The organism is Nonlabens arenilitoris, assembly GCF_002954765.1.
Lineage (GTDB): Bacteria > Bacteroidota > Bacteroidia > Flavobacteriales > Flavobacteriaceae > Nonlabens > Nonlabens arenilitoris.
The window spans coordinates 757,501-988,186 of sequence record NZ_MTPW01000001.1; the positions used below are offsets into that span (position 1 = coordinate 757,501).

Annotated in this window: 195 protein-coding genes, 7 tRNA genes, 5 rRNA genes and 4 pseudogenes (2 of these 211 running past the window's edge); 96 read left to right on the plus strand and 115 right to left on the minus strand. The window is 35.7% G+C overall.

Annotated elements, in window-relative coordinates:
* From BST92_RS03310 to BST92_RS03350, 9 genes are all read right to left on the minus strand, one after another.
* A 23S ribosomal RNA gene (locus tag BST92_RS03310) occupies positions 1-114 on the minus strand (it extends 2,701 nt beyond the left edge of the window).
* A gap of 153 nt (positions 115-267) precedes the next feature.
* A tRNA-Ala gene (locus BST92_RS03315) sits at positions 268-341 on the minus strand.
* 108 nt (positions 342-449) lie between these two features.
* Positions 450-523: transfer RNA gene (locus tag BST92_RS03320), tRNA-Ile, on the minus strand.
* Between the two features lie 147 nt (positions 524-670).
* Positions 671-2,195 (minus strand): 16S ribosomal RNA (locus BST92_RS03325).
* Positions 2,196-2,925: 730 nt separating this feature from the next.
* Positions 2,926-3,035: ribosomal RNA gene (gene rrf, locus BST92_RS03330) — 5S ribosomal RNA — on the minus strand.
* 91 nt (positions 3,036-3,126) lie between these two features.
* Positions 3,127-5,941, minus strand: a 23S ribosomal RNA gene (locus BST92_RS03335).
* Between the two features lie 153 nt (positions 5,942-6,094).
* Positions 6,095-6,168 (minus strand) — tRNA-Ala (locus tag BST92_RS03340).
* A 108-nt stretch (positions 6,169-6,276) separates the two neighbouring features.
* A tRNA-Ile gene (locus BST92_RS03345) sits at positions 6,277-6,350 on the minus strand.
* 147 nt (positions 6,351-6,497) lie between these two features.
* A 16S ribosomal RNA gene (locus tag BST92_RS03350) occupies positions 6,498-8,022 on the minus strand.
* Together the 16S, 23S and 5S rRNA genes with 4 tRNA genes alongside form the textbook arrangement of a ribosomal RNA operon.
* A 515-nt stretch (positions 8,023-8,537) precedes the next feature.
* Here BST92_RS03350 and BST92_RS03355 point away from each other — a divergent pair.
* On the plus strand, positions 8,538-9,041 hold the full coding sequence (locus BST92_RS03355) for a GTP-binding protein (protein ID WP_105070176.1): 504 nt from the start codon (positions 8,538-8,540) through the stop codon (positions 9,039-9,041).
* On the opposite strand, the gene BST92_RS03360 is transcribed toward BST92_RS03355, so the two are convergent.
* The 3 genes from BST92_RS03360 to BST92_RS03370 all read right to left on the minus strand — a co-directional run bounded on the left by BST92_RS03360 (position 9,025) and on the right by BST92_RS03370 (position 12,031).
* Entirely contained in the window at positions 9,025-9,741 is a 717-nt protein-coding gene (locus tag BST92_RS03360) for a pirin family protein (RefSeq protein ID WP_105070177.1), read from the minus strand. The genes BST92_RS03355 and BST92_RS03360 overlap by 17 nt on opposite strands.
* Positions 9,742-9,839: 98 nt before the next feature.
* Complete coding sequence (locus BST92_RS03365) at positions 9,840-11,327, minus strand: sensor histidine kinase (RefSeq protein ID WP_105070178.1); 1,488 nt, start codon at positions 11,325-11,327, stop codon at positions 9,840-9,842.
* 2 nt (positions 11,328-11,329) lie between these two features.
* On the minus strand, positions 11,330-12,031 hold the full coding sequence (locus BST92_RS03370) for a response regulator transcription factor (RefSeq protein ID WP_211292428.1): 702 nt from the start codon (positions 12,029-12,031) through the stop codon (positions 11,330-11,332).
* 126 nt (positions 12,032-12,157) lie between these two features.
* Here BST92_RS03370 and BST92_RS03375 point away from each other — a divergent pair, with 126 nt between their 5' ends.
* Positions 12,158-13,057, plus strand: a complete 900-nt coding sequence (locus BST92_RS03375) for an anti-sigma factor domain-containing protein (RefSeq protein ID WP_105070180.1) — start codon at positions 12,158-12,160, stop codon at positions 13,055-13,057.
* A gap of 138 nt (positions 13,058-13,195) precedes the next feature.
* On the opposite strand, the gene BST92_RS03380 is transcribed toward BST92_RS03375, so the two are convergent.
* The 4 genes from BST92_RS03380 to BST92_RS03395 form a co-directional block, all read right to left on the minus strand.
* Entirely contained in the window at positions 13,196-15,880 is a 2,685-nt protein-coding gene (locus tag BST92_RS03380) for a carboxypeptidase-like regulatory domain-containing protein (protein WP_105070181.1), read from the minus strand.
* On the minus strand, positions 15,880-16,581 hold the full coding sequence (locus BST92_RS03385; protein ID WP_105070182.1) for a GLPGLI family protein: 702 nt from the start codon (positions 16,579-16,581) through the stop codon (positions 15,880-15,882). Before BST92_RS03385 ends, BST92_RS03380 begins: the two co-directional genes overlap by 1 nt.
* Positions 16,582-16,587: 6 nt before the next feature.
* Positions 16,588-16,797: a hypothetical protein gene (locus tag BST92_RS03390; protein WP_105070183.1), complete on the minus strand. Its 210-nt coding sequence runs from the start codon at positions 16,795-16,797 to the stop codon at positions 16,588-16,590.
* 96 nt (positions 16,798-16,893) lie between these two features.
* Positions 16,894-18,174: a multidrug effflux MFS transporter gene (locus BST92_RS03395; protein ID WP_105070184.1), complete on the minus strand. Its 1,281-nt coding sequence runs from the start codon at positions 18,172-18,174 to the stop codon at positions 16,894-16,896.
* Between the two features lie 105 nt (positions 18,175-18,279).
* Here BST92_RS03395 and BST92_RS03400 point away from each other — a divergent pair, with 105 nt between their 5' ends.
* From BST92_RS03400 to BST92_RS03450, 11 genes are all read left to right on the plus strand, one after another.
* Positions 18,280-18,948, plus strand: coding sequence for a selenophosphate synthetase (locus tag BST92_RS03400; protein ID WP_211292429.1), 669 nt, complete (start codon positions 18,280-18,282; stop codon positions 18,946-18,948).
* On the plus strand, positions 18,948-20,210 hold the full coding sequence (gene kynU, locus BST92_RS03405) for a kynureninase (RefSeq protein WP_105070186.1): 1,263 nt from the start codon (positions 18,948-18,950) through the stop codon (positions 20,208-20,210). Before BST92_RS03400 ends, kynU begins: the two co-directional genes overlap by 1 nt.
* A gap of 115 nt (positions 20,211-20,325) precedes the next feature.
* Positions 20,326-21,720, plus strand: coding sequence for an FAD-dependent oxidoreductase (locus BST92_RS03410; RefSeq protein WP_105070187.1), 1,395 nt, complete (start codon positions 20,326-20,328; stop codon positions 21,718-21,720).
* 12 nt (positions 21,721-21,732) lie between these two features.
* Complete coding sequence (locus BST92_RS03415; RefSeq protein WP_105070188.1) at positions 21,733-22,143, plus strand: RidA family protein; 411 nt, start codon at positions 21,733-21,735, stop codon at positions 22,141-22,143.
* An 11-nt stretch (positions 22,144-22,154) separates the two neighbouring features.
* Complete coding sequence (locus tag BST92_RS03420) at positions 22,155-23,600, plus strand: aldehyde dehydrogenase (RefSeq protein WP_105070189.1); 1,446 nt, start codon at positions 22,155-22,157, stop codon at positions 23,598-23,600.
* A complete protein-coding gene (locus BST92_RS03425; RefSeq protein ID WP_105070190.1) occupies positions 23,590-24,795 on the plus strand; it encodes a BaiN/RdsA family NAD(P)/FAD-dependent oxidoreductase in 1,206 nt (401 codons plus the stop codon). The genes BST92_RS03420 and BST92_RS03425 overlap by 11 nt, the downstream gene beginning before the upstream one ends.
* 163 nt (positions 24,796-24,958) lie before the next feature.
* Positions 24,959-26,473, plus strand: a complete 1,515-nt coding sequence (gene gpmI, locus BST92_RS03430; protein WP_105070191.1) for a 2,3-bisphosphoglycerate-independent phosphoglycerate mutase — start codon at positions 24,959-24,961, stop codon at positions 26,471-26,473.
* A gap of 4 nt (positions 26,474-26,477) precedes the next feature.
* A complete protein-coding gene (locus BST92_RS03435) occupies positions 26,478-27,059 on the plus strand; it encodes a thioredoxin family protein (RefSeq protein WP_105070192.1) in 582 nt (193 codons plus the stop codon).
* 48 nt (positions 27,060-27,107) lie between these two features.
* Positions 27,108-27,467 carry a cupin domain-containing protein gene (locus tag BST92_RS03440; RefSeq protein ID WP_036584272.1) on the plus strand — a complete coding sequence of 120 codons (360 nt, stop codon included), beginning with the start codon at positions 27,108-27,110 and terminating at the stop codon, positions 27,465-27,467.
* Between the two features lie 131 nt (positions 27,468-27,598).
* Positions 27,599-28,408, plus strand: a complete 810-nt coding sequence (map, locus tag BST92_RS03445; protein ID WP_105070193.1) for a type I methionyl aminopeptidase — start codon at positions 27,599-27,601, stop codon at positions 28,406-28,408.
* Between the two features lie 27 nt (positions 28,409-28,435).
* Entirely contained in the window at positions 28,436-29,209 is a 774-nt protein-coding gene (locus BST92_RS03450) for a class I SAM-dependent methyltransferase (protein ID WP_105070194.1), read from the plus strand.
* Here the strand turns inward: BST92_RS03450 and BST92_RS03455 are convergent.
* Positions 29,193-30,227, minus strand: a complete 1,035-nt coding sequence (locus BST92_RS03455; RefSeq protein ID WP_105070195.1) for an FAD:protein FMN transferase — start codon at positions 30,225-30,227, stop codon at positions 29,193-29,195. The two genes, BST92_RS03450 and BST92_RS03455, sit on opposite strands and share 17 nt — an antisense overlap.
* The gene (locus tag BST92_RS03460) at positions 30,224-30,583 is read right to left on the minus strand and encodes a Na(+)-translocating NADH-quinone reductase subunit F (RefSeq protein ID WP_105070196.1); all 360 of its coding nucleotides are present in this window, start codon (positions 30,581-30,583) and stop codon (positions 30,224-30,226) included. The genes BST92_RS03455 and BST92_RS03460 overlap by 4 nt, the downstream gene beginning before the upstream one ends.
* A 115-nt stretch (positions 30,584-30,698) precedes the next feature.
* Between BST92_RS03460 and BST92_RS03465 the strand changes: the two genes are divergently transcribed.
* Genes BST92_RS03465 through BST92_RS03475 form a run of 3 tightly spaced genes read left to right on the plus strand, consistent with a single transcriptional unit; the run spans position 30,699 to position 35,970 of the window.
* Positions 30,699-33,635 carry a GH92 family glycosyl hydrolase gene (locus BST92_RS03465; RefSeq protein WP_105070197.1) on the plus strand — a complete coding sequence of 979 codons (2,937 nt, stop codon included), beginning with the start codon at positions 30,699-30,701 and terminating at the stop codon, positions 33,633-33,635.
* Between the two features lie 6 nt (positions 33,636-33,641).
* Positions 33,642-34,625, plus strand: coding sequence for an isoaspartyl peptidase/L-asparaginase family protein (locus tag BST92_RS03470; protein WP_105070198.1), 984 nt, complete (start codon positions 33,642-33,644; stop codon positions 34,623-34,625).
* Between the two features lie 10 nt (positions 34,626-34,635).
* Entirely contained in the window at positions 34,636-35,970 is a 1,335-nt protein-coding gene (locus tag BST92_RS03475; RefSeq protein WP_105070199.1) for a sugar MFS transporter, read from the plus strand.
* Between the two features lie 121 nt (positions 35,971-36,091).
* Here the strand turns inward: BST92_RS03475 and nqrF are convergent, their stop codons facing one another.
* Genes nqrF through BST92_RS03505 form a run of 6 tightly spaced genes read right to left on the minus strand, consistent with a single transcriptional unit; the run spans position 36,092 to position 42,207 of the window.
* The gene (gene nqrF, locus BST92_RS03480; protein WP_105070200.1) at positions 36,092-37,399 is read right to left on the minus strand and encodes an NADH:ubiquinone reductase (Na(+)-transporting) subunit F; all 1,308 of its coding nucleotides are present in this window, start codon (positions 37,397-37,399) and stop codon (positions 36,092-36,094) included.
* Between the two features lie 4 nt (positions 37,400-37,403).
* Positions 37,404-38,138 carry an NADH:ubiquinone reductase (Na(+)-transporting) subunit E gene (nqrE, locus tag BST92_RS03485; protein ID WP_006796019.1) on the minus strand — a complete coding sequence of 245 codons (735 nt, stop codon included), beginning with the start codon at positions 38,136-38,138 and terminating at the stop codon, positions 37,404-37,406.
* Between the two features lie 47 nt (positions 38,139-38,185).
* Entirely contained in the window at positions 38,186-38,830 is a 645-nt protein-coding gene (locus BST92_RS03490; RefSeq protein ID WP_006796020.1) for an NADH:ubiquinone reductase (Na(+)-transporting) subunit D, read from the minus strand.
* Between the two features lie 4 nt (positions 38,831-38,834).
* A complete protein-coding gene (locus tag BST92_RS03495; protein ID WP_105070201.1) occupies positions 38,835-39,623 on the minus strand; it encodes a Na(+)-translocating NADH-quinone reductase subunit C in 789 nt (262 codons plus the stop codon).
* Between the two features lie 2 nt (positions 39,624-39,625).
* Positions 39,626-40,852 carry an NADH:ubiquinone reductase (Na(+)-transporting) subunit B gene (locus BST92_RS03500; RefSeq protein ID WP_105070202.1) on the minus strand — a complete coding sequence of 409 codons (1,227 nt, stop codon included), beginning with the start codon at positions 40,850-40,852 and terminating at the stop codon, positions 39,626-39,628.
* On the minus strand, positions 40,852-42,207 hold the full coding sequence (locus BST92_RS03505; RefSeq protein WP_105070203.1) for a Na(+)-translocating NADH-quinone reductase subunit A: 1,356 nt from the start codon (positions 42,205-42,207) through the stop codon (positions 40,852-40,854). Before BST92_RS03505 ends, BST92_RS03500 begins: the two co-directional genes overlap by 1 nt.
* Before the next feature lie 183 nt (positions 42,208-42,390).
* Between BST92_RS03505 and BST92_RS03510 the strand changes: the two genes are divergently transcribed.
* On the plus strand, positions 42,391-43,647 hold the full coding sequence (locus BST92_RS03510) for a type IX secretion system plug protein (RefSeq protein ID WP_105070204.1): 1,257 nt from the start codon (positions 42,391-42,393) through the stop codon (positions 43,645-43,647).
* Between the two features lie 3 nt (positions 43,648-43,650).
* On the opposite strand, the gene BST92_RS03515 is transcribed toward BST92_RS03510, so the two are convergent.
* Both BST92_RS03515 and BST92_RS03520 read right to left on the minus strand, forming a co-directional pair.
* Positions 43,651-44,556 (minus strand): hypothetical protein, encoded by a 906-nt coding sequence (locus BST92_RS03515; protein ID WP_105070205.1) that lies wholly within the window; start codon positions 44,554-44,556, stop codon positions 43,651-43,653.
* A 53-nt stretch (positions 44,557-44,609) separates the two neighbouring features.
* The gene (locus BST92_RS03520; protein WP_105070206.1) at positions 44,610-45,263 is read right to left on the minus strand and encodes a hypothetical protein; all 654 of its coding nucleotides are present in this window, start codon (positions 45,261-45,263) and stop codon (positions 44,610-44,612) included.
* Between the two features lie 232 nt (positions 45,264-45,495).
* On the opposite strand from BST92_RS03520, the gene BST92_RS03525 reads away from it, so the two are divergent.
* From BST92_RS03525 to pruA, 3 genes are all read left to right on the plus strand, one after another.
* Positions 45,496-46,641: a DUF3667 domain-containing protein gene (locus BST92_RS03525; RefSeq protein WP_105070207.1), complete on the plus strand. Its 1,146-nt coding sequence runs from the start codon at positions 45,496-45,498 to the stop codon at positions 46,639-46,641.
* Between the two features lie 3 nt (positions 46,642-46,644).
* Positions 46,645-47,031 carry a Co2+/Mg2+ efflux protein ApaG gene (gene apaG, locus BST92_RS03530; RefSeq protein ID WP_105070208.1) on the plus strand — a complete coding sequence of 129 codons (387 nt, stop codon included), beginning with the start codon at positions 46,645-46,647 and terminating at the stop codon, positions 47,029-47,031.
* Between the two features lie 133 nt (positions 47,032-47,164).
* A complete protein-coding gene (pruA, locus tag BST92_RS03535; RefSeq protein ID WP_105070209.1) occupies positions 47,165-48,793 on the plus strand; it encodes an L-glutamate gamma-semialdehyde dehydrogenase in 1,629 nt (542 codons plus the stop codon).
* Between the two features lie 74 nt (positions 48,794-48,867).
* Here the strand turns inward: pruA and BST92_RS03540 are convergent, their stop codons facing one another.
* On the minus strand, positions 48,868-49,926 hold the full coding sequence (locus BST92_RS03540) for an Omp28-related outer membrane protein (protein ID WP_170061699.1): 1,059 nt from the start codon (positions 49,924-49,926) through the stop codon (positions 48,868-48,870).
* Positions 49,927-50,095: 169 nt separating this feature from the next.
* Here BST92_RS03540 and BST92_RS03545 point away from each other — a divergent pair, with 169 nt between their 5' ends.
* Together BST92_RS03545 and BST92_RS03550 are read left to right on the plus strand one after the other, a co-directional pair.
* Complete coding sequence (locus BST92_RS03545) at positions 50,096-50,575, plus strand: TlpA family protein disulfide reductase (RefSeq protein ID WP_105070210.1); 480 nt, start codon at positions 50,096-50,098, stop codon at positions 50,573-50,575.
* Between the two features lie 31 nt (positions 50,576-50,606).
* Positions 50,607-52,244: a DUF6029 family protein gene (locus BST92_RS03550; RefSeq protein ID WP_105070211.1), complete on the plus strand. Its 1,638-nt coding sequence runs from the start codon at positions 50,607-50,609 to the stop codon at positions 52,242-52,244.
* 56 nt (positions 52,245-52,300) lie between these two features.
* On the opposite strand, the gene rsmG is transcribed toward BST92_RS03550, so the two are convergent.
* On the minus strand, positions 52,301-52,942 hold the full coding sequence (rsmG, locus tag BST92_RS03555) for a 16S rRNA (guanine(527)-N(7))-methyltransferase RsmG (protein ID WP_105070212.1): 642 nt from the start codon (positions 52,940-52,942) through the stop codon (positions 52,301-52,303).
* A gap of 98 nt (positions 52,943-53,040) precedes the next feature.
* On the opposite strand from rsmG, the gene BST92_RS03560 reads away from it, so the two are divergent.
* On the plus strand, positions 53,041-54,228 hold the full coding sequence (locus tag BST92_RS03560; protein ID WP_105070213.1) for a pyridoxal phosphate-dependent aminotransferase: 1,188 nt from the start codon (positions 53,041-53,043) through the stop codon (positions 54,226-54,228).
* A gap of 69 nt (positions 54,229-54,297) precedes the next feature.
* On the opposite strand, the gene BST92_RS03565 is transcribed toward BST92_RS03560, so the two are convergent.
* Positions 54,298-55,794 (minus strand): TrkH family potassium uptake protein, encoded by a 1,497-nt coding sequence (locus BST92_RS03565; RefSeq protein WP_105072190.1) that lies wholly within the window; start codon positions 55,792-55,794, stop codon positions 54,298-54,300.
* 6 nt (positions 55,795-55,800) lie between these two features.
* Positions 55,801-57,150: a Trk system potassium transporter TrkA gene (gene trkA / locus BST92_RS03570; RefSeq protein WP_105070214.1), complete on the minus strand. Its 1,350-nt coding sequence runs from the start codon at positions 57,148-57,150 to the stop codon at positions 55,801-55,803.
* Positions 57,151-57,306: 156 nt separating this feature from the next.
* On the opposite strand from trkA, the gene ubiE reads away from it, so the two are divergent.
* Positions 57,307-58,038 (plus strand): bifunctional demethylmenaquinone methyltransferase/2-methoxy-6-polyprenyl-1,4-benzoquinol methylase UbiE, encoded by a 732-nt coding sequence (ubiE, locus tag BST92_RS03575; RefSeq protein WP_105070215.1) that lies wholly within the window; start codon positions 57,307-57,309, stop codon positions 58,036-58,038.
* 4 nt (positions 58,039-58,042) lie between these two features.
* The gene (gene porT, locus BST92_RS03580) at positions 58,043-58,756 is read left to right on the plus strand and encodes a type IX secretion/gliding motility protein PorT/SprT (protein WP_105070216.1); all 714 of its coding nucleotides are present in this window, start codon (positions 58,043-58,045) and stop codon (positions 58,754-58,756) included.
* Here the strand turns inward: porT and BST92_RS03585 are convergent.
* A complete protein-coding gene (locus BST92_RS03585; protein WP_105070217.1) occupies positions 58,743-59,471 on the minus strand; it encodes a TrmH family RNA methyltransferase in 729 nt (242 codons plus the stop codon). The genes porT and BST92_RS03585 overlap by 14 nt on opposite strands.
* Positions 59,472-59,497: 26 nt before the next feature.
* Here BST92_RS03585 and tamL point away from each other — a divergent pair, with 26 nt between their 5' ends.
* The 5 genes and pseudogenes from tamL to BST92_RS03610 all read left to right on the plus strand — a co-directional run bounded on the left by tamL (position 59,498) and on the right by BST92_RS03610 (position 66,958).
* Positions 59,498-62,050 (plus strand): translocation and assembly module lipoprotein TamL, encoded by a 2,553-nt coding sequence (gene tamL / locus BST92_RS03590; RefSeq protein ID WP_170061700.1) that lies wholly within the window; start codon positions 59,498-59,500, stop codon positions 62,048-62,050.
* A gap of 59 nt (positions 62,051-62,109) precedes the next feature.
* A complete protein-coding gene (gene fbaA / locus BST92_RS03595; protein ID WP_105070219.1) occupies positions 62,110-63,177 on the plus strand; it encodes a class II fructose-bisphosphate aldolase in 1,068 nt (355 codons plus the stop codon).
* A gap of 56 nt (positions 63,178-63,233) precedes the next feature.
* A pseudogene (accD, locus tag BST92_RS03600) lies at positions 63,234-64,093 on the plus strand (acetyl-CoA carboxylase, carboxyltransferase subunit beta).
* Between the two features lie 183 nt (positions 64,094-64,276).
* Positions 64,277-64,545, plus strand: a pseudogene (rpsO, locus tag BST92_RS03605) (30S ribosomal protein S15).
* Between the two features lie 175 nt (positions 64,546-64,720).
* The gene (locus BST92_RS03610) at positions 64,721-66,958 is read left to right on the plus strand and encodes a polyribonucleotide nucleotidyltransferase (protein ID WP_105070220.1); all 2,238 of its coding nucleotides are present in this window, start codon (positions 64,721-64,723) and stop codon (positions 66,956-66,958) included.
* Between the two features lie 447 nt (positions 66,959-67,405).
* Here BST92_RS03610 and BST92_RS03615 read toward each other — a convergent pair whose 3' ends face one another.
* Positions 67,406-67,951: a hypothetical protein gene (locus BST92_RS03615; RefSeq protein WP_105070221.1), complete on the minus strand. Its 546-nt coding sequence runs from the start codon at positions 67,949-67,951 to the stop codon at positions 67,406-67,408.
* Positions 67,952-68,111: 160 nt separating this feature from the next.
* Between BST92_RS03615 and BST92_RS03620 the strand changes: the two genes are divergently transcribed.
* On the plus strand, positions 68,112-68,492 hold the full coding sequence (locus tag BST92_RS03620) for a helix-turn-helix domain-containing protein (protein ID WP_105070222.1): 381 nt from the start codon (positions 68,112-68,114) through the stop codon (positions 68,490-68,492).
* Positions 68,493-68,685: 193 nt separating this feature from the next.
* Here the strand turns inward: BST92_RS03620 and BST92_RS14970 are convergent, their stop codons facing one another.
* A complete protein-coding gene (locus tag BST92_RS14970) occupies positions 68,686-68,940 on the minus strand; it encodes a hypothetical protein (protein ID WP_170061701.1) in 255 nt (84 codons plus the stop codon).
* Positions 68,941-68,950: 10 nt separating this feature from the next.
* The gene (locus tag BST92_RS03625; protein ID WP_105070223.1) at positions 68,951-69,538 is read right to left on the minus strand and encodes a hypothetical protein; all 588 of its coding nucleotides are present in this window, start codon (positions 69,536-69,538) and stop codon (positions 68,951-68,953) included.
* Between the two features lie 375 nt (positions 69,539-69,913).
* On the opposite strand from BST92_RS03625, the gene rpe reads away from it, so the two are divergent.
* Both rpe and BST92_RS03635 read left to right on the plus strand, forming a co-directional pair.
* The gene (gene rpe, locus BST92_RS03630; RefSeq protein ID WP_105070224.1) at positions 69,914-70,579 is read left to right on the plus strand and encodes a ribulose-phosphate 3-epimerase; all 666 of its coding nucleotides are present in this window, start codon (positions 69,914-69,916) and stop codon (positions 70,577-70,579) included.
* A 35-nt stretch (positions 70,580-70,614) separates the two neighbouring features.
* A complete protein-coding gene (locus BST92_RS03635; RefSeq protein ID WP_105070225.1) occupies positions 70,615-71,583 on the plus strand; it encodes a YpdA family putative bacillithiol disulfide reductase in 969 nt (322 codons plus the stop codon).
* A 41-nt stretch (positions 71,584-71,624) separates the two neighbouring features.
* Here BST92_RS03635 and BST92_RS03640 read toward each other — a convergent pair whose 3' ends face one another.
* Positions 71,625-73,262 carry a 4Fe-4S binding protein gene (locus BST92_RS03640; RefSeq protein WP_105070226.1) on the minus strand — a complete coding sequence of 546 codons (1,638 nt, stop codon included), beginning with the start codon at positions 73,260-73,262 and terminating at the stop codon, positions 71,625-71,627.
* 62 nt (positions 73,263-73,324) lie between these two features.
* Positions 73,325-74,623 carry an NAD(P)/FAD-dependent oxidoreductase gene (locus BST92_RS03645; RefSeq protein WP_105070227.1) on the minus strand — a complete coding sequence of 433 codons (1,299 nt, stop codon included), beginning with the start codon at positions 74,621-74,623 and terminating at the stop codon, positions 73,325-73,327.
* Between the two features lie 219 nt (positions 74,624-74,842).
* Here BST92_RS03645 and BST92_RS03650 point away from each other — a divergent pair, with 219 nt between their 5' ends.
* The 3 genes from BST92_RS03650 to BST92_RS03660 are packed head-to-tail and all read left to right on the plus strand — an operon-like array spanning position 74,843 to position 78,266.
* On the plus strand, positions 74,843-75,562 hold the full coding sequence (locus tag BST92_RS03650; protein ID WP_105070228.1) for a DUF547 domain-containing protein: 720 nt from the start codon (positions 74,843-74,845) through the stop codon (positions 75,560-75,562).
* 34 nt (positions 75,563-75,596) lie between these two features.
* Positions 75,597-76,610, plus strand: coding sequence for a glycoside hydrolase family 113 (locus BST92_RS03655; RefSeq protein WP_105070229.1), 1,014 nt, complete (start codon positions 75,597-75,599; stop codon positions 76,608-76,610).
* Positions 76,611-76,616: 6 nt separating this feature from the next.
* A complete protein-coding gene (locus tag BST92_RS03660; protein WP_105070230.1) occupies positions 76,617-78,266 on the plus strand; it encodes a M1 family metallopeptidase in 1,650 nt (549 codons plus the stop codon).
* Here BST92_RS03660 and BST92_RS03665 read toward each other — a convergent pair.
* Genes BST92_RS03665 through BST92_RS03680 form a run of 4 tightly spaced genes read right to left on the minus strand, consistent with a single transcriptional unit; the run spans position 78,259 to position 80,968 of the window.
* Complete coding sequence (locus BST92_RS03665) at positions 78,259-79,191, minus strand: TIGR01777 family oxidoreductase (protein ID WP_105070231.1); 933 nt, start codon at positions 79,189-79,191, stop codon at positions 78,259-78,261. The two genes, BST92_RS03660 and BST92_RS03665, sit on opposite strands and share 8 nt — an antisense overlap.
* On the minus strand, positions 79,188-80,018 hold the full coding sequence (locus BST92_RS03670; RefSeq protein WP_105070232.1) for a hypothetical protein: 831 nt from the start codon (positions 80,016-80,018) through the stop codon (positions 79,188-79,190). Before BST92_RS03670 ends, BST92_RS03665 begins: the two co-directional genes overlap by 4 nt.
* A 7-nt stretch (positions 80,019-80,025) precedes the next feature.
* Positions 80,026-80,403 (minus strand): hypothetical protein, encoded by a 378-nt coding sequence (locus BST92_RS03675; protein ID WP_146105091.1) that lies wholly within the window; start codon positions 80,401-80,403, stop codon positions 80,026-80,028.
* Positions 80,404-80,461: 58 nt separating this feature from the next.
* The gene (locus tag BST92_RS03680) at positions 80,462-80,968 is read right to left on the minus strand and encodes a GbsR/MarR family transcriptional regulator (RefSeq protein ID WP_036584175.1); all 507 of its coding nucleotides are present in this window, start codon (positions 80,966-80,968) and stop codon (positions 80,462-80,464) included.
* Between the two features lie 69 nt (positions 80,969-81,037).
* Here BST92_RS03680 and BST92_RS03685 point away from each other — a divergent pair, with 69 nt between their 5' ends.
* From BST92_RS03685 to BST92_RS03695, 3 genes are read left to right on the plus strand one after another with little or no spacing between them, the layout of a single operon-like run.
* Positions 81,038-81,694 (plus strand): hypothetical protein, encoded by a 657-nt coding sequence (locus BST92_RS03685; protein ID WP_170061702.1) that lies wholly within the window; start codon positions 81,038-81,040, stop codon positions 81,692-81,694.
* On the plus strand, positions 81,695-82,408 hold the full coding sequence (locus BST92_RS03690) for a hypothetical protein (protein WP_105070235.1): 714 nt from the start codon (positions 81,695-81,697) through the stop codon (positions 82,406-82,408).
* Positions 82,409-82,420: 12 nt separating this feature from the next.
* Positions 82,421-83,077 (plus strand): HD domain-containing protein, encoded by a 657-nt coding sequence (locus BST92_RS03695; protein WP_105070236.1) that lies wholly within the window; start codon positions 82,421-82,423, stop codon positions 83,075-83,077.
* Between the two features lie 2 nt (positions 83,078-83,079).
* Here the strand turns inward: BST92_RS03695 and BST92_RS03700 are convergent, their stop codons facing one another.
* From BST92_RS03700 to ruvC, 5 genes are all read right to left on the minus strand, one after another.
* Complete coding sequence (locus BST92_RS03700) at positions 83,080-83,817, minus strand: TIGR04283 family arsenosugar biosynthesis glycosyltransferase (protein WP_105070237.1); 738 nt, start codon at positions 83,815-83,817, stop codon at positions 83,080-83,082.
* Positions 83,818-83,855: 38 nt separating this feature from the next.
* Entirely contained in the window at positions 83,856-84,632 is a 777-nt protein-coding gene (locus tag BST92_RS03705; protein ID WP_042293332.1) for a DUF547 domain-containing protein, read from the minus strand.
* A 177-nt stretch (positions 84,633-84,809) separates the two neighbouring features.
* A complete protein-coding gene (locus tag BST92_RS03710) occupies positions 84,810-85,628 on the minus strand; it encodes a purine-nucleoside phosphorylase (protein ID WP_105070238.1) in 819 nt (272 codons plus the stop codon).
* A complete protein-coding gene (locus BST92_RS03715) occupies positions 85,621-86,238 on the minus strand; it encodes a TIGR04282 family arsenosugar biosynthesis glycosyltransferase (RefSeq protein WP_105070239.1) in 618 nt (205 codons plus the stop codon). The genes BST92_RS03710 and BST92_RS03715 overlap by 8 nt, the downstream gene beginning before the upstream one ends.
* A 68-nt stretch (positions 86,239-86,306) precedes the next feature.
* Positions 86,307-86,861, minus strand: coding sequence for a crossover junction endodeoxyribonuclease RuvC (gene ruvC, locus BST92_RS03720; RefSeq protein WP_036584158.1), 555 nt, complete (start codon positions 86,859-86,861; stop codon positions 86,307-86,309).
* A 19-nt stretch (positions 86,862-86,880) separates the two neighbouring features.
* Between ruvC and BST92_RS03725 the strand changes: the two genes are divergently transcribed.
* On the plus strand, positions 86,881-87,780 hold the full coding sequence (locus BST92_RS03725) for a lysylphosphatidylglycerol synthase domain-containing protein (RefSeq protein ID WP_342747828.1): 900 nt from the start codon (positions 86,881-86,883) through the stop codon (positions 87,778-87,780).
* Positions 87,777-88,916, plus strand: coding sequence for a glycosyltransferase (locus tag BST92_RS03730; RefSeq protein ID WP_211292430.1), 1,140 nt, complete (start codon positions 87,777-87,779; stop codon positions 88,914-88,916). Before BST92_RS03725 ends, BST92_RS03730 begins: the two co-directional genes overlap by 4 nt.
* On the opposite strand, the gene BST92_RS03735 is transcribed toward BST92_RS03730, so the two are convergent.
* Together BST92_RS03735 and BST92_RS03740 are read right to left on the minus strand one after the other, a co-directional pair.
* Entirely contained in the window at positions 88,885-89,385 is a 501-nt protein-coding gene (locus tag BST92_RS03735) for a hypothetical protein (RefSeq protein ID WP_105070242.1), read from the minus strand. The two genes, BST92_RS03730 and BST92_RS03735, sit on opposite strands and share 32 nt — an antisense overlap.
* A 21-nt stretch (positions 89,386-89,406) precedes the next feature.
* Positions 89,407-90,546: a tetratricopeptide repeat protein gene (locus BST92_RS03740; protein WP_105070243.1), complete on the minus strand. Its 1,140-nt coding sequence runs from the start codon at positions 90,544-90,546 to the stop codon at positions 89,407-89,409.
* Between the two features lie 51 nt (positions 90,547-90,597).
* Here BST92_RS03740 and BST92_RS03745 point away from each other — a divergent pair, with 51 nt between their 5' ends.
* Positions 90,598-91,128 (plus strand): dihydrolipoamide dehydrogenase, encoded by a 531-nt coding sequence (locus tag BST92_RS03745; protein ID WP_105070244.1) that lies wholly within the window; start codon positions 90,598-90,600, stop codon positions 91,126-91,128.
* A gap of 82 nt (positions 91,129-91,210) precedes the next feature.
* Here the strand turns inward: BST92_RS03745 and BST92_RS03750 are convergent, their stop codons facing one another.
* Entirely contained in the window at positions 91,211-92,014 is an 804-nt protein-coding gene (locus tag BST92_RS03750; RefSeq protein WP_170061704.1) for a Cof-type HAD-IIB family hydrolase, read from the minus strand.
* 157 nt (positions 92,015-92,171) lie between these two features.
* Here BST92_RS03750 and BST92_RS03755 point away from each other — a divergent pair.
* The 3 genes from BST92_RS03755 (at position 92,172) to BST92_RS03765 (ending at position 93,909) form a co-directional block, all read left to right on the plus strand.
* Positions 92,172-92,245 (plus strand) — tRNA-Asp (locus BST92_RS03755).
* Positions 92,246-92,511: 266 nt separating this feature from the next.
* On the plus strand, positions 92,512-92,742 hold the full coding sequence (locus BST92_RS03760) for a hypothetical protein (RefSeq protein WP_042247335.1): 231 nt from the start codon (positions 92,512-92,514) through the stop codon (positions 92,740-92,742).
* 90 nt (positions 92,743-92,832) lie between these two features.
* Positions 92,833-93,909, plus strand: coding sequence for a heparan-alpha-glucosaminide N-acetyltransferase domain-containing protein (locus BST92_RS03765; RefSeq protein WP_105070246.1), 1,077 nt, complete (start codon positions 92,833-92,835; stop codon positions 93,907-93,909).
* Positions 93,910-94,147: 238 nt separating this feature from the next.
* On the opposite strand, the gene BST92_RS03770 is transcribed toward BST92_RS03765, so the two are convergent.
* Positions 94,148-94,561 (minus strand): helix-turn-helix domain-containing protein, encoded by a 414-nt coding sequence (locus tag BST92_RS03770; protein ID WP_105070247.1) that lies wholly within the window; start codon positions 94,559-94,561, stop codon positions 94,148-94,150.
* A gap of 91 nt (positions 94,562-94,652) precedes the next feature.
* Between BST92_RS03770 and BST92_RS03775 the strand changes: the two genes are divergently transcribed.
* The 5 genes from BST92_RS03775 (at position 94,653) to BST92_RS03795 (ending at position 98,373) form a co-directional block, all read left to right on the plus strand.
* Positions 94,653-94,850: a hypothetical protein gene (locus BST92_RS03775; RefSeq protein WP_146105093.1), complete on the plus strand. Its 198-nt coding sequence runs from the start codon at positions 94,653-94,655 to the stop codon at positions 94,848-94,850.
* Positions 94,851-95,029: 179 nt separating this feature from the next.
* Positions 95,030-95,278 (plus strand): hypothetical protein, encoded by a 249-nt coding sequence (locus BST92_RS03780; protein ID WP_105070249.1) that lies wholly within the window; start codon positions 95,030-95,032, stop codon positions 95,276-95,278.
* Between the two features lie 182 nt (positions 95,279-95,460).
* Positions 95,461-96,300 (plus strand): hypothetical protein, encoded by an 840-nt coding sequence (locus tag BST92_RS03785; RefSeq protein WP_105070250.1) that lies wholly within the window; start codon positions 95,461-95,463, stop codon positions 96,298-96,300.
* Positions 96,290-98,173: a toprim domain-containing protein gene (locus tag BST92_RS03790; RefSeq protein ID WP_105070251.1), complete on the plus strand. Its 1,884-nt coding sequence runs from the start codon at positions 96,290-96,292 to the stop codon at positions 98,171-98,173. Before BST92_RS03785 ends, BST92_RS03790 begins: the two co-directional genes overlap by 11 nt.
* A 2-nt stretch (positions 98,174-98,175) precedes the next feature.
* The gene (locus tag BST92_RS03795) at positions 98,176-98,373 is read left to right on the plus strand and encodes a hypothetical protein (protein ID WP_105070252.1); all 198 of its coding nucleotides are present in this window, start codon (positions 98,176-98,178) and stop codon (positions 98,371-98,373) included.
* Between the two features lie 71 nt (positions 98,374-98,444).
* Here the strand turns inward: BST92_RS03795 and BST92_RS03800 are convergent, their stop codons facing one another.
* The 13 genes from BST92_RS03800 to BST92_RS03855 form a co-directional block, all read right to left on the minus strand.
* Positions 98,445-99,125 (minus strand): M48 family metallopeptidase, encoded by a 681-nt coding sequence (locus tag BST92_RS03800; RefSeq protein WP_105070253.1) that lies wholly within the window; start codon positions 99,123-99,125, stop codon positions 98,445-98,447.
* A gap of 2 nt (positions 99,126-99,127) precedes the next feature.
* The gene (locus BST92_RS03805; RefSeq protein WP_105070254.1) at positions 99,128-102,472 is read right to left on the minus strand and encodes a type I restriction endonuclease subunit R; all 3,345 of its coding nucleotides are present in this window, start codon (positions 102,470-102,472) and stop codon (positions 99,128-99,130) included.
* Between the two features lie 2 nt (positions 102,473-102,474).
* On the minus strand, positions 102,475-107,073 hold the full coding sequence (locus BST92_RS03810) for a sacsin N-terminal ATP-binding-like domain-containing protein (protein WP_105070255.1): 4,599 nt from the start codon (positions 107,071-107,073) through the stop codon (positions 102,475-102,477).
* Between the two features lie 16 nt (positions 107,074-107,089).
* Entirely contained in the window at positions 107,090-108,229 is a 1,140-nt protein-coding gene (locus BST92_RS03815) for a restriction endonuclease subunit S (RefSeq protein WP_342747886.1), read from the minus strand.
* Complete coding sequence (locus BST92_RS14975; protein WP_170061705.1) at positions 108,193-108,351, minus strand: hypothetical protein; 159 nt, start codon at positions 108,349-108,351, stop codon at positions 108,193-108,195. Before BST92_RS14975 ends, BST92_RS03815 begins: the two co-directional genes overlap by 37 nt.
* Entirely contained in the window at positions 108,341-110,932 is a 2,592-nt protein-coding gene (locus BST92_RS03820) for a type I restriction-modification system subunit M (RefSeq protein WP_245910856.1), read from the minus strand. Before BST92_RS03820 ends, BST92_RS14975 begins: the two co-directional genes overlap by 11 nt.
* 46 nt (positions 110,933-110,978) lie before the next feature.
* Positions 110,979-111,488, minus strand: a complete 510-nt coding sequence (locus BST92_RS03825) for a hypothetical protein (RefSeq protein ID WP_105070258.1) — start codon at positions 111,486-111,488, stop codon at positions 110,979-110,981.
* A 104-nt stretch (positions 111,489-111,592) separates the two neighbouring features.
* The gene (locus BST92_RS03830) at positions 111,593-111,880 is read right to left on the minus strand and encodes a helix-turn-helix domain-containing protein (protein WP_105070259.1); all 288 of its coding nucleotides are present in this window, start codon (positions 111,878-111,880) and stop codon (positions 111,593-111,595) included.
* A gap of 119 nt (positions 111,881-111,999) precedes the next feature.
* Entirely contained in the window at positions 112,000-112,278 is a 279-nt protein-coding gene (locus tag BST92_RS03835; RefSeq protein WP_105070260.1) for a hypothetical protein, read from the minus strand.
* A gap of 217 nt (positions 112,279-112,495) precedes the next feature.
* Positions 112,496-114,001 carry a hypothetical protein gene (locus BST92_RS03840; RefSeq protein ID WP_105070261.1) on the minus strand — a complete coding sequence of 502 codons (1,506 nt, stop codon included), beginning with the start codon at positions 113,999-114,001 and terminating at the stop codon, positions 112,496-112,498.
* Between the two features lie 232 nt (positions 114,002-114,233).
* Positions 114,234-115,385 (minus strand): DEAD/DEAH box helicase, encoded by a 1,152-nt coding sequence (locus tag BST92_RS03845; protein ID WP_105070262.1) that lies wholly within the window; start codon positions 115,383-115,385, stop codon positions 114,234-114,236.
* Between the two features lie 419 nt (positions 115,386-115,804).
* A complete protein-coding gene (locus tag BST92_RS14980) occupies positions 115,805-116,989 on the minus strand; it encodes a tyrosine-type recombinase/integrase (protein ID WP_170061706.1) in 1,185 nt (394 codons plus the stop codon).
* 110 nt (positions 116,990-117,099) lie between these two features.
* Positions 117,100-117,181: transfer RNA gene (locus BST92_RS03855), tRNA-Leu, on the minus strand.
* 111 nt (positions 117,182-117,292) lie between these two features.
* Here BST92_RS03855 and BST92_RS03860 point away from each other — a divergent pair.
* A complete protein-coding gene (locus tag BST92_RS03860) occupies positions 117,293-118,678 on the plus strand; it encodes a dipeptidase (protein ID WP_105070264.1) in 1,386 nt (461 codons plus the stop codon).
* Between the two features lie 84 nt (positions 118,679-118,762).
* On the opposite strand, the gene BST92_RS03865 is transcribed toward BST92_RS03860, so the two are convergent.
* Entirely contained in the window at positions 118,763-120,244 is a 1,482-nt protein-coding gene (locus tag BST92_RS03865; RefSeq protein ID WP_105070265.1) for a cell wall anchor protein, read from the minus strand.
* 392 nt (positions 120,245-120,636) lie between these two features.
* On the opposite strand from BST92_RS03865, the gene BST92_RS03870 reads away from it, so the two are divergent.
* The 3 genes from BST92_RS03870 to BST92_RS03880 all read left to right on the plus strand — a co-directional run bounded on the left by BST92_RS03870 (position 120,637) and on the right by BST92_RS03880 (position 124,338).
* Positions 120,637-121,002, plus strand: coding sequence for a BlaI/MecI/CopY family transcriptional regulator (locus tag BST92_RS03870; protein ID WP_042286348.1), 366 nt, complete (start codon positions 120,637-120,639; stop codon positions 121,000-121,002).
* A gap of 2 nt (positions 121,003-121,004) precedes the next feature.
* Entirely contained in the window at positions 121,005-123,014 is a 2,010-nt protein-coding gene (locus BST92_RS03875; protein ID WP_105070266.1) for a M56 family metallopeptidase, read from the plus strand.
* Positions 123,015-123,237: 223 nt separating this feature from the next.
* Positions 123,238-124,338, plus strand: coding sequence for a DUF4407 domain-containing protein (locus tag BST92_RS03880; RefSeq protein ID WP_105070267.1), 1,101 nt, complete (start codon positions 123,238-123,240; stop codon positions 124,336-124,338).
* 31 nt (positions 124,339-124,369) lie between these two features.
* Here the strand turns inward: BST92_RS03880 and BST92_RS03885 are convergent, their stop codons facing one another.
* From BST92_RS03885 to BST92_RS03925, 9 genes are all read right to left on the minus strand, one after another.
* Entirely contained in the window at positions 124,370-126,148 is a 1,779-nt protein-coding gene (locus BST92_RS03885) for a MutS-related protein (protein WP_105070268.1), read from the minus strand.
* Positions 126,149-126,517, minus strand: coding sequence for an MmcQ/YjbR family DNA-binding protein (locus tag BST92_RS03890; protein WP_105070269.1), 369 nt, complete (start codon positions 126,515-126,517; stop codon positions 126,149-126,151).
* Complete coding sequence (locus BST92_RS03895; protein WP_105070270.1) at positions 126,517-127,137, minus strand: DUF4230 domain-containing protein; 621 nt, start codon at positions 127,135-127,137, stop codon at positions 126,517-126,519. The genes BST92_RS03890 and BST92_RS03895 overlap by 1 nt, the downstream gene beginning before the upstream one ends.
* A gap of 8 nt (positions 127,138-127,145) precedes the next feature.
* Complete coding sequence (locus tag BST92_RS03900; protein WP_245910857.1) at positions 127,146-127,946, minus strand: cyclase family protein; 801 nt, start codon at positions 127,944-127,946, stop codon at positions 127,146-127,148.
* A 1-nt stretch (position 127,947) separates the two neighbouring features.
* Positions 127,948-128,769 carry a DUF6624 domain-containing protein gene (locus BST92_RS03905; protein ID WP_105070272.1) on the minus strand — a complete coding sequence of 274 codons (822 nt, stop codon included), beginning with the start codon at positions 128,767-128,769 and terminating at the stop codon, positions 127,948-127,950.
* A gap of 10 nt (positions 128,770-128,779) precedes the next feature.
* Positions 128,780-129,913, minus strand: a complete 1,134-nt coding sequence (gene hemW, locus BST92_RS03910; RefSeq protein ID WP_105070273.1) for a radical SAM family heme chaperone HemW — start codon at positions 129,911-129,913, stop codon at positions 128,780-128,782.
* Between the two features lie 87 nt (positions 129,914-130,000).
* Positions 130,001-132,706 carry a TonB-dependent receptor gene (locus BST92_RS03915; protein WP_105072191.1) on the minus strand — a complete coding sequence of 902 codons (2,706 nt, stop codon included), beginning with the start codon at positions 132,704-132,706 and terminating at the stop codon, positions 130,001-130,003.
* Between the two features lie 96 nt (positions 132,707-132,802).
* Positions 132,803-133,681: a GLPGLI family protein gene (locus BST92_RS03920; RefSeq protein WP_105070274.1), complete on the minus strand. Its 879-nt coding sequence runs from the start codon at positions 133,679-133,681 to the stop codon at positions 132,803-132,805.
* Between the two features lie 82 nt (positions 133,682-133,763).
* Positions 133,764-134,639, minus strand: a complete 876-nt coding sequence (locus BST92_RS03925; protein WP_105070275.1) for a GLPGLI family protein — start codon at positions 134,637-134,639, stop codon at positions 133,764-133,766.
* Between the two features lie 117 nt (positions 134,640-134,756).
* Between BST92_RS03925 and BST92_RS03930 the strand changes: the two genes are divergently transcribed.
* The 4 genes from BST92_RS03930 (at position 134,757) to BST92_RS03945 (ending at position 138,417) form a co-directional block, all read left to right on the plus strand.
* On the plus strand, positions 134,757-136,259 hold the full coding sequence (locus BST92_RS03930; protein ID WP_105070276.1) for a sensor histidine kinase: 1,503 nt from the start codon (positions 134,757-134,759) through the stop codon (positions 136,257-136,259).
* Positions 136,252-136,941, plus strand: coding sequence for a response regulator transcription factor (locus BST92_RS03935; protein WP_105070277.1), 690 nt, complete (start codon positions 136,252-136,254; stop codon positions 136,939-136,941). Before BST92_RS03930 ends, BST92_RS03935 begins: the two co-directional genes overlap by 8 nt.
* Positions 136,942-137,006: 65 nt before the next feature.
* The gene (locus BST92_RS03940) at positions 137,007-137,798 is read left to right on the plus strand and encodes a hypothetical protein (RefSeq protein ID WP_211292431.1); all 792 of its coding nucleotides are present in this window, start codon (positions 137,007-137,009) and stop codon (positions 137,796-137,798) included.
* 1 nt (position 137,799) lies between these two features.
* Positions 137,800-138,417, plus strand: a complete 618-nt coding sequence (locus tag BST92_RS03945; protein WP_042286377.1) for a deoxynucleoside kinase — start codon at positions 137,800-137,802, stop codon at positions 138,415-138,417.
* 26 nt (positions 138,418-138,443) lie between these two features.
* Here BST92_RS03945 and BST92_RS03950 read toward each other — a convergent pair whose 3' ends face one another.
* The 4 genes from BST92_RS03950 to BST92_RS03965 all read right to left on the minus strand — a co-directional run bounded on the left by BST92_RS03950 (position 138,444) and on the right by BST92_RS03965 (position 147,298).
* Positions 138,444-139,472, minus strand: coding sequence for an App1 family protein phosphatidate phosphatase (locus BST92_RS03950; protein ID WP_105072193.1), 1,029 nt, complete (start codon positions 139,470-139,472; stop codon positions 138,444-138,446).
* Between the two features lie 88 nt (positions 139,473-139,560).
* Complete coding sequence (locus BST92_RS03955; RefSeq protein ID WP_105070278.1) at positions 139,561-142,023, minus strand: sodium-translocating pyrophosphatase; 2,463 nt, start codon at positions 142,021-142,023, stop codon at positions 139,561-139,563.
* A 312-nt stretch (positions 142,024-142,335) separates the two neighbouring features.
* Positions 142,336-144,639: a DUF7619 domain-containing protein gene (locus BST92_RS03960; RefSeq protein ID WP_105070279.1), complete on the minus strand. Its 2,304-nt coding sequence runs from the start codon at positions 144,637-144,639 to the stop codon at positions 142,336-142,338.
* A 133-nt stretch (positions 144,640-144,772) separates the two neighbouring features.
* The gene (locus BST92_RS03965) at positions 144,773-147,298 is read right to left on the minus strand and encodes a DUF5686 and carboxypeptidase-like regulatory domain-containing protein (protein WP_211292432.1); all 2,526 of its coding nucleotides are present in this window, start codon (positions 147,296-147,298) and stop codon (positions 144,773-144,775) included.
* A gap of 114 nt (positions 147,299-147,412) precedes the next feature.
* Between BST92_RS03965 and BST92_RS03970 the strand changes: the two genes are divergently transcribed.
* A complete protein-coding gene (locus tag BST92_RS03970) occupies positions 147,413-148,276 on the plus strand; it encodes a hypothetical protein (protein ID WP_105070280.1) in 864 nt (287 codons plus the stop codon).
* A gap of 47 nt (positions 148,277-148,323) precedes the next feature.
* Here BST92_RS03970 and BST92_RS03975 read toward each other — a convergent pair.
* Positions 148,324-149,303 (minus strand): annotated as a pseudogene (locus BST92_RS03975) (pyruvate dehydrogenase complex E1 component subunit beta).
* A gap of 297 nt (positions 149,304-149,600) precedes the next feature.
* On the opposite strand from BST92_RS03975, the gene BST92_RS03980 reads away from it, so the two are divergent.
* The 10 genes from BST92_RS03980 (at position 149,601) to BST92_RS04025 (ending at position 158,143) form a co-directional block, all read left to right on the plus strand.
* Positions 149,601-150,347 (plus strand): electron transfer flavoprotein subunit beta/FixA family protein, encoded by a 747-nt coding sequence (locus tag BST92_RS03980; RefSeq protein WP_105070281.1) that lies wholly within the window; start codon positions 149,601-149,603, stop codon positions 150,345-150,347.
* A 91-nt stretch (positions 150,348-150,438) separates the two neighbouring features.
* Complete coding sequence (locus BST92_RS03985) at positions 150,439-151,407, plus strand: electron transfer flavoprotein subunit alpha/FixB family protein (RefSeq protein WP_105070282.1); 969 nt, start codon at positions 150,439-150,441, stop codon at positions 151,405-151,407.
* A gap of 91 nt (positions 151,408-151,498) precedes the next feature.
* A complete protein-coding gene (locus BST92_RS03990) occupies positions 151,499-152,116 on the plus strand; it encodes a bifunctional nuclease family protein (protein ID WP_105070283.1) in 618 nt (205 codons plus the stop codon).
* A complete protein-coding gene (locus BST92_RS03995) occupies positions 152,116-153,582 on the plus strand; it encodes a NupC/NupG family nucleoside CNT transporter (RefSeq protein WP_105070284.1) in 1,467 nt (488 codons plus the stop codon). Before BST92_RS03990 ends, BST92_RS03995 begins: the two co-directional genes overlap by 1 nt.
* A 122-nt stretch (positions 153,583-153,704) precedes the next feature.
* Positions 153,705-154,103, plus strand: a complete 399-nt coding sequence (locus BST92_RS04000) for a thymidylate synthase (protein WP_105070285.1) — start codon at positions 153,705-153,707, stop codon at positions 154,101-154,103.
* A gap of 112 nt (positions 154,104-154,215) precedes the next feature.
* Positions 154,216-155,040 (plus strand): thymidylate synthase, encoded by an 825-nt coding sequence (locus BST92_RS04005; RefSeq protein WP_105070286.1) that lies wholly within the window; start codon positions 154,216-154,218, stop codon positions 155,038-155,040.
* Between the two features lie 2 nt (positions 155,041-155,042).
* Positions 155,043-155,624 (plus strand): hypothetical protein, encoded by a 582-nt coding sequence (locus BST92_RS04010; protein WP_105070287.1) that lies wholly within the window; start codon positions 155,043-155,045, stop codon positions 155,622-155,624.
* A 103-nt stretch (positions 155,625-155,727) separates the two neighbouring features.
* Positions 155,728-156,894, plus strand: coding sequence for an ergothioneine biosynthesis protein EgtB (gene egtB / locus BST92_RS04015; protein ID WP_105070288.1), 1,167 nt, complete (start codon positions 155,728-155,730; stop codon positions 156,892-156,894).
* On the plus strand, positions 156,891-157,865 hold the full coding sequence (locus BST92_RS04020) for an L-histidine N(alpha)-methyltransferase (protein ID WP_105070289.1): 975 nt from the start codon (positions 156,891-156,893) through the stop codon (positions 157,863-157,865). Before egtB ends, BST92_RS04020 begins: the two co-directional genes overlap by 4 nt.
* Positions 157,862-158,143 (plus strand): DUF427 domain-containing protein, encoded by a 282-nt coding sequence (locus tag BST92_RS04025; RefSeq protein WP_105070290.1) that lies wholly within the window; start codon positions 157,862-157,864, stop codon positions 158,141-158,143. The genes BST92_RS04020 and BST92_RS04025 overlap by 4 nt, the downstream gene beginning before the upstream one ends.
* A 95-nt stretch (positions 158,144-158,238) precedes the next feature.
* Here BST92_RS04025 and BST92_RS04030 read toward each other — a convergent pair whose 3' ends face one another.
* A complete protein-coding gene (locus BST92_RS04030; protein WP_170061707.1) occupies positions 158,239-158,751 on the minus strand; it encodes a lipocalin-like domain-containing protein in 513 nt (170 codons plus the stop codon).
* Between the two features lie 271 nt (positions 158,752-159,022).
* Between BST92_RS04030 and rplM the strand changes: the two genes are divergently transcribed.
* The 12 genes from rplM (at position 159,023) to BST92_RS04090 (ending at position 172,857) form a co-directional block, all read left to right on the plus strand.
* Positions 159,023-159,478 carry a 50S ribosomal protein L13 gene (rplM, locus tag BST92_RS04035; RefSeq protein ID WP_105070292.1) on the plus strand — a complete coding sequence of 152 codons (456 nt, stop codon included), beginning with the start codon at positions 159,023-159,025 and terminating at the stop codon, positions 159,476-159,478.
* Between the two features lies 1 nt (position 159,479).
* Positions 159,480-159,866 carry a 30S ribosomal protein S9 gene (rpsI, locus tag BST92_RS04040; protein ID WP_006796104.1) on the plus strand — a complete coding sequence of 129 codons (387 nt, stop codon included), beginning with the start codon at positions 159,480-159,482 and terminating at the stop codon, positions 159,864-159,866.
* A 197-nt stretch (positions 159,867-160,063) separates the two neighbouring features.
* Positions 160,064-160,855, plus strand: coding sequence for a 30S ribosomal protein S2 (rpsB, locus tag BST92_RS04045; protein ID WP_105070293.1), 792 nt, complete (start codon positions 160,064-160,066; stop codon positions 160,853-160,855).
* A gap of 41 nt (positions 160,856-160,896) precedes the next feature.
* Positions 160,897-161,859 (plus strand): translation elongation factor Ts, encoded by a 963-nt coding sequence (gene tsf / locus BST92_RS04050; RefSeq protein WP_105070294.1) that lies wholly within the window; start codon positions 160,897-160,899, stop codon positions 161,857-161,859.
* Between the two features lie 120 nt (positions 161,860-161,979).
* Positions 161,980-162,867 carry a hypothetical protein gene (locus tag BST92_RS04055; protein WP_105070295.1) on the plus strand — a complete coding sequence of 296 codons (888 nt, stop codon included), beginning with the start codon at positions 161,980-161,982 and terminating at the stop codon, positions 162,865-162,867.
* 98 nt (positions 162,868-162,965) lie between these two features.
* Complete coding sequence (gene pyrH / locus BST92_RS04060; RefSeq protein ID WP_105070296.1) at positions 162,966-163,673, plus strand: UMP kinase; 708 nt, start codon at positions 162,966-162,968, stop codon at positions 163,671-163,673.
* Positions 163,674-163,716: 43 nt separating this feature from the next.
* On the plus strand, positions 163,717-164,271 hold the full coding sequence (gene frr, locus BST92_RS04065) for a ribosome recycling factor (protein WP_105070297.1): 555 nt from the start codon (positions 163,717-163,719) through the stop codon (positions 164,269-164,271).
* A 155-nt stretch (positions 164,272-164,426) separates the two neighbouring features.
* Positions 164,427-166,607: a DUF5686 family protein gene (locus tag BST92_RS04070; RefSeq protein ID WP_105070298.1), complete on the plus strand. Its 2,181-nt coding sequence runs from the start codon at positions 164,427-164,429 to the stop codon at positions 166,605-166,607.
* A 68-nt stretch (positions 166,608-166,675) separates the two neighbouring features.
* Positions 166,676-169,072: an efflux RND transporter permease subunit gene (locus tag BST92_RS04075; protein ID WP_105070299.1), complete on the plus strand. Its 2,397-nt coding sequence runs from the start codon at positions 166,676-166,678 to the stop codon at positions 169,070-169,072.
* A 103-nt stretch (positions 169,073-169,175) separates the two neighbouring features.
* Entirely contained in the window at positions 169,176-170,630 is a 1,455-nt protein-coding gene (gene asnS / locus BST92_RS04080) for an asparagine--tRNA ligase (RefSeq protein WP_105070300.1), read from the plus strand.
* Between the two features lie 158 nt (positions 170,631-170,788).
* Entirely contained in the window at positions 170,789-172,246 is a 1,458-nt protein-coding gene (rpoN, locus tag BST92_RS04085; protein WP_105070301.1) for an RNA polymerase factor sigma-54, read from the plus strand.
* Between the two features lie 8 nt (positions 172,247-172,254).
* Positions 172,255-172,857 carry a hypothetical protein gene (locus tag BST92_RS04090; RefSeq protein WP_105070302.1) on the plus strand — a complete coding sequence of 201 codons (603 nt, stop codon included), beginning with the start codon at positions 172,255-172,257 and terminating at the stop codon, positions 172,855-172,857.
* Here the strand turns inward: BST92_RS04090 and BST92_RS04095 are convergent.
* The 9 genes from BST92_RS04095 to BST92_RS04135 form a co-directional block, all read right to left on the minus strand.
* Entirely contained in the window at positions 172,852-173,565 is a 714-nt protein-coding gene (locus BST92_RS04095; RefSeq protein ID WP_211292433.1) for a porin family protein, read from the minus strand. The genes BST92_RS04090 and BST92_RS04095 overlap by 6 nt on opposite strands.
* Before the next feature lie 86 nt (positions 173,566-173,651).
* On the minus strand, positions 173,652-174,140 hold the full coding sequence (locus tag BST92_RS04100; protein WP_042286413.1) for an ExbD/TolR family protein: 489 nt from the start codon (positions 174,138-174,140) through the stop codon (positions 173,652-173,654).
* Between the two features lie 2 nt (positions 174,141-174,142).
* Positions 174,143-174,769: an ExbD/TolR family protein gene (locus BST92_RS04105; protein ID WP_105070304.1), complete on the minus strand. Its 627-nt coding sequence runs from the start codon at positions 174,767-174,769 to the stop codon at positions 174,143-174,145.
* A 3-nt stretch (positions 174,770-174,772) separates the two neighbouring features.
* Positions 174,773-175,267: a hypothetical protein gene (locus tag BST92_RS04110; protein WP_105070305.1), complete on the minus strand. Its 495-nt coding sequence runs from the start codon at positions 175,265-175,267 to the stop codon at positions 174,773-174,775.
* A 26-nt stretch (positions 175,268-175,293) separates the two neighbouring features.
* A complete protein-coding gene (locus BST92_RS04115; protein ID WP_006796119.1) occupies positions 175,294-176,085 on the minus strand; it encodes a MotA/TolQ/ExbB proton channel family protein in 792 nt (263 codons plus the stop codon).
* A gap of 273 nt (positions 176,086-176,358) precedes the next feature.
* Positions 176,359-176,443, minus strand: a tRNA-Ser gene (locus BST92_RS04120).
* A gap of 46 nt (positions 176,444-176,489) precedes the next feature.
* A complete protein-coding gene (locus BST92_RS04125; RefSeq protein ID WP_105070306.1) occupies positions 176,490-177,557 on the minus strand; it encodes an asparaginase in 1,068 nt (355 codons plus the stop codon).
* Positions 177,547-178,677: a 1-acyl-sn-glycerol-3-phosphate acyltransferase gene (locus BST92_RS04130; RefSeq protein ID WP_105070307.1), complete on the minus strand. Its 1,131-nt coding sequence runs from the start codon at positions 178,675-178,677 to the stop codon at positions 177,547-177,549. Before BST92_RS04130 ends, BST92_RS04125 begins: the two co-directional genes overlap by 11 nt.
* A gap of 46 nt (positions 178,678-178,723) precedes the next feature.
* Positions 178,724-179,491, minus strand: a complete 768-nt coding sequence (locus BST92_RS04135; RefSeq protein ID WP_211292434.1) for a TatD family hydrolase — start codon at positions 179,489-179,491, stop codon at positions 178,724-178,726.
* A 72-nt stretch (positions 179,492-179,563) separates the two neighbouring features.
* Here BST92_RS04135 and BST92_RS04140 point away from each other — a divergent pair, with 72 nt between their 5' ends.
* Positions 179,564-180,004, plus strand: coding sequence for a retropepsin-like aspartic protease (locus BST92_RS04140; protein ID WP_105070308.1), 441 nt, complete (start codon positions 179,564-179,566; stop codon positions 180,002-180,004).
* A 56-nt stretch (positions 180,005-180,060) separates the two neighbouring features.
* Here BST92_RS04140 and BST92_RS04145 read toward each other — a convergent pair whose 3' ends face one another.
* Positions 180,061-180,888 (minus strand): DUF6252 domain-containing protein, encoded by an 828-nt coding sequence (locus tag BST92_RS04145; RefSeq protein WP_211292435.1) that lies wholly within the window; start codon positions 180,886-180,888, stop codon positions 180,061-180,063.
* Between the two features lie 124 nt (positions 180,889-181,012).
* Here BST92_RS04145 and BST92_RS04150 point away from each other — a divergent pair, with 124 nt between their 5' ends.
* The 4 genes from BST92_RS04150 to BST92_RS04165 are packed head-to-tail and all read left to right on the plus strand — an operon-like array spanning position 181,013 to position 184,002.
* Positions 181,013-181,498, plus strand: coding sequence for a 30S ribosomal protein S16 (locus BST92_RS04150; RefSeq protein WP_105070310.1), 486 nt, complete (start codon positions 181,013-181,015; stop codon positions 181,496-181,498).
* Between the two features lie 9 nt (positions 181,499-181,507).
* Entirely contained in the window at positions 181,508-182,038 is a 531-nt protein-coding gene (gene rimM, locus BST92_RS04155) for a ribosome maturation factor RimM (RefSeq protein ID WP_105070311.1), read from the plus strand.
* A 6-nt stretch (positions 182,039-182,044) separates the two neighbouring features.
* Positions 182,045-182,767, plus strand: coding sequence for a tRNA1(Val) (adenine(37)-N6)-methyltransferase (locus tag BST92_RS04160; RefSeq protein WP_105070312.1), 723 nt, complete (start codon positions 182,045-182,047; stop codon positions 182,765-182,767).
* A 56-nt stretch (positions 182,768-182,823) separates the two neighbouring features.
* Entirely contained in the window at positions 182,824-184,002 is a 1,179-nt protein-coding gene (locus BST92_RS04165; RefSeq protein ID WP_105070313.1) for an acyl-CoA dehydrogenase family protein, read from the plus strand.
* A gap of 60 nt (positions 184,003-184,062) precedes the next feature.
* Here BST92_RS04165 and BST92_RS04170 read toward each other — a convergent pair whose 3' ends face one another.
* The 5 genes from BST92_RS04170 to trmB all read right to left on the minus strand — a co-directional run bounded on the left by BST92_RS04170 (position 184,063) and on the right by trmB (position 187,242).
* The gene (locus BST92_RS04170; protein ID WP_105070314.1) at positions 184,063-184,344 is read right to left on the minus strand and encodes a NifU family protein; all 282 of its coding nucleotides are present in this window, start codon (positions 184,342-184,344) and stop codon (positions 184,063-184,065) included.
* A 4-nt stretch (positions 184,345-184,348) separates the two neighbouring features.
* Entirely contained in the window at positions 184,349-185,488 is a 1,140-nt protein-coding gene (locus tag BST92_RS04175; RefSeq protein ID WP_105070315.1) for an Mrp/NBP35 family ATP-binding protein, read from the minus strand.
* 124 nt (positions 185,489-185,612) lie between these two features.
* Positions 185,613-185,957, minus strand: a complete 345-nt coding sequence (locus tag BST92_RS04180) for an MGMT family protein (protein WP_105070316.1) — start codon at positions 185,955-185,957, stop codon at positions 185,613-185,615.
* Entirely contained in the window at positions 185,944-186,573 is a 630-nt protein-coding gene (locus BST92_RS04185; protein WP_105070317.1) for a LysE family transporter, read from the minus strand. The genes BST92_RS04180 and BST92_RS04185 overlap by 14 nt, the downstream gene beginning before the upstream one ends.
* Positions 186,574-187,242 (minus strand): tRNA (guanosine(46)-N7)-methyltransferase TrmB, encoded by a 669-nt coding sequence (trmB, locus tag BST92_RS04190; protein WP_105070318.1) that lies wholly within the window; start codon positions 187,240-187,242, stop codon positions 186,574-186,576.
* Between the two features lie 68 nt (positions 187,243-187,310).
* On the opposite strand from trmB, the gene BST92_RS04195 reads away from it, so the two are divergent.
* Entirely contained in the window at positions 187,311-188,423 is a 1,113-nt protein-coding gene (locus BST92_RS04195; protein WP_105070319.1) for a glycosyltransferase, read from the plus strand.
* Here BST92_RS04195 and BST92_RS04200 read toward each other — a convergent pair.
* Entirely contained in the window at positions 188,324-189,418 is a 1,095-nt protein-coding gene (locus BST92_RS04200) for a sensor histidine kinase (protein ID WP_105070320.1), read from the minus strand. The genes BST92_RS04195 and BST92_RS04200 overlap by 100 nt on opposite strands.
* Positions 189,408-190,094: a response regulator transcription factor gene (locus BST92_RS04205; protein ID WP_105070321.1), complete on the minus strand. Its 687-nt coding sequence runs from the start codon at positions 190,092-190,094 to the stop codon at positions 189,408-189,410. Before BST92_RS04205 ends, BST92_RS04200 begins: the two co-directional genes overlap by 11 nt.
* 222 nt (positions 190,095-190,316) lie before the next feature.
* Here BST92_RS04205 and BST92_RS04210 point away from each other — a divergent pair, with 222 nt between their 5' ends.
* From BST92_RS04210 to BST92_RS04220, 3 genes are all read left to right on the plus strand, one after another.
* Complete coding sequence (locus BST92_RS04210) at positions 190,317-192,920, plus strand: T9SS-dependent M36 family metallopeptidase (protein ID WP_146105094.1); 2,604 nt, start codon at positions 190,317-190,319, stop codon at positions 192,918-192,920.
* 123 nt (positions 192,921-193,043) lie between these two features.
* On the plus strand, positions 193,044-195,035 hold the full coding sequence (locus tag BST92_RS04215) for a lamin tail domain-containing protein (RefSeq protein ID WP_170061708.1): 1,992 nt from the start codon (positions 193,044-193,046) through the stop codon (positions 195,033-195,035).
* A 133-nt stretch (positions 195,036-195,168) separates the two neighbouring features.
* Positions 195,169-196,092: a LuxE/PaaK family acyltransferase gene (locus BST92_RS04220; protein ID WP_170061709.1), complete on the plus strand. Its 924-nt coding sequence runs from the start codon at positions 195,169-195,171 to the stop codon at positions 196,090-196,092.
* 4 nt (positions 196,093-196,096) lie between these two features.
* Here the strand turns inward: BST92_RS04220 and tyrS are convergent, their stop codons facing one another.
* Positions 196,097-197,395, minus strand: coding sequence for a tyrosine--tRNA ligase (gene tyrS, locus BST92_RS04225; protein ID WP_105070325.1), 1,299 nt, complete (start codon positions 197,393-197,395; stop codon positions 196,097-196,099).
* An 82-nt stretch (positions 197,396-197,477) separates the two neighbouring features.
* Here tyrS and BST92_RS04230 point away from each other — a divergent pair, with 82 nt between their 5' ends.
* Positions 197,478-198,479 carry an NAD-dependent epimerase/dehydratase family protein gene (locus tag BST92_RS04230; protein ID WP_105070326.1) on the plus strand — a complete coding sequence of 334 codons (1,002 nt, stop codon included), beginning with the start codon at positions 197,478-197,480 and terminating at the stop codon, positions 198,477-198,479.
* A gap of 8 nt (positions 198,480-198,487) precedes the next feature.
* On the opposite strand, the gene BST92_RS04235 is transcribed toward BST92_RS04230, so the two are convergent.
* The 3 genes from BST92_RS04235 to BST92_RS04245 are packed head-to-tail and all read right to left on the minus strand — an operon-like array spanning position 198,488 to position 200,969.
* Positions 198,488-198,907 carry a DUF4296 domain-containing protein gene (locus BST92_RS04235; RefSeq protein ID WP_105070327.1) on the minus strand — a complete coding sequence of 140 codons (420 nt, stop codon included), beginning with the start codon at positions 198,905-198,907 and terminating at the stop codon, positions 198,488-198,490.
* Positions 198,904-200,244 (minus strand): dihydroorotase, encoded by a 1,341-nt coding sequence (locus tag BST92_RS04240; protein WP_105070328.1) that lies wholly within the window; start codon positions 200,242-200,244, stop codon positions 198,904-198,906. The genes BST92_RS04235 and BST92_RS04240 overlap by 4 nt, the downstream gene beginning before the upstream one ends.
* Positions 200,241-200,969, minus strand: a complete 729-nt coding sequence (locus tag BST92_RS04245) for a polyprenol monophosphomannose synthase (protein WP_105070329.1) — start codon at positions 200,967-200,969, stop codon at positions 200,241-200,243. Before BST92_RS04245 ends, BST92_RS04240 begins: the two co-directional genes overlap by 4 nt.
* Positions 200,970-201,043: 74 nt before the next feature.
* Here BST92_RS04245 and BST92_RS04250 point away from each other — a divergent pair.
* Together BST92_RS04250 and BST92_RS04260 are read left to right on the plus strand one after the other, a co-directional pair.
* Positions 201,044-201,696 (plus strand): annotated as a pseudogene (locus BST92_RS04250) (DUF4271 domain-containing protein).
* A gap of 17 nt (positions 201,697-201,713) precedes the next feature.
* The gene (locus BST92_RS04260; RefSeq protein WP_105072196.1) at positions 201,714-202,454 is read left to right on the plus strand and encodes a uroporphyrinogen-III synthase; all 741 of its coding nucleotides are present in this window, start codon (positions 201,714-201,716) and stop codon (positions 202,452-202,454) included.
* Between the two features lie 90 nt (positions 202,455-202,544).
* On the opposite strand, the gene pckA is transcribed toward BST92_RS04260, so the two are convergent.
* Both pckA and BST92_RS04270 read right to left on the minus strand, forming a co-directional pair.
* Positions 202,545-204,155, minus strand: coding sequence for a phosphoenolpyruvate carboxykinase (ATP) (gene pckA / locus BST92_RS04265; protein ID WP_105070332.1), 1,611 nt, complete (start codon positions 204,153-204,155; stop codon positions 202,545-202,547).
* A gap of 61 nt (positions 204,156-204,216) precedes the next feature.
* The gene (locus BST92_RS04270; protein ID WP_105070333.1) at positions 204,217-204,612 is read right to left on the minus strand and encodes a DUF423 domain-containing protein; all 396 of its coding nucleotides are present in this window, start codon (positions 204,610-204,612) and stop codon (positions 204,217-204,219) included.
* A gap of 53 nt (positions 204,613-204,665) precedes the next feature.
* On the opposite strand from BST92_RS04270, the gene BST92_RS04275 reads away from it, so the two are divergent.
* Complete coding sequence (locus BST92_RS04275) at positions 204,666-206,030, plus strand: saccharopine dehydrogenase family protein (RefSeq protein ID WP_105070334.1); 1,365 nt, start codon at positions 204,666-204,668, stop codon at positions 206,028-206,030.
* Between the two features lie 67 nt (positions 206,031-206,097).
* Here BST92_RS04275 and BST92_RS04280 read toward each other — a convergent pair whose 3' ends face one another.
* Positions 206,098-206,784, minus strand: a complete 687-nt coding sequence (locus BST92_RS04280) for a zinc metallopeptidase (RefSeq protein WP_105072197.1) — start codon at positions 206,782-206,784, stop codon at positions 206,098-206,100.
* 137 nt (positions 206,785-206,921) lie between these two features.
* Between BST92_RS04280 and BST92_RS04285 the strand changes: the two genes are divergently transcribed.
* A complete protein-coding gene (locus tag BST92_RS04285) occupies positions 206,922-207,338 on the plus strand; it encodes a group III truncated hemoglobin (RefSeq protein WP_105070335.1) in 417 nt (138 codons plus the stop codon).
* Here BST92_RS04285 and BST92_RS04290 read toward each other — a convergent pair.
* From BST92_RS04290 to BST92_RS04345, 12 genes are all read right to left on the minus strand, one after another.
* Positions 207,313-209,427 carry a hypothetical protein gene (locus BST92_RS04290; protein WP_211292436.1) on the minus strand — a complete coding sequence of 705 codons (2,115 nt, stop codon included), beginning with the start codon at positions 209,425-209,427 and terminating at the stop codon, positions 207,313-207,315. The genes BST92_RS04285 and BST92_RS04290 overlap by 26 nt on opposite strands.
* 103 nt (positions 209,428-209,530) lie before the next feature.
* On the minus strand, positions 209,531-210,349 hold the full coding sequence (locus BST92_RS04295; RefSeq protein WP_170061711.1) for an energy transducer TonB: 819 nt from the start codon (positions 210,347-210,349) through the stop codon (positions 209,531-209,533).
* A 100-nt stretch (positions 210,350-210,449) separates the two neighbouring features.
* Positions 210,450-211,178: an energy transducer TonB gene (locus BST92_RS04300; protein WP_036583938.1), complete on the minus strand. Its 729-nt coding sequence runs from the start codon at positions 211,176-211,178 to the stop codon at positions 210,450-210,452.
* Between the two features lie 61 nt (positions 211,179-211,239).
* Positions 211,240-211,656, minus strand: coding sequence for a VanZ family protein (locus BST92_RS04305; RefSeq protein WP_105070337.1), 417 nt, complete (start codon positions 211,654-211,656; stop codon positions 211,240-211,242).
* On the minus strand, positions 211,649-212,029 hold the full coding sequence (gene gcvH / locus BST92_RS04310) for a glycine cleavage system protein GcvH (RefSeq protein WP_105070338.1): 381 nt from the start codon (positions 212,027-212,029) through the stop codon (positions 211,649-211,651). Before gcvH ends, BST92_RS04305 begins: the two co-directional genes overlap by 8 nt.
* 62 nt (positions 212,030-212,091) lie before the next feature.
* Positions 212,092-219,345, minus strand: coding sequence for a T9SS outer membrane translocon Sov/SprA (gene sov, locus BST92_RS04315; RefSeq protein WP_105070339.1), 7,254 nt, complete (start codon positions 219,343-219,345; stop codon positions 212,092-212,094).
* A 3-nt stretch (positions 219,346-219,348) separates the two neighbouring features.
* Positions 219,349-219,930, minus strand: coding sequence for a Holliday junction branch migration protein RuvA (gene ruvA, locus BST92_RS04320; RefSeq protein ID WP_105070340.1), 582 nt, complete (start codon positions 219,928-219,930; stop codon positions 219,349-219,351).
* A 46-nt stretch (positions 219,931-219,976) separates the two neighbouring features.
* Positions 219,977-222,301, minus strand: coding sequence for an NADP-dependent malic enzyme (locus BST92_RS04325; protein WP_105070341.1), 2,325 nt, complete (start codon positions 222,299-222,301; stop codon positions 219,977-219,979).
* A gap of 176 nt (positions 222,302-222,477) precedes the next feature.
* Entirely contained in the window at positions 222,478-223,413 is a 936-nt protein-coding gene (locus BST92_RS04330; RefSeq protein ID WP_105070342.1) for a carbohydrate kinase family protein, read from the minus strand.
* Complete coding sequence (locus BST92_RS04335; RefSeq protein ID WP_105070343.1) at positions 223,413-224,591, minus strand: glucosidase family protein; 1,179 nt, start codon at positions 224,589-224,591, stop codon at positions 223,413-223,415. The genes BST92_RS04330 and BST92_RS04335 overlap by 1 nt, the downstream gene beginning before the upstream one ends.
* Positions 224,581-225,891, minus strand: coding sequence for an MFS transporter (locus BST92_RS04340; RefSeq protein ID WP_105070344.1), 1,311 nt, complete (start codon positions 225,889-225,891; stop codon positions 224,581-224,583). Before BST92_RS04340 ends, BST92_RS04335 begins: the two co-directional genes overlap by 11 nt.
* Before the next feature lie 216 nt (positions 225,892-226,107).
* Entirely contained in the window at positions 226,108-228,720 is a 2,613-nt protein-coding gene (locus tag BST92_RS04345) for a TonB-dependent receptor (RefSeq protein WP_211292437.1), read from the minus strand.
* 166 nt (positions 228,721-228,886) lie between these two features.
* On the opposite strand from BST92_RS04345, the gene BST92_RS04350 reads away from it, so the two are divergent.
* On the plus strand, positions 228,887-229,912 hold the full coding sequence (locus BST92_RS04350) for a LacI family DNA-binding transcriptional regulator (protein WP_105070346.1): 1,026 nt from the start codon (positions 228,887-228,889) through the stop codon (positions 229,910-229,912).
* A gap of 9 nt (positions 229,913-229,921) precedes the next feature.
* Here the strand turns inward: BST92_RS04350 and BST92_RS04355 are convergent, their stop codons facing one another.
* On the minus strand, positions 229,922-230,686 hold the 3' portion of the coding sequence (locus BST92_RS04355) for a cytochrome P450 (RefSeq protein WP_105070347.1). It continues 585 nt past the right edge of the window; 765 of the gene's 1,350 nt are visible here — the last part of the coding sequence; the start codon falls outside the window, past its right edge — the gene reads right to left on this strand; its stop codon occupies positions 229,922-229,924.

Here is a 230,686-nt window from a genome sequence, read left to right on the forward strand (position 1 = left end):
AAATCTGCGGATCAAATTGTATGTGCCAATCCCCACAGCTTATCGCAGCTTATCACGTCCTTCATCGCCTCTGAGAGCCTAGGCATTCCCCATACGCCCTTAATTTGCTTATGGTATTCTTATTTATCTTGCAACGATACAAAATAAAAGCCTTGCTTTTAATATTCAATATTTACTATAATAAATACAACTTAATGTACCTATTCGTTTCTCGTTTAATCTTTTCAATATGTCAATGAACGTTATAAGTCTTACAACTTATTATTGTGGAGAATATCGGAGTCGAACCGATGACCTCCTGCGTGCAAGGCAGGCGCTCTAGCCAGCTGAGCTAATCCCCCATTATAAAATTCAGAATGTTGCATTCAGAATTAGCAATGTTGAATAACCAACCTCTAGAATTTCCTTTAAATATTTTAATGAACTATCACATAGTAAACTATGCATTGTAGTCTCAGGCAGACTCGAACTGCCGACCTCTACATTATCAGTGTAGCGCTCTAACCAGCTGAGCTATGAGACTGTTTAATTAAACAGACATAACCATCTAATCAAAAGTCTTTTCGACTTAATATATCAAGATTGACAACTTTTAAACATAAATAAACACGCTAACTAAATAGCTTAACCACATAAATCTATTGTTGTTCCATTATTTCAGGAACTCCAGAAAGGAGGTGTTCCAGCCGCACCTTCCGGTACGGCTACCTTGTTACGACTTAGCCCCAGTTACCGGTTTTACCCTAGGCAGCTCCTTGCGGTCACCGACTTCAGGTACCCCCAGCTTCCATGGCTTGACGGGCGGTGTGTACAAGGCCCGGGAACGTATTCACCGCATCATGGCTGATATGCGATTACTAGCGATTCCAGCTTCACGTAGTCGAGTTGCAGACTACGATCCGAACTGTGATAGGGTTTATAGATTCGCTCCCACTCGCGTGGTGGCTGCTCTCTGTCCCTACCATTGTAGCACGTGTGTGGCCCAGGACGTAAGGGCCGTGATGATTTGACGTCATCCCCACCTTCCTCACGGTTTGCACCGGCAGTCTCGCTAGAGTCCCCGACTTGACTCGCTGGCAACTAGCAATAGGGGTTGCGCTCGTTATAGGACTTAACCTGACACCTCACGGCACGAGCTGACGACAACCATGCAGCACCTTGTAATATGTCCGAAGAAAAATCTGTTTCCAAATCTATCATACTACATTTAAGCCCTGGTAAGGTTCCTCGCGTATCATCGAATTAAACCACATGCTCCACCGCTTGTGCGGGCCCCGTCAATTCCTTTGAGTTTCATTCTTGCGAACGTACTCCCCAGGTGGGTTACTTATCACTTTCGCTTGGCCACTCAGACGTCAATTCGTCCAAACAGCTAGTAACCATCGTTTACGGCGTGGACTACCAGGGTATCTAATCCTGTTCGCTACCCACGCTTTCGTCCATCAGCGTCAATATATTGTTAGTGATCTGCCTTCGCAATCGGTATTCTATGTAATATCTAAGCATTTCACCGCTACACTACATATTCTAACCACTTCACAATAATTCAAGACTAACAGTATCAATGGCAGTGCCGGAGTTGAGCCCCTGCATTTCACCACTGACTTATTAGCCCGCCTACGGACCCTTTAAACCCAATGATTCCGGATAACGCTTGCACCCTCCGTATTACCGCGGCTGCTGGCACGGAGTTAGCCGGTGCTTATTCTTACGGTACCGTCAGCTATCCTCACGAGGATAGGTTTCTTCCCGTATAAAAGTAGTTTACAACCCATAGGGCCGTCTTCCTACACGCGGCATGGCTGGATCAGGCTTGCGCCCATTGTCCAATATTCCTCACTGCTGCCTCCCGTAGGAGTCTGGTCCGTGTCTCAGTACCAGTGTGGGGGATCTCCCTCTCAGGACCCCTACCTATCGTAGCCATGGGGAGCCTTTACCTCTCCATCTAGCTAATAGGACGCATACTCATCTATCACCGTAACCTTTAATTATAAAATCATGCGATCTCATAATACTATGAGGTATTAATCCAAATTTCTTCGGGCTATCCCTCAGTGATAGGTAGATTGTATACGCGTTACGCACCCGTGCGCCGGTCGTCAGCAAAGAGCAAGCTCTCTCTGTTACCCCTCGACTTGCATGTGTTAGGCCTGCCGCTAGCGTTCATCCTGAGCCAGGATCAAACTCTTCATCGTAGAATCTTTTTAAAGATCATTTATTGATCTATATAATTAATACTACTTAATTAGCGTAATTGTGTTTATCTATATTAAATCTTACCAGAAAATATTATCAAAATATCTTCTTATTATTTATTTTGTGCTGTCAATCAAAATCTCAATGAACTACTTCAAATTATAAAATCAAAACTTTGCCAATCCTCTCCCGATTCTCGTACTAGTATTTTAACCTTCTCTGAAGAACTAACGCTCTACTTCTGACATCATGTCTGCTGCAAAGCGGGTGCAAATATACTCACGTTTTTCTCTATCAACCAAACTTTTTAACTAAATAAATTAAAATAATTTATAACACACATACAAACAACTAATTACAAATCATCCTATCCGAATTATTCTAACTCATATAACTTTATCAGGTAACGATATCGCAAATACATCAGAATACTTGAAACACTTAAATTAATTCAAAAAAAATAATCACCGAATATCCATTATTTAATGGCTAGAAATTAAGTATATATTTTTAAAAATGTCTAATTACATTTACTTGTAATTAGACATTTTTTTTTAACAGGATCCTCTTTTTAACTAAAAGGATTTATTATAAATCTTAAGCCTTTTAGATTACATCATCGAGTAAAAATGGAAATCTGAAAATAACTCATCTAAATTAGCGAGATAGATAAAATCAAAAAATTAAACATAAAAAAAGTCCCTACTAATTACTTAGTAAGGACTTAAAAGAAGGCGGCGACATACTCTCCCACAATAAAGCAGTACCATCTGCGCTAATGGGCTTAACTTCTCTGTTCGGAATGGTAAGAGGTGAGCCCCATCGCTATAACCACCTTAATGGTTCAGCTGAAACAATCAACTGTAAAAGTTGACATATTGAAATTTAAAACGATAATAATAAACATGATATAAAAAGCTAAAGGGTAGAATACCTAAGCTTACGGGTAATTAGTATCACTCGGCTATGACATTACTGCCTTTACACCTATGACCTATCAACGTGGTAGTCTCCCACGACCCTTTAAAGAAATCTCATCTTGTGATGGGTTTCGCGCTTATATGCTTTCAGCGCTTATCCCTTCCCGACGTAGCTACCCAGCAGTGCTCCTGGCGGAACAACTGGTACACCAGCGGTCAGTCCAACTCGGTCCTCTCGTACTAAAGTCAGATTCACTCAAATTTCTTGCGCCCACTACAGATAGAGACCGAACTGTCTCACGACGTTCTGAACCCAGCTCGCGTGCCACTTTAATGGGCGAACAGCCCAACCCTTGGGACCTTCTCCAGCCCCAGGATGTGACGAGCCGACATCGAGGTGCCAAACCCCCCGTCGATGTGAGCTCTTGGGGGAGATCAGCCTGTTATCCCCGGCGTACCTTTTATCCTTTGAGCGATGGCCCTTCCATACGGAACCACCGGATCACTATGCTCTTGTTTCCAACCTGGTCGACTTGTAAGTCTCTCAGTCAAGCACCCTTATGCCATTACACTCTACGCACGGTTACCAAGCGTGCTGAGGGTACCTTTAGAAGCCTCCGTTACTCTTTTGGAGGCGACCACCCCAGTCAAACTACCCACCAAGCAATGTCCCCCGTTAGGGGTTAGGTCTCAAATAAGCAAAGGGTGGTATTTCAACAATGACTCCACAACGCCTGGCGACGCCACTTCATAGTCTCCCACCTATCCTACACATTACTTATCCAAGATCAATACTAAGCTATAGTAAAGGTGCACGGGGTCTTTTCGTCCCGTAGCGGGTAATCGGCATCTTCACCGATACTACAATTTCACCGAGCTCATGGCTGAGACAGTATCCAAATCGTTACACCATTCGTGCAGGTCGGAACTTACCCGACAAGGAATTTCGCTACCTTAGGACCGTTATAGTTACGGCCGCCGTTTACCGGGGCTTCAATTCAGATCTTCGCCGAAGCTAAACCCTCCTCTTAACCTTCCGGCACCGGGCAGGTGTCAGGCCCTATACATCATCTTTCGATTTAGCAGAGCCCTGTGTTTTTGATAAACAGTCGCTTGGATCTTTTCACTGCGCCCCACATTGCTGCAGGGGACCTTTCTCCCGAAGTTACAGGTCAATTTTGCCTAGTTCCTTAGCCATGAATCTCTCGAGCACCTTAGAATTCTCATCCCAACCACCTGTGTCGGTTTGCGGTACGGGCTGCTTCACTTGCTTTTCTTGGAAGTTGCTCCTCTGGATTATCCATGCAGCCGTAGCTTTATGGTACTATCCTAACCTTAAAAGTTAGTTCAACGTACTATTCCGTCAGTACGCACCAGATTTACACCTCCGTCACTTTTTGCGTGAGCAGGTACAGGAATATTAACCTGTTGTCCATCCACTTCCCCCTTCGGGTACGCGTTAGGACCCGACTAACCCTCAGCTGATTAGCATAGCTGAGGAAACCTTGGTCTTTCGGTGAGGGAGTTTCTCGCTCCCTTTATCGTTACTTATGCCTACATTTTCGTTTCTATACGCTCCAGAAAACTTCACAATTCTCCTTCAACGCCCATAGAATGCTCCCCTACCACTCCGTAGAGTCCATAGCTTCGGTAATATGTTTATGCCCGATTATTATCCATGCCGTACCGCTCGACTAGTGAGCTGTTACGCACTCTTTAAATGAATGGCTGCTTCCAAGCCAACATCCTAGCTGTCAATGCAGTACAACCTCGTTTATTCAACTTAACATATATTTGGGGACCTTAGCTGATGGTCCGGGTTCTTTCCCTTTCGGACATGGACCTTAGCACCCATGCCCTCACTGCTGATCATCATTTTATAGCATTCGGAGTTTGTCAGGAATTGGTAGGCGGTGAAGCCCCCGCATCCAATCAGTAGCTCTACCTCTATAAAACTAAATCAACGCTGCACCTAAATGCATTTCGGGGAGTACGAGCTATTTCCGAGTTTGATTGGCCTTTCACCCCTACCCACAGGTCATCCGAAGACTTTTCAACGTCAACCGGTTCGGGCCTCCACTGTGTGTTACCACAGCTTCACCCTGCCCATGGGTAGATCACACGGTTTCGCGTCTACCACTGCTAACTATACGCCCTATTCAGACTCGCTTTCGCTACGGCTACGTACCTGAAGTACTTAACCTTGCTAACAACGGTAACTCGTAGGCTCATTATGCAAAAGGCACGCCGTCACCCCAAAGGGCTCCGACCGCTTGTAAGCGTATGGTTTCAGGATCTATTTCACTCCCTTATTCAGGGTTCTTTTCACCTTTCCCTCACGGTACTGGTTCACTATCGGTCTCTCAGGAGTATTTAGCCTTAGCGGATGGTCCCGCTTGATTCATACAGGGTTTCACGTGCCCCGCACTACTCAGGATACCACTATCAATAACACTCTTTACCTATACAGGGCTATCACCTTCTATGGCTCCTTTTTCCAAAGGATTCTAATTCATTATGCATCAAATAGCGTGGTCCTACAACCCCAATTAGGCCGTAACCTAATTGGTTTGGGCTATTCCGCGTTCGCTCGCCACTACTAGCGGAATCACTTTTGTTTTCTCTTCCTCCGGCTACTTAGATGTTTCAGTTCACCGGGTTTGCTTCTTTACAGATGACATATCTTCAATATGCCGGGTTGCCCCATTCGGAAATCTGCGGATCAAATTGTATGTGCCAATCCCCACAGCTTATCGCAGCTTATCACGTCCTTCATCGCCTCTGAGAGCCTAGGCATTCCCCATACGCCCTTAATTTGCTTATGGTATTCTTATTTATCTTGCAACGATACAAAATAAAAGCCTTGCTTTTAATATTCAATATTTACTATAATAAATACAACTTAATGTACCTATTCGTTTCTCGTTTAATCTTTTCAATATGTCAATGAACGTTATAAGTCTTACAACTTATTATTGTGGAGAATATCGGAGTCGAACCGATGACCTCCTGCGTGCAAGGCAGGCGCTCTAGCCAGCTGAGCTAATCCCCCATTATAAAATTCAGAATGTTGCATTCAGAATTAGCAATGTTGAATAACCAACCTCTAGAATTTCCTTTAAATATTTTAATGAACTATCACATAGTAAACTATGCATTGTAGTCTCAGGCAGACTCGAACTGCCGACCTCTACATTATCAGTGTAGCGCTCTAACCAGCTGAGCTATGAGACTGTTTAATTAAACAGACATAACCATCTAATCAAAAGTCTTTTCGACTTAATATATCAAGATTGACAACTTTTAAACATAAATAAACACGCTAACTAAATAGCTTAACCACATAAATCTATTGTTGTTCCATTATTTCAGGAACTCCAGAAAGGAGGTGTTCCAGCCGCACCTTCCGGTACGGCTACCTTGTTACGACTTAGCCCCAGTTACCGGTTTTACCCTAGGCAGCTCCTTGCGGTCACCGACTTCAGGTACCCCCAGCTTCCATGGCTTGACGGGCGGTGTGTACAAGGCCCGGGAACGTATTCACCGCATCATGGCTGATATGCGATTACTAGCGATTCCAGCTTCACGTAGTCGAGTTGCAGACTACGATCCGAACTGTGATAGGGTTTATAGATTCGCTCCCACTCGCGTGGTGGCTGCTCTCTGTCCCTACCATTGTAGCACGTGTGTGGCCCAGGACGTAAGGGCCGTGATGATTTGACGTCATCCCCACCTTCCTCACGGTTTGCACCGGCAGTCTCGCTAGAGTCCCCGACTTGACTCGCTGGCAACTAGCAATAGGGGTTGCGCTCGTTATAGGACTTAACCTGACACCTCACGGCACGAGCTGACGACAACCATGCAGCACCTTGTAATATGTCCGAAGAAAAATCTGTTTCCAAATCTATCATACTACATTTAAGCCCTGGTAAGGTTCCTCGCGTATCATCGAATTAAACCACATGCTCCACCGCTTGTGCGGGCCCCGTCAATTCCTTTGAGTTTCATTCTTGCGAACGTACTCCCCAGGTGGGTTACTTATCACTTTCGCTTGGCCACTCAGACGTCAATTCGTCCAAACAGCTAGTAACCATCGTTTACGGCGTGGACTACCAGGGTATCTAATCCTGTTCGCTACCCACGCTTTCGTCCATCAGCGTCAATATATTGTTAGTGATCTGCCTTCGCAATCGGTATTCTATGTAATATCTAAGCATTTCACCGCTACACTACATATTCTAACCACTTCACAATAATTCAAGACTAACAGTATCAATGGCAGTGCCGGAGTTGAGCCCCTGCATTTCACCACTGACTTATTAGCCCGCCTACGGACCCTTTAAACCCAATGATTCCGGATAACGCTTGCACCCTCCGTATTACCGCGGCTGCTGGCACGGAGTTAGCCGGTGCTTATTCTTACGGTACCGTCAGCTATCCTCACGAGGATAGGTTTCTTCCCGTATAAAAGTAGTTTACAACCCATAGGGCCGTCTTCCTACACGCGGCATGGCTGGATCAGGCTTGCGCCCATTGTCCAATATTCCTCACTGCTGCCTCCCGTAGGAGTCTGGTCCGTGTCTCAGTACCAGTGTGGGGGATCTCCCTCTCAGGACCCCTACCTATCGTAGCCATGGGGAGCCTTTACCTCTCCATCTAGCTAATAGGACGCATACTCATCTATCACCGTAACCTTTAATTATAAAATCATGCGATCTCATAATACTATGAGGTATTAATCCAAATTTCTTCGGGCTATCCCTCAGTGATAGGTAGATTGTATACGCGTTACGCACCCGTGCGCCGGTCGTCAGCAAAGAGCAAGCTCTCTCTGTTACCCCTCGACTTGCATGTGTTAGGCCTGCCGCTAGCGTTCATCCTGAGCCAGGATCAAACTCTTCATCGTAGAATCTTTTTAAAGATCATTTATTGATCTATATAATTAATACTACTTAATTAGCGTAATTGTGTTTATCTATATTAAATCTTACCAGAAAATATTATCAAAATATCTTCTTATTATTTATTTTGTGCTGTCAATCAAAATCTCAATGAACTACTTCAAATTATAAAATCAAAACTTTGCCAATCCTCTCCCGATTCTCGTACTAGTATTTTAACCTTCTCTGAAGAACTAACGCTCTACTTCTGACATCATGTCTGCTGCAAAGCGGGTGCAAATATACTCACGTTTTTCTCTATCAACCAAACTTTTTAACTAAATAAATTAAAATAATTTATAACACACATACAAACAACTAATTACAAATCATCCTATCCGAATTATTCTAACTCATATAACTTTAGAATCAATTAGCAGCAGTATTTATTTAATTTAAAACCTCTTTATCTAAAATTGGTTAGTAGTTCATCTATAAAAATAAGTAAAAGCCTTAATAACCTTAAATAGAAAATAAAATTATGCAACTAAACAATACTATGATATTAAGACCTCGGTTTACAGTATCTTTAAATTGTGATATATCTATAGTAAATAACCAATTTAAAAAAGCAAAACTCAATAGAAGAGACTACAAGGTTTATTTTAGTGATCGGCATATCTTTATTAGATTTTCAAAATTACATCAACATTTTTGGTCGCCACAATTACATTTAGAATTACAAGAAAACGATATGACAACAGAAATACGCAGCCTATATGGACCTAACCCTATTGTATGGACTATGTTTATGTTTTTAAATTTTGTAATAGCAATACTATTCTTAGGCACTATAATTTGGGGATATGCTATGATAACAACGCACAGAGACGTAAATCCAGCTATCGTATCAGCCTTAGTGTTAATCCTTATATGGTTATCCTTTTATTTTGCTGGTCGATTTGGAAAGAAAAAGGCTAACAAACAAATGTATCAACTCAAAGCATTTTTCAATTCTATTATTGAATCTATTGAAAAGACATAGGCACCTCTATAAATAAAATTTCTGCATCTAGAATTGAAAGAACAGAAAAGGACTCAAAATCCTCCATAGCAACGGCATCTCTAGCCGTTAGGATTTCATTATTAATGACAACTTCACCACTAACCACCATTACAAAAACTCCATTCCCTTTCATATTAACGCTGTATTTGACTTCTTTATCTTTATAGAGATTACTCATAAACATCCACGCATTTTGATGAATCCAAACTCCATCATCATCAGGAATTGGCGATAATATTTGTTGCAACCTGTTGACTCTATCTTCTAGGTTTAATTTAAGCTCATCGTACCTAGGAACTACATTTTGCTTATTTGGAAAAATCCAAATTTGAAATAACTTCAATTCCTCATCTTGTGAAGCATTATATTCAGAGTGCGTGACACCTATTCCAGCGCTCATTACTTGAACTTCTCCTGCTGCAATTTGCGCCTTATTCCCCATACTATCTTCATGCTCTAATTTACCACTTAATGGAATAGTTATGATTTCCATATTATTATGAGGATGTTTTGGAAATCCGGCTCCGCCAGCAATACGATCATCATTCAATACACGTAGCGCACCAAAATTAATTTTATCAGGATTATACCAACTAGCAAAACTAAAACTATGTTTTGCTTCTAACCATCCGTGGTTAGCATATCCTCTATCTTCAGCTCTATGCACCGTTGCTTTCATATCTATTTTTTCACCTTAAAATAAACAATACTTGTACCAACAAATATATTGAAGACAATTTGTCATTTTTATCTCGCTTTCGCGAAAGCGAGATAATTTTAAGCTACCGGAAGATTAAATTTAAAGCTGCTACCTGAATTTTGCTTACTCATAACAGTAATAGTGGACTGATGTAAATCAAGAATTTTTTTCACGATAGCTAGCCCTAATCCTGCACCATTTTTAGCAAAACTTTCACTAGACTGTTTAAAACGTTCAAAGATGCTAGATTGCATCTCGGGTGCTATACCTATTCCTGAATCGTTAACTTTAACAAAGCATTGCTCACCAGACTTTTCTAACTCCACTTTTATGGAACCATTATCCGGTGTGAATTTTAAGGCATTATCAATTAAGTTTTGTAAAGCACGCTCAATGAGACTAATATCTGCATAGACTAATATATTTTCATTGTTTTTCACCGCGATACTAAGGTCTATATTCTTCTTTTTAGCCAGGATATCATATTTAGAAACTAAATCCAGACACAAATCCGTTATTGAAAATTGCTCCATTAAAGGTTCTATTTGCTTTGCTTCTAGTTTAGAATACTCAAATAATTGTTCGACCAAATTAGTAAGCTTGTCACTGTTAGAGCTTATCACATTTAAGTATTTATTTTTCTCCTGTTCTGTTAAGCTGCTCGATTTTTCTTGTAAAGTGTCAGCATATCCTTTTAATACGGCAAGTGGAGTTCTTAAATCATGGGAAACATTTGCAATTAACTGCCTGCGCAATTCATCAACTGATTTTATTTCTTCTAGGTTAGCGTTTATCGTATCTGCCATATCATTAAAAGTATGGGCAAAAACAGCAACATCGGTTTTTTCTGGATCTTCTATTCTCGCATTAAGATCTCCTTCCTTAAACCTACGAGCTACTTGAGTAATCGTTCGTAAGTTTTTTGTGATAAACCAGATCAAGACAAAACCTATCAATAGAGTAAAAAATGTAGTCAATGCAATTGCTCCTAGACCAAAACTCTTTATGTACTTATTAAATATATTACTACTAGCAAGCTGATATGCTTCTCCTGAGAGTATTATATATATGTATCCATTTCTGCCGTTATTTTCAAAAGGAGCCACAGAAAAAATCTTACGCTCTGATCGATCCCTTGGATCATCACCTAAACAAAAACCCTTATAATCAGATTCAATAAAATCAGTTATCGGTTTAGTGTCCACGTATAGAGCTGGCTCCTTTGGACTATGTTCTAAAACAACCGAATGTAAAACTTCACCATCGATGCCCAATAAATAAACTTCAATACTGCGATTTACCGCCATCATATCATGCATTAAATCTCCAAACACCGCTTTATTTACAGTACCATCTTCCATAAATGGTGAGGCGTCTGCAAATTTCTCGTCAATTAAGTGCTGCGCTAGTGGTGCATTTATCTCTTGTTGAGTTGCGAGATGATGTTGATTAGAAAAATAGGTAGTCACTAATATATAACAGGCCGCCATCCCTAAAATCAATAGAGATAAGGCAAGCCACAGTTTAAAAACTAGTTTAGGTGTTAATGTAGATTGCTTATTCATAGTTATATATCTTCATTAAAACGGTAACCTATTCCCCAAGTCGTCAATATATAAATAGGATTTCCCATGTCAGGTTCGATTTTAGCACGCAACCTATTGATGTGTGAGTTTACAGTATGCTCATATCCAGAAAAATTATAACCCCAAATAACATCCAGCAGTTCTGACCTACTGTAACTACGGCCTGGATAATTTGCCAGTAATACTAGTAGGTCAAACTCTTTAGGTGAAAGATCTATCTTCTTCCCTTCTATAGTTACTCTACGCATTTCAATATTAACTTTCAAATCTCCAAAATCTAACTCTGTAGATTTTGAGTCACCCGTCTGCTGGTTTGCAGCATCACTTCTTCTCATTACTGCTTTAGCTCTTGCTTTCAATTCACGTATAGAAAATGGCTTAGTGATATAATCATCTGCACCTATCTCTAGCCCTAGTACCTTATCAATTTCTTCTGTTTTAGCGGTAACCATTATAATAGGTGTATTCTTAGTTTTACGTAGCTCACGACACACTTCTACACCATTAAGTTTAGGTATCGATAAATCTAGCAAGATTAAATCATAATCTTTATGCTGTGCTTTTTCTAATGCACTTAATCCGTCATTTACACTTTCGACCTCAGCATTGAGGTCTTTCATATGTATCTCTAGTAGGTCCACAATCTCTAGATCGTCTTCTACAATTAATATTTGATTTGCCATAAGATAAAAGTCCATAAAGTATATCACAAAACAATCACACCATTGCGATAAAAGTTGACAATTATGTGACGCTATTGGGATATGATAGTCATTAGTTTGTAGTGTAAAATAATCAAACATAAAATAATGAAAAAGTATTTAGCACTATTAGCAGCAGCTACGCTAACATTTACTAGCTGTAGCAACGATGACGATAACACCGGTAATATAGCCACAAAAAATTTAACTCTCGATTTACAAGGTCTAGAAGATCTAGGATCAGGATTTGCTTATGAAGGATGGGTAATGGTAAATGGCTCTCCTGTTACCACAGGTGTTTTCACCGTTGACGCAACAGGTAATTTAAGTCAGACCTCATTTGCGGTAGACGCAGCAACATTAGATGCGGCAACCGCTTTTATCTTAACTATTGAGCCTAGTCCAGATCCAGACCCAGCACCGGCAGACTCAAAATACATCGCGGGAGAATTCAATAATAATACTGCTAGTCTATCAACAAATTTTGGACCAGCACCAGGTGATTTCAGTATGGCCAGCGGTAGTTTCTTTTTAAGAACTCCTACAGATGAGCCAGCAGGAACAGCAAATAATGGAAACGATACTAGCGGTGTGTGGTTTGGATTACCAGGCATGCCACCAACGGCAGATTTTAATCTACCTACACTACCAGCGGGATGGGTATATGAAGGTTGGGTCGTGGGCGATGCTGGAGCACTTTCTACAGGTACGTTTACAGACTTCTCATCAACAGACTCTGGTAATGGATTTTCAGGGACTCAAAACAATGCAGGACCACCAGTACCAGGAGAAGACTTTTTCAACAACCTTCCTATGGGTGAATCATTACCATTTAGTGTAGTCGGCCGTAATGTAGTAATTACTGTAGAGCCTGTACCAGATAATTCTCCAGCACCTTTTACATTAAAGCCACTTGCAGCAATTGCTGGACCAGATACTGCTCCTAACTCACAATCTTTCAATAATAATGTTACCGTTTCATTCCCTACAGGAAACGTAACTAAATAAAGAAATATGAAGATAACTTTGGTTGGTTAGTTTGAAGTACCTCACAAATCTTAAGATTCTGTGGGGTATTTCTTTTTAAGACGCATTTTCCCTTTTTAAACTTACGTATGGATGTTTTAAATACGCTTTTGCGAAAAACTAAAAATTATATATAGTTTTAAAAACAAACCTAAATGGAACAATGAAAGTATCATTTTGACTTACAATAATATCCGAAAAACTGGAATCGCTTTTAGAAGCTGTATCAATTAAATTCATAGCATTTAAATCAAATGACCAAGAAGACTTTGCAGGTCTATAATTAATATTGAAATCTAGGAGACCAAAGCTTCTTGAATCCTTCCTATCGAGATTCTTAAAGTAAGTTTGATTATAATTAAAACTGGCAATTAACAATTCATTGAAATCATGTTTTAGCCCAATATCAAAAGATGTATTTCTGAACCTATTATCGTTAAAGCCTTGATACCAATTAAAATTTTGGTTGAACGATAATTCAAAATTTACAAATTTCTTATAGTTAGATATTGCTTTAATATCATACCTAAATCTTTTTAAATTAACATCAATAAGATCACCATTCAAAATATTATTAGAGCTTGAAATTTGATAACTAGGCTTTAAAACAAATCTCCACTTATTTACTAAATGAGTTGAATTCATACTGAAAGACGTGTTTTGATTAGGCGCATCTAAAAGAGTGTATCTTAATATCTGATCTACAGAATTCAAATCTCTAAACGTTGTAACAGCTCTGCTTCTATAACTATAATTCAATGAACTATTAAATAAATGTTTTGAAGCTCTTGTACCACTTGAATACCTTAAACTCAAACTATGCAAGTACTGATCAGAAATCATATTATCTCCAGCAACTACAGTATTATAGTTAGTCAATCTAAATCGATTAGCTAGTAAAGTACTGGATGGCACATAAACTTTAGTTGAATAATCAAATGAAATCTTGCGATTTTTGGACAGAGATAATTTATAGTTTACCTGAGGTAATATTCTAAAAGGGTTTTGCTCTAAACTTGCTTCACTGAAATTTGCAGAACTATAGATATATTGATTAACCATGAAGCCAAATCGTATAGAATGATAATCATTCTTAAAGAAAAAATCTGAACCTACTCCATAAGTAGTAGAGTTAAAATCTAAATCATTATTAAATCCATTATTTTGAAAAGAAGTAAAAACTGAATTTATCAACTCGCCATCTATAGTTTGATAATTTTCTCTTTCAAATGAAATAATGGCTTTTGGATTCAATTGAAAACCTCTTTTAAAATTCCAGAAATAATCAAAATTTGAGCTTAATGATGTTCTTTGCCTTTTTGTACTTTGATTCAAAAATAAATTGGTGGCATCACCTTGATAGTCTATCAAATCTGAGAACACTGGTTCATTAAAATTCCATTCCACTATGTTTTCATTTTTACTATTTGAAAACTTATTTTCCCACTGAACAAAAGATTTTTTATTCCATTGTGCATTATGATTTGCTTCTATCTCTATATCATAATTATTAATATCAGACACACTGTTAGTAAATCGGCTATTACCAGTATTACTATTTGAGTTTAAATTTGAAGTTGCATCAGAAAAAGATGTTTTAAACAAACCACTAAAATCCCAGTAATTACTTGTCGTTTTACGGTACTGCCATTTTACTTTGGTAAGACCGAGCAAAGCAGAAACATCACTCGTATTCTCTAAGGATTCTTCAAGTTGTTGAAATGGGTAAATTCTTTCAGATAGAGAAGAAAAATAGGAGTCATCGTTTAACCAAATGCTGTAAGCAGAAACAGTAGATCTAGGACTTACTTCACTAACTGCATTAATAGCTCCTACAATATTGCTATTTTCTTTAAAATCATCTCTATTCAAATAATTTGCAATGCTGGAATTTAATAAACTAAAATATTTCTCTGCATCATTAAGTAACAATGAGTTTCCTCCTTCAAAATCTACATAATCTTGAGCTGTAAATACTCTTTGTCCATCATTACTAGCTCCACTGATTACATTTAGACCCAATTTTTTAGAATAATAGAATAAATTTCCATGAGCATTATAAGCTTCATAGCCTGCACCTATACCTAAATCCCCAAATATAAAATTTTGCTTATCTGCTTTTAACTTGATATTCAATGCGACTTGCTCAGATTCATTAAGATCTTTCATAAAAGGGATAGGATTATAATTTTGAACAATCTCTATCTCATCGATAACATCTGACGGAATATTATTAACACCCAACTTTTCATCTCCGGAAAAGAAAACCTTACCATCTACCATTAAAACAGTTACATCTTTACCATCAACCATTACATTACCTCTAGCATCAACCTCAACTCCTGGTAGCTTTTCTAATATATCTCTTGCTTTACGTTCTTCTCCAGTTAAAAAATACTCCACACGATATGAGGTTGTATCTCCTTTTTGTAAGATAGGTGCTCTTGCATTTATCAAGATACTATCTAAAGATTCGGTGCTGTTTTTAAGTATGTACTTTCTAAATTCACCTTTTTCTAAATTCAAAGTATCAGTAATAGTTGTATAACCAATAGATCTAATTGACAATTGATAGTCAATAGATTGCTTCAACATTATATCATATAACCCATCTAAATCACCTGTTGTGTATTTAAAATCTTTTACATCTATTCCTTTTGCAACTATTGTGGCGCTAGCAACTGGATTACCTAGACTATCTAATACTACACCATTAAGTTTTACATTACTTTGACCATTAGACAAAAATACCAGCAAAAATGCTGGTAAAATAATAATATATTTATGATGGAAACCTATATTCATTACCTTCCACGATTTCGCTTTTCATTTAATCGATTCCTCGCTTCCAATTCAGATTCAGAAAATGAAATTTCGTTAAGCTCAGGTATCTTAATATCACATTCATTTAAAACCTTAACACCTGTTGCTGTAAATTCCCATTGCCCGTCATTATAATATAAAATTAAACCCGGTAAGTCGGTTGCATCTCTCAGCCCAGATTTTATTGGAACATCAGGAGTGAACCATACCTCTAAAGTTTTGTCTGATACATTAGAATCTTTAAAAACTAAATTTTTAGTTGCCTTAAAGCATTTATATCCTGCTATTATCTTTTCATTAGGTTCAATATTCCAAGCTTCATTATTATAATCAGCGATTACAAGTTTCATTTGCTTACGATCAACATTTCCCGCAACAGAATCATTTGTTATCCAGCTAGATCTTTCAATTTGAACTCTAGCTAGTATATTTGAAATCTCTGAATCTTTCGAATTAGGATGAATCGAGAAGTAAGACTGATTTTCACATGCATACAAAATGCCATCACTGTTATTAATTATCTCAATGAAAGGTTCTACAGTTCTTTGATATATTGCCTTTTGCCTCGGGCTTTCAAATTCTGGATTTTTATCAAAAATAAAATTTACAGAATATTGCACCTGTATCTGGCAAAACATTAAAAAAGGAACTAGAGTTAGTATGAAAGTTAAAATCAGTCTCATTTAATCTTAATTTGAATTTACAATAACCGGATCTAATACACCAATCCCTTCTTCTTCCGCACATCCATAATATGCATCATCCCAAATAGCATCATTCGTTGCGTCACTAAAATTAAAACTTTCAAAAGCTGCGACAGTAGCATTTGCTAGAGCAAAACAGTCAGTAAAACTCATTAACCCCAAAGACAAGGCACCAACTAAAAATAATTTTCTCATAATAATAAAGTTAAATGATTAATATGAGTACGAAGTAAAGTAAAGTAAAGTAAAGTAAAACTCCTAATTTTATTGAAGAAATATCCTATATACTTTTTAACTATTCTCTCTCTTTAAACTCACGTAGGGATGTTTTAAATACGCTTTCGCGAAAGCGTAACCACGAGCATATTTTATCCTAAAGGTTTCTATCGCAGTATATCCCAGCAATGCACATCCTGCAAGCATTAAGGCTAGCGGCAATAATGAAACGGTTACATAACTAGACACAAACCAGCTCGCAAAGGAACCAAAAATCATACTCACCGCACCAACAAAAGCACTAGCACTACCAGCTCTTACCGTAAATGGTTGTAAGGCAAGCGCTGTAACGTTAGGATTTTGAAACCCGATAAATGTCATCATTAAAAATAATAAAGGATACACTACCCAGAATTGGGGTTCAAAGAAGCTAACATGCCCTACTAAAAGTAACGTAGTCACGACTAGCAAAATACTGACTGTATAAGTGATTTGAAAAGTCGTAAAACGTCTCAATAAGAATCGATTAATTTGGCTACCTGCAATAAGCCCAGCAGCATTACTACCGAAGATGATCGCAAAATCACTTTGTGCCATGTCAAAAAAGTCCAAGAAAATAAATGGTGCCGCCGCCACATAACCCAGTAAAGCACCTATCACAAAACCTCGAGCAGTTGAAAATAAGAAAAAGGCTTTGTCTTTATAAATAGTCCAGTATTCTCTCAATACCGGAACTGGATGCAAACTAGTCGCAAGGTTAGGCTTAGAACTTTCAGGAAGAATAAAAACCACGTTAAACAACATTAAGGCTGCAAAACCTGCTAGTCCATAAAATATCATATCCCAGTGATAATGTTCTATAATAAAACCACCAATGGTAGGTGCTATAATAGGTGCAATTCCCATGATAAGCATTAAGGTACTCAACACCTCAGCAACTTTATCATCATCAAATAAATCTCTTACAATTGCTTTACTGGCTACCATACCTGCACAAGCTCCTAAAGCTGTAAAAAAGCGCAAGGTTGCTAGTGAAGAAACATCCCATGCATAAGCACTTAAAACACTAGTTGTGATATATAAAATTAAACCAGCAATAAGTGGTCTACGTCTACCATACCGATCCATCAATGGACCATAGGCAAGTTGCCCTAACCCTATCCCAATAAAATAAGTCGTTAAAGTGAAACCTATAGCACTAGTATCCACCTTAAAGTCTCCAGCAATTTGTTTAAAAGCAGGTAAATAGGCATCTATAGAAAATGGTCCTATGGCTATCAGCGTTCCTAACACTAATATGACACTGGTTTTCCTTCCTTTACTTACGTTTTCTTTATCTACTTGTTTAACTTTCACCTTGCAAAATTACTTTTTTGAGAACGCCTAAAGCATACAATTAGGAAAGGTTTACGATTTTATAACCACTAGATAAATTGTACTTTTAAGCCAAAGTTGAAAATGATGAAAAAGACGATTACCCTTCTATTAATAACTATCGCAATCTACAGTTGTAAAAACGCTGAAAATAAGGAAGAAAAAAAGGCCCTTTCTAATACAGAACAAGTCGCTCAAGCAGCAGGATTTGATAATTGGGACGCTATTAAAGAAGTGAAGTTCACCTTTTCAGTTGGTAAAATGGGACGTAATTTATATGACCGTAACTGGACGTGGAATCGCCAAACAGGTGACGTAACTCTTATCGCATCACCAGACACCGTACATTATAATCGCCGTCAACCTATGGATTCTATACAAACCAGTGCAGACCGAGCTTTTGTTAATGACATTTACTGGCTATTACCAGAATTTAAATTCATCACAGATAGTGGTACAAAAATCGTTGAAAAGAGCAACGCTGTCGCGCCTATTTCAAAAGACACACTAGATATGTTTACCATTGTGTATAGCAATGATGGTGGTTACACACCTGGTGACGCATATGATGTTTATTATGATAAAAAGCATAACTTGAGAGAATGGGTTTATAGACAGCAAAATGATACAGCAATAGGAATGATGACCACATTTGAAAAATTTGATACCATTAACGGTATAAAAGTAGCAACAGACCACCGCACGCCAGACCGCATGACACGCATATATTTAACTAACATAGAATTCAATAAGTAATGGAGTTCAAGACTACTAGAAACTACGCTTTACAATTAGATCAAGAAGATTCTTTATCTCGCTTTCGCGAAAGCTTCCATATACCAAAACATACCGACGGAACAGACTCCATATATTTATGTGGGAATTCGTTAGGCTTACAACCACGACAGACCAAAGATTTCTTAAATCAAGAACTTGACGATTGGGCAAAACTAGGTGTAGAAGGTCACTTTCATGCAGAGAATCCGTGGATGCCTTATCACGAGTTTCTTACAGAGACGACCGCAGAAATTGTGGGTGCAAAACCGCACGAAGTGGTGATTATGAATACGCTTACCACTAATCTTCATCTAATGATGGTTAGTTTTTACCAGCCTAAAGGCAAGCGTACTAAAATCATCATTGAGGCAGATGCCTTTCCTAGTGATCGTTATGCCGTTGCATCTCAAGTGCAATTTCACGGGCATGATGATAAAGAGAACATAATCGAGTGGTCACCTAGAACTGGCGAACACACACCTAGAATAGAAGATCTAGAAACCATTTTAAAAGAACAAGGCGACACTGTAGCATTGATCATGGTAGGTGCAGTCAACTATTATACTGGACAGTTTTTTGACTTAAAAAAAATCACAAAACTAGGTCATGCGGCTGGAGCTATGGTAGGTTTTGACTGTGCTCACGGTGCTGGAAATGTAGATTTACAATTACATGACTCTGGAGCAGACTTTGCCGTGTGGTGCACCTATAAGTATATGAATTCAGGACCTGGTAGTTTAGGCGGTTGTTTTGTACATGAACGTCATGCTAGTAATAATGATTTACCACGATTTACAGGTTGGTGGGGACACAATAAAGAGACACGTTTTAAAATGCGTGACGACTTTGAACCTATGCACGGTGCCGAAGGCTGGCAACTATCCAATCCACCTATACTAAGCATGGTAGCCATAAGAGCAAGTCTTGATTTATTTGCTCAGGCAGGTTTTGAGAACTTGCGAAAGAAGTCCATTCAGCTAACTAACTATTTAGAGTATCTCCTAAGTGAATTAGATGGTGATCGTATTTCTATCATCACACCTAGCAACCCAAAAGATCGCGGTTGTCAATTATCCCTAGCCGTAAAAAATGCTGATAAGTCCTTATTTGACACCATCACCGCAAAAGGAGTCATTGCCGACTGGCGTGAACCAGACGTAATACGTATAGCACCGGTTCCTTTATATAACAATTATGAAGACTGCTGGAGATTTGTGGATGTATTGAAGTCAGAGTTATAATAATAAGTTAGATGAAATCGCACTTCGACAAGCTCAGTGTGACACAAGTATTTGAAAATTAATATGTCAGTCTGAGCTTGTCGAAGACGATGTTCCAATAAATGAAACTTTCTTGATGAAAACAACTAACAAAAAAACAAATATCCTCATCACTGGCGCTGGGCTGTGCGGTTCACTTCTTGGACTGCGACTGGCACAACGAGGCTACCATGTAGATATACTTGAAAAACGACCAGACATGCGCAAGAACATTGTGGATGGTGGACGTTCCATTAACCTTGCACTATCTGATCGTGGACTGGCTGGTTTAAAACTGGTAGGCCTGGAAGAAAAAGTACGCGAGCTCTGTATTCCTATGAATGGAAGATTGATTCACGATGTAGAAGGAAATACTTTTGCATCTAACTATAGTGGTCGTGATGGAGAATATATCAATTCGATTTCCCGAGAAGAATTGAACAAATTATTACTCGACGAAGCGGATAAATACGAAGATGTTCAAATAGACTTTAATGACGCCGTGACTGCGGTAGACTTAAAAAACGCATCAGTTACATATCACGATTCTGAAACAGATACGGAGAAAGAATGGAAAGCAGATATCGTCCTAGGAACAGACGGCGCAGGATCGGTAGTACGCAAAGCGATGATGAAGCAGCGTGACTATCTATTCTCGCACAGCATGAACTGGTTGCCGCACGGTTATAAAGAACTAAGCATTCCGCCTACGGATGATGGAAAATGGCGCATTGAGAAAAACTTCTTACATATTTGGCCACGTGGTGGTTTTATGTTGATTGCCTTGCCTAATCTCGATGGGAGTTTTACGCTTACGTTATTCATGCAATACGACGGCGATGGACCAGCTTTCAACAAGATCAAAACCGATCAAGAAATAACCGACTTCTTCACGACTTATTTTAAAGATGTGATGGAACACATTCCAGATTTGATAGAGCAATACCATACAAATCCAGCTCCGCCATTAGGAACAGTGCGTTGTTCACCATGGACGGCTTATGGAACTAGTTTGATTATGGGTGATTCCGCTCACGCCATTGTACCTTTTTATGGTCAAGGAATGAATGCGAGTTTTGAAGACGTAGTCGTTTTTGACGAGATGTTAGACCAACACGAGAATTGGTCAGATGCCTTCACCGCATTCTCCACAAACAGAAAACCAGATGCCGATGCTATTGCAGATCTTGCTTTAGACAATTTTGTAGAAATGCGAGATAGCGTGGCAAATCCTAACTTCCAGTTGAAAAGGCAAATCGAGATGCGTTTAGAAGCAGCTTTCGCGAAAGCGGAATACCAATCTAAATATTCTCTAGTAACATTCCCGAAAGAAGGAATAAGCTATCGAGAAGCCATGCTACGCGGACGAGCGCAGGACAAAGCGATTTTATGGTTACTCGAGAATGACCAGATTAAAGTAGACGACGATTTAAACGATTTATTAAAAACCATCCAGCAAAAAACCGAAGAGGTATTGTGGTTGAGAAACTAAAAAGTAACAACAATGGCAGTATTAAAAGATAAAGCAAAACCAAGAGGAAAATATCCACACATCAAGCGCGTGGGCGATTTCTTATTAGTTTCAGGAACCAGCAGCCGTAGAGCAGACAATACTTTTGCAGGTGTAGAAGTGGACGAGATGGGAACAACCAATCTAGATATAAAAGCACAAACCGCAGCGGTTCTAGAAAACATAGATTCCATACTTCAAACGGAGGGAGCTTCTATAAAAGATGTCGTAGATGTCACTACTTTCTTAGTAAATATGAACGACTTTGGCGGTTATAATGAAACCTACGGTAAGTACTTTGACTTTGATGGACCTACTAGAACAACGGTTGCCGTGCATCAATTACCTCATCCTCATTTATTAATTGAGATTAAGGCGATGGCTTATTCTCCAATTAAGAAGTAAAACATCTCAAAATGGACCTAAAAAACTTCATCAATAACAATGAGCACATTCCGCTAAGTGGATTGTGGCTCGATAATTATGAACCATCAAGCGGTCTCGTTTATGGGCAAATTCCTAATTCTAATGAAGATGATATTGAAAAAGCCTATCAAGCGGCAAACGCTGCTTTTAAAGGTTGGTCCACTACTAGTATTGATGAACGTTCTAGAATCATGTTGCGCATTGCAGACCTGATTGAAGAAAATCTAGAAGAACTTGCCGCGGCAGAATCTCGTGATAACGGGAAACCATTATGGCTGGCACGAGCAGTTGACATTCCGCGCGCGTCCTCTAACTTCCGTTTTTATGGAAACGCAATTACTCAATATTCAAGCGATGCTCATGAAAGCGTAGGCAAAAACACGATGAATTTTACGATGCGTAAACCTATAGGCGTTGTAGGATGCATCTCTCCATGGAATTTGCCCTTGTATTTATTCAGCTGGAAAATTGCTCCGGCGATTGCAGCAGGAAATTGCGTCGTGGCAAAACCTAGCGAAGTCACTCCAGCGACCGCTTTCTTACTTGGAGATATCGTTAAAAAAGCAGGATTACCGGCTGGTGTGTTGAATATAGTACATGGTCTTGGCGGCAGTTGTGGTCAGGCTATTGTATCACATCCAGGCATTAAGGCTATAAGTTTTACTGGTGGAACCACGACTGGTGAGCACATCGCTAGAACGGCTGCTCCTATGTTTAAAAAACTATCCCTAGAACTAGGCGGCAAGAATCCTAACATCATTTTTGCCGACTGTGATTATGATAAAATGCTCACCACTACCCTACGATCTTCCTTTGCAAATCAAGGACAGATTTGCCTTTGTGGAAGTCGTATTTTTGTCGAGCAATCCATTTACGATAAATTTAAAACTGACTTTGTCGCTCGTGTACAACAGCTCAAAGTTGGCCATCCAGATGCTGCCGACTCTAAACTAGGTGCTGTGGTTAGTGCTGCTCATAGAGATAAGATTTTGGATTATATCGCTTTCGCGAAAGCGAATCCCGAAGAATACTCCATTCTAACTGGAGGAAACTCATTACTCATAGAAGGTCACGAAGGTGGCTATTATCTAGAACCTACGGTCATAGAAGTCCAGTCCAATGATTGCAAATTGAACCAAGAAGAGATTTTTGGGCCAGTGGTTACCATCATGCCGTTCAAAGATGAAGCGCATGCACTAGAACTCGCAAACGGCACTCGTTATGGATTGAGTGCTACTTTATGGACCAGCGACCTCAGCCGTACCATGAGGTTGAGCAATGAAATAGAAGCAGGAATAGTTTGGGTAAATACCTGGTTGAATCGTGATTTACGCACACCTTTTGGTGGTGTAAAAGACAGCGGTGTAGGCCGTGAAGGCGGATTTGAAGCTTTAAATTTCTTTACAGAACCTAAGAATATTTGTATTGAATACTAACTACCACACCATCATCATAGGCGGCGGCGCGGCTGGATTTTTTACGGCTATTAACTTAGCCGATCGATTACCAAATATAAAAATAGCCATTCTTGAACGCGGGAAAGACGTGCTTCAAAAAGTACGTATTTCTGGTGGTGGCCGCTGTAATGTCACTCATGCCGAGTTTATCCCTAAAGAATTATCGTTAAACTATCCGCGTGGTGAGAAAGAATTATTAGGTCCGTTTCATAGTTTTATGACTGGCGATACAATTGCTTGGTTTGAAGAACGTGGCGTGTCGTTAAAAATTGAAGAAGATGGACGTATGTTTCCTACCACAGATTCTTCGCAGACCATTATCAATTGTTTTCTTGAGCTCTCACAAAAATTCAACATAGAAATTTTAACCAGCCATAATGTTACCTCTATTCATAAAGAAGACAACTGGTTAGTACATACTAAAGAAAAACAATTCACTTGTAAAAATCTAGTAGTCACTGCCGGTAGTAGTCCTAAGGTTTGGGAGATGATGCGAGGCTTAGGTCACTCCATAGTGAGAGCGGTTCCTTCTTTATTTACCTTTAATATAGTAGACAAAAAAATTACAGAGCTTGCAGGAATTGCTCTTGAGGCAACTGTAGAAATCCCACAATTAAAATTAGAATCTCAAGGTCCTTTATTGATAACGCATTGGGGCTTTTCTGGTCCAGCGATTTTAAAAATGAGCGCTTGGGGCGCACGAGAATTAAATGGATCAGATTATAAGTTTGATGTAGTTATAAATTGGCTCAATTATATTTCTACTCAAGAATGTTTTGAAACCTTAGTAGCTCAGCGTTCTAGTAAAAGGCAAGTCGGAAACGAGTGGTTATTTGATCTACCTAAAAGGCTTTGGAAGTTTTTAGTGGCAAGTATCAACCTCACAGAAAAAAACTGGGCAGATTGTTCAAACAATGATTTACAAAACTTGGCTACTGTTCTAACTGCTAGCACATTTTCTATTAATGGTAAAAGCACTTTTAAAGAAGAGTTTGTCACCGCTGGTGGTGTGGATTTAAAAGAAATCAACTTTAAAACTTTTGCTTCTAAAAAACAAGAAAACCTTTATCTCGCTGGTGAGGTTCTCAACATAGATGCCATCACTGGTGGTTTTAATTTCCAAAATGCTTGGACTGGCGGCTGGATGATTGCGCAGTCGATTTCAATTGATTGATAGACTATAAACTTTGTTATTTTTTTGAACTAGACCTAGAAAATTTTAGCATTATAGTTCTAATACTAGCTATCACGTTACCGAAACCGATTGCGCAATCTTATTCACAAATCATCATTTTAAAAAATCGCTTTTCTTAACTTTAGCTTTCAAAAGAAAGACATTGAACAAGAAAACGATATTAATGATTCTCGATGGATGGGGAATCACTCAAGACCCAAAAGTTAGCGCCATCGCTCAAGCACAGACTCCTTTTATAGATAGTCTATATGATAAATATCCACATGCAACACTGCGCACAGACGGCGAGCACGTTGGATTACCAGAAGGGCAAATGGGAAATAGTGAAGTAGGCCACATGAATCTAGGTGCTGGCCGTATTGTCTATCAAGATCTAGCCAAAATCAATAAAGCCATTAAAGAAGATACGCTTAAAGATGAGCAGGTTCTTGTTGATGCACTCGCTTTCGCGAAAGCGAATTCCAAAAAAGTTCACTTCTTAGGGTTATTATCTGATGGTGGAGTTCATGCGCATATAGACCATTTAAAAGCACTATTAGATGTAGCTGAAAGTCATGAAATAGAAGATGTTTTCATACATGCTTTTACAGACGGACGTGATGTAGATCCAAAGTCTGGCGCAGGTCACATTGAAAATCTTGAAAAGCATATCTCAGGAACAAATGCTCAACTAGCAACTGTTACAGGACGCTATTTTGCCATGGATAGAGACCAGCGATGGGATCGTGTTAAAAAAGCATATGATGTTATTGTTCACGGAATGGGACAGCCATCACATGATGCTACTAACTCTATAAAAGAGTTTTATAATCAAGGTGTTACTGATGAGTTTATAGAACCTATCGTGGTTCTTAATGGAACAGAACCAGTCGCTACTGTTGAGGATGGTGATGTAGTTATTTTCTTTAACTACCGCACTGATCGTGGTCGTGAGTTAACTCAGATGTTATCTCAGCAAGACTATCACGAGCAAAACACTCATGCATTAGATTTATACTATGTGACCATGACAAAGTATGATGACAGTTATAAAAATGTAAAGGTCATATTTGAAAAAGACAATCTAGTAAACACATTAGGTCAAGTACTTTCTGAGGCTGGTAAAACACAAATACGTATTGCCGAAACTGAAAAATATCCACATGTGACTTTCTTTTTTAATGGTGGTCAAGAAAAACCATTTAAAGGAGAAGAAAGAATTATGTGTAACTCTCCTAAAGTAGCAACCTATGACTTGCAACCCGAAATGTCCATCGATTGTGTTTCAAGTAGTATCATTCCCGAAATTAACAGACAGGCTGCAGATTTCATATGTCTTAATTTTGCTAATCCTGATATGGTAGGCCACACAGGCTCTATGGAGGCTGCAGTAAAGGCGTGTGAAGCTGTTGATCAAGCAGCACATGATGTCATAACAGCTGCGATGGAACAAGATTACACCATTATTGTTATTGCTGATCATGGAAATTGCGAGGTAATGCTCAATTCTGATGGATCTGTAAATACTGCACACACGACCAATCCTGTGCCTATTATTTTAGTCGATAAAGATTTAAAAGAAGTAAAAGATGGTATTATAGGAGACATTGCTCCTACAATATTAAAGTTAATAGGTGTTAAACAACCTGAAGAAATGACTCAAAATTCGTTACTTTAACCCTATGAAAAAGATTATACTATTATTAACCGTAATACTGTTAGCTAGTTGTGGAACACAAAAAGCAACAACAGAAAAAGAAGCAAGTGTTGCTCAACCTGAAGTACCGGCAACACCAGATCCACCTAAAACACCAGTTTTAGTTAATGGGCATTTATCTGGTGTTCAAACTAAGGATGCTTTTATGCAAGAGCCATTTTCAACATGGTTCACACCACGTTATAACGCATACAGTCTCGACGAAGAAACAAAAAGCACGCTAGCCGATGCTATGAAAGATGTTGAAATCAGAGCTTATATGGGAACCTGGTGCGGAGATTCAAAACGTGAAACACCTATGTTTTATAAACTATTAGATGAAGTAGGTTTTAAAGAAAAAAATCTAACACTAATTACTGTAGATAGATCAAAATCAAAACCAGAAGAATTAGTGTCTGGTTATAATGTAGTAAGAGTACCTACTTTTATCTTTTATCGCGGTGGACAGGAAATAGGTCGATATGTAGAACGACCAAGAGAAAGTCTAGAAAAGGATATTTTAAAAATAGTAACTGGAGTGCCTTATAAACATTCTTACGATAATTAAATGACAACTATAAACCCAGCAAATGCTGGGTTTCTTTTTAAAAGAATTATGAGCGCGATAAATCTGAATGAAAAACTCACCTTATTTCAAGAAACTTGGACTCCTAAGATTATAGGCGAGCTTAATGGGCAACAAGTAAAGCTTGCAAAGCTTAAAGGTGAATTTGTATGGCATCAACATGAGAATGAAGATGAACTTTTCTATGTGGTGAAAGGTCAATTAATCATTGAACTGAGAGATCAAACGATTACTCTTAAAGAAGGAGAAATGTACATCGTACCGCGCGGTGTAGAACATAAACCTATTGCGCATGAAGAAGTTCATGTCATGCTATTTGAACCTGCAAGCACAGCACATACTGGCGATATAGAACATGAGTTAACTAAAGATGAGTTAGACTGGATATGATTTCAGAAATCAGTCTTAATATTCTTTAGTGTTCTTTATGCTTGCTAAAACAAGCTTTCCTATCTGTTTTTAATTTTTATTTTTAAAAGCATCGCGTTTGGAATTGCTATTTTTGCACTTTATTACAATCTATGATAGTTACTAAAACTCGAGAAGAATTAGAAATAATGCGTCGTGCTGCACTTATGGTAAGTAAAACACTTGCTATGGTTGCTGCCGAGATCAAACCTGGTGTTACTACTTTAAAATTAGACACCATGGCCGAAGAATTTATACGTGATCATGGAGCTATTCCAGGATTTAAAGGTTTATATGACTGTCCTAGCACACTACTTATTTCACCTAATGAAGAAGTAGTACACGGTATCCCAAAGGATGTAGAAATAAAGGATGGTGATGTACTATCTGTGGACTGCGGTGCCATTGTAGACGGTTTTTATGGAGACCATGCTTATACATTTGCAGTAGGCGAAATACCTCAAGAGACGCAAGATTTATTAGATCGTACTAAAAATTCTTTGTACTTGGGTATTGAGCAATTCCGTGTAGGGAATCGTGTAGGTGATGTAGGCTATGCTATCCAGAATTATTGTGAAGGGTTTGGTTATGGTGTAGTACGTGAACTAGTAGGTCATGGCCTAGGTCGCACCATGCATGAAGATCCACAAATGCCTAATTATGGAAAGCGTGGACGTGGGAAAAAATTTATAGAAGGAATGACTGTTGCTATAGAGCCTATGATTAATCTAGGTACTAAAGACATCAAGCACTATCCAGATGGATGGACTATTAAAACTCGTGACATGAAACCTAGTGCACACTTTGAGCACGATATTGCAATAGTTGACGGCGAACCTCGTTTATTAAGTACGTTTGATTATATCTATGAAGTATTAGGTATTACTTCTAACGAGGAAGATCCTTATCGCTGGAAGGATTAAGTAAGGAATGATTTAGGATCAACTTTAATGAAAAAACTCTTTAAATTCTTTCTCAATCTTATCCCTAGACCATGGCTTATTAGTTTGAGTTACTGGGTGCGTCCAATAATGGCGTGGTGGTATCGTGGTGATCGATATACAGATCCTATAGATGGAAAATCATTCAAGAGCTTTTTACCTTATGGCTACGGAAACGTGAGAGAAAATGTCCTTTCTCCTTCTACTCTATCCTTAGAACGTCATCGTTTACTTTGGTTGTACCTTAATAGAGAAACAGACTTACTTACTCGTCCACAATCGCTATTGCATTTTGCACCGGAACAATGTTTTTATAAACGCTTCCGCGAAAGCGAAACTATAACATACACCACAACAGATTTACTTTCTCCACTAGCAGATGTCAAGGCAGATATTTGTAACCTACCGTTTGAAGATAACAGTTATGATTTTATACTATGTAATCATGTTTTAGAACATATTTCTGATGATGGGACCGCAATGAAAGAATTGTATCGCGTCTTAAAGCCTGGTGGGAAAGCCATCTTGCAAATTCCGTTAGAAAATGACCGAGACGTAACCTTTGAAGATGATTCTATAACAGATAAAGAAGAACGCGCTAGAATTTTTGGCCAGTATGACCATGTGCGAGTTTATGGAATGGATTATTTTGATCGTTTAAAATCTATAGGATTTGAGGTAACTGCGGTTGATTACACAGCACATCTTACTGCAGATGAAGTGGATAAATACAGACTAGCAAAAGGAGAATTAATCCCTGTAGTCACTAAATCTGTGGTTTAATATATTGATTAAAACCTGGCGTGAGTTCAAATCGCAGCATTCCATTATCATCAATATACATTATTATAACCTCGATTTCTGGTATGTTTTTGAGCAGTACTCTAGATTTTTCTAATGGCATTGCCATAAGGGCTGTCGCATAGCCATCTGCTAGTGTACAATTATTTGCAATGACATTAACACCTATGGCTTGTGATGGCTGGGCAAGTCCAGTTATAGGATTTACGGTATGAACATACTCGATTCCTGTCGCCTCATCAACTTTATACTTACGATAATTTCCACTACCGGCCATGGCTTTATCTTGTAAATTAATAGCCATAAGAGTCTTAGTTCCTTGAGCGCCGCTTTTGGGATCATTAATACCGACTAGAAATGGCGCATCCTTTTCTAGATTTTTACCTTTAGTTATTACTTCACCACCTACTTCTACTATATAATTCTCTACTCCTTTTTCATCCAGCATTCTAGCGATATAATCTACTAATGTACCTTTGGCAATGGCATTATATTCTAGATACATTCCTGGTTGTGTAGTTGTCACATGGTAACCTTCATCAAGTGCAGTTTTTTGTATATCCATTTTATAAAAACCTACAAACTGTAATAGACTATCAATTTGTTTTTGTGATGGAATACTAGTTTGTTCACCGTTTGCTCCAAATCCGTAAGCGTTTACTAAGTTTCCGACTGTAGGATCAAAGTATCCATCAGTCTTGCGATAGATCTCTTGAGCGGCATCAAAAACCTCTTTAAACGCTTTACCTACAACAACAGTAGAATCTCCATCATTAATTCTATTTATATCAGATCCAGGTACCCAAGTAGACATGCTTTGATTAAACATATCAATTATTGCGTCTATATCTTCTGTAAGCTCCAACTGCTCATCGTGAAAAGCTTTAATTCCATATGTGGTGCCTATCGCATTGCCTACAAAAGTTTGCGGTGCGGTTAGTTCTTGTTTCTTTTCACAAGAGATTACTGTAAGGATAAGTAATAGAATTAATTTTCTCATTTAATTTCAATTAGTCCAGCAAAATTCACGGTATAATCTTCTTCGTGATGCACTGGTATTTCATAATTCTTTGAATTAGCCAGTCCTACACCAGCATAATAAGTACGTGCTTTAAATTTAATGCCGTGATCTTTTAGTTTATTCATAAACGCTTGATCATACTCAACTGGATTTGCAGGATAAGAAACCGCCCTAACGACAACAAAATGTAATATTTTATCCTTGAGTGCCACAAACTGTGGATTCTTTTTAGGCTTAGAATTTATAGATATAAATTCAAACCCTAATTCTTCCATTTCCTTACCTACGATATTCATCGCTAGTTGATGTAGTTCTTGTTCTGTAAGTGGTGTCATGTTACAAAAATAGTCACTAACTCATCAATAGACTATAAAGGTTTACTTAAAACCACGAGCGGCTTATTAAAAATTTAGATATGACTATATTTAAGCACAAACTGACTCTACACCTATGAAAAGGATAACTCTTTTAATATTTTTTACAATTCTTATGTTTTCCTGTCAACAGAAAACAGAATCAACTATTATAGATATATCACAGGCAAAATCAGACCAACCACTTACAGAATACGTCAACACCTTCATAGGAACTGGTGGACATGGGCACACTTATCCTGGCGCAACTATGCCTTATGGGATGATGCAATTAAGTCCAGACACTAGACTCGATGGTTGGGATGGCTGTAGTGGTTATCATTATACAGACGACGTGATTTATGGATTCTCACATACTCATTTAAGCGGAACAGGTGTAAGCGATTACGGCGATATTCTTTTAATGCCTACTACAAAGCCTATTCTACACAACGGTGCCGATGGAAAAGAAGGCTACTCATCAAAATTCTCTCACGATAATGAAAAAGCAAGTCCCGGATATTATGAAGTGCATCTGGACGATACTGATATAGACGTGCGATTAACAGTTACAGAACGTGCTGGTATGCATGAATATCGCTTTCGCGAAAGCGAGAACCAATACGTCATCCTAGACTTATTACATAGAGATAAATTACTGGAGCATGATTTACAATTTTTATCCAATACTGAGATTTCTGGAAAAAGATATTCCAGCGCATGGGCTACAAAGCAAATGCTCTATTTCTATATAAAAACATCGCATCCTTTTTCAAGTTCATACGAGCTAGATGATTTGGAAACTACACCTACAATAGACGCCTTAAAATTTGACAACCCAAACAACGAACCAGTAACCATCAAAATAGGAATAAGTCCAGTAGATGAAGAAGGAGCAAAAAGCAATCTTGAAGCTGAAATAGGCATTAAAGATTTTGACACCATTAAAAAAGAGGCAAACAATGCTTGGGAAAAACAGTTAAATAAAATCATTATTGAAGATGATAATCACGATAATAAAGTAAATTTCTACAGCGCTCTATATCACACCATGATTGCTCCAAATTTATATCAAGATGTAGATGGTCGTTACAGAGGAATGGATTTAGAAATTCACGAAACACAAGATTTTGATTACTACACCGTATTTTCATTGTGGGATACTTATCGAGCTGCTCATCCATTATACACCATTATTGAACAAGAACGAACTAACGACTTTATCAACACATTTACTGCTAAATATGAAGAAGGTGCCATTATGCCCATCTGGGATTTAAGCGGTAATTACACTGGTTGTATGATAGGCTATCATGCCGTTCCTGTCATAGCAGATGCCTATTTGAAAGGAATACGCGATTATGATATTGATCTAACTTTTGAAGCTATGAAACACAGTGCTACTAGAGATAAACTAGGATTAGATTCATATAAATCATTAGGGTTTATTCCAGTAGAACTAGAAAGTGAATCTGTTTCTAAAACGCTAGAATATGCTTATGACGACTGGACCATTGCACAAATGGCTCAAGTACTAAACAAACCTGACGATTATAAAACTTACATACAAAGAGCTCAATATTATAAAAATCTCTATAATCCTGCCACAGGTTTTCTTCAAGGTCGTATACGCAACACTTGGTTTGCTCCCTTTAAACCTGAAGAAGTGAATTTTAATTATACTGAGGCAAATGCATGGCAATACAGTTTATATACTCCACAGGATATCTCTGGGCATATAAAATTGATGGGTGGAAATGCTGCATATGAAAAACACCTCGATGAAATGTTTATTGCACCCATGAAAACTTCAGGACGACATCAAGCAGATATTACTGGTCTTATAGGTCAATATGCACATGGCAATGAACCTAGCCACCACATGGCATACCTCTATAATTATGTAGGCAAACCTTATAAAACTCAAGAAAAAATTCATGAAATATTAACCACATTATATCACAATTTACCAGATGGCATATCAGGAAATGAAGACTGTGGTCAAATGAGTGCTTGGTACGTGCTCAGTTCACTAGGGTTTTATCCTGTGACTCCAGGTTCTAATCAATATATTATTGGCACACCTTTATTTGACAAAGCGACAATCAACTTAGAAAATGGTAAGCAATTCACTGTGGTAAAGCACGGTGACGGTAAGTATATCGCTTCCGCGAAAGCGAATTCACAACCACATAACAATTCATACATATCTCACGATCTTATTATGAACGGTAGTACGCTAGCGTTTGAGATGAGTAACGAAGCTACCGATTGGGGAACAGTTCAAGAAAACTGGCCAGAATCCTCTATTAAAGATGAACTTATTATCACACCACCATTTATAGAAAAAGGTAAAATCGCTTTTGCAGACTCTACCGTAGTTCATTTAAATCAGGTTAATGAAAATGCGACTATGTTCTACTCCAGAGATGAGTCTACCTGGCAAGAATATAAAGATCCTATTACTTTATTTAATGCAGGAACATTATCTGTGATCGCTCGTGATGGAGACAAAAAAAGTCCAGTGGTTACTACGGCTTTTTATAAATATGATAAGAATATGACAGTTACTCTTGGGCATTCTTATGCAAACGAGTACAGTGCTGGTGGAAACGATGCTCTTATAGATGGCATGAGAGGAACTGAAGATTTTCGTTCTGGAGCCTGGCAAGGCACTCAGAATGAAGACTTAGATGTAACTATAGATTTAGGCAACCCTAGAACCGTTAATAATGTAATAGTAGGATTTTTAAAAGATCAACGCAGCTGGATTTTTTGGCCTAGGACTATAACATTTGAATTCTATAATGAAAATGGTAAATTGGTAAAAGTCATCAATCGTGATTTACCAGAGACAGGAAAAGATGAAGTATCCAAAGTATTTAGACCACGCCTAGAAACTCCTGATATTAACGATAAGATTAAAATTATTAAAATGAAAGCAACCACCTATGGGAAATTACCTGAATGGCATTTAGGTCATCCATTTGACGGTACCTCATGGATTTTCATAGATGAAATTAACGTAAACTAATCCAGATTGAAAAGAAGACATTTTATAAAAAAAACAGCTCAAGGTAGTGCTGCGCTTACGTTGGGCGCTACATTACTGTCGTGTGTAGAATCAACAAATAAATCGATTATGACAAATAAAACAGCACCTATAGCTATTTGCACTTGGGGTTTTACCGAAGCTAATCGTACAGCCGGAAAAGCATTAGAAAATGGCCTAACCGCATTAGACGCAGCGATTAAAGGTGTTGCTGTAGAGGAAGAGAATGTAAAGAATACGACTGTAGGTAAAGGAGGCGCTCCAGATCGAGAAGGAAGCGTAACACTAGATGCATGCGTTATGGATTCAAATGGCGATTGCGGTGCTGTAGTTTGCGTTGAAAACATTACTAATGTGGCTGCATTGGCTAAAGTTGTCATGGAAGAAACTCCACACGTCATGTTAGCTGGAAAAGGCGCAGAAGAACTGGCGTATAAAAATGGTTTTCAAGCAGAGCAACTACTTACTGATTCTTCAGAGGCTGCTTATAGAGAATGGCTCAAAACTAGCGAATACAAACCTATTATTAACATAGAAAATCATGATACTATAGGAATGCTATGCATGGATCAACATGGTGATATCGCTGGAGCTTGTACCACATCTGGACTTTCATATAAAATGAAAGGTCGTGTAGGTGATTCTCCTATAATTGGATCTGGTTTGTTTGTAGACAATGAGATAGGTGGCGCCGCTGCTACTGGAATGGGTGAGGAAATCATGAAAACTGTAGGTAGTTTTTTAATTGTTGAATTGATGAGACAAGGTAAAACACCACAAGAAGCTTGTGAAGAAGCTGTAAAACGCATCATTACCAAAAATAAAAACATAGAAAATTTTCAAGTAGCTTATATCGCTCTCAATAAGAAAGGGGAAACGGGTAGTTACTGCATTCATCCAGGATTTGCAATGATGAAATATAAAGATGGCGTTAATGAACGTATCGCATCAACTGCAGCATTAGACTCATAGAAACTTACTCATGAATACAAAAAATAATTACCAAACTGCATTTGCATTTTTAACCATTTTATTTTTCATGTGGGGTTTTATAACCGTGCTTGTAGATGCTTTAGTCCCAAGATTAAAAGACGTATTTGAATTAAGCTATGGTCAGTCCATAATGGTTCAGTTAGCATTCTTTGGAGCATTCTTTTGTTTTGCTATACCATCCAGTTTTTTACTTGAAAAAATAGGTTATCAACGAGGAATTGTTCTTGGCCTATCTATAATGGGATTAGCCTGTTTGCTATTCTATCCAGCTGCAAGCATGAGAGAATTCTGGATATTTATTACCGCCTTTTTCACATTGGCAGCAGGGATTACCTTATTACAGGTAGCTGCAAATCCTTATGTCACACTACTAGGTGATGAGAAAACAGCATCAAGCAGACTTAATCTATCACAAGCTTTTAACAGTTTTGGGACATTATTAGCTCCCGTAGTAGGTGCCATATTTTTACTAAGTGATACCGTAATGGACAGTAAAGCAATTGAGAAACTCAATGAGTCAGATCGCTTAGATTATTATGCCAATGAAGCATTAACTGTTCAAGAACCATTTATCATAATCGCAATTATACTGTTTGCACTTGCCGCTATTTTTGGTTGGAAAAAACTACCTTCTTTAATTAAAGCAGCTCCAGTTGGTGGATATTCTCAACTATTAAGTAATAAAAAATTCCTTTTTGGAATGCTGGGTATTTTCATGTATGTAGGTGCCGAAGTTTCCATCGGTAGTTTTTTGGTCAATTATTTTCAAGAACTCGAGGTAATAGAAAATATTAAGAATAACGGGTTTTTTAGAGGTTTATCTTCTTTTCTGTTAGTAGGCAAAGACATAGATCAATTAGATGCTAAAGCTGTATTAGGATCTTTTGTAACCCTATATTGGGGTGGTGCGATGATTGGTAGATTTATTGGTGCTTTTTTAATGCGTTTTATCAGTAGTGGCAAATTACTTATGATATTTGGTATGCTAGCTATAGCAATGATAATCATATCTGTGAGCAGTAATGGAACCACAGCTATGTTCACCATTTTAGCGGTAGGACTATTTAACTCCATCATGTTCCCTACAATTTTTAGTCTCGCCTTAAATGGACTAGATAATTTAAAAGCACAAGCTTCAGGATTACTAGTTATGTCTATCGTGGGTGGAGCAGTTATTCCTAAAATAATAGGAACCATAGCAGACGTGGTGAGTACAGATAACGAAGGTAATCTAACAGGAACAGGTCTAGGAGTTGCGTTTCTTTGCCTAACACTTTGTTATGGCTACATCGCATTCTATGGATCTACAAAAAGAAATTTATAAGGCCAATATGATATTAAAATCAAACTAAATGTAAACAGATGGTATTTATTATTTTCAAATTATCTACCATAAAAAAACCCGACTTAATAAGTCGGGTTTTTTACTATAATAAAAATGATTATTATCCTCCAAAATCATCAAATCTGATGTTCTCATCTGGAATTCCAAAATCCTCACCCATTTTTTGAACCGCTTGATTCATCAATGGTGGACCACAGAAATATAACTCAATATCCTCTGGTGTATCATGATGATTTAAATAGTTATCAATTACACAGTTGTGAATGAAACCTACAAACCCATCACCTTCACCATCTATACCATCTTTTACTTTCCAATTATCTTCTTCTAATGGTTCAGATAATGCAAGGTAAAATTTGAAATTAGGAAAATCTTTTTCTAATGCTCTAAAGTGATCTAAGTAAAATAATTCGCGTTTAGATCGACCTCCATACCAGTAAGTTACTTTTCTACCGGTCTTAATCGTACGGAACAAGTGATATAGGTGAGAACGCATAGGCGCCATTCCTGCTCCACCACCTACATAAAGCATCTCTGCTTCAGATTCATTGATAAAGAATTCACCATAAGGACCTGATACCACAACTTTATCGCCAGGTTTCTGATTAAAAATATATGAACTAGCAACACCAGGATTTACATCCATCCATCCGTTCTTTGCTCTATCCCATGGCGGCGTAGCAATACGTACATTTAACATAATATCACGACCTTCAGCTGGATAAGAAGCCATAGAATATGCTCTTTCTACGGTTTCAGGATTTTTCATCACTAGTGGCCATAAGTTAAACTTATCCCATTCTGCTTGAAATTTATCTGGTGTATCATGCTCTTCTGGGTGAGCAGTAATATCCATATCTTTAAAGTTAACTGTACACTCTGGAATTTCAATTTGGATATATCCACCTGCTTCATAATGCATATCTTCTGGAAGACGCACTACAAATTCTTTAATGAAAGAAGCAACGTTATAATTACGTACCACTTCTGCTTCCCACTTCTTGATTCCGAAAACCTCTTCAGGAATCTCGATTACCATGTCTTGTTTTACCTTAACCTGACAACCTAATCTCCAACCTTCAGCGATTTCTTTACGCGAGAAATGTGGTTCTTCAGTAGGAAGTATTCCACCACCACCTTCTTTTACTATACACTTACACTGGATACATGTTCCACCACCACCACAAGCAGATGGTAAGAATAGTTTATTATCACCTAGTGTACTTAATAAAGTACTACCAGATCCAGTAGTTAAATCTCTTTCTCCATTCACGTTAATGGTCACTGGACCAGATGGAGATAATTTTTGCTTTACTACTAAAAGAAGCGTTACTAATAACAAGGTTAAAAGTAAAAACGCTGCTACTGTAGCAATAATCGTTCCCGTAGTTCCTGCTGCTAATATCATTCTATTACTGGTTTACTTGTGTTAGTTTATCTTCTAATGCAGTCGCTTGTATAGTCAACTCATTACTCTCATCTACAGGCATTACAGATAATTCATTTGTATCTGACTTTTCTTCTTCATCACCACCGGTTAACATTCCACCAAAACTCATGAAACCAATAGCCATCAATCCAGTAATGATAAATGTAATTCCTAATCCTCTTAATGGAGCTGGTACAGATGAGTAACGGATCTTTTCACGTATCGCTGCAATAGCTAGTATCGCTAGAAACCACCCTATACCAGAACCTACACCATAAGTGGTAGCTAATCCTAGAGTAGCAATCTCTCTAGATTGCATGAATAATGATCCACCTAAAATCGCACAGTTTACAGCGATAAGCGGTAAAAATATACCTAGTGAATTATATAGTGATGGCGAGAATTTCTCTACGATGATCTCTACTAATTGTACCATGGTTGCAATAGTTGCTATAAACATGATAAATGATAAGAAACTAAGGTCATAAGAAGCATACTCTGCACCTAACCATTTTAAAGCACCAGGTTGTAAAATGTACTGATCCAGCATCCAGTTCAATGGTACGGTAATCGCTAGTACAAAAATTACTGCAGCACCTAATCCTACTGCGGTAGAAACTTTCTTAGACACGGCCAGGTAAGAACACATTCCTAAGAATGTAGCAAATACCATGTTATCTATAAAAATTGATTTGAAAAATAATTCTATATGTTCCATATTGTATGTTTTGAATTACGCTTTCGCGAAAGCGTAATAACCATTATCTAGTCCTCTATTAAAGCTTTATTTCTACTACGTTGTACCCATATAATAAGACCAACAACAATTAACGCCATAGGAGATAAAAGCATGAATCCATTATTCTCATATCCTATCGCATACAATCCAGTCTTTTCTATAGGGTCTCCTAACACTGGGAAACCTAATAAGGTACCCGAACCTAAAAGTTCTCTAAAGAAACCTACTAAGATTAAGATAAAACCATAACCAGCTGCGTTTCCTATTCCATCAAGGAAAGATCTCCATGGTCCATTACCTAATGCAAAAGCCTCAAATCGACCCATGATAATACAGTTTGTGATTATTAATCCAACAAATACAGATAAGGTTTTACTTAATTCATATGCATAAGCTTTTAATACTTGATCAACAATAATTACTAATGCAGCTACTACTACTAGCTGTACTATAATTCTAATTTTAGAAGGAATAATATTTCTCATTAAAGAGATAACCACGTTACCTACACCTAGTACAAAAAGTACAGAAATAGACATTACAATCGATGCTTTCAACTCTGCAGTAATTGCAAGAGCAGAACAGATCCCTAATACCTGAATGGTAATTGGGTTATTGTCTAATAATGGATCTGATATTAGCTTACTATCTTTTTTTGATAAAAGTCCCATATATCTATTTCTTTAAAGTTTTAAAATAAGGCACATAAAGACCTAGGTCTTTTTTAATCATTGCTGTCACACCATCACCTGTAATGGTGGCTCCTGCAATGGCATCTACCTCATAATCGTTTTTATCATTGTTCTTAGGGTCTGCGTTACCTTTTGCCACGGTAATTCCTTTAAAAACACCAGACTCATTAAGTAAGTGCTCTCCTGTAAAATCATCCATGAAATAGGTTTGCTTAATGTTAGCACCTAGGCCTGGAGTTTCTCCTTTATGATCAAAATAAGCACCTTGTACCACCATATCTTCATCTACAGCTACATAACCCCAAATCGCATCCCATAAACCTTTACCTCTAATAGGTGCTACATATAATGTTTTACCTTCTGGATTTTTACCTACAAATAGTGGCAACAAACGTGTACCTTCAGTCTTTTGAAGATTCTGTTGTTTCTTAACATCAATTAAATATGGTTCTTGGTTAGTCTCATCCATATATTCTTGACGAGTTTGAGTTTTAACAATACTTCCATCTTTGAAAGTAAGTACTAATTGCTCAGTAACATTCTTTTTAAATTCCTCAGGCGCTTCACTAGCATCAACAAAGACAGCAGAACTACCTTCGTTATTATTAATTCCTAAAGCATAAAGTATGTTTTGTTGCTTTTCTATTTTCTCGTTTTGAGCAATAGCAGGACTTAAGCTAGATGCTAAAAAGGCTAATATTCCACCTACCACGATTACCATTCCTACGGCAAAGAGTAAGGTATATGAATTTTTATCAGTTCTATTTTCCATGATTAAGCTGCTTTAACTTTTAAACGCTTCATTCTTTTCTTTACGTTACCTTGAACGACATAGTGATCAATAGTAGGCGCAAACACATTCATTAATAATATTGCAAGAAAAACACCTTCTGGATATGCCGGATTAAATACACGTATCATAATCGATATAAAACCAATTAAGAAACCGTAAATCCATTTTCCTTTATTTGTTTGAGAAGCAGTTACAGGATCAGTAGCCATAAATACGGCACCAAAAAGAATCGAACCTATAATTAAGTGTTGCCAGAATGGTACACTCATTAACCCATAAAACTTACTAGAATCTGTTATAATCCCTGCATCAACAACACCGTTAAAGATTAATCCCATTACTAGAGCACCTACAACAGTGCTTAACATAATTCTCCAGCTTCCTATCTTAGTAAATATTAAGAATAGCGCACCGATAATAATTAAGAATTTAGAAGTCTCACCAACTGAACCTGGTATTAATCCCCAGAACATATCCCAGTAATCGTAAGCAACTGAACTATTTTGAGCATAAGATCCTAGAATCGTTTCTCCAGATATTGCATCCAAGTTACTTTGTCCAGCAGCAATCATTTGATCGCGTTCTACTGCGCCATGCACCCATACCTTATCTCCAGACATCCATGTAGGATATGCAAAGAATAAGAATGCTCTAATAGTTAATGCAGGATTTAAGATATTCATTCCCGTACCACCAAAAACCTCTTTACCTATTACTACACCAAATATCACCGCTACTGCAAGCATCCATAATGGTATATCAACAGGAACTATAAGTGGCACAAGCATACCAGTTACAAGGTATCCTTCTTCAACCTCATGGCCTTTAATAACAGCAAACAAGAATTCAACCGCAAGTCCTACTCCATAAGAGACAGCTACTAGAGGTAAAATAGTCCAAGCACCTATTAACAAATTATCTACAGTCCAAAACGACGCTCCTAAGAACCCATTTGCACTTTCAATCATTCCTTGAGCAAGGTAGTGCTGGTAACCAGCATTATACATACCGAATATCAAACATGGCACTAAGGCCATGATTACCGTATTCATAGTACGCTTTAAATCATCTGCCGCTTTGATGTGTGTTCCATTGTGAGTCACTTCATTTGGCAAGTATAGAAAAGTATGGAGTGCATTAAATGCAGGCGCCATTTTCTTTCCTTTATACTTCTCTTTTAAGTCGTGTAATTTGCTTTTTAAACTCATTATCCTATTTCTTTAAGCATTAAGTCTAATCCTTCTCTAATTATCTTTTGGTGCGGTTGTTTAGATACACAAATAAATTCTGTTACCGCAAAGTCCTCAGGCGCGACCTCATACATACCTAAAGCTTCCATTTCATCAAGGTCTTTATACATACAAGCCTTTAAGATTTGCATAGGGTAAATATCTAAAGGGAAAACCTCTTCATAATTACCAGTCACTACAAACGCTCTGTGTTCCCCATTTGTATTGGTATCTAGGTCGTATTTCTTCTTAGGATTTAACCACGAGAAAGTTAATGCTCTAGAAGGCGATATTTTATCAAAAACTGGCTTGTTCCACCCAAAGAACTCATAATCATCTCCTTCAGGAATAGCGGTCACTACATTACTGTAGTAATCTAGCACTCCTTCTTCACCTACTTGTTTTCCAGATAATACATTACCAGAAATCACACGGTGATTTGCTCCTTTCTCAACACCATTTTTGTATATAAAACTATCTAGTGTAGCACCTATTTTAGTGTTGAAGTATCGAGGCTTTTCAACAGACGACCCTGCAAACGCCACTACACGCTCTGCATTGAACTTACCTGTTAACAGCAACTCTCCGATAATTACTAAATCTTGTGCTGCTACAGTATAAACTGTCTCACCTTTATTAATAGGATCAATTTTATTGATAAGTGTTCCTACATTACCACTAGGATGAGGTCCAGAAACCTTGTGAAGCTCTACACCACTCAATCCAGCAAATACAGAATTAGAGCCTTTCCCTACACCTACATGAACCTTACCTGCAGTAAGCATTCCTAAGGCATTGATAGCAGCCTGTAATTCTTTTTCTTTTCCAGCAAGAGTAAAATCTAAATCTGCAGCAAGCGGTGCGCTAGCATGTCCAGAGATAAAAATAGCCTTAGGAGTAATTGCCGGATTTGCAACCACATCATAAGGACGCTGTTTTACAAATGCCCAACAACCAGATGCAAGCAAATGATTCTTAACATCTTCGGCTTTTTTACCCGACAGGTTAAATGCACCATGATTTACATAATCCTGATTGACATCTGCTTTGATCTTAAAGGCATCGATACGTCTTTTAGGACCACGTTGCACTTCTACAATCTCACCTGATACTGGAGATACAAATTTCATTGACTCGATCGACTTGTTATAAAACAATGTCTCACCGGCTTTTACGTGAGTACCTTCTCTAGCTACTAGCTTTGGAATGATACTGTGAAAATCTTCAGGTCTTACATAATAAAAAGTTGAAGCAGCAGCATTATCAAGCTCTTTTTGAGCAACTCCTACTAACTTAATATCGAGACCTTTTTTAATTCTAATGTCTTTTGACATAGGATGATGGATTTAGTCCTTTTAAAAATCGTGCAAATTTACGCGATAATGCGCACATTATTGGATGCTGAAATTATTTAGAACAATTCTTAATAGAATTACACCGTAAGTTTGGCATCGCTTTCGCGAAAGTATTAACAACATACACAATAAACATTATATTTATCACGTATTTAACCATCTATGAAGTCGTTTTTTATTTTAGTCTTTACAACATTATCTGTTGTTTTTATCGCTCAATCACAAACTATGGAGGATCTTGTTAATGATCCCGACTATATTAAGTCTGTAACTTTCAACAAGGAACCAGAATACATGCTTCCTGTTTTTGTAATAGGAGAACCAGTGGCTATAGAATTTGATGACGTGATCGGTGATGAGGCAGATTATTACTATCAGTTTGAGCACTATGATTATAACTGGCAACCTAGTCGTTTATTTAAAAATGAGTTTTTAGACGGTATTGATGATATGCGCATCTTTAATTACCGCAACTCTTTTACCACATTACAATCATACTCTCATTACACATTATCCATACCTAATCGATTTACACGTGGCTTTAAAGTGAGTGGTAATTACATGATTCACATCTATAATGATAACAGAGAACTTGTTTTTTCTAGAAAATTCATGATCATGGAAGAAAAAGCTCAAGTAGGTGTAGAAATTAAAAGAGCAAGAGATATTAAATATATTAACACTCAACAAAGAGTACAATATACTGTAGACTCTCAAGAAATTAACTTCATTAATCCAGCTGATAATTTGAAAACAGTTATCATACAAAATTCGGATATTCAGACCGCTCTTTATGACATTAAACCACAATTTAATCTAGGAAACAGACAAGAATACAGGTACGATACAGAAACCTCTTTCTGGGCAGGAAACGAATATTTAAATTTTGAAAATAGAGACTTTAGGTCTCCTAACCAGAATATAGATTATGTGCGCAAGAAAGATTTATATGAAGCATATTTATTTGTGCACAAACCTCGTTACGGCAATGAATATACTTTTTTCCCAGATATTAATGGAAACTATCTAGTGACCACATTAGATAACGAAGACAACGCTGTTCAAGCAGAATATGTAAACATTCACTTCTCGCTTTTACCGACTTTTAATCTACCGCCAGATGCCAGTATTTACGTAATGGGAAATTATAATGCTTTTCAATTGCAGCCAGAAAACATGATGATTTACAATGAGAAACGTGGCATGTATGAAGCAAAGATTTTACTCAAACAAGGATTTTACAACTATCGATACACCGTAGTGTATGATAACGGAGAACAAGATCCAGGATTTATATCTGGAAACTTATGGCAAACAGAAAATATTTACACTGTTCTTGCTTATTATCGTGAACCAGGTGGTCGTTATGATCGATTAATAGGTCAAGGCGCAGGAAGCAGTGAGAATATTAGGAATTAAGTATCACTCATAATAGGAGAACTGAAAGTTTAAAAAGAAATTTTTGTCGAGATCACTGTCACCGAATACATCTTTGTAGTTCAGTTGATTCTCTATATCATATTGACCATTAGATGTTAGTTTGTATGATTCAATGAAATACTCTGTAGATTTTTTATCAGAAATTTTTGCTCTTGCTATAAATAGCCCATTATTACCTTCAATGAACTCACCCTTTTCATCAACTGCTCCAAGGTTTTCTAGTTGAATATAAAATCCATCTTTCGATAACTTTAATTGGACCTCTTTTAATGACACAACTAATTCATCCGTGCTTCCAGTAATTAGATTAAAAGTTTCAGATGAATGAATAAGCTCTCCCAAACTATCACCATCAACATTGAAAAAATTTAAACGAATCAAGAGCTTTGATTTTTTGAAAATTTCTTTTTGATTTTTTGACATACCAGAATGTCTTTCAAACAATAATTTGATAGAAGTTATACGCTTGCTGACAAGCTTTTCGCGAGGAATTATTTTAGTAATAATATTAGTATGACGTGGAAGAATTTGGCTGCCTAATTTTTTAGAATCTCTCAGCCGTTTAGTATCTTCAATGACTCTTTCGTTAGCTAATATCACGATTGAAGGCAAAATATAATCTATTGGCTCTAAGTACAAGATTTCCTTAATCTCTTTCTTTTCAATTTCTAAAGTTTGATATCCAATTGATGAAATAATGACAACCGACTCATCTTCTATCCTATTTAGATCAACTACCCCATTTTCATTACTATAAACTGAAATAGAATCAGTCATAACATTAGCAAATGGAATGACCAAATTTGAATTAGACTCTAAAATTAAGACATTTTGACTATTACTAAAATTTATAGATAGTATTAAAACTATTAGAATAATATATTTCATATGTAAATTTAAAAGACGCATTTCACTGCGCCTTGATAAAATAAATAATATTATTAACGATTTACGCTAATAATTCTTGGGTTACGTCCTGGAAGGGCACCAGTACCATATTGGTCACATGGTTTAGTTCTTCTCCAAAATAATCTATGACAACAAGTCCTGTAATTTCCTCCTGGACTTTCTACAACTGGTCCACACGTCCAACCAAATCCACGCACTCTAGAATTAGTTGTATAATTTTGTTGTTCAGCAGCGCTATTTATTTCTGCTATACTTATTAAATCATCACCTTGATTAATTTCGAATCCATCTGCATTTAATAATCCTGATTCTATTTCATTCCAGTATACATCCTTCATGTTCCATGTATTAGCTGACCAATCAATTTCAATAGCATGAATTATATTGCCTGAAGTTAAATTGATTGTTGCAAATAACTCTAATTGTGTATTTTCTTGAATTTGGAATTTAGATAACCCAATTGTTCCTCTCTCAACTTCTATTATCTCAGTAGTTTCGAGCAGAGTCGGAACAACACCATGTGAATTTTCAAAATACTGCATTGCAGTTATTTCAGAATCCTCACTGATACTTTTTGTTAAAATCTGAGAATCAGCGCGTGAATTGGAATCCATATTATCTTGAGTGCAAGAATATAATGATATCACAGTTAGTAATATTAATAAACCTTTTTGTAAGTTTTTCATAATTTTAAAGTTTTAATGATTAATGATATCCTTGCAAAGACAACTCAAAAATGAAAAAAAAAAAAAAGAAACTCAAGAGTTTTTTCTTTCATTTATTAAATAATTAACAAGAATATATCTATATATTAATTTATATTATCAAAACGTTGAATTCTAAATGTATATGAATTTGCATTTAATTAAACAAACCTTTTAGAGTTTTACAATACCTTTACATCGACCAACCATCGATATGAAACCTACCGTACGATCACTAGCAAAATACAGAGGAAATCAATGTCTTAATTGCCAGACACCACTAGACATTGCCGATAAGTACTGCCACCAATGTGGTCAACTCAATACAACCAAGAGATTAGCGTTAAAAGATTTTTTTACCGAGTTTTTTGCAAACTTTATTGCTTATGACTCTAGAGTGTGGCGCACTATAACACACATTCTTATAAAACCAGGATATGTTACAGAGCAATATTGTAATGGTAAACGAACTGAGTATGCAAATCCGTTTCGGTTTTTTCTAACCGTAAGTATTGTTTTCTTCTTACTTCTTCAATTAGCCATTCAATTTTCTGACACCTCACATCTTAAGAGTCAAAAAAGTAATAATTCAGGGATTTTTAATGTTAGTATAGATTCTACGACACAAAACAAAGCAGAGCTGATCGAACTCATTAAAAATCAGCAAGACAGTTTAGGCGACAATCAAAATTTTTATCAAAAATTAGCTATTGACAGAGCTATAGAAGAAATTGAAAAGGACACAACCACTTTAAATATAGGTCGCACCTACTACACTCAAGAAAAACTTGATAATCAGAGCTACTTTTCAAAATACTTCAGTCAAGTGACTGATTATACAAACTTCTATGGCAATCATCCATCAAAGAGCACCAGTGAAGCATTAAATGAATTAGGACATCGACTAGATAATCAAAATATCACCAGATATAACAAAGCAAAAAAATTCAGTAACTTAACGGATCAACCTGTTGAGATGATCAACATTATACTTCCTAAGGTGCCGTTGTTTCTATTTTTCTTTGCTCCTTTTATGAGTCTATTCTTTTGGTTGATTTATGCACGAGGTAGGTGGAACTATATGGAACACATGGTTTTTAATTTTCATCTTTTAACCTTTGTCTTCCTGATACTTTATCTGATCATCGCAGAAAAATCTTTTACAGGTACTAGCATAATCGCAGCACTATTTTTTGGCATTATAGGTCCTTTATATCTTTACAAATCCATGCGCAAGTTTTACAAACAAGGTAGATTTAAGACTATTTTAAAGTTTCTATTTATAAATTTTGTATTTTTCGTATTATTATTGGTAAGCAGTACATTGTTTATGTTAGGAAGTATTTTTCTAAGTATTTAATCTATGATTCAACAAGTTACAAGAGGAATTAAAATCTCTGTACAAACCAGTTTTGAAGGCACATTTTATAAAAATTATAAGATGAACTTTGCTTTTGGTTATATTATTACCATAGAAAATCAAAGCAAAAACTCTGTTCAACTAACTTCTCGCCATTGGAAAATTAAAGATAGTCTCAGTAAAACTGAGCACGTTGATGGCGAAGGTGTCATAGGTCAAAAACCAGTCATCAAACCTGGTGAGTCGCACACTTATCAAAGCGGCTGCCTACTTTCCTCACCTTTTGGCAATATGAGTGGTTATTATTCCATGGTTGACTTTGCTACAACTAAAAAGTTTGGCGTTATTATTCCTGCTTTTAAACTCAGTGCACCATTTGCACTTAATTAAATTCAATTCCGCTTTCGCGAAAGCGTGTTTACACATCTCTCATATTAGATTAAGAATTCTTTAGGCTATAATAGGTTCATAAAACAAGCTATTATTTGTAATTTCACGCCCGAATAAAAAAATAAATTACATCATGGGAAAAGGATTTTTCAAAGTCCCAGTTGCTGTAAATGAGCCTATTAAAACATATGCTCCAGGAACTGTAGAAAGAGATCAAGTGCTAGCAGCTTACAAAGAATTGTGGAATGCAAACACAGAAGTACCGCTATATATTAATGGAAAAGAAGTTAGAACAGGCGATACTGCAGCAATTAGACCACCACATGATCACCAACATGTTGTAGGTAATTATCATAGAGGTGGAAAAAAAGAAGTACAAGAAGCAATTGCAACAGCTATAGAAGCTCGTAAAACATGGTCACAATTACCATGGGAACAACGTGCAGGTATTTTCTTAAAAGCTGCAGAGCTTATTGCGGGACCATATAGAGCCCGTATTAATGCAGCAACAATGATCAACCAGTCTAAAACAATTTTCCAAGCAGAAATAGATTCGGCTTGTGAACTTATAGACTTCTTAAGGTTTAACGTTCAATATATGACTGAAATCTATGCTGAGCAACCAGAATCTACATCTGGGGCATGGAATAGATTAGAATACAGACCTCTTGAAGGATTTGTTTATTGCATATCACCATTCAACTTTACCGCTATTGCTGGTAATCTACCTGCTAGTGCCGCATTAATGGGTAATGTATGTGTGTGGAAACCTAGTGATCATCAAATGTTAAGCGCACAAGTAATAGTTGAAGTATTCAGAGAAGCAGGAGTACCAGATGGTGTGATCAATATGGTAAACGCTGATCCAGTAATGATGACTGACGAGGTGATGACTCACCCGGATTTCTCAGGTGTGCACTTCACAGGCTCAACTTCTGTATTTAGAAGCTTATGGACTAAGGTTGGAGAAAATATTAATACATACAAGACGTATCCAAAAATCGTTGGAGAAACTGGAGGAAAAGACTTTATTGTTGCTCATAAAAGTGCCGTTCCTGCTCAAGTAGCCACAGCTATTGTAAGAGGTGCGTTTGAATTCCAAGGTCAAAAATGTAGCGCAGCTTCTCGTGCCTACATACCGCAAAGTATGTGGCCTGAAGTTGAGAAACTAATTAGAACTGACGTAGAAAGTTTTAAAATGGGATCTCCAGAAGACATGAGTAATTTTATTACTGCTGTGATTCACGAAGGTTCATTTGATAAACTTGCTAAGTATATTGACGGAGCTAAAAGTGACCCAAATGCAGAAGTGGTAATAGGTGGTAATTATGACAAATCTAAAGGATGGTTTGTAGACCCAACCGTTATCGTGACTACTGATCCTAAATATGTTACCATGGAAACTGAACTATTTGGTCCTGTAATTACTATTTATGTATACGAGGATGATAAATATGCCGAAATGCTAAAACTAGTTGATGAAACTAGTGAATATGCATTAACCGGTGCTATTTTAGGTCAAGATCGCTATGCAGTATCTCAAGCAACTACAGCATTAGAAAATTGTGCAGGTAACTTCTACATCAATGATAAATGTACAGGAGCAGTAGTAGGACAACAACCATTTGGTGGTGCTCGTGCATCTGGAACTAATGATAAGGCTGGTTCTAAATTGAATCTATTACGCTGGATTTCTCCACGTATGATTAAAGAAACCTTTGTAACTCCTACAGATTACAGATATCCTTTCCTAGGGGAATAATTATTAAAAATAAATACTAGCATAAAAAAAGCGCTCTGAATAGAGCGCTTTTTTTATAATTGATTTAGGTTTATCTAATCAAAATCTTTATTTGTTCCTACAGCTGCTTTTTGAACGTTCACAACGTTTCCACTAGCATCTACTACAAACGCAATGATATCCCAATCAGTTGTGTTTACACCGGAAGATGTTGCTGATAATGTTGCAGTATACTCAGTTCCTCCTACTTGCTGATCTGCTGGTATAGCATCTCCAAAAAGATCTGTGAAACTAGTTCTTAAAACATCATTGTGCTCAAAGTTTGTAATTGGGCTTACACCACCCCAGTTATTTGTATAATTTGTCTGCGGATAAACAATACCATTTTCTAAAAGGAAAGCTACTAATTTTAAACCAGATTGATCTAAGTCAAAACCTACCTTAATAGTTGCATTGACAGTTGAACCACTTACATTTGAGTCTATTGCTAAACCAACTTGAGCAGTTGAATTCAACATAGATAACGCTTGTTGAACATTCATATTATGATTACTAGCCGCATTCCACTCTTGATCTCTATTTAACACAGCAGAAGGATAACCATTAATACCAAAATGATTTTCTAAAACTGAACGTTGTGCAAACGTCATAGGATCTGGTCCAAAAACAGGATTGTGAATCGCGACAGCGTACACATTTTCACCATTTGAAGCTGCATGAACATCTAAAATTCCCTGTGACACTCTAGGACACCATCCACATCCAGCACCTGTATAATCTTCAATTAACCCTTTAGTAGTATATGATGGAGTTATAACATCAATATTTACAGTATTTGAAGTTTCAGTCCCTAATGTCGCTTGAACTGCCTTTGTTCCAACTCCTGTCAATAAAGTAGTCGTTCCAGTTATAGGAGTACCATCAACTGTAATAACAGCAGATGAAGTTGCAATTGCCCCATTAGAATCTCTAACTGTAAAACTTACGATTGTATTATCATAAACTCTTGACTTACTAGCCTCTAATGTTACACCACTACTACCACCACTGCCGTTACCACCACTGGTTCCGTCGTCTGTTGAATTTGTAGAACAAGATGTAATTCCTATAGCAAGGAATAACATCATCATCTTTAAAAAGTTTGCTGTTTTCATTGGTTTGTTTTTTAAAATTAAATTATGGATATTCAAATATAATCTTTTCATAATATTATCCTAATTTATGTTAAGTTTCATACAATGAAATCATAATAGAAAAGCAGTTTTGGCATGATAATTACTTATATTCTTTATATCATTGTAAACCTTAACTATACTTATCATTATGAAAAACTTATTTATTGCAGCCCTAATTTTCAGTTTCGCTTTCGCGAAAGCACAAACGTCACTACCTGAAATCTCACTAAAAAATCTAGATGGTAAAGAGATCTCTTTAGCTAATTTAAGTGATGACAAGACTGTCGTTGTATCGCTTTGGGCAACATGGTGCGTACCTTGCATTAGAGAATTAGACACTATTGCCGAAGTTTATGAAGAAATGCAGGAAGAAATTAATTTTGAATTGGTCGCTATATCTGTTGATGATTCTCGTTCAACTCGTCGAGTAAAACCAGCAGTTATGGGCAAAGGATGGGAATACACCGTTTTATTAGATCCTAATAATGATGTAAGAAGACACTTAGGCAACCCTAATGTTCCACTTACCCTTATAATCAAAAATGGAGAAATCGTCTATCGTCATTCAAGTTTCACACCTGGTGCAGAAGATGAACTTTTTGAGAAGTTTAAAGAAATTGCTGGATAAAAATCCATAAAAACAATCAATTCACTTTACAATGAAAAAAATTTTAATAGCGCTGGTAGCTCTAACTACTATGCAAATCACTATTGCACAAGATAATAGAGGTACATTCTCAGGAGGCTTTGAATCTAATAGTCAATGGTACCAAGATGATGAAGGTCTAGGTACGATGGCACCACAAGACCAATTGCGTTCTAATAATTATTTTACACTTAGGTACTCCTATGATAAATTTACTGCAGGTATTCAATATGAACTATTTGCTCCTAATCCTTTACTAGGTTATTTTGAAGGTTTTGAAGGTAATGCTATAGGAACTTATTATTTGAACTTTAAACACAAAGGTCTAGACATCACTGGAGGTCATTTTTATGACCAGTTCGGTAGCGGCTTGATTTATCGTTCTTGGGAAGATAGACAGTTAGGAATTGACAACTCTATTAGAGGAGTAAGAGTTAAATATGACTTTACAGATTATTTAAACGCTACTGCTTTTACTGGAAATCAAAGAGTAGGTTTTGAAATATCAGACGGCACAGTTACTGGAGTTAACACTGAATTAGATTTATCAACTGCATTAGACTTAGAAACTGGAGTTCAAATAGGAGCTAGTTATGTAAATAGATTCCAATCCTCTGGAAGTCCAGACTTGAACTTTCCAGCAGATATAGGTGCATATAGTGTTCGTGCAGACTTAACATTTGAAAAATTCTTTATTGGTACAGAATATGTATATAAAGAACCTGATGCTTTTGTTTTAAATAATGTAGTAAGCAATTTTAATTATCAAGATGGAAGAGCATTACTAGTAAATACTGGATATGCTACTAAAGGGCTAGGCATCAATGCGACCATTAGAGCAATCGAGAATATGGGCTTTTATTCCGATAGAGAACAAACTGGAAATCCGTTTTTACTGAATACAATTAACTACGTTCCAGGATATACTAAACAGCAAGATTATGCCGTTTCAAATATCTATGTTTACGCACCACAAGCTTTAGTTTCACCTATTGAAGGTAAAGCTGGAGAGATTGGTGGACAAGTTGATGTTTACTACACGTCTAAAAAAGGTAGTTTATTAGGTGGTAAATACGGAACTAAATTTGAATTTAATTATGCAAACTGGAGCGGCCTAGACGCAACATTTGATCTTACAAACAACACTTATGACGCCTCTCTTTTATCTCGAGGAGAAAAATATTTTGAGGAGTATAGTATAGCCGTTAAGAAGCGATTTTCAAGCAATTTCTCTACAATCTTTACAGCTGTTCACACAGAATATAACGCTGCAATTATAGAAGGACCTACTAGCGATTTCTTTTTGAATGGTGATGCCTTTATAATAGATGCCCTTTATAAATTAGATGGTGGTCGTAGTGTTAGAATGGATTTACAACATTTAAGCGCAGATGCTGATCGAGGAAACTGGGCTGCTGCAACTGCAGAGTATGCTTTTAGTCCCTACCTATCTATGTACGTAACTGATTTATATAATTATGACGAAACAGATATTCATTACTATTCTGTAGGTGGTAGTTATACAAAAGGAAGAACTCGCGTAGCCATGAATTATGGCCGCCAGCGTGGTGGGTTAGTTTGTGTAGGTGGTGTATGTAGGTTTGTGCCAGAAAATACTGGGCTTACTTTAAACATCTCTACAAACTTCTAAATTTCAACAAGCATTGAATAAAAAAAGACCTCAACTATGAGGTCTTTTTTTATTAATTAAAGTGGAAGGTGAACTACTTTTTTAGTTTCAAAAAACTCTTCTTCAAAATAATCTGGTAATTCATAAATATAAGCATCAGGAAAAGGCTTTAATTCCTCTGTTAAATCTCCACCTTTAAGATATAATATTCCATTTTCAATCTCGTGATAGCTATCTTTTCTTATTTTATTACGAGTCCAATTTACAAAGTCAGGCATATTAGTAACAGCACGACTTACTATAAAATCGAATTTACCCTTTACTTTCTCGGCTCTTCCGTGTTGCGTCGTTACATTTTTTAATTGCAATGCTTCTACTACAGCATCTACAACCTTAATTTTTTTACCTATCGCATCTATAAGGTGAAAACTGGTTTTAGGAAACATGATAGCAAGAGGTATCCCTGGAAAACCACCGCCTGTTCCTACATCCATAACTCTGGTTCCACCTGGCGTATTGGGTAAGCTTTCGCGAAAGCGTACTACACAAGCAATACCTAAAGAATGCAATACATGTCTTGTATATAATTGATCTATATCTTTTCTAGAGATCACATTAATCTGTGAATTCCAATCTGCATATAAGTCACCTAACTGAGCAAATTGCTCCATTTGATGATCTGTTAGATGCGGAAAATAATTTTTTATAATTTGATGCACTGTCAATATTTTGTGCAAAAATAACGCATTAATAATCTAGTGAAATGAAAGCTAGGAATTAATGAAATGATATTTTTGTAATTCTAATATCATATCCTATGAAAAACAACCTATCTGATCGTATCAATAATTTACCAGTAAGTGCCACACTCGCAATGGCTGCCAAAGCACGTGAGCTGAGAGAACAAGGTAAAGATATCATAGGACTTAGTCTAGGCGAACCTGATTTTAATACACCTGACTTTGTAAAGGACGCAGCCATCCAAGCCATTAATGATAACTACAACTCTTACACACCAGTTGATGGTTATGTAGAATTGAAAGATGCTATCATTTTAAAATTTAAAAGAGATAATAATCTTGATTACACAAGGGATCAGATTGTAGTATCAACAGGTGCAAAGCAATCGATTGCAAATGTAGCAATGGTATTACTTAATGAAGGTGACGAATGTATTTTACCAGCGCCATACTGGGTTAGTTATGCTGCAATTGTGCAACTAGCAGAAGGTGTTCCCGTAGAAGTAAGAGCTGGCGTAGAACAAAATTTTAAAATTACACCAGATCAATTGCGTGCGGCCATAACGCCTCGCACAAAAATGATTTTATTTTCATCTCCTAATAATCCAAGCGGTAGCGTTTATAGCCAAGCAGAACTAGAAGGACTGGCTGCTGTACTTAAAGATTATCCTGAAATTATTGTAGTAAGCGATGAAATCTATGAGCATATCAATTATGGTAGTGGGCATGCGAGTATAGCTAGCGTAGAAGGAATGTATGACCGTACCGTTACGATAAATGGTGTTAGTAAAGCGTTTGCGATGACAGGTTGGAGAGTTGGTTACATAGGTGCTCCAGCATGGATAGCTCGTGCTTGTAACAAAATGCAAGGACAAATCACTAGCGGAACTAATTGTATAGCACAACGTGCCGTTATTACAGCATTGGAAGCTCCAGTTTCTAAGATTCAATATATGGTAGACGCATTTCATAAGCGTCGTGACTTAATACTCGAATTATTATCAAAAATTGATGGGTTTGTAACAGATACTCCTGAAGGTGCTTTTTACGTATTCCCAGATATTTCTTCATTTTTTGGAAAAACGATTAAAGGTCATAAAATTGAAAATGCGACAGATTTCTCTTTATTATTATTAGAAGAAGCTCTTGTAGCCACAGTTACGGGCGATGCTTTTGGCGCACCTAACTGTATAAGACTTTCTTATGCAGCGAGCGAAGATCAAATTACTGAGGCGATTAAAAGGATTGAGAAGGTGTTGTCTTAAGCCTTATCAAAATCATATCATAAAAGCTGGTTGCAATCCTTTACAACCAGCTTTTATGTTTTATAATTTCTACCTATTCCTCCAAAAGAATGGTGTCAATAATATCAAAACGGTAAATAATTCAAGCCTTCCTATTAACATTAAGAAAGAACACCACCATTTCCCTAGCGCTGGTAAATTTGCAAAATTGTCGACCGGTGATAAAGATCCAAATGCTGGACCTACATTTCCTAGTGAACTCAACGCTCCACCTATGGCCGTTTCAAAATCTAGCCCTAATGCCGCAAGTACTGTCGCTCCTATGATAAACGACAACATATACAGAATAAAGAATCCCAGGATATTGAAAACGATACCACTCTGTAATGCTTTACCGTTATAACGCACAGGTAAAATCGCATTAGGATGCAGTGTGCGTTTAAATTCCATAATACCATTACGTATTAAAATGATGTGACGCATCACTTTCACTCCACCAGATGTAGATCCTGCACTACCACCTAAGAAAAACAACCCAAAACACATAATTGTTAAAAACGGCGTCCATAAAGTATAGTCTGCACTCACAAATCCTGTCGTTGTAATAATCGCTAATACTTGAAAACTTGCGTGTCGCATTGCGCTTTCAAATTCACCCCATACCATAGGGTGATCTATCGTTGACAAACTCACATCTGCTTGAAAATAAATAAGTAATCCGGCAATAACACTAAATCCGATTACAAAACCGCTATACCATTTAAACTCAGTATCTCTTATTACTTTACTGAATTTCCCTTTAAAAGCAAAATAGCTCAAGACAAAGTTCATCCCAGCAATGAACATGAATATGATGATAATCCATTGTATCACAGGCACATCGTTCCAATAAGCGACACTTGCATTTTTAGTAGAAAAACCTCCTGTAGATAAGGTACTTAACGCGTGGTTTACTGCGTCAAACCAGCCCATTCCAGCGATACGTAGCAATACTGCTTCAATAGCCGTATAGCTCACATATATAAGCCACAACCTTTTTGCAGTATCAGTTATACGTGGATGTAGTTTATCTGCACTAGGACCTGGTGCCTCGGCCGCAAATAGTTGCATTCCTCCTATTCCTAAGAGCGGTAGTATGGCGACTGCTAACACTATAATTCCCATTCCTCCTATCCAATGCGTTAAACTGCGCCAGAAAAGAATCCCTTTTGGCATCGCCTCAATATCGTTAACAACACTAGCGCCAGTAGTAGTAAAACCACTCATAGTTTCAAAAAACGCGTCTGTGTAGTTACCTATGGAACCAGTAAATATATAAGGCATCGTACCCGCAAATGCCATGATTAACCAACCTAGAGTAACTATTAAATAACCTTCTTTTTTATGTAAAACCTTCACATGGTTTCTCGTTAGATACATCACGATAGCACCTAATAAAATAGCAACAGCACTAGCTGCTAATATCTCATAACCTTCTGTTTCACGATATATAGCACTCACCAAAGCACATATCAACATAAAACCGCCATTAAAAAGCAGCAATAACCCCATTATATAGGCGATGATCTGATAATTGAGTTTAGTCATTGTCATTTATAAAAATAACTTTTCTACCTTACTAATAGAGCGCGGTAATGAACAAACTACAACTCGATCTCCTTCTCTAACTTTAAAACTACCTAAGACAATATTACCTATTCCATCTCTTATTACACCACCTATAATAGCACTACGTGGTATATTAACATCTTTAATAAACTTATCACACATAGGACTTCCGGCTTTAACAATAAACTCCAGCAGTTCTGCATTCATGTTATTGAGTTTGGTCATCGCAACAACATCACCTTTTCTTATAAATCTAAAAATATTATTTGCTGCGAGCAGTTTTTTATTAATTAAAGTATCGATTCCTATACTATGTGAAAGCTGGAAGTAATCCATATTCTCCACTAAAGATATCGTTTTATTGACACTTTTAGATCGAGCCATAAGACACGATAAAATATTAGTTTCACTATTCCCTGTTACAGCAATAAAAGCATCCATCTCGTGGATACTTTCTTCTTGTAACAATTCAACATTACGTCCATCTCCATTAATAACTAGAGTTTCTGATAATTCATCTGCAAGATCAAAGGCCTTTTCGGCATTTTGTTCAATAAGTTTAACATTGACTCCATTTGCAGATAAATGTTTTGCCGTTTGCTTTCCTATATTACTACCACCTAAGATCATAACGTTTTTCATCACGTGCTTAGTCTTTCCGGTAAGTTTGTATAATTCGGCAACACCATCTGTAGTGGTTATAAAATAAACTTGATCACCTTCTTTAAACTGAGTATCACCGCGTGGTATTAATGTATATTGTGTACCAAATCGTTGTATCGCAATGGGCATAAAATGAACTTCTGGAAAAATCTCACCAGCCTCTTGCACAGTCTTACCCACAAATTGGGCTGTACGCTGTAGACTAACACCTACCATGGTAAGTGCTCCATTCTCAAACTCATAACTATCATTAAAAGCACTTTGATTAAGTAATAACTCAATCTCTTTACTTGCTAATGATTCTGGTGAAATCAACTCATCAATACCAAATTGTTGAAACCCTATTTCATTCTGGAAATCTAAAAATTCTGTATTTGTGATACGTGCAATGGTACGTTTTGCTCCTAACTGTTTAGCTAGTACACATACTGTAATGTTAGTCGTTTCACTACTAGTCACAGATATTACTAAATCTGCATCGTGAATATTTGCTTCTTGCAATATTTTAATTGAAGTAGCATCACCTCTTAAAGCCCTGATATCTAAATGAGTATCCGCATAATGCAAATTCTCTTTTACGGGATCTATTAAGGTAATATTTTGCGACTCATAAGAAAGGAGCTTAGCGAGGTGGAAACCTACCTCTCCAGCTCCAGCGATAATGATCTTCATAAAATCTAATCTATAATTCAAAGATACTGGAAAGCTATAAAATTCAATGAGATAACACAATATTTAGCAAGGTGTTGTTAATATTTTGCTTTCGCGAAAGCGTAATTACTCAAACCTCACTGCTCTACCTTATCTTTGCGTCAAATTACTAGAATCGTGGCTCAACAGGTTAAACCATATAAGGAAGAAGATAGCAGTAAAAAGGAACAGGTGACCAAAATGTTTGACACTATAAGTGGAGAATATGATGGTTTAAACCGAATGATATCACTAGGTCTGGACCAGAAATGGCGAGCTAATGTGGTGGATATGATTGCTGCTACACAGCCTGACACCATTATGGACATTGCTACTGGGACTGGAGATCTGGTAATTCAAATGGCACAAAAAACCAACGCCTCACGTCTTATAGGTCTTGACATTTCTAGCGGAATGCTAGAGGTAGGTAAGATTAAAGTTAAAGAGGAAAATCTAGACAGTCGTATTGAGATGATCCTTGGCGATTCTGAAGATTTACCTTTTGAAGATAACTCTATTGATGCAGTGACCGTATCATATGGTGTACGTAATTTTGAAGATTTAGAAAAAGGGCTCTCAGAAATAAGACGTGTTCTTAAACCTGAAGGCATACTGGTAATACTGGAAACTAGTGTTCCTACTAAATTTCCATTTAAGCAAGGTTATTATGTTTTCTCAAAATTAGTCGTTCCCACGATAGGGAAATTATTTTCAAAGGATAAGATAGCTTATGGATATTTACAAAAAAGCGCCTCTACTTTTCCATATGGAGAGCGTTTCAACAATATTTTAAAGAAAGTAGGGTTTAATAATGTAGAACACTTTTTACAGTTTCACGGTGCATCAACTATTTACAAAGCAATTAAATAAATATATGAGGTCATTTCTTATCCTTATAAGCCTTTTTATAGGTTTTCAAGTCTCAAGCGCACAATCTGTAAGGGAAAAAATTTCTAATGATGCCACAGGCGGACAAGGTCAAATTGATGAGAAAAGGTATACATGGGGATATTTCTTAGGACTTAATTCTTATGACTATAAGTTTGATTATAATGAGGTTACTGATGATATATTTGTAGAAACATCCATGGGCTTTAATGTAGGACTAGTTGGTGATTTAAAAATCAATAACTATATCAATTTAAGACTAGAGCCAGGAATAAGCTTTGTCACTAGGACATTAAATTTTGAAGACCCTTCTTTTACAATGCCTGGTGATTTTGAAAGGGAAGTAACATCTACTTACATCAATGTACCGTTATTAGTCAAGTTCTCAACTAAAAGATTAAATAATTGGAAACCGTTCATTGTAGGTGGCGCGTCGTGGTCACGTAATTTATCCAGTAATGAAGAGAATCCTAATGATAATAGTGCAAACCAGTTCCGTCAGGTGACTAATGTGTTTAATTATGAATTAGGTTTTGGGATTGACTTTTACTTGTATTATTTTAAATTCACACCTTCCATAAGAGGTGTTTTTGCTATAAATGACGAGTTAGTAAGAGATGTTGATCCTAACAGCCCATACACTGGTAATATTTCTAGTATGCAGTCTCGAGGGATTTTCCTAAACTTTACTTTTCAGTAGAACGTCTCCATTCTCCTAAAAGTACGGCTGTAGCCATAGCCACATTAAGACTTTCTGTATGAGGTTGAGAACCGTATTGCGGTATACTAAGTTTATTACCCAAGCTCATTATCTCTTCTGATATACCAGCAGATTCATTTCCCATTACTAGGACACCGTGATTTGGTAATTCAGTATCATAAACCGATTTACCATCCATAGCCGTAGTAAATATTGTAGACGGCACTGTAGATAATACCTCTTCCAGATTTATATAATCAACTTGCACTCTACCTAAAGATGCCATAGACGCTTGTACACACTTAGGATTAAACACGTCAACTGTTTCTAAAGAACATATAATTTGTCTAACATCAAACCAGTCACATAATCTAATTATAGTTCCTAGATTCCCGGGATCTTTAACATTATCTAGCGCAACAACTAGCCCAGATAGATTGATTTCTTTTTTTTCTGGCATTTCAAATACTGCAAGGTAGCCAGGTGGCGTTTTTAAAGTAGAGATGCCAGCCATTTCCTTTTTTGAAATAATATCAGTAGGTAAAGAATCTAATGCATGATGACCTTCAGTTACTAAAACTTGTTGACGTATTAACGCGGTTTGAGATAATTCTAGAATAGACTTATATCCTTCTACTAGAAAAAGCTGATGATCATCACGGTTCTTTTTACGTGAGAGACTTTTGAGAAGCTTTAACCTGCTTTTTGTAACCATTTATAATTGTATTTTTGACCATCTATATGAAGAAAACGAGTCTACTTGCAAAAATAGGTTTAATTATCGCGCTTATCATAGTTATATCCTCATGTAATGCTATAAAACGTGTTCCTGAAGGTAAAAAGCTATTGATAAACAATACTATTCTAGTGGATAGCATAGCACCTAAAGACCCTAGAGTTAAAACTCTACTAGTGCAACAACCTAACAATCGTATCCTTACTGTTCCTGTAGGGCTTCACTTCTATAATCTAGCAAGACCTCATAGAGATTCTATATATTTAAAATGGATGCAGGAGAACCCTAAAGGATTACAGCGTCGCAATAAAGTTTTATCTGAAAAACAAACCGTGCAATTAGGTCAAGGTTTAGTAGATTTCAATAACTGGATCAAACGTACAGGTGAAGAACCAGCAATACTAGAATTAGACGACATCACTAAATCTAAAGAACGATTAAGAGCCTGGTACTGGAATCAAGGATGGTTCAATACTGATGTATCGCACAAAATTATAGATAGCGATAAAAAACAACGTGCAGAGGTTGTTTACACAGTAAATAAACATCAAGCCTATAAAATAGACAGTATAAATGCTCGTATATCTTCACCTCTTGTAGATTCTTTATATCACGTTCATTTAAAAGATCAACTTATTACAACTGGTGAGCAATATTATACTCCAGATTTTAATGCTGAACGTGACCGGTTAATGACCATATTCCGAAATAACGGAGTCTTTTATATGGAAAAAGAGTTCATCAAATTTGAAGGCGATACAGTAAAGACCAATCACAATGCAAATATTGCAGTGATCATTGATGACAGAGAAATCAAAGTTGGAGACTCTATAATCACTAAGCCTTTTTTAATTCATAAAATAAGTAAAATTAACGTCTACCCAGATTATGAAGAAAGCATAGAAGGTAGTGTCCCAGATACCACCAGATATAAAGACATTAACATTATTAGGTATGGTGAAAGAAAATACCGCAATTTTGTTCTAGCAGATGCTATCTTTTTTCATGAAGGCGACATCTATAGAGATATTGATAGAGACCGTACTTTTAACAGAATAACCGAATTAAAAAGTTTCTATACACCATCAATAAGGCTAGAGCCAGATCCTGCAGACTCTACAGGCGTTAACTTAATTGCAAATATCCTTTTGACTTCTAAAAAGAAATTTTTCTTAAAAAACAGTGCAGAAACTACACATAGCAATATTCAGGCCTTAGGAATAGGATTGAACAGCTCATTAGTTATTAGAAACCTTTTTCAAGGCAGTGAATTATTAGACATTAACTTTAGAGGAAGTATAGGCGCTAGCGCAGATGGTGCTTCAGGTGATTCTCGATTTTTTGATTTACAAGAATATGGAGCAGATGCTCGTTTGAGCTTCCCTCGACTCTTCTTCCCTATTAAAACAGAAAAGTTAATTCCTAAATATATGTCACCTAGCACTAACCTTTCTATAGGTTTTGTTAGCCAGACTAATATAGGGCTAGATAAAACAAGCTTCAATAGTATATTGAGTTACAGATGGAAACCTAAACCTACTAACACTAGTAGATTTGATTTAATTAACGCACAGTACGTGCGCAATCTAGATCCAGGCGATTTCTTTAATGTATATAACAGTACGTACAACAGTCTTAATGCCGTTGCTGAAGATCTGAACATTACTAATCCTATATATTTAAATGACAACAATAATTTAAGCATCCCGCAAGGAACCTCTCTATTTACTAGAGATGTTTTAAACGGTAGTATTGCAACAACTAGCGACCAACGAGAAACAGTACGTAACATTGAAGAACGTAGGGATCGATTAACTCAAAATAATCTTATCGTTTCTACCAGCTATAACTGGATTAGAAATACGCAAAAAGGAATTTACGACGATGATTACTCCCTATTCAGTATAAGAGTTGAGTCTGCAGGAAATGTACTAGCTGGTATCACATCACTAGTAGGAGAGCCCACTAATGAGGATGGTAATCGTACTGCATTTGGCGTGGAGTATTCTCAATACGCAAAAACAGAAATCGACTACATAAAGCATTGGCAGCTATTCAGTAATAACGTTTTTGCCATAAGAGCCTTCGGTGGTATCGCTATTCCTTACGGTAATTCAGACAACATTCCTTTTACACGATCATTTTTTGGAGGTGGACCTAACGATAATAGAGCATGGCAAGCCTATGAATTAGGACCTGGTAGCACCGGTGGAATTAATGATTTTAATGAAGCAAATATGAAACTTGCTTTTAATGGCGAGTATCGATTTACCATTACTGGTAGTTTTAAAGGTGCATTATTTGTAGACGCAGGTAACATATGGAATGTGTTAGATAATGAAGACAATCCAGACGCACAATTTAAAGGTATTTCAGACCTATCCACGATATCAGTAGGTTCAGGATTTGGAATCAGATATGACTTTGGATTCTTTGTGTTGAGATTAGATACTGGATTTAAAACCTTTAACCCAGCACTAGAAGAAGGTCGTAGATGGTTTAAAGAAATTAAAATACCTAAAGCAGTATTTAACGTCGGTATCAATTATCCTTTCTAGTAACAGGTTTATCGAGCCTATATTTTCCTTACTTTTGTAACCCAACTTCAAGAAATATCATGAGTCATAATATCAAACCAGGTGTTGCCACAGGTAACCAAGTTCAAGAAATATTTAACCATGCAAAGGCAAATGGTTATGCCCTACCAGCCGTTAATGTTGTAGGATCTAACACGGTTAACGCTGTTATGGAAACCGCTGCAGAGTTAAATTCACCAGTAATCATACAATACTCTAACGGAGGAAGTGTTTTTAACGCTGGTAAAGGACTTAATAACGACGGTCACCATGCTGCTATTCTAGGCGGTATCGCAGGAGCAGAGCATGTACACAGACTTGCAGAAGCATATGGAGCCACTGTAATACTGCACACAGACCACTGTGCAAAAAAATTACTCCCATGGATCGATGGATTACTAGATGCTAGTGAAACTCGCTTTCGCGAAAGCGGTAAATCATTATACTCTTCACACATGATCGACCTAAGTGAAGAACCACTGGAAGAAAATATTGAAATATGTAAAAAATATCTAGAGCGCATGTCTAAAATGGACATGACACTAGAGATAGAGCTAGGTATTACTGGTGGAGAAGAAGATGGAGTAGATAATAGCGATGTTGATGAATCTAAATTATACACGCAACCAGAAGAAGTAGCATATGCTTATGAAGAGCTTAAAAAAGTAAGTGATCGCTTTACCATCGCAGCAGCATTTGGTAATGTACACGGTGTATATAAACCTGGGAATGTAAAATTAACTCCTAAGATTTTAAAAAATTCACAAGAGTATATCACCCAAAAGTATGGCGTTGAGCACAATCATATCGACTTTGTATTTCACGGTGGATCTGGTTCTACACTAGAAGAAATTAGAGAAGCAATAGGTTATGGTGTTGTAAAAATGAACATCGATACCGATTTACAATGGGCTTTTGCTACAGGTGTAAAAGGTTATATGGATACAAACAATGATTTTTTACTATCACAAATAGGAAATCCAACTGGAGCAGATGCTCCAAATAAAAAATACTATGATCCACGCAAATGGTTACGCGTAGGTGAAGAAAGTTTTAAAGCACGCTTAAAAGCAGCCTTTGAAGACTTAAACAACATCAATACATTATAGAACAACCCGAGCATTTAAATCATTAATAATTTAAATGCTTTTTTATGGAAAAAGATATGGCTTGGTTTAAAAGAGATAAAAAAGGAATCACTACGCCTACTGAGGCAAAGAAAGATACACCTAAAGGTCTGTGGTATAAATCACCGACTGGTAAAATTGTAGACGCAGAGCAATTAAAGAATAATTACTACGTAAGTCCAGAAGACGGATACCACGTGCGCATAGGTAGTAATGAATATTTTGAAATCCTTTTTGACGATAATAAGTTCAAAGAACTTAATACAAACATGACTTCAAAAGATCCATTGAAATTTGAGGACTCAAAAAAATATGTGGATCGTCTAGAAGACGCAAAGAAAAAATCAGGATTGAAAGATGCTGTAAGAACCGCTGTAGGTAAATCTGGTGGACATGATTTAGTTGTTGCCTGTATGGATTTTGGATTCATAGGTGGATCAATGGGTAGTGTGGTAGGAGAAAAAATCGCTCGTGCAGCAGACTATTCTTTAAAAACAACATTCCTTTTATGATCATATCAAAGTCTGGTGGTGCACGTATGATGGAAGCAGCGTTATCATTAATGCAACTAGCAAAAACTAGTTCCAAACTCGCACAACTGGCAGATGCAGGAATACCTTATGTTTCACTTTGTACAGACCCTACTACTGGTGGTACCACAGCATCATTTGCGATGTTAGGTGACATCAATATAGGAGAACCTGGAGCATTAATCGCATTTGCAGGTCCACGTGTAGTAAGAGACACCACTGGTAAAGAATTACCAGAAGGTTTCCAGACTGCAGAGTTCTTATTAGAAAAAGGATTCTTAGACTTTATAGTACCTAGGCATGAGTTGAAGGAAAAAGTAAATCTTTACTTGAACTTGATTCTTAATCGTGAGGTACCAATCGTTTAGCCCTGAAAATTTAAATTTACAAAACGCCTGTAATTATAATTCACAGGCGTTTTTAATTTAAAGATATCTATAGAGTAATTGGATTTAATTAAAAGTGTATCTTTGCAGCCGCATTGAGAACGAGTCTTAATGTGAAGTCAGAAAACCTGACGTACATAATATTCATTATAAAATAATTTTGGCATGTATTTAGCTCCAGAAAAAAAGCAGAGATTTTCGCAAAGTACGGAAAAGACGCAAACGACACAGGTAATACTGATGCGCAAATCGCATTATTCACTTACCGTATTAACTATTTAACAGGACACCTTAAAAACAACCGTCACGACTACAATACTGAGCGTAGTCTAGTGAAACTGGTAGGTAAAAGACGTTCTCTTCTTGATTACAAAATGAAGAAAGATATCGTTGCTTATCGTGAATTGATTAAGGACTTAGGTATTAGAAAGTAAAGAAATGGGGACCTTGTGTCCCCTTTTTTATTTTATATAAGTAGGAGAGCTTATCTCTATTCCGCTTTCGCGAAAGCAGAATTAAAACAAATCATCGCGACATTACAAAAGCTGGTTTCTCACAAAGTAAACACCTTCTCTACTCACAACTTGAGATTAACGTTTAACTATATTTATGAAACCACAAGTTTTTAAACAAGTGATTAAAATGGCCAATGGGCCAGATATCACTATCGAAACTGGAGCGCTTGCAAAACAAGCACATGGATCTGTTGTGATCACATGTGGTAAAGCAATGCTTCTAGGAACTGTAGTGTCCAGCTACAAATCTACTGGACTAGATTTTCTTCCACTTACTGTAGATTACCGTGAGAAATTTGCCGCTGCCGGTAAATATCCTGGTGGATTCTTCAAGCGTGAAGCACGTCCTAATGATGGAGAAGTACTTACTATGCGTCTAGTAGACCGTGTATTACGTCCATTATTCCCTAAAGATTACCATGCAGAGGTTCAAGTGATGATTCAGTTAATGTCGCATGATGATGAAGTAATGCCAGACGCTATGGCTGGTCTTGCTGCAAGTGCTGCTATTCAATTATCTGACATTCCGTTTGAATGTCCTATCTCTGAAGTACGTGTTGCACGTGTAGATGGAAAATTTGTTATCAACCCTAGTTATGCTCAATTAGAAGCTGCAGATCTAGAGATGATGATAGGTGCTAGTGCAGATTCTGTAATGATGGTAGAAGGTGAAATGGAAGAGATTTCTGAAGAAGAAATGATCGCTGCCATTAAAGCTGCTCACGAAGCTATTAAGGATCAATGTGCCGCTCAAGTTGCCCTAGCAGAGCATGTAGGTAAAAAAGAAGTACGTGAGTACGAAGGAGAAAAAGAAGATGCTGACATCGAGGCTAAGGTAGCAGAACTGGCTTACCAAAAAGTGTATGATGTCGCTAAAAAAGGAAGTGCTAAGCACGAGCGCAGCGCTGCATTCTCTGAAATCAAAGAGGAAATTAAGGCTACTTTTTCTGAAGAAGATCAAGCAGAAAATGGAGATCTAATCTCTAAATATTTCAACAAAACACACAAAAAAGCAGTACGTGATGTACTACTTAATGAAGGAATACGTCTAGATGGTCGTAAGACTACAGACATACGTGATATATGGTGTGAGGTAGATTACCTTCCATCTACTCACGGTAGTGCGATTTTCTCTCGTGGAGAAACTCAAGCGCTTGCCACTGTAACTCTTGGAACCTCTAGAGATGCAAATGTGATAGACATGGCTTCTCAAGAAGGAGAAGAGCGTTTCTATTTACACTACAACTTCCCACCATTCTCAACTGGAGAGGCTCGTCCACTACGTGGAACGTCTCGTCGTGAGATAGGACATGGTAACCTGGCACAACGTGCCCTTAAGAAAATGTTACCAGAAGATCTTCCTTACACAGTTCGTGTGGTATCTGAAGTATTAGAATCTAACGGTTCTTCTTCTATGGCAACAGTTTGTGCTGGTACAATGGCATTAATGGATGCTGGTCTTCCTATGAAAAAACCAGTTTCTGGTATTGCCATGGGATTGATTACTGACGGTAATAACTATGCAGTACTTTCAGATATTTTAGGTGATGAAGATCACTTAGGAGATATGGACTTTAAAGTTACCGGTACTGAAGATGGTATCACAGCTTGTCAAATGGATATTAAAGTAAAAGGTCTTTCTTATGAAATTCTTACTAATGCTTTAATGCAGGCTAGAGAAGGTCGTATGCACATTCTAGGTAAACTGACAGACACTATTCCTGCTCCAGCAAGCGATGTAAAACCTCATGCTCCTAAGATGGAATCTATGGAAATAGAAGGTAAATACATAGGCGCTGTAATAGGACCTGGTGGAAAAGTAATCCAAGAGATGCAAAAAGAAACTGATACGGTAATCAACATCGAGGAGAAAGATGATATGGGTATTATAGAAATAGCTGGTACAGATCGCGATAAGATCAATGCTGCTATAGAACGTATCCAAAACATCATTTTTGAACCAGAAGTAGGTAGCGTTTACGAAGTAAAAGTTGTAAAAATGCTAGACTTCGGTGCCGTGGTAGAATTCAAGCCTGGTAAAGAAACTTTACTTCACGTAAGTGAGTTTGATTACAAGCGTATAGAAGACCCATCTACCGTTCTTAAAGTAGGAGATGTACTAGATGTGAAGTATATGGGTGTAGATCCACGTACTAAGAAGCAAAAAGTATCTCGTAAAGAATGTATGCCTAAACCAGAAGGTTGGGTAGAGCGTCCACCACGCCAGCGTGATGACCGTCGTTCTAATGACCGTCGCGCGCCACGTCGTGATGATCGCCGTAGAGATGATCGTCCACGTCGTGATAATGATAATGATTCTAAGTCTGAGTAATAATTGATAAACTGTCACTCTGAATTCATTTCAGAGTTTGATGGTTTTAAGCCTACAGATTTTTATAAATCTAAAATGCCTCTTGAAAATTCAAGAGGCATTTTTGTTAATTATTGATTCGCATTCCCGAAAGCGAGAAATAAAATCAGCTTGAGTTAGGCACTAGATATAATCGAGTGCTAGCGTTTATTTTACATTTAACTATGTTTAGATGTGTACAAAACAAATATTAACTAAAAGCTTACGCAAATTACATCTACTATGCAGTAATCTACAGTAAAAATCGTGATAAAGACACTAATATCAATAAAATACTGATAGCCAAATTACGAACACCTTTTTTAGTCTTCAAAAAGCCTTTTTTTCTTAATGTATTGAACAAAAACACAAGCCCTAAAATACCAAAAAAAGAGAAAATATAAAATTAAATAAAGCTTCCACAACAAATTAATTATCGTTCATACATAAAACAAAATCAGCAACTATTAGAGCTGCACCTATCCAACCGGCTGCACGCGTTGCTAACCTACCAACTGCCCTTAATAGTAACCTTCGATTTGTGAAATTCCCCCAAAATGCCTCATGTATTGCTTGAATGCCCGTTGCTCTCAAAATACAATCTACAGTGTCTGCTTTAACTTCAACTTTGTCAGACGCTACCATAGCTAAACTCATATGTATTAAGTTAGGGCTTTTCAAACTACCAAACTCCTCAATAATTTCTTGTTCAGAAATACCTTCGGAAATAAGCTGGCTAACCGTTTGATCAATTATTGGTTCAATTAGTAACTGGGCGGATTCTTCATCCAGATCTTTAAGATTATAATCGCTTAAACTCAACAACATCGATTCAATCTCAAAACTAGATTCAATTGATGCAGATTTAGCATTAATATTATCATCGATATCTAAAATCTCTTCTTGACTACAAGAATTCAGAACCAAACAGAAACTCAATAAAAGAAACGGTAAAAATTTAAAATACTTTTTCATGATAAAAATTTAATTGTGTTAACGCCTACTCTTAACGATTTTCGGCTTAGCTCGTTTTAAGACATCTTGAAAACAAAGTTCAGCATAAACAAATGTTTCGTTGCAGAATAAACTTACTATCTTAGTAAAATCTTACTTACTTAGTAAAAATTAACCCAATATGATTGCAGCACATCATTTAAAGGATTTAAGGCTTAAAAATAATTATACTCAAGAACATCTTGCTATTAATTTAGGGATTTCTCAGAAGTCATATTCTAATATTGAAAATGGCACTAAAAAGATCACGCTGGATTTAGTTTATGAGATTGCAAAATTCTATGAAATGGATAGCATAGAATTATTAAGTGTACTCTTTGACGCTACACCTAAAATAATTAATGAAATAAAAAGTGAAAAACCAGGTAAAGATGAGATGGAAATCCATCATGGTATTAACGACAAACTGCAATTAGAATTAATCAAATCCTTAAATTCTCGCATAGATGATTTGCAAAAAATTATCAAAATGAAAGATGAGGAATTGAATAGGTTGAGATAAAATGAAAATATCTTTTGAAGAGAAGATTGTATATTTAATGAAAACAGTGCTTAATCTGAAGATTAAATCATTATTTAAAATCGCATTTCGAGAGCCTCAATGCTCGCTTAGAAATGTTTTAATTCAAAATGCCTCTTGAAATTTCAAGAGGCATTTTTTTCAATATTCGCTTATAAGAATCTATTAAAAAGGCTTAACATAGTATGTGCCATTTTCTATAATAGTCTACAGCTTTTATATAATCCTCAGTCTTAGGATATAAGTTTTGCAATTTCTTTTTAAATCGACTTGCCATCCAGAAGTAGTAACAAATACCTACCCCTATAGTCCCAACAAATATGGAAGTTGAATCACCATAGGTAAATCTCAATACTACCCAAATTAATAAAGTAAGATAGAGCGGTAATGTTATTGTTAGCAAAGCGATATTTCTTGTTTTTTTATTCATAATTAGTTGATTAACATCTTTTACATTCAACTGAACATAATCCCACACTAGCGCACTTATCCTCACCTCGACATGCATTCACACCTGTTTCGATAACGTTATCACAGTGTTCAGCAAGTGAATCAATAACTAAGTATGCGACAACTACCACGCAAGGAGGACATGCTTGTGTCTCGTATTGAGATGAATTGTCAAAAGAACCTAAACTTACTAAATCTTGAAATAAGTTTTCTGCATTTATATATCCTAAATTAACCATTGTATGTTCTTTTGTAACACCATTTGCTGTAGAGTTAATTGTAATTTGATTTGATGAATCAGAATTTTCAGATAAACTAATAGTAAAAGGAAAGTCATCACTAGAAATTAATACATTCCCATTACTTTGGGAACTAATCTCAATAAGCCCAATGCTTTCAGAAAGAAAAAGTTTTGAACTGTCTGACCTTTCAAAATAAGGGTTGTTATAATCGCCGCTAAAAATGAATGATTCATTGTTATTAATAAAGGTAACATTAGTTTCAATACTCTTATCTGCTTCTAAAGCTATGCTATTGCTATCGATAATGCGATCCTCACTACAAGAATTTAAAACCAAACAGAATCCTAAAAATAAAAACGGTAAAATTTAAAATGTTTTTTCATTATAAAAATATTAAAGTTAATGCCTACTCTTAACGCTTTTCGGCTTACCTCGTTTTAGGGGATTTTCATTGAGATTTGCAAATTTTGTACAAATCAAAAAAAAAGAACATTTGTAAGCAAGTATTTAAAAAATCATTAATAGGCTTTTTACAGTTTTTTAACTCGTTGTAAATGTTTTGTTTAAAAAAGATTCAAACACTTTATTCTTACAATTAAACGTTTATGATCTTAATTCATAATCTGGTTACTACCGTTTACTATTTACAAATCAATTAATCTTCAAAACTCATCTCAAAACCCTAAATTTGCAAAACTTTAACCTTAAGAGATGTCTAAACTTATCGCCCCATCTGTACTCGCAGCAGATTTTGCTAACCTACAACGTGATGTAGAAATGATCAATCGCTCTGATGCTGACTGGTTTCATATAGACATTATGGATGGTGTTTTTGTGCCTAATATTTCTTTTGGGATGCCTGTATTGCGCGATATTGTGAAACACGCTACTAAAACTATAGATTGCCATTTGATGATCGTAGATCCTGATCGTTATGTAAAGACCTTTGCAGATTTAGGCTGTGATATCCTTACGGTTCATTATGAAGCGTGTACGCACCTACATAGAACATTGCAACTCATAAAATCTCATGGTATGAAAGCTGGTGTGGCGCTTAATCCTCACACGAGTGTGCATTTATTAACGGACACTATTCAAGACATAGATATGGTATGTTTGATGAGTGTGAATCCTGGTTTTGGTGGACAAAGTTTTATTGAGAACACCTATGATAAGATTACACAACTTAAAAAAATCATAGACTTTAAAGGTTGTGATACGCTTATAGAAATAGACGGTGGAGTGACTGATAAAAATGCAAAACAATTAGTTGAAGCTGGTGCAGATGTGCTAGTGGCAGGTAGTTATGTGTTTAAATCAAGTGATCAAGTAGCTACCATAGCTGGACTTAAAAGTATGGTTAATCCTTCTATCTAGAGTAATGATATCGACTCTCATCGACCTATATATTAATGGATAACAAAATCATTTATGATGTTATAATTATAGGCGCTGGTCCTATAGGTTTAGCCTGTGGATTAGAGGCTCAGAAAGCTGGATTGCGCTACCTTATTATTGAAAAAGGTGCACTGGTGAACTCGCTATATCATTATCCAGTAAACATGAATTTCTTCTCGACTAGTGAAAAGCTTGAAATTGATGAAGTTCCGTTTATATCCAAAGAGTCTAAACCTAGTAAACAAGAATCGCTAGAATATTATCGTCGTATAGCAACATCTAAAAAGCTAGAGATACGCCTTTATGAAAAAGTACTGGCAGTAACTAAAGACGTAGAATTTACGATCACGACCTCAAAAGATGAATATTTTAGTAAACATATCATCATCGCCACTGGGTTTTATGACATTCCGGTAAAATTAAATATACCAGGAGAAGATCTAGATAAATTAAATCATTATTACCACGATCCACACGCATATGCTTTTTTAGAAACTGCTGTCATTGGTGCCAGTAATAGTGCAGTAGATGCAGCGTTAGAAATTTACAGAAAAGGTGGGAAAGTCACCATGATTGTACGTGGAGATCAGATAGGTGACCGTGTAAAATATTGGGTGCGCCCAGATATTATTAACCGTATTGAAGAAGGAAGTATTAAAGCACATTTTAATGCAACACTTACAAGTATTGATAAAACTACTGTAACCTTTACAAAAGACGGAGAAACTCATACAATTGCAAACGATCAAGTACTAGCCCTTACCGGTTATCAACCTAACTTTGAGTTTTTAAAATCTATGGGCATACAACTTTCTGGACCTCATAAAATACCAGTATATGATTCTCAGACCATGGAAACTAATGTAAAAGGTATTTATCTAGCTGGTGTCATTTGCGGTGGACTTGAGACGCATAAATGGTTCATAGAGAACAGCCGCGTGCATGCACCGCAAATTATAAAAGCTATTTTATCAGCAGGATAGGTGTTTTGTGAAGCTTTCGCGAAAGCGAAATACTCATGACCTTAATTTTTATTATCACTTAGTAATTCCATAAGGTCTGGTTCTTGTCCTAGAAGCACTGCATCACTATTAATACGACCTTCTAATGGTCCATTCTCTAGTTTTAATACACCACGTGGACATACCGCACTACAAATACCACATCCTACACAACTAGCTCGTACAATGTTTTCCCCTTTTTGAGCATAACTGCGCACGTCAATTCCCATTTCACAATAGGTGGAACAGTTACCGCAAGAGATACACTGACCACCATTAGTCGTAATTCTAAATTTAGAGAACAAACGCTGTTGAAGTCCTAGTATTGCCGCCATAGGACAACCAAAACGACACCAAGCTCTATTACCCAAGATAGGGTAAAAACCTGTCCCTATAACACCTGAAAACACTGCACCTATCAAGAAACCATACGCAGATTTTACCGCTCCATGATTAAAGAAAAACAAGTTATCTGTTCCGGCCATAAAGTGAATCCCTATGAAGGCTAGAATGGTAAATAGAAATCCTATAGCACCATAACGGGCATCTTGTTTTAACTCATTTCTTCTAAAAATCCATATCAAAGCAAATATTATGGTAAGCCCTACACCTACTAATATTAAAAAATTAGATTGAGTAAAAAAGGTCTCGTATTGCTTAACGACCGCGCCATCTTCCCATATTTTATAGATGTTATTTTTAGGCAAATAGGAATGAACAATCCCTACAGTAGAAATGACGGCAAAGACTAAAACACTGTGGACTAACCATCGCTCAATTTTCCACGCACCAGTAGATTTATCAGACAGTTGGCGGAAAGAATCTCCGGCAGTTTCTGCCAGGCCACCACAACCACATACCCAACTACAATACCATCTTTTACCGTATTTGTAAGTTAATATAGGTGTTATAACCAGTATAGAAGCAATACCGAATAATAACATCGTCATCCCTAGACTACCATTTACTAATAATGCGTTTACATTCCACTGTTCAAATAAATAATAATTAAGAGGCCAGACATTTTTTAAATCATAGTATGGTAAATCTTTTGTACTGTTTAATCCCGCCATTATTTCTGGAATTAAAAAGGCAAATGTCGTCTGAAAAAACATCACACTACCGGTACGTATCACCTCGTAACTATTATGACGATATTTTAAAATAAACTTGATACCAAATGATAAAATCGCGACTGTATACAATGTTCCATAGACAAACCACTGACTAGCTGCTTGCCCTTTCAATAAATATGATAACGGATCAAATAAGCCAATAAGGCCTGTATTTGCCGCTCCATCAGTCCCTTGACCTAGAGTTGCTGGAAAGAAATATAAAACGATATAAAAAGAGGTGAGAAAAATAGCGAGTACCCAACCCCAAAAACCACGACTAGACAGGTCTTTAAACCATACTCCATCATTTTTAATACCAGCCTGTTTATGAGAATATTGCGCTCTAGCAAAAGTGATTATACCACTAGATATAAGTACTAGTGACGCAGTTAGCCAAGCTCCTTTCCAAGGTAGGTTTACGTTAAAAAATGCCAAGACTAAAATAAAAAGGCCTACCATACCTGAAGCGCTAGCTATTTTTTCTGTGGTACTTAAAGCTTTAGGCGGCTCGCCTGTTAAAGACATGTTTCTTTGATAAATACTCATAGTTATATATTTTTCAATACTTAAACTCTATTGAATTTAAGATTGTGAAATTGAAAATTTAATTAAGCTTTAATTTGTTGAATGGTTGTGAACGCTTGTTTTATTTTCTTAAAAGGTTTCTCAAAAAACTCTGGATTAAAGCATGCTTTATCAAGGTTTTCTACCACATGATCTACTGTCTTGGAATTTGACAACCATACATCAAAAACTTCGTGTTTCATACGGATTCCAAAGGTGTTGATCCCTATAAATTTTCTAGTTGCGAGATCATATTCTATAGTAACTGCTCTTTTATCATCAGCATGCTGCCAGTGAAAATGATCGTGACCTTCTTTAGGATTGCTCCATACCCAACCGTAGGTTTGATATTCAATGTCAAAGAATTTTGCGCTATTAAACCAGTGTCCTGGATTCCATTTTGTGGGGTTACCACATATTGTTTGTGCGAGAGCTTCACCCATCATTCTACCAGTATACCATACGGCTTCTATAGGTTTGCGCTCACCTACTGGCTCGCGCTGTTGTGCACAATCACCTATAGCATAAACATCTTTCACACTAGTTTCTAAATATCGATCAACCATAATACCACGCTGCAATTCAATACTAGAATTTTCTAAAAATTCTATACGCGGTCTTACACCTGCACAAATACCAACAAAATCACAAGGAATAACATCTCCTTTTTTAGTAATAATGGATTTTACTTTACCAGAATCATCAGCAATGATTTGTGCCATTTCCTCTTCTTCTCTCAAATCTATGTGGTGTGATCTTACATGACGCGAAATCATTTCAGCATTAGGCATAGGTAACACACCACTCCAGAAACCTTTTTCTCTTATTAAAAAAGTAACGGGTATTTGTCTAGATGCCATCATCTCTGCCAGCTCTACTCCTATTAATCCACCACCTATGATTACAGCTCTTTTACACACTTTATTATTAGGTGCACTAATCTCTAATTGTTCTAGATCTTGTCTGGACACTAGACCTTGTACACCTTCTAGGTCCTGACCTGGCCAGCCGAATTTATTTGAGATAGAACCGGTCGCTAGGATTAACTTATCATACATAATATCTCTACCAGAGTTGAGATGAACCTTCTTAGCATCTGTTTCTACCGTGTGTACATAGTCATGGACGAGTTCAATACGGTTTTTTGCCCAAAAATCATTCTCATATGGTTGCGTGTGCTCAAATTTCATGTGCCCCATATAGACATACATCAATGCTGTTCGAGAAAAGAAAAACTCAGACTCAGCACTGATAATAGTTATTCTTTTGTCAGACAATTTACGGATGTGTCTAGCTGCAGTAACACCTGCGATACCATTTCCTATAATGACGATATGTTCCATAAGAGGTAAATTTTAGTTGGTGATTACAAATTAAAGATTTGTTATAAATCATAACTTTATGCATTTGCCCTACATAATGATATATAATTCCCTTTAAAAGTATTCACATTCTTTTTAATGTTATCAGACTCGTAAGCTGTAAATTTAACTTGTTGGCTTAATTATTGATTTTTGCCTACACCTTACGTCATTAAATCGGACCTTTAATTTAAAACAATAATGCATAAAAGAGTTCACATAGACATCACATTTTTAATATTACTAACATCTTTAATGATGAGTGCACAACTAGATGTATTTCAACAACGCTCACAATTTTTACTCAATTCATATATGCGAGATGGTCAGGTAGATTATAAAAGCCTTCAAAAAGATACAAAGACCATTACAGACCTTAAAGTAAGTCTTTCAAAAACAAGAATTACAGATCTCACACCTCAAGAATTAAAAGCCTTTTTAATTAATGCTTATAACATCACGGTCATAATTTCAATTACAGAAAACTACCCAATATCTTCTGTAATGGATATAGATGGTTTTTTTGATTCTAATAAACATCAAATCGCTGGAAAATCGGTAACTCTTAATGAACTGGAAAAAAACTGGATATTTAAAAAATTTCCAGACCCTAGAATTCATTTTGCACTAGTTTGTGGTGCTGTCTCCTGCCCACCACTTAAAGACACTATTTTTAATAGTCAAAGTATAGAATCTAAATTAGAGAAAATAACTAAAGTAACACTTAATGATTCAAAGTTTATAACTATCGATATGCATGAGAAAACAGCGTCTGTCTCAAAAATATTTGACTGGTATTCAACAGATTTTAAAAAGTACAAGTCAGTTATAGCTTTTATAAATAAATATACAGATAAAACAATTCCAGATGGCTTCACTATAAACTTTAAATATTATGACTGGAGCTTGAATCAAAAGTAGACTCTATATTTACAATCCACATAGAACTATATTTATGAAAGCATTCTTTTATCTTTTATTATTAATTACAATCACTTCTTGTAAAGGGCAAGAGCGTGCAAAAGAAGAAAAGATTAATGGAATCACCTTAGTCGCAACTCGCAATCCTATTGACGCGACTGGTATTATACCTATTAAAGATTATAATGCAAACTATGCGGTTATCGTACCTTATGCCTGGATGCGCAGTTTAGAAGAACCTCTCGTAAATTATGATGAAGAACGTGGCTGGTGGGGAGAGAAACCTACAGGTGTAAAAGTCACTATAAAACATATGAGAGAACAGGACCTCGATGTTTTACTTAAACCACAAATATGGATAGGCCGTGGATCATATACTGGTGAAATCAACTTAAAGACTGAAGAAGATTGGAAAATTCTAGAAGACAGTTATACAGATTACATCATGAAATTTGCAAACATAGCAGCTAGCGAAAACGTCGCTATGTTTTGTATTGGTACAGAATTAGATTCATTTGTTAAATTAAGACCAGATTACTGGAATGGATTAATTCAAAAAATACGACATATTTATTCTGGTAAACTCACTTATGCTGGTAATTGGGATAGTTATAAAAATGTTCATTTTTGGGAACAACTTGATTACATTGGAGTCGATGCTTATTTCCCAGTAAGCTCAGAAAAAACACCTGATCCTCTTACGATAAAAGAGTCTTGGGTAAAATGGGTTGATGAATTAAGCACGCTTTCGCGAAAGCTAAATAAAAAAATTCTTTTTGCAGAGTATGGATATATTAGTGCAGACTATGCTGGCCTAGAACCGTGGAAAAATGCTGGAGAAGATCGATTAGAAAATCAAAAAGCACAAGCAATTCTTTTACAAGGTCTATATGATGCCGTATGGAAAGAAGAATGGTTTGCAGGTGGCTTTTTATGGAAACATCATGCCGAAGACAGCAGACATCGTGACTTTACAAAACGCTTTACGACACAAGGGAAAGAAGGTGAAAAGGTAGTAGCAAAAAATTATTTACAGAATAAAAACTAAAGAGACATGACCTATTTAAAATCAGTTTTGACCTTTATTATTATTTTTTCATTAGGATCATTATCATATGCCCAATTAGGTCAAAATAAAAAAGCATTTACACGTCAAGATAGTTTACGTGGATCGATTACACCTGAACGTGCGTGGTGGGACATCACTTACTATGATCTCAATATAAAAGTCACACCAGCAGATAAATATATAGCTGGATCTAATACGATACATTATAAAGTATTGCAACCTAGTAATCTATTACAGGTTGACCTGCAAACACCTTTAAAGATGACTAGAGCAGTACAAGATGGTCGTGATCTAGAAATACGACACGAGGGAAATGCTCACTTCATAAAATTGACCAAAGAACAATTACCCGGCATGATTAATCAAGTTCAAGTGTTTTATGAAGGTAATCCTCGCGAGGCTAGAAATGCTCCATGGGATGGAGGAATCTCCTGGAAGAAAGATAGAAATGGTAATGACTTTATAGCTTCCTCTTGTCAAGGATTGGGCGCTAGTGTATGGTGGCCTAATAAAGACCACATGTATCAAGAGGTGGATAGTATGGCCATCCGTGTAAATGTGCCTAATCCGCTCATGAACGTTTCAAATGGACGATTGATTAAAACAGAACCTAAAGAGGACAACACCACTACCTATCACTGGTTTGTTAAAAATCCTATTAATAATTATGGTGTCAATATCAATATAGGCGATTATGTCAATTTTAGTGAGGTCTATGATGGTGAAAAAGGTGATCTAGATATGAATTACTTTGTGCTGCGTGACAATCTAGAGAAAGCTCAAGAACAATTTAAAGATGCCACAAGAATGATGGAAGCATTTGAACACTGGTTCGGGCCATATCCATTCTATGAAGACAGTTTTAAACTGGTTGAAGTTCCTTATCTGGGCATGGAACATCAAAGTTCTGTGACCTATGGTAATCGATTTAGAAACGGTTATCTGGGAAGAGATTTATCAGGCACAGGTTGGGGAATGAAATTTGACTTTATCATCATACATGAATCTGGACATGAATGGTTTGCAAATAATATTACTAATAAAGACATCGCAGACATGTGGATTCATGAGAGTTTTACCGCTTATAGCGAAAGCTTATTTCTAGACTATCATTATGGAACTCAAGCAAGCAACGAGTATGTCATAGGTACACGTAGGAGTTTACGCAACGATAGACCTATCATAGGTGTATATGATGTAAACCATGAAGGATCTGGAGACATGTATTACAAAGGTGCAAACATGATACATACCTTAAGACAGATGGTTAATGATGATCAAAAGTGGAGAGGTATACTTAGAAACATGAATAAACGCTTCTATCATAGTACAGTTACCACTAAAGATATTGAATCGTTTCTATCAATTGCTATAGGCGTTAATCTTGATGGCTTTTTTGATCAGTATTTAAGAACTACAAAGGTTCCAGAGCTAGTTTTAAGTCAGAAAAAAAATAGGTTAACCTATAAATGGAAAAATGTAGTTGATGGATTTCATCTTCCGGTACGCATCCTTATAGATGATGAACCGGTCTTATTGAACCCAACAAAAGAAGCACAAGAGATAAAACTACCATCTAAAGAATCTAGTATAGAAACAGACGCAAATTATTTTATCGATTATAAAATTAAATAAGCTCTTTTAAGCTACTTTCTACATCCTTGTAATTAAACTCAAACCCAGCATCTAGCAAGCGTTGTGGATATACATTACGACTTTTTAAAAGCAGTTCTGTTTCTGTCCCGATAAGCGATGTCCCTAGTTCTAATAACCATACTGGCTGAGAGATACCGAATGGTATGTTCATAGATTTACGCAATTGCCTCATAAAATCTGCATTTGTTTCTGGCTTAGGTGCCGTGATGTTTACTACACCTTCCAAATTAGATTGAATTAAAAAACCAATAGACCTACAAAAATCATTGATATGAATCCAGCTTACAAACTGAATACCACGACCATTTTTACCGCCCATTCCTACTCTGGTAATAGCTTTCATTTTAGGCAATGCACCACCATCATTTCCTAAAACAATTGAAGTTCTCAACGCTACTTTGCGCACATCTTCAATAGTGGTTGAAAAGAATTCCTTTTCCCATGCCTTGCCTATTCCCATAGAAAAATCGTCACCTATCATACCATTTTCTTCAGTATTCATTTGTGTTTCAGAATGGATGTAGATGGTTGCGGTACTTGCGTTTAAAAACACCTTTGGCTTGTTGATAGCATTGGTCATCGCTAAATTCAGAACTCTAGTGCTATCGATGCGCGAACTTAATATTGCTTTTTTATTAGCATGAGTATATCTGCAGTCTACTGACTTACCTGCGAGGTTGATGAGGACATCTGCATTTTCTAAATGGACAGTCCAATCTCCTAAATCTTTACCATTCCAGTAAGTGGTTTGAGAATCACGCTTTCGCACTTCGACTGCGCTCAGTGTAGACTTCTGCGTCGTTGCACTCCTTGAAAGCGTAATCACCTCATCTCCTCTATTCTCAAAATATTGTGACAGTGAAATACCTAGAAATCCTGTACCACCTGCGATAACTATTTTCATAATAAGATCATTAAAGTAAAAAGGACGAGTACTAAATTGCGATACAAGACCCAAGAAATAGTAGGCCACCAGCCGAGTTGCATAGATTTACAACGGCGCACGTGTTCCATTAACATCACACCTACTACCAATCCAAATATACCTAGAAGCGCATAACCGCTTAAGGTTACAAAAGAAGTAAGCAATAACACAGGCAATAATAATATACCACCTAAAGCAGATACCGCACTCATGTTTCCTAAATAATCCCAACCGTTTTTAGGAGCGATGAACTGAATCATGATTCCTTGCCAAGCGATTTGTCCAAAACAGATAAAATACTCTACATACCACGGCGATTCAAAACCAAAATACTGACCTACCAGACCGAAATAGCTATTGAGAACCACTGCGGTAAACCAAGCGCTCAATCCTATGAAAAGACTTCTATAAAATAAATTTCTATCTGGATTACAAGCGCGTTCTCCTTTATGAAAAGAAGTATCACCTACAATGACCTTACGATTATAAGTAATAAGTTTATAGAGATATTTTAATGGTATAAAAAACAGTGGAAAGTATAAAATATCCTTAATCCATTGTTGTCCTTGAGACACGATGTGAAACATAGCGTCCAGACCATATTTAGTTTCTTTAGTTTGTGTGTTATGTAGTGCGATTTCATTAGTTGCTCTATGCATATCTATATGCTGCGTGTGTTCTTCATCAATGATTTGATAAGGATCGATCGTATTTCCATCTACCATGTTTAGTTTAGTAAAGGTGCTACCATAAGCCGCGCACATGGGACAATGTTGATCTATGAGAAGTTTGTGATTTTTGATCATGATATAGCTATTTAGTGATTAGTGATAATTGTTCTTCATTCTCTATATAACATCTGTAAGAGATGTACATAAAGTAGATACCTAAAACACCTGAGGTTATCATCCCTAGAATAAATACCATTTCTTCCATATTAGAACTCAAGTGCACATAGTCTTTACCTACTAAGAACAAAGTACCTAATGTTAATGCGGTAAGCAATAAGTATGATTTATTCATCCATTGTATAGAACTAGATGTTCTTTTATATTGACTAAGCAACCACAGACTACATACAACCTGAACCGCTCCAAGTGCTATCATAAATAACAGACCGAAAAAAGGAATGAGAAATAAAAATAAATTGAGGATTATTAAGACCAGATTTACTCGATACATTGTTTTCATAATAGTGTAGTTTTTAAACTTTCAGAAATAACTGAAAGTTTTATTGAAATAAAAAAGGCTAAGAAATCGCCTTGATTAATTTTTTCATGTAATTATTGTTATTGATTTTAGTCATTAAGTTGGTTAGGTTTTCCATTTGGTGTACAAAATCTGCAAGATCTGCAAGTAGTGTTTGGAAATGAGCTACTTCTTTTTCATCACCTTCAATTTTAGTATTGATGAGTTCGTTGAGTAATCGACGAACAGGTTCTAGCTCGCGTCTTTTACGTTCTTCCATAATATTTTGTGCGATGGTATGCACATCATGTATCGCAACAAAAAACTCTTTGCGTTCCCCTAGTACTGTTTCTTTGCGCACCAGTCTCCAGTTAATAAGCTCACGTACGTTTGTGTTCACATTACCTCTAGAGAGTTGTACTTGCTCCATGATCTCGTCAGTACTTAATCCATCTTGAGAAGAAAGTAGTAACGCATGTATTTGCGCCATAGACTTTGAGATTCCCCAAGAACTACCTAGTGAGCCCCAAGCCTGTATAAATTTATATTTCCCTTCTTCTAATTTCATACGACAAATATACACTAATATTTTAAACTTTCAATAATTATTGAAAGTTTAGTTTGAGTAATTTATTTAATGAGTTTTCGTTACTTTTATATGATGCGTATACTATTCATTCTTTTTGTTTTAATCCTAGGTATCTCATGTACTGAAAAGGTAGAAGAACCTGAACCATTGATTGAGATCTATGAGTTAAATAAATGGGTTGAGAGTTACGAATCTGCACCTTTGGATAGTTCTATGATTGCCAAATTCATAGAATCAAAAGTCGATACAACTCGAGTAAGGTATAGTAAAGAATTCGGTACAATTATAAATGGTGGTTTCGCAGCTATGGCTGATGACCTAAAGATTCAACCACTAATAAGCAATTCTAAAATCAAAGGATTTGATTTTAATCATGATATCATAGTGATCGACTCCTCTGCTATCGACAGTCTTTATTCTGAAATCCCTTTTCAAAAAGCAAGACAACTAGCACTAACAATTGACAAGGAAGTTATTTTAAGTTTTTATGAGCGTAGTCATCTTTCTTCATATCGAATAGGTAACGCTATGTTTTTTAATGGCTACAACGACTTATTACTTGAAGAACAAATACCAAAATATCCTTTTTATTTAAAACTTTGTAAAGGTCCAATGGAAAAAGTTTTTACTTTAAAACCCAACCTCAAACAAGACACCGCTTTCTACAACGCTTTCAAAAGAGCAGGAAAGATTATAGCTGAGTAGATGAAAAATATTTCAAAATATATTGTAATTATAATTCTATTTGTACTGCTCTTTTCTTGCAGTAATAAAGAAGAAGAACCTAAACCATTGATTGAGATTTACCAACTCAATAAAAGAATTGCTAGTTACGAAGGAAAAGCTGTCGTTTTCACAAAAGAAATGACCGAAAAAGATTCCGAATTCACTCAGCGTTATCAAGATATAATACGTAGAACGGCAGATGGAAATTGGACACCTAATGGAGGTTTTACAGCTGAATCAGGTGATTTAAAATCAACTCCGATCATATCGAATGAACAAATTCTAGGTTTTGACTTTATTAAGGCAGAATTATTCTTAAAAGAAGAAGCTTGTAATTTACTTTCTGCTCCAAATAAGTTGAAAGACGACCATTCAGATGTTCAATTAGTTATTACGTCTAATAAAGAACCAATAATGTATTTTTATAAAGCAAGTATGATGTCTAGATGGTATATAGGAAATGCTTATTTCACCTCTGGATGTGACATCTTTTATGCCGAGGAAAAAATACCTCAAAAGAAAGATGGTTTTATTGGCCCAACATCTGACAATATTATACCTTCAAAGAGAAATGTTATTCCGATATTCAGAGATTCTGTAAATCATCGCTATTTTGAAAAAATAGTTAACCTCAAACAAGACACCGCATTTTACAATGCTTTTAAAAGAGCCGGAAAGATTATAGCTGAGTAGTATCTTTACAGCATGAATAAGCAGCACATCATCCTATCTACCATCAATTTTGTCAAAGAACAACTCCACAATGCCGAAGGTGGACACGACTGGTTTCACATAGAACGTGTATGGAAAAATGCTAAGCTCATCGCTGCTAGTGAAGAAAACGCAGATTTGTTTATCATAGAATTAGGTGCCCTACTCCACGATATCGCAGATTCTAAATTCCATGATGGAGATGATACGATAGGACCTCAAGTAGCTCGTAAATTTCTAGAAGAACAAAACCTATCTGAAGATATCATTCTACATGTAGAGAATATTATCAAATACATTTCTTTTAAAGGTGGACATCAAGAACAAAAATTTAAAAGTAAAGAGCTGGATATTATTCAAGATGCCGATAGACTTGATGCGCTGGGCGCGATAGGAATTGCACGCACCTTTAATTATGGTGGCTTTAAAAATAGAACAATCTATAATCCAGATATCAAACCAGATTTGAACATGACTGTAGAACAATACAAGAAAAGTACCGCTCCTACACTCAACCATTTCTATGAAAAGCTATTGCTTTTAAAAGACCGCATGAATACCTCAACCGGTAAACAACTAGCACAAGAGCGTCATCAATATATGGAAGGTTTCCTCAATCAGTTCTATGCCGAGTGGAATGGCGAGGCCTAGACCTAATTCTGACTACTAGACTTTTGTAGCTCGCTGGTCTGGCACCATTTTAAATAATACTCATAGATCTCATCTATAGTAGCGCCATTACGCTTCTTCCAGTAAATAGTGATATAAAACCATTGTAATTTATAAACGCCTATTTCTTCATAACGTCTGGCACTAGTTTTTAACCATTTAGGAATCACATAATAGGTTCCGTGATCGTATAATCTATGGATAAGATCATAGTCTTCATAAATGGGAATATCTGTGTTATAACCACCAATTTTTTCATATAACCCTTTAGTAATATATTGTGATTGATCACCACCACGACTGGCACGCCATGAGAATCTAGTAAACCATCCTATAATAATTAACCACCAATTCCAACTCATAAATCGCATACGGAAACAGCCTGCCGGATTTCCCTGAGAAACGGCTTGTATGATATACTTATCATAATCTTGTGGTGGAAAAGAATCTGCATGAAGAAAATAAAGGATTTCACCATTTGCGATTTGCGATCCTGCATGCATTTGTGAACCACGACCTTTTGAGGCTGTATGAAACTGTAGAGATAGTGATGGATACGCTTTCGCGAAAGCGGAAACCTGACCATCTGTATTGTCTATACTATGACCATCTACCACAATGATTTCTATTGTATTGATATCACTTGATTTCTCAACCAAATGCGTCAATAACTGATAAATAGAATGCTCTTCATTAAGAACAGGTATAATAATGCTAATCATACTATAGCTACGATAAGGAAGTAAAAGTGGTTTTTATCTTATTGTTTATTTAAAGACCAATCATAATCCTTGTAAGATATGGAAGCATCTTTTAATATCGCACTATTTGCATATTTATTGATGTATTCGATAATGGTAACACCTGTGTCTGTAAAATCGCTTTTATACCAGTCAAATATTTTACTCAAACGTGGATTTGCCACATCAGACAAATCATTTTTATCTGAGTTAATAAATTCTGCAGCGGCTTTATCCATTAAGGAGTTCAAATTTGCAGCTGTAAACGCAGTGTTTTGAAGTTTAGGACAGGAGAAACTTGCACAGTTAATTGCAAAGTGAATGCGAGGATCACCCATTTTTTGCAATACATTTTTTTCTACCGCAGCAAGAGAATAAGCCTTATCATTAATCATTACATGCTCTACTAGCCATACCTGACCTAGCGGTCCGCTAATGTCTTTAATACTTGCTGGCATATCATTTTCTAAAATTAAATCTACCGTTGCTGCGTTATATAAATTGATATAATAAGCAAACTGTTCATTGATACTAGTCGCCTTAGTAGGTGCGTTAGTATTTAGATATTGCAAGTATTTATTAAGTGCATTGTGATCTTTTTTAAAAGCTTTGTAATCTACAAACCCTTTATCGTCCACATGTTTTTTTAATAGATCATCCCACGGCTGGTGATCTAAAACTGTACTAGTAGCATCTGTAATTTGCTCGCCACTATTTAAGCTGGTATAATTTAAATCCTTTCCTCCTACACAGGAAGAAAGGATAAATAATGATATAATACTGTATATAAATTTCATGATGTTTTACTCTTTAAATGATTGTAATATGTACGATAAAAACTGGAAAGGAGTTTTGATAAGTATGCACAAAAGATGCATAACAACTCTAGATTCTCTCAAAAATAACCAGATTACATCACAAGAACATCACAACACTAGCATAACGTGAACTATATACCAACCATCAGGAAAGTTCTATAATCTCTCGATAAGACTTTGGAAAAGACGCACCATTTTAGGTTCTGCCTCGCCAGCTATAGCAATGATCTCTGCAATATCTACTGCTTTTAAATCATCTGGATCACACTCATCAGTCAGTACTGACACGGCACAAACTGGTAAGTTCAAATGATTTGCAACTATAATTTCTGGTACGGTGCTCATCCCTACGGCATCTGCACCCATAAGTTTCAACATTCTATACTCTGCTCTAGTTTCTAACTGCGGACCTACTACACTGGCATAAACTCCTTTATGCATTTTGGTGCCATGTTCTTGTGCTAGTTCTAGCAATATGTTATTCATGTTTGCATCATATGGTGCACTCATATCGGTAAAACGTTCTCCAAATTCGCTCACGTTCTTAAATGCTAATGGGCTACCACCTTGCAGATTGATGTGATCATCGATAACCATCATATCACCTTTTTTCATATCTAGATTAACGGCGCCAGCAGCATTAGAAACAAGTAAATTTTTAATACCTAAACCATGCATTACTCTTATAGGATAAGTGATGTCTATAAAATCATAACCTTCATAAAGATGAAAACGACCTTGCATAACAACTACTTTTTTACCACCTAAATCACCATAGATCAATTTACCGGTATGAAATTCTACCGTAGCTAGAGGGAACGATGGGATGTTGTTATAATGAGCTACTTTTTGATTTTCTATAGAATCTACTAGTTGTCCTAATCCAGTTCCTAGAACGATTCCTACTTCTGGAGCATCAAATCCTTGATCAATTAAATATTCTATAGAGTCTGAAAGTTGTTTTTTACTAAGCATTGATATGTTTTAAAAAGGGTTGAAATGCTGGAACGTCTTTAATATCTTCATAAAAATCGACATCGTTACGTGGCTCGAGCAATGTGTAATTTAAGTTTTTTAAATCTTTTAAAGTTTGCGCCTGTACTGTTTCTGTTCCCCATTCTTTATTTGAAAAGACATTTGCAGGCACCTGTTTATTAAATCCTAATAAATAATAACCGCCATCCACAGCAGGTCCCATGACGGCATCATGACTGTCTAACAATTCAAATGCTTTATCTAGGTCTTGAGTAGTAAGGTCATACATGTCACTGCCTATAATAACCACTTTATCATGTGTCTTAAATGCTGTGTCAAAAGCATGCTGCATGCGCACACCTAGATCTTCACCTTGCTGAACATGTTTTTGGTAAATCTCATTATCCCAGTCGTCATCTCGATAAAGCTGTTCTGAATACCATACCTGTGGTTGTGCGTTTACAGATTTAGTAATCTCGCGTGTATGACTTAAAAGAAATTTATAAATATCAAAAGCTGCTTGATCACCTACGGTAGCCGCTAGACGACGTTTCCCTTTTCCTAATTCTGGATTACGAGTAAATATGATTAAAGCGTTTGTATTAGACATAGGATTAATTATACATCAAAAATGCGAATCCTTTGTCACAATTATGTTACAGAAATGGCAATTTTAAATTATTTCTTAATGCGCTTCTCGTTTTGCTTTACAAAAGCAGCCCAACCGGTATAACTTTTACCAACTTCTATTCTACCGCTGTTGTAAAAGTGACAAACCGCTGCTGCGAGTCCATCTGTCATGTCTAGATTTTTAGGCATTTCTTTAAAACCTAAAAGGCTTTGAAGCATTTTAGCCACTTGCTCCTTACTTGCTGTTCCTTTACCAGTAATAGATTGTTTGATCTTACGTGGTGCATATTCTGTTACGGGAATATCTCTGGAAAGTCCTGCAGCCATCGCAACGCCTTGGGCACGACCTAATTTGAGCATGGATTGTACATTTTTACCAAAGAAAGGTGCCTCTAGCGCGATTTCATCAGGATGATGCGTATCTATCAGTTCAATAGTACGTTCAAAAATCTTGCGCAATTTCACATAATGATCTGTGTATTTGCGCAAATCCAACTCGTTCATTTGCAGGAAACTCATCTTATTTCCTACTACTTTTATTACCCCAAAACCCATTAAAGCGGTTCCAGGATCTATACCGAGAATGATTTTTTCTGTTGCCAATTGTTGTATTTTTCGGGCTATGACTAGCACCTGGCACAAAGCTAAGCAATTCCTCGCTCCATCTATTAAGATTCTGGTGTTCATTGGCTGTATAACACTGCTCTATTTTCAGTGGACTGACAGACCGTTGAGAATGGATAGCATAGTTTTTTATTTAAAAGAAATTCCATTTTACTCTATCGGATTGATGTTATTGTTAAGCCTTGCAAGCTGGCTGGTGGAAAGTAAAAAATGGCAAGTATTAGTTAAGGATGTTGAAGAAATACGCTTTCGCGAAAGCGTAATACAAAGCCTCACTGCTCAAGCGGCAAGTTTCATCACACCATTAAGAGCAGGCGAATTTGCTTATAAAGCGTTGTTTTATGACCGAGATGATCGAAAAACTATTTTGAGTAGAGTTTTTCTAGGTAATCTATGCCAGATGATCATCACAGTTTTATTAGGTTTAATAGGTCTTATTTTCTTCTTAAAGAATGAAATACGTGACACCTTTTTTTTGATCATACTGACATTAATAGGCTTAAGTACGGTCTTCATTTTGTATGAATGGATAAAACAAAAGTGGCATATTAAAGATGTGGTGAGTCAATTATGGATGAAGACTTTAGTCCTATCGTTACTTAGGTATGTCCTATTTGCCAGTAACTGGTTGATCATTTTACAAATTATAAAAAGTGATGTTGATTTGTATACATGGCTGGATAATATCGCGGTAAATTATCTTGCAGTATCTATAGTACCTATGTTTCAAATTTTTGATATACCTGTAAAATGGGCCGTAGCAGATATAGTTTTTAACGGTGGTATTTTACAATCGCCTATCGTCATCGCAACCACATTAATATGGTTGACAAACACATTATTCCCAACTTTATTGGGCTGTATGTTGATTCCTTTTAAAAATCTTAAACCGATATGATGTTTTTAGTACTAGTCATATCATTAGGATATTTATTTGTAGTTCTAGGACTCGTTTTAGAAGGCTTTACTTATAAGGCAAGACCTCATAGAGCTAGTAAACCTAGTGTGAGTAGCGATTTTGGCTTTAGTGTCATTATCAATTATAGAAATGAGGCTCAAAATCTACCAGCCCTTTTACAAAGCATAACTAATCTTAATTATGATGATGCAAAAACAGAATTCATTTTTATTAATGATGACTCTACTGATAGCAGTTTAAACATACTCGAATCGTTCAAATCTGTTCATGACACAATCTCGATGCACCTTATCAATCGTCAAGTAAAAAGTGCAAGCGCTAAAAAAGATGGCATTACCCAAGCTCTAGAAATTGCAAAACATGAACACATTATTTGTACAGATGCAGATGTTATTCTACCTCAACGATGGTTAATGGCTTATGAAAAACATTATCAACTATTGCCAGATCTTCACTTTATTGCTGGTCCTATAGAAATGATTCATTCAAATGATGTTTTATCTCAACTGCAACACAGTGAGATGGTTGCCTTACAAATGACAACCATAGGTGGTTTTTCAATAAGACAACCTTTTATGTGTAATGGTGCTAACATGTCGTTTACAAAAACCGCTTTTAAAGAGGTAAATGGTTATAAAGGTAATGATCACATATCTAGTGGTGATGACATTTTTTTACTAGAAAAACTGGCTGCAGAAGATGTTTTAAAATGTTCTTATTTAAAATCACAAGATGCTGTCGTAAAGACATTACCTAAATCTAGTTGGAAAGAAATGATCCATCAACGGGTACGATGGTCCCAAAAAGGAAAATCAACAAAGAGCACCTTAAATAAATTAGTGAGTTTTCAAGTTTTAATGATGAACTTACTTTTTATACTTACACCATTTTTATGGTTTTTAAGCAGGCTAAATAACGTTCAATTTTATTCAGTTTTAATCATTAAAATTGTTGTGGACGTCATTGTCATATTTATAGGGAATAGGTTATTTAGTAATAAAAAGTGGCCTATATACTTATTGCCACAGCTAGTCATCTATCCCATTGTAGTGATCTCGATTGCGCTTAAAAGTCTTAGTAAACCTAGTTGGAAAGACCGTCAGGTTGAACTGTAGCTGGTTTTAAAATCACTGGAAGTAAGTATGAAGAATTAACAGGTACGTTTTGTTTGTATGCAGGTTCTATTTTGCAAATGTGTTGTAGTCTCGCTCTTAATAAAGAATCGATTGTTCTTTCTCTTTCATTGACAGCTTCAGACCGCAGCCCCATATAACTAATATTACCTTTTTTATCTACTAATAACTGAACCACCACACTATCTCGCTGGCTTATCTGAAATTGAAGATTATGATTATTTAATTTAATCGCAACTTGTTCTTGTAGTTTTTCAAAAAAACAATTTGCGGCATTATCTAACTCTCCACAACCATCAAATAGCGGATATTTATCAGGTTGAGAAAGGTCTATTTCTTGAAATCTTTTTTGAGCAAGCTGAGAAGCTTCTTGCTTTTTTTGCTCTTCAGTTCGACACGATGCTGTTACAGCACATATCATGATTACCAGTAAGATAGTTAATCGCATCATGGTTGTAAAAGTACCATTTTTCTAATCGTCACCATTCATGAAAATAGCTTGCTTTAAATCTGCCAGTCGCTCTGTGGCTAGAGTTCCATATGGACTTTTCTTACCATGTATTTCTAGGTAGTTTTCATAATACGGTATGATGCTGTTTTTATCTTTAAAATATCGATCTGCGGCGATGGCGAGTTGATAATTGATCATTGCATCATCTGCTCGTTCTTTTTGTGCAGCTTTTAAGGCATAAAATGCGTTTCTTATATCTTCATTACGTGCATGAACCGCTGCAAGCTGCACATATTCTTTATCTAATAAAGGCCTTCTAATAGCAATCGCTTTTTCTATCGCTTCAATAGATTCAGTATAATTTTCAATTCTCATATAGGCCACAGACATATTGAAAAACACAGAGGCTTCTTTATCATTATACTCTTCAACATAGACTTTATAATTTTCAATAGACTTTTCATATTGGCTCGTGCTGTAGTAAGAAAAAGCAAGCCCATTACGATTATACTCTGTATCATTACCAAGTTCAAATAACCTCTCAAATACAGGAATTGCCTTATCGTACCATTTTGAATTCATGTAAGCTTGAGCTAGATAACTATTCATTTTCACATCAGTAGAGTCTGCTGCGATGCCTTGCTTTGCAAATTTAATAGCCATAGAAAACTCACGCTTTTGGATCAAGTTTTTTATTAAATCTAGTCTTGCTGCACGATAATCTTCATTTAATGACAAAGCTTTTTGATAAGCAGGTATAGCATTATCAACCTGATTTAAACCAGACCAAGCTTCTCCTAAGTAGTAATGGAAACTGGCATTTGTAGAATCTCGTTCTATCAGTAATTTAAATACCGGTATAGCATCTACAGACTGCTGACTATTAACTAGTAATTTACCATAATCATACATAGGTTTAATTGCAGTGCTATCTATGGCAAAACCTGCCCTATAGTAAATTATCGCTTTTGCACTATTCCCCAATTGTGTATAAGCCTGCGCCAGTTTAAATTGCTGAATTGCATCAGATGGCGCATTTTGATATGCTGTTATCGCCGCTTTCCAGTTACCTGTTTGAGCTAACGCATCACCTTTATCTAATTGAGCGATAGCAACTACCGAAATTAATAAAGAGACTATGATTAATAAATTATTCTTCATTTTCTAAAATTAGGCAAGGTTATTGAAAGAACCATAGAAATAACATGTATTATGAAAAAACTAGCTTTACTTTTTACACTAGCCGTTGTATTCATTTCTTGTGAAGGTCCACAAGGTCCTCCAGGATTTGATGGACTCGATGGAACAAATATTGTGGCACAATCATTTGAAATCACTACAAACTTTACAGCACCAGATTATGAAGAATTTGTCGTATACCCCAATAATATTGAGGTATTTGATACTGATATGACATTAATTTACATCCTGTGGGACGAAGTTCCAGGTAATAATGGTGGCACGGTAGACGTATGGAGATTATTACCTCAAACAGTCTATACAGATTTTGGTGAATTTCAATATAACTATGATGCAACAAATGGAGATGCAACCATCTTTTTAGACGCTCCTAGCTCATTTGACTTTAACGACTTAGCGCCAGGAGATTTAGATAATCAAACTTTTAGAATTGTAATTCTACCAGTTGACCTTGCTCAAAATCCGCTTTTAGATATCACAGATTACGACTCGGTAATGAATCTTGCCGGTTTGACAACTCAAGACATTATTACTATAGAATAAAATTATCCTGCTCAGGGATTCAAATGTCATCATTTGAGGTGGAGAAGGCGTTATTCTTTTAGAGAGTTTCGCCTTTTCTTTTTTATATAAACTTCTCAATCCATTGTGCCACACCATCTTTTTTGTGATGGTCGGTATGATAGTTTGCAACAGCTTTCACCTCATCTCTTGCATTGTCTACCGCAACGCCGTGCCCTACACCAGCTATCATTTCTACATCATTATAATTATCACCAAAGGCAGCAACATTCTCCACTTTTACTTCCGGGAAACATTCTTTAATTAGTAATTCCAATGCAGATTTTTTAGAAATTTCAAGAGGCGAGATTTCTGTATAGGTATTTTTAGACCTGTATAAGTGCAGTGAGGATGGTAGTTGTTCCGCTTTCGCGAAAGCGGAATCCATAGCACCACTATCGCCCATCAACATTATTTTATGAGCACCGCCTAATTGCTGAGTTTCTTTAAAGTATGCTAAAGTTGTTTCTAGATTTTGAACTTGAGGAGTGACGCGAGTATTATTCACCTCTCGATCTGCCCAGTAATCCATTTGAGGCACAAACCACTCATCATTTCTATACAAACTACAGTGAAGATCGTGTTCTATGGCTATACGAGCTATGTTCTCGATATCAATGTAAGGAATTGTGGTGCTATAAAGCTGTTTTTGTTGATCCAAAACTAGTGCACCATTATAACAGACAATAGGCATTTCTCTTCTTTTTAAAGCATCTTGCAAATAGTACATAGCTTGCGGCATGCGAGCAGAAATAAGTATGACTGGCAATTTATTTGCCTTATCAAAAGCCTGTAAAGTGCGCGCTGATAAAAATCGATTGCTATCTAATAGGGTTCCGTCAATATCTGAGGCAAGAAGTTGTATCATCGTATGTAGTTGAAAAACAAAGGTAAATCGTTCTATTTTAAACATGGTCAAAAAAAAATTGAAATATTTTTCAAAAAGTACTTGTGTTTGTTAAAAGTAAAAGTATATTTGCATCCGCTAACGCAGAAATGTGGAAGCGACGTTCAACAAAGAACACGGTCTGGTAGTTCAGCTGGTTAGAATACATGCCTGTCACGCATGGGGTCGCGGGTTCGAATCCCGTCCAGACCGCTTTTTTTCAACAACTGTTGGAAATAACAATTCAAGTTGTGTGTCCTCTAAAATAATTGAGGACTTGAGAAGGTGTCAACAGACACTTTTTGAGAAGCTTTTCCGAATAGGAGAGGCTTTTTTGTTTTATATATGTTTCATCCGTATAAAATCAACATTCTTCAGACCTAATCATAATGCTAAATTTAATTTATTAACTTAAATTTTAAATATTTATCAATTAACATCATTAAATTAACCCATAATAACCATTAAATTAAATTATTATGAAGAATCCTATTCAGAAAATCTTACTGATATTACTATTTTCTATTTCTTTAACAGCTTGTAGAAATGAAGCAGAAACTGCTGAAGAAAAAGCAGAAGATCTTATCGAGAATGCTGATGAAATGAAAGTGAAAGAGGACAAAATCAAAATAGAAAATGAAGATGGCAGTGAGGCCAAAATAAAATATGATGAAAACGGTGATGTAGAAAAAGTCAAAACCGACAACTAGTAATTCTTATCACACCATTTTGAAAAGCAGCTATCACAGCTGCTTTTTTTTATGAAATAAAACCTAGTTTTACATGACCAACTAACTAGATTGAAAACAAACCGCCTTTTTTTTATAGATGCCGTGCGTGCATTTGCTATAATAATGATGTTGCAAGGTCATTTTATAGACACACTACTTGCGCCAGAATACCGCGATACCGACAGCACTATATTTCAAATATGGAGTTATTTTAGAGGTATTACAGCTCCCACTTTTTTTACTATATCTGGAATAATTTTCACTTATCTGTTGATGAAATCCAAGAAAAAAGGCCAGGCACCAGAACGTATACGCAAGGGATTACTACGTGGATTATTACTTATAGCCATAGGTTATGGTTTAAGGGCTCCGGTTTTTGAATGGATTACTGGCTCTTTTAGAACTTATTTTTTAGTAATTGATGTCTTACAATGTATAGGTCTCTCGATTATTATAACCGTCGGTATTTACTATCTAACGTTTAAAAAATCTTTAATCTTCTCTATTCTCATGCTTATTTTAGGGATTTCTATATTTATTATGGAACCGTGGTATAGGGAATTAGACACTACAGGTATACCATTAGTGTTTGCAAACTATTTAAGCAAGTCTAATGGATCTATCTTTACCATTTTACCATGGCTTGGATACATGTCGATAGGAGCCTTTATTGCGTCTTTATTTTATAGATATGTAGGAAATGAGAAGTTCAAACCCATTTTAGTATCTGGCCTCATCATTATAGGCGCATTATTGATTTATAATTCATCTCAATTTTTAATGTGGATGTATCGATGGAGCGATATAAAAATTCTAAAAGATGTAGCTTATTATAACTACCTATTTACACGTTTAGGCAATGTGCTTATCTTACTAGGTATTTTTTATGCACTAGAACGATTTGTGAAAAACCAAATGATTTTTAAAATAGGACAAAAGACGCTATCAATTTATGTCGTTCACTTTATAATTATTTATGGAAGTCTTACTGGATTAGGATTATCGCAGCTTATCGGCAAAACTTTAAATCCATATCAAGCAGCTGTAGGCGCTATACTTTTTATTATTATAGTATGCCTAATTTCTTTATACGGCATTAAGACCAACGCTTTTATCTACAAAAAACTGAGAGGATTCATAAAGTAGAATCCATTAAAAAAGCCCTTCATTTCTGAAGAGCTTTTTATGTGCGGATGACAGGAATCGAACCTGCACGCCGTGAAGCACTAGATCCTAAGTTTCGAGCCCTATCTGATTTATTACTCATCTTTCTCATAACTAACTTTTTAACCTTATCAAATATACGATAAAACGAACAAATGATACTCACCTTGATACGCACTATGGTAGTTAATTGAACTTCTAGTCCACTACCATTATTAGGTTATAATTCTATTTTCAAACTTTCGTCACCACCCTTTTTAGTAAGGTCTTGTATCTGAATTTCATAGGAGTGGATCAATTTATCTTGCAATTCGATAGTTTTTTCAAGATGCTTAATAGTATCATTTTTATTTGGAGAATTAACTTTATCATTAATATCCCTTAGATGTAACGCTTCCATATGATAAGAAGCTGGAAACATGCCTGCCTCCATATCACTCAAAATTAATTCGTCTAGTGTAATAGTAAAATAAAAAGCTATTTTAACAAGTGTTTCTATTTTAGGAATATTCTTTCCTCGCACATAATGACTTACTACCGCTGCAGAGAGTCCAAACTCTTTAGCAAACGTAGCATGATCCCATTTTTCTTTCCTGATTAAGTAGCTGATATTGTGAGAAATAAAAATATTCATTAAATTTTTTCTATTTTAAATTAAGAAATAATTGTTTTTTAAATAAATGATTGTACTTTTGACCCCAAAGGTAGTGTTAAACATTTTTAAAATGGATAGATTAAACAAAAAATTGACTAGAACGCAAAAATCTTATATCGATATGTTAGAACGATACGAAAATGCTAGAGCAAAAGGTCTTAGAGGTAATTACTTCATAAAGCACACGCTAGTGCCAGAAACTGGTCAAAAGTATAGCAGTATAGATAGAGCTATAAAAAGAGGTAGAGAATTGCGAAATAAAATATAGGCAATACTACGTATTAATTTAAATAATAAAATTATGTGAATATAAAAATAAAGGTGCAGTTGTACCTGCACCTTTAATAAATAAACCACTCGCCAAAGTGGTCCATAAACCGTATACCCACCAAGGTACCAGTAATGCAAATATAGTAAAACTGGAACCGTTTTAAAACCTTTCAGTTAATGCTAAATACACTTGAAACTTCAATCCTTCAAACCGCTATAGCAGCTTTAGATGCTGATGCATTATTACGCCTAAAATCTAATTTAGATAATCATGTGGCGCGTTTGAATCCTACTAAATCCATTCAACAGCTCGATCCTGTTGAAATTATTACATCACCAAAATATAGAGAACAGTTTATCACCCATATAGCAAATGGTGGTGACTGCCAAAACTTTATAGAAACTGTTTGTCAACAATGGAAATAAATCAAACAGATATACTCAAAAAACGAAGGGCTTCATTGATTAAGAAAGCCTCCGAATATAAACGCACCAATTTGAACATTATTGCTAACGCGCGTATAGCCGCTAAACTAGAATCAAAAAATACTGATGAACCTGCTAAGTCATTTCGCTTTAGTCACTAGTCTTAACTAACTCTAGAAATAATGGAAAATAAAAAAAATGGATATGATTTAAGTCGCAACTGGTTCAACTGGTGCTACGAGAATCCAGAGAAAATTAAACCTATTCATACGGCAATTTACTTTTATGCTGTTGAAATATGTAATAGATCAGGATGGAAAGAAAAGTTCGGTTTCCCAAGTCAAATGGTAATGGAATCTATAGGTATTAAAAATTGGAAGACTTACATCAAAGCCTTGAATGATTTAATTGAGTTTAAGTTTATAAATATGATTGAAAAGAGTAAAAATCAACATACCTCTTGCATAATATCCTTAGAATCTGCTACTGTAAAAACTACCGAAGCACTTAACAAAGCACTATCAAAGCAAAATCAAGAGCATGTTCCAAAGCAAGTCCAATGCACTGTTAGTATAAATAAACCTATAACTAAGAAAAAAGAACCAAGAGATAAAGACCTCTCGCCTTTTGATTTAATTTCTAAAGAAAAAGCCTCAGAACTGAAAACTTGGGAAAAGAATAATTGTGAGAATGTACATGACTATGATGATTTAATTGAGGCTTTTAATAATACCACAGGAATGGAAATTCTTTCGCAAAAGGACAAACTTGAATTTAATGCTGATATGTTAATCCTACGATTTAAAAACTATGCAAACGCATGGATCAGAAATCAAAAAGGTGGCAAAGTGGTGAAATTAGAAAACACTTATGACCCAGATTACGTCTATTTCACAACGAATACCAACTCAACAGAGCAAAAGATTTCCGCAACAAAATTTGAAGCATACAGAGCTAACGAAGAGAAAGGTGGAAGAGTTTTTACAATAATATATCCTCAAAAATCACGTCATGCAAACTGAAATTAACGGTTTTAAAATTGATAAGTTCAATGTTCACGGTATCAAAGTAGGCGATAGAACCTCTACCTGCCCAGAATGCTCAGAACATCGCCAACCAATAAATCAAAAGCAGAAATGCATGTCGGTTTTTTGGGATACTGGCTTAGGTTATTGCAATCATTGCGGTAGTAGAGTACAACTTCATACCTACAAACGCAAAGAAGAATCAGTTCAATACAACATACCTAAACTTAAAGAGAATTATGATCATGTTAGCAATCAAGCAAAAGAATATTTTAAATCCAGAGGAATTTCTGAGAAAACAATACAGGATCTCAAAATTACTTCTAACAATTCATGGATGCCTAAAGCTAACAAAGAAATAGAAGTAATAGAGTTTAACTATTTTCTGAATGGAATATTGACTAACATCAAGTCACGAGGTAAAAACAAGGATTTCAAATTTGAAAAAAGCTGTGAGATTATTTTGTACAATTTCGACGCTATTCTTAACAGCTCTACTTGTGTTCTAGTAGAAGGTGAGTTTGATGCCTTAGCTTACCATGAAAGCGGTGTTAAAAACGTTTCAAGCGTTCCTAATGGATTTACATTACCGCGTGCTGATGGCAGCTCCACGATACAAACTGGATATCTAGATCATTACTATCAGGTCTTTGAAAACAAAGAGAAAGTTTATTTAGCTTTTGACAATGATATTGCTGGAAACGAAGGACAAAAAGAATTTATACGACGTATAGGCGCTGAAAAGTGTTTCACAATTGACTTTAAAGACTGTAAAGATGCAAATGAATATTTACTTAAATATGGAAAAGAAGAGCTTGCGAAAACGATAACAGCGGCTGAACCTGTTCCGTTAGAAGATATCATCCAGATCAATGACATAAAAGATGATCTAATAGATTTCTGGAAAAACGGCGCTCCTAAAGGTAAAACAATAGGGTTAGCAGATTTTGATGACGTCGCTAGTTTTGAAACTAAACAATACACATTATTCCTATCAGCTCCAGGAAGTGGTAAAAGTGAGTTTTTAGATTATGTAATTGCAAAACTAGCTCTCAGGTACGGTGATAAGTTTGGAATATGCTCAACAGAAAACAAGCCTTTAAAATATCACTACGATAAAATTTTTAAAAAGATTTTTGGATCGCGACCTAGTGAAGACCAAATAGAAAGTGAACAAGTTCATCAAGCGTTTAATTTTATTCAAGATCATTTTATTCATGTCGAGAAACAAAAAAGATATTACTTAGAAGATATACTTGCAAAGTTTGCAGAACTAGTCAAGCGAAAGGGTTGTCGTTATTTTGTATTAGACCCATTTAACAAGATTAAATTAAAATCGGTGCCACGATCGAATGTAAATGAATACACTGAAGAGTACCATGCGCTCTTGGATGAGTTTTGTAATAAGTATGATGCGCACATTTTTTTGGTCTTACACCCAAATAAGTTGACACGTAAAAAACTGTCGGCGGATGTATTAAGTGAAAAAACTTTCATAATGCCTACAGCATATGATGCTAAAGGTGGTGGGGAACACTTTGACATGAGTTACAATATCATAGGAATGGTAAGAGATTTTGAAAGAGATATTGTTCATGTAAGAACGTTGAAATGGAAATTCCAACATCTTGGAAAAGCTGGTGAAGATGTCTACTTAAAATGGAATATGAATAATGGGCGTTATGAGCTTATCAATGGTTATTTTGACGAGAACAGCACCGAAATACCTTCAGCAACTTGGGATAACCAGAATTGGCTTGAAACAAATCCTTTGGCTATTGAAAATAACATCATGCCCCAATCTTATACCGATCAGCAAAATGATATAAATCTAGATACCATTCTTGAAGATCCAGACTGTCCCTTTTAACCATGGATATAAATAAAGCAATCAAAATTTGCCTGTTGAACGGAATTAAAGTTTTCCCAGAAGTGGTACATAAAAAATTTGTTGTGGCAATTAAGGAAAAAGGCAAGCCAGTTAAATTGAGTTTAAAGAATCATACTTCAAATACAATTAACGATGCCATCATCGCTACATATACTTTTTTGGCTAAAAAGTTAAGCTAAAACCTTTGGTTTAACTATCAGTTAACTAAAGCAAACTTTGTTGCAATTACGCTTTCGCGAAAGCGTAATTGCTATAAATCCATTCCAGAACCATTAATCTTTAACCAATTAATCTGCTCGTCGTAATTGGGGAGAATTTTATCTACTTCATTCCAAAATGCTTGGGTATGATTATTATGAATTAGGTGAGCTAACTCATGAACTACCATATAGTGTAATACGTCAATAGGAGCCATGGCGCATTTCCAATGAAAATTCACATTACCACTCGGCGTGCATGAAGCCCAGCGATTTTGTAATTCCATTACTTTGATTTGTTGTGGTGCAACACCTAGTTGATCTTTGTACCTTTCGATAATAGGGTGAATTTTACTGTTCAGTTTTTCTTTATAAAATTGAATGAATAATTCTTTTGCTTTAGGTTGATCTTTTTCACCTAAATAAAAAGTGTTTCTGAAAAACCTTACGATTCCTGAACTTTCCTTGACTATTTTCAATCGATAGTTTCTTCCTAAATATAAAAACGACTGACCATTAACATACTCACGTTCCACGGCATTTTCATTTAACTGTGTCCACTCAGCTAGATTCTTGAATATTTGATATTCCTTAGCCTCTAAAATATCCTTAATTTCATCATCATTAAGTTTAGCTGGTACGCGTGCTGATACAGAACCATCTCGTTCTATAAATATGCTGACGGTCTTACGTTCGCTTTTTTGAATGGCGATATCTATTCCAGATACATTCATTTTTATTTCGTTAAATCTTGATGCCTGCGTTTTGCCAAGTTCATTATTTCCACACTTAACTTAGAGTGTAGTTGCATTACCCTTTCTATTCCAGAGAAATCTAACATATCATCTATCTCTCCTTGTAATTTACGTATTTCTGCTGCTCTACCTTTCCAAAAATTAGGTTTGCTTATATTTTTTTGTAACAGTTTTACCAGCTCTATCGTCAGTTTCTTTAATGCTTCTTTATCAGCATCACTAAGTTCTTCATCATTAAAAGCACTAAACACTATGAAATCGTAAAACGGTAACTCCTGCTCGTTAAGACCTTCCTCTTGGTTGTCTCCTTTCCTACCTTTTTCTAAATCACTTCTTACTTTTTCAAATTCTTCAACGATTGCATCCCAATTTCCTTGGTAGCGTTCTAAGATTTCTTCCATACGCTGTAAAAAACGCTTATACAATGCTGGATCTTTATTGATATTTACTTTTATGTGACGTCTAATAGCATGCTCCATTTCTGAGGCCTTAGATTTTGAGTTTTTACCTAGCTTATTTACTTCTTTTACAAAGTCCTTAGAAAGCAAGCTGACAGGATCTACACGACTATCAATACCTAATGTCTCAAGGTGCTGATCTATCATTTTACGAATCTTAGGCTTTGCCCATTTTAAATCCATGCTTGGATCTTTATAGCGGTTTTTAATACGAACCAATAAATAACCAAGTCGTTTAGCAGGTACATAATACTTTCTTCCAGCCTCAGAATTAAACAGTAAATCTAAACTATCAAAAAAGGCTTTTATATAAGTATCAAATTGTGCTCGAAACGGAACAGATGCCGCCAACTCAATACAGTCTTCCGCTAATTGAAACTCGGCATCTTTATCAGTAAAACGCTGCTGTACAAATTTCTCAAAGTCATTGATCCCTTTATCTGTAAATAATTGGATCATGCGATTGTATCTCGCCTCAAGAACTGGTATTTCTTTATTAATATCTCTAAAATATTCCAGGAGCTCTTGAATATCTTCTTCATCTTCAGCACCCCAAATGTTTAAAGCATCTTTTAAATGATTAGAGACACCAAAATAATCAACCAGAATACCATGTGTTTTATTCTTTTTTGTTCGATTTACTCTTGCTATTGCTTGTAAAAGATCATGTTCTCTGATGCTTTTATCTAAATACATTACTTGTGCAATAGGTGCATCAAAACCAGTTAAAAGTTTATCGCAAACGCATAAGAAAGCTACTCCAGTTTCTGGCTTTAGGTAATTACCTTCCTCATCTTTGCTGTAATCAAAATCTTTTTTAAAATTATCAACTGCTTTTATCTCTTTAGCATTCTTTCTGGCTTGACTTATAAAGCCTTGTTCATTATTGTCCTGCTTGGTAACTATGGTACCGATCTTTATAAATTCAATTTTTTCAATTAAATCTTGATCTGGATTAACTTTTTCCTTCTCTATGCTGGCACGTTCTATTAAGGCTTCCTGGATCAAATATTGATAACGTGCTGCAGCTACTATTGAACTACCGACCACCATAGCTTTAAAACCATTAGGTAAAATATCATCCACATAATGATTCACAAGGTTTTTAGCAATCTTACGAAGTCTATCCATATTCTCCAGATAGGCTTTCATGGTTCCGTAACGCTTCTGGATTTCTTCTTTTTGTTCTTTACTCTGCCTTTTAAATACGTCTTCAAAATCGGCATCGAAGGCTTCTTTTGATTTTATTCTATCATTTGAAGTTTTACCAATATAAATGATATCAAGAGTTGCACGATCATCTACTGCCTCTCGTATTTTATAAGTATCTATAAACTCTCCTGTGCCACCAAACCGCTCATGAGTTTTTTGTTTGTGTCGATCAGTTAATAATGGAGTTCCTGTAAAGGCGATTTTAGTAGCATTAGGGAATGCCGTAAATAGGTTATCTCCCATATCGCCACCTTGAGTTCTATGAGCTTCATCAATCAAGATTACGATTCTATCAGAAGTATTTACAACATCAAATGGTTTGAATTCCGGAACTTTTCCTTCTTCAACGTAGGCCTTCATTAAAGACTTAGAATGTTTCAACTCTTCTTGAACAAACTTGTGTACCATGACCATATTCAAGTTAGATGCGATACCGCTCAACTTAGGAACTAATTCTTTACGAGAACCTACAATATTTGCTTCTTTAAATTCATTTGTCAATCGTGCCGTAGCAGAAAGTTGTTTCTCAAGATCCTTACGATCTACCATCATAATAACTTTGTAGTCTTTAAGATCATCTTGAGAACGCAGCTTGCGTACAAAGAACACCATCGTTAAGGATTTACCAGAACCTTGTGTATGCCATACCACACCAGACCTAGTACTAGGAGTACTTTCTGTACGCATCCTGCGCAATATTTTACCTACTGCTCTATACTGCTGGTAACGACACACTACTTTAATGACTACACCTTCTTTGATTTCCATAAACAAAGTGAAGTGTTGTAGTATATCTAAGAATATTTCTTTATTTAAAACACCTTTTATAAGAACTTCTTGACGGACACTAGGATCATTATGCAACCCATTATTGCGATATCTGGACTCTTCCTCCGCAGCATAGTTTTGAAGATCAATATTTCTGTACTCTTCTGGGAATATATCTTTCCAATTTAAATAATACTCGAAATCACCTGATATAGAACCTATGCGCGCTTCTTCGCCATGTGTTGCAATACTGAATAGGTTGTAATGGAATAAACGTTCCTCACCTTCTTTGATCCCAAAATCGTCTTCTCTTGTATTTGCATAGCGCATGATTTGATCTACAGCGCTAGATATAGGGTCTGCTATTTCTACTTCTTTACACTCAACTACGCAAAAAGGCAATCCATTTACAAACAATACTATGTCTGGAATAAGACCTTCACGAGGACCACCTGGTGTAACCACTCTAAACTGGTTGATGGCAACAAACTCATTATTATCCCAATTTTTAAAATCTATGAGCTTTACTAATGGATTTTCTTCACCAGTCACTTCATTTTTTGCTACCGTTGTTTTAGTGACTCCAATTAATTTTTCAAAGACCTGTTTATTTGCTTCTAGTAATGAGAGGTTAGCCTTTTCAGTTGCTATAGTCTCAAGATAAAGGTCTTCTAATTGTTTATCTGTGAGCCATGCGACACCATCAATAATATTTATTTTCCTAACTGCTTTTATGAACTCTTGCTTGAGCGTTACTTCTTTGAAACTGGTGCGCAAGCTAATGGCAGGATCTTGTGGAATACCAAAACTACCTTGGTCAATTACATGCCAGTTAAGATCTCTTAACTTATCTAAAAAAGGTTTCTCAACGTTATTATATTCTCCCATAATTATTTTGTGTTCAGTTTAAAATGAATTTTACAATCATTAATTTCTGCAGTAAAAAATTCATTTTCCTCAAAAGTTTCTCCAGTTTTGAAAGAAAAAGGATTTGCTACTCTATGAATACCATCATTATTCACCAAAGCAAATTCGTAAAGCAAATTATTTTGAATTCCGTATTCTCTTTCCGCTTTCGTGATAATAATAGAATTATCATAAGAAAGAGACTTCACTTCTACATATCTCCAAACACCTTTCTCATCTTCATATTTTAAATCATATTGGAGGTTATCATTATTATCTGGAGTTGAAGAGTATCTAGAAACCCATTTGACTTTATCCTCACCATATTTATTCTTATATGATTTAAATGCACGGATCTCTGCATTTTTCCCACTTATATTTTTACGCTCATTAATACTATTGGAAAAGGTCATTCGTTTTTTTCCTGTTCCTTTATAGATCGAACTACTCCGCTGAATTGAAATATTTTTTTTACTTAATGTGCTGTCAATTATTTTTAAAGGATTCTCTTCATTTACTTCTTCCTTCAATTCAACTGCCTCTGTATTTGATGAAATAACTTGATCAGAATAATTTAATTTTAAATAATTCTCAATTTTAATATCATTCCCTTCAAAGTAGAATAGACTTTTAATTTCATCCTCTAAATCATCTAATTCAAATGAATATGAGGATTGAAAATGTTTATATTGATTTTTAACAGGTGCTGTTTCTCCAGTATAATCCTTTATCTTAATTGGAAGTTTGCTTTCAATAAAATTTGAAAATTGTTCGGCATAATTCAAACTCAGTTTAAACTTATCCTCCAATTCGAAAAACATTTTTAAAGCACTTAATTTGAAAATATCTAAATAATTTAAAAATTTTGATTGCTCCTTTTTATTGACGTTTAAATAATCCCAAATAATACTTGTAACTTTCAACTCATTGGACTCTCTATAGTTTCTTAATCTTTCAAAATGATATACCTCAATACCATTGGGGTAGATAACATCTAAGGATGTTTCTAAAACATCAATTAAATAAGCCAAATAGTTATATGTTTCTTTGTTAGAACATTCTTCAAAATCGAACTTATAATAATCTGGTGTGATCTCGATGCTTAGATCATTTTTTATGCTAGCTACCAGTTCTTTTTGCTTGACTATTTTTTCTGGAAAAGTAACTCCTTTAATCTCATATATGTTTTTCCAAAAATTTTCTTCTAACGCAGGCATTCCAAAATAATTTTTAACCAACCTTATTTTATCTGTATCAAAATCTTGTGTTATAAGGTGTAACGTGTCATTGATGTCATTTCTTATCAAAAATCTAAAGTCATTTTTCAACTCAGTAACGTTAAATTGAATACTCATAATTTCTGCAAAAGCATCTGAAAATTTAGATGCTTTAATCAATTCATTGTATTTATAATTTTCTGGAATCTTTAAGTAGTATGTACTATCAAAAATTGCGAACTCAAAATCCTCTAAGAAAACATTAGTCTCATTACTATAATTATAACTACATCTACTAACGATGTCAATAGAACATTTTTTTAAATACGAAACATTCTGACTAATTGCTTCTTTTGTTGATATATCCTTAGGTAAACTTTTACTGTAGAGTCTATATAATAGTAATGGGACTTTCAATATCTCAAAATGATTCTGAAAATCGTTATTTAAATCAGAGTACTGAACTGGTTTATTTACCTTCAGCTGTGATGCGTCCGTAATTTGAATACCTAAAAAGCGTTCTGCCTTTTCTTGGCCAGCCCTCTTAGGAAAATCCAAAATTGGCAAAGTTTGCTCAATTTTAGCAGGTAGCACACTATTATTAGAATAAAAAACTTTATTAGGTTCTAGCAGCACAGATTCATCTCCCTTTTTGGCAAAAAGCAATAAATCTTTAGGAATCTGAGCTTTACTGATTGGTTTTAACGAATTCTGGTAATCTAATGCATCTACTATTTTTTTATAGAGACCTTGAACACCCCTATTTTTTTGAATTGTATACACTTTCGGTATATTTAGAAGAACATTATATAGAACAGTCGGCTTCAGGGAATCTATATTTTGCTTTGCACCTAGTTTAACCAGAATATTTGATATTTCAGATTTATGACAATTGTACTTATTTAAACGTCCAAAGTCAATTTCTATATCTTTATTTATCAAACGTTGTAAGCTATCATTTCCATCTTCAAAAACGTAAGAAGTGAATTTATTGGCTTTCAAAAATTGATACCTAATAAATGAAATACTAGTTATCAACGTGTAGTTTGTTTGAAAATACTTCCAAAAATATTTTGTATCCAGTTGTTCAATTTTTGATCTTATTGTTGAATCTTTCAGGATTAGCAATATCTGACGTGTTGCATCCATTAATAAAATATCCTTGATATTTCCTATGTACGTGATTGACGTGCCTCTATTAATACGGTCTATTTGAAAATTCGACGGCTTGCTAGGATTAGCTTGTTTAAAAATATAATTGAAATAACCAGATTTACTAGCATACTTATCAAGAGGCAAAGTAATTAGACGTGCATATTTATTAACTCCTAACCATAAAAAAAACCGTTCTATTTCATCTACATTTTCTCCTTGAAAACCCCAAAAACTTCTTTTCATTAAATATTGTTCAGGACTATAAATCGTTTCATAAAGCCATTCTACTAGCTCACCATCTGGGTAGGTTGCACCCATAAATAGGGATGAAGATGTTACAATTTCAGAATTTTCATTAATCAACTTTATTTCTAAGTTTAACTTATCTAATTGATTACTTAAATGTTTAAAGTTTTGAAATAATGAGGCAACCATTTCTTTAACCAAAAGAATTTTTTGATCAATATCATGAGTATCTGTTAAAGCCTGATTGATACCATTAACAATTCTAATTATTATGCTATTACTATCATAAGGCTGTACATTAACTGTATTTTTAACTACACTCTGAAATTCCCTTGACACTTGATTCTTAGCATCAAACCTACCTTTTAATTTATTTGATAATAAAGTATATAATTCTGAGTTTATAAAATCAATCTTTAGTGACTTAGGAATGTTGAACTTATTATTCGACTGCATCATTGGTGTAAATGCTACCGTGTCCTTATCAATTACAGCAGTTGTTTTATTATCATTGATTAGTAGCGAGAAACGTTCTTTTTTAAATGTTTTACGTCCACTATTGATAAGTTGATAAATAAGCTCCGACCTTTGTTCCAAGGTAATTGGAGTATATGATAAAGCATCAATTCTTTCGACTAAATAATCATTATCGTAGTGCCTAGGATGGAAATAATTTATCTCAGCTTCCTCATTTGGAAGAATTAATTCAGGAAGAACATCAGGAAAGTTTTCTTTGAAGAATGCATTAAAATCATCGTGATAATGCTTTACATCATGACTAACTACATAAGTATCACTTATAGTAGGAATGATTTTTTCTGTTTTTCTTACCTCAGATAAATCTGTGTAAAGTTGTTTTACTAAAGTAGAATCTGAAGAGTTATTTATCGGTTTTAATAATTTAAAAGGCTTCCAGCTTACATCTTCTTTAGATAATGTAAGAGCACAATCACCTAAAAATCTAGCCAACTTCTTAAATATCTTTTTGTTGTTCTCGGAAGGGTTTAAATAATCTCTGGAAGCATTTAAATCAAATGTACCGTGAATGATACAAGGCAGGGAAACAGAAATTTTAGTAGGAAAGAAGTTAAATAACTTATAATAAGTGTCAGACAGATCATTCTGAAAAGCAACCTTAATCATAAATTTTTTAAAAACAACTCCTACTCCGTTAGCAACTTTTTGAGGCAGTAGCCCATCCTTTGTAAATACTCTCCAAAACTTGTCATTAATTCTAACTTCTGTCCAATCAGCACATTCTATTTTCTCACTTTTAAAAAATGAAATATTGTCACCTATAACTATTTCAATTTCTTCAATATGATTTAAAAAGAGTAAAAGCTCTTCACTTATTTGATTAAATATATCCTGAATTTTAGTTTCTACTTCATGAGTATAATTTATTTCTATAACTGTTTGCCAATCATCCTGTCGGACATAACTAACTAATTTAGGAATGGCTAGCACGGGAAATGGGACAATACCATCAGCAACTTTTGCTTGTGACTTGACTATTTCTTTATTTTCTGGTGTTAATGATAGTTGAGACTCAAAAACTGAAGATGATATTTTATCAGAAAAACTGATTTTACAATCGTTAGCATAAATACTAATAACATTTGCCCAAGTAAGTAATGATCTAAATCCCAATCCTTTATTACCTATATAATCTTCTTTTGTTTTAGGGCTGCTGTGACTTCTCATTAAGGATTCAATTCCCTCAAAAGAAAAAGCCTCTCCGTAGTTAGAAATGGCTAATGTTTTATTCTCTTTATCCCATTCAATACGCACTTTTTTAGATTTGGTATCATCTACATTTTGTAGCATCTCTAATAGTTGTCGACCATCGTACTCATCTTTTATGCTATTTTCAATTGTATAATCGCGTGCTATTGATTTTGGATTATTTCTGTAGTAAGCTAACCTTTCATCAATTAACTCCTGTATCTTATTTTGGTAGCTCATCTCTTTTTTCTCCTATTTAATCCACAACAACCCCAACCCTACCAGTTAACAAATCCTGCATCAATCCTGCTTTGAGTTGCTGGTATTTCCCTAATGCCTGCTGCTCGGTTTGGATTTTTGATTCGATTCCACCTAATCTCTCGACTACTAATTTTTGTTCTGCAAGTGTAGGCTTCCAAAATTGTGTAGTGTCAATCATCTTTTTATTCAAATTTGGTTGACCACTACCTTGCGCCAAAAACAAAATTCGATCCTTAGAATAGTTCAAACCATAGTAAATGAAGTAATTGTTCCAAAGACTATTTGGTATAATAGCTAGTACAGCTTGATTTGTACACGCATCAATCTTCAACATTGATACCTGAGCGGCAGTTGCGCCATACATAGCGATTAAAACACTTTCTTTTGGCGCCATTTTAGCCGAACTAAATCTTAGTGCATCGGATGAAATGGACTCTTTTGTTTTAAAAATGAATGATTGATTGACTTCTCCAGATGCAACCCAAGGGATTTCACCTTTATAATAGTCGTCAATTGATCGATTTGGTGTCCCACCAGCATAAGTTTCATTTTCTTTTCCCAACTCCTGAACCTCCCATTCTCTAGGAATTAATCCCAAAGCACTTTCTTTATACAGCTGTGGTGCGTCTTGTGGTGATGGGCGCAGTTTGCCTGTGTTGATGTCTATACCGCGAGTGAATAGGTCATGCATTAAGCCTTGTTTAATGGCTTGGTATTTGGCAATGGCGCTCTCGGTTTGTTCTATGACTTCATCTACCGTAGAAAGGATCTGGGCGATCTTTTTTTGTTGTGGTAGTGGAGGAAGATTTATGTAATAATAATTAATAAAATTACTATTTAATCCTGGTTGTGCAGAGCCTGTTATTTGTCTCTTAATCTGTAATTGACCTGTCTCACTAAGCAGGTCGTAATACAAATAAATATTATCAATTAACTCTTCGCAACCTCGTAATAAAAATAAATGCTCATTAATTGAAGCCTTTTTGTAAAAGGCATCTCTATATAAACCCACCTTTCCTGTGTTAGCACCATCTTTATTAATGAGAACATCCAAATCAGCTAATCTACCTCTATTCATTTTTGAATAAAACAGATTTGTTATTTTTTTACTTTTAAATATTTTACACCTCCAGATTGAATAATGTTCTCACCACCAAAACTTGGTATTTCACCAGAATCAAAGTCTACACCACCAGAAGGCCTTATTCCTGATTCAATTGTTTTAATACAATCTGACAGTAGTTTTTTATCTTTCATAACCCAATTCCGTTAAAAAGTTGTTCAATTGGTTGGCTGCTTTGGTTCTGCGGTCTAGAATATTGACTAAGGTGTTTTGGTATTTGGTATAGCGTGTTTCTAACTCGGTAATTAAAGCGCGTTCATAGCGGTTTACATAATCCATTACGGTATCGTGCAAGGTGGCTTTAAAACGTGTAAGTATTAAATCTTTGGCTTCTTCTGGCGTGATTTTTTCTCGTGCTTTTTCTACTAGATCTTCTTTTTTGGCTTTGATTTCGGTTATAGTTGCCTTACAGGTTTTGAGCTCGGCAGTTAATTCATTGTGACGTGCTAGCCGCTGGTTGAGTTGTGTGGCTTGGGTTTCAGTTTGTTTTAATTGAAGCTGGTGTTCTTTACGCTTTCGCGAAAGCGAAATAACCACATCATCACTGCTGCCATCTTTCTCATGTGCCTTGATACGTATGCCTAGATCTTTGATCTCTTTCTTATGCTGGCGTATGCTGGTGTTGTACTCTTTAATACTGGCTTTTAATTCTTTGAGTACTTCTTTAGGGAATACCTCATATTCTTCTTCATCAAAGGCGTCTTCTTCCAGCTCATTGACCTCGTTAAACATGGTCTCCAGCTCGTCACGTCTAGCCTCATTATTTGCCAGCTCTTCCAGTACGTCTGGAAACTGTGATTGTAAAATATCATCTGCAGGGATTAAGTCTGCATTCCAGCCACTGGCAGCAATGGACTTTAAATCGGTCTCGAGGCTGTTCCAGTAGGTCGCAAAAGCGCCTCTACTTTTATGTAGATCGAGAATACCCAGCGCGCTAAAATTACTCGCAATGCTGTGTGAGAAGTCGCGATACAGTTCAAAGACATTTTGCTGCATGGGCAATGCTTCTAGTTTAGGTACATTTGCCGTCCACCAGTCGTTAACACCTGTGGTGTATTGTTCTCTTTTAAGAATAACATCATCGTGGTTTAACACCAGGTTCTTGAGGTCTTCTTTTGAATTTACCGCGTCTGTAAAAGCATCATAACCATCTTTAGGTGATTTATGAAGTAAGGCTGTTCTTAAATGTATGTAGTTATCCCAGTAGGACTGCAGCTCATCTACCTCTACAGTAGGAATACCACCGTGCAAGTGTGCATTTACATCTTGCGGTTGTGCTGGTGGGCTGTTATCTACATACCTGCGTATATTGAAATTATAATCTTCTTTTTCTAAGCCTTCTTTAGTAATCAATCGCGAGTAACCATCTAGCTCTTCTTTACTTTTATAGATGTAACTGATCTTTGCGATGTCCTCTGGACGTAGTTTGTTCTGGTTTTTACCTTCTTTATATTCACGGTCTGCATTAATGAATAGGACGTTATCACGTTGTGCAGCTCCTTGTTTATTGATGATCAATATAGAGGCAGGAATACCTGTACCGTAAAACAGTCCCGATGGCAACCCTACTACGGCTTCTAGATAACCACGATCTACCAGCCATGCTCTCATGTTTTTTTCTTCGCTTCCGCGAAAAAGTACCCCATGCGGCATCACGACCGCCATACGACCGTTATCTTTTAATACAGACACCATGTGCTGGACAAACATAAAGTCTGCCTTTTTCTTTTTAGGCATCCAGTGGTGGAAGCGATCACGGTAGTTTTTAATGTCACTATAATTTGCCGAAAATGGTGGATTTGCTATCACTATGTCAAAGCGTTTTAGCTCTCCATTCTCTACATGCAAAGGGTTTGCTATCGTATCACCTTGTAGGATCTCTGCATCAAAAATATCATGAAACAGCATGTTCATTTTACACAAGGACCATGTGGTACCACTTAATTCCTGACCAGCAAAACTTAATCGCGAGGCATCGCCATAACGTGCCTGCACATAATTCTTATTCTCGATCAACATACCACCAGATCCACAAGTAGGATCATAGATAGAAGATTCTTCTCCAGGTTCTAACAGGTTAACCAGTAGTTTAACCACCTCGTTAGGCGTGTAGAACTCGCCACCTTTTTTACCAGCGCTGTCAGCAAAATACTTGATCAAATATTCATAAGCCGTACCTAAAAGGTCTGGAAATTCAAAACGGTTATCAGTAAGTGTAACTTTGTTAAAATGCGTGATGAACTCGATGAGTTTTTCATCACTCAGTGCGTTTTTGTTCTTACCAATGGTGCGGTTAAAGTTCACATTAGTCAGTACACCAGAAAGTTTATCTGGGTTTTCTTCTTCCAGTGCTTCCAGCGCTTTGTTTAAATGATCACCTACGTCTTTTTTAAGGTGTAGAATACCTTCATTGATTTCCTGACCGTTCTCGTTAGTGGTCTTATAGTTCCAGCGTGCACGTGCTGGTACGTAATATTGGTAGGCATTAGCACGTTCTAGTGCTTCTTTGATTTTAGCTTCAGGTAAACCTTTGGTTTGTAGTTCCTTTAATCGTGCGGCACGATCTTCTTCAAACTTATCGCTCAATCGTTTTAAGAATAACATTCCAAAAATGTATTCTTTAAACTCTGAGGCATCCATATTACCTCTTAATATATCGCAGGCATCCATGAGGAAACCTTCTAGCCAAGATAGTGTTAGTTTTTTGTGGGTCATTAGGTTTTTTAGTTTCTTTTATTGTGGTGGTTTATTGATCTTATGATCAAAGATTATCAACCTTGTTTTTCAAATGAGTAAATAAGCCGTAATAAGAATCAAATTGTGCTTTTTGCTTGATCAGAATATTATTGATGACAGGCACATTAAGATAGTATATCATTCCATTTTCCCATGCTTTCCAAACTTCATCAGGTATTCGATATTTGCGCCTCCATAAATATTCTTCTGCACAGAGATTGAAGTATCTGACTATTAATTCTTCGTCATCATCTGTGATAGTCTCAACGCTATTCTTATGTTTATCTACTATATCATCTAACTGATTTCTAAACTCAGTGTCATACTTCTTATTAAAGTCAGTAAACAGTTCTTGAAACATTCTATCATCTTGAATCTTAGACTGCATGAAAGCGATGGAGAGTGAAATACCTGTTGCAATGGTTGCTGCAAAAATTTCAATTCTATCAGACCAGTAATAAAGCCCTATTCCCAAAGCAAGAAATACGGCATTAACGAGTATTACATCCTTATTTTTTTTGATTTTTTGGAACATGTGGTTGGTGATTGAATCAGGCTGATTAAGATAATATTTTAAAGGGAACAAGCTAATTAAAAACCATAGAACTTTCTTACGGATTCCCTCAATTTAATGAAGAGTTATCTTTTGTATTTTAATGATTTCACTTCAGACAAAGCATTATCAATAGAAGCCGTTTCAATTAATATTCTATTTCCAACTTTGTGAGCTTTAATTATGCCACGTTTTATATAGCTGCGTACGGTTTGAGTTGACACCTTTAATCTCTTAGCAGCTTCCTGGATGGTAGTGTAAGTTTCCTTTGATTTTTCTAACTCCTTTTCTTCAAAATAGGCTTCGATTCCTTTTCTAACGGAAGTTTCTATTAGTTCTTGAAGCTCTTCTTCGGTGGTTATTATTAGGTTCATAGAGTAAAAAAGTTGTATTCATTATTTTAAAACGAAAAGAGTATTGAAGATTATTTTTTCCATTCAATTCTGGTTATAAAAAACACAAGATTTTTTATGTAATGAGTTGATGTATAATTTTACAATTCGCCAAATAGTCTTTTTATTTGATAGTTTTTAATTACCCATTCGTGATTTCCCACGTGTTTTTCCCATAAATGAATGCTCCCGTTTTTTTCTTTCAATAGCTCAAATTTACCAGACTCCTTTACTTGATACTTAACATTCAAGATGGGATACTCTGAAAAAAATGATCTTAAACCTTTATCTAAGTCTTCATCCTTAATTTCAATGATATCCTGTTCTTTTTGCTCATCCGTAAGCAATGAAAGTAATCTTATTATAATCTCTTTTACCATAGTTTTATTTAATTATTATTGATACTTAATTATCACATTAGCTCTACAAATCAGATACATTTTTTTTAGCGCAAATATTTATATACACCGTTTAGTTCATTACATGCATCTGTTTTTAAGTGCCTATTTCACATTAAAACTTACCTTCGCTTTATGATTTACCTTTGGTTCTGCTAATTCCCTTGCTATTTTACAATCCTATCAATAAAGAACACTTTTATGAACCCCAAATTTCTAGTTGAGCCATACTTCCTAAAATTCTTTCATACATTGGGATTGCTAACTCGTATATATTATTATTAATTCTATCTCTATTTGATACATGTTTTATGTCAAAACCCGGTTGTGGTAAAATTATATTATAACTCCAATTATTAATTTTGAAATTATCAGCTAATGTGCCCCAAGTAGCTTGACTAGTTTGTATTAATTCTGAATTACCCTGAATACGTTCTCTAAGTCTGTCTATTAGTGAAACAGAAGAAATCCAATGGATACTTCTCATTGCTTGCGTAAAAAGAATATCACAATCAGCTTTTCTACGACCTGGATTTTCTCCATGTGAGGCTTTGCAATGAATGAAATGTACTTGTTTGGTATTTTGTTGAAACCAAATTAAATCTGCAATTTCATGAGAACCATCATCAAGTATTAAAACATCACTATTAATTTCAAAATCAGGTTTAATTAATTCAATTGTTTTGTTAATTACAGGAATATTACCAGCTACAGGTGCTTTTTCATATCTCTCAGCACGTATATTACAACCTGTCCAATCTTTTACTTTCCAAATGCTTCTAGGTAAGTTTTCTATTGTTGTATTCGGTGTTATTTTATTTCTTCCTTCAACTACAGAACCACTAGGCATAATTAAAGAAGGATAATATTCATTTAAGATTTCTTCTAGTGATTTTTCAATGATATCATTTTCACTTTTATCAGCTCTAACACGAATTTCATTATCTGTAATTAGTGACCAAATTTTATCTTCTGTTAGATTCATTACTAACTCACATTTAAATTCATTTATTTTAAGTTGACATTGTAATTGATGATTATTAATATCCAAGTGTAACGGAATTATTTCTGGAATACAGTTTCTTATAGGGTCAATATCATTAACATGAATAATTGTAGAATAAGCTCGAAAGAATAAGTCATTAGGGATTATGGCGATTGGTAATTCCTCAATATTATTAATAGGTTCAGAACTAGCTAAAAATGAAAGCCCAGGCAAATTAGTTATTACAGGTCCATCTTCAATTAGATTGACTAATGAATCACACCAATTTTTAAACTCTTCAGACGTACCTCTTTTCATAGCCCAAACACGTCCATTTTTTGTAGCAATTCCCCAAGTTTTTTTTAGCCCTAATTTTAACAAAGCATGACCAGTACTAAAAACTCTTCCTTCACTTGCTCTAACTGACGCTTGGACACCACTTCCAATTACGGTTTTATATGATGGTTGAGATGCTCCTTGAGAAACAGCATTTTTCATACCAACCATAATGTAATCACTTTGTCTAAATTGTGATAGAGTTTTATAAAGTCTGCTATGTGGTAATCTTTTTAAATCAGATTCAATGAGATCTTTTTTAAATGAAGCAAGTGCCTTTTCACTAGTTGTTAATTCAAATAAAAGATTGCTATCAGAATGATGATATAATAAATGAACATCTAAAAAGTCCTCGATATGAATCTCACCATTTGCCCAGTCCAATGGTTTATGATAAGCAGTTACAATGATTAGTGGTGAATCTTCATTTTGTTGTTCAATTCTTAGAATTTCAAAAGGGTCTTTTGCATTGATTTCTCCAACATTTTTAAATTCGAAATTATTAGCTGTTTCATATATTATAGCACTAAAAAAACATTAAGTTCTGGCATTTGAAAATCTGCCTCTTTTGCTTGACTTGACTTATAGTGCCTAGCTCTTTGCATTTGTTCGTCAATTAGTTGAGGAATAAGTTTCCCCAAGTTTCATCCGATTTATATAGTTTGTATACTTCACCTTTGACTTCGTCTTTATTAGCAATAAGTGTGGCATTTCCTTCTTGGTCATCAGGTTGTCTAGAAATTCGACCAAGAAATTGAATTGTGTAAGGAATAGAACGAGGTGTAGCATGTAGAACAGCAACCTTTAAATTTGGTATATCTAACCCTTCACTTGCGATTCCAACACAAACTAAACCATCTAACTCATTATTTTTAACCTTTGTGACTAGTTGAGAATTAATGTTAGCTGAACGCTTTGAGTGAATATAATCTACATTAAAACCGTTTTCATTATATAGTTGAGTTAATATAACAGAATCCTCTATTCTATCAGTTCTTATTAAGATTGAAGCATTAGGATTTAATTCTCTCTCTCTTTGAAACACCTCAAAAGCGGATTTCATGAGTGCGTCGTTTGTGTTTTGGATACCAATTTGTTCGCCAACAAAATTAACTTCTCTCATTATGTTATCTTCCAAAGCTCTGTCAATAGAATAATGGTAAATCAATTTAGCTTTCATTCTTTTCCTATCCCGCCTAAAAGGTGTTGCAGTAAAAAAGACTCTTTTTAAATCAGAATAAAAATCGTTTAGTTTACGCCATGTTTCTGCAGGTTCGTGATGTGCTTCGTCAACTAGGACAGCATCTATTAAATCAACTGGAATTGGTTCAATGTCCTTGTAATATGGGGATATACTATTCGGATGCGCAACAATGACATCATATTCATTTAAAATTAGCTCCCATTGTTCTCGTGTTTTTTGTCTTTTTGTAACTTCATAAACTTTTAGCTCTTCAATTTCACTTTGAAGACAATTACTGTTTTTCAGAACTTGTAAAGTTCTAAATTGTTCAGCTATTTGCCTACGAAGAATTTTAGAAGGAACTACGATAAGTATTTTTTGTAGATTTAATTCAAAACAAGTAGCCATCATCAATGCCGTTTTCCCAGAACCGGTTGGCATACTAATTAAAGAAGCAATGTCATTAGACGATGTGGTAAAATGACTTTTTAAGGCCCAAATTGCACCTAATTGGCATTTTCTCAATCCATTTCCTTCCCCTGGCTGTAGTTTAAATAATTCTTTGTTTTCTATAAAAAAAGGCATGAAATAAAATTTAGAAATTGATTAATCTTAATAGTCAAAACTCCTGATACCCTCACGTTTACTATTGCCTTAACAGGCATATTTCATTTACTTAGTAATCCTATCCAAATTTTCAAAACGGCTAGTCTAAATAATAAAAGAATTAGGGCTGAATAAACCATATTGCTTTTACTATTATAAAATATATCAAATTAAAAACCCTAAATCTTACACGTTTAATCAAAAGGAGAACGTGCTCAATTTAGGGGAATGTGAATATAATAATTTGAAATGTAATTTAGAGCAAAGAATATCTTTTTTGTAGATTCAACCACTGGTTAATGTGGGTCATCGTATCTTCATTTCTGTTTTTACGAAAAATATTGAACAGACTATTTAAAACAACCGTCCAAATAACTGCAAGTTATTTGATGATAATTCTAAAGGTTAAAAGTAAATCGCTCACTATAATCAGGTGGTAACATCGCTCCTACTTCTCGTAGATATGCAGAAAGCTCTTTCTCGCTCTTGTGCCTAGTTATAGGCAGCAGTTTATTTATTATTTCATTATGAGATAAACCTTCGGTTAAGTAAGACTGGTATAAATGAAAGATTGCAGTATGTCTGAAACTATATAAACCATAGGTTTCGTCAAGACCTAAACCATCTTTAATTTTCTTAAACCTACGTGTAAACACATTGGTTTTGGATTTCTCACTGGCAGTCCATAACAATGGTTGATTTTTATAACTCAACAAATTATCTTCATCACTATTACAATCGTTAACCAAATCATGTACTAATGGTTTTAACTTGTCAATAATGTTGATAGTTGCTAATCCCTTCTTAGTATCTACAAAAATCAAATTATCCTGAATACTCTTTTTCTGTAACCTAATCACTTCTCTAGGACGCAACATAGCATATACCATAAATTTGATGAAGTTGAGTAGGTATGGATCGTTAGATTCACATTCTTTTAAAATATCAGTTAGTTGCTGGGCTGTAAAAGGACGATTTTTAAGTGGTTTACTGGTTTCCGTTTTTATTCCTACAACAGGATTAATATCAATTACAAAATCAGCTACTAGCTTACTAAATAATGCACTTATAGCTCGTTTGTTATTATTAATACTTGTAGCATTATTACCATCCTCACTTAAATAATTCAAATATCGGGCAAAATCTTTGCGCTTGAATTGATGTACTACTACTCCAGCTAACAAGTTAGATTTACACCAATTCATAAATCGGTTGTATGCGGTATGATATTGATTATATGTACTCGGTTTTAGGGAACTCTTTTTATGCGATAAAGCGTTTAATAGGGCTTCTTCTAGTGTGATTATTTGAGCTCTATCTGATTGATTTTGGTATTTCTCATCAATAGGTGACCAACCGCGAGATAACAACTCACTATAAGTCTGGCAAAGTGATGCACCTACACTTCGTCGTTCACTAACTGTTTTAAAAGTGTTGATTTTTTTGTAGAATTTAAACTGCTGACCTTCGTATCTAAAATAAACATACCATCGCTTACCTGGTGCAACGCTCGCTACTTTCTTTCCATTCTTTAGAACCTTAGGAATGAATAACTTTGGTTTTTCGTATTTCGGTTTAGTCACGGTTATGGTATAATGATACTCGCTTTGATACTCGCCTATCTTTTTTTCTTCAATTTTGATCGCTGCAAAAAACAAGAAAAGCCGCTGATACAGCGGCTTTTGAGTTAAAGTGCGGATGACAGGAATCGAACCTGCACGCCGTGAAGCACTAGATCCTAAGTCTAGCATGTCTACCAGTTCCATCACATCCGCATTCTGGTAATCCCTATTTGGGACGGCAAATATACACACTTTTCAGATATTACAAATTCTTTCTGAAATAAAAATTGCACCTTTCTTATCTTTACGTAAAATTTGCAACAAATGAATACTAAAACTTATGTTGATCAACACAAAGATCGATTCATAAATGAACTGATAGATTTACTTAAAATCCCTTCTATCAGTGCTGATCCGGCTTATAAAAATGATGTTATTAAAACCAGTGAGGCTATTAAAACCTCATTAGAAAAAGCTGGCTGTGATCATGTAGAAATTTGTGAGACTCCAGGTTATCCTATCGTTTATGGAGAAAAAATAATTGATAAAAACTTACCTACTGTTTTAGTTTATGGACATTATGATGTTCAACCACCAGATCCAGTAGAACTTTGGGACAGTCCACCATTTGAACCAGTTATTAAAAGTACAGAACTACATCCCGACGGTGCCATCTTTGCGCGTGGTGCCTGTGATGATAAAGGTCAAATGTACATGCATGTCAAGGCCATGGAATACATGACAGCCAATAATGAACTGCCATGTAACGTGAAATTTATGATCGAAGGCGAAGAAGAAGTTGGTAGCGAGTCTTTAGGTTGGTTTTTAGAACGTAATCGCGAAAAGCTAGCTAATGACGTGATTCTAATTTCTGATACAGGAATGATCGCCAAAGATGTTCCTAGTATTACAACTGGTTTACGTGGCTTGAGCTATGTAGAAGTTGAAGTTACTGGCCCTAATCGTGATTTACACTCAGGTCTTTATGGTGGTGCTGTTGCAAACCCTATCAATATATTATGTGATATGATCGCGCAATTACATGATGAAAACAATCACATCACTATTCCTGGATTTTATGATAAGGTAGAAGAATTGAGCATTGAAGAGCGCGCAGAAATGGCAAAAGCGCCTTTTTCTCAAGAGGCTTACAATAAAGCCTTAGACATATCGCAAGAGCATGGTGAAAAAGGCTACACTACAAATGAGCGCAACAGCATAAGGCCTACTCTAGACGTAAATGGAATCTGGGGTGGTTATACTGGTGAAGGTGCAAAAACGGTAATCGCAAGTAAAGCATTTGCAAAAATATCAATGCGACTAGTTCCAGACCAGAACTGGCACGAGATAACAGAATTGTTTCAAAAACATTTTGAAAGCATTGCCCCAGCAAGTGTAAAGGTTAAAGTAAAACCTCATCACGGTGGTACTGCATATGTAACACCTATCGATTCATTAGGTTACAGAGCAGCTAGTGCAGCATATGAAGATACATTTGGAAAAACACCTATACCGCAACGTAGTGGTGGTTCTATTCCTATTGTTGCTCTTTTTGAAAAAGAATTAAATTCTAAATCTATTCTTATGGGCTTTGGTCTAGACAGTGATGCTATTCACTCGCCTAATGAGCATTTTGGTGTATGGAACTACCTTAAAGGTATTGAGACCATTCCTCATTTCTATAAACATTTTACTGCAATGAGTAAATAACAAAAGAAATCATTTAAATTAAAATTCCCATTCAGTTAATGAATGGGAATTTTTTATATACGCTTTCGCGAAAGCGTAATAAGATTAATTTAAAGCAAGATTTAAAGCTACCGTAAATATCTGACCTGTACCACTGAAACGCTCTACCCAAACCTCTATATAATCATTAGGCTCTAGGTCAAAAACACCTACAATAGGCACTGCGCTGATATCTCTTATTGTGGTAGCACCTACGGTCGCACCGTCAGGCACTACTTTCCACACACCAGTTTGATCTATTACAGTAGGAACAGCATCTCCAGCTCTACCACGTGCTATGTAAAAGATATATCGATCTCCAGGAGTATTTCCTTCAAATGAAACACTGGCAGACACGTTAAAAAATCGTTTTTTCTTCCCTTCATAGACGACCCTATTATCACTCGAGCTTGAAAAACGGAACAAATTATTTGATGTGGTAGCTCCTGCTAATTTTTTAGGAACACCATTAGAAGAAAAAGTTGTTGACGCACCGCCACCTGCGGTAAAATTAAAATTAATATCACCTACAGCTTGAGCATCTGTTTCTAATGGGATACCAGAACAATTTACATTCCAATCCTTAGTAAAATTAAATCCTGCATAGGTACCTGTAGTATAAGGATTAATTAATGTTCCAGCACCTACAAAACTAAGTTGAGATAGCGTGGCATCATTTACAATTGCAGGATTTGCACTTACATCAATACCGGTTTCCATATTATCTGCCTCGATACGTCCACCATTCATTTGTAGATTTGTAAAAGAGCCTAACAGTTCCATAAAAGTCCCTGTATTTGAAGACGTCCAAAATATATTACTGACAAAAAAACTATTGATATCATTTATAGTAAAGCCATCGTCGTTATTCACATATTGCGTGACACTTAAAAATACTGTACTCAGGCCATCGATGGTTCCTACTTTACTGGCATTTGTAATAATTGTATTATTAATAAGCAATAATTCACCTGTTGCAGTAGTATTAATGTCAAACAGCTGTTTTTTTGAACCCATAGGAATACTACCAGATAAGGTTAAATTACGTAAGCCACCACCTTTTGAACCTTCAAAAAGGCTACCGCTGGAGTTATTGATAAGAATATCTTCAGAAGAATCTACACCTTCTATATAAGCCCCATTTAAATCGATAGGAAAATCAAATACGATCGTCCCATTAATTTCATAAAGGTAATCTGTATTTAACAAGTACTTTGATCCACTTCCGGCAGTAAGCTCATCAGCGAGGTCTGAAATATCTTTAACTAGTTTATAATTATCTCTACGTTGACTTTTAGAGAGGTAAACCCAATCCGTACCATCATAAAATTGAAATGCATTTAGTGAGGTATCAAAGATGATTAATCCTGTGGCAGGACTAGCAATTGCTAGTTTTTGTGCAGTAGTCATTCTGGGCATCAGAACACCTTCGGATTCAGAATAAATGTGCAAAATTGAACTTGGGTCTGGTAAGTCTGTATTAATTCCAACCTGGGAGCCGGCGAAATATACACTTAACAGCATAAATGTTGTAAATATAGCTTTCATAATAACAGTTTGTAAAATAAAAATACCATTATCATAAATACAAAATCCTAGACTGCTTATCCATGGTTAAATAACGACCTGTTTTTAATAAAACATTACATTTTTTAACATTAAATAGTGAATAATATTTACTCTTTAACGATAAAACTAACAAATGTTACATGATGATTTAAATTTTCATTAGTAGTCAATTATTTGCTTACCGATTATATAATAAAAGTAGCTAGATAAGTATAACTGCAACAATTAATAACATTTACAAGATTTAATCAACTGATATTAAGACCTATAAAATTTAAAACATAAGACATTACATTAAATAAAACGCCTCTACACTTGTAGAAAATAAAATTTACTCTACATTTGTAGAATACATTCTAAAATTGTAGAGCATGAAATTGTCTAAGACAGAAGAAGAACTTATGAGTCACTTATGGAAGCTTGAAAAAGCATTTATGAAAGACTTACTAGAAGAATATCCAGAACCTAAACCTGCCACAACCACCATTGCTACTTTATTAAAGCGCATGTCTGATAAAGGTTTTGTAGGTTATGAACTATTCGGTAAAAGTCGACAGTACTTTCCTCTGGTAGAAAAGACAGCTTATTTCTCTAAGCACGTTAATAATTTGATTAAAAATTTCTTTAATGATAGTTCATCACAATTTGCCTCATTTTTCACTAAAGAAACTGATTTAAGTAAAAAAGAATTGGAGGAACTGCGCGCTATTATAGATCAACAAATTAAAAAGAAATAATTATGGAACATTTCTTAATCAACAGTTCTACCTGTTTATTTGTGTTATGGTTGTTTTACAAACTAGTACTTGAAAACACCTCATGGCACCAATGGAAAAGATACTATTTACTAGCTTCTATTTTAATTGCGCTTGCCATTCCATTTATTGTTGTAAAAACCATAGTAATTCCTATTGAAAATGGTCCCATGATAGATTTTGCGACCTCTACCGTAGTCACTGAGATTGTTGCTCAACAACAATTACAACTGGACTGGAAATCCATGATTTGGGCAATATATGGAATAGGAGTTTTCATCATGCTTTGGCGATTTATCAAAAACCTAAGAGCATTCCGTATTCAAGAACAAGATGAAGTGAGTCCCTATAGCCAGTACCAGCTTATATTGCGCAATACATTCACTGTTCCACATTCTTTCTTGCAACGTATTTTTGTATCTAAGAAACAGTATGAGCAAAACCTTATTCCTACCGCTGTATTAGAACACGAGAAAGCTCACTTAGATCAAAAACATTCCTTAGACATCCTTTTCATAGAGATGCTATTAATATTGTTTTGGTTCAATCCACTTTTATATATCATAAGATTTTCCATTAAACTTAATCACGAGTTCCTAGCAGATAAAGCAGTCATTGATCAAGGAATGGACACAGTAGCATATCAAACAACCTTACTCAATTATACCCAGCACAGTCATAGTGCCGCACTAGCAAACACTTTTAATTTTCCTATCATCAAAAAAAGATTCCACATTATGAAAACACAAACATCACAAGCTAGTTTAATATTTAGAAGCCTAGCACTAATCCCAATTCTTGCATTACTTACAATAAGCTGTGGAAAAGAAGAAACAGAATTTCAAGAAATAGAAGAGATTTTAGAAATTGAAGAAGTAGTAGATAATAGTCATAAAACAGAAATTATTGAGGTATATGAAGTGTTAGAGAATTTAACTCCAGAACACATAGAAGAATACAATAAACTAGCTATTAAGCATCAAAAATATATGGATGAGAATAAATCCTTAATTGTTTTTAAAGATGAAACTCAACATATGCAAACCATTTTTCATTCTATGAGTGAAGATCAACAATCATCTAATCAACCATGGCCATATCTAGGAAGAGGTAATAACTTAAAAGCAGGACAAATACCGCCACCGCCGCCACCTGCACCAAGTGCCATTGAATATATAAATAAACACAAAAATGAATTAAATTATTATCTAAGAGAAGATCAAATAACAGCAGACATAGCCATAAAAATCATAAAAGAAGTAGGACAGGCAGGCGTAGAAATAAGTCCAGACGATAAAGGCGTAATGTCTATTAAAATTCTAGAAACTGAGCACAATAAAGAAAAATTGCCGCCACCGCCGCCACCTAGAAAAACTAAGACAGTAAGTGAAAAAGAATTTGCCATATATAATGACTGGGCAAAAAAAGTCAATGAGCAAAATAAAGTAGCAAAGCAAAATGGCAACAATGAATATGCGATCATTAAACAGGAAGACTTTGAAAAGTACAAATCTATATACGATAGAATGAGTACATCTCAAAAAAGTGAAGCACAACCATTACCTACTATACCGCCGCCGCCAGCTCCTTTAAATCAACAAGGCTACATAAAAGTAGACGAAAAGATTTATTTCTACACAACCAAAACAGGAGATCAAAACCTCTATGATCGTAAAGGAAATGTAATTAAAATAAAAGGCAAGAAAGTGACCCAAATAGATCCAAATGATTTACCACCGCCACCACCACCTGCAAATGAGTCACAACAATTATCAAATAAAGAATTAGAAGAATACAACTGGCTTTTAAACAGACACAAAGAGTTTTTAAAAAATGAAAAAAGAATAGTAGTTTTTAAAGCAGACACCAACCGTATGATTTATCTATACAACTCAATGAGCTTAGAACAGCGATCAAAAAATCAGGCTTGGCATTATTTGTATAAAGTAAATAAAGAAAAAGCTGCAAAAATTTTACCACCGCTCGTTCAATAGATAAATCATAACTTAATATTCTTCAAAACATTATGGTAATCGTAATATATAATGAACTGAAATCATTTAACTAATAACATGCTATACTCCAAGTATAAAATAGAAAGACAGATTAAGCATAGTTATATTTATGTTGACTATTAAGATTGTTATGAAAAAAACCATTTAACCGTAACAATCTGAAAATTATTGCGTTATTAATGAGAACCTAAACCTCAACGATATGCAATCCTTTTTCATATTCTGCAGTGGAGCAGACACGACCATCCTAGATCAAAGTAGTGAAGGCGAACGTACCAAATATGCCGGTATAGGCGCTACGGTATTTTTTACAGCACTTATGGCTTTTTTTGCCGCTAGTTATGCACTTTACACGGTTTTTGACAGTTATTGGATTGCTGGAGCATTCGGTTTTGTTTGGGGTTTATTGATTTTTAATCTGGACCGTTACATCGTTTCTACACTCAAGAAAAGCGACAAGAAAATCAACGAGATTTGGCAAGCTACGCCTCGCATTATTCTAGCCATAATCATCGCTGTGGTGATTTCTAAACCGCTTGAATTAAAGATTTTTGAGAAAGAAATTGATCGCGTGCTTCTGGAAGAAAAGAACCAGATGACTCTGGAGAATCAGGAACAGGTAGCACAGCTGTATGCGGTTGAGGAGTCCGCTTTCGCGAAAGCGATACAAGACCTAAAAACAGAAATAACCACCAAAGAAGTAGAGGTAAACGCACTCTACAACAATTATATTACAGAGGCCGAAGGAACTTCTGGTACCAATAAATTAGGTAAAGGACCTGTCTATAAAGAAAAACGTGAAAAGCACGACGCCGCTCTATCAGAGTTAACAGCGCTGAAAGAAAAAAATACCGAAAAAATCGCGAGTATAGAATCGCAAATCGCAGCTTTGCAACAAAATGAGGCCACACAATTAGCAGAATCACAACCTATTATAGACAATTTTGACGGATTAATGGCACGTATTGAGGCCTTGAACAAACTACCATTTCTAACTTCTTTCTTTATTTTCTTGCTATTTCTAGCGGTAGAAACCTCTCCTATTATTGCAAAAGTTCTAGCACCTCGCGGCGAGTACGACCTTAAACTAGCAGAACGCGAAGAATTAGTAAAATCATGGGTGACGCAGCAAAAACAACAACAAGATGTCCTAGTTCAAACCGACAAAGAACTCAACAATAGAGTCTATGCCGATATTGCCGAGGAAGATGCGCTATATGCCTACAAGAAAAAAATGGCCCGAGAACTCATGCAACAACAAGCCGATGCCTTTTATAAAAAACAGAAAGGAATTTTGGGGTAATAGCTAGCTATGGACTGAAAAACTCAATTTCTTAGTCATCTACAATACCCATTTTCCTTAACAAGAAACTAGCATTCATATTTGTAGCAATTCCATCCTTAAAGGTATAGTCAAAAGTGAGCTCATCGTTAGTGATGTCTGCATCAAAAAAGTAGTTAGAGATACTATCATATTCATTGGCAACTTCAGTAAGGCTTAAATCGTGTGTAGCGATAATTCCAGTGGCGTGTTTTCTAGAAAGCTTCTCGATCAGTTTTCTGGACCCATTTGCTTTGTCTTGACTGTTAGTTCCTTTAAGGATTTCATCTAGGACGATAAAGTAACGTTCTGTCTCTATTTTATCTACTATGTATTTTAAGCGTTTTAATTCACTAAAGAAGTAACTCTCATCATCAGTTAAAGAATCGCTGGTTCTCATACTGGTAATGAGTTTAATTGGACTATAAATCATAGATTGTGCACATACCGGTAGTCCAGCATTTGCCATGACTATTTTCATAGAAACAGTTCTTAAGAACGTGCTTTTACCTGCCATGTTTGCACCGGTAATAATGAAAAATTCACCGCTAGCAATGTTGATATCATTTCCGATTGCTTTTGCAGGATCAAGTAAAGGATGTCTCGCATCGATTACTTGCATTTTAAAATCACCACTTTCAATAGTAGGATAGACATAATTCTTATGATTATAGGCAAAATTTCCTAGCGAGTTCATAGCATCTATTTGTGCTACCGTATCTAACCAATTTTCTATATGATTTGCATTTTCATTTAACCACTTTTCAATAGTATGTACTTGTTTCAAATCCCATAGTCCAAAACCGTTTGCAAGAACGCCAAACAACATATTATTACGTTGATCTAATCGCCCTATAGCTGCTGCAAGCTCTTTAAATCTTACAGATGCAGGTGCATCTCCTACCATTATCCTAGACTTTAATTCTAGGAGCAAATCACTTTTAAAACTTTCTTTTTCTATTGCGAGAATTAATTGACTGTACTGCTGGAAAAATAATTCTAAAGAACTAATATTTGCACTGAAAGCTGTAATGCGCTTTATGTACTTACCAGTAACCGCTAGTCCTCCAAAAAATACAGCTGAAAAAACATAACCATTTACCCAATTATTAAAATAGGCAACTCCTAATGCGATAGACACCACAAACCAAACCCAAGGTAGCCAAGAATATATTGAAGGTACAAAAGCCTCATAGCTTTTAATCCAGGCCAGCATCCCTTTAGGGTCTTTCTCATTATTAAGAAGTGTCGCTGTTGCTCCATAGTTATGTCTGAAATCTATCTTCTCAGATAATTCCTTAATAGCTTCTTGTTTTTGAGAAATCCCTGTTAAATCATTAGATAAAAACTGAGCAGCTAGTGTCGCGACACCATCTTTAGTAACACTTCTATTTAAATACTGAAAAAATGAACCTGGACCTAATAAATCTATGTCTCGACTGAATTCATGATTATCTTTTAAAAATTGAGAACCATCTGGTCTATCATAGAATTTGCGATCTAGAATCTTTAACTCTAGCTCATTGCGATCTAGCAAAGCCTGTTGAAAATCTCTTCTTCTCCTTAAATTCTCGTGTCTAGATACCAAAAACAAAAACACAACAAAAGTTACTATCGCTATTATAACAGCAACCTGCCACTGCGCCCATAAAAAGTATATACCTGCAGCACCAGCAATAAACAGTAATAATCTTATCGTACCCGATAAACGTAATTGATTCTTAATAGAATCTCTATGTTCTTTAAATTGAGCAATACGCTCTGTATAGAATGATTGTAAGGTCTCTTTCAATTATAAATTTTTAAGGTCTTCTTTTTGAGCTCGTGTTAATTTTCCTACAACTAACTCATAACTATGATCGATCCATTTTTTAAGCTCTGAAGTACTCATAGCTTTAACTATAAAAATAGTGTTCCAGTGTTTTTTATTACTATGAAATCCACCTATGACAGTGCCATCATATTCTTCTCTTAATTCAATTGCTTTTTCTGGATTGCATTTTAAATTAATGGCTGGCTCGCCACGTTCCCATCGATCTAGTCCTGTGAGGCAAAACATTTTGCCCATAACTTTAAACACTAATGTCGATTCATCAAAGGGAAACTCTTCAGTTACCGCTTTTTTAGACATGCAATAATCTCGCAACTCATCAATATGCATTAGGATTCTATTTTCTTTTGAGGCTCAACATCGTTAAGAATAAGTGTCGTGTAGTCTAGTTTCCATCCTATTGTTGCCGCAAGTCCTTCCATAAGTTGAATGGTCTGTAAAGCTTCTTTTCTAGCTTGATCTAACAATCCACTTTCTGGTATTTTATCTATAATATGCTGTTTTGCATTGCGCGATATCTCCGTTAAGTCTTCACTAGTGAAATAGTTTGCCCAACCTTCTTTCTTATCATAGTAATTAAAATCTGTTTCAATACTTAACACTTGAGGTTGTGGGAAGTTGGTGAGTCGTATCGTCTTTGAATTAGGATCACTGTTCATCTCAATTTTAGTAAGATCAAAGCCTATGTGAGCCTTTGCATTAATAAGAATAATAGCCTTTTTCTTTCCTAACAAAAGACTCATTAATTTCTCCTTTACATTCTCATAGTGATAGATTTCTGCAAAATCTCCTTCTACGGTAATGAATTTACAAACAGAGCGGATTTTCTCCATAAGCACTACGCTTTGCTCTCTAGTATTTTCTTTTTTACCCATCTTGCCCGTAAGCATTTTGAACACAAAAAAGGCCACTACAGCTCCTACGGCAAGTCCTACAAATAGTAATTCCATATTCAAATTTACAATATCTTATACAGAATAGGACGCGATGGTGCCGCATCATTTTCTAAAGGTGCTACTTGTAAATCGATCATATACAGTCCATCTCCTACAGTGTCGGGAACATATATAAATTCAGTGATGGTTGCATCTAATCTTTGGTCACCATTAAAATCCCAAAATGCCTTATGAGCTAGTAAGGCTCCATTATCCTTTTCTTTATCTACGCTAGGAAGGTCTATAAGGATGTGCTTGATTCCGCTTTCGCGAAAGCGTATCATCGTTTCTTCCAGGATATAAGGTGGATTTGTATTAGAATAGTTCTTTGAGTTCTTTTGCTCTCCATTAGGCAACGTACGGATGATGATAGCTTCTACTCCAGATTTTAAGTCTTGAAAATGTTGAGGAGTTATGACTTGATCTTCTCCTTGCTTATCTGGCTCTACAGAAAAAATTTGCGCTTTAAAAAAGGTTTTATCTAACGCTTTATTCACGCTATAAAATTGCTCTGTAATATGACCTATACACTCGGTATGCGTCCCATGACTGTGCGGATTAAAATGTACATTATTAAAATTTGTTGAACCACCCAATTTTACATTTCCCACATAACCATCTACCTCAACGTGCTTAATTTGTGGTTGATCGATATACCATGCTCCTACTCCAGCATTATCTTGTACCGCAAGGCTAATGTCTATAGGTTGCGATAAATCAATAGTGACTTTTTCGTGTTTTAACTGTATAGTGGTTTGCATAGTAGTCGTCTGTGTATGGCAAGAATTAAGTAGGAATAAAAATAGAATCAGTTGATATCTCATGTTATTCTTTTTGCGGAACGTTGAAATCGATATTGAAAAAACTAAGATATCCAGCTAGAGATCCCATACCCATTTCTTTGCGACGTGCATCTACGTTTTCTGGATCTTGCAGCTCATATAATTCATAAGTACCGTCTGTATTCATCATTACTTGAGATCCATATAATTGTGGTAAACCATCATCCATAAGCATACGATCTTCCATAAGTGCGACATCTTGTTTTTCAAAAAGCCCATCTTCCATTCCTTTTTTAATCATAGGAAAGTATTTCTTACGTTTATCTGCACTGGCGTGTTGTATGACTAGCCATATAGCAGAATAGCCTAGTTTACCGACGCTTTCTGGTGCTGGCATGCCACATTTACCCAGGATTTGCTCTACCGCGGTTAGATTAGCCTCATCAATTGAAGCTACATTAAGATTGTCTGCACGAGAGTCTTGATCTCTTAAATAGATATTTTGCAATAGTCCACCTAAATTATCACAGTTGATATCTCTTGCACCATTTCTTAATAATGGAGTAGATTTTTGTGCGATACGGACTTTATCAGAATCTTGTAATTGCACTTTAACTAGAACACTATCAGAATTAATCATCCAGTCTGCAAATGGTAAATCATTTGAGAGTGATTTTCTTTGTTCCTTAGATAACTTTTTTCCATCTAGACTATAATAGGTAACATCACTAGGGATGGTGATTTGATTCTTCTCAACCATTTCCATCATTTGATCATAAGTAATTGCGGTAAGCTTAGTTTCTTTATCACAGCTTATCATACTAATAGAAATAAATAATAATATAACCAGTTGATGATATTTCATAATTTATGTTTTAATTTAAATTGAGCATGAATAACTCACTAGCGATTCCATCACTTAAAAATTTACCCTTACGAGTTACCATTAATGTATCGCCATCTAAATATAGTAAATGGTCTTTTAAATAGCCCGCTGCTTGATCCAATAAATAATCTTTAAAATTAACGCCATATTCCTGTTCTATTTTATTTAAAGAAATCCCATAAATAGTGCGCAAACCAGTCATGACATATTCATTATAACGATCTACTGTTGTCAGTTCTTCTATCTCGATAGGTAATTCACTAGCTTGAATAGATTTAAGATACTTTACATTATTATTAATGTTCCAGCCACGTCTTTTCCCATCAAAACTGTGTGCACTAGGTCCTATACCTATATAACTTTTACCGGTCCAGTATGCGGTATTATTTTTTGAGAAATAACCTTCTTTACCAAAGTTTGAAAACTCATAATTGCTATAACCGTGCAGTTGCATCGCATCAAGAAGTATATGGAAATGCTCTTGGGCGAGTTCATCATCTACCTTAGGGATAAGACCTTTTTCTATAAATGATTTAAGAGCCGTATTATCTTCTACGGTTAAAGCATAACTGGATATATGCGGTATTTTTAATTCTATCGCTTTATAGATATTTTCTCTCCAGCGGTCTGCAGTCATATCAGGAATTCCATAAATCAAGTCTATAGAAATATTGTCAAAATAAGTTTGTGCTTGAACGATACAAGAAAGTGCTTCTTGGGCATTGTGAGCCCGATTCATCAGCTTTAAATCTTCTTCATAAAACGATTGAATCCCTATACTTAAACGATTTACTGGCGAGTCATTAAGTTGTGCTAATTTCTCTTTATTAAGATCATCTGGATTTGCTTCAAGAGTGATTTCTGGATTGTCGCTAACTCGATAATGGTGATAAATGGTATCTATGATTTGATTGATTTGAAATGGCTCAAGCACACTAGGCGTTCCACCACCAAAGTAAATGGTTTCCACAGTGGTTTCTTGATATTCGCTTTTGCGTAAGCGTATTTCATCACATAGCGCAGTAACGATATCATCTTTATACTTCATATTTGTACTGAAGTGAAAATCGCAGTAATGACAGGCTTGCTTACAAAATGGAATGTGGATATAAATACCGCTCATGTTTGTAAAGGTAAGTTCAATTAATATAAAGACATAAAAAAAGCAGCTCGATATCGAGCTGCTTTTGTAAATGAAATCATTCTAATATTACAAATCAAATCGCATCTGGAAATAAACGTAACGTGGTAATACAAATGTTTGTGTAGTAGACGTGGCTATCTGACCGAAGTTATTATTAACATTCACCTCAGCATTAAGTAGATTTGTTGCAATCAATGAATATTGCCATCTAGAAGAAGGTTTTTGATAACGTATAGATGCATCTAAAAATTCAAATGTGTTTTCTTGACCATTATCTGATGAGAAATCATTTAAATCATAACTACCTCTCAATAACCATCGTTTCCCTAATTGCCAATCGATACCAGCACTATATACATTAGTAGTAGAGTTATTCTCAAATCCACCATTATCACTATCATTAAAGTTAAGTCTATAACCTAAATCAAAGTTGACTCCTTTCTGGAAATTAGACCTAGCAGTCGCTCCATAAGTTTGATTAATGTTAATCGATTCTTGCTCAACATTATTAATAATGTTATTACGACTAGACCAGCTACCACTAGCTGAAACTCCAAATTGAATCTTTCTTATTTCTTTTCCATAAGACAAACTACCGTTTAAAGATTCATTAGGCAATCCAAAGTTTATAGGAGCACTAATCTGGTTAATACCATCCAACTGTGTTTGCGACTGTATAGCGTCACGTTGCTTGGTGTAAGTAATATTTCCAAATATGGTTGTATAATTAAACATGTTGAAGTTGTTATATCTTAACGATATGCGATCATTTAATGATCCTTCTAATTGATTATTACCACTACGCAAACTGTTATAGTTTGTAAATATGATACCTTCTGCATAGTTATCAATATCTGTAAATGTTACTGTTTGATCATAAGATAATCTCAAAGATTGAGAACTCTTAATGTCATAACGAACTTCAAGATCCGGAACTATACGTTGTGATTCAATAACATTCTCTATATCATTTTGGAAATCTAGTGTTCTGAAGCTATGTGCTGTTACACCTGGTGTAAATGTGAATTTTCCAGTAATAAATTTATAATGTACGGCTGCAAATAAATCAGTAAAATTGTATTGCACATTATCATTACGTAATGAAGGGTCTTGCAACTCGTTTCTTTCTTCAGTATCTGTAATTTGAAAAATATCAGAACTGAAGTTTTGTTGAGAAACTGTAGATCCTAAAGTAAAATTGATATTACTAGTTTTATTTAAAACATAGAAGTAATCTAATTTTGCATCGATTTTGTTTGTGTTCACAAAACGCTCTTGATTGATATTATAAGGATCTGCAGACTCTAGTCCTAATGCTCCGTTAAATGGTTCTGGATCTTGCTGATCTCTAATATTACGAACAGCATTATAGAAGGGATCTTCTTCTTGATTTAGAAATTGAGATTCTAAAGCAAAAATGTGCTTTTCTCCAGCTGTGTAGTATGCATTTAAGGACTGGTTATATGAAATAGGTTTCTGACTATTTACCTGATCAATATCTTCTACTACACCAGATCGACTAGATGTAAAATCTGTGACTTGACTTTGATCTGAAATATTGATACGACCATCATAATTAATAGATAAATCAGAGTTAGGATTATAGTTTGCACCTAATTTAAATAAACCTACCTGATTGCGTTCTAAAGCTCTATCATCAGTTTCTTCTACTAATCCACTATCAATAAAGGTATTACTATTTAAAACTTTTGTTCGTGTATCTGTACTAGATAAAATAGCAAATGCGCTCATATCTAACTTATCACTTACTTTCCATGATGCATTACCGGCAAGAAACTTACTATCTATGGAAAGAGCTCTATTGGTTGCGAAGGCATTAAAAGTACTAGCAGCATTTACATTTATCGATGCATTGTTTTGTCTAGTATCGCGACGATTAAAACCTATAAATCTAAAATAATCTCTACCTGTAAATGCAGGAGTACCTAAATTATTAAAGTCTGTCAAAATATTAACAGAGAAATCTTCACTATAATAAAATGCTTTTGGCTGAATTAGATAACGCTCTGCCTGTCCTCCATATCCTGCTCCTACCGTAGCTTCTCCAAACCAGAATTTCTTTTTTCCTTCTTTCAGTTTAATATTAATCACATAACGATCTTGATCATTACCTAATCCCTTTAACTGTGATTGATTGTTATAATTTTTTAGTACTTGTACTTTACTTACCGCGTCTGCTGGAATATTCTTTGTAGCTAGTCTAGAATCTCCTTCAAAGAAATCTTTCCCTTCTACTTGAACTTTTTCAACGACCTGACCTTCTACGGTAATATCACCATCATCATTCACCTCAACACCTGGCAGTTTTTTAAGAACATCACCTAGCTTATCTTCAGTACCATTTGTAAAACTGTCTGCGTCATACACGATAGTATCTCCTTTAATAGAAACTGGCATTTGATAAGTAAGATTAATAGCATCCAACTCATCTGCGCCAGCCATCATCACAAAGTTTTTCACAAGATCTCCTTGTAATTTTTCTACCTTTTCCTCGATTTGTTTTAGACCTAGAAAAGATACTTTAATTGTATAGGTACTATCTTGTTTAAGACCTTCTAATTTATATTTACCTTCTTGATTTGTTATACCGAAAGCGCCAAGGTTTTTATCTTGTTGATAAGCGATCACGTTTGCCATTTGTAATGGTACTCCTAGACTATCAACAACAGTACCTGTGATTTTATAATTTTGTGCCACTGCAGTACTTATACAAAGTAATGCGACACATAATAAGAGTATATTTTTTTTCATATGAATTAAATGCACGTTGCATTTTATTTTTTTGGTTAAAGAAATGCGAGAAGGTTTATCTCGCATATCATACATATTTTAAAAAAGAGAGTTTTACTAACGACCGCGACCACGACCGCGACCACCGCTCCATCGTTGTCTCATCTCTTCCATTTTTTGCTTCAGTGTAGCGTCATATTCCTCTTGCGTTACCACATCGCCTTTTTTTGCAGGCTTGATCTCTTCACGTTCTTCTGGATTAATCGTGATTTGTGAACATAACAAAGTAGTATTACCAGCATTAACCTCTAGAATTAAACCCGGTAAGCCACCATAAATATCTGGACCATGTTGAACTGGTATTTCTGGAGTAAACCACGCTGTAACCACTATTTCATCTGGCTTTTCAAACATTTCAGTTAAGTCACCAGTTGCTTGTGCTATACTGTCCTTTTTCTTTTGAGCAGCTTCTTCTTCAGCATTTCCACCACGTCTTCTTCTAAAATTAGTCCAGTCAAATTCACCACTAGGCATTGTAGCCGTCGCTTTCATCGCTGTATAATTCCCTATTTTTCTAGATTCTCCAGTTATTTTCCACTCTAATTGTGGTAAAGAATCTTGAATTAAAAAAGTTTTACCCATCATATCGCGCTGCTCTGTATACATGCCTTCATTGATGTTTTTATACTTTTCACCAGCCATCATCGTTCCCATCATGCCGCCCCAACCGCGACCTTGCCCTGGCGCTTCAAGAGCTACCTCTTCTTTATAAGTTGACTCTGTACGATTAAACTTGAGGACATATGTCTTTTCAGTCATTTTCTTCATGTTTTCTTCAATACGCTTGCGACGCTCTGGAGTCATCTCGCGATCTCCTTCCATCCAGCTATTGTCCATTTTAACTTTAGACATGTAGGTAGCCTCACCATACATTTCTTGAGCATTAATTGTTGTAGCACCTAGCACTACTGCAATAAGAAGTAATATTTTTTTCATAGTCTTTTCAATATAATCTGGCTAAAATTAGCCAGACGCTTTCTTTTAAAAGTTAAGACTATCAAAAAGTAGGATGGTTTAATTATCCTCCAATAGATATGACTCTAAAACTACCATTTCCTGAACCTCTATTTTTCATCATCTCCTCAGATTTCTTTTTTTGTAATGCGTCAAAGTCCTCTTGATTGATTTTCTTACCACTTCTAGGCTTTTTTAGGTCTAGTTTTTCATCAGGATTTAGAACAATCTCTTTTAATAATATGGTGGTTTCCTGCTGCTGTACCTCGACAATTAGACCAGGCAGGCCATGATATTCTCCAGGACCATTACTTACAGGTATGTCTGGTGTATACCACGCTGTTATAGTAGGATCTGCCTCGACAACCATAGAAGTAATACTAGTATTAACTTCATCATCGTTATCATCTTCAACTTCTTCTTCAACTTCTTCTTGTTCAATCGGTACATAAACAGCTTTAAAACAGGTATACTGCCCTATCTTTTTTGTTTCGCTCAAAAGTTTCCATTCATAACTAGGTAATTTATCTATTATGACAAAATCTTTCCCCATGATGTTACCTTGTTTGATGTAGCTATTCTCTTCGATATTTTTATAAATAGTGCTACCTACTCCACCACTGGCAGAAAAGGAAATAGAAATTCCATTAGTAGGTTTACTAGGTGTTGCGAGTTGTTTTACTTTATCATATGATGATTCTGTTCTTGTAAATTCAAGCGTATATTCCTGTTTACTTCCTTTTTTTAACTGTTCCATCATAGCCTTTACTATGGGATCGCTTTCGGCTTTCTTAGTCATCGTTGAATCCTCTGGTAGATCAAACTTTGTAAATGCGATGTAGGTTGCTTTTGCTTTAAATTCTTGCTGAGCCTGTGCGGTATACGCTTTCGCGAAAGCGAGAATTAAAAAGCTAATCAAGGTAATTTGTATAGGTTTCATAATCGTTGTTTTTTGATGACTCAAAGATGTAGTAATTTACTCAAATACAGCGTTAACCAACGTTAACGAGTGTTAACTCGTTTTTTTACAAGCCTTTATTATTGCACCTTTGATATTATGAATGAGAGATCTTATAGATATTTACTTTACTTAATTAGTGCTGTAATTGCGATAACACTAGCGATACAGGTGTACTGGAATTATAAAAATTATAAAGAAAGTGAACGCCAGTTAAAAATAGATTTACAAACCACACTAGACCAAAGCGTCGAGGATTATTTTACTCTACGTGCAAAAAATAACACCATAAGCTTTATAAATAATGGTGAAAATGAATTTGGAATCACAGATGTATTTGAACAACTAGATTTTGAAGATCTAGATGAAAATGATGAGTTAAGATTTCCAGATAGTGTTAATATTAAAGGAATTACAATATTAAAAGGCGTACGGGCAGATACCTTACCTAGATTTAAAGTAAAAGCAAATAATGATTTACCAGATATCCATATTACAGATAAAAAAGGAAGTGATTCTACATCTGTAAAAATATCAAATATCAAATTTACAGATGATAATACTGAAACAGAGATAGAAGAACTTACTAATCGTATCGTGTTTTCTATAAAGTCTAATAAATTAAGAGTTGAAAAAGTAGATAGCCTTTTTAAAAATCAACTAAAGTCAAAAAACATTACTATCAACCATCAACTGGTTTATACAACACCTGATTCTACTTACCAGACCAGTACTAATTCTTTCCCTGGTAATGCTCTTACTAGCCTATCAGAGCTTATTGATGACGAGAACAAGCTCGAATTAATCTATAACGGTTTAAATACTAACGTTTTAAAACGCAATCTTACGGGCATACTATTATCTACATTATTAATCACCAGTATTATTTTGTGTCTATTCTATTTATTAAATATTATAAAGAGACAAAAAAATCTAAATGTGATGAAAAATGACCTCATCTCAAATATCACCCATGAATTTAAAACGCCTATTGCAACAACCAGTGCTGCTCTAGAAGGCGTGCAAAACTTCACAAATACAGGTGACATAGAGAAAACTGATCGCTATCTTAATATGGGTCGCGAGCAACTGGACAAGCTTAATAATATGGTAGAAAAACTACTAGAAACAGCAAGTCTAGATGGTAAAGAACTAGCCTTACAAAAAGGTGAGTTGATTATCGCTGATATGATAAATGCTCTAATTTTAAAATTTAAACCACAGACCACAAAATCTATTGTTTTTATAGACCACACTAATGATTCAAGTTTTGTAGGTGATGGGTTTCACCTTGAAAACGCTTTCAATAACCTGATTGATAATGCTATCAAGTATGGTGGAAAAGATATACAGGTTGAACTTTATAAATCTGTACTGGAATATGAACTGATAATTACGGATTCTGGAAACGGATTATCAGCCAAAGACGCTAAACAAATTTTCAATCAATTCTATAGAGTACCTAAAGGCAATGTACATGATGTGAAGGGTTTTGGGATAGGATTATATTATACAAAATCTATTATAGAAAAACATGGTGGCTCTATAACTGTAACTACTAGACCTAGTACTCAATTTAAAATAGTCTTACCTCATGAATAAAGAAAAGACACATATATTACTAGCCGAGGACGAGCCAGCACTAGGTATGATCATTAAGGAAAGTCTGGAAACCAGAGATTTTAAAGTAACCCATTGTCTCAATGGTATACAGGCATATGTAGCTTTTGAAAGCTGTAAACCGCAAATTGCAGTACTAGATGTGATGATGCCAGAGTTAGATGGTTTCTCATTAGCAAAAAAAATAAGATTGATTAATGAAGAAATGCCTATTATTTTTTTAACAGCAAAATCGCAGACAGAAGATGTCCTAGAAGGTTTTCATGTAGGAGGTAATGACTATCTTAAAAAACCGTTCTCAATGGAAGAACTTATCGTGCGTATTAATAATTTACTCTCTAGACAACAGACCCAACAAACCGCTGCCGTTTATCAAATAGGTGACTACAGCTTTAACTTCCCACAACAACGATTAGCTTACCTAACTCAAGAACCTATTAAATTAACACATCGAGAAGCACATTTATTATATCACCTTTTAGAAAAGAAGAATACCGTTTTAGATCGCACTTTTATTCTTAAAAAGCTATGGGGCAACGATGACTTTTTCTCTGGCCGTAGTATGGATGTGTTTATTTCAAAACTGCGTAAAAAACTAGCGCAAGACTCACAAATAGAGATCGTAAATGTGCGTGGTTATGGTTATAAACTTATCGTTCCATAGCAACACGACATACTACTTTCATGTTGCAAAAATTAATTAAAATAATTGTTTGTATTTTTCCATTAATGAAATGGACGATTTTGCTCTTTTTAATAAGCTCGTATCATATACAGGCTCAAATCCCTACTGATAATAGCATATCATTATCATGCGACTCTTTTTATGGTGTGGATGACTTTATGAGTATTTATTATAGTACTGATAATGTATTGTATAAAAAATCAGAATCTAAGCGATTAGAGTTTTTTGACATACAACTAGGTGATATTACTAGTGTAGACATCATTAATCCATTAAAGATATTAGTATTCTATAGAGATACACAAACACTAGTCTTTTTAGATAATCGTTTAAATGAGCAACAACGACTCAACTTTAACATTCTTAAACCTCAACGATTTATAGAACATGTACGACTAGCTGGCGAGCGACGTTTGTGGTTATATAATCTAGACCTATCCAGGTTAGAGCTTTATGATTATACAAATAATAAGTTAGTGAATAGCACTACACCTATAAAAGAACCCGTTATAGAGATGCAAAGCGACTATAATTTCTGTCATCTAATCACTGAAAAAGGCATCATAACTTATAACACTTATGCCAGTGAAACGAGCCGTATAAATGAAGAATTAAAGCTACCGGTAGCCTTTGACTTTGAGCAACTGGGCTTTCAAACAGACAGTGGCTGGAAATGGTATCGGTTTGACAAAGAATTTCGCTTTCGCGAAAGCGAAATCACCACATCTTTTTCTCAAGAATACTCGCCAGAATCGCTTTATCTAAAGGGTGGAAAACTTTATCTTTACCACCAGAAACGCTTGCACGTTCAAACTATCAACCTGAAGAAATCTTAATATGCACATAGCTGTCGCCGGAAATATAGGAGCTGGAAAAACTACTCTTACAAAACTACTTGCAAAACACTATAAATGGACACCTCAATTTGAGGACGTTCTAGAAAACCCATATCTAGAAGATTTCTATACAGACATGGAACGATGGTCATTTAACTTACAGGTGTATTTCTTAAATAGCCGTTTCCGTCAGGTATTAGAGATACGTGAGAGTGGTCAAAAGATCATCCAAGATCGTACAATATATGAAGACGCGAGTATCTTTGCGCCTAATTTACACGCGATGGGTCTATTATCTCAACGCGATTTTGACAATTACTCATCACTATTTGATTTAATGGAGAAGCTAGTTGCTGCACCAGATTTATTAATCTATCTGCGCAGTTCTATCCCTAATCTAGTAAACCAAATCCACAAACGTGGTCGCGATTATGAAAACACAATCTCGATTGATTATTTAAGTCGTCTTAATGAGCGTTATGAAGCCTGGATCCATGGCTATGATAAAGGAAACCTTTTAATCATAGATGTGGACAATATTGATTTTGTAAATAATCCTGAAGATCTAGGAGATATTATCAATAAAATTGATGCAGAACTTACTGGGCTATTTGCTTAGCATCTATACATTAGCAGACGTTTCAGTTATATAATCCATCCCATTTCACGGGCGTGAATTACAGCCTCTTTAGATTCTTGAACCAGTAGCATAGGACATATGGTAAAAGTATCTGCAATGGATTTTACTCGTGCCATTTTCTTATCATGATTCACAGATCTTAAATAGATAGCCATAATGCGGTCAGGATATTGCTGTGCAACGTCTTTATAATAATCGACATCATGCTCGCCACTATCGCCTATAAGAATGAAATTCATGTCTGGATAGTGCTTTAAAATATTGAGCAACTCATGTACTTTATGAGGACGTTTTAATTTAGGTGTTCTATCCCATGGTGTGGGAAAATCTCTGAGAAGAATAGGACCTTTAGGAAAACCATGAAAATCTAAGAACTTCTCGAGGTACTTATATAAATTCCATGGACTATTGCTTAAATAAAACATCGGGTTTTGATCATTACCAGATGGTCCTCGATGTAATAATTGATATAAACTTGCAGCACCTTTTAAAGGTAACCTACGATCATAGTTTTTAAAAAAAGTATTAAAAGCGACACGTAGTTTTAGAAAGCTGGTCACTCCAGTATGCATAATGGTATCGTCTATATCACTAATCACACCATAAACAGAACTATATGGCGGAATTAGTGTTTCACCATTGAAACTATTCTTGGTCAGACGTTTTTGTTTTCTCGCTTTAGCAAAAGCGGCATTATCCTCATCAAACTTTACAGAAAGACTTAAATATCCTTCTTCATCAGACAATTCTTCAAGGTCGATATCTACTGTAATATCAAATAAAAAATAACCTTCATGATCAGCCTTAGTTTCAAACTGTGTTCCATTGGGCAGCGTTAATCCTACTGATGCATTACGTATCTCATCCGTCTTAAAAGTACGCCAGGTGTTGCGTAAGGTCTGGTAAAAGGTTTGCTGCTCATAATGCTTGAGAGGTTGATCTTCTAGCGCACGACCACGTATGTATAAGTGGTTTTTACCACTATACGTACGGTATATATCTAAAATCCAAGGATCTCTTTTAAACAGTGCCATGATGTGAAAATAAGTAATAAATGGTTGATATAAAAAATCCCATTCCAGCTGTGCCAAAATGGGACTTCAATACTTAACAATTTCTAGATTATTTAAAATTAATCACTTCTTGATTCAGTGCTTTAATTTTTGCCTCAACTTGTTCTTCAGTTCCCACGTATTTATGAGACTTTGTGATCGTTGCACCATTTGCAGACGATTGATAAGTAACTTTTGCGGTGACTATACCGGTCTCTGCATCTACCGATTTTTGAATATCCAAATTTTTATAAATCGAGCTCGTCTCTTCATTATTTTGCACTACCTCTTGTTCTATCTCTTGCTTGATAACACTAGCCTGTCCATCTACGTGACCACCTAAAATAGGTGCGATAACTAGACCTATTAAACATGTAAGTTTAATTAAAATATTCATAGAAGGACCTGAAGTGTCTTTAAAAGGATCACCTACAGTATCACCTGTTACCGCTGCTTTATGAGCTTCAGAACCTTTATAGGTCATCTTACCATTAATTTCAACACCAGCTTCAAAAGATTTTTTTGCGTTGTCCCATGCTCCACCAGCGTTGTTTTGGAAAATAGCCCAAAGCACTCCACTCACAGTTACACCAGCCATATAACCACCTAACATCTCTGCAATGGCAAGATGATCCATTCCAAAAATCATAGGGACAAAAGCAATTAATAATGGGAATCCTATAGTTAATAGACCAGGCAACATCATTTCCTTTAAAGATGCTTTTGTAGAGATATCTACACATTTATCATATTCTGGTTTCCCAGTTCCTTCCATAATACCTGGAATATCTCTAAACTGGCGACGTACTTCCTCTACCATTTCCATAGCTGCTTTACCAACTGCGTTCATAGCAAGTGCACTAAATACTACTGGTACCATTCCACCTACAAATAACATCGCAAGTACTGGAGCTTTAAAAATATTAATTCCATCTATTCCCGTAAAGGTTACATAAGCGGCAAATAAGGCTAGTGAAGTTAAAGCTGCACTCGCGATGGCAAAGCCTTTTCCGGTTGCTGCCGTGGTATTTCCTACAGAGTCAAGGATATCTGTACGCTCACGTACGATAGGATCTTGTTCACTCATCTCAGCGATTCCTCCAGCATTATCTGCAATAGGACCAAATGCGTCAATGGCTAATTGCATCGCTGTAGTTGCCATCATAGCACTAGCTGCAAGAGCAACACCATAAAAACCAGCAAATGCATAGGATGCCCATATCGCTCCTGCAAATAAAAGTACTGATGGGAACGTAGAAATCATACCTGTCGCAAGACCTGCAATGATGTTGGTTCCTGCTCCTGTAGATGATTGCTGTACAATTTTAAGAATAGGTGATTTACCTAATCCTGTATAATATTCTGTTACAGATGATATTACTGCTCCTACTACTAATCCTACTAAAGTGGCAAAGAACACATTCATAGAAGAAATTTCAATTAATCCTTCTCCAAAGAATTCCATTTGCATGGTATCCGGTAGCATCCACATACATAGACCAAAACATGCCGCCGCTACAAGAACAATAGATGTCCAATTCCCTATATTTAATGCACCCATTACCTGAGCTTCCTTAGCATCGTTACTTTTAATTTTTACAAGCATGGTTCCTATTACCGAAATTATAATACCTACACCAGCAATAGCCATAGGAAGTAAAATAGGTCCTATACCGCCAAAACCTTCATTGACAATATTACCGCCCATATCTTTAATCACATAATTACCTAGGACCATGGCAGCAAGAACTGTTGCCACGTATGAACCAAAAAGGTCAGCACCCATTCCAGCCACATCACCTACGTTATCACCTACGTTGTCAGCAATCGTTGCTGGGTTACGTGGATCATCTTCAGGAATCCCAGCTTCCACCTTACCTACCAGGTCAGCACCTACGTCTGCAGCTTTAGTATAAATACCACCACCTACTCGAGCAAAAAGAGCGATAGATTCAGCTCCTAATGAGAAACCAGCCAGCGTTTCAAGAACGATAGTCATCAACTCTTGTGGAGTCTTCATAACGCCTTCAAATTCAGCAGCAGCCCATTCACCATTCATAAATTGATGATAGAATATTATGAAAAATGCTGTTAGACCTAGTACAGCAAGTCCTGCTACACCTAATCCCATTACTGTTCCACCACCGAAAGATATTTTTAACGCATTAGGCAAACTCGTGCGAGCAGCTTGCGTAGTTCTTACATTAGTTTTAGTGGCAATTTTCATCCCTATATTTCCTGCATAAGCAGAGAATACCGCACCAAAAATGAATGCTATAACGATAAGCCAGTGTGTTGTGTCAACAACTTGAGAAACTACAACTAGTAAAATACTTGTAATAACTACAAAAATAGCGAGTAGTTTGTACTCAGCTTTCAAGAATGCCAGTGCACCTTCATAAATATAATCTGAGATTTCTTTCATTTTTCCATCTCCTGCATCTTGTTTCAAGACCCAAGATTTCTTAATAAACATGTAAAGTAATCCTAGAGCTGCCATCAGTAATGGCATGTAAATCATGTATGATTCCATATGTTTTGTTTTGTTTGGTTTTATAAATCTAGCTAATGTACTAAAATTATGTTAACAAAACTATAACGTTATAGTACTAAGATTCTTAGGTATTTGCTTTCGCGAAAGCGTACTTAAAACTCTTCAAGATAATACTAGCCGATACCGCTATGTAGTAGTATGACCATAAAAAACTACAGAACTCTGATTTAGACAATACCAACAAAAATAGTTGGCATGTCAAATCTTAGAACACTTGTGGTAGTTACAAATACGTAGTCAATATGCCAAATATTCGTCTTGGCATATTTGGCGGTATGAAAAAAAGAAAAGTTACAACTTCATCAACTTACTCACTGTACTTTGCGTGGCATTTAAGATCTTAATGAAGTATAATCCAGTTGACAACTCTTCTAGAGATATAATTTGTTCAAGTACTGGGTTTTCTAAATTTTTGCTGATAAGTACTTTTCCTGTGGCATTATAAATTTCATAGGAGTTGAATGTGGCGTTGCTTGTAACCGTTACTTCACTACCTGCAGGATTAGGATATAGTTGCAATGCAAAAAGGCTTTGATCACTTAAACTAGCCGTAGTTGATACCGTTGTTGTCTCCAGATTTGTAATTATAGGCGCATTAAAATCAAAGTAAATCTCAGCTTGATTAGAAAAATCATCTCCTAAAACCAGCGTGTTTATTGTTTTAATTTTAAACAGCACATAACCTTGACTGGCTGGTGCGGTAAATGGTAAGTTGATATTATCGAATTGAAATTCTATCTTATTACCACTAGATATTGTAGTAGTATAATCATGACTTGAGCTTAAAGGAACTAACGTCGAGATATCATACTTTGCCGTATCGATATAATCTACAATACGAACATTAATAGCACTCGCCGTTCCTTCATTCTCAAAACGGATTCTATAATGCACATACTCACCTACTTCACTAGGTAAAATAGTATCACCTTGTAAGCAAGTCTTATCATTAGGGTCATAAGAGTTAACAACTTTTTGCCTAGTAATAAAAGTATTATCGTGTGGTGTCTCGTCTGTACCAGAATAATTAATAGCAGATCTGAAAACTAATAAATCATCTAATTGTAAAGGAAAATTAGGGTCTGTAGGTGTATTAAGATTAAAGTTAATTAAAATTTCTCTTGTCTCAAATGGCTGAATATTTGAATAATTCCAGTTTAAAACTCCTGGGCTGGTTGAGGCTACAGCTGGTGATGCGTTCAAAAAGGTCATGTAATCGTTTTCAAACTGTGTATTAATTGTTCCTGACAATACACTCGTTCCTTTATTTTTATAAACTAACTTATAATTAGCATCAAATCCAGGTCTGCTATCACTGATTGGAAAAAGCACAATCTCTAAATCATTAAAAACACCTAAATCAGTTATGCAAAAATCTTGAGTGATTATGCCTGACTGATTGATTGTTACGCTAGAGTTGCTAGGGGAAATATTAAAACGCTGATTATCGATTATAGGTGTAATATTATAAGTTCCAGGTCGCAAATTTGCACTATACTCTCCATTTATAGCAATCACATCAATTGAAGCTTCAGTATTACTAATATTCAAAGGCATATTTAATGCTTTAGGATCGTTGACATCACATCCGCTCATATCTATATCATAAGAAAATAAACCATTCAAGGTTTGAACAGCACAATTCTGAGCTAAAGTATCATTAGTTATAGTCCAACCTCTATTAGTCAATACAGCTCTAGAAAAAGCATCACAATATTCTAAATTTGTAATTCCAAGATTTTTATTTTGATACTGTAAATCTACAAACCGGCTTAATAACGCATCATAATTATAGGTATCAAGATTAGTATTTTGAACAAGGTTAGTTAGATTTACTCCAGAGTTAAATGCCCAAGAACTTAAATCTTGATTAAACTCTAAAGCACCGAAGAACATCCCACTCATTAAAGTCACATTACTCACATCCCAAGATTTTAATGTCTGATTAAAATCTTCAGCGCCAGTAAACATTGATGTCAATATTCTTGCGTTAGTTATATCCCATGTATTTAAAGGTTGGTTAAAACTTCTAGCGAGATGAAACATTCCATTAAACTCAGTGACATTAGAGACGTTCCAACTTGATAATGGTGAATTAAAAGCGTATGCTCCTTTGAACATATTTTCCATGTCCGTAACGTTTGAAACATCCCAGTTTGATATGTCCGAATTAAAATTTATGGCATAGGAGAACATTTCAGACATGTTTGTTACATTACTTAAGTCTGGTACATCTGTAGCGTTTATCGATAGATTTTGACAGTACTTAAATGACTCTTCCATCGTTTGAAACTGAGAATTACCCCATTGAGTAACGGTTATATTATTGTTAAGATAAAATTTTACAGCCTCTAATGGACCTGTCACTATAACAGTATACATTCCAGCAGTTGGATAAGTATGTGACACTTGCATATCATAAGGTGATCCATAGGAATTAGTCATCCCATCACCCCAATCTATGGTAATGTTAGTATTTGAAGTTATTCTGAACCGGTATGAATTTGTTACATCTACGTTAAAGACTAAATCATCAGCCGTTTGAGCACATGCAATCAATCCCAAAAACAAAAAAACAATCGTAAAAATTCTCATATAACTATTATAGTATTAATAACAGCCCACAAAATACGATTATTAGTTAATTGTAAGGAAAATCTTTAAAAGAAGAATGTAAAAATTTATTAAAGGACTATTAGTCGATACCGCTTTACAGCAGTATGACATACTAAAAACTAAACCCAAAACTACCCGTTATCGCCATAGATCGAGCGTCTGGAAGATAGTTGTATCCACCTCTAAAGCTTACGTCCAGACGGAACACTTTAAAGATATTACCTATACCAGCACTGTATTCCCAGTAAATATCTTCGGGAGCAAGGTAAGTTAAACCGCTAGCATTTAAAGCTATATTTTCATCACTAATCTTTCCATAAACAGCGCGCACTCCTACAAGCTCTCTAAGATTCAAATCGCGTAAATAAGGAACACGAGAAAATAATCTACCATTGAAATTATGATTTAAGTGAAGTGTCACATATTCATCAGTCACAAATTCATAAAAATTCATGGTATTAAATGCTCCTGTAATATTGAAGTAAGTCTGGTTACCAGGAACTACATTTAATAATGCTAAGGGCACTTCACCAAACGTCTTACCAGCCTCTACGCGAGCTGTTAATCTACCAAAAGCACCTATCTGTAATGGATGACTATAATAGAATTGTACTTTATCAAAGTTAAAATCACTTTCTAATAACCCTTCAAATCCACGAGTATAACTAGCAAAAAGAATAGGATACTCACCACTATTGATGATCGTCCTATCTACTCCATAGTTAGAGGTTTTACGACCTGGTGTATAAGTCATTGTCAGACTAGCATCTGCTTGTCTAGTTTCTGTCTCAATACCGCCTGGCGCATCTGCATCAAAATAATCTAGACTAAAAACACCAGGATTACCACTCTTAATTGTACGATAACTGGTGCCTAATCTAAACTCTAGATTATATTTAGGTTCAAAACTTAAAGCAAGTGTAGATAAATTAATGCTGGATAAACTGGAGTTATTTCCAGAGGTTATCAAGGCACTTGATGCAAGACTACGTCCTAACACATCATTTGTATTTGTCAAGCTAGCGCCCAATTGTTCTATATCCCGACGGTTTCCTCCAGAAATGGTTAATCTGCTTTTTTTATCCATCAACCATTTTCCAGCAATACCATATTTGAACTGGTTATCTCTAAAACCATATGCACCATATCCTTCTAATCTCCACATATCATTTGCCGAAAAATAAGTTCTTCCACCACCACGCAATCTTAAGCCTTCTACATCATTAAAACCAAAAACACTGAAAACAGGTCCTATATCAAAATTGTCAATTTCATAGTATCCAGATGCAAGAATGGTCCCAATATTATATAAACGCTTGAACTTCTTATTGGTCTTTAGAGTGTCTAGCATGGTGTAGATTTGTTTCTCATCTTTATTGAGTTTTTCTAATCTATTTTCATCCCAGTAAGCCTCATCACGATTATAGATTTCTGGATCATAATCGTTAACTCTACGCTTGTAAAAGTCCTTGTCTTTGGCAATATCAAATTGATAATTATTGAACAAGGTCGTTCTCTTACCATACATACCTTTAGACTCTTCTTTTTTATTAAGTGCAAAATCACTCATAAAATAATCTCGAGTAATTAAGAAAAGACTATCATTTAAAACATCAAACTCTTGCTCAATATAAATTTCTTTCACCCAGTTAACATTGGCACTTTTTGTTGCTTGCAGGTTGATCTCCTTAATCGCATAAGAATCTGCCGCTACCCAAAAGTCTCCTTTAAATGTTAACTCACCTTTCCTACGTGGATAATAAATAATATTATATGCTTCAACTCCATCAATAATAGCCGTATCTCTTAAAATATAATTATATGTATCTATACCACTTTTACCTACTGGACTGGTAAAACTCTTATCAAAAAATTTAAGATATCTCTCATACACATCAATATCTGCATAAAGATCTTTTACAAAAGCTATAATCGTTTGATTGTTTGAAAATCCAGAGTTCTTGTTTGCCTTTACATTTTCTTTTTCTTTATTCATCTCATTATCACCATATACGGTAGATAAAGATTCATTAATAAAAATAGGTAGGTAAGTTTTACCTGTGACGTTGCTAGTATCTGCATAGTCAAAAATGAACTCCATCCCACGGAAAAGCTTTGAATTAACCATTTGACTGTCTATGGTATTCATATCAAACTCTAACTTTTCATACTTATCAAATTGATACTGCTTGAATTGAGAAAGGCCATTCTTACGACGGTTTTCCCATACTTTACGCAAGATATCCAATGCTGGATTATTTTTTTTAGAAGTTTTACCTGTATAGATAACTACTGCATCTAGAGCTGCCGCTTCAGTCTTGAGCGTTAAATTAAGCTCTAGGTTCACCTTTGATTCAAGTGTATAGGTAAGTGTCTCATAACCTATAAAGGAGATTTGAATCGTCTCATAATTAGAGTTAGACTGCAAATAAAAACGACCATTATCATTAGTAATAGTCCCTTCACTTGATCCAGGAAAAAAAACATTGGCAAATGGCACACCATCACCAAATTCATCATAGACCACACCACCAACTTTGGTTTGTGCGGTTATCGTAGTAGTCACAAGAAACATGATGATCACCATCAGTTGTGATGAACTCGCTTTCGCGAAAGCGTATTTAAAAAAATCAATCATATTATAAGAAAGTAAAAATCAAAAGTAGGTTTCTTGTAATTAAACAGAGGTACAAATTTTAAAAATAGTTGTTAACCTTTTATCTCAACCAGTCATTAAATCATAAACTCTCATATGGAACGTCAATATTTTTACTACATTATATTCTTTTTACTATTTCATCACTCTGATGCTCAAGTTGGTATTAATACTTCTAATCCTGCTGCAGCGTTGCACATTAATAACATTTCAGATAACGAGAAAAACGGAATTATTTTACCTCAACTAGACGAATTTCCCGTTACTATGACCTCAGATCAAGATAGTATGATCATTTATATTACTGGAAATGGTAGCGTAAATAAAGGTTACTGGTTTTACGAACATGGAAGCGGTTGGAGAAAATTAATCGATAGTACCAGTGCTGAAAGTTTGCAAATGTATCGCAATCCTAAGTTTCCTGATGGGATGAAAGGAATACAGCCTATCACTTATGACTTAAAAACAGGAGGATATTCTGTTCCGCTAGGCAAGAATCTTTACATAACTTCACTCTTTAACTCAAGAAATATCGGCAATATGATTGTTCTAGATTATACAACATCCTTAAGTTTTACCCTAATTTCTAATACTGAGGCTAGTTATACTTTTCCAACATTTAACAACCCCATTCTCGTAGGGCAAAATGATCTTTTGAGTGGTACTTTTGTATTTAATGGTTTATTAGTTGATGCCACGGTAGAGCCTATTTATACCTTTTCTTCTTATACAGTACCAGCAAACAAAATTTTTATTTATTTAACTAGTAATAACAACAGCTCTCCACTTCCCATTGCCGAAATAAGGATAGGTACCACCGCGGTAACTCAATCAGGAACAAATAACAGCCGTAGTGGAAATGTAGAGGCACTTGCTATGCCTTTGTTTATAGACGCCGGAGAGACTATAAACAATATGCAATCTGGAAGTACCATGAATGGCTATTTAATAGACAAATAAAAAACCCAGCTTTTTGAGCTGGGTTTAAATCTTCTTAATAAAAAGAATTACTTTTTATACATCACTTTCTTAACACCTTCAACCACGTGAGTGTGATTAGGCAACCACTCTGCAAATAATACCGGAGAGTACGGTGCTGGTGTATCTTGTGTGTTAATCTTATAGATAGGTGCATCTAGATAATCAAATGCTTCTGCCTGGACCATGTGAGAAATCTCAGTCGATACATTACCAAATGGCCATGCTTCTTCAAGAATGATTAATCTATTTGTTTTTTAACAGATTTTAAAATAGCCTCTTTATCATAAGGACGTACTGTTCTTAAGTCGATAATCTCACAAGAAATACCTTCTTTTTCAAGATCGTCTGCTGCTTTATAAGCCTCTTTTATAATTTTACCAAAAGAAACGATTGTTACATCAGTTCCTTCTCTTTTTATCTCTGCAACACCTATAGGCAATACATATTCACCTTCTGGCACTTCACCTTTATCGCCATACATTTGCTCAGACTCCATAAAAATAACTGGATCATCATCACGTATCGCTGCTTTTAAAAGGCCTTTTGCGTCATAAGGATTTGAAGGTACGATTACTTTAAGACCTGGTGTGTTTGCAAACCAGTTTTCAAAAGCCTGTGAATGTGTTGCCGCTAGTTGTCCAGCACTTGCTGTAGGACCACGGAATACGATAGGACATGGAAATTGTCCACCACTCATCTGGCGTATTTTTGCAGCATTATTAATAATCTGATCAATTCCTACTAGTGAGAAGTTAAAGGTCATATACTCTACAATAGGTCTATTACCGGTCATAGTACTACCTATGGCCACTCCTGCAAAACCTAATTCTGCAATAGGTGTATCTATCACACGCTTTGCACCAAACTCGTCTAGCATTCCTTTTGAAGCTTTGTAGGCTCCATTATATTCTGCAACCTCTTCACCCATTAAATAAACGGACTCATCTCGGCGCATTTCTTCACTCATTGCTTCGGCTATCGCCTCGCGGAATTGAATAGTCTTCATAAATACTACTGTTTATAACAAAAGAGCAACAAAAATAACTTACCCAACCTTAGCACACCACATTTTTAAGATAAAAAATGTCCCTTTTAGGCTATAAAAATGTGCACAAGTACAGTGAAAACGTTTTCGTAACAGTGTTATAGTTGGGTTAAAAATACAAGTGTAACGTTATTAAAACTGGTTCAATTGCTGATTTAGAGCATTAAAGACGTTAAATTTATTATGCACGCATAGTTTTTTTGCTGTTTTTTACGTACTTTCGCAAACGTTTGAAAACTCATAATAAAACCGTGAAATATGAAGATTTTAGTTTGTATCAGCCACGTGCCAGATACCACTTCAAAGATTAATTTTACTGATAACAATACTCAGTTTGACACAAATGGTGTACAATATGTTATTAACCCAAATGACGAATTTGGTCTAACGAGAGCCATGTGGTTTAAAGAAAAGCAAGGTGCTAGTGTTGAAGTTGTCACTGTAGGTGGTGCAGATGTTGAACCTACACTTAGAAAAGCTCTTGCCATAGGTGCAGACAGTGCAACACGTGTAGATGCGCCAGCATTAGATGGCTATGCAGTGGCACAAGAACTTGCAGCAGTTGTTAAAAATGGTGGTTATGACTTAGTTATTGCAGGTCGTGAATCTATAGACTACAACGGTGGTATGGTTCCAGGTATGGTAGCTGCAATGACTGGATCTAGCTTTGTTAATACATGTATCTCTTTAGAGATAGATGGTAATACCGCTACTGCGATTAGAGAAATAGATGGTGGTAAAGAAACCGTAAGTACTACTCTACCTCTTATCATAGGTGGCCAGAAAGGTCTTGTAGAAGAAAGCGACTTAAGAATTCCTAACATGCGTGGAATTATGATGGCTCGTAAAAAACCATTAAACGTTGTACCTTCTGTAGCAACAGCTACAGAAACAAAGACAGTTTCTTTTGAGAAGCCTGCTCCTAAAGGAGATGTGAAATTAGTAGCAGCAGACAATCTAGATCAACTTATTGACTTGTTACACAACGAGGCAAAGGCTATTTAAGTAAGCTATTTTAATTACGCTTTCGCGAAAGCGAAATAACACTATCATTAACAAGTAAAGAGCTTAATGCTCTACTCAAAATATAATAACTATGTCAGTATTAGTATATACAGAATCAGAAGGCGGCTCTTTTAAGAAAGCTGCTTATGAAGTTGCGAGCTATGGAAAAGGCATCGCAGACCAGTTAGGTACATCAGTTACAGCAATATCGTTTAATGCAAATGGTGCTGGTGATTTGGGAACTTATGGAGTTTCTAAACAACTTAACGTATCAGACTCAAAATTAGAAAAATTTAATGCAGCTGCATATGCAGACACGATTGCACAAGCGGCAAAAGCTGAAGGTGCAACGACCGTAATCATAAGTTCAAGTGCAAACTCTAAATATTTAGGAGCTTTATTAAGCGTGCACCTAGAAGCAGGATATGCGACTAATGTCATGGAATTACCATCATCAACTAGTCCATTTACTGTTAAAAGATCTGTTTTTACAAACAAAGCTTTTGCAATGACTGAAATTTCTACAGCAAATAAATTAGTAGGTCTTGCAAATAATTCTTACGGCTTAAAAGAAAACACTACTGATTGTAGTACTGAAGCTTTTACTCCAACATTAAGTGACAACGACTTTAAAGTACAAGTTCAATCTGTAGATAAAGCAACGGATAAAGTAAGTATTGCAGATGCAGATGTTGTAGTTAGTGCAGGACGCGGCCTTAAAGGACCAGAAAACTGGGGAATGATAGAGGAACTAGCAGAAGTTTTAGGAGCAGCTACAGCATGTTCTAAGCCTGTTAGTGATATGGGATGGAGACCACATGGAGAACATGTAGGTCAAACTGGTAAGCCGGTAGCGACTAATCTATATATCGCTATAGGTATTTCAGGAGCTATTCAACACCTAGCTGGTGTAAGTTCTTCAAAAGTAAAAGTAGTTATCAACACTGACCCAGAAGCACCATTTTTCAAGGCTGCAGACTATGGTGTAGTAGGTGACGCATTTGAAGTAGTACCTGCTTTAATAGAAAAACTTAAAGCATTCAAGGCAGCAAATGCTTAATTCTTAATAATTTGTTAGCTTTAAGGCTGTGCATTATGAGAAAAACACTCATTTTTGCACAGCTTTTTTCATTTATAAAGAGTGTAACTCTATGAGTCTAAAACGACTTAACATACGCGGTATATCATACAGTGAGACACAAAATGGTGCTTATGCGCTAGTACTCAAAGAAGTAGGCGGTGATCGACAGCTTCCTATAGTAATAGGCGCCTTTGAAGCGCAAAGTATTGCTATAGCATTAGAAAAAGAGATCAGTCCACCAAGACCTCTTACTCATGATCTTTTTAAGACATTTGGAGAGCGTTTTGGCATTACGGTTAAACAAGTCATCATCCATAAATTAGTAGATGGTGTATTTTTCTCAAGCTTAATTTGTGAAAGAGACAAAATAGAAGAAATCATAGATGCGAGAACTAGTGATGCTATTGCTCTAGCAGTAAGATTTAAAGCTCCTGTCTTTACTTATGAAAATATTTTAGATGAGGCTGGTGTACAATCCCACATCAGACCCGATAAAGAATTACAAGAAGATCCTCTAGATCTAAGCAACGACGAGTTCATAGAAGAACTTATCAATACAGACCATGATGAGGACGATAATTACAGCCATTTAAGCATTAAAGAACTTCATAAAATGTTAGGGGACGCTGTATCTAATGAAAATTATGAACTAGCCGCGCGACTGCGTGATGAAATATCAAAACGATAATGAAACTGCCATCCATACTTTCTCAACGCAATGTGTGTTTGAGTGTTTTATTAATATTTATCTCCTTTATAGCTCAGGCAGTACTTCCAGCGTCTAGCAATACAGTGGTTCAAGAAATAACTACTAATAACATAGCTATATCTAATGTTACTGCACCTAATGTCACTTTTGAAAGTATTTACAGAGGCCTTATAGGTATTGCCTTTTTATTAGGAATAGGATTTGCCTTTAGTGCTAATAGAAAAAAAATAGACTGGCGATTAGTGATCATCGGTATTAGTCTACAAATAATATTTGCTACTCTTTTTTTATTAGTTGAAGAAGTTGCAGCCGTATTTCAGTGGATTGCAGAGAAAGTAGTAGAGTTTCTCGCTGTGGCAGAAGAAGGAGCTCAATTTGTTTTCGGAAATCTAGTTGACCCATCACAAAGTATGGGATACATTTTTGCCTTTAAAGTTTTACCTACCATTGTATTCTTTTCGGCTTTTACATCTTTACTATACTACTTAGGTATTTTACAAAAAATCGTTTATGTATTTGCTTGGGTCATGAGTAAAACCATGCGATTAAGCGGTGCAGAATCTCTTGCCGCAGCGGCAAATATTTTTATAGGTCAGACTGAAGCACCTTTAGTAGTTAAACCATATCTAGAAAAAATGACCAAGTCAGAAATTCTATGTCTAATGGTAGGTGGTATGGCTACTATCGCAGGTGGAGTATTAGCTGCATTCATAGAATTCCTGGGTGGTACAGATCCTGTCGCAAAAGCAGAATTTGCAAGGCACTTAATCACTGCATCCATTATGAGTGCTCCTGCTGCAATTGTTATGGCAAAAATGTTGTTCCCAGAAACTGATACAGATAAAATTGACCGCAAACTAGACATCTCTAAGGAAAAAATAGGATCTAACGTTCTAGACGCAATCTCAAGAGGAACTACAGATGGACTTAAATTAGCCGTTAATGTAGGAGCAATGTTATTAGTATTTACTGCAATTATTGCGGTAGTAAACTGGTTTCTAGGAGATCTTATAGGCGCACCTAGTGGACTTAATGATTTAATCGTAGATGCTACTGACGGGCGATATCAAAAGTTCTCTATGCAGTACATTTTAGGAAACTTATTTGCTCCCATCGCTTGGATTATAGGCGTGCCTGCTACAGACATCGTAGCTGTAGGCCAATTGCTAGGTGAGAAAACTATACTTAACGAGTTCTTTGCATATGCATCATTAAGTAAATTAAAAGCAGCTGGAGTTTTAACTAATTACAGGTCGATAGTGATATCTACATATGCTCTTTGTGGATTTGCAAACTTTGCTTCTATAGGAATACAAATAGGTGGAATTGGAGTTTTAGCTCCTAGTCAACGTAAAACTCTGGCCGCTTTTGGTATTAAAGCACTAATAGGTGGTACGTGTGCAGCATTGCTTACTGCAACTATCGCGGGAATGCTTTTTGGATAATTACAATTTCGACTCGTATAGATGATTAATAAAATATCTATATTACATAGCCGCTCTTAAACAAAAATCATTTTTTAAGAAAATTTTAATAACTTTGCCTACCTAAAATTTGGTTTAAAGTTATGTTACCTACTGATCATATTGCACATGCAAATCACCATTTTCAATATGATTTTGGTAATCTCTATTGTTTTGACCATTATGTTATTGGTATTATTAATGATCAAATTACTGTAGGCACCACAGAAGCAAAAGCGATACTAAACGATTTAAATAAGTACTTCACGGGTAAGCAATTTGTTTATATCGCTAATAGAGCATTCTCTCATAACATTGACTTATCAGTTTATAAATTAGTAAACCCTAAAAAACTAGTAGGGATAGCGATAGTGTCACCTCATGAAAATGAAATTAATCGCGCTGTAGAAGAACAACAACTATATTCGGGATCTTTCGGGTTATTTAAAAACGTTGAAAGCGCGATTGCATGGGCTAATACTTTTCAAAAAGTAGAAGGTTAAATTTATTTATCCAGCGATAAAGTTTTATTTTTTTACCAAATTGGACGATTAATTCTCTTATTTTGTACTCTCTTAGAGACATTATTGTATTCTATACTTCAAGCAGGAAAAAATGAAACAGTATCACGATTTACTACATCATATATTAAAAGAAGGAACTGATAAAGGTGATCGCACCGGCACGGGAACTAGAAGTGTTTTTGGCTATCAAATGAGGTTCAACCTGCAAGAAGGTTTCCCTATGGTTACCACAAAAAAACTACACCTTAAATCCATCATTCATGAGTTATTATGGTTTCTTACTGGAGACACCAATATTAAATATCTAAAAGAAAATGGTGTACGTATTTGGAATGAATGGGCAAATGATGATGGCGACTTGGGACCAGTTTATGGTCATCAATGGCGCAACTGGAATAGTGAGGACATCGATCAAATTAAAGACGTAATTCACACATTAAAAAACAACCCTAATAGCCGTCGCATGATGGTAAGCGCATGGAACCCAAGTGTCATGCCTGACACTAGCGTGAGTTTTGCAGAAAATGTAGCAAATGGAAAAGCGGCATTACCGCCATGCCATGCCTTCTTTCAGTTTTACGTGTCGGATAATAAGTTGAGTTGTCAACTCTATCAACGCAGCGCCGATGTTTTTTTAGGCGTTCCTTTTAATATTGCTAGCTATGCTTTATTTACTATGATGATGGCGCAAGTCTGCGGTTTTGAATATGGTGATTTCATTCACACCTTTGGCGATGTCCATATATATTCAAATCATATGGAGCAAGTGGAATTACAGCTTTCAAGAGATCCACGTCCATTACCTACTATGAAAATCAATCCAAATGTTAAAGACATCTTCAACTTTAAATTTGAAGATTTTACTTTAGAAAATTATAATCCGCATCCAGCAATTAAAGGCGCCGTGGCTATATAAATATGAGGTTTTTAATTCTTTTATTTATATTCTCAATTACTATTTCAGTTGCTCAAAACAGCGATCCTGTGTATGCTGATTTTTTAGAAATTGATGATACGGAATATAAAGACTCACCCAGTTTTTATGTTGTAGATTTAAAAATGACTGCTTCTAATCCTGGAATGGCAACAGCTAGTTGGGACGCACACAAATCATTAACAAAGTTTCTAGTAGAACTTTATGACCCTACAAATAATGAATTATTTCATCGTAAAATCTATAGAGATAAAACCATTATTATACCAGCGAGTTCAAAACTAGTAGTTTCTCCCATACACTTAAATCTTAAGGGTAAATCAAAAACCACCACTTTATCCCAGTCTCTATATAAAATACAGGCAGAGCAGCGCAAAAACATGGAGAAAATATTGAGGCAGATGCAAGAGCAAGACTTACAAAACAGTACGTCTTCAAAAGAAATCCCATGGCGTTGGATTCTTAGAGGTATAGGACTGTTAGCTCTCATTATTGGTTTGATCGCTCGATACTCTGGCAATAAAGAAGAATTTAAAGACTACGACCGTCGTAATAGAAAGCCTTGATTAAGATACACTTTCGCGTAAGCGACAACTAAAACATCCTAACTATTTCACAAAATCCTATCAGAGTGCTAGACTTTTGTAAATTCCTTTTAACTTTGAGAGGATGAATACAAAAGAAAATCTTCTTAACCTGTTTTTAGATACTCGAAAACATTCAGAAGCCCTATGCAAACCTTTACAAAAAGAAGATTATGTAGTGCAGCCTATTGTTGATGTCTCGCCACCTAAATGGCATCTAGGGCATACAACATGGTTTTTTGAAGAATTCTTATTGGACGCACATCTTCCTGGATACAAAAGATTCCACAACCAGTATGCCTATGTTTTTAATAGCTATTATGAAAGTATAGGAGCACGCGTGGTACGCACAGATAGAGGAAATCTTTCACGACCTAGCGTTGATGAAATCTATGAGTACCGATCATATGTCACAAAACATATGACACAGCTTATTGAAAATCACTGGAACAATAGTTTGATTCATGTATTAGAAATAGGCATTCATCACGAGAAACAACATCAAGAACTTTTACTCACCGACATTAAATTCATACTAGGTAACAATCCATTATTGCCGGTATATCATAATGTAAAGGATGAAATCTATACTAGTGAAAATTCTATCAAGTGGCTTAAAATGCCTGCTCAAATTTATGAGGTGGGACATTCAGGTGAGGATTTTTGCTATGATAACGAGCAACCGCGACACCGTGTATTTTTAGAAGCTTACCAAATCTCAAGTGAATTAATAACATGTGGAGAATGGATTGAATTCATTAAAGATGGCGGATATAGAAATGTCATGCTTTGGCATACAGAAGGATGGGATTGGGTTCAAAAAAATAGAATCACTTCACCCATGTACTGGTTTCAAGAATCTAATCAATGGAAGCAATACACTTTAAATGGCGTTAAAATTATTGACAAGACTAGTGTCATAACACATATATCATACTATGAGGCATTTGCTTTTGCTCAATGGAAAGGTATGCGTTTACCTACTGAGTTTGAATGGGAAGCCGCACAACAACAACTTAACTGGGGCAAACGATGGGAATGGACAGAAAGCGCCTATTTACCGTACCCAAATTATCAAAAACCTGATGGCGCGTTAGGTGAATATAATGGCAAATTTATGGTAAATCAGAAAGTTCTCAGAGGTAGTTCTATTGCCACACCATCAAATCACGCCAGATCAACTTACAGAAACTTTTTTCATCCTTATTTAAGATGGCAATTTACGAGCCTGAGGCTCGCACAATCTATATGACAAAGCAAGAAACATTTCAATTAGAATTTGAAAATCACGTAAAAGAAGGCCTAAGTGCATTTCCTAAATTTTTAAGCTCAAAATACATTTATGATGACCGTGGTGATGAATTATTTCAACAAATAATGGCATTGCCAGAATACTATCTTACTAAAGCTGAATTTAATATAGTTGAAACTCATAAAAGCAAGCTAAGAAAGGTTTTTAATGCTCATGGAGCATTTGACCTTATCGAATTAGGAGCTGGTGATGGAAAAAAAACAAAAGTTCTTTTAAAAGAATTAGTGCTTAATGAGGTAGAGTTTACATACATCCCTATAGACATCAGTCAACATGCGATTGATGATTTGACTCACTCACTAACGACTTTATTACCTAGTCTAGAAGTTCAAGGTGAACAAGGAACTTATTTTAAAGTATTAGAAAGACTAGCTACTTACAATAAGAGACCTAAAGTAATTATCGTTTTAGGATCTAACATAGGTAATCTAGAACATCCACAAGCAATTGACTTTTTAAAGAAAATTAAAGAAGTAATGTCTAGTAAGGACTTGCTTTTTATGGGATTTGACCAGAAGAAAAACCCATTAACTATTCAAAATGCTTATGCAGACTCGCAGGGCGTTACACAAGAATTTAATCGCAATTTATTACATCGCATAAATAAAGAAATGGACGGAAATTTTCCTGTGGACAACTTTGAACACTGGGAATCTTATGACCCAGAAACAGGAACCGCAAAAAGCTTTTTAATTGCTACCGAATCTTGCGAGGTAGAAATTAAAAAACTTCAATTAAAAACTTTTTTCAAAAAATGGGAAACCATACACTGTGAGATATCGCAAAAATATGACGACGACACCGTTGAATGGTTAGCTCACCAATCTGGATTACAAATTGAAGAAATTTATGAAGATCATCAAAAGCTCTTCAAAGATTATTTATTTAAAATAAAAAATAAAACAACATGAAAGCGATATGGAATAATCAGATCATTGCCGAAAGCGACAACACTAAAGTTATAGAAAACAATCATTACTTTCCTGCTGATAGTTTAAAGACTGACTTCTTTAAAGAAAGCACCACACAATCTAACTGCCCATGGAAAGGAATCGCTAGTTACTATACAATTGAAGTTGACGGCTCGACAAATAAAGATGCCGCATGGTATTATCCAAATACTAAACACGCTGCAAAAGAGATAGAAGGATATGTTGCCTTTTGGAAAGGCGTAACAGTGACTGAATAGAATAAAGTATACTAAAACAAAAATCCATGTTTATAAATTAAATATTTTAAACATGGATTTCTTTATGTTATCAATGAGATTCTCCTACATATATATTAGATCTTATTATAGACAAAATCAAGATTAGTAATACCGCTTGCAGGAGTACCTGCGGCACCACTAAAATATTGAGCCACATCATTATCATCCACATTAAAAGATAAAGTAGTAGGTGTTAAGAGAACCTGTTGAGACTCAGTAGCTGTTCCACCATTAATATTAACCGTAATTGTTAGTGTACCGTTTGCATAAGAATAGGTACCACTTTCAACACTAGTATTACAAATTAAGTTGTTTGCCGCATCAAAACTTACCTCAGCAATTGTAGAGCTAAAAGTACCATCTGCATTAAAGCTTATCGCCATAGCGTCAAAACAATTAGTCTCAACAGTCAATTCAGTATTGGTGACCATGTCTTGGTTAAGATCCACAGCCACGTCTGCGGTTAGAGTACTTAAAACATAATTACCTACTAAGGCTGCATTACTATTAACAGATTGATTTTCATCATTAGTACATGCAGTAAAAACAAATAACATAGCGATTAAAGGAAGTATTATATTTTTCATCATTATTATTTTTGTTAAAGATAGCAAAATATAATAATGTACTATTTTTGAATCGGTTACAAGCTTACAACCCTTGAATTTATTGATGTTTTGAAGCAAATTCGCTATTGCGAAATGCGAATGATAAGAAGAAAAAGAAGCTCAAAACTCTTAAAAGTGTTGAGTAACTTTATTTTTTTTGAATCTCACTGCTTGTCAATCAAATATAAAATCATACATTTGCAGCCCGATTTTAACCATTGAAATCGTTACAATTTAAAACAGGTTCAAAGTGAATACGTTAAGTTACAAAACAGTTTCTGCTAACAGCGCTACAGTAAACAAAGAATGGGTACTTGTAGATGCAGCAGACCAGCCACTAGGTCGTATGTCTTCAATAGTTGCAAAACTATTAAGAGGAAAATATAAGACAAATTTCACTCCACACGTAGACTGTGGAGATAATGTAATTGTGATAAATGCTGACCAGGTGAAGCTTTCTGGTAATAAGTGGTCTGAGAAGACTTACATACGCCACACAGGCTATCCAGGTGGACAGCGCAGTCTTACTGCTCAGGAGCTTTACGATAAAGACCCTACAAGAGTAGTTGAGAAAGCTGTAAAAGGAATGTTACCTAAAAATAAATTAGGATCAGCAATATTCCGTAACCTTAAAGTGTACAGCGGTGCTGAGCACGGTCACGATGCACAACAACCTACGACTATCAACTTAAACGAGATCAAGTAAGATGGAAACATTACACAAAATAGGTAGAAGAAAAACTGCCGTAGCTCGTGTATACCTTAGCGATGGAGAAGGTAATATCACTATAAACAATAAAGACCTTAAAGATTACTTCACAACTGGTACTCTTCAATATAAAGTAAACCAACCGTTTGCTTTAACTGAAACTACTGGAACATATGACGTTAAAGTAAACGTGTATGGTGGTGGAATTACTGGACAAGCAGAAGCTATTCGTCTTGCTCTTTCTAGAGCTCTAGTAGAGATTGATGAAGAAAATCGTCTAGTATTGAAACCAGAAGGACTTATGACACGTGACCCAAGAATGGTGGAACGTAAGAAATTCGGTCAGAAGAAAGCAAGGAAGAAATTCCAATTCTCTAAGCGTTAATACTGCAAAGAAATTATCATCCCATTTGGTTTCACAATCAAATGGGATTTGTTCTTATATTTTTTTAATTTTTAATTTGCTGTCATCCCGATTGCCGTCGGGACCTAGTTTAGCATCTAAATGATTATGGCGATTTTCAATTATGTTGAAATGACCACTTAATCATTGCTATCTGACAGAACGTAAACTATCTAAACATGGCAAATAACACAGAAGTCAAGAATCTACTTGACGCAGGTGTCCACTTCGGTCACCTAACACGCAAATGGGATCCAAACATGGCACCATATATCTATATGGAGCGTAATGGGATTCACATCATCAACCTTTACAAAACTAAAGCTAAGCTAGACGAGGCTAACGAAGCTCTACGCAAGATCGCTGCATCTGGTCGTAAGATTCTTTTCGTTGCTACTAAAAAGCAAGCAAAAGACATCGTTGCACAACACGCTGGTGACGCAAACATGCCTTACATCACTGAAAGATGGCCAGGTGGAATGCTTACTAACTTTGTAACAATCCGTAAAGCTGTTAAGAAAATGGCTCTTGTAGACCGTATGAAGAAAGATGGTCGTTATGAAACTCTTTCTAAAAAAGAACGTTTACAAGTAGACCGTATGAGAGCTAAGCTAGAAAAGAACTTAGGTTCTATTGTAGATATGACTCGCATGCCTGCAGCTCTTTTCATCGTTGATACCGTACGTGAGCACATCGCAGTTAAAGAAGCATTGAAATTAGGTATTCCTATTTTTGCAATGGCAGACACTAACGCAAACCCACGTGATATTGACTATGTGATCCCATCAAATGATGATGCATCAAAATCTATCGATATTATCGTAAACTCTGCTGCTCAAGCAATCAAAGCTGGTCTTGAAGATCGTAAGAACGAAAAGAACAACGAAGCTGCAAAGTCAGAAAAAGAAGCTAAAGCTGAAAAGCCTGCAAAAGCTAAAAAAGAAGCTGTAAAAGCTGAAGAAGAAGAATAAATCATAATCTCTGGGAATCCAGAATCTAAAATCTTTTCAACATGGCAAAAATAACCGCCGCTGAAGTAGGAAAATTAAGAAAGACCACTGGTGCTGGTATGATGGACTGTAAAAAAGCCCTTGTAGAAGCTGAAGGTGATTTTGACAAAGCAATTGAAATCCTTAGAAAAAAAGGTCAAAAAGTAGCTGCAAAGCGAGCTGACCGTGATTCTTCTGAAGGTGTTGTAGTTGCAAAAATAAATGATGATAACACTAGAGGTGTTATGATCTCTTTAAACTGTGAAACTGACTTTGTTGCAAAAAATGACGACTATGTTGCATTAGCAAACAAAGTTGCTGACATCGCTTTAAACACTAATACTAAAGAAGAATTGCTAGCTGCAGACTTTGATGGTATGACTGTTGCTGATAAGTTGATTGAGCAAACTGGAGTAATTGGTGAGAAACTAGAAATAGGTGGTTTTGAAGTATTTGAAGCACCATTTGTAGGAGCATATGTGCACGGTGGAAAAATCGGCGCGATGACAGGACTTTCTACAGCATCTGATAATGCAGAAGAAGTTGCAAAATCTGTTTCTATGCAAGTTGCATCTATGGGAGCAACTACTCTTTCTTATAAAGATTTTGATCCTGCATTTGTACAGTCAGAAACTGAAGCACGTATTGCTGCTATCGAAAAAGATAATATCGAACGTGGACGTTTAGGGAAACCTTTAAAGAATATCCCATTATTCATCTCTAGATCTCAAGTTACTGATACGGCAATCGCTGAAGCAAAAGCACGTTTTGAAGAAGAATTAAAAGCAGAAGGTAAGCCTGAGGCTATCTGGGAACGTATTATCCCAGGTAAAATCGACCGTTTTATCTCTGACAATGTTTCTTTAGATAAAGAACTAGCTTTACTAGATCAAGACTTCATCATGGACGACAGTAAAACTGTTGCTCAATATGTAGATTCTAAAGGTGCAAGCGTAGTAGGATTCAAAAGAGTTTCTATCGCTTAATTAGCTTTTAATAGAATATTAAAATCCCATCTAGGTAAATCTTAGATGGGATTTTTTTGTTTCTGATTTCGCTTTCGCGAAAGCGAAATATTCCTCTCACATATTTTCTACATTTGTACAATGCTTAAACATCTAATTTCTTTACTCGTACTAACCATAACTAGCTGTGCACAACTACCTAAACAAGGCAGCGATGAGCATTTTACTTTTGAAAAAATAAGTGAATTACCTATATCAATCAATGAGAGTTCTGGACTTATTGTTATAGATGGTCATTTAATTACTCATAATGATTCTGGTAACATGCCCATACTATATCAATTAGATACCACAGGAATTATTACTGATTATGTGAAATATCGTTACCTGTCAAATCATGATTGGGAAGCTATAACAATGTCAGATAGAGCAATTCATATAGCAGACATAGGCAATAATAGAGGTGACAGAAAAGATTTGAAAATCTATAACATTATTAAACCTGCGATATGGCAAGAAGACATAGATATAGATATCTCAACAATAACTTATGCCGCACAAACAAACTTTAAACGACGTAATCAACGACATTCTTATGATGCAGAGGCAATAATTGTTATTAATGAAGTTATGTATCTATTCTCTAAAGACTGGATTAACTACAACACTTCTATATATACACTACCACTTTACCAAGACACTTCATTAAATAGTCATCAAGTCATTAATACTAAAGGCCTAGTTACCGATGCTGCCTATAACAATAAAAACACGGTATTGCTATGCGGTTATAACCAAAGTCTTCAACCATTTGTAGCGCAATTAAATTTTAACGATGATAAGTTTACATTAATTAAGAAAGTAGATCTGCCTATAGAAGGTGCACAAATTGAAGCAATTGCATATTATGGTAAAGATCAACATGGCGATGACATATATTACCTAACTAGTGAAGCTGTAAATGTCCAACTAGGAGATGACGAGGCAAAAGTACCTGGAGAACTTTACAAATTGATCTGGCGAGAATAAGAACAATAAATTACTGAACTAGTATAATATTAAGATTAAAATCTGATTCTGAATCAAAAAGGAATTCCATTATATTTGCACAACCTCAGACACACCTTATGAAATACAATCGCATCCTTCTTAAATTAAGTGGAGAAGCATTAATGGGAAATAGACAATATGGTATTGATCCAGAACGTCTATCAGAATATGCTCAAGAAATCAAAAAAGCCATAGAAAAAGGTATTGAAGTAGCTATCGTTATAGGTGGTGGAAACATCTTTAGAGGTGTCGCTGGCGCGAGTGCTGGTATGGATCGCGTTCAAGGAGATCATATGGGTATGCTCGCTACAGTCATAAATGGTCTTGCATTACAAAGTGCACTTGAAGACGCTGGGGTGCCTACCAGACTACAATCTGCCATTAAAATAAATGAAGTAGCAGAGCCTTTCATACGTCGTAAAGCAATGAGACATCTTGAAAAAGGTCGTGTTGTAATTTTTGGCGGTGGAACAGGAAACCCATACTTTACAACTGATAGTGCCGCAGTATTAAGAGCGATAGAAATTGAAGCAGACGTGATTCTTAAAGGTACTCGTGTAGACGGTATCTATACAGCAGATCCAGAAAAAGATACAAACGCGACTAAGTTTGATTTTATAAGCTTTGATGACGTGTTGCGTAAAGGTCTAAAGGTAATGGACACTACAGCCTTTACCTTAAGCCAAGAAAACGAATTACCTATCATCGTCTTTGACATGAATAAAAAAGGTAATTTGATGAAAGTGTTGAGTGGAGAAAATATAGGAACCAGAGTACAATTATAAAAGTGGCAATATATTTGCTAACCGTAAAGTATAAATTTGAGCTATGAACGAAGAATTAGAACTAGTTATAGATGCCTGTAAGGAAGGAATGGAATCTGCCATTACGCACTTAGAAAAGCAATTATTAAATATCCGTGCTGGTAAAGCTAGTCCAGCTATGCTAGGTAGTGTATTTGTAGACTATTATGGTAGCCAGACACCTCTAGGGCAAGTTGCAAATGTTGCTGCGCCAGATGCTAGAACGATTACCGTGACTCCATGGGAGAAAGGCATGATTACAGAGATAGAAAAAGGGATCATGTATGCTAACCTGGGCTTAAACCCTATGAATAATGGAGAAAGCGTTATTATTAATGTGCCTGCATTAACTGAAGAGCGACGTATAGACCTTGCAAAACAAGCTAAAAGCGAAGGCGAGGACGCTAAAATAGGTGTACGCAACGATCGAAAAACAGCGATGAATGACCTAAAAAAATTAGGCCTATCTGAGGATCTTTTAAAAACCTCTGAAGAAGAAGTACAAGAACTTACTAATACTTACATTGCCAAGATTGATAAAATTGTAGCAGTGAAAGAAGCAGAAATAATGAAAGTATAATTATATACTTTTACAAAAAAAGCCAGCCATTATGCTGGCTTTTTTTTGATTGATATAGTTCTAAATAAGTGATAAGATTCTTTATAAGCGTATATGCTTCTTGTATTTTTATCGTTACTTAGTTAAGTTTTACATCTATTAGATTAATGTAATCAATGAGGTACTGGCCTTTTATTTTATTTCTTTTTTCAAGCATCATTGTTCAAGCGCAACAAGATGTCACACCTGCATTAGAAATAATCAAGGCATCTATCGCTAATAAGGATTTAAACAACCCTTTAAAAGCATTAAATACATTTCAGTACGAGAGCTATGAAAATCTCAAAATAGCAGGTAATCCTGAGGCTATAACAGGTTCTGGATATAAAAAAACAGAACTAAGAAGAACATTACTCAAAACCGGTGTCTTTTTATCTGAAAAGACATCTGACATCGTCCATGATCAGTCACAAGGCTATAAAGAGCTTATTACCGCTGCATTTATGCCTGGATTTGACAAGCCTGTATATCCTATCTACAACATCAATTTTCAATCTCGCAATTTGTATCAAGATACTTATGTCGTCTTTGATCAACATTATATTAATCCAGTTTCTAATAGTGGCCTCAATAGCTACAATTATGAAACCATAGGAGACACTATCATTGAAAATAGAAAAATTAATATTATAGGATTTGCACCCATAGAAACATCTACCTCTACCCTATCGGGCACTATCTATATAGATCAAGAAACTAGCGCCATTGCAAAGGCACATTATAACATTTTTAAAAATCTAAGAGTAGAGACTAAGCACGACTATGTATATGACTCATTACATCACTTATGGTATTGCTCTTATAGCGAGTTATTCATTAAGAAGACTAATAATGTAAAAGAAATAGAACTTTTTGGTGGACGTTTTGAAGTAGGTACTCGTAAACAAGAAGATATTGATCGTGAAACTGACGAACTCTATCTTATAATGAAAAGGTATCAAAAAGATTTCAAAACTAACCGTAAGGTAACTTTTGGTCAAAAAGGAGTTTCTATTGAAATCCCTGAAAATTCCATTGATAAACCACTCAGTTATTGGGACACCTATAGAAATGAAGAGCCTTTTACCACACAAGAGCTAGCTAATTTCATGCAATTAGACAGTATCGTAATGGCCGAGAAAGTGACTCGCAAACTAGAAGTCATAGAGAAATTTAAGGTAGGTTATTATCCCGTTGGATTTTTTGATATCGATCTCAAATACCTTATAAAATTTAATGAATACGAAGCCTTCAGAATAGGTATAGGTGGTACAACTAACGATAAATTTTCTGAGAGATGGCGAGTTAGTGGCTATGGAGCCTTTGGTACTAAAGACAAAGTTTTTAAACACAATATAACCTTAGGTTATAGAATTAGTGAAGAAAACAACACGTGGTTAAGCGCTTATAAAACAGATGACATCAATGAGTTTGCAGGAGCTAGATTCCTTACAGACGCTAGAGTATACTCACTTTTTGAGCCTCGATTAATTAATATACCTACATTTTACCTCTATAAAGAATATGGAGTATCATTACAGCAACGCTTATTCCCATCTGTGATTAGTGAGTTCTCGCTTTCGCGAAAGCGTATTTCACAAACTACTAATTATGTATTTGCCCCAGATGGTAATCCATTTGTCAATTACGTTTTATCAGAGGCTACAATTGCTGCCCGCTGGAGTCCTAAAAGTGAATTTATGAAAACTCCTAAAGGATATCAAGAAACGATAAAGGGATATCCAATTTTAAGCGGTCAAGTTACTAAGGGAATTCAAGGATTACTAGATAGTGATTTTAATTATTTAAAATTCTCTGGTAAGGCTTCATATACAATCCATAGAATCAACGGTTCTAAAACGGCATTTTTACTTGAAGGACATTATGCAAGTGGTGACGTACCATTAAGTCATTTATTTCACGCTTACCCTAATTCACCTACAAAGGATGAAGTGCTTCAACGGTTTTCTGTAGCTGGTAGAAATAGTTTTGAAACTATGTATTTTAATGAGTTCTTCTCTGACCGTATCGCGACGCTGCAAATGCGTCATAATTTCGCTCCATTTCATATAACATCCTGGCTCAACCCAGAATTAGTCATTACCTCGCGATATGCTATTGGGGACTTTAATGACACCGGTGATCATCTCAATATTGATTTTAATAGACTTAATAAAGGTTATACCGAGTCTGGTTTTGAATTAAATAAGTTGATTTATGGATTTGGGATTAGCGCAACTTATAGATATGGAGCATATCACTTGCCTCAATTTTCTGACAACCTAGCCCTTAAATTTACTTTCTATTTAGAAATTTAAAATTCATACTCTTAAAAATCTGTATAAACTATCTTTAAAAGTTACCTTTGCAGCCCTGTTAAAGGACTATGCAAAAGTTATTTAGTTTTTCGTTTTGGAATGGCATCGCAAGGATCATATTGCGCAACAGAGAGATTCTTCTGAGCCTTATTATTCTAGCCACTATAGGTCTCGCTACCCAATGGGGTAATATGCGATTCACCCATTCTGAGGCAAACCTATTGCCAGACAACCATCCTGTAAATCAAGAGTACAGACGGTTTTTAGATAAATTTGGTGAAGAAGGAAATTTAATAATTCTAGGAATAAAGAATAGCGATCTTCAAACCTATGAAGACTTTAATGCATGGAATCAACTTGCAGATTCTATTGAAAAATATGATGAAGTTGAGCTTGTTTTATCAACCTCTAACCTACCTGTCCTTAAAAAATCTGAAGATGCCTCTAAGTTTATCATTGAGCAATTATCTAAGGACCCATTAAAATCTAAAGAAGAGCTTACGGCATATAAAAAGGAGCTATTTGGTGAATTACCATTTTACCGCAACCTTATTTTTAGTGAAAAAGATTCAGTTCTTAGAACGGCTATTTATATCAAGAAGGACATTGTTAATAGCTCAATCAGAAAAGAGTTTGTACTCGATAAATTCAATCCGCTGATTGAAGATTATAAAACAAATCATGGCCTTTCAGAATTAAGAGTTTCTGGAATGCCTTACATCAGGACTTTAAACTCACAGAATATAGTTGATGAGATAAGTATGTTTCTATTGGCAGCATTACTTATCACATCTGCAATTTTCTTCTTCTTCTTTAGATCATGGAGAGCTACTTTTATATCTATAGTTACTGTAATAATAGGTGTGATGTGGGCTTTTGGATTTCTAGGGCTACTTAATTATGAGATTACGGTATTAACTGCACTTATTCCACCTTTAATAATTGTGATAGGAATTCCTAACTGTATTTTCTTAATTAATAAATACCAACAAGAAATTAAAGAACACGGTAATCAGGCCAAATCACTTCAACGTGTTATTACTAAGGTAGGTAACGCGACCTTAATGACTAATCTTACTACAGCTAGTGGATTTGCTACTTTTATCTTTACAGACAGCACCTTACTTAGTGAATTTGGGATTGTAGCTTCTATATGCATTGTTTCCATATTTCTTTTAAGCTTAATGATTATTCCTATCATTTACAGCTATTTACCAGTTCCTAAAGACAGACATCTAGAGCATTTGAGAAAACGTTGGATAGGCACATTTGTAGACTGGACAGAGCGTATGGTAAAAGAAAATCGTATCGCAATTTACATTACTAGCCTTATTGTATTAGTTATTTCTATTATAGGAATGTATCAAATAAGGGTTTCTGGTAGTCTGATTGAAGACATGCCTAAGTCTATGCAATTCTACAAAGACATTAAATTCTTTGAAAAAAGTTTTGACGGTATCATGCCACTAGAGATAGTAGTAAATACTAAGAGTAAAAAAGGTGTTTCTAAAGCCAAAACTCTTAAAAAGTTAGATGAAATAGAAACTCATATCATTGAAACTCCTGAGCTTTCTAGACCTATGTCTATCGTAAGTATCGTAAAATATACAAAGCAAGCGTTTTATGGTGGTGATCCCGAGTTTTATGACCTACCGACTACTTATGAACGTGTAGGTATATCTACCTTACTAGATGATAGTGGTGGCGACGCTATGCTTATGAAAAGTTACGTAGACAGTACTGGACAGTATGCTCGCATAACCACGTTTATGAAAGATATGGGAACAGACCGCATGGAGCGTGTAGAGGAGGATTTACGTGATGAGATAGCAAAGGTTTTTCCAGAAGATAAATATGAAGTTTTACTAACAGGTAAGGCACTCGTTTTTCAAAAAGGGACTAATTACCTTATCAACAATTTAGTAATCTCCTTAACACTTGCGATCATCCTAATCGCTCTATTTATGGCGTGGATGTTTAAATCTGTGCGCATGATACTAGTCTCACTCGTACCTAATATTTTGCCGTTAATTATTACAGCAGGTTTAATGGGTTATCTAGGCGTTCCTATTAAACCATCAACGATATTAGTATTCTCCATAGCTTTTGGTATATCCGTGGATGATACAATACACTTTTTAGCAAAATATAGACAAGAACTCATTGCAAATAAATGGCGAGTTAAAAAATCTGTATATGCTGCTTTAAGAGAAACAGGAGTTAGCATGTTCTATACTTCTATCGTATTATTTTTTGGGTTTTCAACATTCACAATTTCTAGTTTTGGTGGCACCGTGGCACTAGGCGCATTAGTAAGTGCAACATTACTATTTGCCATGTTATCTAACTTATTATTGCTTCCTAGTATGCTTTTGTCTTTAGAACGCAGTATTGCAAACGAGCGCACGTTTAAAAAACTACCTATCCCTATTATCCATAAAGATGGAGATGAAGAGCAAGAGTAGATGTGATTTCGCTTTCGCGTAAGCATATTCACAACAATCCCTTTGATAATCATTGGCATTCCATGTCATAAAAATTATATTTGCTGTTCTTAAAAAATCGAGAATGCAACATCAAAGAATTGCCGCGTTATTGCAAGCAGAACCTAGCATGCAGGAGATTACTGTAAAAGGTTGGGTACGTAGTTTTAGAAACGATCGATTCATCGCTTTAAACGATGGATCTACCATTCATAATTTACAATGCGTTATTGAGCCAGATAATTATGAACGCGCTCTTCTAGACCAGATTAATGTAGCAGCGGCTGTGGCCGTGACAGGAACACTAGTAGAGAGTGCTGGTAGTGGACAACGTGTTGAATTACAAGCAAAAACTGTAAAAATACTAGGTAAAGCAGATCCAGAAGAAGTTGCTAAAACTATACTATCTCCTAAACGCCACAAACTAGAGACTCTACGTGAGCAAGCACATTTAAGAGTACGTACTAACACATTCGGTGCAGTCATGAGAGTACGTGCTGCATTATCATTTGCTGTACACAAATACTTTCAAGAAAACGGTTTCTATCAAGCACATACGCCTATAATTACTGGTAGTGATGCTGAAGGAGCCGGAGAAATGTTCCGCCTATCAACATTAGACCCAAAGAATCCACCACTTGATGAGGACGGAAATATAGACTATAAACAAGATTTCTTTGAAAAAGAATCTAACCTTACCGTTTCTGGTCAATTAGAAGCTGAGACCTATGCCATGGGATTAGGACAGGTATATACCTTTGGCCCTACTTTTAGAGCAGAAAATTCAAACACCTCTAGACACCTTGCAGAGTTTTGGATGATCGAGCCTGAAGTTGCATTTAATGACCTAGATGCTAATATGGATCTGTCTGAAGACTTTATCAAATATGTTGTTAAATATGCACTAGACAACTGTAAAGATGATTTAGACTTCTTAGAAAACAGACTTATACAAGAAGACAAGAGCAAGCCACAAGCTGAACGTAGCCCAATGGAACTGCGCAAGAAACTAGAATTCATTCTTAAAAACAACTTTAAACGTGTTTCTTATACAGAAGCGATCGATATATTAAAGAGCTCTAAACCTAATAAGAAAAAGAAATTTAAATATCTTATTGAAGAATGGGGCGCAGACTTACAAAGTGAGCATGAACGCTATCTAGTAGAAAAACATTTTGAATGTCCGGTTATCCTTTTTGACTATCCTGCAAATATTAAAGCATTTTACATGAGACTAAACGATCCTGACAGTGAAGGTCGTGAAACTGTAAGGGCTATGGATATCTTATTTCCAGGAATTGGAGAGATCATAGGTGGATCGCAACGAGAAGAACGTTATGACGTACTTAAAGAGAAGATGGACACTATGGGAATTCCTGAAGAAGAGCTATGGTGGTACCTAGAGACTCGCAAATTTGGTAGTGTAACTCACAGTGGTTTTGGTCTAGGTTTTGAGAGACTAGTAATGTTTGTAACTGGTATGAGTAACATTAGAGATGTGATACCTTATCCACGCACACCTGGTAATGCAGAGTTTTAAATAAATAATTATCCGCAATATAAATCCCAATATCAAATCTTGATTTTGGGATTTTGTTTTTATTTAAGACCAGTACTACAGTATTAGTTTATATTTAATAAACAAACCGCCTTTATAAATACCGCTTTTGTTATTTTTACTAGGTAATTAATAATCCCATGCTTAGACAGTCGTTAAATTTCAAGCTATCACAAAAGCTCTCTCCTCAACAAATCCAGTTGATGAAGTTGATCCAATTGCCCACACAGGCATTTGAACAACGCGTTAAACAAGAGCTAGAAGAAAATCCAGCACTGGATGATAGTAAAGACAATCTAGATGATGACTATGATGAATTCTCTAATCAAGACGAATATGGTGATGATAATGACACCATAGAGGCAGATATTAATGTGGATGAATACCTGAGTGATGATGACATCCCAGAATATAGAACACAGGCTAATAATTACAGCGCAGATGATGATGAGAAAAGTATCCCCTATGCCTCTGGGACTTCTTTTACGCAATCTCTTACAGATCAATTAAATACTAGACGTTTAAGCGAGCAACACTATGGCATCGCACAATTCCTAGTAGGAAGCATAGACAACAGTGGCTATATACGTAGATCCATGGAAGATATAGCAGATGATCTCGCATTTACGATGAATATCTATACAGATGTTGCAGAGGTAGAACAAGTTTTAAAGGTCGTTCAACAATTAGATCCTGCAGGTGTAGGCGCACGTGATTTACAAGAATGTTTATTGATTCAGCTTTCGCGAAAGCGTAGTAACGACAGCACCGAGCTAGCCATGAAGTTAGTAGGTGAATCTTTTGACGCTTTCAGTAAAAAGCACTACAAGAAAATACTGGAAAAATACCATATAGATGAAGATGAGCTGCGAGATGCTATTGAAGAAATAGAGCATTTAAATCCCAAACCTGGTAGCGCTTATGCTGGTGGTAGCACAAGAATGGTAGAACAAGTGGTTCCAGATTTTACCATCCGTATTAAAGATGGTGAGTTAGAACTTACTTTAAATGGTCGTAACGCACCAGAATTGCACGTGTCTAGGGATTATTCTAACATGCTTAAAGGTTATAAAGAAGCAAAAGAAAAAAGCAAGTCGCAAAAAGATGCTGTTATGTTCATCAAACAAAAGTTAGATGGTGCAAAATGGTTTATTGAGGCTATTAAACAGCGTCAAGAAACGCTATTTATGACTATGTCCTCCATAATGTATTATCAGAAAGAATATTTTCTTACTGGCGATGAACGCAATTTAAGACCAATGATTCTTAAGGATATCGCTGATGAGATAGGAATGGATGTATCTACCGTATCTCGTGTCGCAAATTCAAAATATGTTGACACACCATATGGTACTAAATTAATTAAAGAGTTCTTTTCTGAATCCATGACAAACTCTGATGGAGAAGAGGTATCAACTAGGGAAATTAAAAAAATATTAGAAACGGTTATAGGTGAAGAGAGTAAAAGAAAGCCACTTACAGATCAGAAACTGGCAGAATTACTTAAAGAAAAAGGATATCCTATTGCAAGACGTACTGTTGCAAAATACCGTGAGCAACTAGATATTCCCGTAGCAAGGTTGCGCAAGGAAATTTAAAAATCATCATGAAAGTTTTTTTAAGGTTCTGGAGTTATCTAGCAAATCCTTTATTTGTGCCTGCGTTAGTAGCGCTATGGTATTTTTTAAACGTATCCTTTACGGACGGTTTAATTATAGAGTTAAAAATGTACTTAATTCTTGTTTTGACAGCGGTACTTCCTATGCTTATTTTTGCTATTCTAAAGCTGTTAGGCGTGGTTAAAAGCATACACTTACTAGATATTAAGGAACGTCGCACACCGCTTGCTGCATATGCTATTTTATTGCTTATTTTAATAAGAGGTGGATTTAATGATTTAACAGATTTACCTCTCTATTATTTTTTTGTAGGCGTTTTAATTGCGACAATCGTGGCTTTTATAATGTCCATTGTACATTACAAATTAAGCTTGCATATGATGGCTATGGGAGGTATGATCGGGTTTGCATTAATGCTGCACGCTAGTTTAAAAATACCATCTGCATTTTATATCGCTATATTATTTATCGTTGCAGGACTTACCGCTACTTCAAGATTATCGATGAAGGCTCATAAAAACAACGAATTACTATTTGGGCTATTTACTGGATTGATAGCTCAAATTATGACTGGAATATACTATTTATAAAAGATAAAACTCAATCCCAAACTTAATAGGCTGCAGGTTGATCGCTTCTCCATTCACCTGAGCATCTTCATTAAACAATGTATTCAAATTATATTGTACAAAGGCGTTAAAACTTCCATTACCTAAAGTTAGTGTGGCAGAATATCTAAATTTGTTAAGTTCTGGTATACTAGTTTGAACAACAGTATTATTTGCTTGCTCAAATCGAGATTTATAATAATAAATATAACCTAGCTTAATTCCTGAATAAACACGCCAGAAATTATACTTTGTTGCTGTTGATGTCCTCCACCTAAATTGAATAGGCATCTCTATTAGATTAGTATTAAATCGGTTTGATTTATAATCAACGTCTGACTCAATAATGGCATATATAGATTTACCAGAGGCTTCTTCACCTATAAAAAGATTAGAGTTATAAGTATTAGTAGACAAGCCTAAACCTACTCCTATGGCTATGTTACGACGTTTGTTGATGGGCATATCTCTTATAAAGCCAAGATGCAGACCGCCAGAAAAACCATTTTGTGTAAAATCAACAGGCTCATTATTGATAAGGTTAAAAGATAAGCCTATATAAAACTGATCTTCTCTATATAATGAATCAACAACTGCAGGAATAGCATTCTCACTCTTACGATTTTCATTACTTTGTCCATAACAAGATAAGGCAGTCAAAAAACCTATTAATAAAAGAAGTTGTTTCATAAAGTAAAGATATGAATTTGATGAATGGATATATAAAAAAAGCCGTTTCATTGAGAAACGGCTTCTAAAAATATACAAAAGAAGATTTATCTTCTCTTTATGTTATTCATTGGATCACCTTGATTAGATGTGTAAGTAATTTTGAGAGCTTGTGCTTTTCTTAATTCTTGCTTAACATCAGTTAGCACTCCTACTTTAGCATTTCTATCTACCTTTAGAGATACCATCATTTGATCTTGTAGGTTTTCTGGCATTGCAGATCTCTTAGTGTTGACATAATTATAAACATCTTCTACACGAGAAATTTTGTCTCCTAATTGCACTACATCACTAGTACCGAAAGTTTTCTGATAATTAACTCCTGGTTTACCTATATAGATATTAACCAATTTGTTTTTATCTTCTAATTTCTCTACTTGATTAGCAGCTGGCAATTGGTTTTCAACAAGCATCTCATCATCTCTCATCACAGTCGCAACCATGAAGAAAAATAAAAGCATGAATACGATATCTGGTAATGATGCTGTAGATACTGGCGGTAAATCACCACTCTTTTTCTTATTAAACTTTGACATAATTATCCTGCTACTTGTGGTTCTGCCTCAGAAAGATTTCTTGGATAAAGCTCTCTAATGACGTCTAATCTTTTCTCTAACTCTAAATACTCAGGTGTTTCCTTATCTGCCTCTTGTGTATCCTTATATCTAGCATACATAGATTCATAAGTCTCTCCATAACGTTGCGTTGCCGCTCGGTTTCTTAGTATTGTATAAGCCCTTACTAACTCATTAGTTACGGTTATATAATAATCGTAAGTTGCCTGTCTATCATTAACTAGTGAGACAATAGCTTTCTTAGGATTATCTGAGGATTCTGGACTTCTTTCGCCTTCGCAATAAGCACATCCACTTTTACCTTCTCCACCTCCGTTATCAATAAACGCGACGGCAGCATCAGTTAAATCCTTTAATTCCATTAGCTCTTCTTCAACTAACAGTTGATTATCCTTATTAACCAATACTTGAAAAATATTTTTTTTCTTTACTGGTGGTGGTGGCGTTTGTTCATCAACTTCTGGCGGCAGCTTACTTACAATCCCACTATCAACTTCAATAGTAGTAGTTACTAGGAAGAAAATCAAAAGTAGGAAGGCAATATCTGCCATTGATCCTGCATTTACCTCAGGTGCTGCTCTTCTAGCCATAATTTATCTATTTAATAATTTGCTTACTCCTGTCCACAGTATTGAACCTACCGCAAGAATAGCGACGATATAAAATGTATAGATAGAAGCTCCAACTAATTTAGAAGTTCCTTCTGTAAGTGGCTCACCTTCATCTAACATTACTAATTTCCCTGTACTAGGATCAGTTACTGCATCATCTGCAAAACCGTAATACGCTATTAAACATATAGCAACAAGTATACCAACTGAAATTAAAGAGCGCTTTAATACAGCTGGACTGCTGAAAATCCCTTTTAATACAAAGAATAACACTAGACCTACAGTAATAGCCATTACTGCATACGCTAGATACATCATAGGTGCCAAAGTCGCATTTTGCAACGCACCGTCGTTTGTTAAATCTGCTGCCTCTGCTTGAATAGCTTCATCTCCTACTGAAATAGTGTATAAGAAGAAACCAGCTGCGATAACACACAGCAAAAGCGCTAGATATTTAAATACTTTATGTAATACCATGATTTAAATCTGGTTTAAAGGGTTAATTACAGCTTTCCATTCTTGTAGTCTACAAGAATGTCGATAAGTGTGATAGAAGCGTCTTCCATATCATTTACGATACTATCGATTTTTGCAACGATGTAATTATAAAAGATCTGAAGTATAATAGCCACAATAAGACCAAATACTGTAGTAAGTAGTGCTACTTTAATACCACCAGCTACAAGTGCAGGCTCCATAGCTCCAGCAGACTGAATATTATCAAAAGCATCAATCATACCTAATACTGTTCCCATGAAACCAAGCATCGGCGCAAGTGCGATAAATAAAGAAACCCAAGAAACATTTTTCTCTAGTTGTCCCATTTGTACACCACCATATGCTACAACAGCTTTCTCTGCTGCCTCAACACTTTCATCTGCTCTATCCAGACCTTGGTAATAAATAGATGCAACAGGCCCTTTAGTATTTCTACAAACCTCTTTTGCAGCTTCAACTCCACCACTCTTAAGAGCATCTTCTACCTGAGCAGCTAGCTTTTTTGAGTTAGTAGTAGAAAGATTTAAATAAATAATTCTTTCAATAGCAATTGCTAAACCTAAAATAAGACATATCAATACAAATGACATGAATACTGGACCACCTTCTATAAAACGCTTTTTAAGCTCTTGGTGGAATGTGATTTCTTCAGTAACATTTGCCGAAGCATCGTCATCTTGAGAAATAATAGTTGTGATTGCGCTAGTTGTAGTTGCAGTTGTGCTAGCATTTGCAGTTGTAGATAGACCTAACATCATTACTACAGCCATGAACAAAATTGAAAGTGATCGTTTCATTTTAAGATTTATTGATTTATTTGAATTTTCGAGTCAAGGGGTAAATATATAATTTATCTCTTAAAAAACAGAACTTCTATTATTATACCAATGTTAATTATTATTAATTAACAGGTCTAACTTCTGGAAAACAGTAAAATAACACAACATTTATATTAAAAATCTTTCTTAATAAGACTAAATTTATAGAGGATAACTACATAAATAACGCATTTCTTCAGAATACTAAATCTAAAAAAACCCTTTAAATCACTAAGATCTAAAGGGTTTAAGCAGAGAGGAAGGGATTCGAACCCTCGAAACGTTGCCGTTTACACGCTTTCCAGGCGTGCGCCTTCGACCACTCGGCCACCTCTCTAATTGACGACAAGATTACAAAAAATTAAACTTATCTCTACAATTATTTACACACTTATCTCGCCTCTAAGAGATGTCTCAAAATATTTTTTAAAGTCACCTGTTTCTGGCATATAAGATAGCAAGTACATCATTTTTGCAAGTGCAGCCTCTGTAGTTATATCATAACCGGAAACCATACCTAATTTTTTCAGTGCTACACTTGTTTCATATTTACCCATGTCTACTGAGCCACCGCGACATTGTGTAACATTGACAATCCTTATATTTTTTAACAAAGCATTTTTTAGCGCTTCTATAAACCATTTACAAGTAGGTGCATTTCCACTACCATAGGTCTCTAAAATAATACCTCGCAATCCATCAATATGACATATTGATTTAACAACCTGCTCAGTGATACCTGGAAATAACTTCAACACAACAACCCTAGCATCCATATCTGGCCTGTAAATCATCTTAAGCGGACTCAACTCTAGTGGTTTTAATTTTGCAAGTGAGACCCTATCAAATCCACCTTGCCATAGTAATTGTCGATCAATATTTAAATGAACTCCACTAATTGCTAGTGGCGGATAGTTAGGAGAGCTAAAAGCTTCAAAGTGCTCAGCATTCATTTTAGCGGTGCGATTTGCCCTATAAAGTTGATACTCAAAGTATACACAAACCTCTCTAATAATAGGTTCGTTATTATCCCATTCACTAGCTAACTGTATACTGGTAATTAGATTTTCCTTTGCATCAGTACGTAAATCACCAATCGGTAATTGCGATCCTGTTAAAACAATAGGCTTCGTTAAATTCTCAAACATAAAGCTCAATGCACTACCAGTATGAGACATCGTATCACTGCCATGCAACACAACAAAACCATGATAGTCATCATAACTAGTATTGATAATGTCTCCCAGAATTTTCCAATACCCTAAATCCATATCTGAAGAATCAATAGGCTCTTCAAATGACGTTGTTTCGATCTGACAGTCTAACTGTTTCAGTTCTGGAATATGAAATAAAAGTTGAGTAAAATCAAAAGAACGCAAAGCTCCTGTTTCAGGATCTTTAATCATTCCTATGGTTCCACCAGTATATATAAGTAAAATCTTAGGCTTCATCTACAACTGCAAGTTTTTCTTTATTGAATACAGGTCTTGCATACATCATTAAAAAACTCTCAACAGCCTTCTCATCTTCTACATTAACCCTTAGACGTAAGCGACGTTCAAAATAAGCAAGATCTTGATCTGTGTAATATTCACTATACTTCTTTTTATTAGAAACTAAATCATAAGCCACATAATTAGTAGGCCATAATTTATAATTAGATTGTATAGTATCGTCTAATTGACTTACCACTTGTTGTAATACTTGATTAGTACCTGCGGCACTCTCATTATTAAATAATTGAGGCTTGCCAGCTGCAATATGTATATGCCTTTTCTGCCCCAAAGCACCTTTTAGAATACTATTAAAATCCTCATTCTCTGACTTAATATACTCTTCCTCTGCAGCCTTTGCTAGTAATTCTGGTACTTTAAGAATATCTGTAGGATCATATTCATAAGAAATACTTACTGGTACAATCTTAAGACTATTAAGATACTCATGCACCGGCATGTTACCAGATGCTAGACCAATCATTTTAAGAACTCCTTGCTCAGTTATATCATTTCCATCTTTAGTTCTACCTTGTCTTTGTGCGATCCACACACTGCGGTTTTCTTCTTGAAGCAATGTCCTTATATACTCACTTAATTTTTTACTACTCAGCAACGTTTCGCGAGGCCCTACACCTCTTTTAACGATAAAATTTCGAGTCAACTTACTTAAAGCATTAACAAATGGACGTTGTACTAAATTATCACCTATCGCACTAGCAGTTCTAATCAGGTCGTGATCAAACAACTTTACATTAAGCAAACAAGTATCCAGTATTATATCTCTATGATTTGATATATAGAGGTAAGGTTGATTCTTTTCTAAATTCTCAAATCCCGAAGTAGTTAATCCTGAAGAACTTTCTTTTAAAATCCTCATCACGGACTGTCTAATCACATCTCTCTGAAAATCATTTATTGACTTACAGCTCAATACTATTTCTTTTACCTTTTCATAAGGCATATCTGGAAACGTATATTGAAACAGAGTTTTAATCATGGGATGACGCACTGCACTTTGAAGCGCGATATTCACCTCAGCATCATTAAAAAATCTTATGTCATCAAATTGGGCCAATATGTTGTAGTTAAGTTACAGGCTGTAAATGTAAGTATCTCAACACTTACACACCGAAGATTTTAGTAGAATTTAAGGTTGTGACCTCTGCAACATGCTCTATACTGGTATCATAAATTTCTGCTAGCTTTTGTGCCACAAGGGACACATACGCACTTTCATTACGTTTACCTCTATGTGGTACTGGTGCTAGATATGGTGCATCCGTTTCTAGGACGATATGTTTTAAATCTATTTCTTTTAAAAATTTATCAATCTTACCATTTTTAAATGTGGCTACACCACCTATCCCTAGACTCATTTTTAATTCAATTGCTAGCAACGCCTGTTCAAATGTACCTGTAAAACAATGAAATATTCCATTTAAACACGTACCACGGTAAGACTCTAATACCTCAAAAACTTCATCAAACGCATCTCTACAATGAATAGCGATAGGTAATTCACGCTCTATAGACCACTCAATTTGAGTTTTAAAAGCCTCAATTTGTTGAACTTTAAACTCATCGCTCCAGTACAAATCAATACCTATCTCACCTACGGCAACATACTCTTCCTTTCCTAGCATCTCTTTTACATGCGCAAGTTCTTCAACATAATTGTCTTTAACATGAGTAGGATGCAAACCTGCCATCAAATGAACATTCTCTGGATACTTTCTTTTTAATTCGAGCATCGCAGGAGTGTATGCAGAATCTATTGCAGGAACAAAAAAACGTTCAACACCAGCCTCAATGGCTCGCTGCATCATCTCTTTTTGATCTTCATCAAATGCCTCGCTATATAAATGTGTATGTGTATCTGTTAAAATCATTTTGCAAAAATAAAGGATTGTTTGAAGTCCGCTTTCGCGAAAGCGTATTTATATTTACCACAAACTATTTACATGTTTTCACTTAAAAAGACGCTAGAAAGTCGTGGCTATCAATCACACATCATAAGACTATCTGAAAAAAGCGGCCATATTATAACTAAAGCGACTATCAACGGTGAGACTGGTCGATTTATCATAGACACAGGTGCTAGTGCTACTTGTATTAACCAAGAATTATCAGAAAAGTACCAATTAACGTCTGAAGAAATGAATCAACAAATAGGGACTGCAAGCGGCTCCTTAATTCCACAAATCGCGCATCACAATATTATGCAGCTAGGAAACTGGATTGATAACGATTGTAGTCTACTCACCATGGATATGAGCTTTATCAATCAGGCTTTAAAAGCAGAAGGTATGCGTAGTATTCAAGGTTTATTAGGTGCAGATTTTTTAATAAAGTCTAAAGCTATCATTGATTATTCTGGTAAGAAAATCTATTTAAAACATTAAGCAAAAAAAGCCTCTTTTACAAGAGGCTTTTTAAGTAATGTTTACAAGAGCAATTCTTAATAAAATATTGTGAAGGCTCCACTTGTTATATTAAAATCATTAGGTGGTCCAGTCATAAATGAGAACGTACCTGTTACAGAACTAGCGACCGCATCAACAGCTGTTATTTCTAAAGTTCCAGATATTGCTGGTGTAGGTGTCCCACCAGAAATATAACTTGCGGTATACATTCCTGTACTCGCAAACATATATGTACCTACTGTGATGGTCTCTGGAAAGTTTAACACGATAGAATTAGCTCCATTTGATGCATTTACCACGATTGCACCACCTGCGTTAATAGGTGATATAACAGATGGTGTGAATGCAACACCGTCTACATTTGCAGCTAGACTACTAGCCGTTGCACTGCTACCTGGCCCTATTGGACTGCCAAATGGTACCTGAAATATAACACCTTGACGCATGTAAAGTGAATCAGCATTCATAGGTAAGTAACTTACAAAAGAAAAAGTACCTGTTAAAGTTCCTGCTGGTGTACCAGCTGACAGTACTACTTGACCAGTACCAGCACCTTCGTTTGTAGAATAAACATCTGTATTATTAAAAGTATAAACCGCTTCATTAGGTGAACCAGCACCTAGAGGATAGGTACCTGCATTTGCAGATTCTAGATTAAATTGAAGTTGTTCAATTCTATTCAAACCAGTGATTGTCACTGAGCCGTCTGCGTTTGCCACAGCAGTCATTTGTGTAGACTTGAAGAATTCTCCGTTGCGTACGGCTTGGATTGCTGGGATGTTATCATCCTCTAAATTGTCTTCACAGGCGGTAAATGCAAATAGCGCAAGTGAATAAATAAAAAGCTGTTTAATCAATCTCATTCTTAAAAATGTGTTTGAGCAAATGTAAATAAAAATAAAAGATATGATGCTCATTATTAAAATAAGTATATTTTTGCACACTCAAATTAATAACTCGGGTCGGGCACCCACAAATTTTAATGATATGCCAGTAAAAATTAGATTACAAAGACACGGAAAGAAAGGAAAACCTTTTTATTGGATCGTTGCAGCAGATGCACGTTCAAAAAGAGATGGTAAATACCTAGATAAAATAGGGACTTATAATCCTAACACTAACCCAGCTACAATCAACTTAGATGTTGATGGTGCTGTAAAATGGTTAGAAAATGGAGCACAGCCTACAGATACTGCTCGTGCTATTTTAGGTTATAAAGGAGTAATGCTTAAGAAACACCTTAAAGGTGGTGTTAAAAAAGGAGCATTTACTGAAGAGCAAATGGAAGAAAAGTTCAACGCTTGGTTAACTGAAAAAGAAGCTAAAATATCTGCAAAAGCAGGTGGCCTTCAAAAAGATGCTGATGCAGCTGCTGCAAAAGCACTAGCAGCAGAAAAAGCTGTTAATGAAGCACGTATCGCTGCAAATGCACCAGTAGTAGAATCTACTGACGCATCTAGTGAAGAAGAATAAATTATTATCATGCGTAAGAAAGATTGTTTTTACGTAGGGACAATAGTTAATAAATTTAGCTTCAAAGGTGAGCTATTAGTCAAATTAGACACAGACGAGCCTGAGCTATTTACAGAAATGGAATCAGTTTTTATCGAAATCGGTAAAAACTTGGTTCCATTTTTTATTGAATCTAGTCAATTACACAAATCCTTATTATTAAGGGTAAAGTTTGAAGATATCGATGATGAGCCAGCTGCAGACGCATTGATGAAACATGATCTATACCTACCACTCACTGCGCTACCACCTTTAGAAGGCAATAAGTTTTATTTTCATGAGATCATTAATTTTAAAATGATCGATCTAAATTATGGAGAAGTAGGAAACATAACAGGTGTTAACGACACCACATCGCAAGCCTTATTTGAGGTAGATCAAAATGGGATAGAAATCTTAATCCCTATGAATGATGACTTTATAAAGGAAGTTAATCGAGAAAATAAGACCATAACTGTAGACACACCAGAAGGGCTTATAGAAATGTACTTATCAGAATAGTAACTTATGAGCGTTTTTAAATTCAAAGAATTTGAAGTTGCTCAAGATCGTTGTGCCCAGAAAATAGGCACAGATGGCGTTTTACTAGGCGCCTGGGCTAGTAAATACAAAACACCATATAACATATTAGATATAGGAACAGGCACTGGTGTAATAGCTTTAATGCTAGCACAACGTTTTCACAACGCACAAATTGAGGCTATAGAACTTGATGAAGATGCCTTTGAACAGGCTGCAACTAATTTTGAGAACGCGCAATGGAGCGATAGAATGTTTTGCTATCATGCCTCTTTTCAAGAGTTTTTTGAAGAAGTTGATGATACTTATGATTTAATTATAAGCAATCCTCCTTTTTTTGATTCTGCTAGTATTAATAATAATGCGACGATTGAAAAAAACAGAGAACAAGCACGCTTTGATCAAGCACTACCTTTTGAAGAGTTACTTTACGGCGTTTATAAATTACTAGATGACGATGGCATATTCTCTTGCATTATACCATATGAAAGAGAGACACATTTTTTAAAAATCGCTGCTCATTATAAACTCTTTCCATCACGAATTACACATGTGAAAGGAACTGATTCTAGTGCTATTAAAAGAAGTTTGTTGGAATTACGCTTTTGCGAAAGCGAGATAAAACCAGATCTACTGACTATAGAAATAAGTAGACACCAGTACACAAAAGACTATACCAACTTAGTCAGAGATTTCTATTTAAAAATGTAAGTAACACTTTGAGCAACTGAGTTAAGAAAAGTATATTTACGCAAACGATTGAAACGATGAAACCAGATTTATTTGAAGCACCAGATTACTATAACCTGGACGACCTTTTAACTGAGGAACATAAAATGATACGTGATGCTGCCCGTGCATGGGTAAAGCGTGACGTGTCCCCTATTATTGAGCAAGCCGCTCAAGAGGCTAAATTCCCTAAAAGCATCATTCCAGGCCTGGCTTCGATAGGTGCTTTTGGGCCATATATACCAGAAGAATATGGTGGTGCAGGACTAGATCAAATTTCATATGGTTTAATTATGCAGGAAATTGAACGTGGTGATAGTGGAGTACGATCTACTGCCTCGGTTCAATCTTCTTTAGTAATGTATCCTATATGGAAATATGGCACTGAAGAACAAAAGCAAAAGTTTTTACCTAAACTAGCTAGCGGTGAGTTTATGGGATCTTTTGGTTTAACTGAACCTGATCACGGATCTAATCCTGGTGGCATGGTTACACGTTTTAAAGATGCTGGTGATCATATCATACTCAACGGTGCAAAACTATGGATTTCAAATAGTCCTTTTTGTGATGTAGCAGTAGTATGGGCTAAAGATGAGAATGACCGTATTCATGGAGTACTAGTGGAGCGCGGTATGGAAGGTTTTACTACTCCAGAAACTCATAATAAATGGTCTCTACGAGCTAGCGCAACTGGCGAATTAATTTTTCAAGATGTAAAAATCCCAAAATCAAATATTTTACCAGGCCGCAGTGGACTGGGCGCACCTTTGAGCTGTCTAGATAGTGCACGTTTTGGTATCGCATGGGGCGCGATAGGTGCTGCTATGGACTGTTATGATACCGCTTTAAGATATTCTAAGGAACGTATCCAATTCGGTAAACCTATTGCTGGTTTTCAACTTCAACAAAAAAAACTAGCTGAAATGATAACCGAAATCACAAAAGCTCAATTACTAGCATGGCGATTAGGTGTATTACGTGAGGAAGGTAAAGCTACCAGTGCACAAATATCTATGGCAAAACGTAATAATGTTGAAATAGCCATTAACATCGCTAGAGAAGCAAGACAAATGCTTGGAGGAATGGGAATTACTGGCGAGTATAGCATCATGCGCCATTCTATGAACTTAGAGAGTGTTATTACTTATGAAGGTACACATGATATTCACTTGTTGATTACAGGACTAGATATTACAGGAGAAAACGCCTTTTCTTAATCCATACTTTATTCATAAAAAAACCGATTCTATCGAATCGGTTTTTTTATTATTCAGAATTTATAGCTCTATATTATCTCTATATTCTTCTTTTAAATCCTGTCCTGAAATATCTATAACACTTTCTATTTGAGGAGCATGCTTTTTAATAGTAAGCTCAACACCAGATTTTAAGGTCATTTGATTAACATGACAACCTACACAGGTCCCTAATAAACGGACTGTGACATATTTATCATCCCTAATATCAACGAGCTCGATATCACCAGCATCGCGTTGTAAAAAAGGCCTGATTTCTTCTAGTCCAGCTTCAACAGCAGTTTTAAGTTCGGTTCCTGTCATAATATTATTTATTTACAGCACTACATCCTGCCATAGTAGTTATCTCTATAGCTCGGGTAGGTGGCAATGCACTATTACGTCGTACAGTTTGTTCAACGACGTTTTTAGTTATTTCAGTGAACGCAGTTTCGATTTCAGTCCCATCTTGTAAGGCAGCAGGTCTTCCTATATCACCTGCTTCTCTAATGGTTTGCTGCAATGGTAATTCACCCAAAAATGGAATACCTAAATCTTCTGCTAGATGTTTTGCTCCATCTTTACCAAAAATATGATATTTATTCTCTGGTAATTCTGGTGGCGTAAAATATGCCATATTCTCAACGATACCTAACACTGGTACGTTAATGCTTTCTTGTTGAAACATAGCAACACCTTTACGCGCATCAGCTAGAGCAACATTTTGCGGTGTACTGACAACAACAGCACCTGTAAGAGGTAATGACTGCATGATAGAAAGGTGTATATCACCTGTGCCTGGTGGCAAATCCACAACTAGAAAATCTAGATTACCCCATGCGGCATCAAAAATCATTTGATTTAATGCTTTTGCAGCCATAGGTCCACGCCATACTACAGCCTGATCTGGCTGTGTAAAGAACCCTATTGACAGAATTTTAACTCCATAGCTCTCAACAGGTTTCATCTTAGACTTACCATCTACATTTACAGACAAAGGCTTTTCATTAACCACGTCAAACATGATTGTTGCACTAGGCCCATAGATATCGGCATCTAATAGTCCTACTTTGAAACCCATCTTTGCGAGCGAAACTGCTAGATTTGCAGTGACTGTAGATTTACCTACTCCACCTTTACCAGATGCTACTGCAATAATATTATCTATTCCAGGAATAGGTTTTCCTTTAATTTCTGGAGCTTTATTTTGAGTAACCGGTGCTTCAACCTTAAGATTTACTTTTATCTGTGCCTTATCATAAACTTCTTTATGAATAGCCTGTAGTATGGAGACCTCTGTTTTCTTTTTTGCCTGTAGACTAGGATTATCAATAGTGACATCTACCACTACCTCATCGCCAAAAACGAGTACATTTTTAATAGCACCACTTTCTACCATATTTTGTCCATGACCAGGAACCGATATGGTTTCTAGCGCCTTCATCACTTGTTGTTTTTCTATTTTCATAGCTTCTTTAGAATGCTACAAAGATAAGCAGCAAGACAGTTAATTAAAAGCAATCTAAATAAGAAACTGATAATCTGTTGTTAAGAATTACGCTTTCGCGTAAGCGAAGTCTAGGTAATCTCAATTAATCTTTAAAAACTGGTAGTTCTAGATTAGGATCCCAATATATTTCTTGAAAATTTTGAACCTGATCCTCAATTACTTCAATACCTTCACTTTCTAAAAGCTGTTGCATGAGATGAGTGCCTTGAAAATGATGTTTACCTGTTAATAAACCGTTGCGATTTACCACACGTTGTGATGGTATATCAGGCATATTATGACTGGCATTCATAGCATATCCTACAGTTCTACTACTGCGCGGCGCACCTATGTATCGTGCTATGGCACCATAACTAGTAACACGACCGTGTGGGATTTGCTTTACCACTATAAATACTCGTTTATAAAAATCGCTAGAAGACTTCATAGATGCGTATCAAAGTAAATAATGCAATAACCATAGTTAATGCTGATAAGATATAATTAATTTTACGAGCAAAGGTATGACTGTCAAAACCGAACTTTTTAACATATTTAATATATGCAAATAGCATCATAAAGGTTCCCAATGAGGCTCCTAAAATAAATAAATGCGCCATAGGATACTCAAATGTAAATAATCCACGACCTGCTAAGAATGAGCTAAAACCAATATAAAAAGGAATAGGAAAGATATTTAAGGCAGATAGTATTATTCCCTGACTAAACAGTTTAACATCTGATTTATCAACGGGCTGGATATCTGGAGAATTATCTAATCTAGCTTTTATGAAAAAGAAAATTGATAATGCTATAAACACGGTTATCGCAAACTTTTCTAAGGTGATTAAGATATCTGGGTTATCATTAAGCAACTTAGAGAAGAATACACCTACATAAACTTGCGCAATAACAACAATCGCAGCTCCTAATGCAAATACAACTGCGGCACGTCTACTTTGTTTTACACTTATTTTGGCCGCTGTTAAGTTTAAAAGTCCTGGTGGAATTACACCTACAAAACCAACGCAAAAACCAAAAATAAAATGTAAAAATGTAATCATTTATTGCAGTCGGAATTTAAGGTAGGTTATGGCTTTACCTTGCTCAAGATACTGCTTTTCATAAAAAGTTTGAGTTTTAACTACTTCTTCTGGCGCCTCAGTATGGGTATAAATATCGTGGTGTGCAAATACAATATCCTCTCCTAGCCCTTGTAATAAGCCTAGAGTGTATCCATGCATAAACTCAGAATCTGTCTTAAGGTTGATATATCCACCTTCAACCAAAATATTCTTATACTTGGCTAAAAACTCAGGATTAGTCATGCGATGTTTTGTACGCTTATATTTTATTTGCGGATCAGGAAAAGTAATCCATATTTCATCTATTTCATTGGTCCCAAAGGCATACTCTACCAGCTCTATTTGAGTTCTCAAAAAAGCAACGTTATTCAATCCTTCTTCCAGCGCAGTTTTTGCACCACGCCAGAAACGAGCTCCTTTAATATCAACGCCTATAAAATTGCGATTGGGATACTTACGTGCTAGATCGATTGTATATTCTCCTTTACCACAACCCAGTTCCAAAGTGATAGGATGATTATTTTTAAAAAATGTCGCCCATTTACCTTTCCACTCAAATGCTGTAGTCATCTCTTCCCTAGTAGGTTGAATGACATTACTAAATGTTTCGTTTTCGTTAAATCGCTTTAATTTATTCTTTGATCCCAATACAATTATTTAATAGATGGATAATTAATCCTTAAAGCCTTGCGGCTTAAAGACTCTTATATTTGAATATGCAAATATCTAAAAACATTCTGGTTGCACCACTAAATTGGGGACTAGGTCATGCAACTCGCTGCATTCCTATCATCAATGCTATAATTGTAAATGGCGACAACCCTATTATAGCAAGCGATGGGATGGCTTTAGAACTTTTAAAAAAAGAATTCCCCAGACTTAAATTTATTGAATTACCTAGTTATGAAATCTCTTATCCAGAAAAAGGACAGTTTTTAAAGCTCAAATTACTTAAAGATTCTCCTAAAATCTGGAACGCCATAAGAAAAGAACACTTGATGTTAAGTGAATTAATAGCTCATTACCATCTAGACGGCGTGATATCTGACAATAGACTAGGTTTATATAGTAAGATTATACCTAGCGTAATTATTACTCATCAATTACAGGTCTTATCTGGAACAACGACCTGGTTAAGCACTCAATTACACTTACACTATATAAAGAAGTTTGATTATTGCTGGATACCAGATGTAGATAGCTTTCAAAACTTATCAGGCCTTCTTTCTAAACATACAGATGATGATATTTTTAAAGTGTATTTAGGACCATTAAGCAGATTTAAAATTAATCCTACTGCACAAAAAAAATATGATTTAATGGTGCTGCTCTCTGGACCAGAACCACAACGTAGTATTTTAGAACGTAAATTATTAAGTGAAGTAAAACGCTTTAAGGGTGAAGTACTGTTTATAGCTGGAAATGTACGTGGTAAGCAGCAAATGGAAAAAAAAGGCGACATTACCTACTATAATTATTTATCTACTGAAGGGCTACAAAAAGCACTAGACCGTAGCGACATCATTTTAAGTCGCAGTGGTTATACTACCATTATGGACTTACACAAATTAGGTAAAAAAGCTTTCTTTATTCCTACACCTGGACAGTTTGAACAAGAATACCTCGCCCAGTCCCTAGATGACCAAGGTATTGTACCATATGCCAATCAAGAAGATTTTAAAATAGAAATGTTAGAAAAGGTAAAGCAGTATAGTGGTCTAGAGTCTATTTACTCTTCAACTACTACTTCAATATCCACTATATTATCAGAAACTTTTTCTAATGTAAATGAAAACTCAGAACCTATACCTGGCTCACTATCTACATAAATACTCTCATTATGAGCCTCAATTATATGCTTAACAATAGCAAGTCCTAAACCAGATCCACCTTCACGACGGGAACCACTTTGATCGACTCTAAAGAAACGTTCAAATAATCGAGGTATAAATTCTTTTTTAATCCCTTCACCATTATCAGTAACTCTTACTATGACTTTATTATTGATAAGATCTTCAATAGCAACCTCTGTCGTACCATTTTGCTTACCGTATTTAATTGAATTAACCACTAGATTTGCAATCACCTGCTGTATGCGTTCTTGATCTGCAAAGACTATAATAGGATCTGTATAATCCATATCAAAGGTTAATGTTATGTTTTTCTTTGCAGCCTTCATCTCAAATTGATCAAAGACCTGCTGTACTAATTCCACTATATCAAACTCAACCACCTCGAGAGACATATCACCTACTTCAAGTTTTGTGATCATGTCCATATCCTTAACGATATAGGTTAGACGCTCTACTCCTTTTTGAGCTCTTTGTAAATATTTTTTACGTATTACTTTATCCTTATGCGCTCCATCAATTAAAGTATCTATATAGCCTTGCACTGTAAAAAGTGGTGTCTTGAGCTCGTGCGAGATATTCCCTAAAAATTCTTTTCTATAAGTTTCTCTAACCTTAAGAGTTTCTATTTCTATCTTTTTATCCTTTGCAAATCTTTCCACCTGCTCTGTCAGAGTGCGCATATCAGTAGCGATCTCTCGATCTGTAAAATTGCTCGTTTCTAAAAGGCTAACATCCTCATATATCTTTTTTATACGACGGTATATAAATCGTTGTACACGATATTGAATGATAAAAAATGCACTAGAAAAAAGAAGTAGTACCATGATTAATTCATGCCACCACTTTTTGAATTCAAGATCAAAAATTGAATGAAATAACAGCAGTAATAGGACAAAAACTATCGTAATAAATAGTGATGATCTTATTGCAAATCTATAACTGCGTTTAGTATTTGAAGAGTTACTTGACATATTTATAGCCTACACCTTTTACGGTCTTAAAGCTATCGTCACCTAGTTTTTCTCTTAGTTTTCTGATATGAACATCAATAGTTCTACCACCTACAATAACTTCATTTCCCCATACCACATCGAGAATCTCTTCTCGTTTAAAAACCTTACCAGGTTTTGAGGTAAGTAATGAAAGTAGTTCAAATTCTTTGCGTGGCAAAATAATTTCTTCTTTCTTAAAGACAATCTTGTATTGATCTTTATCGATCACTAAGTCACCTATTTTAACAACATTACCATCATCTCCTTTAGGTACTGTGTTGCGACGCAATAATGATTTTACTTTTGAGACTAGTACACGTGGTTTTATAGGCTTTGCAATATAGTCGTCTGCACCAGCGTCAAAACCGGCAATCATTGAATAGTCCTCACCACGGGCTGTTAAGAATGTGATTATAGTTTGATCTAGCTCAGGTATCTTTCGGATTTGCTCACAAGCTTCAATTCCATCCATAACTGGCATCATTACATCGAGAATTATCAAGTCTGGCTTTTTCTTTTTTGCCTTTTGAACACCTTCTTTACCATTCTCGGCAGTGAAAACTTGATAGCCTTCGTTTTTCAAATTATAACTTACAATTTCTAGAATGTCTGGCTCATCATCAACCAATAAAATCTTTGCAATAGCGTCTTTCATCTTAGTGTCAAGTAAGGTGCTAAGTTAATAAGTTTCTCAGCAAATTAAATTAATTGATTGTTAGGTTTAAGTTAAGTCATATTAAATCTAAGTTTATATAAGAAAACGCTTTCGCGAAAGCGAACTATAATAAATTAAACGGTTGAACAAAGTCTTGTGATACAATTATGAGATTCAAGATGTATATTGGAGGTTTATTACTACCCAGATTATCAATTATATATGAAATTTTTATTATCACTACTTGTATTTATATCCTTTCTACAAGTTAACGCACAAGACTTTACTAGTATAGCCAAAGAATTTTTTAAACAAAATAAAAAAACATACTCTCTTGAAGCACAAGATATTAACGACATTAAAGTCACCACTAGTTCCTTCTCAAAAAGTCTAAATGCACAGACCGTTTACATATCCCAATATTATAATGGTATTGAAATAGCAAACAGTTCATCCATGTTTTTAATAAGAGATAATGAGGTGATCAATAGCTCAATATCATTTGAAAGAGATATATCTAGTAAAATAAATTCGACAAATAACAATATTGAACCAACTGCGGCCATTCATCTAGCTGCTAGTTCAAAAAATTTAAACTTTAATACAAATACTATTGCGACGGGTATTGATCAAGATGGCACTTTGCATTTTACAAACATCTCTTTATCAACTACACCTATAAGCCTTAAGCCTGTATATATTAAAATTGAAAATTCATTAAGACTTACATGGCAAGTATATATAGAGACTAATGATAATCAACACATGTACTTATTATACATCGATGGTATCACTGGCGAGTTGATTAAAGAGATAGATCTAGTCATAAGCTGTAATTTCAATCATGATAAAGAAGGAGAACATCACGCATCTGAGGGAATAAACTTTTTACAATTATATCACTTTGAACAGGAAGCAGCTACCTTTATGGATAACTCTCAATATAATGTATTTGCACTACCATTGGAAAGTCCTAATCATGGAAATGAATCTATTGTCAACAGTCCCGCAGATCCAGTAGCGTCACCATTTGGCTGGCATGATACTAATGCTGTTATAGGACCAGATTTTACCATTACTAGAGGAAATAATGTATTTGCACAAGATGATTTTGATGGCGATGGCTCAACAATAGGCTCTTCACCTGATGGCAGCATCACACTTAATTTTAATTTCCCACAACAATTAGATGTTCCAGCCAGAGATAATATTAATGGATCAACTGTAAATTTATTCTACATGAATAATATGATGCATGACATCTGGTACCAGTATGGATTTGATGAAGCGAGTGGTAATTTCCAATCTAACAATTATGGAAATGGTGGTCTAGAAGGTGATTTTGTTGTTGCAGATGCTCAAGACGGAAGTGGCTTCAACAACGCCACATTTGGTACACCTGGTGATGGAGGCAATCCTAGAATGAATATGTTTCTTTGGAATGCTCCTACCACTGGTGGTGTAGATCCCTTAACAATTAACAATAGTAACTTAGCCGGTAGTTATGATGGTGAACCTGCTGCATTCGGTAGTAGCTTACCTAATCCTAATAACCCTTTAATCGCAGATCTAGCTTTAGTTATAGATGATAATTCAGGAGGTGTTTCTACAGACACTAGTGATGCTTGTGATGTGATTACAAATGGTGCGGTTTTAAATGGTAAAATTGTAGTGATGCGTCGTGGTAACTGTCAGTTTGGGACAAAAGTTCTTGCTGCACAAAACCAAGGAGCTATTGCCGTGATAGTAGTTAATAATGTCACTACAGCACCTATAGCTATGGCACCAGGTAATGATGGAAATCTAGTCACTATACCTTCTATAATGATCAGTCAGACAAATGGTAATGCTTTAATTGCGGCACTACAAAATGGCACGAACATCAATGCTAGTTTAAACAATACCGGCCTTTTTAGAAAAGATGGAAGTTTAGATAACGGAATTGTAGCACATGAATATGGGCATGGTATATCTACTCGATTGACCGGTGGACCTGCAAATCCTAGTTGCTTAAGTAATAATGAGCAAATGGGTGAAGGATGGAGTGACTGGTTCAGCCTTATTATTACTATAGAGCCAGGCGATTTAGGCACAGACATAAGAGGTATAGGAACTTATGCTACAAATCAATCTGTGACTGGCGCTGGGATTAGAAACTTTCCTTACAGCACTGATTTTAATATCAATCCAGTAACATTTGGCGATACGAACAACGCAAACTTTTCGGCTCCACATGGAATAGGATCTATCTGGGCCAGCATGTTATGGGATTTATCCTGGAGATTTATAAGTGATTACGGATATGATCCTGATCTATTTAATGGAACTGGCGGTAATAATATCGCAATGCAATTAATTATGGACGGGATGAAACTACAGCCTTGTAATCCAGGCTTTGTAGATGGTAGAGACGCCATTCTACAGGCAGACATGATTGCAAATGGCGGTGTTAACAATGATAGAATATGGGAAGTATTTACAGCCAGAGGTTTAGGCTTTAGTGCCACACAAGGAGATAGTAATAATAGATTTGATCAAACTGAAGCATTTGATACTCCACCGCCGCTAAGTATTGCTAATGATTTAAGTAATTCATTTAACATTTCACCTAACCCTACAAATGGTAGTATTTCAATAGCATCAACCGCACAAATTGATAATGGTTTACTAAGCATTTATGATTTTAATGGTAGAATCGTATTAACTAAAAAATCTAATTTTAGTAACATTGAAAAAGTAGATTTAAGCACATTGAAGGCAGGATTATATTTAATCTCGATTACAGGACAAGACACGAATCATGTAGAAAAAATCATAGTAAAATAGATCAAAATCAATATTATATATGATAGATTAATTTATTAAATCTGATGTTATGTTAACATTAAATCCCTTAAAGTCAAGACTACAGGATTATGAATAATGTATATTTGCAAAAAACAATCAGAGATGAAACAAATTTACTTTACGGTTGCAATGTTTTTCGTTGCAGCAATTTCTTTCGCACAAACATCAGAATTACTGATAAGTAAATATGGTGAAGGGACTTCTAACAACAAATTTTTTGAAATTTATAATGGTACTGGTGCTCCAGTTAATTTAGATGGATATGCGTGGCCTAGTGTCTCAAATGACCCAACTGTAGTAGGTGAATATGAATTTTGGAATACTTTTAATCCAGGCGCGGTAATTGCCGATGGAGATGTTTATGTTGTTGCACATGGAAGTGCAGATGCAACAATTCTAGCTCAAGCAGATCAAACCTTCAACTTTTTAAGCAATGGTGATGATGGATTTGCATTAGTACTTAATAATGGGACATTTAATGATCTAGATATGGATGGTGAAGTTGACGCAGGAGAAATGACTGGATTTACTATTCTTGATTTCCTAGGAGATTTTAATGGTGATCCAGGTACAGGTTGGGATGTTGCTGGTGTTGTAAATGGCACTGCAAATAATACCCTTACCAGAAAATCTTCAGTATGTGGACCAAATAATGACTGGGATGCCTCTAGAGGTTATGATGCTACAACTATGATGACTACAGCAGCCGCTTCTGAATGGATAGTGACTGGATCAAATAGTGGATGGAATACTCTTGGATCATTTGTAGGATGTTCAACTGCAGCAGTCTTAAATATTACTTCACCAGCAGATGGAACAGTACTTGCTGGCGGGACAACTAGCGTTGACATCACTTTTAGTGCACAGAATGCTCCAGCTACAGCAACATATGATATCAATGTAGATGGTACCCTTACAACTGGCGTTACTTCACCATTTACGATGACTGTTCAAGATGGTGGATCATACATGGTAACTGTAAATCTTGTAGATGGTGCTACAACTATTGCTACAGACGTTACTAATTTTTCTGTGGCTTTCCCTTGTGATTTACAAATAGGTACAATAACTGAAACTTGTCAAACTAATACAGCAGGAGTTGATTTATATGATGTAACTATAGATTACACTGGTGGTGGTACTTCAACTTACACAATTGACACAGCAGGTAATGGAGTTGTTGCTGGTGATAATCCTTCAACTGTCGCTGCAGGACAAATTATGATAACGGGTGTAACTGAAGGAACAAACTTTACCATTACTTTTTCTGGAGACCCTACAAATAGTAGTTGTAGTTTCACACGTAGTATCACGAGCCCAGCTTGTATTGGTAATGTAGTATGTGCAAACCCAGGAGATATTATCATAACCGAAATTATGCAAAATCCAGCAGCAGTTGGTGATAATGTAGGAGAATATTTTGAAGTTTATAACACAACATCTGCACCTATAAACATGCAAGGATGGGAAATAAAAGATGACCTAACAGCAAGTGAAACGCATGTTATTAGTGGTCTTATAGTACCTGCAAATGGTTATGCTGTTCTTGGATTGAGCAGTGATTCAACTATTAATGGAGGCATTGCTGTTGATTATGAATATAACGGTGTTAGTTTAGGTAACGTAACAGATGGAATAATGATAGATTGTACTGGAACTGTAATAGATATTGTAATTTATGATGACGGCGTAACTTTTCCTGATGGTACTGGTGCAAGTATGGAACTTGCAGTGTCAAAGTATAATTCAACTGACAACGACCTAGGTGTTAACTGGGGACTTGCAACTAGTACGTATGGAGCAGGTGACTTAGGTACGCCAGGTGCTGTAAATGACTTTACATTATCAAATGAGCAGTTTACTAAAAACAGCTTTAAACTATTCCCTAATCCAGTTTCTGGTAATGAGATTACAATCTCTGTAGAAAATGGTAATCCTGTAGATGTGATTATTTACTCTGCACTAGGACAACAAGTGATTTCTCAAAAAGCAGTAACTAACTCTATCAATGTATCCTCATTAAATGCAGGTCTTTACATTGTAAAAGTTTCTCAAAATGGCAACTCACAAACTAGAAAGTTAGTCGTTCAATAAGAATTACAAAACTTTTATAAATCAAGCGCCGCAGTCACACTGCGGCGCTTTTTTATTTACTTTTGAAATCAATAAACACAACGTATTGTTTCAGTCAGTTTTTAATATTACCTCATCATCTAAGTTTGAAGAAATGGCACTGTCCATTTTTAAACATCAATTAGATCACAACGCTATATATCATAAATACTGTCATTTAATAGATAGAACAACGCCACAAACGGTAGATGAAATTCCCTATCTTCCAATTTCTTTTTTCAAAAGCCATCATATAGTTAGCAATACTAACAAGTCACAAATCACATTTACAAGTAGTGGTACAACAGGCATAACCACATCTAAACATCATGTCACTGATACTGCTGTATATGATTTGAGCCTGGATAAAAGTTTTGCTATCACTTATGGTAATCATCAAGAGTATGCGGTACTAGCATTATTACCACATTATTTAGAACGCAGTGGATCATCTTTAGTTTATATGGCACAACGCTGGATAGAAAAAAGCAAACATCCGTCTAGCGGTTTTTATCTGAATAATATTGAGGAACTTGCACAGGTGCTTAAAATCTTAAGACAACAAAATCAAAAAGTCATTCTCATAGGAGTCACATTTGCCTTACTTCAACTAGCAGAAAAGTTTCCTCAAGAATTACCCCAAACCATCATCATTGAGACTGGCGGAATGAAAGGCATGCGCAAAGAAATTATCAAACAAGAATTGCATGACATTTTAAAATCTGCTTTCGCGAAAGCGAGTATACAAAGTGAATACGGCATGACAGAACTGTTATCCCAAGCATATGCTATCGATGGTATCAATTTTACCACGCCGCCATGGATGAGAGCGACTACTCGAGACACTAATGATCCATTGAGCTTATTAAAATCCACAAAAACTGGTGGACTTAATATTATTGATCTAGCAAATTATAATTCCTGTTCCTTTATCGCAACCCAAGACTTAGGAAAGGCATTTTTAGATGGGTCTTTCCAAGTCTTAGGTAGGTTTGATCAGTCTGATATAAGAGGTTGTAATTTAATGGCTGTGGAGTAGCGTTTTACTTCACTAACACTAAAAAGTAATTACGTTTACCTCTTTGTAACAACAACATATTCTCTGCAATTAAATCACCTGATGTAATTACTGTATCTTCAGTAATTTTATTCTTGTTTATAGATAAGCTATTCTCTTTAAGAGCACGGCGCACCTCACTATTAGAAGGTAAAAAGCTCGTTAAGTCTGCCAGAAGAGTAACAGGATCTACTCCATCCTTTAAAGCGTCTTTAGAAATCTCAGCTTGTGGGACACCTTCAAAAATATCTAATAAAGTTTCTTGATTGAATTCACTCCACTGCTCTGGTGTCACGGTTTTACTAAACAATATTTGAGAAGCCTTAAGTGCTGTATCATAAGCCTCACGACCATGTACCATTACAGTAACCTCTTCAGCAAGACGTTTTTGTAAAACTCTATAGCCTGGATCTTTTGCATGTTCTTCAATTAAAGCCTCACAAGTATTTTTATCTAAAAATGTGAAGATTTTAATCCAGTTAATAGCATCTTCATCAGTAGCATTAATCCAAAACTGAAAGAACTTATAAACAGATGTCTTATCTGCATCTAACCAGATGTTCCCAGATTCGGTTTTACCAAATTTAGTTCCGTCTGCCTTAGTAACTAACGGTGTCGTTAATGCATATGCTTTACCACCTAGCTTACGACGTACTAATTCAGTACCAGTCGTTATATTTCCCCATTGATCACTACCACCTATTTGTAGCTTACAATTCATATTTTCATACAGATGAACATAGTCATAACCCTGAAAAAGTTGGTATGTAAATTCTGTAAAACTCATTCCTTCGCCTTCACCTTGGACTCGTTTTTTTACAGAATCTTTTGCCATCATATAGTTAACAGTAATATGTTTCCCTACATCCCTAGCAAAATCTATAAGACTAAAATTCTTCATCCAGTCATAGTTATTCACTAAAACTGCTCTGGTAGCATCATCACCTTTTTCAAAATCAATAAATCTAGATAACACAGACTGTACACCAGCGATATTTTTATCTAGTATCTCTTGAGTTAATAAATTGCGCTCGTCACTTTTACCAGATGGATCGCCTATCATACCTGTAGCGCCACCTACTAGAGCAATAGGCCTATGACCTGCACGCTGTAAATGCATTAATAAAATGATTTGCACCATACTACCTATGTGCAAAGAATCTGCAGTGGGATCAAAACCTATATATCCTGTAACAACTTCCTTTTCAAGTAATTCTTCAGTTCCTGGCATGATATCATGTATCATACCTCTCCATCTTAGTTCTTCAGCAAAATTGTAAGTCATCTCAAAATATTTAAGCTGCAAATATATAGGCTTTACCGCACTTTTAAGAGTATTTAAAGCGCGGTTTATGTACTTTTACCATATGATTTTAGTAACTGGCGGCACTGGACTAGTAGGTGGACATTTGTTATACCGCTTTTGCGAAAGCGGAATTCCAACAAGAGCAATATATCGAGATCTTAAGAGTATCGATAAAACACGTGCTATATTTAATTCTTATGGTGCTAACAAAGCTACCCTTGTAGATGAAATCGAATGGGTTCAAGGAGACATTCTTGAAATCCCTAGCCTTGAACAAGCCATGGAAGGCATCACAAAAGTTTATCACTGTGCTGCCATTGTAGATGGCGCTCCTTTCTGGCAAATGAAGAAAGTTAATGTAACAGGAACTTCTAATATTATCAATACCGCACAAGCTCATCAAATAGAGAAACTATGCTATGTAAGTAGCATAGCAACACTGGGCGACCCAGTAGGACAACGAGCTATAAATGAAGAAGACTTTTTTAATCTAGACGCAAAAAATAGCAACTATGCCATTTCAAAATACGGTGGCGAGATGGAAGTATGGCGTGCAACTCAAGAAGGGATGAATGTTATTATAGTTAATCCTGGTGTTATTATAGGTGAAGGAAACTGGGAAAGCGGATCTGGAAAATTATTCTCTCAAACCTATAGAAAACAACCCTTTTATACAGATGGTTCTAGCGGTTTTGTAGATGTAAGAGATGTCACAAACGCGATGATACAACTTATGAATTCTGATATAGTTAATGAACGTTTTATTATCGTTCAATCATCGATTCATTATAAAGAGATTTTAAGTAAAATAAGTCATAGTTTAAAAAAGAAAGCACCTAAGATCATGGTTCCTAAATGGATTTTATACCTCATATCTGCAACAATGAAGGTAGGCCACTGGATAGGTTTTAATAGAGGTCTAGAACGTGCTACTGTTCAATCTTTAACCTCTCATAGTAAGTATGATGGTTTAAAGATTAAAAACCACATTAACTTCAGCTACACACCGATTGATGAAAGCATCCAACGAGTAAGCGATTACTATTTAAAAACTGTAAAATAAGAAGAAGCTTATTTTACGGACTCTAGAACTTTATCAATCTTATTTTTTGAAATAGAGTCCAATTGAGTTGGCTTTTCATTTAATCTATTTTGCCTTTCGGTTACACTGTCTTTAATCACTTGTAAGTTTTTATCAACTAGTTCCAGAACTTCGATAAAGTCCTCTACTCTATCCGCATAATAATTAAAATTACTTTTGTAAGAGATACTATCAATACCATGTTTTTGATAAACATATTGATCTGGTACAATACCCAGATCAACAAATGATTTACGATTAGAGGTCATGGATCCTTCTATTAGGTAAACATCTGTCATAATAGAAGCCATCTTTTCAGTATTAAAAAAAGGATCTGGTTTAGGCGATTTTTTAATGCCGGAACACGCTCCTATTAATAATATGATTGAAACGACTAATAACTTTTTCATCGTTGAAAAGTAAGTGCTTGAGCATTTTTCACCTTATTAACTTTAAAATTTTGGTAAGCAAGGTGACCATTTACAAAAGTATGAGTGATACGGCTATTAAAAGTAACACCTTCAAAGGGTGACCATCCACATTTTGCTAATATATTATCTTTAGTTACAGTCCATGGATTATTAGGGTCCACTAGCACAAGATCTGCCTTATAACCTTCTCTTATAAAACCACGATCTGCTATATCAAATAGTAGTGCTGGATTATGGCACATTTTCTCGACTACTTTTTCTATAGAAATTTTTTCTTTTGCTACAAATTGCATCATTGCAGGTAAAGCATGTTGCACTAACGGTCCACCGCTAGGACAATTTAAATAAGAATTTGACTTCTCATCAATTGTATGCGGTGCATGATCTGTGGCGATGACATCTATGCGATCATCTAATAAGGCTTCCCATATTTCTTCACGGTCCTTTACGGTCTTTACAGCTGGATTCCATTTAATTAAAGAGCCTTTTGAGGCATAGTCTTCATCACTAAACCATAAGTGATGTATACACACTTCAGATGTGATCTGTTTATCCTTTATAGCCTTTTTGTTATTGAATAAAGCTGTTTCTCTGCCTGTTGAAAGGTGAAATACATGAATTCTACCACCCGTTTCTTTTGCCAGTTCTACAGCTCCTGAACTACTAAGGTAACAAGCCTCTTCACTTCTAATAACAGGATGTTGTTCCATAGGAATATCATCTCCATAAGTTTCAATGGCTGTTTGTAGATTAGCTTTAATGGTTGCTTCATCTTCACAATGTAGTGCTATTCTCAATTTTACATTAGAGAATATTTTTTTGAGCACTTCTTTATCATCAACTAGCATATTACCGGTGGAGGATCCTAAAAACAACTTTAAAGCAGGTACTTTAGTAATATCTACTTTGAGTATCTCGTCTAAGTTATCGTTTGTACCACCAAACATAAAAGCATAGTTTGCATAACTATCCTTGGCAGCTGTAGCCATTTTATTCTCCCATTCTTTTATGGTAGTCGTTTGTGGTGAAGTATTAGGCATTTCCATGTAAGTAGTAATACCACCAGCCACAGCAGCTGCACTTTCGGATTCAATATTACCTTTATGAGTTAGACCTGGCTCTCTAAAGTGCACCTGATCATCTATAACACCTGGTAATAAGTATTTACCTTCTGCATCAATGATAATTGTATTACCATCTTTAGCACTTATGCTATCTGAAATCTCTTTAATAACGTCACCTTCTATAAGAAGATCACCATTTCTAGTGATTCCATCAGTAACGATTTTGGCATTTTTAATTAACGTCTTTCTCATATATCTAGTTTCCCTAATAAACTACTTATCTTCATTTTTAAAACCCCAAAAACGGCTTCACTTATAATACCACCACTCATTTTAGAATTACCTCTAGAGCGATCTGTAAAAATCACAGGTACCTCAACAATTTTTGCCTTTAGTAACCATGCTTTGAACTTCATTTCTATCTGAAATGCATAGCCTACAAATTTAATCTTATTCAAATTAAATCTTCTTAATAAAGATGCTTTATAGCAAACAAACCCTGCTGTAGTATCGTGTATTTGCATTCTAGTAATCCATCTCACATATCTAGACGCTCCATAAGACAATAAAATACGTGACATGGGCCAATTAACAACATTAACACCTTTTACATACCTACTTCCTATCGCTAGATCTGCACCTAGCTCGCAGGCTGAATATAGCTTGTGAAGATCTGCAGGATTATGTGAAAAATCAGCATCCATTTCAAAAACATAATCATATTCCCTCATTAAAGCCCATTTAAAACCATGTATATAAGCAGTTCCTAAACCTTGTTTTCCAGCTCTTTTCTCTATAAAAAGCCTATTAGAAAAACGCTTTTGGTAATCCTCTACAATTAGTGCTGTCCCGTCAGGCGAGTTATCATCTACAATTAAAACATGTACATCTTGGTAAAGAGAGAAAACGGAATCCATTATTAAGGATATATTTTCTTTCTCGTTATATGTAGGAATTATAACAATTGATTTCTTCATAGAGCTGGTAAAAATAACGAAATAAATAGCCGAGCGGTATTAACGAAAAACAAAAGAACTTATTTTTACAGTCCATGGAACTAAGAGAATTAAATTATAATAATTGGGTAACGATTGTTTTAGCGGTTTGCTTGCTACTTCTTGTCATTGCAAAATGGATTTATAAAAATGAATTTCAACACTTATTAAGCGCAGCTATAAGTGATAGATATATTAAGGTCTCTCGTAATGAAAACCCATATCATGGTTTAAGAATAATCACTGTCTCTGTTTATACCATAGGGCTAGCATTATGGATTACTAAGCTTTCTTATCTAGAGGAAAGGTCACTTTTAGACTTTAAAACCTTTACCTTAATACTTACTGGATTGACCATATTTATTCTCGCAAAGCGATATTTATCAATGATGATTGCCTCTTTATTGAAATTTGATGAAATACTAGAATTGATTGAATATCACAGAAACACTTACAGAGCAGTTTTAGGTATATTACTACTTATTGTCAATTTTTAATTTATTACACCTTCCCTGATTCATTGGTAATAGTACACTCTATAAGCCTTGTAAGTATTTTCATGTTTGCAATCTATAATTTAATAATTCTTTATACCTATTCAAAGTCATTACTTCAACACTCTTTTTATTTTATTTTGTATCTTTGCGCGCTTGAAACAGCACCCTATCTACTTTTATATAAGTATATTATGCTGTCTAAAGCCTACTAATAAAGAAAAGAATGCCTATGAAAGTGAAGACAATTTTAGTTTCCCAACCTGAACCTAAAATGGAAAATTCACCCTATCAGACTTTAGTAGACCGTACTAAGGTAAAGATAGATTTCCGTTCGTTTATACATGTAGAAGGTGTTCCTTCAAAAGAAGTACGCGAGCAAAAAATAGACATCAGTAAGTTCACGGCCATCGTTTTAACCAGTCGCAATAGTGTTGATCACTTTTTCAGAGTTGCTGAAGAAATGAGATATAAAATTCCAGACTCGTTAAAATATTTCTGTCAGAGTGAAGCTGTAGCCTATTATTTGCAAAAATATGTTGTGTACCGTAAACGTAAAATCTATGTAGGTAAACGCACGTTTAAAGAACTAGTACCACTCATAAAGAAACATAAAAATGAAAAATTCTTAATCCCAAGTTCTGATAAATTACAGGATGAAGTACCAGAGCAAATGGATGCTTTAGGTGTGGTTTGGACATCAGGAACTTTTTTCCGCACGGTAATTAGTGATCTTTCTGACCTTGCAGACGTGAAGTATGACATCTTAGTGTTTTTTAGCCCTAGTGGTATTGAATCTTTATTTAAAAACTTTCCTGATTTCACACAAGATAAGACTCGCATTGCTGTTTTTGGAAACACTACTATGAAAGCTGCTGAAGATATGGGACTGCGTATTGACATACAAGCTCCTACGCCTGAGTCTCCTTCAATGACTATGGCAATTGAAAACTATATTAAGGAAGATAAATAGATCTACTATTACGCTTTAGCCAAAGCGACATTTTTAAACACAAAAAAGTCCCTTTTTCAAGGGACTTTTTTTATTACTTCGTTAAAGAAATTAATATTTTAATGGAGCTCCTGCCATTATTTCTGAAGAAGCATATTCTTCAAATTGCTTAAAGTTATCTCTAAATGCATTAGTCAACTTTGAAGCGGTAGCATAATACCCTTCATCATTTTTCCATGTTGCTCTAGGACTTAAAACGTCTGTTGGCACATTAGGACAAGTACGAGGTTGTGCTACTCCAAAAACAGAGTGTACGTGGTAATTATCTTTATTTGCAGCCTCTAAACTACCATCCATGGCTGCTGTAATCATAGCTCGAGTATATTTCAACTTCATTCGCGAACCTACACCATATGGTCCACCGGTCCATCCTGTATTTACTAACCATACATTAACACCTGTTTCTTTCATTTTTGCACTCAACATCTCAGCATACTTAGTTGGGTGAAGAGGCATAAATGGCGCTCCAAAACAAGCAGAGAAACTAGGCACTGGCTCTGTAATACCAGCTTCTGTTCCAGCAACTTTTGCAGTATAACCACTAATGAAATGATATGCCGCTTGACCAGGAGTTAATTTTGATATAGGAGGCAACACACCAAAAGCATCTGCCGTTAAAAAGAAAATGTTCTTAGGATTATCTCCTACAGAAGGTTTTTTAATATTATCTATATGAAAAATAGGGTAACTAACTCTCGTATTTTGAGTGATGCTTGTGTCTTTAAAATCTACTGTTTTATCAGCATTTAAAATGACATTTTCTAAAATTGCACCAGGCTTGATAGCGTTGTAAATTTCAGGCTCACCTTCTGCATCCAGGTTAATTACTTTTGCATAACAACCACCTTCAAAATTGAATACATCATTATTTGAAGTCCAACCATGCTCATCATCACCTATTAATGCACGATCTGGATCAGTAGAAAGAGTAGTTTTACCTGTTCCACTTAAACCAAAAAAGATGGCAGTATTCCCATCTTTTCCTACATTTGCGCTACAGTGCATAGGTAAGGTATCTTTATAAACAGGCAAAATAAAGTTAAGAGCACTGAAGATTCCTTTTTTGATTTCACCAGTGTAACCTGTACCTCCTATTAATGCAATCTTTCTAGAAAAATTAAGAATAGCAAAATTATGTTGTCTAGTACCATCTTGATCTGGTACCGCCATAAATCCAGGTGCGTTAATTACAGTCCATTCTGGAGTGAAGCTTTCTAACTCTTCATTTTCTGGTCTTAAGAACATATTATAAGCAAACATGTTAGACCATGGATACTCATTAATTACTCTTATATTTAGTCTATAGTCTTGGTGTGCACAAGCATATGCGTCTCTTACAAAAATATCCTTACCGTCAAGATATGAGGTTACTTTATTAAGTAAAGTGTCGAATTTATCTGCCTCAAAAGGGATATTGATATTTCCCCACCACACCTTGTCTTCAGTTACTTCATCTCTTACAATAAAGCGATCCATAGGTGACCTACCGGTAAACTCGCCCGTATTAACTGCGAGAGTGCCGTTAGCGGTTTCTTTACCATCATAGCTAGCAACACTAATCTTTTGCAGCTCTGCTGGTGGTAGTTGATAATTGATTTTGGAATTTTTAATTCCCCATTCTTCTAACGAAATCGTTTTCGTAACTAAGGTATTTGAACCCATGATTATCCTTTTGTTTAGCTAAGGTTTAGGTTGCAAAAATAGAAATCAAATACCTCTCTCCCTATCTATTAACAGAATTATTTGAAATAATTTTCCACAAAAGCACAATCCAACCGCAGATAAGAAGCAATCCACCTATGGGTGTAACAGGCCCGAGAAACGAAAAATTGAAACTCCACAAACTTGCAGTTGTTAACAGATATATGCTTAAAGAGAATAAGATAACACCGATAGAAAAAAAGTAAAATACCATTTTTTTAGTCTTATTGGTGATTCCTGGTATGGATGCCACTAGTATTAAAGCAAGTGCGTGATACATTTGATAACGCACACCTGTTTCAAAACTCTTCAACTGGTCAATCGTTAGATGTTTTTCTAATGCGTGAGCTCCTAAAGCTCCTAAAACAACTGCAGTAACCGCATATATAATCCCTACTATCAATAACTTTTTAACCATTTACATATCTATTTATGAGAAGTCTTTTAAATTGCCTCAAAATTACAACAGATATGCGTCATATACTGATTATAGGAGCTGGTAAATCAACAGGTGTGCTTGTAGATTACCTATTAAAAAAATCAGAAGAAGAAAACTTAAAACTCTTAATAGCCGATAAAAATATAAATCATGCAAAATTATTAGGACAAAATCATAAAAATGCCGAAGCCGTCGAATTAGACATTTTCAATGAAACACAACGCAGATTTTACATAGAAAAAGCCTCAATTGTTATCTCCATGTTACCTGCGAGATTCCATATAGAAGTAGCTAGAGATTGTATTCTTTACAAAAAATCAATGGTTACTGCGAGTTATGTAAGTCCTGAAATGCAAGATTTAAATGAAAGTGCCATAGAAAAAAATATTGTTTTTATGAACGAGATAGGTGTTGATCCTGGAATCGATCATATGAGTGCCATGCAAGTACTGGATAGAATACGGTCACAAGGTGGTAAAATTTTATTATTTGAATCTTTTACCGGTGGATTAGTTGCCCCTGAGAATGATGATAATTTATGGAATTATAAATTTACTTGGAATCCTCGCAATGTTGTAACTGCTGGGCAAGGTGGTGCTGCAAAGTTTATCCAAGAAGGACAATATAAATATATCCCTTACCACAAATTATTTAGAAGAACTGAATTTCTAGACGTAGAAGGATATGGTCGATTTGAAGCATATGCAAATAGAAATAGTTTAAAATACCGATCGGTATATGGTCTTGATAACATCCTTACTCTATACCGTGGAACTATGCGCCGTGTTGGGTTTAGCAAGGCATGGAATATGTTTGTTCAACTAGGGATGACTGATGATACTTACATTATTGAAGATTCAGAAAACATGAGTTATAGAGATTTTGTCAATAGCTTTTTACCATACTCACCAACAGACTCTGCAGAGCTTAAGATGCGTCATGTTCTCAAAATAGATCAGGACGACATCATGTGGGATAAATTAGTTGAACTAGACTTATTTAATGCTACTAAGATGGTAGAGTTAAAAAGAGCTACTCCTGCTCAAATCTTACAAAAGATATTAGAAGACTCGTGGACATTACAAGCTGGTGAAAAGGATATGATTGTGATGTATCACAAATTTGGCTATGAACTTGATGGAGAGAAAAGACAAATCGATAGTACGATGGTTTGTCTAGGTGATGGAAAAATGCAAACAGCAATGGCAAAAACGGTAGGCCTACCTGTGGCCATGGCAGCACTCAAGATTTTAAATGGTGAAATCACAAAGCCTGGCGTACAAATACCTATCACAGCGCCTATTTACGAACCTATTTTAAAAGAACTAGAAGATTATGGAATACGCTTTCGCGAAAGCGAAATAGAATATCTGGGATATAATCCATTAAGTTTATAGAATACAATAAATAAAAAAGGAGGATGATTGTTGATCATCCTCCTTTTTTTAATAATGCCTGTTATAATTATCGTCTTCTAAGAAAGATAGATATAAAATACAACAAGGTTGCTAATGAGCCTATTGCCGCTACTAGATAGGTGCGTGCAGCCCATTTAAGCGCATCTTTTGCGCCGGCATGCTCTTGTTGAGTTAACATATTTTCGTTCTCTAACCAGGCTAGCGCTCTATTGCTAGCATCATACTCCACAGGTAATGTCACAAAAGCAAATAAGGTACCAGCAGCATACATGATAATCCCTATCAATAAAACTGTATTACCTAACGCGGTTGCTGCTGCTAGTGCAAGTCCACCCATAATTACATATTGTGAATATTTTGAAGCTATGCTTACTACAGGAACCAACTTAGACCTCATTCCTATCCAGCTATATGCAGTTGCATGTTGAATAGCATGCCCTACCTCATGCGCTGCAACCGCTGCCGCCGCTGCGTTACGCTCAGAGTAAACCACTTCACTTAAGTTAACCGTTTTATTAGAAGGATTATAATGATCTGTTAGTTGACCTTTTACTGATATCACCTTAACATCAGTGATACCATTATCATCTAGCATTTTTTGCGCAATTTCTGCACCACTCATACCGTTTCTTAAATGAATTTGAGAGTATTCTTTAAACTTACTTTTAAGTTTGTTACTTACGAACATACTCAGTAAAAAAACTGCTCCACCTATTATATAGTATCCCATCATTCCACCCATGATAATTTTATATTTTTAATTAATATTTAAAAATAACTCATATAAATGACTCTTTAAAAAAAGCAAAACCATTTTATTAAAGTTACTTTTGAAAGTGATTATTCACCTTTTTAATCGACCATTGTATCATGACCTCTACCTCGCTTCTTAACTCTAGAGAACAAATCTCTTTACTAGTTAATGAGTTTTATAAAAAGGTGCGTGAAAATGAGCATTTAGGCCCTATTTTTAATAGTGTTGTCAATGACTGGCCTGTGCACCTTAATCATTTGACTGATTTCTGGGAAACTAATTTATTGAGAGTAAAAAGCTATCGAGGTAATCCCATTGAAAAACATCAAGAGGTTGATGCTGCAGTTGATCATTCTATTGAGATGGAACACTTTGGAATATGGTTACAACTATGGTTTGAAACCATCGACACTTATTTTCATGGAGAAATTGCTCAACTTGCAAAAAACCGAGCTCGTAACATGTCTACATTCATATTTTTGAAAATTTTTGAGGCTAGAAAATCCTCTAGCGATCAAAAGACCAGTTCATAATATCTGTGCGCAGCCCTATATTTAACCATGTCGTATTTTGTTCTTGTACATTTCCAATTTCAAAATGAGGATCAAAATCTCTATAAATGATCTGACCATAAATCCTCAATTGGCTCGCTGGATTAATTAAATAACCAGCTTCTAGCTGTGCATACATAAAAGTCACTCTGTTTCCTTGACCTAACTCATTACCATTATCAGCTATACGATCATCTTCACTACGGTATATGTCGCCACCATAAAAAGCGTTATCAATCCCATCGTTAATGTCTAGTCCTCTTTCACCTAACGTGAATTGAGCATTACCATACCACCTATCTTTAGTATACCTTCCTATAAATGTAGTTTCATAAAAGTTTGCGCCCCATGGATGTGCTAGTGCTTGATTACTGTTAGCATAATTAAGGACTACCGTGTTGTGACTGTATGTATAAGGACGTACTCTGTTATATTCTGCCTGTAGCATGAGATCTTTTACTTTAAATGCATTTTGCCATTTAAGACCTAGCTGATATGCACTTTTATTTTGATAACTACCATCACCATTCACTACAGATGCTCCAGAAAATTCATCCAATACTAACTGTGCATAACCTGTAATTCTATCAGTAAATTTATACTTTGCTGTGGCTCCTATTAAAGCATTTCCACCACGGGAGCCTGTTTGCAACTCAATAGCTTGATAGAAAATAATGGGATTCAAATAATTAAAATCAAAACCACGTTGATTATCATCTTGCCATAATACACTTTCAAATAGCCCTATGTTAAGTCTCTCAGTAGCATTCCAACTTAAGTAATGATGTACCATAAATTTTGTACGGAAAGAGTCGTCTGCAGTTACCTCAGACCTCACGTCTCTTAATGATGTGTATAAAACCGTATAATCTAATTTCCAAAACTTAGCATTTACCTTTGCATATGGGAATGGCTGTGAATTATCACTGAGTACTAAGGATCGGTATCCATCTCCTATAAAGTGTTGACCATGGCCTAATTGTAAATCAAAATATTTGCTAGGTTTATAATTAATATATCCTGTCGCCACGGGATAATCAAAGATGGTCTCGCCACCATCTTCTGCGATGCCTCGCCCTGGTACAATACCAGGATTTCCTCCATCTGGTGCACGGCTCTCAATTTCTCTATTAAAATAACCGGCAAAACGTCCTTGACTTTCTTGAATACTAGCGCCAAAAGTTATTTGCTTACCTATTCCACCACTAACATTAACAAGTCTGGTATTGTTGAACGTGTTGATATCGTCACCTGTATCTTTACCTAATTCAAGGTCCACACCTGGATCAACAACAAACCAGTAATCTTCTCCTGCGACCTCAAAAAAGTGCTCGTTCCACCATTTTTTACCTAGCCACGTAGATTCATCTTTCATTAATGAAGCTCTCTCTGCCTCAAGATCAAAATATTGATCCACATAGGAAAACGTATAAGGTTTGACGGCTGTATGAGCGTTATTCCCTATTCTATTCATAGCCGCTTCATATCTATGGTAACGCTGGTTTGACAATGCTATTAAGCCATTAGATTTGAGCTGTTGTCCTCTATACTGGTTTGAGATGATTTGTGGATATTCATTATTCGCTTTCGCGAAAGCGATACTATCCAGAGCATTTGAACTGGCTGCAGCTGTAGAATCTTCTTTCTCCTTACCGTTAAAAACTTGAAAAGAGCCACCAGGTGTCATAGGAACAGGAACTCTCAATACAAATTGCATGTAGGTAGGATTACCATTATATGTAGGCGCACCTATTATAGGTAGTTTCTCAAAAGATTTTTGAACGGCTGCTGTAAGTTCTGCATATACGGCATCAAAACGGATAGGAATAAATTTCCCTTCACGATTTACCTCAAATCGCAACGTTACTTTCTCACCAGCATTTAAAGGAAGCTGTTGTGGATGGTCATAATTTTCAAATAAAGCCTCATATAATCTATTATAAAAACAATCTTCTAATTCATTAACAGGCAATTCTTTACATTCTTCAAAATAAGGGAATTTTTCCACTGGATTTTGTGCTGTCACGATTCCTATACTAAGTAAACTGATAATTAGAAATAAATTCTTCATTGTAATCACTGCATTAAGCGGCTAAGATACTTGTTTTATAGGAGTATGTAAATAGAAAAAGTCACAGCAAGCTGTGACTTATATATAGGTAAATTATCATGGATTATCTATTCATTTGAAACCTGATAGGTAAATGAAAGTAAACACTAACGGCATTTCCCTTGATTTTACCAGGTGTGATTTTAGGTAATTTACCTATGAGTCGATACGCTTCCTTTTCAAGAATTGCATGTGGCGCTTTTACTTTAACATCTACTGGTAAACCTTGCTCATTAATGGTAAACAATATGTCGATCTTAACTATTTCGCCATCATCTAGGTTTAGTTGATCTGCAAGGCCTTTATTAAATTTACGTTGTACAAATCGTTGCATCTTATCATTAAAACACTTACGACGCTCTACGTTATTATCTAGCGATTCACAGCCAGGATATAATGGCATGGAATCAACACCATCCATAGTTGTTGTTATTGCAATTTTAGGAGCTGGCTTTGCTGTTGGTGTTGGATCACTATTAATAGGAGCATCATCAACCGGCGTACTATCTGATGGTGTATCAACAGGCTCTATAGGTTTTTCTTCTGGAATCGGATCTGGATCAGGTGTATCATCTGGTACGACTACTGGTGGCAATTCTTTATTGGGTTTTACTACAACCTCTGGCTTTGGTTTGTTAGGCACAATTCTAAAGATAGGATTAGTCCAATCTGGATCTGCGATATCTGTATTAGAAACTACAACTCTTTCAGGTTCGATAGTTTGAGTCGTGAGTTCGATCACCACAAAAGCTAGCAATAAAGCAGCAATAAGGCCTATTTGAAAATTAATAACAGGATTAACTTTAACGTTGACTTTCTTTTTGTCAAAACGATCTTTCTTAGAAGGTGTTGCAGCACCTTCTTTAAATAAATTAGTTTTCATAATTAATGGTTTTATGTTATTATGAAAACACTTCAAGAAACATACCATAAAAAAAGCCGAACATTAAATGCTCGGCTTCTTAATATGGTAGAGTTTATTTTTAATCCTGTACTTGGAAAATGATAGGCAATGCATAAACCACTGTTACTGCTTTACCACGCTGCATTCCTGGAGTCATTTTAGGAAGACTGTTAATTACATCTGCAGCTTCTTGTTTTAATCTAGGGTGAGGCGCACGAGATTGAACTCCTACTACATTACCTTTTGAATCAATTTTAAATTGTACGGTAATTTTTTGACGACCTTCTAGACCTAATTCATTTGCTAAACCTGTATCAAATTTATTATCTACAAATCTTTTGATCTTCTCGTTCATACATTTTTTACGGTCCTCATTAGTTTTCATCTTCTCACATCCAGGATAAACTGGTACTGATTCGATAATAGCGAAAGGAACCTCAGCGATTTCTTCAACAACACCAACTTCTTCAGCTACCTCTTCAACCTCAACGATTTCTTCTTCTTCAGTTGTTTCAGTATTCTCAATAATCACCTCTTCAATTTCTACTTCGTCCTCAACTACCTGTAAAACTTCAGGTGCTGGTGGCGGTGGCGGTGGTGGCGGTGGTGTGTTTAACATCATAGTAATAGGCACCTCTTCTTCTTCTACAAAAGCTTCTGGCTCTACATACTCTTCGATTTCTGTAACTTCTTTAGTTTCATATTCAAGACCTTGCCATGACAATAAAAGCATAAAGGCAAGTCCCATTAACACGTACAATTTAATGTTAGTACGTAAATCTGATGATTCTGATTTCTTAATTTCCATAGTAGGATAAATTTTGAAGGCTAAAAATAAATAAAAAACCTAAACATGCGAACAGGTTTCTTCATGAATATGTGTTAAATCTTTTAGATAACAACCATATTGAGGTAACTGCAAGAATAATGCCAATAGTATTTGCTACAGCATCCATAAAATCCATGGTTCTATTATAAGCGATATACTCTTGAGCAAGCTCTACAATAACACCTATAATAAATGAAAAGACTGCTGCGGCGATGGCTATTGTTCTAGACCATGCGGCAATCATATCTTTCCATGTAAATTTAAAGTGAGACTGTTGCGTTAAAAACCTGCTGTAAAAGAAAAAATACCATAATAGGGCCATTATAAAATAGGCACCACTATGGTATAATTTATCGATGTTATTAATATCAACTGAAGGCGCTGGGCTATCACTAATTGAAAAATAAATTATCAATCCAGTATAAACTGGCGCTATCCAGTAGAATAATTTAGCCACCTATTAATTCTTTATAAGCATCTGCAGATAATAGTCCATCTATCTGAGAGGCATCAGAGAATGACATTTTAATCATCCATCCATCACCATATGGATCTGAATTTACTAATTCTGGCTCATCTTCTAACTTTTCATTAAAAGCTGTAATCTCACCAGATAATGGTAAAAATAAATCAGACACTGTTTTAACAGCTTCAACTGTTCCAAAAACTTCTTCTACATCTAGTGTTTCATCTACGGTTTCTACCTCTACATAAACGATATCACCTAACTCGCTTTGTGCAAAGTCAGTAATACCTACCGTCGCTATATCACCTTCAATACGAATCCACTCGTGATCTTTAGTATACTTTAATTCTGCTGGGATATTCATAATATTATTTTAATGTTGGTAAATTTAAGATATCTCTTAAAGATATAAGCAATGATTTTTTACTAATTACCAAAGGTATACCTCAAGGTGATACCACTTCTAATTGTAGTTTGTGGAAAGGCAGTAGATATAGCAAATTCTGAGAAAGTATGATCATAATAGAATATAGCTGTAAATGCCTGACTCAAATTATAATCTGCCGTAAATTTAAGCCCATATATTGTCTGACCAGCGGTAGCCTGACTGTTATCTAGATCTAGATATCTTACTATGGTTACATTATCTCTTACAGATCCATCTAGTCTCATATTCAAATCACTTTTAATGATTTTACTGCGTCCACCTACATTAGTTTTGAACTTTAGATCTTTTATACGGTAGCCTAGTCCTAGAATCAATTCATTACCGTTTATCTCTGTCAATAAATTGTTATCAAAACTTAGAGAGACCACTCTATCTTTTCTCAATTCTGCTGCAACAGAAACTGAGTTTTTCATCTCAAAATCTAATTTGATTAATGGACTAAATTGTTCTGATAAATTAATATTAAAAAAGAGGTTGCGTGATTTAAAATCTCCTGTTTGATTTAAAGCATCTGGGCTTTGGTCACTATAGCTCAGGTTTCTAATTCCTGCAGAATAATCTAAATTAGTCTGGAATTGATTAATTGTATAACTGGATCTATACCCATGATTTATAGAGAACCTACGGAATCTTTTCTTGAACCACTTAAGATTCATCAATCCAGTATACTTAAGTGTCCAGTTAGGTAGAGGTATGTCTTTAAAAGCGTTTGTCTTTTGATCTTTTGCATCTCGACCTTCATAAGCAGCAAGAAAGGCTGGCAATAATACATCCTGACTGTTTCTACTAAATCCTTCAGGAAAGCCGTCTGCATCGCGTGAGTAAGTTGTGTTACCATAAAACTTTTCTGCGAGCCGCTCTGCGATAATAAGTCTATTGTTTCTAAAGTTATCAAAATTCTTAGACCCATCAATTGTACTTTTATTAAAAGCTGTACCTATCATGTTTGTAGTAATACTATAATTACCAAAAGTGTTAGGTGTCAATGATTGATAAGTCAAGTTCTCTGGATCTACCCGATAATTCTCTGTATAAGTTTCTTGATATGCTCTATTACCTACTAAATCTATTTTTAAATCTTTTAATAAATCAACGTTGACATTAATATCTAATTGACGGCTTTCAACCTCGCTGTACTGTTGATTAAAATCTTGAAATAAAGTTAGCCATCCTTTTCTAGCAGCTATATCTCTAATCTCTGCCTGTGACCCAAATGTAAATCCTGTAGTAGGTTTTAATGTACCTATAAACCCAATTGCTGGAGTATAACCTGGCAAAAATATCCCGTTATTTTCTTGATAATTAATTTGTGCTCTTTTCACAGAAGTAGCAATACCTATTAATGTATTATATGCCTTATTACCAAAATTCTTTTTAGGTGTTTTACTCTTTTCGTCCTGTGAATTTGCAGCACCTGGTGTTGTTGGCCTTGCGTTTCTAGATCTAGTATTATTACGACTACGAGCTCTATTTGCGGCAGGACCAAATTTAACTTTCTCAAGTCCTACATATTTATATAACTTATCTAAATCTAGTGTTGTATTTAAACGGTGTGTATTTGCATTTTGAACCGTGTTTCCTAAATTGGGAATACCGTCTAGCTGTGCAAATTGTTGTGAGTTACGTTGCCAGTTAAAGTCTGCTGTGTAGGTGTAGCTCGCTTTCGCGAAAGCGAGAAACGGAAACTTATCCAGTGGTAATTTATAAGTTGCTTGAAGTTGCTGTGAGTGCGAGTTAGGTATTCCTTCATCCAGAAAGTCTGTCCAGATTCCATAACTCTCGTCTATTGAATCATCGTCATTAATGTAACTGCGTATAACGCGATCGTTGTTTGCAGACAAATTGAATTGTAACGATTTTGTAATATCCCAATTAATGGCATATTGATGATTCATGGTATAATTGCGATTAGACAATGGGTCTATAGTAATATTTTGAGCATCAGGAATCCCATCACCATCAGTATCTACTGGGTTGGTATCTAGTTGCAGATCTCTAAATTTTTGTGTGTTATATTGTCTTAAGATATTACCACTTGCTGCAAAACTATTAGGCAATAGATTTACATTAAAATCTTTTAAGAATTTTAAATAACTATTATCGCCCACTAACTTTTTAAAAGGCTCTACCTCTGCTTTAGGAAACGCATAGTTATATGTGGTACCAACGTTAACAGATTGATCCTGGAACCTCTCGATTTCAAAATTGCGCTGGTCTGTTTGATTATATGATCCTGAAAAAGTAAAATTTTCAATATCATAAGGCATAGGTTTTGAGTCACCAGTACGTTCTTTACGTACACCTATAAGATTTACACTTTGACGCATGGTGTAATCTTCAGACTGTTCTCTTATTATATCACGCTCTGCATCACTGTTAGCATTATCTAATCTGGTTTCTAATTCTATATCTTCAAATTGCGGATCAAATTGTGGTGTGATGGTTTCTTCACCTATACTATAGGAAAACGGTAATTTAACACCCCATTTTTCTGGTAATAACTGACCTAAATTAAGGTTTGTTGTCACATCATATTGGGTAACATTTTCTCGATCTCTTTCATTAGGTCCTTGTTCAATAGCTCCAAAACCGATTGTGCTTCTTCTACCTGTAGCGCTTACGCTTGCAAAATCTGCGATGTTTGCATCCATATTCATCACTGCTGCATATCCACCTTGGTTCTTTAAACCTGATAGACGCATTTCATTGAACCACACTTCTCCACAAATATCATTTGTACTGGCATTGCGCACACCAATCATCATCGCTCTTACATCTCCAAAATTAGGATTCCCTTTTATACCATATATGTGTTGATTAGGGCTTCCTGCAGTCGCATCAGTAAGTGTGGACTCATCAAAGAAATTTACTTCAGAAATATTCAATAAAGGGTTACTTAAAACACGTGCTTTAATCTCTTGAAGTAAAGAAAGGTCAATATTAAACTCATTTGCATCGGGCCATATCTCTGATGGGTTTCTTGTAGCAACAACATCTGGATTAGTCCATGGAGTAGGTTTTAAAGGAAGTCTGATTTCATAGTAATTATCAGTATAATCAATTCCTATTCTTACAAATGCTTCTAACTCATCATCACCTATGGCAACCTCATTGACTAATGATTCTGCGTGAACAAACATGCGCAAGTTTTCATACTGACGCATATCTATTCTTATATTCTTAAATACAGAACGTCCATCTTCTGGTTCCAAACCGCATGCTCTTAACACAAGTGATTGTTCATTTTGTCTTATATTTTGATTTTGAGTTCGCAACTCTTCTCTTTGAACTCCTGGAGGTAATACGTAAGGAATAGGAGTACGTTCCTCATTATTTTCTGTATTCACACCTTCTACTTCAAACACAGTTCCATCATCACTAGGATCATCTAAATCCTCTTCTAATGTCGCAGTGTAACGACGATAATCGCCACGAACAAGATCCATAGAACCAAAACGAAGTAACGTTTCTTGATTAAAATCTGTCAAATACATTCTCATGAAACGTATGGCTCTGAAATCATTGATGCCACCTATAACTTCTCGGTTAGGATCACTTAATGGAACTCTAAATTGAACCCAACGTGTATCAATAGTATTTCCATTAGGTAAAGTAGTTTGAACCTCTTTGGTATCAAATATATACTCGTTAGTAGCGACAGTCATTCTAGTTGGGTCAACCGGTATATCATATTCAAAATAACTATCTATGGTATTCATAGTGTTATCTCTGTTAATATCCTCTACATCTGGTAATGTCGTTGCCCCACGATCGTCTTGGGTTACTGCTGTAGGTGAATTTCCTTCAGTATTATTATATTTTCTATATCTAGTCACTATATCTCCACTAGCGGCTAAGAAATATTCATAATTATCGCGTGCAGGATCTTCTGGACCAAAAGATCCAAATTGCTGATTCTCTTCTAGGTCGCTCAGTCCATCTAGACCTATGTCTTGATTTGTACGTTGTGCACCATCTGTGTCAAATGCATAAACAAGTGATTGATTTACCGGAACCTTACCAAAATCTGTTTCATTAGTTAATGTTGTGCTACCATCGTCCGGTAATCCATTTTCATATTGCTTACGGTTATCTTTTAAGATATCTTCACTAATACTACCTAAGTTAATAGATATAGTTCCACCAGAATTTGTTGGGTCATAAACAAATGGATCCATCACCCAAAACTGAATATACTCCACATTAGTCTGTTCAAAATCTGTACTAGAGAAGGATCTCATAATACCAGCCCAATTATCTTCAGGATTAGGCAATATATTACTACCAGCCGCTGCTGGATTATAATTATAAGGACCACGTTGAGATGGTAAATAATTTAAGTCTAGAGTATTTATAACTTGCTGCTGTCCTTGCTGCAAGTCTACATTAGGAAACAACTCATCTATGAAAACACGCCTGGTTCTAGGGTCAGAAATATCATCATCTGTAATATCTGGTGGTCGTTGCGTTCCATAAAATATAGGATCAATAGTATACCAAGATAATTGTGCTCTTCTAAAACCACTTTTAGTAATCACCTCATTAGGATCCATAGAAACTCCTTCAAAACCATTTGGCACACTAGCAAGTGACCAAGCAAACGGTGATAAAATATCTATTGAGGTTTGAGAGCCTTCAAAATCATCTACATAAGCTGATGCTTGACCTTCAAAATCATCACCTGCTGGCGATCCAGGAAAAAGATATGCTAATTCACCTCGTAATGATATATTAGACTCTACATCAGTGTCAATATTAGGCAACTTATTAACTATCCTAGTTAAGAATGGTACTTGTGTATTATATATAAAGTTAGCTCCTACAATAGTATTATTAATAGGTTCAAAACCATATGTCGATTTTTGAGTAATAGGTCGCTCTTTAAGGTTTAAGAAGGTACCTCCTAAAATAAAGTCATCACTAAAACGATGTTCTACATTAATTCCAGTAAAACGCTTAGTCTGCTGGTTAAACACAGAATTGTTTTCTGTTGAAACTTGAATAGGTGTATTAGAATTCAACAAGGCTTGATCTAAAATAATGACACGACCACCTTGATAATCTACAGAATAGTCGATTCCTTCTTGTAATGTCCTACCACCAGCAGTTACCGTTACAGAACCACGAGGCACATTAAATGCACCGATAGGAATTCCTTCTCTACCAGTCGCTTTATATTGCCCTTTAATTAAATACTTATTCTTATCTGCAGATTGTAAGGCTTGTGCTTTAGTCGTCACATACATGTCACGATAAACATACTTTGCCTGGTTAGCGTTATACGATGTAGGTTGGTCATAATCTTCAGAGCCCGTGCCTGGAGTATTATCTAATTTATCAAACAGATAATTACCAAATGGTTCTACCGTTGTAAAAATAATACGACCATTTTCTTGATCGATGGTCAGTCCTGGAATAAAGTCAAAAAAACCATCACCGTCTGGTTGTGGATCACCTTGTTGATTCAATCGGTCTAAATTAAAAACCTTTATTAATGTAGTTTGATCAACATCAACGGGTAAAGGCTCTGCAACAGGATTTGCCAGTGTAGGTACTGCAGGCGTTATATAGTTCAACTCTGGTGGGAATTGATAAAAAATATTCATTCTGAAATCTTCCTGAGACAATTGAGAACCACCTAAATTATAGATATTCTTCATCATCAAGTCCCAGATAGGTTCACTGACATTAGTTAAGTTACTTTTCAATAATTTAACGACTAGATTCTGATTATTAACAGCTATTTGACTTGGGTCAGTAGAGTCTATAACATCCGTTGCAACGACACCATCATTTGCAAACTCACCTACTTGATAAACCTTTCCTCCAGCAGTATATTGAAATGCCACTGCCAGGACTTCATCATTATTTAATCGTTGTCTTAAAGATATATAACCTAGTTGGGTATTTAAGGTATATTCATTTTCTGTAAGTTTTCTTGCATTCTCTAACGTTACATAATCAAATCCCTCATTTACCTGTGCATTCCCAAAACCAGATTGCACAGTAGAGATATCCCTTATTGCATCTGTTAATATAGATTGCGCTGCGCCAGTAATACCTCTTGGATTAAAATCATTATTATCATTTGAAGGAAAACTACCTGCCGGTGCATTTAAAAATCCACCAGGCACAGCATCTAACCCGATGTTATCAGGATCTGACTCTCCTATGTCCTGAATCGCAACAAGGTTTCTTACATCCTGTGTTCTATTACCGCGGTTTGTTATCCATACTTCGGCTCTAGTGATTTGAATGTTTGTATTAATAAAAGGATAATTAGCTAATGTTTTATCATAGTTATCACGGAAATAATGTGACAAGAAATAATGTCTATTCTCATCATAATCTAATGAGAAAAAATCAAAATCATTAACAGACGCACCACCAGCGGCTTGTACCGTCCTTGATTCAGATTGCTGTTCTGAGAATACTCCTGTGATTCTCGTTTTACCAAACTGCAATTCAGCCTTGACACCAAAAAGACTTTGAGCTCCACGAATTAATGTAGAATTCAAAGGCATACTTATGTTACCTACTTCGATACTTTGTAATATATCATCCTCAGTAGGTGTATAATCTAATTTAATTTGATTTTGAAAGTTAAAGGTACTTTGCGTGTCATAATTTGCGTTCACATTTAAACGCGTTCCTACTTTACCTACTAGACTTAAATTGATACGCTGGTTAAAATCAAAGGTAGCATTGGATCTGTTACGTGGTGAAAAACTAGGATTATCTGATTTATTAAACAACATCCCTAGGTCAACTTCTACTGATCCCTGTGGAACAACTGATATCTCAGTTCCACCAAATATACTTTCAAACAAGTCTGAATCTACATAGAAATTAGGCAATAAGTTCTTTTGCTTTTCTTTATCTGCTTCTGTTTTACCAGCGATGGCAGCAGCTTTATCTTTAAAATACTGCCTCATGCGCTCTTTCATCACACGATCTAGATATTCTTCACGAGTTAACATAAAAGGATATCCTATTTGAAAACCGTTAAATTCACTCTTATAGATATAACGATCTAAATCTGGATCATAGGTGTAAAGAGTAACAATACTCGGTGGATCTGGTAAGGTTATATCGCCTATAATAACACCAGTTTTAGTACTGTCTTGTGCCGTTACAGGTGATTCTTGTTGCGCTTTCGCGAAAGCGAATATCAAAAAACATCCTAAGAATGCTACATACCTATTTAAAAGTTGAAGAGAACTATATTTCAAATCTTACAGCTGTTTTAAAGCGCCTTTTATTAATGTTTCTACTGTGGCGTCTGGCTCACTAGCCAATATTTTATCCACCACTTTTTGCGCTTGCTTACGTAAATAACCTAGCGTTTCTAGTGCAGATAACGCTTCATCGCGTCCAGTATTGCTTGAATGAAGAGAAATATCTTCACCTTCTAACACTTGAAGTATTTTATCTTTTAAATCTAGAATGACACGCTGCGCTCCTTTTGCGCCTATTCCCTTAACACTCTGTATAGTGCGCACATCACCTGAGGCAATTGCCTGTGCAATCTGTCGCGGTTCTAAACTAGAAAGCATAGTACGCGCTGTACTTGCTCCTATACCAGATACCGAAAGTAAAAGCTTAAATACCTCGCGTTCTGACTTTTCCATAAAGCCAAATAGACGCTGAGAATCCTCTCTTACTTGCATAAAAGTGAATAATTTAATCAGCTCACCATCTGGAATTAATGAATATGTATGAAGCGAGATCTCGACAAAATATCCTACACCACCACAGTCTATAACGACATCTGTAAGATTTTTTTCCACCAGCTTTCCTTGCAACTGCGCTATCATTCCTTAATTTTAAGTTAAAGCATCAAATGTAATAAAATTAAGAGTACTAAAACACACCTTGATTAGTGCTATTTCTAGCGGCTTGTTCTCTCTTCTGTTCGTGCTTTTCCTTTTGTTGTGCATCAATAACAGCCACTGCAGCCATATTTACAATCTCATCAACACTTGCATTAAGTTGTAAGATGTGAACTGGTTTTTGCATTCCCATCATAATAGGTCCTATCGAGTCTGTATTATAAAGCTCTTTAATCAGTTTATAAGTCGAATTTGCACTTTCTAGATTAGGAAATACAAGTGTATTTACTTTTTTACCTGCCAGTTTAGAAAACGGAAACTTCTTTTTAAGAAGCTCTGGATTCAAAGCAAAATCTGCCTGAATCTCTCCATCTACAGTTATATCTGGATAATATCTATGAAGATAATTAACAGCTTCAGTCACTTTACGGGCATGAGGATGATCTGAAGAACCAAAATTTGCATAGCTTATCATAGCTACCGCAGGATCAATTCCAAACATGCGAGCTGTACGAGCTGTCATTTGAGCAATTTTTGCAAGCTCTGTAGCATCTGGATTGATATTAATTGAAGTATCTGAGATGAACATAGGTCCACGTTCTGTAATCATCAAGTTAGTAGTGGCCACCTTTTGAACACCAGGAGATTTTCCTATAATTTCCATCATAGGCTTTACAGATATAGGAAACGATTGTGCAACACCCGTAATTACAGCATCTGCATCACCTAATTTTACCATCATCGCGGCAAAATAGTTGCGCTGTCTCATCAACTTACCAGCATCAAATTCAGTAACACCTTTGCGAGAGCGCATTTGCCATAATTCATTTGCATAACGATCCTTACGTGGCTTTTCTTCATCAGATTTAGGATCTATAATTAGAATATTATCATCCCAATCAATTTCTGTCATTAATTCTTCAATAACATCGCGTCTACCCAGCAATATCGGAATTGCTATTCCATCTTCATGTACAATTTGAGCTGCTTTTATTACATCTAGATTATCAGCCTCAGCAAAAACGATACGTTTAGGATTAGTACGTGCGCGATTTAATATCAAACGGATGAGCTTATTATCTGATCCCATTCTTGATAACAACTGATCTTCATATTTATCCCAGTCTTGTATAGGTTCCATTGCTACACCACTTTCCATAGCTGCTCTGGCAACTGCTGGTGGAATAGTAGAAATCAATCGTGGATCAAAAGGCTTAGGAATTATATATTCTCTCCCAAAGTTGAGCTTCGTCTCTCCATAGGCAATATTTACTTGCTCTGGAACTGGTTCTTTGGCTAGTTGTGCTATTGCGTGACAAGCGGCAAGTTTCATTTCTTCATTAATTTTAGACGCACGCACATCTAGTGCACCTCTAAAAATAAATGGAAATCCAAGTACATTATTTACCTGATTAGGATGATCACTACGACCAGTTGCCATGATTAAATCTTCACGAGTTGCTACCGCTGTATCGTATTCAATTTCTGGATTAGGATTTGCCATAGCAAACACGATAGGGTTATCGCTCATATCCATTAACATGGCAGGCGATACAATATTACCTACTGAAAGTCCCAGAAAAACATCTGCACCTTTAAAAGCCTCTTTTAAGGTTATAGGTTCCATGTCGCGCGCAAATTCCATTTGCTCAGGACCTAAATCTGTTCGTGAGGTAGTGATCAATCCATCCACATCAAACATGAGGATATTCTCCTTGCGAGCGCCCAATTTTGCATACAAATTAGTACAAGAAATAGCTGCACTACCAGCACCACTGATGACAATCTTAACGTCTTCTATCTTCTTCTCGGCTATTTCTAGAGCGTTCAATAATGCCGCACTAGATATAATAGCGGTACCATGCTGATCATCATGCATAACTGGAATATCCAGTTCCTCTTTCAACCTCTTTTCGATTTCAAAAGCTTCTGGCGCTTTAATATCTTCAAGATTTATTCCTCCAAAGGTAGGCGAGATGTTTTTAACCGTTTGAATGAATTCTTCTATATTTTTAGTATCAATTTCAATATCAAAACAATCAATGTCTGCAAAAATCTTAAAAAGAAGACCTTTTCCTTCCATCACAGGTTTAGACGCCTCAGGTCCTATATCGCCCAGACCAAGTACGGCAGTACCGTTTGTTATTACAGCTACTAGATTTCCCTTAGTAGTATATTTATATACATTTGCTTTATCCTTGGCTATTTCAAGACATGGTTCTGCCACTCCAGGACTGTAGGCCAGAGAAAGATCTCGCTGACTGCTATATTTTTTAGTAGGTACTACTTTTATTTTACCTGGTGTAGGCTTTGCGTGGTACACTAGTGCTTCACGTCTCTTACTATCTTTACTCATAAATAACTGGGTTATTTTTAGTCCAAAAACAAAAATAGACTATAATGTTCACATGGTATTTTTGTAGTCGTGAAAATTGTGTGAATTGTGCTTTCGCAAAAGCGTGAACTTAAAGAAATAATCAAAAAAAAGAGCTATAAAATGAATTACAGCTCTTTCTAACAAAACTAAGCTAACTAAACAATATCATTAATAATATTTTTAAGACCTACCATATCGGGTAGACGACCAACGTTCTGTAATTTTATAGTAGCGAGTTTTTGCGCAATAGTTATAGACTCTTTTAGGGACTTTTCCTGAATTTGAGCATATAAAAATCCTGCCCAGAAGGCATCACCAGCGCCGGTTACATCTTTAATATCATCAATTTTTATAGCGTCTTGATGTATAAGTCCTTTATCAAGGTCAGAAATGGTAACACCATCTTTACCTCTTGTAAGGCAAATAGTTGAAACTCCTAAAACATGGAAATAATCAAAAATTTCTTGATCTGATTTATGACCGTCAAAGTACCTATAACAATCATCTATACTTAACTTAAGTAATGGATTATAAGATAAATATTCTCTGATCACCTCTTTAGCTTCATCACGATCAGGCCATATTTTTTGTGAATAATTAAGGTCTATACTTAACTGTAGTCCTAACTTACTTGCCTCTTTTGCTCCTTTTAAAATTGAGGTTCTCGCAGGGTTTTTGCTTAAAGCGAAACAGGTGGTGTGATAAATTTTTGAGGATTTTAGTAATTCAGAGGTAATTAAGGTTTCAGGGATAATACAATCTGCCTCTCTGTAGGCTGTAAAATCAGGTGTTTCCATAGATTTAGAAACTAATATGATAGAAGTAGGTAATCCCGATGCTCTATTAATTAGTGATGTATCTACGTTATCATCTTGTAATTTTTTTACAATAAAATCACCTAAACCGTCATTTCCACAAGAAGCCACTATAGCCGACCTTAATCCTAATCTTGCTGCATTTACTGCCACGTTTGTAGGTGACCCACCTAAGAAACGATGGTAATCTTTGGTTTCTGAGATAGTAGCATTTTTCTCATGACCTATAAAGTCAATAAGAACTTCTCCTGTACATAATATATCAATGGTCTTCACTAGTTGACTAATATTTTAAATTTATTATTTAATGTTTGTCGCAACATTACCGTTGCCGCTGCGCTCCACGCGCATTTAGGAACTCCTATAGGCTCACCAGTTTTTGTGTTAAAGTTCTCATAGAAAGAAAATTCTTTTTGCGCATTTAAAAAATCAATATGCTCTAATAGGTTTTGTGCCTCAGCCTTATAACCTTGATAACTTAAGGCCATTCCATAGAATCCATTTACCATAGGCCAGCTGCCACCATTATGGAATTCAAAAGGGAAATTCCTGAACTCATACTTGCAATTATCTTTTAACAAACTCCATTCTTCATCCTGCTCCATGACCGGTGGCCAAAACGCTGGAAGCACCTTGAGCTTTGAATCTTTTAACAATTGTTGACTATAAGAAAAAATTTTACCATCTAGTTCAGAGTCACCTATGTTTAACAATAAAAATAAGCTATTTGCAAACGCATCAAATTGTGTTTTATAACCCGATGGGGAGAATGATGCTGGTAAATGAGATATTTTCTCCATAGCCTCAAAAGCCCTAGGATGAAATTTCTCTTTAGTTGATTGACCTATAAAGTTAACATGTATTTGATCCTGAATTTGATTTATTTTATGAGTAATCTCATCTCTATTTTCAAAATGGTTATAGGACTTTAAGGCCCATAATCTTAATAATTGATCATACAAGACATAGCCGTCAGTAATGTACTCATCTGCCCAATTGCCCGATAGCGGCACATAGATGAGGTGCTTATTATTAAACTCCCAAGCATTTAAGAGAGCAAGACACTTTTCAATATGCGATTTATATTGATTCACAACACTAGCATCTTTTTTATAGTAGGCAAGTTGACAAACTCCTATTATGAACCAAGTCACTGCATCTACTCTACCAGCTAGACCACCATAACTTACTTCAACTTCTTTTCCATTAAAGGCAACATTAGAAGGAATAGTACCCATCCCATGTTGATGAGAAGCTAGTGTTTTTAAAGTCTGTTCAAAGGTATCAATAAGTTGTTCATCACCAGACGCGAGTGCGGCTAGTCCACATATTACACCATCTCTAGCCCAAACTCTTTTATAGTTTGAAATATCTAGAGCACTTGCAAGAAAACCTTCAGGAGAAGATGCTTTCTTAAGTAAGTTGATCGATTCTATGTAAGCATTACTGCTCATGTATTGTAGGTTTTTTAGTTTGAATAAGTAAAGTAGCTATCATGGCTAGAATTAATAGTACACCAGCAAAGGTGATTGCATTGCGAGGATCATTCCCTAAAAAGTTTTTTAACACATACCCAAAAGATAAGGTTTGAAATATCATAGGAATAACTATCATCATATTAATGATTCCCATATAAACCCCATATCGTTCTTTCGGGATCTTAGAAATCACCATTAAATAAGGAATTCCCATCATACTAGCCCATCCTATACCAAAACCAGTAATAGCAAAAAGTAGCAATTCCTTATTGGTTATATGCGGGAAAGCTAAAAATCCAGCTGCAGCAAGTAATAAACACACGGCATGAACTAATTTAGGACTGTATTTTTTTGCAAACCCTACAAGGGCAAACGCTACTAAAAAGGTAACCACATTATACCAGCCATTAACTAGAGCTGTCCAGCTTACAGCTTCTTCATAAGCAGCCTCATTACTAGATGGAGTTGCATCCCAAACGGAAAGTGCAACACTTTTTGAGGCATTTTGCCAATAACAAAACAAGGCGTACCATTGGAATAGATAAACTAGCGCCAGCTGCCACATAACCTTAGGCATGTCCTTAATAGCCGCTACTATTTCCACAAGCGGCCCTAATACAGAACGTTTTTCACTGCGCATTAAAGCGAGCTCTTCAGCGGTAGGAGGAATTTCTTTGGTCTTGCTGATACTCCATATTATAGTTGCAATGGAACAAAAAGCACCTAAGAAAAAAGAAGCATAAACCCATGTAGGTAGAGAGCCTGTTTTACCAACCATAAAAATGGGGAAAATGAAAATTGATAAATTTGCTAATACTTGACCTAAACCGGTAAAGAAACTCTGCATTTGAAAACCTGTAGGTTGTTGTTCAGGTATCAACTTATCAGCAATTAAAGCTCTATAAGGCTCCATGGCTGTATTATTTCCAGCATCAAGAATCCACAACAATCCTGCAGCCATCCATAGGGAACTACTAAACGGAAATAACAATAAACTAAAACTACATAAAAGCGCACCTATTAGAAAGTAAGGCTTACGTCTTCCAAAACGTGACGACCATGTCTTGTCACTCATCGCTCCTATAATGGGCTGGACAAGCAATCCAGTTACAGGTCCTGCAAGGTGTAAAATAGGAATTTGATCCGGTGCAGCTCCCAAAAAATCATAGATTGGAGTGACCGCACTTTGTTGTAATCCAAAACTGTATTGAATCCCGAAAAAACCGACATTCATATTCAGTATTTGCCAAAAATTTAATTTTACCTTTCCTAACATTTTAGTGCTTTGAAATTAATAATTGCACTCTTATAAGAGTTTACAAAACAACTTTTAAGATGTGGTGTTTAAAATAATAGAGTTAGCATCAAATGAATAACACTAACTCCATTACACTATTGAAAACAAAAAACTATCTGATTCTTATTTGTTGTTAATACGCTTTCGCGAAAGCATAATATAACATTTCTCCTACTCTAACGAACAGGTAAATTTTTAAAAATTATACTGTAACCCTAAAGAGATAGACCTTCCAGGAAGCGCTCTTGCTCTTAAGAAATTAGTTTGTCCTTCTACAATAGAACCTTCTTCAGATTCAGTGATACCTAAAGTGTCAAAAAGATTGTTTGCAGATAGGTTTGCGTTTAAATCTTTAGTAATTCCTACATTAACAAATCCGTTAACAATTACAAAACCAGGCATGATCAACTCATTTGTATCCTGAGCATAAGCTTTAGTTTGCCCTATAAAACTAAGGCCCAAAGAGTTTTGCTTATCTGCTCCAAAATTATAGGATGGGATTAAGTTATAGATAAAATCTGGTTGTCTTCTAGGAGCGTTACCTTCATTATCACCTGATTCTAGAGTTGCGTTTGTATAAGTCACAGCTCCTTTAACGGTTAAGTCATTCATTCTATAAGAACCTTCTACTTCAACACCAAAAGATTGATAATCATTATCAATGATTAAATCTGGGTTAGTAGCTTCAAAACCTGCCTGCTCTGTTGTTTTTGAGTAGAATCCAGTAACATATAATGCACCATTATCAAAACCTTGCTTATATCCTATTTCTGCTTGATTTAAGAAGTCTAGTGCGTTGATTCTATCAGAATTTTGGTAATCCAATCCTGAGAATAAAATACGATCTGCCTTAGCAGCTGCACCTCTACTGTATCTAGCAAATACCGCTTGTCTATCTTTAAGTTTGTAGTTCAGACCTAATGAATAGGAAACATAATCATAATCGTAGTCTACCGTGGTAGGTGCCGCATTATTTACACTAAAAACATTTTGCTCTGGTGCTGAAATTACACCATCATTATTAATATCAATTACAGATTCAGTTCCACCAGTAAAAGTACCATCTACTTTACCCATATCAAATCTTACACTTGCATCAATGTTCAGTTTTTCAGAAGCTTCTAAAGCAACGTTTACATAAGGTGCTGAAACGTTGTATTGCGTATCATAGTTTCTTGCTAGGTTACCCCAAAAAGGCGTTCCATAAGCATATAATCCATTCTCACTTAATGGTGCTCCAGTTGGATCAAATGCATTTATTAGTCTTGCATTTTCCCCTTGTACTTCCTGCAGATAAGAATTCCACGTCCAGTTCATAGAAATATTCTGAACCGATTTAAAGTAACCAAGTGTTACGTCCAAATTATCATAAGTCTTAGATAATTTTAGATCGTTCATAAAATTATTGAAATTCTCTAATTCTACATCAAACATGTGAATACGAGCCACTAAACTACCGTCTGCAACAGGAGATCCGTCTGTAAATTCTAATGACGAGCCGGCTCCAAAAGAATCTGCAATTTCTGCACCAGTAGCGACTTGAGAAGGGAAAGGTGAAACAAAAGCTCCATTATTAGAAGCAAATCTTCCGTTATTAGTAACACTCCAGCTATTTCCTAAATCAAAATTTGCAGAAATCCCTACTGCTGTAGAAACTGGATGCATTCCATCTGCAACATTACCACGAGAACGCTCTCCATCTGGCCCTAGACGTAAGGTTTGCAGTAGATTAGGCGTGTGTAAAGAACCCGTTGTAGCATCAAAGTTAGGCGCGCTTTCCCAAGTAGGGTTTTCATTGGTTCCTGAAACTTGAATAGGACCTGGCAAATATGCTATGGCTCTATCATTAAGATACTTTCCATATACTCGAACAGAACCTTTGTCAAATTTCTTCATCAAACTTAATTTGAATTGCCCACCATTATTTGCTGTAAATCCAGCATCTCTTATTCCTTCCCCTACTCTATAAAAACCACCAGCATGCATAAATAAGTCATCAGCAATCTCAGTACCATATGCAAAGTCTGTTCTAAAAGAATCATAGTTTGCACCAAAGGTTGTTCCTATAGTTCCACCTTCAGATTGACCTGTTTTACTTATAATGTTTATGATACCACCAGGAGAATTAGATGTTTGTGTTGAGGCAGATCCTCCACGTATTGCTTCAATACGAGAAACATTAGCATCAAATCTCGTGAAGATATCAGCTGTCGCAAAAGAAATATCACCATATAATAGCACTGGCAATCCATCTTCTTGAAGTTGAACATACTTAGAACCACCAGAAGAGATAGGCACACCTCTCACAGAGATGTTAGAGTTACCTTCACCACCAGAGGATTCAGATCTTATACCTGGAATGGTTCTAAAGATTTCTGCCGTTGTTCTAGGTGCAGATTGAGTGATTGAGGCTGTACCTAAAGTAGTTACAGATACACTAGATTCTATTTTGGCTTTTGGATTAGTAACACCAGTTACAACAATAGCATCTAGTGATTCAGCATCTTCTTGCATAATAAAGTTATAAGTCATATCTGCGCTTACACTGATTTTTTTTGAGTACCTAGAGTAGCCTAATGATGAGCCTACAATAGTATAATCGCCGTTAGCCACGTTAGAAATTGAATAGTTACCGTCTATGTCAGTAACGGCTCCTTTGTCTGTTCCCTTTAATATAACGTTTGCGCCAAAAACTGGTTCCCCTGCGGCATCCTTAACATTTCCACTAATAATGGACTGTGCTACTACTGTCGAAACCGTCAGTAACATAATGAGCACAAAACTCCATGTCGATTTTAAAATATTCATATTGAGTAAAATTTAATAATAAAGTAAAAATTGTAGTTAATATTTAGCTAATGTATAATTACAGTGTGATAAAAATAATTTTTTCGCATCGAAAACGTTTTCGAAACAACCGAAAACGTTTTCGATTATTTTTTTATCTTCGTTTACAACTTTAAAAAATGAGATATTGAAACCTGTAACACTAAAACAAATTGCAGAGGAACTTAATATTTCTGTAACTACTGTTTCAAAAGCATTAAAAGACTATCCTGATGTCAGCCTCAAAACCAAAGGGCGAGTTAAAGAACTTGCGGCAACTTTAAATTACAAGCCAAATTCTTTTGCTGTCAATCTAAGGACTAAAGAGTCTAAAACTATTGGACTTATCATACCAGTAATAGTACATCATTTTTTTGCTAATGTTATAAAAGGAATCTTATCTCAAGCTGAAAAAAAAGGTTACTTAGTCATTATTCTTCAATCAAATGAATCATATGAGTTAGAAAAAAAACAAATTGATTTGTTGTTAAGAAAAGGAGTGGATGGAATTATCATTTCCCTAGCAAATGATACTGTTAACTATGAACATTTAAATGAAGTGATTGCCAGAGATAAATCACTGATTATGTTTGATAAAATTGCTAAAACCGTGAATTGCTCAAAAGTAATCATCAATGATCGACTGGCTGCATATAAGGCCACGCAACATCTTATAGATACGGGATGTAAAAAAATCGCTCACTTTAGAGGCTCTTTATTACCTCAAAATTCTATTGATCGCTTTCTGGGCTACCGAAAAGCACTAGAAGATAACAACATACCTTATGATCCATCCATAGTCTATATATGTGAATGTGCTGACAAAAGTTTTAAAGAAGGTGAACAGAACGCAATAAAATTGCTGGAAGAGCATAATGATGTAGATGGTATTTTTATTAACACTGATCTTGTAGCAATAGGTGCAATGTCTGCACTGCAGAATGCTGGAGTAAGAATTCCAGAAGATATTTCAATCGTCGGATTTAGTAATTGGTTCATGTCCTCAGTAATATCACCAAAACTTACAACAATTGATCAGCCTGGTTTTTTAATGGGTAAAACTGCATTTAAACAGCTTTACAAAGAAATGAAGACACAAAAGAAGAACAAACCTGTAAAGTATAAACAAATAGAATTAGGAACTGAATTAATTAATAGAGAATCTACACGTTGAAATAAAATCTCATAGTTGTTCTTTAAAGATTACAAAGGCATTCTTAGGCTTCAAAGTAATCAATGGATGATAGTCTATATGATCTTGAACTGGTGTGATGTCAAATCGTTCTAGCATGCGTCTTACTACCAGCATCATTTCCATCATGGCAAAATTATTCCCTACGCACATGCGTGGTCCTGCGCCAAAAGGAAAATAAAAATCTCTATACCTTTTTGCCTTAGCTGGTTCAAATCTGCTCGGGTCAAATTCTTCTGGATTCTCCCATAAATCTTTACGACGATGAATTTCATAAAAAGAAACCAACCATATACTTTCTTTTTCTATAGTAATATCTTCACACTCATCTGCTTCTAGTGCAACACGATCTGTCACATAAGCTGGTGGATAAAGTCGTAAGGTTTCTTCTATGCATTGCTTGACATACGGCATAGCCATCAACTGGCTCATAAGTGATTCACTAGAAACTGCGTTATGGATTTCTTTTCTTGCTTCAATAATAGTTTCTGGATGATGAGCAAGCAATTGTGCCGCAAAGCTCAGTGCATTTGCAGTGGTTTCATGGCCTGCGATAAATAAAACTAGAATCTCATCTACCAGTTGGTCATCTTCCATATGTGAACCATCTTCATAAGTACTATGCAAAAGCATATCCAGTAAATCACCAGGCTCGTTTTTGCTTTCTCTACGGTTGGTAATTATAGTACGCAGTAATTCGCGAGCTTCATTAACTTCTGCCAGAGCATGAGGAACACTGTTTGTTCCCGCTAACCA

Excerpts from the sequence above, each read along its gene's own strand:
- BST92_RS03355 (WP_105070176.1), top strand. The coding sequence starts at position 8,538 with ATGCAACTAAACAATACTATGATATTAAGACCTCGGTTTACAGTATCT.
- BST92_RS03360 (WP_105070177.1), bottom strand. The coding sequence starts at position 9,741 with ATGAAAGCAACGGTGCATAGAGCTGAAGATAGAGGATATGCTAACCAC.
- BST92_RS03365 (WP_105070178.1), bottom strand. The coding sequence starts at position 11,327 with ATGAATAAGCAATCTACATTAACACCTAAACTAGTTTTTAAACTGTGG.
- BST92_RS03370 (WP_211292428.1), bottom strand. The coding sequence starts at position 12,031 with ATGGCAAATCAAATATTAATTGTAGAAGACGATCTAGAGATTGTGGAC.
- BST92_RS03375 (WP_105070180.1), top strand. The coding sequence starts at position 12,158 with ATGAAAAAGTATTTAGCACTATTAGCAGCAGCTACGCTAACATTTACT.
- BST92_RS03380 (WP_105070181.1), bottom strand. The coding sequence starts at position 15,880 with ATGAATATAGGTTTCCATCATAAATATATTATTATTTTACCAGCATTT.
- BST92_RS03385 (WP_105070182.1), bottom strand. The coding sequence starts at position 16,581 with ATGAGACTGATTTTAACTTTCATACTAACTCTAGTTCCTTTTTTAATG.
- BST92_RS03390 (WP_105070183.1), bottom strand. The coding sequence starts at position 16,797 with ATGAGAAAATTATTTTTAGTTGGTGCCTTGTCTTTGGGGTTAATGAGT.
- BST92_RS03400 (WP_211292429.1), top strand. The coding sequence starts at position 18,280 with ATGAAAAAGACGATTACCCTTCTATTAATAACTATCGCAATCTACAGT.
- kynU (WP_105070186.1), top strand. The coding sequence starts at position 18,948 with ATGGAGTTCAAGACTACTAGAAACTACGCTTTACAATTAGATCAAGAA.
- BST92_RS03410 (WP_105070187.1), top strand. The coding sequence starts at position 20,326 with ATGAAAACAACTAACAAAAAAACAAATATCCTCATCACTGGCGCTGGG.
- BST92_RS03415 (WP_105070188.1), top strand. The coding sequence starts at position 21,733 with ATGGCAGTATTAAAAGATAAAGCAAAACCAAGAGGAAAATATCCACAC.
- BST92_RS03420 (WP_105070189.1), top strand. The coding sequence starts at position 22,155 with ATGGACCTAAAAAACTTCATCAATAACAATGAGCACATTCCGCTAAGT.
- BST92_RS03435 (WP_105070192.1), top strand. The coding sequence starts at position 26,478 with ATGAAAAAGATTATACTATTATTAACCGTAATACTGTTAGCTAGTTGT.
- BST92_RS03440 (WP_036584272.1), top strand. The coding sequence starts at position 27,108 with ATGAGCGCGATAAATCTGAATGAAAAACTCACCTTATTTCAAGAAACT.
- map (WP_105070193.1), top strand. The coding sequence starts at position 27,599 with ATGATAGTTACTAAAACTCGAGAAGAATTAGAAATAATGCGTCGTGCT.
- BST92_RS03450 (WP_105070194.1), top strand. The coding sequence starts at position 28,436 with ATGAAAAAACTCTTTAAATTCTTTCTCAATCTTATCCCTAGACCATGG.
- BST92_RS03455 (WP_105070195.1), bottom strand. The coding sequence starts at position 30,227 with ATGAGAAAATTAATTCTATTACTTATCCTTACAGTAATCTCTTGTGAA.
- BST92_RS03460 (WP_105070196.1), bottom strand. The coding sequence starts at position 30,583 with ATGACACCACTTACAGAACAAGAACTACATCAACTAGCGATGAATATC.
- BST92_RS03465 (WP_105070197.1), top strand. The coding sequence starts at position 30,699 with ATGAAAAGGATAACTCTTTTAATATTTTTTACAATTCTTATGTTTTCC.
- BST92_RS03475 (WP_105070199.1), top strand. The coding sequence starts at position 34,636 with ATGAATACAAAAAATAATTACCAAACTGCATTTGCATTTTTAACCATT.
- nqrF (WP_105070200.1), bottom strand. The coding sequence starts at position 37,399 with ATGATATTAGCAGCAGGAACTACGGGAACGATTATTGCTACAGTAGCA.
- nqrE (WP_006796019.1), bottom strand. The coding sequence starts at position 38,138 with ATGGAACATATAGAATTATTTTTCAAATCAATTTTTATAGATAACATG.
- BST92_RS03490 (WP_006796020.1), bottom strand. The coding sequence starts at position 38,830 with ATGGGACTTTTATCAAAAAAAGATAGTAAGCTAATATCAGATCCATTA.
- BST92_RS03495 (WP_105070201.1), bottom strand. The coding sequence starts at position 39,623 with ATGGAAAATAGAACTGATAAAAATTCATATACCTTACTCTTTGCCGTA.
- BST92_RS03500 (WP_105070202.1), bottom strand. The coding sequence starts at position 40,852 with ATGAGTTTAAAAAGCAAATTACACGACTTAAAAGAGAAGTATAAAGGA.
- BST92_RS03505 (WP_105070203.1), bottom strand. The coding sequence starts at position 42,207 with ATGTCAAAAGACATTAGAATTAAAAAAGGTCTCGATATTAAGTTAGTA.
- BST92_RS03510 (WP_105070204.1), top strand. The coding sequence starts at position 42,391 with ATGAAGTCGTTTTTTATTTTAGTCTTTACAACATTATCTGTTGTTTTT.
- BST92_RS03515 (WP_105070205.1), bottom strand. The coding sequence starts at position 44,556 with ATGAAATATATTATTCTAATAGTTTTAATACTATCTATAAATTTTAGT.
- BST92_RS03520 (WP_105070206.1), bottom strand. The coding sequence starts at position 45,263 with ATGAAAAACTTACAAAAAGGTTTATTAATATTACTAACTGTGATATCA.
- BST92_RS03525 (WP_105070207.1), top strand. The coding sequence starts at position 45,496 with ATGAAACCTACCGTACGATCACTAGCAAAATACAGAGGAAATCAATGT.
- apaG (WP_105070208.1), top strand. The coding sequence starts at position 46,645 with ATGATTCAACAAGTTACAAGAGGAATTAAAATCTCTGTACAAACCAGT.
- pruA (WP_105070209.1), top strand. The coding sequence starts at position 47,165 with ATGGGAAAAGGATTTTTCAAAGTCCCAGTTGCTGTAAATGAGCCTATT.
- BST92_RS03540 (WP_170061699.1), bottom strand. The coding sequence starts at position 49,926 with ATGAAAACAGCAAACTTTTTAAAGATGATGATGTTATTCCTTGCTATA.
- BST92_RS03545 (WP_105070210.1), top strand. The coding sequence starts at position 50,096 with ATGAAAAACTTATTTATTGCAGCCCTAATTTTCAGTTTCGCTTTCGCG.
- BST92_RS03550 (WP_105070211.1), top strand. The coding sequence starts at position 50,607 with ATGAAAAAAATTTTAATAGCGCTGGTAGCTCTAACTACTATGCAAATC.
- BST92_RS03560 (WP_105070213.1), top strand. The coding sequence starts at position 53,041 with ATGAAAAACAACCTATCTGATCGTATCAATAATTTACCAGTAAGTGCC.
- BST92_RS03565 (WP_105072190.1), bottom strand. The coding sequence starts at position 55,794 with ATGACTAAACTCAATTATCAGATCATCGCCTATATAATGGGGTTATTG.
- trkA (WP_105070214.1), bottom strand. The coding sequence starts at position 57,150 with ATGAAGATCATTATCGCTGGAGCTGGAGAGGTAGGTTTCCACCTCGCT.
- porT (WP_105070216.1), top strand. The coding sequence starts at position 58,043 with ATGAGGTCATTTCTTATCCTTATAAGCCTTTTTATAGGTTTTCAAGTC.
- BST92_RS03585 (WP_105070217.1), bottom strand. The coding sequence starts at position 59,471 with ATGGTTACAAAAAGCAGGTTAAAGCTTCTCAAAAGTCTCTCACGTAAA.
- tamL (WP_170061700.1), top strand. The coding sequence starts at position 59,498 with ATGAAGAAAACGAGTCTACTTGCAAAAATAGGTTTAATTATCGCGCTT.
- fbaA (WP_105070219.1), top strand. The coding sequence starts at position 62,110 with ATGAGTCATAATATCAAACCAGGTGTTGCCACAGGTAACCAAGTTCAA.
- BST92_RS03610 (WP_105070220.1), top strand. The coding sequence starts at position 64,721 with ATGAAACCACAAGTTTTTAAACAAGTGATTAAAATGGCCAATGGGCCA.
- BST92_RS03615 (WP_105070221.1), bottom strand. The coding sequence starts at position 67,951 with ATGAAAAAGTATTTTAAATTTTTACCGTTTCTTTTATTGAGTTTCTGT.
- BST92_RS03620 (WP_105070222.1), top strand. The coding sequence starts at position 68,112 with ATGATTGCAGCACATCATTTAAAGGATTTAAGGCTTAAAAATAATTAT.
- BST92_RS14970 (WP_170061701.1), bottom strand. The coding sequence starts at position 68,940 with ATGAATAAAAAAACAAGAAATATCGCTTTGCTAACAATAACATTACCG.
- rpe (WP_105070224.1), top strand. The coding sequence starts at position 69,914 with ATGTCTAAACTTATCGCCCCATCTGTACTCGCAGCAGATTTTGCTAAC.
- BST92_RS03635 (WP_105070225.1), top strand. The coding sequence starts at position 70,615 with ATGGATAACAAAATCATTTATGATGTTATAATTATAGGCGCTGGTCCT.
- BST92_RS03640 (WP_105070226.1), bottom strand. The coding sequence starts at position 73,262 with ATGAGTATTTATCAAAGAAACATGTCTTTAACAGGCGAGCCGCCTAAA.
- BST92_RS03645 (WP_105070227.1), bottom strand. The coding sequence starts at position 74,623 with ATGGAACATATCGTCATTATAGGAAATGGTATCGCAGGTGTTACTGCA.
- BST92_RS03650 (WP_105070228.1), top strand. The coding sequence starts at position 74,843 with ATGCATAAAAGAGTTCACATAGACATCACATTTTTAATATTACTAACA.
- BST92_RS03655 (WP_105070229.1), top strand. The coding sequence starts at position 75,597 with ATGAAAGCATTCTTTTATCTTTTATTATTAATTACAATCACTTCTTGT.
- BST92_RS03660 (WP_105070230.1), top strand. The coding sequence starts at position 76,617 with ATGACCTATTTAAAATCAGTTTTGACCTTTATTATTATTTTTTCATTA.
- BST92_RS03665 (WP_105070231.1), bottom strand. The coding sequence starts at position 79,191 with ATGAAAATAGTTATCGCAGGTGGTACAGGATTTCTAGGTATTTCACTG.
- BST92_RS03670 (WP_105070232.1), bottom strand. The coding sequence starts at position 80,018 with ATGATCAAAAATCACAAACTTCTCATAGATCAACATTGTCCCATGTGC.
- BST92_RS03675 (WP_146105091.1), bottom strand. The coding sequence starts at position 80,403 with ATGAAAACAATGTATCGAGTAAATCTGGTCTTAATAATCCTCAATTTA.
- BST92_RS03680 (WP_036584175.1), bottom strand. The coding sequence starts at position 80,968 with ATGAAATTAGAAGAAGGGAAATATAAATTTATACAGGCTTGGGGCTCA.
- BST92_RS03685 (WP_170061702.1), top strand. The coding sequence starts at position 81,038 with ATGAGTTTTCGTTACTTTTATATGATGCGTATACTATTCATTCTTTTT.
- BST92_RS03690 (WP_105070235.1), top strand. The coding sequence starts at position 81,695 with ATGAAAAATATTTCAAAATATATTGTAATTATAATTCTATTTGTACTG.
- BST92_RS03695 (WP_105070236.1), top strand. The coding sequence starts at position 82,421 with ATGAATAAGCAGCACATCATCCTATCTACCATCAATTTTGTCAAAGAA.
- BST92_RS03700 (WP_105070237.1), bottom strand. The coding sequence starts at position 83,817 with ATGATTAGCATTATTATACCTGTTCTTAATGAAGAGCATTCTATTTAT.
- BST92_RS03705 (WP_042293332.1), bottom strand. The coding sequence starts at position 84,632 with ATGAAATTTATATACAGTATTATATCATTATTTATCCTTTCTTCCTGT.
- BST92_RS03710 (WP_105070238.1), bottom strand. The coding sequence starts at position 85,628 with ATGCTTAGTAAAAAACAACTTTCAGACTCTATAGAATATTTAATTGAT.
- BST92_RS03715 (WP_105070239.1), bottom strand. The coding sequence starts at position 86,238 with ATGTCTAATACAAACGCTTTAATCATATTTACTCGTAATCCAGAATTA.
- BST92_RS03725 (WP_342747828.1), top strand. The coding sequence starts at position 86,881 with ATGACTAGCACCTGGCACAAAGCTAAGCAATTCCTCGCTCCATCTATT.
- BST92_RS03730 (WP_211292430.1), top strand. The coding sequence starts at position 87,777 with ATGATGTTTTTAGTACTAGTCATATCATTAGGATATTTATTTGTAGTT.
- BST92_RS03735 (WP_105070242.1), bottom strand. The coding sequence starts at position 89,385 with ATGATGCGATTAACTATCTTACTGGTAATCATGATATGTGCTGTAACA.
- BST92_RS03740 (WP_105070243.1), bottom strand. The coding sequence starts at position 90,546 with ATGAAGAATAATTTATTAATCATAGTCTCTTTATTAATTTCGGTAGTT.
- BST92_RS03745 (WP_105070244.1), top strand. The coding sequence starts at position 90,598 with ATGAAAAAACTAGCTTTACTTTTTACACTAGCCGTTGTATTCATTTCT.
- BST92_RS03750 (WP_170061704.1), bottom strand. The coding sequence starts at position 92,014 with ATGATACAACTTCTTGCCTCAGATATTGACGGAACCCTATTAGATAGC.
- BST92_RS03760 (WP_042247335.1), top strand. The coding sequence starts at position 92,512 with ATGAAGAATCCTATTCAGAAAATCTTACTGATATTACTATTTTCTATT.
- BST92_RS03770 (WP_105070247.1), bottom strand. The coding sequence starts at position 94,561 with ATGAATATTTTTATTTCTCACAATATCAGCTACTTAATCAGGAAAGAA.
- BST92_RS03775 (WP_146105093.1), top strand. The coding sequence starts at position 94,653 with ATGGATAGATTAAACAAAAAATTGACTAGAACGCAAAAATCTTATATC.
- BST92_RS03780 (WP_105070249.1), top strand. The coding sequence starts at position 95,030 with ATGCTAAATACACTTGAAACTTCAATCCTTCAAACCGCTATAGCAGCT.
- BST92_RS03785 (WP_105070250.1), top strand. The coding sequence starts at position 95,461 with ATGGAAAATAAAAAAAATGGATATGATTTAAGTCGCAACTGGTTCAAC.
- BST92_RS03790 (WP_105070251.1), top strand. The coding sequence starts at position 96,290 with ATGCAAACTGAAATTAACGGTTTTAAAATTGATAAGTTCAATGTTCAC.
- BST92_RS03795 (WP_105070252.1), top strand. The coding sequence starts at position 98,176 with ATGGATATAAATAAAGCAATCAAAATTTGCCTGTTGAACGGAATTAAA.
- BST92_RS03800 (WP_105070253.1), bottom strand. The coding sequence starts at position 99,125 with ATGAATGTATCTGGAATAGATATCGCCATTCAAAAAAGCGAACGTAAG.
- BST92_RS03805 (WP_105070254.1), bottom strand. The coding sequence starts at position 102,472 with ATGGGAGAATATAATAACGTTGAGAAACCTTTTTTAGATAAGTTAAGA.
- BST92_RS03810 (WP_105070255.1), bottom strand. The coding sequence starts at position 107,073 with ATGAGCTACCAAAATAAGATACAGGAGTTAATTGATGAAAGGTTAGCT.
- BST92_RS14975 (WP_170061705.1), bottom strand. The coding sequence starts at position 108,351 with ATGAAAGATAAAAAACTACTGTCAGATTGTATTAAAACAATTGAATCA.
- BST92_RS03820 (WP_245910856.1), bottom strand. The coding sequence starts at position 110,932 with ATGACCCACAAAAAACTAACACTATCTTGGCTAGAAGGTTTCCTCATG.
- BST92_RS03825 (WP_105070258.1), bottom strand. The coding sequence starts at position 111,488 with ATGTTCCAAAAAATCAAAAAAAATAAGGATGTAATACTCGTTAATGCC.
- BST92_RS03830 (WP_105070259.1), bottom strand. The coding sequence starts at position 111,880 with ATGAACCTAATAATAACCACCGAAGAAGAGCTTCAAGAACTAATAGAA.
- BST92_RS03835 (WP_105070260.1), bottom strand. The coding sequence starts at position 112,278 with ATGGTAAAAGAGATTATAATAAGATTACTTTCATTGCTTACGGATGAG.
- BST92_RS03845 (WP_105070262.1), bottom strand. The coding sequence starts at position 115,385 with ATGCCTTTTTTTATAGAAAACAAAGAATTATTTAAACTACAGCCAGGG.
- BST92_RS03860 (WP_105070264.1), top strand. The coding sequence starts at position 117,293 with ATGAATACTAAAACTTATGTTGATCAACACAAAGATCGATTCATAAAT.
- BST92_RS03865 (WP_105070265.1), bottom strand. The coding sequence starts at position 120,244 with ATGAAAGCTATATTTACAACATTTATGCTGTTAAGTGTATATTTCGCC.
- BST92_RS03870 (WP_042286348.1), top strand. The coding sequence starts at position 120,637 with ATGAAATTGTCTAAGACAGAAGAAGAACTTATGAGTCACTTATGGAAG.
- BST92_RS03875 (WP_105070266.1), top strand. The coding sequence starts at position 121,005 with ATGGAACATTTCTTAATCAACAGTTCTACCTGTTTATTTGTGTTATGG.
- BST92_RS03880 (WP_105070267.1), top strand. The coding sequence starts at position 123,238 with ATGCAATCCTTTTTCATATTCTGCAGTGGAGCAGACACGACCATCCTA.
- BST92_RS03890 (WP_105070269.1), bottom strand. The coding sequence starts at position 126,517 with ATGCATATTGATGAGTTGCGAGATTATTGCATGTCTAAAAAAGCGGTA.
- BST92_RS03895 (WP_105070270.1), bottom strand. The coding sequence starts at position 127,137 with ATGGAATTACTATTTGTAGGACTTGCCGTAGGAGCTGTAGTGGCCTTT.
- BST92_RS03900 (WP_245910857.1), bottom strand. The coding sequence starts at position 127,946 with ATGAGATATCAACTGATTCTATTTTTATTCCTACTTAATTCTTGCCAT.
- BST92_RS03905 (WP_105070272.1), bottom strand. The coding sequence starts at position 128,769 with ATGAAATATCATCAACTGGTTATATTATTATTTATTTCTATTAGTATG.
- hemW (WP_105070273.1), bottom strand. The coding sequence starts at position 129,913 with ATGAGCGGTATTTATATCCACATTCCATTTTGTAAGCAAGCCTGTCAT.
- BST92_RS03915 (WP_105072191.1), bottom strand. The coding sequence starts at position 132,706 with ATGAAAAAAAATATACTCTTATTATGTGTCGCATTACTTTGTATAAGT.
- BST92_RS03920 (WP_105070274.1), bottom strand. The coding sequence starts at position 133,681 with ATGAAAAAAATATTACTTCTTATTGCAGTAGTGCTAGGTGCTACAACA.
- BST92_RS03925 (WP_105070275.1), bottom strand. The coding sequence starts at position 134,639 with ATGAAACCTATACAAATTACCTTGATTAGCTTTTTAATTCTCGCTTTC.
- BST92_RS03930 (WP_105070276.1), top strand. The coding sequence starts at position 134,757 with ATGAATGAGAGATCTTATAGATATTTACTTTACTTAATTAGTGCTGTA.
- BST92_RS03935 (WP_105070277.1), top strand. The coding sequence starts at position 136,252 with ATGAATAAAGAAAAGACACATATATTACTAGCCGAGGACGAGCCAGCA.
- BST92_RS03940 (WP_211292431.1), top strand. The coding sequence starts at position 137,007 with ATGAAATGGACGATTTTGCTCTTTTTAATAAGCTCGTATCATATACAG.
- BST92_RS03945 (WP_042286377.1), top strand. The coding sequence starts at position 137,800 with ATGCACATAGCTGTCGCCGGAAATATAGGAGCTGGAAAAACTACTCTT.
- BST92_RS03950 (WP_105072193.1), bottom strand. The coding sequence starts at position 139,472 with ATGGCACTGTTTAAAAGAGATCCTTGGATTTTAGATATATACCGTACG.
- BST92_RS03955 (WP_105070278.1), bottom strand. The coding sequence starts at position 142,023 with ATGGAATCATACATGATTTACATGCCATTACTGATGGCAGCTCTAGGA.
- BST92_RS03960 (WP_105070279.1), bottom strand. The coding sequence starts at position 144,639 with ATGAGAATTTTTACGATTGTTTTTTTGTTTTTGGGATTGATTGCATGT.
- BST92_RS03965 (WP_211292432.1), bottom strand. The coding sequence starts at position 147,298 with ATGATTGATTTTTTTAAATACGCTTTCGCGAAAGCGAGTTCATCACAA.
- BST92_RS03970 (WP_105070280.1), top strand. The coding sequence starts at position 147,413 with ATGGAACGTCAATATTTTTACTACATTATATTCTTTTTACTATTTCAT.
- BST92_RS03980 (WP_105070281.1), top strand. The coding sequence starts at position 149,601 with ATGAAGATTTTAGTTTGTATCAGCCACGTGCCAGATACCACTTCAAAG.
- BST92_RS03985 (WP_105070282.1), top strand. The coding sequence starts at position 150,439 with ATGTCAGTATTAGTATATACAGAATCAGAAGGCGGCTCTTTTAAGAAA.
- BST92_RS03990 (WP_105070283.1), top strand. The coding sequence starts at position 151,499 with ATGAGTCTAAAACGACTTAACATACGCGGTATATCATACAGTGAGACA.
- BST92_RS03995 (WP_105070284.1), top strand. The coding sequence starts at position 152,116 with ATGAAACTGCCATCCATACTTTCTCAACGCAATGTGTGTTTGAGTGTT.
- BST92_RS04000 (WP_105070285.1), top strand. The coding sequence starts at position 153,705 with ATGTTACCTACTGATCATATTGCACATGCAAATCACCATTTTCAATAT.
- BST92_RS04005 (WP_105070286.1), top strand. The coding sequence starts at position 154,216 with ATGAAACAGTATCACGATTTACTACATCATATATTAAAAGAAGGAACT.
- BST92_RS04010 (WP_105070287.1), top strand. The coding sequence starts at position 155,043 with ATGAGGTTTTTAATTCTTTTATTTATATTCTCAATTACTATTTCAGTT.
- egtB (WP_105070288.1), top strand. The coding sequence starts at position 155,728 with ATGAATACAAAAGAAAATCTTCTTAACCTGTTTTTAGATACTCGAAAA.
- BST92_RS04020 (WP_105070289.1), top strand. The coding sequence starts at position 156,891 with ATGACAAAGCAAGAAACATTTCAATTAGAATTTGAAAATCACGTAAAA.
- BST92_RS04025 (WP_105070290.1), top strand. The coding sequence starts at position 157,862 with ATGAAAGCGATATGGAATAATCAGATCATTGCCGAAAGCGACAACACT.
- BST92_RS04030 (WP_170061707.1), bottom strand. The coding sequence starts at position 158,751 with ATGAAAAATATAATACTTCCTTTAATCGCTATGTTATTTGTTTTTACT.
- rpsI (WP_006796104.1), top strand. The coding sequence starts at position 159,480 with ATGGAAACATTACACAAAATAGGTAGAAGAAAAACTGCCGTAGCTCGT.
- rpsB (WP_105070293.1), top strand. The coding sequence starts at position 160,064 with ATGGCAAATAACACAGAAGTCAAGAATCTACTTGACGCAGGTGTCCAC.
- tsf (WP_105070294.1), top strand. The coding sequence starts at position 160,897 with ATGGCAAAAATAACCGCCGCTGAAGTAGGAAAATTAAGAAAGACCACT.
- BST92_RS04055 (WP_105070295.1), top strand. The coding sequence starts at position 161,980 with ATGCTTAAACATCTAATTTCTTTACTCGTACTAACCATAACTAGCTGT.
- pyrH (WP_105070296.1), top strand. The coding sequence starts at position 162,966 with ATGAAATACAATCGCATCCTTCTTAAATTAAGTGGAGAAGCATTAATG.
- frr (WP_105070297.1), top strand. The coding sequence starts at position 163,717 with ATGAACGAAGAATTAGAACTAGTTATAGATGCCTGTAAGGAAGGAATG.
- BST92_RS04070 (WP_105070298.1), top strand. The coding sequence starts at position 164,427 with ATGAGGTACTGGCCTTTTATTTTATTTCTTTTTTCAAGCATCATTGTT.
- BST92_RS04075 (WP_105070299.1), top strand. The coding sequence starts at position 166,676 with ATGCAAAAGTTATTTAGTTTTTCGTTTTGGAATGGCATCGCAAGGATC.
- asnS (WP_105070300.1), top strand. The coding sequence starts at position 169,176 with ATGCAACATCAAAGAATTGCCGCGTTATTGCAAGCAGAACCTAGCATG.
- rpoN (WP_105070301.1), top strand. The coding sequence starts at position 170,789 with ATGCTTAGACAGTCGTTAAATTTCAAGCTATCACAAAAGCTCTCTCCT.
- BST92_RS04090 (WP_105070302.1), top strand. The coding sequence starts at position 172,255 with ATGAAAGTTTTTTTAAGGTTCTGGAGTTATCTAGCAAATCCTTTATTT.
- BST92_RS04095 (WP_211292433.1), bottom strand. The coding sequence starts at position 173,565 with ATGAAACAACTTCTTTTATTAATAGGTTTTTTGACTGCCTTATCTTGT.
- BST92_RS04100 (WP_042286413.1), bottom strand. The coding sequence starts at position 174,140 with ATGTCAAAGTTTAATAAGAAAAAGAGTGGTGATTTACCGCCAGTATCT.
- BST92_RS04105 (WP_105070304.1), bottom strand. The coding sequence starts at position 174,769 with ATGGCTAGAAGAGCAGCACCTGAGGTAAATGCAGGATCAATGGCAGAT.
- BST92_RS04110 (WP_105070305.1), bottom strand. The coding sequence starts at position 175,267 with ATGGTATTACATAAAGTATTTAAATATCTAGCGCTTTTGCTGTGTGTT.
- BST92_RS04115 (WP_006796119.1), bottom strand. The coding sequence starts at position 176,085 with ATGAAACGATCACTTTCAATTTTGTTCATGGCTGTAGTAATGATGTTA.
- BST92_RS04125 (WP_105070306.1), bottom strand. The coding sequence starts at position 177,557 with ATGAAGCCTAAGATTTTACTTATATATACTGGTGGAACCATAGGAATG.
- BST92_RS04135 (WP_211292434.1), bottom strand. The coding sequence starts at position 179,491 with ATGATTTTAACAGATACACATACACATTTATATAGCGAGGCATTTGAT.
- BST92_RS04140 (WP_105070308.1), top strand. The coding sequence starts at position 179,564 with ATGTTTTCACTTAAAAAGACGCTAGAAAGTCGTGGCTATCAATCACAC.
- BST92_RS04145 (WP_211292435.1), bottom strand. The coding sequence starts at position 180,888 with ATGAGATTGATTAAACAGCTTTTTATTTATTCACTTGCGCTATTTGCA.
- BST92_RS04150 (WP_105070310.1), top strand. The coding sequence starts at position 181,013 with ATGCCAGTAAAAATTAGATTACAAAGACACGGAAAGAAAGGAAAACCT.
- rimM (WP_105070311.1), top strand. The coding sequence starts at position 181,508 with ATGCGTAAGAAAGATTGTTTTTACGTAGGGACAATAGTTAATAAATTT.
- BST92_RS04160 (WP_105070312.1), top strand. The coding sequence starts at position 182,045 with ATGAGCGTTTTTAAATTCAAAGAATTTGAAGTTGCTCAAGATCGTTGT.
- BST92_RS04165 (WP_105070313.1), top strand. The coding sequence starts at position 182,824 with ATGAAACCAGATTTATTTGAAGCACCAGATTACTATAACCTGGACGAC.
- BST92_RS04170 (WP_105070314.1), bottom strand. The coding sequence starts at position 184,344 with ATGACAGGAACCGAACTTAAAACTGCTGTTGAAGCTGGACTAGAAGAA.
- BST92_RS04175 (WP_105070315.1), bottom strand. The coding sequence starts at position 185,488 with ATGAAAATAGAAAAACAACAAGTGATGAAGGCGCTAGAAACCATATCG.
- BST92_RS04180 (WP_105070316.1), bottom strand. The coding sequence starts at position 185,957 with ATGAAGTCTTCTAGCGATTTTTATAAACGAGTATTTATAGTGGTAAAG.
- BST92_RS04185 (WP_105070317.1), bottom strand. The coding sequence starts at position 186,573 with ATGATTACATTTTTACATTTTATTTTTGGTTTTTGCGTTGGTTTTGTA.
- BST92_RS04195 (WP_105070319.1), top strand. The coding sequence starts at position 187,311 with ATGCAAATATCTAAAAACATTCTGGTTGCACCACTAAATTGGGGACTA.
- BST92_RS04200 (WP_105070320.1), bottom strand. The coding sequence starts at position 189,418 with ATGTCAAGTAACTCTTCAAATACTAAACGCAGTTATAGATTTGCAATA.
- BST92_RS04205 (WP_105070321.1), bottom strand. The coding sequence starts at position 190,094 with ATGAAAGACGCTATTGCAAAGATTTTATTGGTTGATGATGAGCCAGAC.
- BST92_RS04210 (WP_146105094.1), top strand. The coding sequence starts at position 190,317 with ATGAAATTTTTATTATCACTACTTGTATTTATATCCTTTCTACAAGTT.
- BST92_RS04215 (WP_170061708.1), top strand. The coding sequence starts at position 193,044 with ATGAAACAAATTTACTTTACGGTTGCAATGTTTTTCGTTGCAGCAATT.
- BST92_RS04220 (WP_170061709.1), top strand. The coding sequence starts at position 195,169 with ATGGCACTGTCCATTTTTAAACATCAATTAGATCACAACGCTATATAT.
- tyrS (WP_105070325.1), bottom strand. The coding sequence starts at position 197,395 with ATGACTTACAATTTTGCTGAAGAACTAAGATGGAGAGGTATGATACAT.
- BST92_RS04230 (WP_105070326.1), top strand. The coding sequence starts at position 197,478 with ATGATTTTAGTAACTGGCGGCACTGGACTAGTAGGTGGACATTTGTTA.
- BST92_RS04235 (WP_105070327.1), bottom strand. The coding sequence starts at position 198,907 with ATGAAAAAGTTATTAGTCGTTTCAATCATATTATTAATAGGAGCGTGT.
- BST92_RS04240 (WP_105070328.1), bottom strand. The coding sequence starts at position 200,244 with ATGAGAAAGACGTTAATTAAAAATGCCAAAATCGTTACTGATGGAATC.
- BST92_RS04245 (WP_105070329.1), bottom strand. The coding sequence starts at position 200,969 with ATGAAGAAATCAATTGTTATAATTCCTACATATAACGAGAAAGAAAAT.
- BST92_RS04260 (WP_105072196.1), top strand. The coding sequence starts at position 201,714 with ATGAAAGTGAAGACAATTTTAGTTTCCCAACCTGAACCTAAAATGGAA.
- pckA (WP_105070332.1), bottom strand. The coding sequence starts at position 204,155 with ATGGGTTCAAATACCTTAGTTACGAAAACGATTTCGTTAGAAGAATGG.
- BST92_RS04270 (WP_105070333.1), bottom strand. The coding sequence starts at position 204,612 with ATGGTTAAAAAGTTATTGATAGTAGGGATTATATATGCGGTTACTGCA.
- BST92_RS04275 (WP_105070334.1), top strand. The coding sequence starts at position 204,666 with ATGCGTCATATACTGATTATAGGAGCTGGTAAATCAACAGGTGTGCTT.
- BST92_RS04280 (WP_105072197.1), bottom strand. The coding sequence starts at position 206,784 with ATGATGGGATACTATATAATAGGTGGAGCAGTTTTTTTACTGAGTATG.
- BST92_RS04285 (WP_105070335.1), top strand. The coding sequence starts at position 206,922 with ATGACCTCTACCTCGCTTCTTAACTCTAGAGAACAAATCTCTTTACTA.
- BST92_RS04290 (WP_211292436.1), bottom strand. The coding sequence starts at position 209,427 with ATGAAGAATTTATTTCTAATTATCAGTTTACTTAGTATAGGAATCGTG.
- BST92_RS04295 (WP_170061711.1), bottom strand. The coding sequence starts at position 210,349 with ATGAAAACTAATTTATTTAAAGAAGGTGCTGCAACACCTTCTAAGAAA.
- BST92_RS04300 (WP_036583938.1), bottom strand. The coding sequence starts at position 211,178 with ATGGAAATTAAGAAATCAGAATCATCAGATTTACGTACTAACATTAAA.
- gcvH (WP_105070338.1), bottom strand. The coding sequence starts at position 212,029 with ATGAATATCCCAGCAGAATTAAAGTATACTAAAGATCACGAGTGGATT.
- ruvA (WP_105070340.1), bottom strand. The coding sequence starts at position 219,930 with ATGATAGCGCAGTTGCAAGGAAAGCTGGTGGAAAAAAATCTTACAGAT.
- BST92_RS04325 (WP_105070341.1), bottom strand. The coding sequence starts at position 222,301 with ATGAGTAAAGATAGTAAGAGACGTGAAGCACTAGTGTACCACGCAAAG.
- BST92_RS04335 (WP_105070343.1), bottom strand. The coding sequence starts at position 224,591 with ATGAGCAGTAATGCTTACATAGAATCGATCAACTTACTTAAGAAAGCA.
- BST92_RS04340 (WP_105070344.1), bottom strand. The coding sequence starts at position 225,891 with ATGTTAGGAAAGGTAAAATTAAATTTTTGGCAAATACTGAATATGAAT.
- BST92_RS04345 (WP_211292437.1), bottom strand. The coding sequence starts at position 228,720 with ATGAATATTTTAAAATCGACATGGAGTTTTGTGCTCATTATGTTACTG.